The following is a 230,686-nucleotide window of genomic DNA, read 5'->3' on the forward strand; positions in this document are numbered from 1 at the left end:
AAAATTGACCGTGACTTCGCTCGCCCTGATGAAGTAGTTGATGAAGTAGTTGACTTATTCATCGAACTTGGTGCAAACGAAGATCAATTAGAGTTCCCAGTTGTATTTGCATCAGCAATGAACGGAACAGCAAGCTTAGATTCAAATCCAGCAAATCAAGAAGAGAATATGAAATCATTGTTTGACACAATCATTGAACATATTCCAGCACCAATTGATAATAGCGAAGAGCCACTTCAATTCCAAGTAGCACTTCTTGATTACAATGACTATGTTGGTCGTATTGGGGTTGGACGCGTATTCCGCGGTACAATGAAAGTAGGACAACAAGTTGCATTAATGAAAGTTGACGGAAGTGTAAAACAATTCCGTGTAACTAAATTATTTGGTTACATTGGATTAAAACGTCAAGAAATTGAAGAAGCAAAAGCTGGAGATTTAGTAGCTGTTTCAGGTATGGAAGACATTAACGTAGGTGAAACGGTATGTCCGGTTGAGCATGAAGAGGCTTTACCATTATTACGTATTGATGAGCCAACATTACAAATGACATTCCTTGTAAATAACAGCCCATTTGCAGGTCGTGAAGGTAAATTCATTACTTCTCGTAAAATTGAAGAGCGTCTTCGTTCACAATTAGAGACAGATGTAAGTTTACGTGTAGATAATACAGATTCTCCTGATGCATGGATCGTATCTGGACGCGGAGAGTTACATTTATCTATCTTAATTGAAAACATGCGTCGTGAAGGTTATGAACTACAAGTATCTAAGCCTGAAGTAATTATTAAAGATGTCGATGGCGTAAGAAGTGAGCCTGTAGAGCGCGTACAAATCGATGTTCCTGAAGAATACACTGGTTCTATTATGGAATCAATGGGCGCACGTAAAGGTGAAATGTTAGATATGGTGAATAACGGAAACGGTCAAGTTCGCCTTACTTTCATGGTTCCAGCACGTGGGTTAATTGGTTACACAACAGAATTCCTAACATTAACTCGTGGTTATGGTATTTTAAACCACACATTTGATTGCTACCAACCAGTACATGCTGGACAAGTTGGTGGACGTCGTCAAGGTGTTCTAGTTTCACTTGAAGCAGGAAAAGCATCACAATACGGTATTATGCAAGTTGAAGACCGTGGTGTAATCTTCGTTGAACCAGGTACAGAAGTATATGCTGGTATGATCGTTGGAGAACATACACGTGAGAATGATTTAACAGTTAACGTTGTAAAAATGAAACAACAAACGAACATTCGTTCTGCAACGAAAGATCAAACTTCAACAATGAAAAAACCACGCTTAATGACTTTAGAAGAGTCATTAGAGTACTTAAACGATGATGAGTTCTGTGAAGTAACTCCAGAATCAATTCGTCTACGTAAAAAGATTCTTGATAAGAGTGAGCGCGAAAGAGCTGCTAAGAAAAAGAAATCTGTAGAAGCGTAAAAATAAAAAAACAACTACCTTTATAAAAGGTAGTTGTTTTTTTATTTTGTTTATTTTTAGAATATTTATTCTTTTTTGTAGACAGTATTTTTTTTGCGAGTTACTCTTGTATTAAGTACATAAAGAGAATTTGTTTCATGAGAAGGGGTGAAAGATAGTGTTAGAAAGAATGTCATTTTTCGCGAAACTTTGTAAAGTTGATGAAAATCCAGAACTAGGGATGTGGTTACTTTATGGAACAATAATTTTATTAAGTGCACTTGTATATAATTTAGGATTTGCAAGGAAGCTATCGGTACTAAAAAATATAGTGATATATATTTCTTTAGCAATTGGATGCACGGTATTAACTTTTTTTGCAGTTTTTTTACCCGTTGGAGAGGGGCTCGTTGTAGCGGCAATTGTACTTGGAATTTATAGACTGCGTTTACGTCAAGCTAAACAACAAAAAACAGGGTGAAAAAAGGAGGGGCTTTCATGCGCTCAGTACAAGATGCATTATATAATTGGTTAACAATTAAAACGGTTGCGGAAGCACGTCCAGATGATAGAGCTGCACAAGAAACGTATGTATTATTTCAAAATATGATATATGAAGAGCATAAATTACGAAATGTAGAAGTTGAAAAGAACGAGGAAATGTATTTGATTACATATGAAATTGATGGAGAAATAAGGTGTGCAAGATTTCCGGTAGAAGCCATTGATTGTTTTTTGGATCAGATGAATCGTGAACCAGAAAAATACAAATAAGTCCTTATCTATATGATTAAGGACTTATTTCCGGTTTACCAATCGTCTTCTACTTTTTTATCACGATATAATCGGAAATTACCACTCGCATGGCGTTCCATAGTACGCTCTGCAATTCGTTCCGTACATTCCATGCACATATATGTATGAATAGGGCGATTACGCAGTTTTTTTGCCATAGGATTTTCGTCATCTAACATATCTTTTTTATCACAAATCATACATCTGACTCTCATTTCGTCACCTCAATACGAATTCTATCAGTATAAGTATATCATGGAAGTATAATGTTTTTGAATAATAGCGGGAAAAAATAATATTTTCGCAATTCGAAAAATAGGTTATGATAAGGATATATAAATAATATTTGGAGGTGGAAATATGGCGAATGTAGTTGAGCCTACATTGACAGGTGATTTAGTACAATCTTTGCGTAAAGAGTGTATCGTTATGATAGCAACAACAGATTTCGAAAAACAAATTCCTAACGTAAGTGCTATTTCTTGGGTATATGCAGTGAGTGAAACTAGTATTCGATTTGCGGTAGATCAACGCTCACGTATTGTGGGGAATATACGGCATAGTGCAGGGGTTGTATTGACTATAATGGCGAATGAATCCGTATTTTCCATAAGTGGTGAAAGTGAAATTTTAACAGATAGAATGGAAGGGATTCCTCTAAAATTAACGGTAGTAGAAGTGAATGTACAAGAAGTTCGTGATGTTATGTTTTATGGTGCGAAACTTGCTACTGAACCAACATATGAAAAAACATATGATCTTCGAGCAGCTAAAAAGCTTGATAACCAAGTATTAGTAGGAATGAAAGAATTATAAAGAAGATGAATAGGAACATCGTTCATAAACTTTTACAAGTGAGTATTGTGATTTAATGTGAAAAATTATAATAAAAAGTAATATATTGAATAGAAATGAATAAAAAATAAAGAAAAGGTTTAATTTCTATGAATTTCGATTCTACCTCGTTTTTACGGTACATATAATTATAACAATGGTTCGTCCATATTTTATGGATGAAACCCTTGTTCTACAAATTTAAAAGTGGAGTCAGGGGGTAACAGGTTGGATAAAATTTATGTGTTAGATACGAATGTACTTTTGCAGGATCCTTTATCTATTTTTTCATTTGCAACAAATGAAGTAGTGATTCCAGCAGTTGTATTAGAAGAGGTTGATTCGAAAAAACGTTATATGGATGAAGTAGGACGAAATGCTCGCTATGTATCTAAGTTAATCGACAAATTTCGCGAAATAGGAAAGCTGCATGAAAGTATTCCGTTAGAAAACGGCGGTACATTTCGTATTGAATTAAATCATCGCTCATTTGTTCAACTGCAAGATATTTTTGTAGAAAAAACAAATGATAATCGAATTTTAGCGGTAGCGAAAAACCTCTCTTTAGAAGAACAAGAAAAAGAGGACGGGAAATCAGTTATTTTAGTAAGTAAAGATGTACTCGTAAGGGTAAAAGCTGATGCAATCGGATTGCAGGCCGAAGATTATTTAAGTGACCGAGTAATCGAAGTGGAAAATATATATTCAGGATTTTTAGAAGGGTATATATCAAAAGAACAGTTAGATTATTTTTATGAAAAAGGTGAACTACCTTTATCTGAAATCGCAAATCATCCTTTTTATCCAAATCAGTTTGTTGTAATGAAAGATGCACTAGGGGGGTCTAGTTCTGCACTTGGGATTGTGGATCATTTAGGTAAGAAGGTAAAAAAACTTATTTTTCACAATGAACAAGTGTGGGGGATACGCCCACGAAACGTGCAGCAAATTATGGGATTAGAATTGCTACTTCGGGAAGATATTCCACTTGTAACGTTAACAGGGAAAGCCGGTACAGGAAAAACGTTACTTGCATTAGCTTCGGGACTAATGCAAACGGAAGATTTAGGGTTATATAAAAAACTACTTGTCGCGAGACCAATTGTACCGGTAGGGAAAGATATAGGCTATTTACCAGGAGAGAAAGAGGAAAAATTAAGACCGTGGATGCAGCCGATTTTTGATAATCTAGAGTATTTATTCAATACGAAAAAGCCTGGGGAGCTAGATGCTATTTTAGCTGGAATGGGTTCGATTGAAGTAGAAGCGCTTACCTATATACGCGGGAGAAGTATTCCAGACCAGTTCATTATAATTGACGAGGCACAAAATTTAACGAAGCATGAAGTAAAGACGATACTAACAAGGGTAGGCGAAAAAAGTAAGATTGTATTAATGGGGGATCCTCAGCAAATTGATCACCCGTATTTAGATGAATATAATAACGGTTTAACATATGTTGTAGAGAAGTTTAAAGAACAACGTATTAGTGGTCATGTAAAGTTTGTTAAAGGAGAGCGTTCTAATTTAGCACAACTAGCAGCGGATTTATTATAAAAAGGAGTGAGCTTAAGCTCACTCCTTTTTTGCCTTTTAATTATACAATTTAAATGATTGTAAATTTACGGATGTTACGAATCGGATTTTGTCTATTAGATCCATCATGGAAATATAGATGAACAGGCCCGTCTTCTCGTAATGGTTTACCTTCTTTTGAAAAACCGAGAATAGCTTTATGGGCTGTTTCTAACGGAAGTGTAATTGTATTGTCTGTGGTTTCAATTTCGACATGAGTAGCATCTTCTAAAATTTCAGCATTTTTTAGAAATGGATGAAGTGGTATGCCAAAGGTCCCGTTAATAAGCTGTTCTTTTTTATATTTCTTTACACTTTGTTGTATTGGCGGGAAGGCAGCACCATCACGGATTTCGCGATCCCAATGCTCTGAAGTATGTTTTAAGTATGTTTCTAATTCGGATGATTCTTCTCTAGTTTCATCAAAGTAGGTTGTCAAATCTATTTTTCGATCATCGAAAATCCATACAGTTGGATCGATAGTGATTGGAAAACGAACTTTTCCATTAATAAATAAAATTTCGCTCATTGTTGTTCCCCCATTTGTGTTATACTCCCACTTTTCAGTATAATAGTATTAGACACTGTTGTCACAAAAAATGTTTCTATTGCAATTTATTAAAACTATCGCTAATATTAATAGATATGAGAGAGTAGGACGGAAACGGAGGGAATCAATTTGGCGTCTGAGACAGTATCAAATCATCAGGAAAAGGCACTAGCCCTTCTACAAGCGGATGCAGAGAAGATTTTAAGACTTATTAAGGTACAAATGGACAATCTTACAATGCCGCAATGTCCATTATATGAAGAAGTTTTAGACACACAAATGTTTGGACTATCCCGCGAGGTCGATTTTGCGGTTCGCCTTGGTCTTATTGCAGAAGAACAAGGGAAAGCAATGTTAGGAGAGCTCGAACGTGAGTTGTCTGCACTTCATGAAGCATTTACAAACAAACAACAATAACGGGTTCAAATAAGGGGGCTCAAACTGAAATAGTTTGGGCTTTTTATTTGTATAATAAAGAAGGAAGAACCTATATACATATGGAATACAACAATAATTAAATTGAAACAGAAAGAGGAAATGAAATGAAAAAAGTATGGAAATCGATGGATTATTCCTTATTACTTCCTCTTGTTATCTTATGTGTGCTGGGAGTAATAATGGTATATAGTTCTAGTTCCATTGTTGCGATTTCGTCGAGACATAACTGGCCAGCAGATTACTTTTTTAAAAAACAATTATTTGCTCTAGCTGTTGGAACGATAATGTTAGCGATTATAGTTGCCATTCCTTATAAGTTGTGGAGAAAGCGAATAGTTTTGATCGCAATGGGAATAGGGAGTATTGGTCTATTAGCAGCAGCCTTTCTTTTCGGTCAGGTCATAAATGGTGCAAAAGGATGGATATTAGGTATACAACCAGCTGAGTTTGTGAAAATAACGGTTATTATTACGCTAGCAAACTTTTTTGCTAAGAAACAAGAAACGCAAACAGCTTTTGTACAAGGGATAATTCCTCCTCTAGCTGTTGTCGGTGGAGCGATGGGATTAATTTTACTTCAAAATGACTTAGGGACCGATATACTAATAGGTGGAACTGTACTGATTATGTTCTTTTGTTCAGGAGTTAATGTTAATTTAAGTATAAAGCGATTCCTCTTAACGTCTATAATATGGATTCCAGCGTTATATTTTATTGGGAACTATAAGTTAAGTCAGTACCAAAAAGCTCGGTTTTCAGTTTTTCTTGATCCATTTAACGATCCTCAAAATGATGGGTTCCAATTAATAAATTCTTTTATTGGAATTGCTTCAGGAGGGCTAAATGGTCGAGGGTTAGGGAACAGTGTGCAAAAATATGGATACTTACCAGAACCGCAAACAGATTTTATTATGGCAATTATATCTGAAGAACTTGGATTTATAGGCGTAGCTGTCATTTTAATCTGTTTACTACTTATTATTATTCGGGCATTTAGGGTTGCACAAAAGTGCAGAGATCCGTTTGGAAGTTTAATAGCAATTGGAATTGCAAGTTTGTTTGGAGTTCAAACTTTTATAAATGTTGGTGGTATGTCTGGGTTAATACCGCTTACAGGGGTACCATTACCGTTTGTAAGTTATGGTGGTAGTTCTTTATTGGCTAATTTACTTGCAATGGGTATACTGTTAAATATTGCTAGTTATGTAAAACGACAAGAGAAACAACAAAACAAATTGACTAACGAAATAGAACAAGGTGGACCGCATCTTGTTGTTGTAAAATAAAAAACACATTGAGCTCTAGAGTTCAATGTGTTTTTTATTTTGTTAGATTTTAAATGTGATACAATATTGATTGTTTTAAAATGAAAAGTATATTACATTTAAGGTAATGTGATATACAATATTGTTGTTAGAAAAGGAAGAGGTATGCTATACTATTTTTGTGAAACAAATCGATCAGAAAACTTATCATTTGTTGAAAAATAAGGTATGATGGATAAAAATAAAGTGAAGCTTTCTAAGTATAATATAATGTAGAAAGTGAAGAACTTCACGCTCTTTAGAGTGTGTATGTATTTTATCTCTAGAGTGGTAGGAAAATAGAGGGGGAAAATCATGACAAAGCTGCAACGTATTCAAAAAGTATTGGTAGCTAACCGTGGAGAGATAGCAATTCGTGTGTTCCGAGCATGTTCAGAACTTGGATTAAACACAGTTGCGATCTATTCTAAAGAGGATAGCGGTTCTTATCATCGCTATAAAGCCGATGAGTCCTATTTAGTTGGGGAAGGGAAAAAGCCAATTGATGCTTATCTAGATATTGAAGGCATTATTGAGATTGCGAAAAGTAATCATGTAGATGCAATCCACCCTGGATATGGTTTCTTGTCAGAAAATATTCAATTTGCAAAACGTTGTGAAGAAGAAGGGATTATCTTTATCGGTCCAAAAAGTAAGCATTTAGACATGTTTGGAGATAAAGTTAAAGCAAGAACACAAGCGCAGCTAGCGCAAATTCCAATTATTCCTGGTAGTGATGGTCCAGTAAATTCAATAGAAGAAGTTGAAGAATTTGCTGAAAAGTATGATTACCCGATTATTATTAAAGCATCCCTTGGTGGCGGCGGTCGCGGTATGCGTATTGTACGTGCTAGTGAAGAATTAAGAGAATCGTATAATCGCGCGAAATCAGAAGCAAAAGCAGCCTTTGGTAATGATGAAGTGTACGTTGAAAAATTCGTTGAAAAACCTAAACATATAGAAGTACAAATTTTAGCAGATGAAGAAGGTAATGTTGTTCATTTGTATGAGCGTGATTGCTCTGTACAACGACGCCATCAAAAAGTAGTTGAAATTGCACCGAGCGTGTCGCTTTCAGATGGTTTGCGTCAGCGTATTTGTGATGCTGCAGTAAAGTTAACGAAAAATGTAAATTATTTAAATGCTGGAACGGTAGAATTCCTTGTAAAAGGTGATGAGTTTTACTTCATTGAAGTAAACCCACGTGTTCAAGTTGAACATACGATTACAGAGATGATTACAGGAGTGGATATCGTTCAATCGCAAATTTTAATAGCTGATGGACATGCATTACATAGCAAAATGGTAGGTGTTCCTAAGCAAGAGGAAGTGGTTGTGCATGGATTTGCAATCCAATCTCGTGTAACGACAGAAGACCCACTTAATAACTTTATGCCTGATACAGGAAAGATTATGGCGTACCGATCAGGCGGTGGTTTTGGTGTTCGTCTTGATACAGGTAATAGTTTCCAAGGTGCAGTTATTACACCGTACTACGATTCTTTACTTGTAAAAGTTACTACTTGGGCACTTACTTTTGAACAAGCCGCTGCAAAAATGGAACGTAACTTAAAAGAATTCCGTATTCGTGGTATTAAAACAAATATTCCATTCCTAGAGAATGTAGTAAAACATAAAAACTTCTTATCAGGAGAATATGACACTTCATTTATTGACGCGTCACCTGAACTATTCTTGTTCCCGAAACGTAAAGACCGCGGAACAAAAATGTTAAATTATATTGGTACAGTAACAGTAAATGGCTTCCCGGGAGTAGGGAAAAAAGAGAAACCAATTTTCCCAGATGCTCGTATACCAAATGTGATACACTCAGAGCCAATGCAAAATGGAACGAAACAAATTTTGGATGAGCGTGGAGCGGATGGATTAGTAAAGTGGGTACAAGATCAAAAGCGTGTACTTTTAACTGATACAACATTCCGTGATGCACATCAGTCATTACTTGCAACTCGTGTTCGTACAAAAGATTTACATCACATTGCAGAGCCGACAGCGAGAATGTTACCAAACTTATTCTCAGCAGAAATGTGGGGCGGTGCAACGTTTGATGTTGCATATCGTTTCTTGAAAGAAGATCCATGGGAACGATTACTAGATCTTCGTGAAAAAATGCCAAATGTTTTATTCCAAATGTTACTTCGTTCTTCAAACGCAGTTGGATACAAAAACTATCCAGATAATTTAATTCAAAAATTTGTAGAATGTTCCGCGCAAGCCGGAATTGATGTGTTCCGTATTTTTGATAGCTTAAACTGGGTAGAAGGCATGAGAGTTGCAATTGATGCTGTACGAGATACTGGTAAGATTGCAGAAGCAACAATGTGTTACACAGGAGACATTCATGATCCGTTACGCAGTAAATATGATTTAAATTATTATAAAAATTTAGCAAAAGAGTTGGAAGCATCAGGAGCTCACATTTTAGGAATTAAAGATATGGCGGGCTTACTAAAGCCAAACGCAGCATATGATTTAGTTTCAGCACTAAAAGAGACGGTGTCGATTCCAATTCACCTGCATACACACGATACGAGCGGAAATGGTATTTTAACGTATACGAAGGCGATTGAAGCAGGTGTTGATATTGTCGATGTAGCGGTGAGTTCTATGGCTGGTCAAACGTCACAGCCGAGTGCGAATACACTATACTATGCGTTAGGTGGAAACGAAAGACAACCAGATGTTAATATAGACTCATTAGAAAAACTATCTCATTATTGGGAAGATGTACGAAAATACTATGCTCCATTTGAAAGTGGTATGAATGCTCCTCACACAGAGGTATATATGCATGAAATGCCGGGTGGACAGTATAGTAATCTTCAACAACAAGCAAAAGCGGTTGGTTTAGGAGATCGCTTTGATGAAGTTAAAGTGATGTATCGCCGTGTTAATGATATGTTTGGCGATATTGTAAAAGTAACACCATCATCTAAAGTTGTCGGTGATATGGCATTATTTATGGTTCAAAATCACCTAACAGAACAAGATATTTTAGAACGTGGACATGCTATGGACTTCCCAGGATCTGTTGTTGAAATGTTCTCTGGAGATTTAGGACAACCATATGGTGGTTTCCCGAAAGAATTACAAAAAATTATTTTAAAAGGGAAAGAGCCATTAACAGTAAGACCGGGTGAATTATTAGAACCAGTAGATTTTGATGCTTTAAAAGAAGAGTTATTCCACAAACTTGGACGCGAAGTAACAATTTTTGATGTAGTCGCATATGCATTGTATCCAAAAGTATTTATGGACTACGAAAAAGTTGCTGGGATTTATGGAAATGTATCTGTGCTTGATACACCGACATTCTTCTATGGTATGAGACTTGGTGAAGAAATTGATGTGGAAATCGAGCAAGGTAAAACATTGATGGTTAAACTAGTTTCCATTGGGGAGCCACAGCCAGATGGAAATCGTGTGCTTTACCTGGAGTTTAATGGACAACCGCGTGAAATCGTAGTGAAAGATGAAAGCGTGAAATCAACTGTTGCACAGCGTGTGAAGGGGAATCGTGAAAATCCAAATCATATTAGCGCAACGATGCCGGGAACTGTTATTAAAGTAGTTGTAAAAGAAGGCGATGAAGTGAAAAAAGGTGATTCCATGGCAATTACAGAAGCTATGAAAATGGAAACGACGGTTCAAGCGCCATTTAGTGGTAAAGTGAAAAAAGTATATGTAAATGATGGGGATGCAATTCAAACGGGAGATTTACTCATTGAATTAGATCATTAAAATAAAGAAAAAGAGCTGTGCGAAAGCAGCTCTTTTTTGTGTGTAAATAATACCTTGCCGAATTGGCAAGGTATTAAAGTTTTACTTTATTTTGTTTGCTTAGAAGTTGATTCAGTTTCTTTTGCATTGACTGTACTTCTTGTACCTATCATAACTAAATAGCATAGTACAGCAAACAGGCAAGAAATGAAGAGCGAATGTAATAATGCCATTGCTAAACTAGCATTTGTAAATACGACTAAAATCCCTACTATAGCTTGAAGTGTAACAAGGATAAATGAAATAATCCATCCCCAGTATACTACACGCTGCTGCTTGTAATGGCGAATAGCGATAATCATCGCATATAGTATCCAAGCGAAAATTAACATCGCTGCAACTCTATGTCCCATTTGAACCCACTCATGTAGTTGAGTTGGCATAGGTCTATTTTTGCTACATAAAGGGAAGTCTGGACAGGCTAAGGTAGCTCGTTCGTGACGTACTAAAGCTCCTGTGTAGACAACGATATAAATGTAAATTGTTACACCATAAATATGAAATTTCATTTTTTTGTCCATAATAAGTGAACGTGCATCAAATTTCTGATCAATTTCAAAAATAAGACACGTTAACAAGATGACAGAAGCAAATGAAATTAAGGAAATACCGAAATGAATAGCTAATACAGCAGGCATTTGACCCCAAACAACCGCCGCCGCCCCCATTAATGCTTGTGCAACTAAAAATACGAAGGATAAAATTGCTAACGTCTTTGTTTCGCGCACATGTTTATAATATTTCCAGGACAAGATACAAAGAAGAGTAACAAGGATTCCTGCTGATCCAGATGTTAAGCGGTGACTTAGCTCAATAATAGTCTCCATTGATAAATTAGATGGAACAAATTCACCGTTACAAAGAGGCCATGATTTGCCGCATCCTTGGCCTGAACCCGTTTTTGTAACTAAAGCGCCTCCTAGTAAAACTACTAATAAATCGAGACTTGTAATGACTGCTAACCATTTAATAAAGCGTTGCAATCTCTTTCACCATCTTTCTGCTATGAAGTTATTGCGAAATATTTTCATTCCATTATGTATAGAATAAAACGTGCTACAGTCCTATGATATATAAAAAATAATAAAATAGCAAAGAAATGGAGGGCGAGGACAACGTACGTATTATAAAGAAAAAAATGGGATTTAAAATACATATTTTAGGAGGAATTTAGGCTATTTTGAAAAGAAATGGGGAGAATACATGCTAAATATGACAAAATAGTTTATTATAGAAGATAACATCATGTTATGATAAGGATAAATTAGAATAAAGTTTTTTAATGTTTGACACAAAAAGTTCATGTTTTCTTCACAAAATGTTCGGGAAATGTGATTTAATATATTGGAGTATGGGCGTAGATTAGTAGTAGAATGGGTTAACAATATTTCTACTGTAATAATATTGCTATATAGAAGCGAAATATTTCACATGAAATATATGCTTAGAAAGATGATAGGTTTAAGAGGGGGTTAAAGTGATGAACCATGCAACAAGTGAGCTGCATGATGAGTCAGCTGTTTCAATTGTACCGGAAACAACTCGGTTACAAGATTTATCAGCGCTCGTTAAAATGGGGATTGTAAACTCAAATACACTTACTGTATTTACAGGATTTTGGTTGGCTTTACATTTTAATGGATTGAGTGTTATGGACAATCTAGATAAGTTATTTTTCACAATCGTTGGTTCGGCATTAATTATGGCAGGGGTATGTTGTTTAAATAACTACATTGACCGAGATATCGATCCATTAATGGAAAGAACAAAAAACCGTCCAACGGTAACAGGTAAATATAAACCTGGCTTTGCACTTGCATTTGGACTTGTAATTTTACTTCTTGGCTTTGCATTTTTATTACTTACTACACCGATGGCAGTGTTAATCTCATTTATTGGTGCCTTCACATATGTTGTTTTATATACGTTATGGACGAAGAGAAAATATACGTTAAATACTGTTGTAGGTAGTATATCAGGAGCAGTTCCACCTTTAATTGGATGGGCGGCAATTGATCCGTCTTTAAATCATCCAATTGCTTGGATGTTATTTTTAATTATGTTTATTTGGCAAATCCCACATTTCCTCGCATTAGCGATGAAGCGTGTTGATGAATATCGAAATGCAGGAATCCCAATGCTTCCTGTTGTACAGGGATTTGATATTACGAAACGTCAGATTATGATTTGGACAGTATGTTTATTACCACTACCATTTTATATGAGTGGACTTGGAATAACATTCATGGTAATTGCAACATTGCTTAACATCGGATGGATCGCATTAGGGCTTTATGGCTTCCGTCAGCAAGATGACATCAAGTGGTCCGTAAAAATGTTTGTTTATTCCCTGAATTACTTAACAATCTTATTTGTGTCAATGATTGTAGTTACATTCTTCTAAGACAACGACATGATTGGATTTCTTTACGTTGGGATTTACTTTACTTAACTATAAAGTACAATCTAATTCACAAAGAAAGTGGGGGTTGTTTGTATGAAGAAACAGTGGCGACTGCTTTCGTTCGTTTCACTGCTGGCTTTACTGTTAGGGGGATGCGGTAAAGCTTTTCAGTCTACTTTAATTCCGCAAGGGGAAGTAGCAAAAATGCAATATGATTTGCTCTTGCTAGCGAGTGCAATCATGGTAGGAGTAGTACTTGTAGTTACTATTATTTTCTTATATGTAATTGTGCGTTTCCGACAAAAAAAGGGTGAGGAAGATTATATTCCAGAGCAAGTTGAAGGAAATCACAAACTAGAAATTATATGGACAGTCATTCCGATTATTCTTTTGTTAATCTTGGCTGTTCCGACTGTTACATATACATTCAAGCTTGCTGATGTAAGTGCGATGGAGAAAAAGAATATTGATAAAGATACTATCGTTGTTGATGTAACAGCGAATCTTTATTGGTGGGAATTTTCTTATAAATCAGAAAAAATAGTAACTTCTCAAGATTTAGTTATCCCCACAGGTAAGAAAGTGTATTTGAATTTGAAGGGTGCCGATATTAAACATTCGTTTTGGGTTCCATCTTTAGCTGGGAAAATGGATACAAATACAGATAATGTAAACAAAATGTGGTTAAAGGCAGATAAATCGGGCACTTATAATGGTTTTTGTACAGAATTTTGTGGCCCATCACATTCTTTAATGCAGTTCAAAGTGAAAGCTCTGGATGAAAGCGAGTACAAAAAGTGGCTTGCTGACATGAAGAAGATTGATGGAAAAAAAGAAGTAGCTTCTACAAAGGCGCAAGAGGGTCAAGAAATATTTAATAAAAGCTGTATTGGTTGTCATGCAGTTGGATCAAATGATAGTAGACCACCTTCTGCTCGTATCGCACCGAACTTAGCAAACTTCGCAGATCGCGATATGGTTGCTGGTATTGCCGAAAATAATGAAGAGAACTTAAAAAAATGGCTCAAAGATCCTGAAAATATGAAACCAGGTAATAAAATGACTGGTAAATATGGCAACTTAACGGATGATCAAATTAATGCATTAAATGCATATTTACAAACGTTAAAGATTGAAAAATAAAGAGGGATCATTTGCGAAGGGGAGGTTGAAAACGTGAGTTCTGTAGCAAAAAAACAGGGGATGGGTGCTGTCATATGGGATTATTTAACGACAGTAGACCATAAAAAGATTGCCATTCTCTATTTAATTGCAGGTGGATTGTTTTTTGTAATAGGTGGAATAGAAGCACTATTTATTCGCCTGCAGTTAGCGATTCCTAACAATGCTTTTCTTGTTGGGGATGCTTATAATCAAGTATTAACGATGCACGGTACAACAATGATTTTCCTCGCAGCTATGCCACTCGTGTTTGCATTTATGAACGCCGCTGTACCACTTCAAATTGGAGCACGTGATGTGGCGTTCCCGTTTTTGAATTCGCTCGGATTTTGGTTATTTTTCTTTGGTGGATTATTTTTAAATTTAAGTTGGTTTTTAGGAGGAGCGCCTGATGCAGGGTGGACATCGTATGCATCTTTAGCTTTAGCCTCTAAAGGACATGGTGTTGATTTTTATGTACTCGGCTTGCAAATATCAGGTATTGGTACATTAATTGGAGGTATTAACTTCCTTGTTACAATTATTAATATGCGCGCGCCAGGGATGACGTACATGCGCATGCCGATGTTTACATGGACAACATTTGTAACATCTTCACTTATTTTATTTGCATTTCCACCATTAACTGTAGGATTAGGACTTTTAATGTTAGATCGTTTATTTGGCACAAGTTTCTTTAATCCGGCACTAGGTGGGAACACGATTATATGGGAGCATTTATTCTGGATCTTCGGTCATCCGGAAGTATACATTCTTATACTCCCAGCTTTCGGAATATTCTCAGAAATCTTCGCCACATTTTCGAAAAAACGATTATTCGGTTATTCCTCTATGGTGTTCGCGACAGTATTAATAGGGTTTTTAGGATTTATGGTATGGGCGCATCATATGTTTACTGTTGGTCTTGGGCCTGTTGCAAATGCTATCTTCTCGGTTGCAACAATGGCGATTGCAGTTCCAACGGGTATTAAAATATTTAACTGGCTCTTTACAATGTGGGGTGGAAGTATTAGGTTTACAACACCAATGATGTGGGCGGTAGCTTTTATTCCATCCTTCGTTATGGGTGGAGTTACAGGTGTTATGCTTGCTTCTGCACCAGCTGATTATCAGTTTCATGATAATTATTTCGTAGTAGCACACTTTCATTATGTAATTGTTGGTGGTGTTGTATTTGGTTTACTTGCAGGTGCGCATTATTATTGGCCACTTATGTTTAATAAAGTATTAAATGAAACATTAGGTAAGATAACATTTTGGTTATTCTTTATCGGTTTCCATTTAACATTCTTTATTCAGCATTTCCTAGGTCTAATCGGTATGCCACGTCGTTACTACACATATCTTGAGGGCCAAGGGTTGGAAATGGGGAATATGATTAGTTCTATCGGAGCTGTGTTTATGGCTCTTGGAACGATTGTTCTTTTATTCAATGTAATAAAAACAACGGTATCAAAAGAGAAGGCTGGCCGTGATCCATGGGATGGACGTACATTAGAATGGACAATGCCAGCACCTACACCGGAATACAATTTTAAACAATTGCCATTTGTTCGCGGGTTAGATCCGTTTTGGATTGAAAAACGTGAAGGTAATAAAGAGATGACAGCAGCGGAACCAGTTGGTGATATTCATATGCCAAATGCTTCATTTTCACCATTTATCATTTCTCTAGGCTTATTCATAGCAGCATTCGGTGCGATGTATATGCAGGGTGGCAAAGATAAATTTTGGTTATTAGTAGCGATTATCGGTTTAATCATTACGTTTGGTACAATGTTCCTTCGTTCAGTAATTGATGATCATGGATATCATATTCATAAGGAAGATTTAGATGATAAGGGGGGCAAGGCGTAATGCATGTAGATGAGAAATTAACGAATGAAACATTTCCAGCAGAGCCTGAAAAAGCAACCCTTGAGGGGAAAAATAAGTTTGTTGGTTTTTGGTTATTTCTTGGAGGCGAAACAGTGTTGTTCGCTTCCTTATTTGGCACATATTTAGCGTTAAAGAACTCTACAAATGGTGGACCAACATCTCAAGAGATGTTTCAAATGCCACTCGTTTTCATTATGACGATGCTTTTGTTAACAAGTAGTTTAACGAGTGTATACGCAATGTATCATATGAAAAATTTTAACTTTAAGAAAATGCAACTTTGGTTACTTGTAACAGTGTTGCTTGGCTTAGGATTTTTGGGGTTTGAAATATATGAGTTTTATCATTATACGCATGAATTTAAGCATACTATGAGAAGTAGTGCATTTGGTTCTGCATTTTATGCTCTTGTTGGTACACACGGGCTCCACGTGTTGTTTGGATTATGTTGGATTTTAACATTAATCTTTAGAAACGCGAAGAGAGGCTTAAATTTATACAACGCACCAAAGTTTTATGTTGCATCAATTTATTGGCACTTTATTGACGTAGTTTGGGTGTTTATTTTCACTGTAGTATATTTGATGGGAATGGTGGGATAAACAATGGCGGTTAAGCAAACGAATAATCCTAAGGTGGATCTTGTTTATCGGAAGAGAAAAAGTGCAGAGGAAATGAAGCACCAAGTTGTTACATTTTCACTAATGATTTTTTTAACATTAGTTGCATTTGCAGCGGTGGCATATCCGAAAACATTTAGCCCGATTTTTTCGGTTCCATTTATATTATTGTTAGCAGTCATTCAAGTTATATTTCAGTTATATTATTTCATGCATATGAGTCATAAAGGGCATGAAGCGGCGAGTTTCTTCTTGTACTCTGGATTGTTAATTGGTTTATTAACAATATTAGCCTTTATGACAATTGTGTGGATTTAAACAGTGATAGTAGGGGGCTCTGATATATCAAAGCCCTCTTTTTATATGAAATATAAGAATTTTGAAAAGGTAGGTGTGGAAATGGAAAACTTATGGGTATTTGGTTTTCAAGCTTTATGGAGTCCAATTTTTTTATTATTTATGATCTCGATTCTTATTAGTTATTTTTTAATTATTGGACCGTATAGAACGCGATTTGAAAATGCGACGAAGGTAAGTAAGAAGCAAATTTTTTATTTTACGACCGGGATTGTTCTTTTGTATGTTGTAAAGGGAGGACCTATTGATTTAATTGGTCATATCATATTTAGTGCACATATGTTTGAGATGGCAGTAATGTATATTGCGGTGCCTCCGTTATTACTGCTTGGTATACCTGTTTGGTTATATCGTTATATTACTTCTTTTAAGTTCGTTCAAATTGTGATAAAGTTTTTTGCTAAGCCGCTTATTGCATTGTTTGTATTTAATGGCCTGTTTTCCTTTTATCATTTGCCAATTGTTTTTGATGCAGTAAAACAAAGTCAAATAGCGCATCCTATTTGCCTTGCTATATTGTTTTTTGCAGCAATGATGATGTGGTGGCCGATGTTAAATCCACTGCCAGAATATCAAACTTTAAGTGATATTAAGAAGCTTGGTTACATGTTTGCTAATGGTATTTTATTAACGCCAGCTTGTGCGTTAATAATTTTTGCGACTGCACCATTATTTGCAACATATACAGATCCGGCCGCTTGGATGAAGGCAATGGAACTCTGTGTACCGGCGGGTACTTTATCAGATTTAAATATAACTGGACCAGAATTTTTACATTGGATGCCGGTAGTACAAGACCAGCAAACAGGTGGTATTATTATGAAAATTGTCCAGGAAATAGTGTACGGTACGATTATCGGTTATGTGTTCTTTAAATGGGCACGTAGAGAGCGTGAAAAGGATAAAGAGCAGCTGCAAGAGTTACCTCCTTATTTACAGACGAAATAAAAACTAGCGCATCGTGTTAATGCGCTAGTTTTTTTGTTATTCAATAATTTGAAATTCTTTTAACTCTTTTTCAATATTTTGTAGGAGTTGTTCGCTTTTTTGAAGTACATTCGTTGGGAAAATCTCATCATCTCCATATTCAACGCCATGAGGATAATAATGTTTTCCTAATAAGGGTGGCAATAGTTTTACTTGAGCGTGTCTGCCGCCGATGTCACCTTCAACAGCAAATCCTTGTACACGTAAATAATAAATATCCTTTAATATTTCAAATTTATAATCATATGTAACGCGTTCGTAATCCCATTGTCCAGCAAGTACAAAATGATTGTTTTCCATAATCTCAGTTAAAAGAGTTAGATCAACGACTGCATCAGTAAAGTTTGTATTTGTAAATTGCATAGAATACCTCCTTATTTTAATGTTAGTTCATTATTTTTATAATAGTACGAATAATAAGAAAGTGCAATTCGTATTGCGAGAAAAGGGATAATCCAGACTTTTTTCGTGAAAATATGATATAGTGAAAAGAGTACGGTACACACAAAAAAAGGAAATAAAAGGATTTGTGTATATCTCGATTTTATGCTTTGTTCAGGAGGTATATCGTTTGAAGAAATTATTGCGTATCGTAATGATTACATTTTTAATTTTAGCTGTTGATTTATACGGGAAGTTACTCGTGTCACAATATATATTAACCCCATCTCACTCTAAGCAAGAAAATAAAATTGTGAAAAAGAAGAAGCAAGTAAATGAAGAATCCACAGACACTGTTTTAAATATGATTGGCGGGGACTCTGAGAATTTATTAGCGAAGTGGGGCGAACCATCTCGAATAGAGCCGTCTGCTTATGGATATGAATGGTGGGTGTATAATCAAGATTTAGCTCAGTATGTTCAATTTGGAGTTGCTGAACGTAAAGTTGTAACGGCGTATGTTGCTGGTGAGCAAGTTAAGGTGGCTCCCTATTATATAAATGAAAAGTATGAAGAGGTATATAAAAAGAATCCACTTTCACATGAGATTTCATTAAAAAGAGGAAAGAATAGTTATCAATTTGAGTTATCTGATACGGAAGTAATGGAACAACCGCTAGTACCTGTAGAAGATGGATGGGCACAATTATACTTTGATCACTTTACACATGAGCTTGTTGGTCTTCGTTATATGGATGATGAAACGTTATTACGACAAAGACCATATCAACTTGTTTATTCAGGTGAATTAATAGCGGAACAGCCGCTGACGCCAGAAAAAATGAAGCAAGTAGAAAATGGAAATATGCAACAAATTCTCGATTTAACAAATATTATTCGGAGTCGTCATCAATTACCGTTGTTAACATTGGATCAACAAACTGCAGATGTTGCATTTGGCCATAGTAAAGATATGAAGGATAATAATTATTTTTCGCACGATTCACCTACTTTTGGTACGTTAGGAGATCGCTTGCAACGTGGGCAAGTGGCTTTTCAACTTGCTGGTGAGAATATAGCGGCGCAACATAGTGATGGAATTGCGGCGGTACAGGGTTGGTTAAATAGTGAGGGGCATAGAAAGAATTTATTAAACGAACAATTTACTGGATTAGGTGTTGGGGTATATGATAAATTTTATACTCAAAACTTTATCCGAAAATAAAATGAAACTTTAATCAGTCGGGGCATCCTTCATTGATTATTAGTCTTCACCAATCGGGCTTTAATTGTCCACAAATAGGAAGATAAAAAGGTGCATGAATCGTCTAAAAATAGGCGAACCATGTGCCTTTTTTTTCTTACAATATAGTAGATATACATGAAGAGGTGAGGATTATGCCAACAACAAAAGGGCCGTTACATCCATCGGTTCAACAGTTTAAAGAGTTTGTAAACCATCACCCTAAAATGGTTCATGAGGTTAGAGGTGGTCAAAAAACTTGGCAGCAATTTTATGAAGAATGGTACTTACTTGGTGAAGAAGATCAAATATGGACAGCATATAGACCTGATGGAGCACCTGCTTTTTCTTCGGTAAAAGAAAATAAAGAAGAAAAAGAAAATCGAACAGAAGAGGAAAAAACTGCTGATGTGATGGGGCAAATGCTTTCTTTCTTTAAAAAGCTAGACGTAGAACAAATGCAACATCATTTAGCAAATGTAACGAGTGCGATTGGTAGCGTGCAACAAGTTATTCAACAATTTCAAGGAAACCGTGCGCAGCAAGAACAAAGTACTTCTGAAAATAATCCTTTTTTCTTTCAAAAGGATTAGGGGGAAAGAGAATGAGAGCAGAGCTTATGGAGTTTATAAAAGCTGATGAGGATTTAGCTCGCTATATTCGGGAACAGCCATACTGGTACCGGAAATTGACGCGTAACCCAGAAGAAAAAGAAGCTTTTGAGTTAGCTGCCATGCAGCATTTCAAAAAAACGATACCAGATAAAGTGGAAAAATTTCAAAATCAATTGGCCGTTGCTTCAATTATGATTGATATGTTCCAGTATATGAAGCAGCAAAATACGACGTAATTGGAAGGGAAAACTATGTCCGTTATGCAAAACTTTTGTTACAATAGAATCGGATTATTTAAAAAAGGAGTTGCAGCATGACGGAAATTTGTTTAGTACGACATGGACAAACTGATTGGAACTTTCAAGAGATTATTCAAGGGCGCGAAGATATTCCACTCAATGAAGTTGGGAAGAAGCAAGCGAGTCAAAGTGCAGCTGCCTTGCAAGCGGAATCGTGGGATATAATTATAAGTAGCCCGTTAATTAGAGCGCAAGAAACTGCTAAGGAAATTGCTGGGGCTATTGGATTACCATCTATTTTATTAGATGAGCGATTTATGGAACGTAATTTTGGGGAAGCTTCTGGGAAACCAGTTGCGGCCGTTAGAGAGTTAATTACAGAAGGTAATGTAGAAGGAATGGAACAGGATGAAGAAATCGTAGAGCGCTGTTTTACGGCTTTACAACAGGTTGCAGCAGCACATGGAGATAAACGTATTATCATTGTTGCGCATTCACATGCAATAAAAGCTATTTTACACGCAATTGCACCAAATGAAATTACATTTAAAACGCCGTTAAAAAACGCATGTATTAGCTACGTGAAAGAGAATAGCGGGAAATGGGATGTTCTTAAATATAATATTGCGGAGCATATTAGTGTATAAGAGTGCAAGGAGATTGTATGAAAAGTAATTAGAATCATATCTTTCTTTTAGGTGAGACACTTCAATTAGTAGTTCTGTTCCAAATGTGTTATGATGAATACTCGGAGGTGTCTCTCATGATTGTAGCGACGCTGGAAAGCGTATTGATTTTAGATAAGGCAGAGCAGCTTGCAAAAGCGATCATCTGTTCAGATATAGCAGAAGATTACCGTAAGTATTATAAGGATTTACAAGAAGATATAGAAGTCCAGACGCTAATTCAGCAATTTACAGCGATGAAAGAGCGATACGAAGAAGTGCAACGTTTTGGTAAATATCATCCTGATTATACTTTCGTTTCGACGAAAATGAGGGAATTAAAGCGTTCTGTAGATATGCATGATAAGGTTGCAACTTTTAAAAGAGCAGAAACAGCTTTACAGAAGTTATTAGATGAAGTTAGTGTAGCAATTGGTTCTGAGGTATCTTCTTCCGTTAAAGTTCCAACAGGAAATCCGTTTTTTGATGCGGGTGGCTGTGGCGGTGGTTGTGGTACCGGAGGCGGTTGTGGTTGTAAAAAAACGGGGTAATTTACCCCGTTTTTTAGAATATAGAAGAAAACGTATACAGAGTTTGTTCTTTAATGTCATAAATTTATGATTGGTTTTCATAAAATATAAGAATATAAGTTTTTAAAAGGAGAAGATGGAGAAGATTATGTTCGGGCAACGACAAAGTATGATTGTTTATTTACATTCATTGAAACATGCCAAGATTTTAAGGAAATATGGTAACATTCATTACATATCAAAACGTTTGAAATATGCCGTTGTATATTGTGATATGGAACAAATTGAGCATATGATGCAAAAATTGAATAAACTTCCTTTTGTAAAAAAAGTAGAACAGTCGTATCGCCCATTTTTAAAAACGGAATTCGAAAATTCGCGTCCTGATCGGGCAAAAGAATACGATTATAGCTAAGTAAAAAAATCCCCTGCTAAATTTAGCAGGGGATTTTTCACTTGAAATAACGTGTTATTTCATTGGAGGAATGAAATTGTTCATTCGTAAAATACCAATTAGATGATTAAAAAATAGTTCTTTTTCAGGGAAAGTTGTTGATGGTTTTACAGTAAAGGGAGTAACTTTTTTCCCTATTTGTTCCGCCATTTCTTCAAATAAAACGACACGTTTACTTTTTTTATTTTCAAGTACAGGAATGCCTTCACGACATATGTATAATGGTTGGAAATCACCAGTAGTTGTCGGTTTTAGTATTACAACAAGTGAACACACTTTTTTTTCGTTTTTTACAGTTTCGAATTGTAACATATGTGTTACACGTTCTTGGTTTGTTTTGGCAATTTCAAGTAATTCATATAAGTCAGAGTAGCCTTCTCCGAGTTCTATAAAGCGTTGAATCATATTTTTTCCTCCTCTTTCTTTTACTGTACCACCTCACTTTTTAAATGAAAAGTAGACAAATAAAAAAACCCTGCAAAGCAGGGCCCTTCTAATACTAGTATGTACTACTAGTAAGAAGGCAAAGGGAGAGGAGAAACCGGAGGAAGAACTTATGGGGAAACGTAAGTCTTCTCCGCGGTTGGCAACAACATCGAAAATGATGTTGTTATATTTATTTATGTCCAATCTAAAATGAAGATATACATAATGAAATTAAAATTTATGTTAGGCTTTTTATTTTTCTTTTTTTTATTTTATGATAGGATAAAAAAGGTAAAGTGGAACTGATGTACATAGAGGGTTGTTGCTTGCAAATAGTGAAATGGATAGGAAAGAAATAGCGAGCGATTATTTTAACTGAGGTTTTCAATTAGTTAAATAACAGATTAATGAAAAAATGTATGAAATAGTATGAATCGGTAGCGGTTACCGAATTGAAATGAATTTGCTGTAATCGCTCTATAGATTGAAATAAAGGTAGTGACAACAGATGAGAGTAGTTTCAGGGAAATGTAAAGGGCACCCACTTAAAGCGGTACCTGGTAATACAACGCGTCCAACGACAGATAAAGTGAAAGAATCTATTTTTAATATGATAGGTCCTTATTATGATGGTGGTATCGCTCTTGATTTATTTGGTGGTAGCGGTGGTCTTGGAATTGAGGCCATAAGTAGAGGGATTGATAAAGCGATTTTTGTTGACCGAGATAGTAAAGCGATAAAAGTCATTCATCAAAATTTAGAAAGCTGTAGACTACAAGAACAAGCTGAAGTGTACCGAAATGATGCAGAGCGTGCGGTAAAGGCGCTTATAAAGCGTGAAATCTCATTCGATCTTATACTAATAGACCCTCCATATAAAGCTCAAAAAATTGTGTCTTTAGTTAGTGTAATGGATCAACATGGATTGTTAAATAAAGATGGCATCATTATGGCAGAGCATGGGGATGACGTGGTTTTACCTGATTCTATAGGAGAACTTGTAAAAGTACGGGCAGAAAACTACGGGATTACAGCAATTTCGATTTATAAGTATGAAGGTGAGGGGACAGAATGACAAGTATAGCTATTTCTTCAGGGAGTTTTGATCCAATTACCCTTGGACATTTGGATATTATTAAAAGGGGAGCAAAAGTATTTGATGAAGTATATGTAGTTGTTTTAAACAATTCATCAAAAAAACCATTCTTTTCGGTAGAAGAACGCCTAGAGTTAATTCGAGAGGCGACAAAGGATATTCCGAATGTAAAAGTTGATTCACATAGTGGATTATTGGTGGAATATGCAAAAATGCGTAATGCAAATGCAATATTACGTGGTTTACGAGCAGTTTCTGATTTTGAATATGAGATGCAAATTACTTCAATGAATCGAAAACTAGACGAAAGTATCGAAACCTTCTTCATTATGACAAATAATCAATATTCATTTTTAAGTTCAAGTATTGTGAAAGAAGTTGCGAGATATGGTGGGAGTGTAGTAGACCTTGTTCCCCCGATTGTAGAGCGTGCTTTAAAAGAAAAGTTTAAAACCCCGTTAAAGTGAACGGGGTTTTTCTTTATGAATGCGTAAAAACAATAAGATGACATACAAATATAAACAAAATAAGGTGAAGATTGGTCCGTAGTGTATAAATGATGTCCAAATATCAGTTAGTGTATAAGAATGATTCAATAAAAATACGGGAAGATCTTCTTGCGTAGGCGAGAAAGAATGAACTTTTTCATAAAATGGTCCCCAAAATATAAAAGTGAAAATAGGAGCGAGAATACTTTGGATAATTCGAGCTAAAAAATATGGTTTAAAGCGGATATCTGTCTCCGCTAATATGCTTGCTACTTGTGCCTGAATAGAAAGACCGCTAAATGCTAAAATGAAGCTTGTTACCATCGCTTGTTGAAGAAGTGTTGATTCATTAATTTGACTAATCATTTGGCTTCCAAGCGTCATTTCAAAAATACCGGATAATATCGGAATACTAAATTGGGATGTAAGTTGGAAGAATGATAAAATATGTTGCATAATAAAAGAAAGCGCTTCTGTAATTTTGAAAACAGTAATCATTTTATTTAAAACAGAGAATAAAATAATAAACCCACCAATCATGAGCAATGTTTGAATAGAAGAAACGATAGCGTCACCGAGTAGTTTTCCGATTGGTCTTTTTTCTTGCATACGTGTTTGGTGGAGGATGGAAAAAGGGTTTTGAAAGGCACGCTTTTGATTCGTATGTTTGTCTTTTATGTAAGTATCGTTATTACCATAAAAGCGCATAAGTAATCCGACGATAAAGTTACTTATATAATGTGCTGCTGCTAATACGAGTCCTAATTTCGGATTATTGAAAAAACCAATAGAAACCGCTCCGAAAATAAAAAGTGGATTAGAAGAATTTGTGAAAGATACGAGTCGTTCCGCTTCAATTTGTGTTAGTTGATTGCTCTTGCGTAGTCTAGCGCTTAATTTGGCGCCAGCGGGGAATCCTGAAGCCATTCCCATTGCCCAAACAAATCCGCCTACCCCTGGAACACGAAACAGTGGACGCATTAGTGGTTCTAATATAACACCGATAAATTTTACAATACCAATACTGATTAGAAGTTCCGCAATGATGAAAAACGGTAGTAGTGAAGGGAATACAACTTCCCACCATATATTTAACCCGCGAATTGAAGCTTGCAAAGCATCTTGGGGGTGAAGTACAAGAGAAAAGGTTAAAAACAACATTGATATGGTAAGAAAAGCAGTTTTCCATTTTTCGTACATGTAAGAAAATCCCCCTTTGTCCCAAAAACGTTCATTTCAGTATACGTGGATATGTGGTGAATTTAGACCATAAGTATGAAAAAGGAATGAAAAAAATTAAAGGGTGAGAAAAATGAAGGAACCAAAAATCGGTTTAGCGCTTGGATCCGGAGGTGCAAAAGGTTTTGCTCACATAGGGGTAATAAAAGTGTTAAGGGAAGCTGGCATCCCTATTCACATGATAGCAGGTAGTAGTATAGGAGCGTTAATTGGTACATTTTATGCAGCGAGTTGTGACGTTGAAAGACTGTATAGATTGGCCGCTGTTTTTAAAAGGAAATATTATTTGGATTTTACAGTTCCTAAAATGGGATTTATTGCTGGAAAACGTATTAAAGATATGATTAAAATGTTTACATATAATAAAAATTTAGAAGAGTTAGATATCCCGACAGCTGTTGTGGCTACTGACATTTTGAAGGGGGAGAAAGTTGTTTTTACAAGTGGTCCGATTGCGGAGGCGGTTCGAGCTAGTATATCTGTACCAGGGGTGTTTGTTCCAGAAAAAATAGATGGCCGCTTATTAGTGGATGGAGGGGTAATTGACCGTATTCCCGTATCGGTTGTAAAAGATTTAGGTGCTGATATTGTTATTGCTGTTGATGTATCTCCAATTAAGGTGAATGGAGAGGTTACATCGATTTATGATGTAATTATGCAAAGTATTGAAATTATGCAACATGAACTTGTGATGAATCGGCAAATAGCATCAGATTTAATGATGCGGCCAGCAGTGGAACAATTTAGTTCGCGTGCTTTTACACATATTGAAGACATTATTAGGGTCGGAGAAGTGGAAGCGGAACAACATATTTCAAACATTTATTTACTAATTGAGCAGTGGAAGGAGAAACATAATGTTTAAGCGTTTTCGGTTTATATATGCAATTTTAATAGGGGTTATATTGGCGATGCTACTTGTTTATGTGCGCTTGCCGTATTATGTGACAAAACCAGGTATGGCCGCGAAATTAGCGCCGTACGTGCAAGTTGACGGTGGAACTAAAGAGTCTGGTGATTTCATGCTTGTCACTGTCTCAATGGGACCTGCTAATGTGGTGAACTTAATAGCCGCGCAATTTAATAAATATACACACGTTTCGAAGGCGGAAGAAATATTGCAAAAAGGCGAGAGTGATGAAGAATATCAATTTCGCCAAAATTATGCAATGAAAGATTCGCAAAATGCAGCAATCTATAATGCTTATAAACGTGCAAATCGCTCTGTTTCTTTTGAAAATAAAGGTGTACTAGTTGCTGGTGTAGCAAAGGGTATGCCGTCAGAGGGAAAGCTTAAGCTTGGAGATGTTATTATAGCTGTCGATGGAAAAATATTCGACAAGACGGAACAATTTATTGAGTATATGACAGGGAAAAAAGAAGGGGACACAGTAAATATTGAATACAAGCGGGGCGGAAAACAGTTTAAAGAAAATTTAAATGTAAAGACGATCCCTAATGGGAATGGACGCGTCGGTATAGGGGTCTCTATCGTTACGGAAAGAGAGTTAGTAGTAGACCCGAAAGTGAAAATCGATTCCCATGAAATCGGCGGTCCATCAGCGGGGTTAATGTTTACACTAGAAATTTATAATCAGCTCGTTGAAGAAGATTTAACAAACGGACATGAAATAGCTGGAACAGGTACAATCAATGATAAAGGAGAAATTGGTCCAATTGGTGGTATTCAGCAAAAAGTAGTAGCTGCTAGTGATGCGGGAGCTGAAGTGTTTTTTGCGCCAAATGAAAAAGGTGTAGAGAAATCGAATTATAAAGATGCTCTTGAAGCTGCGAAAGATATTAAAACGAAGATGAAAATTGTACCAGTGGACACACTGGATGATGCATTAACTTATTTGGAAAAAATGGGTAAAACAAAGTAAACCTCTCTGAAGAAGAGAGGTTTTTCTTATAGGAATTTTTTCGTTATTTCATCATAACGAATTGGATGATGCGTTGCGTCTTGTTTTAGCAGTTGTGTCCGCAAAGGTTCTTGCATTATGGAGAAATATACAGCATTTGATTTTCGTTCTATGTCTAAAGTTGGATGTTCGAATGTTTTTGTATGAGTAAGGATTGGGAGTTCTATTTTTTTCTTATTTCTAGAAAGATAAGTTTGTCCTTTTTGTGACATTCCGAGAAGACGGATATACGGCGCATGTTGCTCTATATTTGCTTTGTGTATTTCTTCCTTCGTTGTATTTGTTAAAATATGTGTACAAGCTCTTTGCAATCTAGTCCATGTATAACGTTTTGTTTTTAATGCTTCCATGAATGAATAGAAAGATGAACTGTTTTGTATTTTTGATAAAATACGATGCTCTAAACCTTCTTCCATTTCATATATATGTTGTAAGTCCTCTGAAGACATCGTCATAAGTTTGTATTTAAAAAATGAAAAGTATTTTTCCCAGTTATGTAACGTCCCGTAGTTTTGCTTGTAGTTTTCTAAAAGAGAAGCAGTCATTTTCGGGATAAAAGGCTCAATAGTTGTAGAGGAACTGTTTTCATTAAATAGCTGTTTGCGAATACTTGTTGCACTTGCAATATGTTGATCGTGAAATGTTTCATCATGATAATGAGAGGCAAATCTTTTTATAGTTTGTGCTTGCATCGAACTGTTTTGTAAGAGAATTGCTTTAATGTACTGTAAGCCTAAAATGTTATTTGGTTGTGACATATCTACGTTTTTTTCGGGTGGTAAGATGTGTAGAAAGGCTTCAGATGTAGCTTTCGCATAACTATTACCTGCATTCATAAATTGCTTCACAAGACGATTAAAAGTCTCTTCTTCATTTTTTTGTATAGCGATGGTATTGTAGAAATTTTCAGCTTGTCCATCTTCACTACCGAAACAAATTTCAGAAACACCAAGGGCGTTTAAAATCGAAATTGCGCCATTTGCGAAAGTTTCGGCCTTTTGTGTTGCGAATGCATATGGAAGCTCTACAACGAGGTCTACGCCGTTTGTTAAGGCCATTTTGGTACGATACCATTTGGAGATGAGTGCGGGCTCACCACGCTGCAAAAAAGGACCACTCATAACGGCGATAATAATATCAGACTGTGTTAACTTTTTTGTTTGTTGCACATGATAAGCATGACCGTTATGAAAAGGGTTATATTCAACAACAATACCACTGGATTTTATGGTAATCTCTCCTTTCGATGTAGCATCTTTTTGGAAAACGTGATAGTCTATATATTATTTCCTATGATGACTTCATTATAGTGTAAAGAAAAAACATTGACAAATATAAAATGGCTAGCTATAATTTTGTTTGTTGCCTTGAGGTGATATGATATGAAATGGTCCATCCATCAATTGAATAAATTGAGAAATAAAGGATTGACATTAAATGAAATGGTAGATGTAAGTGAGCTAAAAGAGGTCGAGAAAGATATTCGTGAAATTAATCCTGCTCATGTAACAGGAAGAGTTGATTTTGGCTCCGGTAAGTTTACGTTTCATCTACATATAACTGGAAGCATGGTTTTACCATGTTCTCGCTCTTTAGTAGATGTGACATTACCATTTGACATTAAAACAACTGAGGTGTTCCAAACTTCGGAAGAAGAATTTGAAACAGAAGCTGAAATTCATTGTTTAGAAGGAGAAGTACTTGACTTACTGCCCGTAATCAAGGAAAATATACTTTTGGAGATTCCAATGCAAATTTTCAGTGATGATGTTTCTGGTGGAGCACCGATGCAAGGTCAAGACTGGCAAGTGATTTCGGAAGAAAACAAAGAAAAGACTGTTGATCCACGATTAGCAGGACTTGCAAAGTTTTTTGACAAATAATCGGAAGACTGGTTTAGGCCTTCATATGAAAATAACTATTTCTTTTAAGGAGGTGGGAAGAATGGCTGTACCTTTTAGAAGAACTTCTAAAACAGTAAAAAGAAAGCGTCGTACGCATTTCAAATTATCAGTACCTGGTATGGTAGAGTGCCCAAGCTGTGGTGAAGCGAAATTAGCTCACCGTGTATGTAAAGCATGCGGTACTTACAAAGGTAAAGAAGTAATCAGCAAGTAATTGCGGGAAAATAAACGTAGAAGATATCTTCTACGTTTATTTTTTTTTGTCTTATTCTTTATTTGTTGTATTCTATCTTTTCTAGTAACTGCATATGCTTAATAAAAAATGCATAGGGAGGACTAGAGAGATGGCGACAACAAGACAAGATGCTTGGACTGATGATGAAGATTTGCTTCTGGCAGAAGTAGTACTCCGGCATATTCAAGAAGGTGGAACGCAACTTTCTGCCTTTAAAGAAGTGGGGAGACATTTGTCTCGCACACCAGCAGCATGTGGATTTAGGTGGAATTCTTATGTTAGAAAGCAATACAAAGAACGTATTGAAGAAGCAAAGCAACTTCGTAAAGTAGAAAATTATGAAGTGAAAGAGACAAAGGTATTAGAGCCTACATCAATTACATTGAATGATGTTATTGAATTCTTGCGAAATTATAAAGATGAAAGCTCTTTAATGGTGTTGCAACAACAAATTGAATCGTTACAAACAGAGAAAGAATGTCTTCTGGAGCGATTATCAGTATATGAGGAAGAATATAGAACATTACTTGATTATATCGATCAAAAAAGAAGTGTAATGGTAGCGGAAAGAAATGGCGCTCGCTCGAATGGAGAATTAGAAAAATTAAAGAAATAAAAACAGCTGCGTAACAGCTGTTTTTTTTGTTTCTTATGCAGATTCTTCGTTTGTAATCGCATTCGAATTTGTTTCTGGATGCCAAATATAAAAATCACCATCAGTTACTGATACTGGCTGGAAACTTAATTTATCCCAAAAACCAGATGACTGGATACGTGCTATCGTTTTAATTGGGAATTGTAGTTGTTTCGCATAATTAACAAGCATTTGTCCGAATCCTTGTTTTTGAAAAGTCGGCAATACTTCAAGTTTATAAAGTTCTAGGTAAGTACCTGTAATTTCAAATGGTTCCCCGCCGTTCCTTTTCATATATAGACTCATACGTGCGATTAGCGATCCACCATAATAAATACCGTAAAATGGAGACTCACTATCATTTTCAATAATGTTTGCTTGTAATTCTTCCAACATGGATAGTTCTTGAGCTCCGCACCCTTTAAATTTTTTAAATTCATCTAATGTTTTATAATTGATGAGCAAGCGTTCAACTTTTGGGAATCCCATTACATCACGTCCTTTTCTTATCTTGTTGAATGCAGAAAAGTTAAAATATTTATAATAATATTATAACTCATTTTTAAATTTTTATGAAGAAGATAGAATATTTCTTTCATTATTTTTTTGAGGATTTGCTAAACTAAGAATAGAACTATGTATATAGGTAGTATATACGTAGTGAAAGAAGAGGTTGCATTTGTTAAAAGGTAATTGAATCCTCAACTATGTAATTGTAATTTAATAAGATATAAAGGGGGAAAGGCAAGGGAACTTATATCACTTGTTAATATGAGTTCTTTGTGTGAAGATGAAAATTGGAATTGTTGGACCGGGAGCTATTGGTCTCCTATATACATTTTATTTACAAAAAAGTAATCAAGATGTTACGTTGTTTACAAGAAACGATAAGCAAGCAGAAGAATTAAACTTAACGGGTGTAACTTGTATTAGGAATGGAGAACGTGAAACGGTATTTCCATCTATTTTACCGATAGAAAGTATGCTGGATAAACAGTTAGATTATATATTTATTGCTGTAAAGCAATATCATGTAACTGATATATTACCTTTTGTGCAGGGAGAATCGTCATTAATCTTTTTGCAAAATGGAATGTCACATCTTCACGTTATGCGAAAAATAGGAAATGAACGTATAGCAGTCGGGATTGTGGAGCATGGTGCAAAAAAAGAGGATGGACATACAGTTCGTCATACTGGAATAGGTGTTACAAAGTTTGGTGTAGTGCGTGGTCAATCTAGTTGTTTTAAAAAGGTATTTAATTGTTTTCCTTTTGATTATTTTCCGATTCAGATAGAAGATGATTGGAAGGGGATTATGCGTAATAAATTAGTAGTCAATGTATGTATTAATCCGTTGACGGCATTATTGCGGGTTGAGAACGGGGAGTTAATTTCAAACCCGCTTTTTTATCAAATGATGGAGCAAGTATTTCAGGAAGTTGCATTTCTTGTTAAAGAAGAAGATAAGGAAATGCTATGGAAAATGGTATGCCAAGTATGTGAAAAAACATCCCATAACACTTCATCTATGTTAGCGGATGTAAGAGCGAATAGACAAACGGAAGTTAACGCGATTGTTGGATATGTATTAGAAGAAGCTAAGGAACAACAACAATCTGTTCCGACACTTCGATTTTTGTTCAATGCAATAAAAGGAATGGAATTATAAGTGTTTTTCTTTGCTTTTACGTGAAACATTGAATACAATGTGGGTTGGTGAGAGAACAGGATACGAAAGGAAGAATTATATGGAGATAAAAGAAATCTCTGTTCCACTACAAGGTGTTGTAGCGGACTATATGAACGGTAAAAAAGAGATACAGTCATGTTTTGATTATCTGTTAACAGAGGATGCTTTTAAACAGCGTTTACATGATTTACGTGAGAGAGAGTTTTTCCGTCAAGATTTAGTAACGCATTTATTAGAATATAATACACAATTGCAAGCGGGAGAATTTACAATTCAAAATATAAAAGCGCTTGAAGATGAAAATACATATGTAGTTATAGCTGGACAACAAGCTGGGTTATTAACTGGTCCGCTTTATACAGTTCATAAGATCATTTCAATTTTACAGCTTGCAAAAGAAAAAGAAGAGAGCTTAGGGGTTCGGGTTGTTCCTGTCTTTTGGATTGCTGGTGAAGACCATGATATGGATGAAATTAATCATACATTTGTAACGAAAAATAAAAAAATAAAAAAGACCATTTTTCATGATCGTTATCCGAAAAAGGCGAGTGCTTCTGAGTCTGAGTTTTCTATTGAAGACTGTAGAAAATGGGTCGAAGAGATTTTTAAAACATATCCGGAAACGAATTTTACAAAGGATGTATTACAATTTGTTGATGATGCTTTAGGTAAATCGCATACATATGTAGATTTCTTTGCGCACCTTATTACGAAAATATTCGCAAATTCTGGTTTAATTCTTGTAGATTCACATCATCCTGCATTAAGAAAACTAGAAGTGCCGTTTTTACAACAAATTATAAGTAAATATAAAGAAATTCAAGTAGGGCTTCGTAATCAACAGGAAGTACTTAAGGAATTAGGATTTAAACCGATTATTGAAACGAAGACAAATGCAGTGCATATATTTATGGAAATTGATAATGAGCGAGTATTGCTTGAAGAGAATCAAGGGAAGTTTATTGGAAAAGATGGAGTGCATTCATTTTCGTATGAAGAATTGATGGAAGAGATGGAAAGAAGTCCAGAACGTTTTAGTAATAATGTTGTAACGCGCCCTCTTATGCAAGAATATGTGTTTCCTACGTTAGCGTTTATTGGCGGTCCAGGGGAGTTAGCTTATTGGAGTGAATTGCAACAAGTGTTTCATACGGTAGGTTTCCAAATGCCACCTGTTGTTCCGCGGCTTACAATTACTTATATGGAGCGAGATATAGCGACAGATTTATATGATTTAGATTTGCAAGAAATTGATCCGTTTCTAAATAATATAGATAATCTGCGTGACAATTGGCTTTCTAATCAAATAGAGGAACCGATAGACGAGCGATTTATAGAAGCGAAAAAAGAAATAATGGATATTCATACATCATTACAACAATTCGTGAAAAAAATAGATCCAGGGTTAAATGAGTTTGCGGGGAAAAATGAACTGAAAATTAATGAGCAAATTGAACTGTTAGAAAAAATGTTGAAAAGAAATGTTGAGAAGAAACATGAGGTTCAACTGAATAAATTCCGCCGTTTACAATTCGCGCTTCGTCCATTAGGAGCACCGCAAGAACGTGTGTGGAATGTGTGTTATTATTTAAATCAGTTCGGCCTTGATTTTGTTGACCGGGTAATGGAACAATCTTTTTCGTGGGATGGAAAACATCATGTAATAAAACTATAGAATCTTGCTCTTTTGAGCAGGATTTTATTTTTATTCTGTTGAATTAACTGTGAAGTGAAATATTTCTGAATTATCCATCTTATGTTAATGTAATGAATCGCTATGTATCGGGTATATATATATGACAAAATAGCACAAAATGTAAACGGATTAATATCTTTTTCGACAGGTTTTTGTTTAAATTCCCGCAAAAAATGATAAAATTTAGTATATAATAAAATAAAATAGCGATTTGTATAGCGTACTACCTTGTTGGAAGTTAAATGAGTCGTTCTTTAGTAGCATTTCATCCTCTAGTAGTAAATTGTGTTTGTAGAGTGAGAAATGTATTTAACATAATTAATTGGAAAAAGAGTAGGTGCAGCAATGTTCAAACACGTAACAGTACTTTTGAAAGAAACAGTAGATGGCTTAGATATAAAACCGAGTGGTACATATGTAGATTGTACACTGGGTGGAGGAGGACATAGTTCTTATTTATTATCTCAGCTAACAGATGGTGGAAAGTTAATAGCATTTGATCAAGATGAAATAGCGATTCAAAATGCGAAGGAAAAATTTTCTTCTTATGGTGAACAATTTGTAACAGTGAAGAGCAACTTCCGTTATTTATCTGAAAAACTACATGAATTAGGTATCACAGAAGTAGACGGGATTTTATTCGATTTAGGTGTTTCATCCCCACAATTAGATACACCAGAGCGTGGCTTTAGTTATCATCATGATGCACCGTTAGATATGCGGATGGATCAAGATGCCCCATTAACAGCATATGATGTTGTGAACAGCTGGTCATATGAACAACTCGTAAGAATTTTCTTCCAATACGGAGAAGAAAAATTTTCAAAGCAAATAACAAGGAAAATTGAAGCTTATCGCGAGAATAAGGCTATTGAAACGACAGGAGAATTAGTGGAATTAATTAAAGAAGGTATTCCAGCTCCGGCACGTAGAACAGGTGGACATCCTGCGAAGCGAGTATTTCAAGCGATTCGTATTGCTGTAAATGATGAATTAAAAGTATTTGAAGAAGCGTTGGAATCTGCAATTGATATGGTCAAGCCTGGTGGAAGAGTTAGTGTTATAACATTCCATTCTTTAGAAGATCGTATTTGTAAAACGACGTTTAAGCGAAATAGCACAACGCCGCAATTACCACAGGGACTACCGATTATTCCGGATGAATTTAAGCCGAAATTAAAGCTTATTACAAGGAAACCGATTTTACCTTCTGACATTGAATTAGAAGAAAATAATCGAGCGCGTTCTGCGAAGTTGAGAATCGCTGAAAAACGATAAAAAGGAGAGAGAGGTATGACTAATTTAGCTGTAAAGTATAAACAACAGGCGCAAGAAGAGGTACAAATTCAAGCGCCGCCACAGCAGATGGTTAAGCCAAAAGTTAAAACGAAAATTACAAGAATTGAAAAGCTATTGTACGTAACGTTTATTGGATTTTTATTATATGCTTGTGTAGCTTTTATTGGGAATAAAGCGGGTCTATATCAAGTTAATGTAGAAGCAGCGACGATAGAAGAACAAATTGTGAAAAAACAAAAGGAAAATCAAGAATTGCAGGCTGAAGTAGAGAAGTTAAGTCGTTATGAACGTATCGCTGAAGTTGCAAAAAAACACGGGCTAGAAATTAATGCGAATAATGTGAAAGGCCTAAAGTAAGGCAAATAGGTGTGAAGAAAAGATGAAGAGAAATATGACCAAATTTCATACCAATAAGGGAGCAGGTTATTTTATGATATTTTTCCTCCTGCTCTTTTTGCTGTTATTAGCCCGATTTTTTTACATACAAGTAACAGGAACAGTGGACAATCATGATTTGAAAAAACTTGCTGAGCAGAAACATAGTAAAAAGGGAGTTCTCGAAGCGAATCGAGGAACAATTTATGATCAAAATGGTCATGTCCTAGCGCAAGATGCAAATTCTTATAAACTTGTAGCCGAGTTAAAAGGGGCTAACGCCGTTAAGGATAAAGAGGATACTGCAAAGAAAATCGCAGGAGTACTCGGAAAAGATGAAGATAAAATTTTAGCTACTTTAAATAAAGAAGGCAAAAGTCAAGTGGAATTTGGAACATTGGGTAAGGACTTGACGAAAGAAAAGAAAGAACAAATAGAAGCATTGAAATTGCCGGGAATATCTTTTATTACCGAAAATGCGAGAGTGTATCCAAACGGTGATTTTGCATCTTACGTCATAGGTCATGCGAAACCTGATGAAAATGGAATCTCAGTCGGTCAATTTGGCTTAGAAAAGAGTTTGGATAAATATTTAGGTGCTTCTAATGGTGAGGTAGCTTATACAGGTGACCGTAAAGGAGTATCTCTTGACGGCGGGAAAGTGAATGTAAAGGCACCTAAAAATGGAGATAATGTGTATTTAACGCTTGATCAACGTATTCAAAGTTATTTAGAAGACGCAATGAAAGAAGCGAGTAAACATTATGAACCAGAAAATTTAATAGGGATTGTTGCGGATCCGAAGACAGGGAAAATATTAGCGATGTCTAGTAAACCTAGTTATGATCCTAATGATCGTCAAATTAAATATTTCTTCAACGACGCCATTGCAAATGCGTTTGAACCGGGATCAACAATGAAAATTTTCACATTAGCGGCGGCCATTAATGAAGGTGTATACAATGGGCAAGACTTTTATCAGTCTGGTACATATCAAGTTGGTAATCGCAAAATAAAAGATCATAACGGCGGCGCCGGATGGGGTTCTATTACTTTTGATGAAGGGGTAGAGCGATCTTCAAACGTAGCGTTCGCAATTTTAGGGGATCAAAAACTTGGTCCAGAGCGTTTTCGAAAATATATTCACAGTTTTGGATTAGATGAAAAAACAAACATTGATTTATCTGGTGAAGGGTCAAATACAATTTTATTTGATCAACAAATACAACAAGTAACAACAGCGTTTGGACAAGGTTCTACAGTTACACCAATTCAACTTGTACAAGCTGCAACAGCGATTGCAAATGATGGGAAAATGATGAAACCTTATACAATTGATAAAATTGTGGATCCAATAACAGGTAAAGTACAGCTAGAGCATAAGCCAGAAGAAGTAGGAAAACCTGTTTCCAAAGAGACAGCAGCGCAAGTAAGGCAATTACTAGAACGTGTTGTTACATCACCGAAAGGAACAGGAACTGCATATAAAGTTGATGGGTATTCAGTCGGGGGGAAAACAGGTACAGCACAAATTCCTGACGGGAAAGGTGGCTATATGACGGGAAGAGAGAATTATATATTCTCATTCTTAGGTATGGCACCGATGGACGATCCGCAACTTGTTGTGTATGTGTCCGTTAAACAACCAAAATTAAAAGATGATGAAAACGGGGCTAAACCTTTAGCAGATATCTTTAAATATGTAACGAAAAATAGCTTAGAGTATTTAAAGATTAAGCCGAATGAAGTAAAAGACCCGAAAAAATATGTGAAAGAACAACAAACTGTCGTTCCAGATGTAACCGGAAAAACGATGGAAGAAGCGAAAAAAACAATTGATAAAGCAAAACTTCGTCCAATCGTATTAGGTGAAGGTAAAGTGCAGCAGCAAGTGCCAAAAGCAACTGAACAAACATTAAAGGGTGATCGAGTCTTCTTAGTAGGAGATAAACCTACAATGCCAAATATACAGGGATGGGCACTGCGTGATGTTATGAATTTAGCAAAAACATTAAAGCTTAACTTAAAACCTTCTGGTACAGGATATGTAACTGAGCAAAGTGTAGCGGAAGGGACATTGTTGCAACCTGGTACAGAATTAGGTGTAACACTCGTACCACCACTTGAACCGCAGCAAGAAGCAGAAAAGCCATAATGGTAATAGGGAAGAAGTTCTAATTAAATAAGTACAAGCATATATTGGAACAAGCTAGGCGTAAGGGAGGCTTGTTCCAATATGCGTGTATCAAATGTAACAGTTAGAAAACGACTTATTTTTATACTTATATCGGGTATACTCATTTTTACCATTATCGATATTCGTCTTGGATATGTGCAATTTTTTCTTGGAAATATGTTAACGGATCGTGCGAAGGATTCATGGAGTCGTAATATTACTTTTGAACCAGAGCGAGGGAAAATTTTAGATCGAAATGGTGTGGAGCTTGCTACGAATAAAAGTGCACCGACCGTCTTTGTTGTGCCGAGGCAAATTGAAAAACCAGCAGAGACTGCAGAGAAGTTAGCTGCAGTATTAGGTGTGGAAAAAGATGATGTTTATAAGCGGATTACAAAAAAAGAATCGATTGTAAGGCTTGATAAAGGCGGAAGGAAAATATCGCATGACAAAGCGAAAGAAGTACGCGGATTAAGTTTAAAGGGTGTGTACATCGCAGAGGATTCTATCCGGTACTATCCATTCGGTAATTTTTTATCACACGTATTAGGATTTGCGGGCAGTGATAATCAAGGGCTTATGGGACTAGAGAAATATTATGATAAAGAGCTAAATGGTGATAAAGGTCATGTGCGATTTTTTGCAGACGCGAAAGGACAGAGAATGCCTAACGTTGGAGATGATTTCAAAAAACCAGAAGCCGGCTTGAATTTAGGATTAACAATTGATTCACGCATTACGAGGATTATGGAAAGAGAAATGAATATTGCGGAATCAACGTATAATCCTGACGGTATGATAGCAATTGCAATGAATCCGAAAAATGGTGAAATTTTAGGTATGTCAAGTCGACCAAGTTTTGATCCAGCAGATTTCCAAAGTGTTTCTCCGGAAGTATATAACAGAAACTTACCTGTATGGAGTACGTATGAGCCGGGGTCAACATTTAAGATTATTACATTAGCTGCAGCCTTGAATGAAAATTTAGTAGACTTAGAGAAAGATACATTTTATGATGATGGGGCAGCTGAAGTTGGTGGAGCTAGATTGCGGTGTTGGAAAGCTGGCGGCCATGGTAGCCAAACGTTTTTAGAGGTAGTTCAAAACTCTTGTAACCCAGGATTTATTGAACTCGGTGATCGTCTTGGTAAAGATCGATTGTTTAAATACATTCGCAATTTCGGGTTTGGACAGAAGACCGGAATTGATTTGCAAGGTGAAGGTAGCGGGATTTTATTTAATTTAGATAAAGTTGGTCCAGTCGAGCAAGCGACGACTTCATTTGGGCAAGGTGTTTCTGTTACACCGATTCAACAAGTAGCAGCTGTAGCGGCCGCTGTAAATGGTGGAACTTTGTATCAGCCATATATAGCGAAGGAATTTATTGATCCGAAGAATAATCAAGTTGTCAGCAAAAAGACACCTGTTGCGAAAAGGGAAGTTATTTCCAAGGAAACTTCAGAGAAAGTTCGTTACGCATTAGAGAATGTTGTAGCGAAAGGTTCGGGTAAAGGGGCTTATATTGATGGATATCGTGTAGGTGGAAAAACTGGAACTGCTCAAAAGGTGAAAGATGGAAAATATTTAGATAATAACTATATTGTATCATTTATCGGTTTTGCTCCAGCTGACGATCCGCAAATTGTTGTTTATGTAGCAGTGGATAATCCAAAAGGAGTCACTCAATTTGGTGGAGTTGTAGCAGCACCTATTGTTGGGAATATTCTTCGTGACGCACTTCCTGTAATGGGAGTGGAACCGAGAAAAGAGCAAGTTGAGAAAGAATATAAATGGGGCGATACACCAACTGTGGAAGTTCCGAATTTAATTGGTATGAAAAAGAAAGATTTACAAACGCAACTTGTAGACTTGAAGCTTGATATAAGTGGTGATGGTGGGAAAGTAATTAAACAATCACCAGAAGCAGGAGCTAAAGTAAAAGAGGGTTCAAAAGTTAGAATTTACTTCGGGAATTAAAGGTAACTGATTGTGTTTTATGGTACAATTGGTGGAAGTGAGTTCTTTATAGAAAAATTGCTTTACTTGAGACGATAAGTGTCTCATTAATAAATAAATCTATTGATTAGACTATAGTAGCACTTACCTCCTATTTTTATATAACTAGGAGGTAACGTGTTACTTGCTAAAATAAGAGATAAATAAACAATGTAGAGAGGGTTTAGTGAAATGAAGTTGCATACACTTGTATCATGTTTGCATGATTTTCCAGTTGTTCCAACAGAAAATCCAGAAATAACATCTATTGAAGCGGATTCACGTAAAGTGAAAGAGGGAAGCTTATTTATATGTATGAAAGGATATACGGTTGATAGCCATGACTTTGCTAAGCAAGCAGCCGCACAAGGAGCGGCTGCTATTGTTGCGGAAAGACCAATTGATGTTGACGTTCCAGTTGTACTTGTGAAAAATACTTTTCGTTCGCTAGCGGTTTTAGCTGATTATTTTTATGGCCAACCAACACACAAGTTACATTTAATCGGTATTACAGGTACAAATGGAAAGACAACAACATCGCATATTATGGATGAAATTATGCGCGCACATGGTCATAAAACAGGGCTAATTGGAACGATTAATATGAAAATCGGTGATGAAACATTTGAGGTGAAAAATACAACACCAGATGCACTAACACTTCAACAGACATTTTCAAAAATGGTTGAACAAGGTGTGGATAGCACAGTAATGGAAGTTTCGTCTCATGCTTTAGATCTTGGCCGTGTACACGGGTGCGATTATGATGTTGCAGTATTTACGAATTTAACACAAGATCATTTAGACTATCATAAAACGATGGAAGAATATAAACATGCGAAAGGGTTGCTTTTCGCACAGCTTGGCAATAGTTATCATCATAATCGTGAAAAATACGCTATATTAAACAGTGATGATCCAGTAGCAGAAGAGTATATGAGAAGTACAGCAGCTACTGTTGTAACATACGGTATAGATGTTGCAAGCGACATTATGGCACGAGATATCGTAATGACGAGTGGCGGTACAACATTTACACTTGTAACACCGTATGAAACTGTAAATGTTACGATGAAATTAATTGGTAAGTTTAATGTATACAACGTGTTAGCTGCTACAGCAGCAGGTCTTGTTTCAGGAGTGAGCTTACAAACAATTATTGATGTAATTAAAGAGCTTGCTGGCGTTCCTGGACGTTTTGAAGTTGTTGATGGTGGACAAAATTACACAGTTATTGTCGACTATGCGCATACACCTGATAGCTTAGAGAACGTACTAAAAACAGCAAAACAGTTTGCAAAAGGCGATGTATATTGTATCGTTGGTTGCGGTGGTGATAGAGATAGAACGAAAAGACCAATAATGGCAAGTGTCGCAACCGAATATGCAACTCACGCAATTTATACATCAGATAATCCAAGAAGTGAAGATCCGAAGGCCATTTTAGATGATATGGTAAATGATGTGAATGGGAATAATTATGAAGTAATTGTCGATCGAAAAGAAGCGATACGTTCCGCTATCTCGAAAGTAAAAGCAGAAGATATTATTATTATTGCTGGTAAAGGGCATGAAACGTATCAAATTATTGGTAAAGAAGTTCATCATTTTGACGATCGTGAAGTTGCTAAAGAAGCAATCACGGAGCGTTTAAACAACGAAGTGTAACAGCATGAGAGGAGGACTACATGTGCTTGAACAAGGTTTATTAGTAACGGCTGGGGTAGCATTCTTAATTTCTGTTGCCCTTTCGCCATTATTTATTCCATTTTTAAGAAAGTTAAAGTTCGGACAGAGTATTCGTGACGAAGGACCGAAGTCACACCAAAAGAAATCAGGGACACCAACGATGGGTGGTATTGTCATATATGTATCTATGATGGTGACTACGCTTATTATGGCGATTAAATTTAACAATTTAGGTGCAGAAGTATCATTGTTATTATTAGTTACATTTGGGTACGGATTAATCGGATTTTTAGATGACTACATAAAAGTAGTAAAGAAAAGAAATCTTGGTTTAACATCAAAACAAAAATTGATTGGTCAGCTTGTAATTGCTATTGCGTTCTTTTTAATTGGAAAAGGGCAAGCATTTCACACTTATATCATGATTCCGGGAACTGATGTTAAATTTGAATTAGGCTGGGCGTATTTTGTTCTCGTATTATTTATGCTTATTGGTGGATCAAATGCGGTTAATTTAACAGATGGTTTAGATGGTTTATTATCAGGAACAGCTGCTATTGCATTCGGAGCATTTAGTATTATTGCTGTAGCTCAAGAACAATTTGGGGTAGCGATTTTCTGTATGGCAGTTGTAGGAGCTGTACTTGGATTTTTAGTATTCAATGCGAATCCAGCGAAAGTATTTATGGGGGATACAGGTTCTCTAGCTTTAGGTGGTGCTATCGCAGCTGTAGCGATTTTGTTAAAACAAGAATTGTTACTCGTTATTATTGGCGGTGTATTCGTAGCGGAAACGTTATCTGTTATTATCCAAGTTATTTCGTTCAAAACAACAGGAAAGCGTGTCTTTAAAATGAGTCCATTACATCATCATTATGAATTATGTGGTTGGTCAGAGTGGCGCGTTGTTGTAACGTTTTGGTCTGTAGGATTTTTATTAGCTGTGCTAGGAATTTATATCGGGGTGTGGATGTAATTGAAAACTGTAACTGAATATCAAAATAAAAATGTTCTTGTATTAGGTATTGCTAAAAGTGGTTATGCAGCAGCTACTTTATTAAAAAAATTAGGGGCAAACGTCATTGTAAATGATGGGAAACCATTAGCGGGTAATGTGCTTGCAGCTGAGTTACAAGCGGAAGGAATGGATGTTGTGTGTGGTGGGCATCCATTAGAATTGCTGGAGAGAAACATTTCACTTGTCGTAAAGAATCCAGGAATTCCATATTCTAATCCACTCTTAGTGGCGGCGAAAGAAAAACAAATTCCAATTGTAACTGAGGTTGAATTAGCATATTCCATTTCAGCAGCACCGTTTGTTGGGATTACGGGATCTAACGGTAAAACAACAACGACAATGTTAACGTTTGAAATGTTAAAAGAAGGACAAAAGCACCCAGTTATTGCGGGGAATATAGGTACTGTAGCTTGTGAAGTTGCACAATTGGCGAAGGAAAATGAAGTTGTCGTTACGGAACTTTCATCGTTTCAATTGATGGGAGTGGAATCGTTCCAACCAAAAATTGCAGCCTTTTTAAATTTATTTGAAGCGCATTTAGATTATCACGGGACGAAGAAAGAGTATGGTTTGGCGAAAGCGAATATTTTCAAAAACCAAACTGAAGCAGATTATAGTATAATTAACGCAGATGATGCAGATGTCATGGCGTTATCGGCATATAGTAAAGGACAGAAAGTATTATTTTCGACGACGAAAGAAATTGAAGATGGTGCGTATATAAAAGATAACGCTCTTTATTTTAAAGGCGAAAAAGTAGTTAAAGTAAGTGATATTGTTTTACCTGGTAAGCACAATTTAGAAAATATTTTAGCAGCAATGAGTATTGCTAAATTACTAGGTGTTTCTAATGAAGCAATTACTGCTGTGTTAAAAAGTTTTACAGGTGTAAAACATCGCTTAGAATATGTAACAACGATTAATAATCGTAAATTTTATAATGATTCAAAAGCGACGAATATGCTAGCGACAGAAAAAGCATTATCTGCATTTACACAACCGATTGTATTATTGGCTGGTGGACTTGATCGTGGTAATGAATTTGATGATTTAATTCCATATTTTAAACATGTCAAAGCGATTGTGACATTTGGACAAACTGCACCAAAATTAGTAAGAGCGGCAGAAAAAGCAGGATTAGATGTAATTGAAAGTGTCGAAACTTTAGATGATGCAGTAGTGAAGGCTTATGCTCATTCTACCGATGGTGATGTTATTCTTCTTTCACCAGCATGTGCAAGCTGGGATCAATTTAAAACATTTGAAGAAAGAGGAGACATTTTTATACAAGCTGTGCATAAACTTATATAAAGTAAATCAAAACATCAGTAGGCTAACACCTACTGATGTTTTGTTACATAGGGCAAAAGGTTCTGCCCAAAGAGGTGGTGTTCATGGGTAATGAAGAAAACGCCTGATTTTATTCTCATCATCGTTACACTTGCGTTGTTAACAATCGGAATGATTATGGTTTATAGTGCGAGTGCGGTTTGGGCCTCTTATAAAATGGGGGATTCATTCTTTTTTGCAAAAAGACAATTGTTATTTGCAAGTCTTGGGGTAGTAGCTATGTTTTTTCTGATGAAAATTGATTATTGGGTATGGCGTACGTATTCAAAAGTAATTTTACTAGTTTGTTTCGTTCTTCTTATTCTCGTTCTTATTCCTGGAGTAGGTCTCGTTCGTGGAGGGGCGCGAAGTTGGATTGGAATCGGGGCATTTTCTATCCAACCGTCAGAGTTTATGAAATTCGCGATGATTATTTTCTTAGCAAAATTTTTAGCGGAACGACAAAAATTAATTACATCTTTTAAACGAGGTTTACTACCGGCTCTTAGTTTTGTATTTCTTGCTTTTGGGATAATTATGTTACAGCCAGATCTTGGTACGGGAACGGTAATGATTGGGACATGTATTATTATGATATTTATTTCGGGAGCAAGGGTCTTTCACTTTGCAATGTTTGGTTTGCTTGGTGCAGCGGGATTTGTAGGGTTAATTGCATCAGCGCCATATCGAATGAAACGCATCACATCATATTTAGATCCGTGGTCGGATCCGCTTGGAAGTGGATTTCAAATTATCCAATCGTTACTCGCAATTGGACCTGGTGGTTTATTTGGGCTTGGACTTGGACAAAGTAGACAAAAATTTCTTTATTTACCTGAACCACAAACAGACTTTATATTTGCAATCTTATCCGAGGAATTAGGTTTTATTGGTGGTTCATTTGTGTTATTATTATTTAGTCTATTATTATGGCGTGGGATTCGTATAGCATTAGGAGCGCCAGATTTATATGGTACGTTTTTAGCAGTAGGTATTGTGGCGATGATTGCGATTCAAGTAATGATTAATGTTGGTGTTGTAACAGGACTGATGCCTGTTACCGGTATTACTTTGCCATTTTTAAGTTATGGTGGATCAAGTTTGACCTTAATGTTAATGGCAGTAGGTGTATTATTGAATATAAGTCGCCATTCTCGCTATTAAACCCTGTTTAAAAGACAGGGTTTTTCGTGTGTGTGTGAAAATACAATATGTATATAGAAATAAATACGATTGAATAAGAACAGGGAAGTGGAGGAATCAGTAGTGCGAGTATTAGTAAGTGGTGGGGGTACTGGAGGACATATTTATCCAGCTCTTGCTTTAATTAGAGAAATAAAAAAACTAAATCCTGAAGCAAGATTTTTATACATTGGTACAGAGAATGGATTAGAGAGTACCATCGTACCGAAAGCGGGTATTCCGTTCCAATCTATTGTTATAAGTGGATTTAAACGAAAAATATCTCTTGATAATGTAAAAACAGTGATGCGTTTCCTAAAAGGTGTTCAAGATAGTAAACGATATATTCGTCGTTTTAACCCTGATATTGTGATTGGTACGGGTGGATACGTATGTGGGCCAGTTGTATATGCTGCGGCTAAATTAGGTATTCCGACTATTGTCCATGAACAAAATAGTGTACCTGGTGTAACGAATAAATTTTTAAGTCGTTATGTCGATAAAGTTGCAGTTTGTTTTGAAGCAGCTGCAGAACATTTTCCACAGTCAAAAGTGGTTATGACAGGTAATCCACGTGCATCAGAAGTAATGGACCAAAATGGAATGAAAGGAAAACGTTCGGTAGGACTATCCCTTTCTAAAAAATCCGTGCTTATTTTTGGTGGGAGCCGCGGGGCTAGACCGATTAACGATGCTTTTGTAGAAGCGATTGAACAATTTGGGAATAAAAGTTACGAAGTATTATATGTAACAGGCGAAGTACATTATGATAAAGTTATGGAAGCCGTGAAACAAAAAGGGAATCCGAATAATGTTATTATTAAACCTTTTATTCATAATATGCCAGAGGTACTGACGGGTGTAGATCTTGTTGTTTCAAGGGCAGGGGCTACAACGCTTGCAGAATTAACAGCGTTAGGAAAGCCGAGTGTATTAATTCCAAGTCCGTACGTAACAAATAACCATCAAGAAAAAAATGCACGATCAGTTGTTGATAAAGGAGCAGCTAAAATGCTACTTGAAAAAGATTTAACATCTGAAACGCTTATTCGTGACATTGATGAGATTTTATTGGATACACAAACATTACAAAATATGAAACTGGCTACTAAGCAACTTGGTATTCCAGATGCAGCAAATAAGCTATATGAAGTAATGAACAAGCTTATTAAAAAATAACATTAGGTGAACGCCCTGCATATTACTGTAATAAGGAGACTTGATATGGGGGAGATTGTCTATGGAACAATTAGTAAAAGAGCTTTTAGAAGCAAATGTTGGTCGCGTGTTAGTTAATGAACCGTTAGCGCGTTACACGACTATGAAAATAGGCGGACCAGCTGATATTTTAATTGTACCAAAGCATGTTGCTGGTATTGAGAAGACTCTAGAGTTAGTAAAGAAGTACAAGACAGGGTGGACTGCAATTGGTCGTGGTTCAAATCTTCTCGTATCTGATCAAGGTATAGAAGGTGTGGTTATTCGTTTAGGAGAAGGATTAGACCATTTAGAAGTCGAAAAACATAGAGTAAGAGTCGGTGCTGGATATCCCCTTATTAAATTGTCAACTTTACTTAGTCGACAGGGATTAGCGGGCCTGGAATTTGCAAGTGGTATTCCAGGAAGTGTTGGCGGTGCAGTGTATATGAATGCAGGCGCTCATAAGTCCGACATATCGAGTGTATTAACGAAAGCTCGTATTTTGTTTGACAATGGAACAATTAATTGGTTGACGAATACCGAAATGGGCTTTTCTTATCGCACATCTGTATTGCAAATGAAACGCCCTGGTATTGTTTTGGAAGCTGAATTCCAATTGGAGGTAGGCGAACGCGAGGGAATTGTAAGAAGCATGCAAAAGAATAAAGAGTATCGCCGTGAAACGCAGCCTTGGAATCACCCTTGTGCAGGAAGTATATTTCGAAATCCAGTCCCCTATTTTGCAGGAGATTTAATAGAAAAATCAGGGCTTCGTGGTTATACAATAGGTGGAGCTCAAATTTCTGAAATGCATGGGAATTTTATTGTTAATACTGGTGTGGCCTCAGCGCAAGATGTATTAGACTTAATCGCATTGGTAAAGCGTACAATTAAAGATAAATTTGGTGTTGATATGCATACAGAAGTAGAAATAATTGGAAGATAACGGTTGTTCGTTCCGCTCATTATCATTTATGTTATAATAAGAAGATAAGAACGGCATGAGGAACATGCCGTTCTTTATGTTACATAGGGGGATCGTACATGAAAAATAGTAAAGTGATTAAACTACAAGATCGTGTACCAAAATTAAAGAATCAAAATAAAAAAAATAAGAAACCTGTTAATCATCGGTTAATTTTATACATATCGATTTTATTTTTATTAGTACTCTTTTTAATTTATTTTCGGTCTCCGCTTAGTAATATAAAAAAGATAAGTGTCTTTGGAAATCATTATATGACAGATGAACAAGTTATGAAGGAATCAGGTGTGACATATGATACGAGTTATTTCCGAGTAACAGCACATAAAGCAGAAGAAAACTTAACGAAACGAAAAGAAATTAAAGAGGTAAATGTAAAAAAACGTTTCCCAAACAAAATTGATGTTCATATCGAAGAATATTTAACAATTGGCTATATAAACAAAGATGGGAAATTACAACCGTTATTAGAAAATGGGAAAACACTCGATGTACTTCCGAACGGAAAGCTTCCAGTTGCAGCACCAATTTTTGAACCATTTAAAGAGGAAAAAATGAAGGAATTAATTGCAGAACTAGAAAAATTAACGCCAACTATTTTAAGGTCTATTTCTGAAATTCGTTATACACCAACGAACGCAAATGAAGATCATCTTACTTTATATATGAATGAAGGATATGAAGTGAGCACCACTATTCAAAATTTCGCAAAGCGAATGGAAGCTTATCCACTTATTTTAAAAACAATTGAACCTGGTAAGAAGGTTTTAATTGACTTAGAAGTGGGTGCATATACGAAGGAACTAGGTGCTGAAGAAAAGAAAGAATAGAATGATAGTTTTTACTGCGTTATTACGTATGAAATGAAACAAACGTTCTTTTATATGGATGCTAATTTGCAAGAATGCTTAATTTGATGAAAAAAATGTAAATTTTCTTAGATTCATACTAGGATTGGTACAAGTTTCACTTTTCTACAAGTACATCTTAGTGTAGACTTATACTTGGCGGTAATCTTTACACTTGAAATATAATTATTTCAAGATAGAGCAGTTATTCACAGGTTACTGCGATATTCTTAAATGAATGTTAAATAAAAATAAGAAAAATATAGGGTTAAAAAAGGGAAACGTACAAAGACGTTGAATATTTTTCTTATAAATAGTAAAGTTGCGATTGTTGTTCCATATATTGAGTTGTATGGTATAAATAAAGAAGGAGGTGCCAAAGAATGAACAGCAATGAAATATATGTTAGTCTTGACATCGGTACATCCAATGTTAAAGTCATCATTGGTGAAATGGTTAATGATAGCTTAAACATTATTGGTGTTGGAAACGTAAAATCAAATGGTTTGAAAAAGGGATCGATAGTTGATATAGATGAAACTGTTCGATCAATTAAAAAAGCAATTGAACAAGCTGAGCGCATGGTGGGTATCCACATTGAGCAAGTTGTAGTAGGTGTCAATGCAAACCAGGTACAGTTGCTCCCGTGTCACGGAGTAGTCGCTGTTTCAAATGAAGATCGTGAAATCGGGAATGAAGATGTCTTACGCGTTCTAGATGCAGCGCAAGTTGTGTCAATTGCTCCTGAACGTGAATTTATTGATGTGGTACCTCGACAGTTCATTGTAGACGGTCTTGACGAGATTAACGATCCACGCGGGATGATCGGTGTAAGATTAGAAATGGAAGGTACACTTATTACAGGCTCGAGAACTTTACTACATAACCTACTTCGTTGTGTAGAAAAAGCAGGTCTTGAAATTGTTGATATTTGTCTGCAACCTTTAGCGGCAGCGACAGTTGCGTTATCTTCGGATGAAAGAAATAGAGGGGTAGCCCTTGTTGATATGGGTGGAGGATCTACAACCTTATCTATTTTTAAAGATGGAGAGTTGCAAGCAACGAGCGTATTGCCATTAGGTGGAGATCATATAACGAAGGATATAGCGATTGGGCTGAAAACTTCAACAGAAAATGCAGATCAAATTAAGCTGAAATATGGACATGCTTTTTATGATACAGCATCTGAAGAAGAGATGTTTACGGTTCCTATTATGGGAAGCGATCAAACAGAACAATATTCTCAGTTGGAATTATCGGATATAATAGAGGCTCGTGTAGAGGAAATTTTAATGTTTGTTCAAGATGAAGTGCATAAGTTAGGAGTAAAGCAAGCTGCTTCTGGATATGTACTAACTGGTGGGATAGCTTCTATGCCAGGTGTTCTTGATCTTGCATACGATATTTTACATGAAAATGTTCGTATAGCAACTCCTGATTATATTGGTGTTCGTGAGCCTCAATATACAAGTGGAGTTGGATTAATTAAACATTCTTATCAAAAAGCTAAATTACGTGGGAAAAATGTGCAGGAAAAGCAAGAACATTTTGAACCAGTACCAGCACCAATGCCGGTACAACAGCAACCTGCGAAACAAAAAACTCGTAATCAAAACAATACTAATCAAAATGATGACCGCATGATGTCAAAAGTAAAACGTGCATTCCGTTATTTATGGGATTAAAATTGGACACGAAAAATGAGGTTCTAGGGGGATTTCGACATGTTAGAGTTTGATACTACTCAAGATCAATTAGCGAATATAAAAGTTATCGGTGTCGGCGGTGGCGGAAACAATGCTGTAAACCGTATGATTGAACACGGTGTACAAGGTGTAGACTTTATCGCTGTGAATACTGATGCACAAGCATTAAATCTATCAAAAGCTGAAACGAAAATGCAAATTGGTGGAAAATTAACGCGTGGACTTGGTGCAGGCGCAAACCCTGAAGTAGGGAAAAAAGCTGCAGAAGAAAGTAAAGAACAGATTCAAGAAGCGCTTCGTGGCGCGGATATGGTCTTCGTAACTGCTGGTATGGGCGGCGGAACTGGAACTGGTGCAGCTCCAGTTGTTGCTCAAGTTGCAAAAGAACTAGGCGCGTTAACAGTTGGTGTTGTAACACGTCCATTTACATTTGAAGGGCGTAAGCGTGCAACTCAAGCTGCATCTGGTATTGCGTCATTTAAAGAAAATGTAGATACACTTATCGTAATTCCAAATGATCGCTTATTAGAGATTGTTGATAAAAATACGCCAATGTTAGAAGCGTTCCGTGAAGCAGATAACGTATTACGTCAAGGTGTTCAAGGTATTTCTGATTTAATTGCTACACCAGGTCTAATTAACTTAGACTTTGCAGACGTAAAAACAATTATGTCTAATAGAGGTTCTGCTTTAATGGGTATCGGTTCTGGTAATGGTGAAAATCGTGCTGCTGAAGCTGCGAAAAAAGCGATTTCTAGTCCATTACTAGAAACATCTATTGATGGAGCTCAAGGTGTTATTATGAACATTACGGGCGGCGCAAACTTAAGTTTATATGAAGTACAAGAAGCAGCAGACATTGTAGCTTCAGCTTCGGATCCAGAAGTAAATATGATCTTCGGTTCTGTTATTAATGAAGGATTAAAAGATGATATCGTTGTCACTGTAATTGCAACTGGTTTTGATGATAGTGCTTCGACACAACCACCAAAACCAATTATCCGTCCGACTGCGAATCACACGCAACAGCAACAACAACCAGTAGCTCAACCTTCAAAACAACGTGAAGTTAAGCGTGAAATGAAACGTGAAGAGCCGGTTGTGCATGATCGTCATACTGATTCAGATGACATCGATATTCCAGCATTCTTACGTAACCGTCGTAGAAGATAAAAGAAAAGGAGCTTTCATGCTCCTTTTTTTTGTTGTCTAAATGGAAAAGATCTGCTAAGCAGATCTTTTTTTATTATTTTGCATATGGAGAGCCCAGTCCTATTTTTAAACCATAAGCTGTGATAAATAAATTGAAACTTTAATTAGTCGGGGGTGTTCATCCAAAAATGATTGTTAGCCCGACGCCCACTTAACTTCTGTACTTTTTTATAGCTGAATTTTGAGGCAGGGTCTTACTGCCCGCAAATAGCAAGATAAACTTTGTATATATATAATTCAATTATTATGTATACAAGTAAAAAATTTATATTATTCTATGAAAAATACACTTTTATTTTTTACCGACAGATTATGTCTAGAAATCACAAAATAACAAAAAAATCCCTCCACCAATTGACACACTTTCCTATTGGATATGCATTATACTAGTCTCAACTTAAAAAAAGAGGTGAATTGTTTGGTTGTTTACGCCGACATCGTTTGGTTGTTAAACGCCTGCATTGATTTTCTTTTACTTTTATTAACAGCCACCGTGTTAAAAAAGAGAATCAAAAGATGGAGGCTTGTGTTAGGGGCATTTATAGGTTCAACTATTGTTATTTTCGCCTTTACGCCTTTTGCTTCTATGATGACACATCCAATTATGAAACTATTGTACTCGTTACTTATTGTGTATACAGCATTTGGGTTTTCGACATTTAGAAATTATACACAAACTGTTTTTACTTTCTATTTTGTAACCTTTATGGTTGGTGGAGGATTAATTGGAACGCATTACTTTTTGCAAACGAACGAAATGGTAAATGGATTAGTTCAATCTAAATCAGTTTCTTACGGTGATCCAATTAGTTGGGTATTTGTTATTTTTGGTTTTCCAGTAATTTATTATTTTTCTAAAAAGCGTATAGAAAGCGTAGAGGTCACAAAGATACACTATGATCAAATCGTGAAAGTGGAAATTCAATTAGCTGGAGAGGAACTAGAATTAGCAGGTCTAATTGATAGTGGGAACCAACTTTATGACCCGTTAACGAAAACACCCGTTATGATTATGCATATTTCATCATTAGAACATTGTTTGCCAGCTTGGTTAACAGAACAAATTTATTCCAAAACAGAAATTCCTCAAATACCAGAAAATGATTCTGGATGGGCGACGAAACTACGTTTAATTCCTTTCCGAGCAGTAGGAGTAGAGAATCAATTTTTATGGGCAATTAAGCCAGATTGTGTGCGAGTTTATCATGAAGGTAGTTCGGTTGTTGTAAACAAAGTATTGATTGGATTAAATACACAACAATTATCTACTAATGGAGAGTATCAATGCATTGTACATCCGAAAATGTTGATTTCGCAAAAGATGGTAATTGCTTAATTATGAGAGGCGGGATAATATGGTGAAATTTAAATTTTATTTGGTATACCTTTGGTATAAAGTATTGCTGAAATTAGGAATTAAGACCGATGAAATTTATTATATTGGTGGAAGTGAAGCGTTGCCACCGCCGTTAACGAAAGAAGAAGAGGCAGTTCTTTTGAATAAATTACCAAATGGAGATCAAGCTGCGAGGTCGATGCTTATTGAACGTAACCTAAGGCTTGTTGTATATATAGCAAGAAAATTTGAAAATACAGGGATCAATATTGAGGATTTGATTAGTATAGGAACAATTGGTCTTATTAAGGCAGTGAATACATTTAATCCAGAAAAGAAAATTAAATTAGCAACATATGCATCTCGTTGTATAGAAAATGAAATTTTAATGCATTTGCGTCGAAATAATAAAAATCGTTCGGAAGTTTCTTTTGATGAACCGCTTAACATTGATTGGGACGGAAATGAACTGTTACTATCAGATGTTTTAGGTACAGATGATGACATTATTACAAAAGATTTAGAAGCTACTGTAGATCGTCATCTTTTAATGAAAGCATTGCATCAATTAAATGACCGTGAAAAACAAATTATGGAGCTTCGGTTTGGACTCGCTGGTGGCGAAGAGAAGACACAAAAAGATGTGGCTGATATGCTTGGAATTTCACAGTCTTATATTTCTCGTTTGGAAAAAAGAATTATAAAAAGATTACGAAAAGAATTTAATAAAATGGTGTGAAGAATAAGACCAGTCGGTATCTAGACTGGTCTTATTCTTTTTTTGTGCATTAGGAAATATGATATTTGTGAAAAATGATGGAAAAACCGTATGCATAAAATCCCCTTCAAAGGAAATACTTTACACTGTACAGCAACTCCCGATAGGAGGGAACACTTTGACGAGAAACAAAGTAGAAATTTGCGGTGTTGATACAGCTAAACTTCCAGTACTAAAAAATGAAGAGATGCGTAAATTATTTCGTGAAATGCAAAGTGGAGAGATAAGCGCCAGAGAGAAATTAGTGAATGGAAACTTACGTCTTGTACTGAGCGTCATCCAAAGATTTAATAACAGAGGAGAATATGTTGATGATTTATTTCAAGTTGGTTGCATTGGACTTATGAAATCCATTGATAACTTTGATTTAGGCCAAAATGTAAAGTTTTCAACGTATGCTGTGCCGATGATTATTGGAGAAATACGCAGATATTTGCGTGATAACAATCCAATTCGTGTATCTCGCTCATTACGAGATATTGCGTATAAAGCGTTGCAAGTAAGAGAAAAATTGATTGCTGAAAATTCAAAAGAACCAACAGCAATGGATATTGCGAAAGTTCTTGAAGTGACACATGAAGAGATTGTTTTTGCACTAGATGCGATTCAAGATCCGGTTTCATTATTTGAACCGATTTATAACGATGGAGGAGATCCTATCTTTGTTATGGATCAATTAAAGGATGAAAAACAAAAGGACGAGCAGTGGGTTGAAGAACTGGCGTTGAAAGAAGGAATGAAGCGTTTAAATGATCGTGAAAAAATGATTATTCGAAAACGTTTCTTTCAAGGAAAGACACAGATGGAAGTTGCCGAAGAAATTGGGATTTCTCAAGCGCAAGTATCACGTTTGGAGAAGTCTGCTATTAAGCAAATGAATAAGACGATTCAAGGATAAGGTCCTCACCAGTTATGGTGAGGTCTTTTTTATATATAATATTTTGCGCTCATAGTAGATTGGGTAGGTTCATATAATGAAAATAAAATGGATGTTCTATTAGTAGCGGTTATATACTGTTTATTCGCTTCGAAATTAGGCTGAAGTAAAAAGTTAGATGGAAGCGGGACTGCCCGTAAAAGTCCGATTGGCATGGGTTAATAATCAGTAGGGATGGGGATAATCCCACTGATTAAGGTTTCACTTTATTTGAGAGCGTACTTACGATTCATGATATAAGGGAGAGGATGAATATGATACGGATTTCGGAGTTTCAAATGAAGGATGTTGTAAATGTTTCAGATGGAAAGAGGCTTGGGAATATTGGAGATATTGATATTGATATAGACACAGGAAAGATTAGGGCGGTTATTATTTCTAAGCAGGCACGAATGCTTGGACTCTTTGGGAAGGAAGTAGAATTTGTGATTCCTTGGGAGCAAATTATGAAAATTGGAGAAGATGTCATACTTGTAAAAGTAGATCATGTTAATTCTGTAACAGAATCAATACAAACACCGACAATTTCATAAAGAATATTACAAATTCCTCTTTTTTTTCTGTTGTCATTATGAAAAAATAAAAGTATGGTAAAATAGACAGGAAGTACCATACTTTTTTCTGTTATTTTAATTAAAAGGAGCCGCTTTATGAGAGAACCATTTAAATATGTGGACGGTATACTGTATATACAAGGGTGGAAAGAACTTGGAAACATTACTGCTGGATTTACGACAAAAGATGGTGGAGTAAGTACAGGCTCCTTTCATGCGATGAATTTAGGATTACATGTGAATGATATCGTGGAGAATGTTCATGAAAACAGACGCATTTTAGCGAATAAGTTACAAAAACCATTAGAAAAATGGATTTGCTCTGAACAAGTTCATGACCATCATGTTGAGAAAGTAGGACTGCAAGAAAAAGGGAAAGGCGTTTATTCATATGAAGATGGTATTCCAAAAACGGATGGCATTTATACGACTAACAAAGATGTTCTCTTAACATCTTGTTACGCTGACTGTGTTCCGCTCTATTTTTATGCACCATCACATGATATGATAGGACTTGCGCATGCTGGGTGGAAAGGGACTGTAACAGAGATTGCGAAAGAAATGATTCAAAAGTGGAATGCAGAAGGTGTTTCAAGTGATGAAATTCATGTCGCAATTGGTCCTGCAATCGGATCATGTTGTTATGTTGTTGATGATCGTGTATTAACAGCAGCACAGCAAGTAGTAAACGGATCTGTTCCTCATAAAGTAATTTCTGATGGTCAGTATGCAATTAATTTAAAAGAAGTTAATCGTATATTATGTGTACAAGCAGGCATAAAAGAAGAACATATTGTAATGTCATCTCTTTGTACAAGCTGTGAAGAACAATTATTTTTCTCTCATCGTCGTGATCAAGGTAAGACGGGGAGAATGTTGAGTTTCATAGGTTTTAAGGAGGAGTGAAGCAAGTGACAGTGCAAGGGAATTTAGTCGATGTAAACGAAGCAATTAAAGAATCTTGCGTACGAGCTGGACGTTCGATGAAAGATATTAAGCTCGTTGCAGTTACAAAAACTGTAGGGATTGAAAAAACAAGCGAAGTAATTGAAACAGGAATTATTGATTTAGGTGAAAATAGAAATGAAGGTTTCTTACAAAAATACGAGCATTTCGGTTCAAAAGTGAATTGGCATTTTATTGGATCATTGCAAACGAGAAAAGTAAAAGAAATCATTAATGAGATTGATTATTTACATTCATTAGATCGTCTTTCGCTTGCAAAAGAAATTCAAAAACGTGCTGATAAGAAAGTTAAATGCTTTATTCAAGTGAAAACATCATCTGAAGAATCAAAGCAAGGATTGGCGATAGAAGAAACAATTTCTTTTATTCAAAGTTTGCAAGAATTGGATAAGATTGAAGTGGTAGGATTAATGACAATGGCTCCGTTTACAGGAGAAGAGGAAGAGATTCGTCGCTGCTTTAAGGAATTGCGCATGCTACAGACAGAGGTGCAGGAGCTAGAATTATTACATGCACCATGTAAAGAATTATCAATGGGAATGTCAAATGATTACACGATTGCAATTGAGGAAGGCGCTACATATATTCGTTTGGGAACGGTTTTAGTAGGAAAAGCGTAGGAGGAAGGAGAAAGTTATTATGAGTTGGTCAAAAGTAAAATACTTCTTTTTTGACACACCGGAAGAAAAAGAAGCAGCTCAATATAGTTATGAAAAGGAGCAAACAGACATGAAAAAGCAACAAGATCCCCCAGAACAACAAGATGTTCCGTTTGCGAAAGTGCAACCGAAGCAAAATGTAGTGAGTATTGAAACAGCGAAGCAATCTTCAAAAGTTGTTTTACTAGAACCACGTACATATTCGGAAGCGCAAGGCATTTCGGATCACTTAAAAGGTAGACGAGCTGTTGTAATTAATTTGCAAAGAATGTCTACAGATCAAGCTGTACGTATCGTTGACTTTTTAAGTGGTACTGTATACGCTATAGGCGGGGATATTCAAAAAATAGGCCCGAAAACATTTATGTGTACACCTGAAAATGTTGATATCGTTGGTGCGATTTCAGAGTTATTCGGTGAAGAAGAAGAGACAAATATAAAGAGGTGGTAATACGCCATGACAACAGTTTTAACAGTGTTACTTACTGCTATCGAGATTTACTCGTGGGCACTAATTATTTACATTCTCCTATCATGGTTTCCTGGCGCAAAGGAATCGGCTTTTGGAGATTTTCTTGCGCGTATTTGCGAACCGTATTTAGAGCCGTTTAGGAGGTTTATTCCACCATTTGGTATGATTGATATTTCTCCACTTGTTGCTATTGTTGCCTTGAAACTTGCTAGAGGTGGTTTAGTGAGTTTATTCAACTATTTTTTATAGTGTGAGGTTAAATACATGAGCATCTATGAGCATTTTAGACCTGATGAAGAGGTCTTTGTGGATAAAGTATTAGAGTGGAAACAGGCTGCTGAGTATCATCAAGTCAAGTTAACAGATTTTCTTGATCCAAGACAGCAACAAATTGTTTCTATGGTAATAGGGCAAGGAGATGTAGCTGTACGGTTTGGTGGTGCGATGCCTGAAGCCGAACGGAAAAGAGCACTAATTTATCCAGATTATCTAGAATTAAATGAAGAGGAATTTCAAGTAGAAGTATTAGAAATTGACTATCCTTCCAAGTTTTTTACGCTAGAACATAGGCAAATATTAGGTGCATTCATGTCGCTTGGTTTAACAAGGGAAAAATGTGGTGATATTTTGCTTCAAGAAGATCGTGCCCAAATTGCAGTTGCCAAAGAAGTTGTATCGTATATTGAAATGAACTTACAATCAATAGGGAAAATGAAAGTCACACTCTCTCCTATACAAGTAGAGAAAATTTTGCGTGTAGGTGAAAAATGGGGAGAAAAATCTGGGACTGTTTCGTCACTTCGTCTAGATGTTTTATTAGCTGAAATGCTACATATATCTAGGCAGAAGGTACAGCCTCTTATAAAAGGTGGCTTAGTAAAAGTCAATTGGAAAACAGTAGAGCAAACTTCGTATGAATGTTTTCCGGGGGATGTTTTCTCGGTTAGAGGGTATGGACGAAGTAAATTATTTTCTGTAGAAGGTAAAACGAAGCGCGACAAATGGAGAGTTTTGTATGGTATACTAAAATGATTGGTTTTTTAGAAGGAAATTCTCTTATTTTGTCGAAGAAAAGATATAATTGAAAGAGGAAATTTAGATAACTACTTGGAGGTGGCGTTGTGCCGTTAACACCATTAGATATTCATAACAAAGAATTTGGTCGCGGGTTTCGTGGCTACGATGAAGATCAAGTAAATGAGTTTCTTGATCAAATCATCAAAGATTATGAATTAGTCATTCGTGAGAAAAAAGCTTTAGAAGAAAAGGTTGCACAATTAGAAGGAAAGTTAGATCATTTTTCTAATATTGAAGATACGCTGAACAAATCTATCATTGTCGCACAAGAAGCTGCTGAAGAAGTGAAGCGTAATGCACAAAAAGAAGCAAAATTAATTGTACGTGAAGCAGAAAAAAATGCAGATCGTATCATTAATGAAGCGTTAGTGAAATCAAGAAAAGTTGCTTTTGATATTGAAGAGTTGAAGAAACAAGCGAAAGTATTCCGAACTCGTTTCCGTATGTTATTAGAAACACAACTTGAAATGTTAAACAACGATGATTGGGATAAACTAATTGAATTAGAAGACGAAGTGGACGAACTGTTGAAAAAAGAAGAAACAGTGTAAGCTTGACGTTTTTCTCATTATTACATATAATTTTAAACAGCATATTTATTAAGAAAAACGAAGATAGGGATAAGTACCTTTTTCATACCTTATATAGCGAACTGAGGATGGTGTAAGCTCAGGATAAGGAGATAATGGGAATATCACCCTGGAGTTCCGCGCTGAACAAATTTAGTAAGCGTAGGCGTATATTCGCGTTAAGAATATAAAGAGGACCTTATGCATTTGTATATGGTCTACTAGGGTGGTACCGCGGGAGACTTTCTCGTCCCTTTTTGGGGATGAGAGGTCTCTTTTTTATTCCCTTTTTTAAGGTCTGTCGTTTATATATTTAAGGAGGAATTGAGCATGGAGTACAAAAATACATTACTAATGCCAAAAACAGAATTCCCGATGCGTGGGAATTTACCGAAACGTGAGCCTGCAATGCAAGAAAAATGGGCTGAAATGAATATTTATGAAAAGGTACAAGAACATACGAAAGGCCGTCCTTTATTTGTACTACATGATGGACCTCCATATGCAAATGGTGACATCCATATGGGACACGCACTAAATAAAGTGTTAAAAGACTTTATTGTTCGTTTTAAATCAATGACTGGATACTGTGCACCATATGTACCAGGTTGGGATACACACGGTTTACCAATTGAGCAAGCTTTAACAAATAAAGGTGTAAAGCGTAAAGAAATGACAGTTGCTGAGTTCCGTAAGTTATGTGCAGAGTATGCATATGAGCAAGTAGAACGTCAACGTGAACAATTTAAGCGTTTGGGTGTACGTGCAGATTGGGATAATCCATATATTACTTTAGAGCCAGCTTATGAAGCACAACAAATTAAAGTGTTTGGTGACATGGCGAAAAAAGGTTATATCTATAAAGGACAAAAACCAGTTTACTGGTCTCCAACAAGTGAATCAGCTTTAGCAGAAGCTGAAATTGAATATCAAGATAAAAAATCAGCATCTATTTACGTAGCATTCCCTGTAAAAGATGGAAAGAACGTATTAGAAGGTGATGAGAAATACATTATTTGGACAACAACACCTTGGACATTACCTGCTAACCTAGGTATTTCTGTTCATCCAGAACTTGAATATGCTATTGTGAAAGTAAATGATGAGAAATATATTATTGCTTCTGAACTATTTGAGACAGTTGCAAAAACGTTAGAGTGGGAAAATGCTGAAGTTGTGAAAACGGTAAAAGGTAGCGAACTTGAGTATACAGTTGCAAAACATCCATTCTACGATCGTGACTCATTAGTTATGCTAGGAGAGCACGTAACAACAGATGCAGGTACAGGTTGTGTTCATACAGCACCAGGACACGGGGAAGATGACTTCGTTGTTGGTAAAAAGTATGGATTAGAAGTACTTTGCCCAGTTGATGATAAAGGTGTATTAACAAATGAGGCACCTGGATTTGAAGGCTTATTCTATGATAAAGCTAACAAGCCAATTACAGAAAAATTAGAAGAAGTAGGCGCGTTACTGAAACTAACATTCATTACGCATTCATACCCACATGATTGGAGAACGAAAAAACCAATTATTTTCCGTGCGACAGCGCAGTGGTTTGCATCTATTGAAGCGTTCCGTAAAGAATTATTAGAAGCTGTTGCGGAAACAAAATGGGTACCAGCATGGGGAGAAACTCGTCTTCATAATATGGTTCGTGACCGTGGTGACTGGTGTATTTCTCGTCAGCGTGCATGGGGTGTGCCAATTCCTGTATTCTATGCAGAAAATGGTGATCCAATTATTACAGATGAAACAATTAATCATGTAGCAGATTTATTCCGTGAGCACGGTTCTAACGTATGGTTCGAGCGTGAAGCGAAAGATTTATTACCAGAAGGATTTACACATACAGGTAGCCCAAATGGTGAATTCCGTAAAGAAACAGACATCATGGATGTATGGTTCGATTCAGGTTCTTCTCACCAAGCGGTATTAGAAGAGCGCGAAGACTTACAACGTCCAGCTGATTTATATTTAGAAGGATCTGACCAGTATCGTGGTTGGTTTAACTCTTCATTATCAACAGCAGTTGCTGTAACTGGTAAAGCTCCATATAAAGGCGTACTAAGCCATGGTTTCGTATTAGATGGTGAAGGACGTAAAATGAGTAAGTCGATTGGAAACATCGTCGTACCGAAGAAAATTATGGATCAATTAGGCGGAGACATTTTACGCTTATGGGTATCTTCTGTTGACTATCAATCTGATGTACGTATTTCAGATGATATTTTAAAACAAGTAGCAGAAGTGTATCGTAAAATCCGTAACACATTCCGTTTCTTATTAGGAAACTTAGATAATTTTAATCCAAGTGAAAATACAGTAGCGGTAGCTGAACTTCGTGAAGTAGATCGTTACATGTTAGTGAAGTTAAATGACTTAATTACAAAAGTAAAAGATGCATATGAAACATATGACTTTGCTGCTGTATATCATGCAATTCACAACTTCTGTACAATTGATCTAAGTTCATTCTACTTAGACTTTGCAAAAGACATTTTATACATTGAAGGTGCAGATCACGCGGATCGCCGTGCAATTCAAACTGTATTATATGATGTTCTTGTTGCATTAACGAAACTTGTAACGCCAATCTTACCTCATACAGCTGATGAAGTATGGCCATATGTTCCTGGTGCAGAAGAAGAAAGCGTACAGTTAACTAATATGCCAGAAGCTACAGAAGTAGAGGGTTCAGAAGCGTTAAGAGCAAAATGGGATGCATTTATGACATTACGTGATGACGTTTTAAAAGCGTTAGAAGTAGCTCGTAATGAGAAAGTAATTGGTAAGTCATTAAATGCGAGCATTACGCTATATCCGACTGCAGAAATGAAGGCTATGTTAGAGTCTATTAGCGAAGACTTAAAGCAATTATTCATCGTCTCTGAGTATAAACTTGGTGGTACAATTGAAGAAGCGCCAACAGAAGCACCAAAGTATGAGCATACAGCTGTAGTTGTAGCACAGGCGACAGGTGAGACGTGTGAACGTTGTTGGGTTGTTTCAGAAACAATTGGTAAAGATGCAGAACATGAAACTTTATGTGAGCGTTGTGCAACGGTTGTTAAAGAAAATTATGTAAAATAATGAAAAAAAGCTGACTGCTCATAATAGCAGTCAGTTTTTTGTTGATGATATATCGAAATAACTTTCACTCTCTTTCCTATGAAGGAAAAATGTGTGTGAGGTAAGCGTGGAAATTTCGGACACACTAATTGTACATTGCAGCTGGGAGGAATGTACACGTGAATGAAATTTATATGGAAATAAAAGAAGAATTGCAATTGATGAGAAAAGAGTTGCAAGATAGATTGGCGAAAGAAGTAATGCACACATACTATATGGAATTTGGGCAAGAACTTGGATACGAAATAAAGGAAGAGACAAAGAAAAAATTGCTATTACATGATATAAAAGAGGATTTAAAAGATGTAGAACGTGCATTGTTTAAAATGGAAATAGATATGTACGGTATTTGTGAAGAAACTGGAAGAGCGATTTCTACAAAACAAATGAAAACAATGCCGACTGCTCGTACTATTCATGAATTTTTCTATGAAAAGGTAAATGTATGAAATACGCACAACGATATTATGTTACCTTTTTTTAATTTATTTTATTCTTCTACAAAGGTTCATTGTGAAAAGGTAGCAGCTATGCTAAAATTTTGAGGTACACTGTCTTTGTGGGGGAAATGAAAATGATATATTATGTAATAGCGTTATTTGTCATTGCCATCGATCAAATATCGAAGTGGCTAATTGTAAAGAACATGGAATTGGGTACGAGCATTCCGATTATCGATAATGTATTATACATAACATCTCATCGAAATAGAGGAGCTGCCTGGGGTATTTTAGAAAATAAAATGTGGTTTTTCTACATTATTACAGTCATTTTCGTAGCATTTATCGTATTTTATATGAAAAAATATGCGAAAACGGACAAGCTTCTAGGTATTTCATTAGGTCTAATTTTAGGCGGAGCAATTGGCAATTTTATTGATCGTGTATTTAGACAAGAAGTAGTGGATTTCATTCACGTGTATATTTTCTCGTACAACTATCCGGTATTCAATATAGCTGACTCAGCATTATGTATTGGAGTTGTATTAATTATTATTCAAACAGTATTAGAAGGAAAGAAAGCGAAGGAGTAATTGAATGAGTGAAGTAGTACAAGTAACAGTTGCAGAAGAACAAAAAAGCGAGCGAATTGATAAATTCGTTGCAGAAATAAACAGTGAATGGTCACGTTCACAAGTGCAGCAATGGATTAAAGATGCTGTTGTGACAGTAAATGGGAAATCAGTTAAAGGGAATTATAAAGTAAAAGGAAATGATGAAATTACAGTAACAATTCCCGAGCCAGAAGAGTTAGATATTCAACCGGAAGATATGAATTTAGAAGTTTATTATGAAGATGCCGATGTACTAGTTGTAAATAAGCCGCGTGGCATGGTAGTACATCCAGCACCAGGGCATACGAAGGGTACGCTTGTAAACGGACTTATGCATCATTGTACAGACCTATCAGGTATTAACGGTGTAATGCGTCCTGGTATAGTACACCGTATTGATAAGGATACATCTGGATTATTAATGGTTGCTAAAAATGATATGGCGCATGAATCACTTGTAAATCAACTTGTAGCAAAAACGGTAACAAGACGTTATAAAGCGATTGTACATGGTGTAATTCCACATGATAAAGGAATAATTGACGCTCCAATTGGTCGTGATAAAAAAGAACGTCAAAGTATGACTGTTGATGAAAATGGTAAGAATGCAGTTACACATTTCCAAGTGTTAGAGCGATTTAAGGATTTCACACTTGTAGAATGCCGCTTAGAAACGGGACGTACACACCAAATTCGTGTTCATATGAAATATATTGGTTATCCACTTGCAGGGGATCCAAAGTATGGTCCGAAGAAAACATTAGATATGAATGGACAAGCACTTCATGCAGGGATTTTAGGTTTCGATCACCCTCGTACTGGTGAATATATTGAGTTTGAGGCACCGATTCCAGAAGTGTTTGAAGAAGCGCTAAATATTTTACGGAAATAGTATTGACAAATCATAAGAAAACTGAGATACTGACAACAGTTAAATAATGATCCTTTAACACAGCCCCGTGAGGTTGAGAAGGTAACGGTTTGAAATACTTAGGGTATGTTGTACCCTTTTTTCAAAAGTCCTCTCGCACACGCTGAGAGGACTTTTTTTATACCATTACTCTCACGCAAGAAAAAAACTTGGAGGTGTAGAGCATGCAAGAGAAAGCTGTCGTTTTAGATGACCAAATGATTCGCCGCGCTTTAACACGAATTAGTCATGAAATCGTGGAACGAAATAAAGGTGTCGATAATTGTGTTCTTGTCGGAATAAAAACACGTGGAATTTTTATTGCACAACGTTTGGCAGAACGAATTGGTCAAATTGAAGGAAAAGAGATGGAAGTAGGAGAGTTAGATATTACGTTGTATCGTGATGATTTAACACTACAATCGAAACATAAAGAACCACTTGTAAAAGGTTCTGATATTCCTGTAGATATTACGAAGAAAAAAGTTATCCTTGTGGATGATGTGTTATATACAGGAAGAACAGTTCGAGCAGCAATGGATGCTCTTATGGATTTAGGTAGACCATCACAAATCCAATTAGCTGTTCTTGTTGATAGAGGTCATCGTGAATTACCAATTCGCGCTGATTATGTAGGAAAGAACATTCCAACATCTAGTGAAGAGCGTATCGAAGTTGATTTGCAAGAGACAGATCAACAAGATCGAGTAAGCATATACGATAAGTAAAGCCCTTTTAAATGTAGTCCTGTGAGGCTGCCAAAGGGTCTTGGCTTTCATATGTCAAATTTGGCATACGAAAGTGTAGGACTCTTTGTGCACAGGCACAAAGAGTTTTTTTATTGCAAAAATCAAAACTGAAGGAGGATGTAACAATGGAGCAAAAGCCAGTGTTAGACATTCATGAAGTACCGAAACCGGGAAAATGGTTATTATTAAGTATACAACATTTGTTCGCGATGTTTGGATCAACAGTGCTTGTTCCGTTTTTAACAGGACTGAATCCATCAGTAGCTTTAATATCAAGTGGATTAGGAACGCTAGCGTTTCTTCTAATAACGAAAGGTCAAGTACCAGCATATTTAGGATCATCATTCGCCTTTATTGCACCAATTATTACAGCGAAAACAGCAGGTGGACCTGGAGCAGCGATGCTTGGAGGAATGCTTGCGGGACTTGTTTACATCTTAATCTCACTCGGAATTAAGAAATCTGGGTCAGAATGGATTATGAAATTACTTCCGCCAATCGTAGTTGGGCCAGTCGTAATGGTAATCGGTTTATCTTTAGCACATACAGCAGTGAACATGGCGATGAACGGTGCGGATGGTAAGTATAGCATTACACACTTTTCAGTAGCATTAGTAACATTAGCGATTACAATCATTTGCTCCATATTCGGAAGAGGATTTTTCAGTATCATACCAGTGCTACTTGGAATCATCGGCGGGTATATATTCGCTTACTTCCAAGGGCTAGTAGATTTAAAGCCAGTAGCTGAGGCAAAATGGTTTGTCATACCAGACTTCACAGTACCGTTTGTAACATATACTCCGGAGTTTTCATGGAAAATTGTACTCTTAATGGTGCCAGTTGCACTTGTAACAATTTCAGAACATATCGGACATCAAATTGTACTTGGAAATGTTATTAAAAGAGATTTAATTGAAAAACCAGGTTTACATCGTTCAATCTTCGGTGATGGGATAGCAACATTGATCGCATCACTAATAGGAGGACCACCGAATACAACGTACGGTGAAAACATCGGTGTGCTAGCAATTACGAGAGCATACAGTGTATACTTATTCATCGGTTCAGCAGTGTTCGCAATCATGTTTGGATTTATCGGGAAGATTTCAGCACTGATTCATTCGATTCCAACACCAGTTATGGGTGGTGTATCAATCTTACTCTTCGGTGTAATCGCATCAAGTGGTTTACGTATGATGGTAGACGATAAAACAGACTTAGGTGACAAACGAAACTTAATGATTGCATCAGTTATACTAGTAATCGGTATTGGCGGAGCGGTACTGCACGTAGGTGAATCGTTCCAAGTAGAAGGAATGGCGTTAGCAGCAATTGTAGGTGTACTATTAAATCTACTACTACCAGAGACAAAACAAACAAATAAAACAAAACAATCTAAGCAGATTGCTTCATAAAAATAACCTTTTAATTCAGTCCTGTGAGATAGAAAAGGGTGGCTACTTTAACGCACCCTAGTCTCAAAGACTAGGGTATTTTTATACAGTTATTGTTATATAAATTCAATGGTGTTATCATAAAAAACAGAAAGATGAGGGATGACGATGAGCCATTTGTTAACGATGAGTGAATTATCGGAACAAGAAATTTCAGAAATCCTAAAAGACGCAGAAGATTTCGCGAATGGAAAAGAGAGAAAAACGACAGAGCAAACATTTGTTGCGAACTTGTTCTTTGAGAATAGTACGAGGACGAGATTTAGCTTTGAAGTTGCTGAGAAGAGATTAGGACTTGAAGTATTAGACTTTTCCGCAGATGCATCTAGCGTACAAAAAGGAGAAACTTTATACGATACGATAAGAACACTAGAATCAATCGGAACAAAAGCGGTAGTCATCCGCCATGAGCAAGATCGTTACTTCGATGAATTAAAAGATCAGGTGAATATCCCAATCTTGAACGCTGGAGATGGATGTGGAAATCATCCAACGCAATGTCTACTCGATCTTCTAACAATTAAACAAGAGTTTGGAAGATTTGAAGGTTTGAAGATTGCAATAGTTGGGGATGTTCGTCATAGCCGAGTAGCACGTTCTAATGCAGAAGCATTAACGAAACTGGGCGCGACAATTTACTTTGCAAGCCCAGAAGAGTGGAAAGATGAAGAGAACACATTTGGAACGTACAAGAGTTTAGATGAACTTGTTCCAGAAGTGGATGTGATGATGTTACTTCGTGTACAACATGAGCGTCATGACCATTATGAAACAGACATTATGAAAGAGTATCACGAGCAACATGGGTTAACAGTTGAAAGAGAAAAACGTATGAAAGAAGGAAGCATTATTATGCATCCAGCCCCTGTAAACCGTGATGTTGAAATTGCGAGTGAACTTGTCGAGTGTGAACGCTCACGCATATTCAAGCAAATGGAAAACGGGGTCTACGTAAGAATGGCTGTACTAAAACGCGCATTACCAAATGTATTAGGAGGAATGAAACATGAATTATTTGTTTAAAAATGGTCGTTATATGAATGCAGAAGGAACAATCGTAGCAACAGATCTTCTCGTACAAGACGGTAAAATTGCGAAGGTAGCAGAAAATATTACGGCAGATAATGCTGAAGTAATCGATGTAAATGGAAAGTTAATCGCACCTGGATTAGTAGATGTACACGTTCATCTTCGTGAACCAGGTGGTGAACATAAAGAAACAATTGAAACAGGAACACTTGCAGCAGCAAAAGGTGGATTTACTACAATTTGCGCAATGCCAAACACACGCCCAGTACCAGATTGTAAAGAACATATGGAAGACCTGCAAAAGCGTATTAAAGAAAAAGCACATGTAAATGTATTACCATATGGAGCAATTACAGTACGTCAAGCAGGTTCTGAAATGACCGATTTTGAAACGTTAAAAGAACTTGGAGCGTTTGCTTTCACTGATGATGGCGTAGGCGTGCAAGATGCAAGTATGATGTTAGCTGCAATGAAGCGTGCATCGAAATTAAATATGGCAGTTGTTGCACACTGTGAAGAGAACACACTTATTAATAAAGGATGTGTACATGAAGGGAAGTTTTCTGAGAAACACGGATTAAACGGTATCCCATCAGTATGTGAATCCGTACATATTGCCCGGGACATCTTACTTGCGGAAGCTGCAAATTGTCACTACCACGTATGTCACGTAAGTACAAAAGGATCTGTACGTGTAATCCGTGACGCGAAACGTGCTGGAATTAAGGTGACAGCAGAAGTAACACCGCATCACTTAGTATTATGTGAAGATGATATCCCATCGGCTGATCCTAACTTTAAAATGAATCCACCGCTTCGAGGAAAAGAAGATCATGCAGCGTTAATTGAAGGACTATTAGATGGAACAATTGATATGATCGCAACTGACCATGCACCGCATACTGCAGAAGAGAAAGCGCAAGGGATTGAAAGAGCACCGTTCGGAATTACTGGTTTTGAAACAGCATTCCCGCTTTTATATACAAACCTTGTGAAAAAAGGAATCATTACATTAGAGCAACTGATTCAATTCTTAACAGAAAAACCGGCTGACACATTCGGTTTAGAAGCAGGGCGCCTAACAGAAGGTAGAAAAGCTGATATTACAATTATCGATTTAGAACAAGAAGAAGAAATTGATCCAACAACATTCTTATCAAAAGGAAAAAACACACCATTCGCAGGTTGGAAATGCCAAGGTTGGCCGGTTATGACAATCGTTGGTGGTAAGATCGCATGGCAAAAGGAGAGTGCATTAGTATGAAAAGACAACTTATCTTAGAAGATGGAACAGTATTAATTGGAAAAGGTTTCGGAGGAGAAATAGAAAAGTCAGGTGAGGTTGTATTTACAACTGGGATGACTGGATATCAAGAAACTTTATCTGATCCATCATACTGCGGTCAAATCGTAACATTTACGTATCCATTAATCGGAAACTACGGCATTAACCGTGATGATTTTGAATCAATTCACCCATCTGTAAATGGTTTAATCGTAAACGAAATTTGTGATCACCCATCAAACTTCCGTAATGAAATTTCGCTAAATGATTACTTGAAAGAAAGAAATATCCCAGGATTAGCAGGAATTGATACGAGAAAATTAACAAGAAAAATTCGTCAATATGGAACTTTACGCGGACGTCTTTGCAATATGGATGTGGATGTAGAGGACATCGTTAGCCAATTGAAAGCAACTGTCTTTACAGATCATGTGAAACGCGTATCAACAAAAGATCCATATCCAAGTCCAGGCCGTGGACACCGAGTTGTACTTGTAGACTTCGGAATGAAACATGGTATTTTACGAGAATTAAATAAACGTGACTGTGATGTAATTGTAGTACCTTACAATACAACAGCAGAAGAAATTTTACGCCTTAGCCCAGATGGAATTATGTTAAGTAACGGACCTGGAGATCCAAAAGATGTGCCAGAAGCGATTGAAATGCTAAAAGACATTATCGGTAAAGTTCCTTTATTCGGAATTTGCTTAGGACATCAATTATTCGCACTAGCATCTGGTGCGAATACAAGTAAGTTAAAATTCGGTCATCGTGGTTTAAATCATCCAGTAAAAAATCTTGCAACTGGAAAAGTAGCAATTACATCTCAAAACCATGGTTACGCAGTAGAAGAAGAATCAGTTGGAAATACAGAACTGGAAATTACACATGTTGCTTTAAATGATGGAACAGTAGAAGGTCTTCGTCATACGAAGTTCCCGGCATTTACAGTGCAATACCATCCAGAAGCTTCTGCAGGACCAGAAGATGCAAATGATTTATTCGAAGATTTCTTAGCAATGATTGAAAACTTCAAGAAAGAAGGGGAAGAGTTATGCCAAAACGCCTAGACATTAACACAATTTTAGTAATCGGATCAGGACCAATTGTAATTGGGCAAGCAGCAGAGTTTGATTACTCTGGTACACAAGCTTGTCAATCTCTTAGAGAAGAAGGTTACAAAGTAATCCTTGTTAACTCTAACCCAGCAACAATTATGACAGATACTGCAACAGCAGATAAAGTATATATAGAACCATTAACATTAGAATTCGTAAGCCGTATCATTCGTAAAGAACGTCCAGATGCACTCCTACCAACATTAGGTGGTCAAACAGGCCTAAACATGGCTGTTGAACTTGCGAAATCAGGCATACTTGAAGAGTGCGGAGTTGAAATTTTAGGAACAAAATTATCAGCAATCGAGCAAGCCGAGGATCGTGACTTATTCCGTACATTAATGCAGGAATTAAATGAACCAATTCCATCTAGCACGATTATTCATACGCTGGAAGAAGCACATGAATTTGTAAAAGAAATTGGTTATCCAGTTATTGTTCGCCCAGCATTTACAATGGGGGGAACAGGTGGCGGAATCTGTAATAATGAAGAAGAACTAATTGAAATCGTATCAGGTGGATTAAAACATAGTCCAGTAACACAATGTTTATTAGAAAAGAGTATTGCCGGTTGTAAGGAAATTGAATATGAAGTAATGCGTGATTCGAATGATAACGCGATTGTAGTATGTAACATGGAAAATATCGATCCGGTTGGGGTTCACACAGGTGATTCTATCGTTGTAGCACCGAGCCAAACATTAAGTGACCGTGAGTATCAAATGTTACGAAACACTTCATTACGAATTATTCGCGCATTAGGAATTGAAGGTGGATGTAACGTTCAGCTTGCACTTGATCCACATAGCTTCCAATACTATGTAATCGAAGTAAACCCGCGTGTGAGTCGTTCGTCTGCACTAGCATCTAAAGCAACTGGATATCCAATTGCGAAGCTAGCGGCGAAAATTGCAGTCGGTTTAACATTAGATGAAATTATAAACCCAGTAACACAAAAAACATACGCTTGCTTCGAGCCAGCATTAGACTATGTTGTTTCAAAAATTCCACGTTGGCCATTTGATAAGTTTGAATCAGCAAACAGAACACTTGGTACACAAATGAAGGCAACTGGTGAAGTTATGTCAATCGGACGTAACTTAGAACAATCATTATTAAAAGCGATTCGTTCTTTAGAGCTTGGCGTTTATCACCTAGAGTTAGACCACTTAAAAGAGCTTGATAAAGAAACGATGAAAAAGCGTATTATAAAAGCTGATGACGAGCGTCTGTTCGTTGTAGCAGAAGCGATCCGTCAAGGTGTAACGAAAGAAGAAATCAACGAATGGTGTGAAATGGACTTCTTCTTCTTACAAAAAGTTGAAAATATCGTAAACATGGAACGCGAAGTAAAAGCGAATGTAGGAAATATGGAAGTGTTACAATCTGCTAAAGAAATGGGCTTCAGTGACCATTACATCGCCAATGCTTGGAACAAAACAGAGCGTGAAATTTACGATATGCGTAAAGAAAGCAATATGACTCCTGTTTATAAGATGGTAGATACTTGTGCGGCAGAGTTTGAATCTGCAACACCATACTACTACAGCACATATGGTGACGAGAATGAATCGATTGTAACAGATCGTAAGAGTGTAGTTGTACTAGGATCTGGTCCAATCCGTATTGGTCAAGGTGTTGAGTTTGATTATGCAACAGTTCACTCTGTATGGGCAATAAAAGAAGCTGGATATGAGGCAATCATTGTTAATAACAACCCAGAAACAGTTTCAACAGACTTCAGTATTTCTGACAAATTATACTTTGAACCATTAACAATCGAAGATGTAATGCACATTATCGATTTAGAAAAGCCAGAAGGTGTTATCGTCCAATTCGGTGGACAAACGGCAATTAACTTAGCGGCTAAATTAGAAGCACACGGTGTAAAAATCTTAGGAACATCACTTGAAGATTTAGACCGTGCAGAAGATCGTGATAAGTTTGAAGCAGCTTTAACAAAGCTTGGTATCCCGCAACCAGTTGGTAAAACAGCAACGACTGTAGAGCAAGCAGTAGCGATCGCTGACAAAATTGGTTACCCAGTATTAGTAAGACCATCTTACGTACTAGGTGGACGTGCGATGGAAATCGTATATCGTCAAGAAGAATTACTGCACTACATGAAAAATGCGGTTAAAGTTCACGCAGATCACCCAGTATTAATCGACCGTTATATGGTTGGTAAAGAAATTGAAGTAGATGCAATTTCAGACGGTGAGAATGTATTCATTCCAGGTATTATGGAACATATCGAACGCGCTGGAGTTCACTCTGGGGATTCAATTGGAGTATATCCACCACAGAGCTTATCTGAAAAACTAAAAGAACAAATTATTGAACATACAATTGGGCTTGGAAAAGGTTTAAACATTGTTGGATTACTAAACATTCAGTTTGTAGTATTCAAAGATGAAGTGTATGTAATTGAAGTAAATCCACGTGCGAGCCGTACAGTACCATTCTTAAGTAAAATTACAGGCGTACCGATGGCAAATATCGCAACGAAAGTTATTTTAGGTCAAAACCTTGTAGAACAAGGATATGGAACTGGCTATCACCCAGAAGAGAAGGAAGTGTATGTAAAAGCACCGGTATTCTCATTTGCGAAACTACGCTCAGTTGATACAACATTAGGGCCTGAAATGAAATCAACAGGGGAAGTAATGGGTAAAGATTTAACGCTTGAAAAAGCATTATATAAAGGACTTGTTGCTTCAGGAATTAACATTCCAACGCACGGATCAGTAATCATCACTGTAGCGGATAAAGATAAAGAAGAAGCGCTGGAAATTGCAAAACGCTTCCATGAAATCGGCTATAACTTATTAGCAACAGCAGGAACAGCACAATCGCTAACAGAACAAAACATTCCGGTGCAAGTTGTAAACAAAATTGATTCTGAAGACTACAACTTACTTGATATTATCCGTCAAGGGAAAGCTCAGTTTGTAATCAATACATTAACAAAAGGAAAACAACCAGCGCGTGATGGTTTCCGCATTCGCCGTGAATCAGTAGAAAATGGTGTGGCTTGCTTAACATCACTTGATACAACGAGAGCAATCTTGAGAGTATTAGAATCTATGACATTCTCAGCTCATTCAATGAAAGAAATTACGCAAACGAAGCGTCACGAGGTGGTACATGCATGATGCAAAAGCAAAATATGATCGTCGTTAACCAAAAAGAAATCGCAAAAAACATTTACGAATTAGTGCTTCAAGGGGATTTAGTGCAGCAAATGAACGATCCAGGGCAGTTTGTACACATTAAGGTAGCAGAGGGCATTACGCCCCTTCTGCGCCGCCCAATTAGTATTTGTAATGTCGATCAAGACAAGAACGAATTTACAATGCTATATCGTGCGGAAGGACAAGGGACAAAAACATTAGCGAAAAGAAAACAAGGTGAACTTGTAGATGTGTTAGGACCACTTGGTCATGGATTTCCTGTAGAAGAAGCGGAATCTGGACAAACGGCTCTATTAGTCGGTGGGGGAATTGGTGTACCACCACTATATGAATTGTCACAGCGTCTTGTAGCAAAAGGAGTACGCGTTATTCACATCTTAGGTTTCCAAACGAAAGATGTTGTCTTCTATGAAGAGAAATTCGCAGAACTTGGTGATACGTATGTTGCAACAGTTGATGGTACACATGGTACAAAAGGGTTTGTAACAGATGTAATCGATAGCTATGGAATTGACTTTGACATTCTCTACTCATGTGGACCTTTAGCGATGCTTCGTGCATTAGAAGGACGCTATAAGGAGAGAAAAGCCTACATTTCATTAGAAGAACGTATGGGCTGTGGTATCGGAGCATGTTTCGCATGTGTATGCCATTTGCAAGCAGATCCGAGTGGGCATTCTTACAAGAAGGTGTGTAGCGACGGACCAGTATTTCCAATCGGGGAGGTTGTACTATGAACAGATTGCAAGTTGAATTACCAGGGTTATCATTAAAAAATCCAATCATCCCAGCATCTGGTTGCTTCGGATTTGGTCGTGAGTATGCACAGTTCTATGATTTAAGTGTACTTGGATCAATTATGATTAAAGCGACAACAGAACAACCTCGTTATGGAAACCCAACGCCTCGTGTTGCTGAAACACCAGGCGGAATGCTAAATGCAATCGGGCTTCAAAATCCTGGATTAGAAAAGGTAATGAATTCTGAATTACCTTTTCTCGAGCAATTTGATCTTCCGATTATTGCAAACGTTGCGGGTTCACAAGCTGAGGATTACGTAGCGGTTGCGAAGGCGATTTCAAAGGCACCTAATGTTCATGCGCTAGAATTAAATATTTCTTGTCCAAACGTAAAAACGGGTGGTATCGCTTTTGGTACAAATCCTGAAATTGCTGCTGATTTAACGAAGCGAGTAAAAGAGGTTTCTGAAGTACCGGTATATGTGAAATTGTCACCGAACGTGGCAAACATTGTGGAAATTGCAAAAGCAATTGAAAATGCGGGTGCGGACGGTTTAACGATGATTAATACATTGCTTGGTATGCGTCTAGATTTAAAAACTGCAAAACCAATTTTAGCAAACCGTACGGGCGGACTATCAGGGCCTGCGATTAAGCCAGTAGCAATTCGTATGGTACATGAAGTAAGTCAAGCGGTTAACATTCCGATCATCGGAATGGGTGGTATTGAAACAGCGGAAGATGTAATTGAATTCTTCTATGCGGGCGCAAGCGCGGTCGCAGTTGGAACGGCGAACTTTATCGATCCGTTCGTATGTCCGACAATTATTGAAGAATTACCAGCATTACTAGATGAATTAGGATTTGATCATATTTCGGAATGTCAAGGAAGGAGCTGGAAGCAAACATGTCACAGTCGTTAATCGTTGCACTAGATTTTCCAGGGAAACAAGAGGTAGAACAATTCTTACACCACTTTGAAGGGGAAGAGTTATTTGTCAAAGTTGGTATGGAGTTGTTTTACAAAGAAGGTCCTGCAATTATTACGTACTTAAAAGAAAAAGGACATAAAATCTTCCTAGATTTAAAACTTCATGATATTCCGAATACGGTAAAAAGCGCTATGCGTAGCCTAGCTAGTCTAGATGTAGATATGGTAAATGTTCATGCTGCTGGGGGAAGCAGTATGATGAAAGCTGCGATTGAGGGATTAGAGGAAGGTAAGCAAGAAGGAAAAGAGAGACCGATTTGTATTGCAGTTACACAATTAACAAGCACTTCGGAAGCTATGATGAAAAAAGAGATTGGCATTGAGAAAACGTTAGAAGAAGCGGTTGCTCATTATGCAAAATTAACGAAAGAAAGTGGACTTGATGGAGTTGTTTGTTCAACACTTGAAGTACCAAAATTACGTGAAGTATGCGGAAATGAATTTGTAACAGTAACACCGGGGATTCGTCTTGCAAGCGATGATGTAAATGACCAGGTGCGCGTAGCAACACCGAAACGTGCGAGGGAACTTGGCTCAAGCTACATCGTAGTTGGACGTAGTATTACAAAAGCAGAAAATCCGCTTGAAGCGTATAAAACAGTAAAACAACAGTGGGAAGGTGTAACAGTATGAAAAAAGAAATCGCATCGCATTTATTAGAAATTGGAGCAGTATTTTTACAACCGAATGATCCATTTACTTGGTCTTCTGGTATGAAATCACCAATTTATTGTGATAATCGTTTAACTTTATCTTATCCAAAAGTACGCCAAGCGATTGCAGCTGGATTAGAAGAGTTAATTAAAGAGCACTTCCCAACTGTAGAAGTTATTGCAGGAACAGCAACTGCTGGTATTGCGCACGCTGCATGGGTAAGCGATCGTATGGATTTACCAATGTGCTACGTACGTAGTAAAGCAAAAGGTCACGGTAAAGGGAACCAAATCGAAGGAAAAGCTGAAAAAGGTCAAAAAGTAGTAGTAGTAGAAGACTTAATTTCAACTGGCGGTAGTGCAATTACATGTGTAGAAGCACTTCGCGAAGCTGGCTGTGAAGTATTAGGAATCGTATCAATCTTCACGTACGAGCTTGAGTCAGGAAAAGAGAAACTAGAAGCAGCAAACGTAGCATCATATTCTTTAAGTGATTACAGTGCATTAACTGAAGTTGCAGCAGAAAAAGGTATGATCGGACAAGCTGAAACGAAAAAATTACAAGAGTGGCGTAAAAATCCAGCTGACGAAGCTTGGGTTACAGCGTAATACGAAAAAAGACGACTGCGGGGGGAAACGCGGTCGTCTTTTTTTATATCATTGTTAAAAATTCATGTAAAGAACATATAGTAGGAACAGCGCACTTGAGTTGCGAGTTATCCCGATTTAACCATATCCCTTGCATTCCAGCTGCTGTACTACTAATTGCATCAGTTTCTAATCGATCGCCAATATAATAGCAGTCTTGCATTTCAAGATTCGATTGTAATACGGCTCTGTGAAATATTTCAGGGTCTGGTTTCGATATACCAATTTCACTAGAAGTAAAAATATATTTGAAATATTGTAGAATGTTTAGAGCTGTTAATTTTTCGATTTGTTGTTCATAGTCACCATTACTAATGATACCTAACGAGTATCCTCTTTGCTGCAAAGTTTGCAATGTATAGAGGACATCTTCAAACGTGGTCCAGTTCTTCTTATATAGTTCTATATATTGATTGAATCTGTGCTGAGATTCCTCGAGTGATAAGTTTACTTCATATACTTTAAATAAATGAGACATTCGCAACCTTTGTTGGTCTTGAAAAGATAATTCTTTGGATAAAAATTTATTGAAATATTGTTCGGATAATTCATGCCATAGTTTCGTAGCCTCTAATTCGTTTCCTGAGAAAATATCATTATACTTTTGGAAGAAATGTGAGATACCATTTTTCTCAGCAGTGTCGTAATCAAGTAAAGTTCCATCGATATCAAAGAAAATCATAGTAAAATCTCCTTACTAGTAACTACTTAGCGTTTTCTACAACTTCATATCCTCTCACAAACAAGAGAGTCATATAAGAAACAATAAATGAGAAGATGCTGTACATACCAATCCAAAAGAAAAACTTTGGGGTAAAGGCGAAAACACCTATTATTAAAAAACTAGCAAACGTTACAATCGGCATTACGTAATACGTTTTCGTTCTACGTGTTCCAATAACAGAAACGATAAAGATAAGTAATGGACAAATTAATAAGACGAAAATCAATTCATTCATAGTTATGTCCCCTTTTCTAATTGAAGTAATCTGTTGCTCGTAAACGTTTTGAAATAAATACTCTCCTAATATAACTTCGCTAACATATAAATAACCCCTTTTGAAAGTCAGTAATAAATGATGGATTTCACAATAAAAAACGTAAGCAAGAGAACACTTGCTTACGTTATAGAATAAACATCGCAACGATAGTGGTGACGATTAAGCCAATCACAACCGGTAAAAAGTTTCGGCGTGCAAGCTCAAACGGATCTACTTTGCATATCGCAGCGGCAGGAATAAGCGCCCAAGGAATTAAAGTCCCGCCCCCGGTCCAGATTGCTGCAATTTGCCCGAGTGCTGTTAATGTAGCTGTTCCATGCCCAAGTGCTGTTCCGAAAAGATTGGCAATCGAACCAGCAAGTGATATACCGGAAAAGCCAGATCCATCTAAGCCTGTTATGACACCAACAATAGTTAATGTTCCTGCCGATACATATTGGTTTAAAGGAACAGTTTGAGATAAGGCGATTCCTAAGTCGTTAATGATTCCATGTGAACCTTTCGGTAAATAGTCCCCGATAATTTTCACAAAGCCGCTATCTCCTAAATAAAAGAGTGCAGCAATTGGGATAACTGGACCAAAGATTTTAAATCCAAATTGGAGCCCTTCTATAAAATAATCGGTCGTTTTATTTAGTCCATTACCTTTGTAGGCGATGAGAGAAATGATGATAATCATAATAACAGTCGTCCCGCCGATAAGTGCAGTTGCGTCGCTTCCTTGTAGTTTAAATTGAATCATGCAAAGAATATCTATGGCATATACGATCGGAATACAAATAGCGAGCCATTTTTTTGTCTGAGGAGATAATGAAGTGAGCGTTTTAGAAGACTCAGTTGATGGAGTAGATTCTTGTATAGATAAGCCTATATGAAATTCTTTTCGTAAGAAGAAAAATGCAACGGAAGTTGTTACAATACCCATAACAATAACGAGGGGAACACTGGCTGAAACAACGCTGGAAACAGGAAGACCAGCAGCGTCTGCAGTTAATTTCGGTGCACCTTGAATTACGAAGTCACCAGATAAGGCGATGCCGTGTCCGAATAAGTTCATAGCAATGGCAACACCAATTGGCGGAAGGCCAACGCGTACAGCGACGGGTAATAAAATAGCCCCCATTAAGGCGACAGCTGGAGAAGGCCAAAAGAAGAAAGAAATTGTCATCATTAAAAGTCCGATAATCCAATAGGCGAGGGTAGGTGTACGAATCATTTTTGTAAATGGTGAAATCATCGTATCATTTATGCCGGTATGAACGAGTAGATTGCTCATTGATACGATAATGGAGATGATTAATATAGTTGGTAATAGCTCAGTAATGGCGTAAATGAAACTGTGAAAAATACCGCTAATAGCAAGAGGGATAGAGCTTGTAGCGGTTAATGCTAATAAAAAGATAAAAACGATACAAATAATCGTCGTATCTTTCCGGAGAATAAAAAAGGTAATAATAGTGAGTAAACAAAGAATATAGAGAGTATGCAACAGCGTTAATTCAACTCCCATAACATTCACATCCTTTAGGCATTCGTGTAGTTTATTGTATGAAAGCAGTGAAAGTATGTGAGTATAGGAAAAAGAAGAAGTGAAATTTCATGTACTGTAATGGTAAGAATAGTAAATGGATGTTACAATACAATTAATCCTAAAAATGGAATTTGAGGGGGCATATGCGCAAACAAATTGGATTTTGGGGATTCATCCTCTCTTGTAGTCTATTAATCATTTTAAATCTGTTCACAAACAATGAATGGATCAGTATCATACCTGTTTTCGGGTTTGTATTTGTACTTTTATATAACTGGGATGATATGAAACAATATAGCAAGAAAAGGATTGGAATTATGATAGGTATCATTGTTGTTAGTTCGTTTGTCGTAGGTTTTATTTTAATAGAAGGTCAGAAGCAAATGGAGAAAATGTCTATTTTTCAACAATGGTTGTCGTCTGCAAAAGCTCTTTATCTTGTAATTGTAGTTGTTATTTTGCTAAGAATTGTTATAAGTATAGCAAGTTACATATTAAAGAAGAAGTAGAATGGGGGAGTACGAATGAGAGAGAAAATAGGGTAACTAACTGTTACGATTTATTTAACCAATTATAACCAAAGTTAATTAAATATATCAGTAAGCCCTGCTAGTCAAGTGATTGGCTAGTAGTGAGGGTTAACTGCGGGCAATCCCTAAAGCTGATTGAACTACAACGTGGCTAGAAATAGCGAGCGTGAATGTCGCGAAAGCAGAAAAAATCAATCAGATCGTGCAAGGTTAAATCCTAAACATTAGAACAATGGGTCTTCCGCCTCGAATCATCTAAGTCAAAATGGATAAGATGAACGTTCAACGACTATCTCGTATAACTGACGAGAGTACATCACAAGCCTATGGTGGTGGAAAAATCCTCTATCTTTAAGTAGATAAACATATAGTCTGCGCTCATGTGAAAACATGAGAAGTTCATAAGAGAACTGGCTAAGGAATTGCGCCCTTAGTTGAACAAGATAAATTTTATTGAATCTATCAAACTTTATTGAAAATATAGAACGTACGTTCCGTGTTAGGTTCAATGAGGTGAGAATAATAATGAAATTTTCACGAGTTAGTCAAGTATCGGAATTAACAGGTTTGTATCCTAGTAGTCTTAGGAGAATGCTGATGGAACACGCTACTATTCAGAAGGATCAATCTTTCGTTATCTAAAAGGTGAGTGCTCGAATAATCGCACAGCAAAGGAGTAGGCTTCTGATGATATTGGCGAAGAAAGTTAGACTGATTCCAACGCCTGAACAAGAAAAAGTGCTTAGAAACCATGCTGGTGCTGCAAGATTCGCTTATAACTATTGTAAAAGAATGAGTGATAGATATTATAAGCTATTTGGAAAATCTGTTTCACAGTTAGCTTTACAGAAACGATTTACAAAGATCAAGAAGCGAAAGAGATATGAGTGGTTAAATGACATCAACGCACAAGTTCCCAAACAGGCTTCAAAAGATTTTGATACGGCGAGGAAACATTCGTTCAAAAAGTACAAAAATGGTTATCACACTTCTTATAAATCTAAAAAAGATTTAATCCAAGGATTTTATGCCAATTATGAAAGACTGATTATAGGAAAGAAAGTAGTTCATATTCAGTCCATTGGAGAAGTGAAAACAAGCCAACAACTACCAAGAAACAAAAAACCATCCAATCCAAGAGTTACATTTGATGGTCGTCACTGGTGGATTAGTGTAGGGTTCCAAGAAGATTTTGAATCTCAAGAACTAACCAATGAGTCGATTGGTGTGGATGTTGGTTTAAAAGAGCTGTTTGTAGCTTCTAATGGTACGAAAGAACGAAATATAAACAAAGATGCTAAGGTTAAAAAACTTTTGAAAAGGAAAAAGTCAGCGCAAAGAGATATGTCTAGGAGATTTAAAAAAGGTGTAAAAATTCAATCTGCCGGATATGAAAAAGCTAAAACTGAGCACCTGCGGTTATCTAGGAAAATTACGAATATCCGAAATAACCATATCCATCAAGCAACAGCTAAATTGGTGAAAACCAAACCAATGAGAATTGTTGTGGAAGACTTACCTATCTCAAACCTGTTAAAAAACAAAAAACTATCGAAAGCATTTTTATTTCAAAAATTAAACTTCTTCTTTCAATGTTTGTCATACAAGTGCGAGAAGTATGGCATTGAGTATGTAAAAGCTGATAAATGGTTCGCCTCAAGCAAGATTTGCTCATGTTGCGGAGTAAAATACGACCATTCAGTTCAACCAGAAGGACAGTGGAGTTTAAAAATACGTGAGTGGCGTTGTGTTGGGTGCAATAGCCATCATGATAGAGATTTAAATGCTTCGATAAATTTATCAAGATGGATAAAATAAAAGCTTGATAATAGGAGGTAACGATACTGCCTCGTGTGGAGTGTTATACCCCTCGTCCCTTCGGGGTTGCGAGAACACGATGAAGCACTAACTTGTGTAAATTTGATTGAATTACATAGATTTAGTTAAGTTTATCGTATCGGTATTATGGTGTGCTCGTTTGTTTACTATTATCAGTTATTTCAGGGCAATTTCTTAAAAGTGAATGGGTGCCAGTTATATTATGTATAGGAGTATTGATTTTTGCACCTATGTATCGCTGGAAGGAATGGAAAGCATATAGCCGAAAAAAGAAAATTGTTTTCAGCATCGAGTTTGTCATTATAATTAGCACAATTCCGTTTTTGTTATTGAAAGGAAATGAGATAATAGATGGAATTGTAATGTTTCAAGGGTGGTTATTTATTGCGAAATTGCTATATTTAATATGTATATTAATGTCGGTAGCGGTAATCGCTAAAAAAGTAAACGAAAAGCTATTCGCTAATGAATAAAAGAAAATGCCACCTTATTCGGTGGCATTTTTTTCTATGATTTTAACAAGGGATAACAATTAGTTCCCGATTTGATTTTGTAATAACTTCATATCCGTCTTTTGTAATGACGATATCATCTTCAATTCTACAACCGCCCCAGTTCGGTATGTAAATACCAGGTTCAACGGTAACAACCATACCTTCTTCTAAAGTAGCCTTACTTTCTTGGGATAGGCGAAGAGGTTCATGTATTTCTAACCCAAGACCATGACCGGTAGAGTGTCCAAAATATTGACCGTATCCATGTTCTGTAATGTAATCTCTCGTTATATCATCGATACTTTTCGCAGTTTCCCCAGGTTTAATTGCTTCCGTCCCACGTTTTAACGCTTCTCGTACAACATTGTATATCTTTTTGAATTCTTCTGATGTTTCCCCAATTGCTACAGTACGTGTTATATCGGAACAATATCCATCGTAAAGTGCACCGAAATCTAATGTAACGACGTCGCCTCGTTCGATTATTTTATTTGATGCAACTCCATGAGGAAGTGAAGAACGAACACCAGAAGCTACAATGATTTGAAATGAAGAGGATGTAGCCCCTTTTTTTCGCATGAAAAATTCTAACTCATCTCGTACATCATTTTCACTTATTCCTGGTTTTAGAAACGTAAGGATGTGGTGAAATGCTTCGTCAGCAATATTAGCTGCGATTTTCATTGTTTCTATTTCAGGCATGTCTTTAATAATACGAATATTTTCGATGATTTCGCACACTTGAACCATTTCCGCATGTACGTATTTTTGTAAGTTTTTATATTGTTGTAATGTCATGTTATTTTCTTCAATTCCAAGTTTTTGAATGTTTAATTTCGATACTTGATTTGCAACTTCTTTCTCTAAATTTCCTTTATGCATAACAATTTCAGCGTCTTTTATTTGTGATTTCGCTTGATCTACGTAGCGAAAATCAGTTATAAAAACCGCTTTATCCGCAGAGATTAAGACGACGCCAGCGCTGCCTGTAAAGCCTGTTGCATATTGGCGATTTTCTTTTTTTGTAATAAGTAATCCGTCAATTTCATATTTTTGTAGTTGATTTTGGATTTTATTAATTCTTAAAGTCATGTTAATTTCCCCCTTTTCACAGTATTGAATAAAGCAAATAGCGTGCCAAAATATATATTTGAGGAAAAAAGATAGTAGGAACTACATATGTTTTAGGGGAGATGAAAAATTAGCCCGCTATTTGTGAGAGGCGGTTTGTTCATAAAATCAAGATTACTTCAATAATCAGTGGGGGGATGAAAAAATATTGATTGGAGGTGCACTTTATATACATACTGTAAAAAAATTTATACAGATGTGAAATGACACTGTCAATTTTTTTGACAATATTGAAGGGAAGAAAGATGTTATGAATGAGTGAATGGATATATGAACTGAATTGAAACCATATAAAAAATGCGTCGCTTGCAAGCAACGCATTTTTTAATATTTACGCTTTTAATTTCATTACTGTATCAGCATCTGGTGTTACATATAATGTTTGTTGATTGTCATATGTAACAAATCCAAGTTTTGCGCCGCTCGGTTTTTTGACATGGCGTACCTTTGTGAAATCTACAGGAACAGAACTAGAATCTTTTGCTTTACTGTAATAAGCAGCGATTTTAGCGGCCTCTTGTAAAGTCTCTTCCGTAGGTTCAAGAGAACGAATGACAACGTGGGACCCAGGTATGTCTTTCGTATGTAACCAAATTTCATCACGACGGGAGAATTTCGTTGTTAAATAATCATTTTGCTTATTGTTTTTACCGACGAAAATTTCTGTGCCATCACTAGCTAAATATTTGTCCAATACTGGTTTTGTCGGTTTTTTCTTTGTGTTTTTCTTCTTACGATTACGTACATAACCTTCTTCGGTCAGTTCTTCACGAATCTCTTCAATATCTTTTGAAGAAGCAACCTCCATTTGTTGAAGTAAGCTATCGAAATAAAGAATTTCTTCATTTGTTTTTACGATTTGTTCTTCTACAATAGCAACTGAATTTTTCGCTTTTTGGTACTTTTGGAAATAGCGTTGTGCATTTTCAGATGGTGTTTTTAAAGGATTTAATGTGATTTTTACAGTCCCACCATTTTCGTCGTAATAGTTAACGACTTCTATCTCTTTATCACCTTTTTTCAAAGCGTACATATTGGCTGTAAGTAGCTCTCCAAATAGTTGATATTTATCTGCTTTTCCGGCATCTTGTAATGTTTTTTCTAGTTTAATTAGCTTCTTTTCATTTTTTGTTTTTTCATTTTGCATAAAGCGTTCTAAATCGTGAGCTTGTTGTTTTACACGATCGCGCTCTGCTTTACCAAAGAAGAAACGATCTAATAATTCACTAACAGATGAAAATGTTTTTTCGTTTCCTTGTAAGTGAGAAAGAGGGAATAGGTAAAAGAACTCTTTTCCATTTGCTGTTATCATTGCTGGCACGTACTGATGTGTTAGCAAAGGTTTTTGCAAGCTGAAGAAAGCTTCAGATAATGCTTTTTCATTTGCCATACCTGCTTTTTTTACAACTTCTTTTGCAAATAATGGGGAAATTCCCATGAATGCTCCGACAAGTTGTTTGTCCATGTTGCCAGATAAAAAGTCTAGCGGTTTAATAAAATCATCTTCTGTTTCGATAAGAAGCGGATTAACTTTATGTTGTGCCGGTGGGGCAACATATTCAGCTCCAGCATATACAGTACGATGTCGGTTTACCGCTAAAGAAACGTGTTTTAAGCTATCTAAAATAACATTTGTTTTCGTATCTACTAAGATAATATTACTGTGTCGTCCCATTATTTCGATTACTAATGTTTTTACTGATTCGTCACCGATTTCATTGCGACTGCGGACTGTAATTTGAATAATACGTTCTAAGTCAATTTGTTCGATTTTTTCAATAAATCCACCTTCTAAATGTTTGCGAAGAAGCATACAAAACATCGGCGGTAGCGCTGGTGAATTGTAGTTTTGATTTGTTAAGTGCATACGCGCATATGTAGGGTGAGATGAAAGAATTAGCTTTTGGTTTTTTCCGTTTGCTCGAATATGTAATAAAACTTCATATTTTGAGGGTTGATATATTTTTGAAATTCTTCCTGTTTGAAGAGAATTTGCAATTTCATGTGTAATTGCTCTTGTAAATAATCCATCGAATGCCATGAATGAACACTCCTTTCTAACTAAAAGTTAATTATAGCATTTTTTTGGACGAGGCTGAATAAGCTTTCATTAGAGTATGTCTGGAATCAGGAGGTCGATGGCAGGATGAACTGGTATGAAATGCGAGCACATGAAGTGGAGGAAAGAACGAATACGAATGTGGAGGTAGGTCTTACAGAGCAAGAAGCAGAGGGCCGATTAAAGAAATTTGGCACAAATGAATTGCAAGAAGCAAAGCGGCCTTCTGCGCTTATGGTGTTTTTAGCGCAATTTAAAGATTTTATGGTACTTGTTTTATTTGGTGCTACAATTATTTCAGCTTTTTTAGGAGAGTATATTGATTCGATTGCAATTGTTGCAATTGTTATTATTAATGGTGTCCTCGGTTTCTTCCAAGAGAGGAAAGCTGAAAAATCGTTGGAAGCTTTAAAAGAATTGGCAGCTCCTCAAGTTACTGTACTAAGAAATGGGAAGTGGATAAAAGCGCCGTCAAAAGCGCTTGTACTGGGTGATATTATTAAATTTTCTAGTGGTGACCGTATTGGCGCGGATGTTCGCCTTGTGGAATCTTCAAGTTTATATATTGAAGAATCGGCTCTTACAGGAGAGTCATTGCCTGTACAAAAGAAGGTAGATGCGTTACAAGGTCAAGATGTTTCAATTGGTGATCAAAAAAACATGGCATTTATGGGGACGATGATAACGAGAGGTGCTGGAACAGGGGTAGTCGTAGCAACTGGAATGAATACAGCTATGGGGCAAATTGCAAATATGTTGCAAAATGCTGAGCAAATGGAAACGCCATTACAAAGAAGATTAGAACAGCTTGGAAAAATTTTAATTATTGTTGCTCTTATTTTGACGGCTCTTGTTGTACTAGCTGGTGTATATCAAGGGAATGAAGTGTATCACATGTTTTTGGCTGGGGTTTCGCTTGCTGTTGCAGCTATTCCAGAAGGATTGCCAGCTATCGTTACGGTTGCGCTATCACTTGGTGTACAGCGTATGATTAAAAAGAGGGCAATTGTGCGAAAGTTGCCAGCTGTAGAAACGTTAGGCTGTGCTTCTGTTATTTGCTCAGATAAAACAGGAACAATGACACAAAATAAAATGATGGTAACACATATGTGGTCAGGCGGAGAATTGTGGAAAGTAACAGGTCAAGGCTATGAGCCAACAGGTTCGTTTATGAAAGGTGAAGAAGTAATTGACCCTACTAAGACGAAATCACTGTATCAACTACTTACATTTGGCTGTTTATGTAATAATGCGAATGTTATTCAAAAGAAAAAGACGTATGTGTTAGATGGAGATCCAACAGAGGGAGCTCTCGTTGCTGCTGCAATGAAGGCGGGAATATCACGTGAAGCTCTTAAAGGAAAGTTTGAAGTCATTCGTGAATTTCCTTTTGATTCAACTAGAAAAATGATGAGCGTTATCGTTCGTGATCGTGAAGGTAAAAAATTTGTTATTACAAAAGGAGCACCAGATGTTCTTTTGCAGATGAGTCAAACAATTTTGTGGGGAAATAAGCAGCAGCCTTTAAGTGAAATGTATCGAAAAGAAGTGCAGGCAGCGATTCATAGTTTAGGAAGTCAAGCTTTACGAACGATTGCGGTGGCATTTAAACCGTTAAAAGCTACAGATTCAATTGAACATGAAAGAGAAGTCGAGCAGGATTTTATGCTTGTTGGAATACAAGGAATGATAGATCCGCCAAGACTAGAAGTGGCGCAAGCGGTGAAAGAGTGTAAGGAAGCTGGTATTAGAACGGTAATGATTACGGGAGATCATAAAGTGACGGCAATGGCAATTGCGGAACAGCTAGGGGTTTTACCGGCGGGTGGACGCGTTGTTGAAGGTGTAGAACTTGCGAATATGGATGTAGAGGCATTAGAAGATATTGTAGAAGATACGTATGTATTCGCTCGTGTGTCTCCTGAGCATAAATTGAAAATCGTTAAGGCGCTGCAAAATAAGGGACATATAGTAGCTATGACAGGTGATGGAGTGAACGATGCTCCAGCTATTAAAACAGCTGATATAGGGATTGCGATGGGAATTACAGGGACAGATGTTGCAAAAGAAGCTTCTTCACTTGTGTTGTTAGATGATAACTTTGCTACGATTAAATCGGCGATTAAAGAAGGTAGAAACATATATGAAAATATTCGGAAGTTTATTCGGTATTTGTTAGCATCTAACGTTGGTGAAATTTTAGTTATGTTATTTGCGATGTTACTTGCACTGCCATTGCCGATGGTTCCAATTCAAATTTTATGGGTGAACTTAGTTACTGACGGTTTACCAGCGATGGCATTAGGTTTGGATAAGGCTGAAGGAGATGTGATGAAGAGAACACCACGCCATCCGAAAGAAGGGGTGTTCGCTAGAGGGCTTGCGTGGAAAATTATAAGTCGTGGTTTTTTAATCGGAGCAGTGACATTAGTAGCGTTTATTATTGCATTTAACCAGCATCCGAATGAATTGAAGTATGCACAAACGGTAGCCTTCGCAACATTAGTACTGGCTCAGCTTATTCATGTATTTGATTGTCGTAGTGAACATTCTATATTTCACCGCAACCCGTTTGGAAATATATATTTAGTAGGGGCGGTTATTATTTCTTTACTGTTAATGCTTGTAGTTATATATTATCCACCATTACAGCCGATTTTTAGCACAATGCCGATACAAGCACGAGATTGGTTGTTAATTGGAGGATTATCATCTATTCCGACCTTCTTATTAGTAGGGTCCTTATTAACAAGAAAAAAGGGGAAAAAGAAAAAGCCGCTGTTATATAAGAAGGGATTAAACTTGAAATAGTCAATGATATGAAAATATGATATAATTTACAGAAGGTAGTAGAGTCGCATCTCTATTGCCTTTTTCATTGAGTTATTTCATGGCTTGGATGTGATAAAGATGATTTGTAGTATGACAGGATTTGGAAGATCGAAGGTAGAAAACGATACTTTTCAAATAACAGTAGAAATGAAGTCGGTGAACCATCGTTTTTTAGAAATGAGTATTCGGCTTCCGAAGCAAATGATGGCGTTTGAAGACAAGATTCGTAAAATAATTGCAAAGCAAGTTCGCCGTGGACGTATTGAAGTGTCTATTAGTATAACAGGCGAAGGGCTTGTTGAAAGAAAACTAACTGTGAATTGGGAACTTCTCAAGCAGTACCAATCCATTATGGAAGATATAAAAGGGAAATTTCAATTACAAGATTCTATTACACTCGGGCAACTAATGGGAATGCCAGAAGTAACGGCAGTTGAAGAAATAGAAAATGTAAATGAACAATTTGAAACCGGTTTATATGAAGCTGTTCGTCAAGCTGCTCATATGTTGAAAACGATGAGAGATGGCGAAGGAGAACGATTACATAAAGATATAGCATATCGTTTGCAAGAGATTCATAATTGTGTAAATGCAATTATTCCACATGCACCAATTGTTACACAAAAATATCGTGAACGATTAGAAAATCGCTTAAAAGAATTACATAACCAAGATTTAGATGAACAACGATTGCTGACAGAAGTTGCAATATTTGCAGAGCGTTCAGATATTCACGAAGAATTAGTTCGATTACAAAGTCATTTAGATCAATTTCGTGAAGCACTGCAAATTACAGAGCCTGTTGGAAGGAAAATGGACTTCATCGTGCAAGAGATGCATAGGGAAGTTAATACGATTGGTTCTAAGGCAAATGACTTAACAATTTCAAAATATGTCGTAGAAATGAAAAATAACCTTGAAAAAATTCGTGAACAAGTACAAAATATTGAGTAGCTTTCAAAAAATATATAAAGTTATACGTGGTGGAGAAATCGGATAGACTTACTAGGAGGCGCAAACTATGGCCATGCGGTTTTTAAATATTGGATACGGAAATATTGTATCTGCTCATCGAATTATTGCTATTGTAAGTCCGGAGTCAGCTCCTATTAAACGGACAGTACAGGAAGCGCGTGAACATAATGCTTTGCTTGATGCTACGTATGGGAGAAAAACAAGGGCGGTTATTGTTATGGATGATGGGCATGTAGTATTAAGTCCAATTCAGCCAGAGACGATTGCACATCGTTTGAATAATAAAGAAGATTTAAGTGAGGAAGGGTAGGTTTTACATATTTATGAGAAGTAGAAGAGGATTGCTCATCGTTCTTTCGGGACCTTCTGGTGTCGGGAAAGGAACGGTTCGAAAAGAGCTGTTTAGCCATGAAGACACACGTTTTCAGTACTCTATTTCAGTAACGACACGTAAACCGCGTGAAGGTGAAGTAGATGGTGTGGATTATTTCTTTAAAGAGAGAGAAGAATTTGAAGAAATGATTCGTAATGAAAAGTTACTTGAATGGGCTGAGTTCGTTGGTAATTATTACGGAACACCGATTGATTATGTTGAAAAAACGTTACAAGAAGGAAAAGATGTGTTCTTAGAAATTGAAGTGCAAGGAGCAATTCAAGTTAAGAAAGCCTTCCCAGCAGGTGTATTTATTTTCTTAGCACCTCCAAGTTTATCTGAACTAAAGAACCGAATTGTCGGCCGTGGTACAGAAACTGAAGATGTTATTGAAAATCGTTTAACTGTAGCGAAAGAAGAAATCGAAATGATGGACGCTTATGACTATGTTGTAGAAAACGATCAAGTTGAATTAGCTTGCGACCGAATTAAAGCAATTGTGGTTGGTGAACATTGCCGCCGCGAAAGAGTGGCAAAATACTATAAAGAAATGACGGAGGGTCTATAATTATGTTAAATCCATCAATTGACTCATTATTAACAAAAATCGATTCTAAATATACACTTGTAACAGTAGCTGCAAAGCGTGCACGTGAAATGCAAATTGCTGACAATTGTGTTATTGAAAAGCCTGTTTCTTATAAATGTGTAGGTAAAGCATTAGAAGAAATCGATTTAGAAGTATTAAAATATGTACCAAGCGATGACACAATAATTGATTAAGACATTCTTTTCGACAAATTAAAACATAGACTTTATAATTTTCTATGTAACGGTAACAACCTATTTACAAGTAGGTTGTTATTTTTTTACGATAGGGATGAAAAGGAATCGAAAAAGACGGAACGAAATACTGGTACTGACGAGCTGGAAATTCTATTTCAGTAGAATAAGTTTGAAAAAGAAAGAGGACGAGTCATATGCTAAAAGGGAAAAAGATACTTCTATGTGTAACAGGAGGCATTGCAGTTTTTAAAGCGGCTGCGTTAACAAGTAAATTGACACAAGCTGGCGCTCTTGTAAAAGTAATGATGAGTGAGTCGGCAATGAAGTTTGTTACGCCTCTTACATTTCAAGCACTTTCTCGCCATGATGTATATACGGATACGTTTGATGAGAGAGACTCCGCTGTTATTGCTCATATTGATTTAGCGGATTGGGCAGATGTTGTACTTGTTGCACCTGCTACAGCTAATTGCATTGGAAAGTTAGCTGGCGGTATTGCTGATGATATGATTACAACTACTTTGTTAGCTACTACAGCTCCAGTGTGGATTGCACCTGCTATGAATGTGCATATGTATGAAAATAAAATTGTTCAAAAAAACATGATGACGTTAAAAACATTAGGATATACATTTATTGAGCCTGGGGAAGGTTTTTTAGCATGTGGTTATGTAGCAAAAGGAAGACTGGAAGAACCTGAAGCAATTATTGGACGATTAGAAGAGGCTTTCTCGGAACAACAACCATTGCAAGGAAAACGAATATTAATAACAGCTGGACCGACACGTGAAAAGATTGATCCGGTTCGTTTTATGACGAATTTTTCTTCTGGAAAGATGGGGTATGCGATCGCAGAAGTTGCAGCAGGCTTAGGTGCTGATGTCATACTTGTGTCAGGACCGACAGCATTAGAGTCACCATTACATGTCACAACAATACAAGTGGAATCTGCACAAGATATGTTAGAGGCAGTCCTTCAGCATTATCAGAGTGTGGATGTTGTCATCAAAACAGCAGCCGTTGCAGATTACCGTCCGAAATATGTTCATGATAATAAAATGAAAAAGAAAAATGGCGATGCTGTAATTGAATTAGAAAGAACAGTGGATATTTTAAAAACGTTAGGTGAGAAGAAGGACCGACAGTTACTTATCGGTTTCGCAGCTGAAACGACAAACATAGAGGAATACGCAACGAGAAAATTACGTGAGAAAAATGCAAATATGATTGTTGCGAATGACGTGAAAGCGCAAGGAGCTGGGTTTGGTACGGATACAAATATTGTGACAATGTATAGAAAAGATGGAGAAATCATTGAGCTGCCACTTTTAACGAAGAAAGAAGTGGCTCGTGAAATATTAAAGCAAATAGAAATGATGTTAGAAGATGATTATGTATGAAGTTTGCAAGTGTAATTGTTGATGTACCTGCACGTCAAACAGATCGACCGTTTGATTATATTATCCCTAAAAAATGGGAAGATATCGTGCAAACAGGAATGCGTGTAGTAGTCCCATTCGGTCCGAGGAAATTGCAAGGTTTTATTATTGGCATAAAGGATTCGGTTGAACTAGAAAGTAAAAAGTTAAAAGCGTTGTATGAAATATTAGATGTCACTCCGGTTTTAAATGATGAATTATTAAAACTTGGGTATTGGCTTACAAGTGAAACGTTATGTTATATGATTTCAGCTTTTCAGGTGATGCTTCCGACGGCGATTAAAGCAACATATAAAAAGCGTCTGCAACTTCGTAACCGAGAAGAAGTAGCACCAGAAATTCTTTCTTTATTTCAAGGGAAGGAAACGATAGATTGGGAAGTTATCGAAGCACAGCCGCACCTATATCGCACTATTCAACAAGAAATTAAAAATGGTACGACTGAAGTGGTTTATCAAGTAAAGGATAAAGTGCAAAAGAAGAAACAAAGAGTAGTTCAACCGGAGTTGCCGGCAGATAAATTGGAATTAGCAGCATTTGAACTGAAAAGTAAAAAACAACAAGATGTACTCTATTATTTTGTAGAAAACTACAAAAGTGTACCGTTAAAAAATTTAACAGAAGAATTACAAATAACAGATGCTCCAATAAAAGCACTTGTTAAAAAGGGTCTAATCTCAGAAAAGTATGTAGAGGTATACCGGAGTCCGTATGACGATGATGATTTTGAACAAACGAAACCATTTCCGCTTACTGAGGAACAAAAACAAGTAATTACACCGATTTTGTCATCAATTACAAATGAAACTTACAATCCATTTTTACTATATGGTGTTACAGGAAGTGGTAAGACTGAAGTGTATTTACAATCTATAGCAGTGGTGCTCGAGAAAGGAAAAGAAGCAATTGTGCTTGTTCCTGAAATTGCGCTAACGCCCCAGATGGTAGATCGCTTTAAAGGTAGGTTCGGTTCGCAAGTTGCAGTTCTTCACAGTGCGCTTTCTGTTGGCGAGAAATATGATGAATGGCGAAAGATATTAAGAAAAGAAGTGAAAGTTGTAGTTGGTGCGCGTTCAGCTATTTTTGCTCCATTCGAAAATTTAGGAATCATTATTATTGATGAAGAGCATGAATCAAGTTATAAGCAAGAGGATAACCCAAAGTATCATGCAAGAGATGTAGCAGTGTGGAGAGGACAATACCATAAGTGTCCAATCGTTCTCGGAAGTGCAACGCCGACACTTGAATCGTTTGCTAGAGCGAAAAAAGGTGTCTATGGGTTGCTTACAATGGAAAAACGTATGAACAAACAAGCTTTGCCGACTGTAGAAATTGTTGATATGCGTGAAGAGCTTCGTGATGGAAATCGCTCAATGTTTTCAAAGGCACTGCATGAAAAAATAGCAGATCGATTAGAAAAGAAAGAACAAATGGTTCTCTTTTTAAATAGAAGGGGTCATTCTACGTTTGTGATGTGTCGTGATTGTGGGTATGTCGTACAATGTCCGCATTGTGATATTTCGTTGACATATCACAAAATGAACCATCGTTTAAAGTGTCATTATTGTAGTCATGAGGAAAATATGCCAACGGAGTGTCCTGCTTGTAATAGTACGTATATTCGTTTCTTTGGTACAGGGACGCAAAAGGTTGAAGAAGAAATCACAAAACTATTCCCTGAGGCGCGGGTCATTCGAATGGATGTGGATACAACAAGCCGTAAAGGAATGCATGAAAAATTATTAAAGGCGTTTGGTGAAGAGAAAGCAGATATATTACTTGGAACACAAATGATTGCAAAAGGGCTTGATTTTCCGAAGGTGACGCTTGTTGGCGTTTTAACGGCGGATACGATGCTTCATCTACCTGATTTTCGGGCGAGTGAAAAGACGTATCAGCTATTGACACAAGTGAGTGGACGTGCAGGAAGACATGAATTGCCAGGTGAAGTTGTAATTCAAACGTATACGCCGGAACATTACAGTGTAGAATTAGCAAAGAATCAACAATATGATGTATTTTATGAGCACGAAATGCAAATGAGGCAAATGAGACAATATCCGCCATATTACTACGTTGTACTTGTAACTGTATCTCATCCGGAGTTATTAAAGGCAGTCCAAGTGACGGAAAAAATTGTCGGTCATTTACGAACGCATTGTTCAAGGCAAACAATGGTGTTAGGGCCGGTTGCTTCAGCAATTCCAAGGATAAAAGATAGATATCGTTACCAATGCATGATAAAATACAAACGGGAACCAAACTTAAAGAACGTGCTCAAAATGGTAAATGAACATTATCAAGCAGAAATGCAAAAAGAGCTACAAATCTCAATTGATTTTAATCCAACAATGTTAATGTAGCGGAGGGAAATATGGCAGTTTTAGAAATTGTAAAGCATCCAAATGAAGTGTTAGAAACACCATGCGAAAGAGTAATTAACTTTGATAAAAAGTTAGTGAAATTGTTAAAAGATATGCATGAAACAATGTTAATTGCAGACGGAGTTGGTTTAGCTGCGCCACAAGTGGGTGTAAGCTTAAAAGTTGCTGTTGTTGATATAGGTGATGATACGGGTAAAATTGAATTAATTAATCCTGTTATTTTAGAAAAACGTGGTGAACAAGTAGGTCCCGAAGGCTGCTTAAGCTTTCCGGGACTTTATGGTGAAGTGGAGCGTGCAGATTACATTAAAGTACGTGCACAAAATCGTCGCGGTAAAATATTTTTATTAGAAGCGGATGACTTCTTAGCGCGTGCAATTCAGCATGAAATCGATCATTTACACGGTGTTTTATTTACATCTAAAGTGAAAAGGTATTATGAAGCAGGCGAATTAGAATAGGTTTAAAAGGAGCGGTTTTTGAATGATGAAAGTAGTATTTATGGGGACACCGGACTTTTCTGTGCCGGTGCTTCGTCGTCTTATCGAGGACGGATATGACGTAGTTGGTGTTGTAACGCAACCTGATCGTCCAGTTGGTAGAAAAAAGGTTTTAACACCTACTCCTGTTAAAGTAGAAGCGGAGAAACATGGTATTCCAGTAGTACAGCCGTTAAAAATTCGTGAAAAAGACGAATATGAAAAAGTATTAGCACTAGAGCCAGACTTAATTGTAACAGCAGCATTTGGACAAATCGTACCGAATGAAATTTTAGAAGCGCCAAAGTATGGATGTATTAATGTCCACGCATCATTACTTCCAGAACTTCGCGGTGGTGCACCAATTCATTATGCGATCATGGAAGGTAAAGAGAAAACAGGTATTACAATTATGTATATGGTAGAAAAATTAGATGCGGGCGATATATTAACGCAAGTAGAAGTAGAAATTGAAGAGCGTGAAACAACAGGTTCATTATTTGATAAGTTAAGCGAAGCAGGAGCACACCTGTTATCTAAAACGGTTCCTTTACTAATTCAGGGTAAACTAGAACCAATTAAACAAAGTGAAGCTGAAGTGACGTTTGCATATAATATAAAACGTGAGCAAGAGATAATTGATTGGACAAAAACAGGTGAAGAAGTATACAATCACATTCGCGGATTGAATCCATGGCCAGTTGCTTATACGACTTTGGCAGGACAAGTTATTAAAGTATGGTGGGGAGAGAAGGTCTCTATTACAGAGAAAGCTGAACCAGGTACAATAGTAGCTCTTGAAGAAGATGGATTTGTTGTTGCAACAGGGAACGAGACAGGCGTTAAAATCACTGAATTGCAACCATCTGGTAAAAAGCGTATGAGTTGTTCACAATTTTTACGTGGAACAAAACCTGAAATTGGTACGAAGTTAGGAGAAAATGCATGAGACAAAATGTTCGTGAGTTAGCTCTGGATGGCTTAATTCAAGTAGAAAAAAGTGGTGCATATAGCAACTTACTTTTAAATAATTTGATTGAAAAAAATACAATTGACAGAAAAGATATTGGTTTATTAACTGAAATGGTATATGGAACAATTCAACGTCGTGACACACTAGATTATTATTTACAACCATTTTTAAGAAAAAAGGTTGAAGCGTGGGTAAGAGTGTTGCTTCGCCTATCTCTATATCAAATGCTATATTTAGACCGAGTTCCAGAAAGAGCGGCTATTCATGAAGCAGTTGAGATTGCAAAGCGTCGTGGGCATAAAGGGATTTCAGGCATGGTGAACGGAGTATTGCGTTCAATTCAGCGAGAAGGTGTACCTTCGTTAGAAGAAATCGAAAATCCAGTAGAACGTCTTGCGATTGCAACGAGTCATCCAATGTGGCTTGTACAAGAATGGGCATCCGAATATGGTTTAGAGACAGCAGAGAAAATGTGTGAAGTAAATATGTTGCCACCTGTACCAACAGCACGTGTAAATGTTGATAAAGTAACGGTAGAAGAAGCGGTTGCGTTATTAGCTGATGAGGGTATAGAAGCAAAACGTGGCGAATTGTCAGAGGATGCAATTCAAATTGAAAGAGGAAATGTCGCACATACAGAAGCGTTCAAAAAAGGTTTCCTTTCTATTCAAGATGAAAGCTCAATGCTTGTAGCACGTGCTTTAGAACCGAATAAAGGAGATACAGTTCTAGATAGTTGTGCTGCTCCTGGCGGAAAAACAACTCATATTGCAGAGCGTTTGGACGGAACTGGTAAGGTAATGTCGCTTGATTTACACGCACATAAAGTACGTTTAATTGAACAACAGGCGAAGAGACTTGGTTTAGAAAATGTAGAAACGATGGCTTTAGATGCTAGAAAAGTTCAAGAGCATTTTGCAAATGAATCTTTTGACAAAATATTAGTAGATGCACCATGTTCTGGATTTGGTGTTATTAGACGTAAACCTGATATTAAGTTAGGTAAAGATAAGGGCGATAGTGAAAGGTTATCAACGATTCAACTTGCGATACTAGAAAAAATAGCACCATTGTTAAAACAAGGTGGTCGCCTTGTTTATAGTACGTGCACAATTGAAAAAATAGAAAATGAACAAGTAATAAAGCAATTTTTACAAGAGCATCCTGAATTTGAATGGGATACTACGATAAAAGATCGCATGCCAGAAAAGTTAAATCCGTATATTGATGAAGGTCAAGTACGAATTTTACCGCATTATTTTGCAACAGATGGCTTTTATATTGCTTGTTTAAGAAAGAAGGTGTAGCATCATGGAAACGACTGTAAAAAAACAAAAGAAAAATCTAGAAACAAAGAAACCATCAATTTATTCTTTACAACTTCATGAAATGCAAGATTGGTTAAAGGAACAAGGAGAACCTAAGTTCCGTGCAGGACAAATTTTTGATTGGCTATATAAAAAACGTGTAAAAAATTATGAGGATATGTCAAACCTTGCTAAAGGATTGCGCGATAAATTGTCGAATTCCTTTGATATTACTACTTTAAACACTTTAGTAAAACAAACGTCTTCGGATGGAACGATTAAATTCCTATTCCAGTTATACGATGGATACTCTATTGAAACTGTACTAATGCGACATGAATATGGAAATTCCATTTGTGTAACAACACAGGTGGGTTGCCGCATTGGCTGTACGTTCTGTGCTTCTACACTTGGTGGGTTAAAACGAAACTTAGAGGCTGGAGAAATTGTAGCGCAAGTAGTAGAAGTTCAGCGTGCGCTTGATGAAACAGAAGAACGTGTAAGTTCTCTTGTTGTTATGGGAATTGGAGAACCATTTGATAATTATGATAACTTAATGTCATTCTTACGCATTGTAAATCATGAAAAAGGAATTCATATTGGTGCAAGACATATGACAGTTTCAACAAGTGGAATTGTTCCAAAAATTTATAAGTTCGCTGAAGAAGATATGCAAATTAATTTTGCGATTTCATTGCATGCTGCAAATACAGAGATACGTTCAAAATTAATGCCGATCAACCGTGCTTATAAGCTACCTGATTTAATGGAAGCTGTTAAATACTATGTAAATAGAACAGGGCGTCGTATTACATTTGAATATGGCTTATTTGGAGGAGAAAATGACCAAGTTGAGCACGCTGAAGAACTTGCTGCGCTCTTAAAAGGTGTAAAATGTCATGTAAACTTAATTCCGGTAAACTACGTGCCAGAACGTGATTATGTACGTACGCCACGAGAGCAAATTTTCTTATTTGAAAAGACGCTAAAAGATCGTGGAGTGAATGTAACCATTCGCCGTGAACAAGGTCATGATATTGATGCAGCCTGCGGTCAGTTGCGTGCAAAGGAGCGCAAAGAAGAGACGAGGTGACTAGATGAAAGCCGTGTTTCTATCGGATAAAGGAAAAGTTCGTCAACATAATGAAGATAGTGCAGGAGTTTTTCGCAATTTAGATGGAAATATTTTAGCGGTAGTAGCAGATGGAATGGGAGGTCATCGAGCTGGCGATGTAGCTAGCTCGATGGCTATTCAATTATTCCATGATTATTGGAAGCAAACGCATAATATGAATGAGCCTAAAAAGGTAGAAAAGTGGTTACATACTAACGTTGGAATTATTAATGAGCGCATATATGCTTACTCTAAGCAGCATGCAGAATGTAATGGCATGGGAACAACACTTATAATAGCCATTTGTACATCGAATTTTGTGACGATAGGTCATATAGGAGATAGTCGGTGTTATATGGTATCAGAGGGGAAAATGACGCTTGTAACGGAAGATCATTCGCTTGTAAATGAACTTGTAAGACATGGCGAAATTTCAAAGGAAGATGCAGAATATCACCCGAAAAAGAATGTTTTGTTAAGAGCATTAGGAAATGAAGAAACAGTTGGATTAGATGTTAAAACATTGGTGCTTGAAGAAGATGATCAATTACTTCTTTGCTCGGATGGATTGTCTAACAAAGTTTCTATTGCTGATATGCAACAAATTTTACAATTGAATGAACAGCTCGAGGCGAAGGGAGAGCATCTCATTCAATTAGCAAATGATCGTGGTGGAGAAGATAATATTACCCTCGTTATTATTGATTATACGGATTCGACAAACGAAAGTAGGTGAAGTGCAACGTGCTGATTGGAAAACGCTTAAATGACCGTTATAAGCTGCTGAAAATGATTGGCGGTGGAGGAATGGCCAATGTATATTTAGCTCATGATGATATACTCGGCCGAGATGTAGCGGTAAAAATATTAAGACTCGACTATTCAAATAACGAAGAGTTTATTAAACGTTTCCATCGAGAAGCGCAATCTGTTACAACGTTGTCGCATCCAAATATTGTGAATATGTATGATGTTGGGGAAGAGGATGATATATATTATCTTGTAATGGAATATGTACCTGGACGAACATTGAAGCAATACATAATTGATCGAGGGATGTTACCGATAGGAGAGGCTCTTGATATAATGGAGCAGTTAACGTCCGCTATGGCACACGCCCATCATTTTGAGATTGTACATCGTGATATTAAACCGCACAATATTTTGATTCGAGATGACGGAGTGGTCAAAGTAACAGACTTTGGAATTGCGACAGCTACAAGTGCAGCAACAATTACACATACAAATTCGGTGCTCGGTTCGGTGCATTATTTATCACCAGAACAAGCGCGCGGCGGTATAGCGAATAAACAATCAGATATTTATTCACTTGGGATTGTTATGTTTGAATTGTTAACAGGAAGACAACCGTTTTCTGGTGAATCTGCTGTTGCAATTGCGTTAAAACATTTACAAAATGAAATGCCATCTCCAAAAAGATGGAATGACAATATTCCACAAAGTGTTGAAAATATTATATTAAAGGCAACTGCGAAAGATCCGTTCCATCGATATCAATCTGCTAACGCGATGAAACGAGATATTGAAACAGCACTATACCCAGAACGAATAAATGAACAACCATTTTACATACCAGAAGATATGGAAGCAACGAAAGCGATTCCAATTATTCAACAAGAACAACTATTTCAAAATGTAAGTGATGAAACGATTGTATTAAAAGGAAGTAAAGTGGATGAACAAGTAAGAAAAGAAGAGACCAAATCAGGTAAGAAGAAAAAGCGAAATAATAAATGGCTGAAAGTTTTAATTACAACATTTTTACTTTTAGCGATAGGGATAACATTAGCACTTACTGTTATTCCAGGCTTCTTTATTCCGAAAGATGTGAAGGTTCCTGATGTGGCTGGTATGAAATATACGACAGCTGTAAATACATTAGTTGAAAAAGGTTTTGAAGTTACTGAACCTAATCTTGTATATACAGATGATGTTGAAGCCGGAAAAGTGATAAAAACAGATCCTATAGCAGGAAGAGTAGTGAAAGAAAACTCTAAAATTACTATCTATCAATCAGGTGGGAAAAAGAAAAGTAAGATGCGTGATTTGACAGGAAAAGATTTCGAGAGTATAAGAGCTGAGTTAGAAGAAGAATATAAACAAGTTACAATAAATTATATTGAAAATGATAAGCCGAAAGGTGAAATTGTAGAGCAAATACCAACGCCTGATCAAATGGTTATAGAGACAGAACAAGAACTGAAAATTTGGGTAAGTAAAGGACCTTATCAAATAAGACCAGGTGATTTTTCAGGATGGACTGAAAATAGTGTAAAAGGTTATTTAAATGAAAGAAAGCTTGTTTCTGATATAAAAAGAGAGTATTCAGATACGGTTGATAAAGGTCTTGTTATTTCACAGTTACCAAAGCCTGGGACACCTTTAAAAGAAGGAGATAAAGTATCGATTGTTATCTCCGATGGTCCGAAGCCTAAAGTGACGAAAACGGTAAAAGTGGATAACATTTCTATCCCATATGAAGCTTCTGCAACAGGTGAGAAAAAGCCGCAAACAATAGAAATTTATAAAGAAGATATGCAGCAAAAAATGGATAAACCAGTTGAAACGAGAACAATTACTGAGTCAGCGATTATTTCTTTAGAATTTGTAATTCAAGAAGGTGCAAAGGGACACTATAAAATTGTCCGAGATGGAGTAACGATTATGGACAAGGAAGTACCATATCCAGCTCAATAATAGTGAATTCCATCGTCCTTATATAGAAAATGGAATTTATTACTCTTGCCTGTTATGCTGTCTACATCGTGGACTGTATAACAGGCAAAAATATATGATTCAAAAAGCTGTAAAAGTGATACTGTTGTAAATAATATTTCAAATTTGATGGTAGATTAAATATATGAACCTGGATATATATTTGGTGGGCTTTGAACTAATTGTTTAAAGAACGCTAGTCTATTCATATTTAATTGCAGTTTCATTTTATACAAAATAAAGGAGAATTATATGCCAGAAGGAAAAATTGTAAAAGCTCTAAGTGGGTTTTATTATGTGCAGAATGAGGAAGGGATTACACAATGTCGTGGGCGTGGTGTATTTAGAAAGAATAAAATTACGCCACTTGTAGGAGACCAAGTTGTTTTTCAAGCGGATAATCCGAATGAAGGTTATGTGTTAGAAGTATTTGATCGGAAAAATGAACTTGTTAGACCTCCTATTGCTAATGTTGATCAAGCTATTCTTGTTTTCTCTGCGGTAGAACCAGATTTTAATCCAGGACTGTTAGATCGATTTTTAGTATTAATTGAATATCATAACATTAAACCAATTATTTGTATTAGTAAGATGGATTTAGTAGATGAAAAAATGAGAGAAACTGTTGAATCTTATGCAAATGATTATCGTGAAATGGGTTATGATGTGTTGTTTACTTCTATAAATACATCGGAAAGTATTGATATTCTGAAACCATTCTTAGAAGGTTGTATTTCCGTCGTTGCAGGCCAATCTGGTGTTGGGAAATCTTCAATGCTAAACGTATTACGTCCAGATTTAGAATTGAAAACTAATGATATTTCTTCACATTTAGGACGTGGAAAGCATACGACAAGACACGTAGAATTAATTACAGTTGGAAGCGGACTTGTTGCGGATACACCTGGTTTTAGTTCGCTTGATTTCATAGATATAGAGGTAGAAGATCTTACATATTGTTTTCCAGAGTTGAAAGAAGCGAGCCAATACTGTAAATTTAGAGGGTGTACACACCTTGCTGAACCGAAATGTGCGGTGAAAGCTGCGGTTGAAGAAGGAAAGATTACCGAATATCGTTATAAGAATTACAAACAATTCGTAGAAGAAATTAGAGAGAGAAAGCCGAGGTATTAGTCATGATTAAAATTGCACCATCGATTTTATCAGCAGATTTTTCAAGATTAGGGGAAGAGATTAAAGATGTAGAAAAAGGCGGAGCTGACTACATTCACGTCGATGTAATGGATGGGCATTTCGTACCAAATATTACGATTGGACCATTAATTGTAGAAGCAATCCGTCCGATTACATCATTACCGTTAGATGTACATTTAATGATTGAAAATCCTGATAACTATATCCCAACTTTCGCAAAAGCGGGAGCGGATATTATTACTGTTCATGTAGAAGCGTGTCCTCATTTACATCGTACAATTCAGTTAATTAAATCTCATGACATTAAAGCAGGGGTTGTATTAAATCCGCATACTCCAGTTTCAACGATTGAGCATGTATTAGAAGATATAGACATGGTATTACTTATGACAGTAAATCCTGGATTTGGCGGGCAGAAGTTTATTCATTCTGTATTACCGAAAATCAAACAAGTTGCAGAAATGGTTAAAGAGCGAAATCTAGAAGTGGAAATTGAAGTTGATGGTGGTGTCAACGCTGAAACGGCAAGACTTTGTATTGAAGCAGGAGCGAATGTTCTTGTAGCGGGATCAGCAGTATACAATCAAAAAGACCGCGGTGAAGCAATTCGTGTAATTCGCGGATAAAGAATGAACGAACCTTTATCCTAGTGAAGCTTCTAGTTCATTAAGACTTCACTATTTATACATGTTAGAGTGGCAAATAAGGAGAAAGGCAATCTACCGAATGGCAGATTGCCTTTTTACAATAGAAGGGGAAGGAAAAATGATTATTCATATTTTAGCGGGAGGACCTGCAGAATACTGCGCAGATTTTTCGCGGTATGAAAATGAAGAAGTAGTTTGGGCGGCCGTTGATAGAGGAGTGTACCGTTTGTTGAAAAGAGGAATCACTCCGGCTGTTGCGTTTGGGGATTATGATTCAGTTACTGATGAGGAATTAGCATGGATGAGGCAACAAACAAATGAATTACATATCGTCCCGCGAGAAAAAGATCAAACAGATTTAGAAATTGCAATTAGCTGGGCTTTAGAACAGAAACCAAAATTAATTCGTATTTTTGGTGCTACTGGTGGAAGACTTGATCATGGTTTAGCAAATATTCAGATGCTTTTAAAGGGATTAGAAGTAAATATAGAAATGTGTATTGTGGACAATAAAAATGAAATAATGGTGAAAAAGTTTGGTATGTATATAATTGAAGGAAACGAACATTTTCCATACGTATCATTTGTACCAGTTACTGAAAGGGTAGAAGGTATTACACTTCACGGTTTTAAGTATCCCCTTACTAATAAAACAATAGAGTGGGGATCGACACTTTGTATTAGTAATGAACTCGTTGAGGAAAAAGGTACTTTTTCATTCACTTCTGGCATATTAATGATGATAAGAAGCACTGATTGAAGAAACAATTTTGCTCCTTGCATCATATAGTGAACAAGTGGAGTAATGGGGATTAGGAGGGAAACCATGAGATTTTATACAATTAAGTTACCTAAATTTCTTGGTGGAATTGTTCGTGCGATGTTAAATACCTTCAAAAAAGACTAAAAAAAGCACCTATTACCGGTGCTTTTTCCAATGGTATAATAAAAAAAGAGCCTAGCGGCTCTTTTTTTTATTATTAAACACGTTCGATTTTGCCAGATTTTAATGCTCTAGCAGAAACGTAAACACGTTGAACTTTTCCGTCGATGCGTACGCGAACTTTTTGAAGGTTAGCGCCCCATTTACGTTTTGTAGCGTTCATTGCGTGAGAACGAGAGTTACCAGAACGAGCTTTTCTTCCAGTGATAGCACAAACACGAGCCATTTATATTTCCCTCCCTTAACTACCGTAACATACGTAATTTTTCAATATTAGTCTTTTATGCGATGCTAAAAACACTACTATAATTTAACACAACTAAAAAGAGAATGCAACACCGTAGGAAAAAGAAATCAAGAAAAAATACTTGACACTATATGTCAATGAAGAAAAGGTGAAATCAAGAAAAATTGCTTGACATATTATAGTGGTACATGTTGTATAATAACAATGGACTATTTTGCTCATCATAAAAAAATGTAATTTAAAACATAAAATATGAGAGTGAAAAAGAAAGAACGATGGAATTTTCTTTAAAAAGATTATATGATAGTAACTAAAGTAGTCTAGCTCACTTTCACCATTTATGAAGGGGGAAACGAGATGTCAATTGAAATTAAAACGAAGTACGGTCAAATTGATATTAGTACAGATGTAATTGCAACAATTGCTGGAGGTGCCGCAGTAGATTGCTACGGTATCGTAGGTATGGCATCAAAAAATCAGTTAAAAGATGGATTAACAGAAATTTTACGAAAAGAAAACTTCACTAGAGGTGTTATTGTTCGTAAAAATGAAGATGAAGTACATATTGATATGTATATTATTGTGAGCTATGGTACGAAAATTTCAGAAGTAGCACATAACGTGCAGACTAAAGTGAAATATACATTAGATCAAACTGTAGGACTAGCAGTAGATTCTGTAAACATCTACGTACAAGGAGTTAAAGTAATAAACTTGTAATGTGCATTAAGGAGGAAAATCTGTGTCAATTCAAAAAATTGATGGAAAACGTTTATCACAAATGATCATTCAAGGAGCCAATAATTTAACAAATAATGTTCAGCTTGTTGATGCATTAAACGTATTCCCAGTTCCAGATGGCGATACCGGTACAAACATGAACTTATCAATGACTTCAGGCGCACGTGAAGTGAAAGCAAATCCTTCGCAGCATGCTGGTAAAGTCGGTGTAAGTTTAGCCAAAGGATTATTAATGGGAGCTCGTGGTAACTCTGGGGTTATTTTATCTCAGTTATTCCGTGGTTTCTCTAAATCCATTGAACAAAAAGAAGAATTAACGACAGTTGATTTTGCTGCAGCTTTAGAAGCTGGAGTAGAGGCAGCTTACAAAGCGGTTATGAAACCAATTGAAGGAACGATTTTAACGGTTGCAAGAGAAACGGGTAAATATGCAGTGACAGTTGCGAAAAAACAGCGCGACTTTGTTTTGTTTATGGAAGACGTTGTAAAAGAAGCAAACGCATCGTTAAATCGTACGCCAGATTTATTACCTGTATTAAAACAAGTTGGCGTTGTAGATAGCGGTGGTAAAGGTCTTGTTGTTGTATATGAAGGATTTTTAGCTGACTTAAAAGGAGAAACGATTTCTTCTGATATGCCTGCCCAACCATCTATGAATGACATGGTACGTGCAGAACATCACCGTAGTGTACAAAGCCAATTGAGTACAGAAGATATTAAGTATGGATATTGTACGGAGTTCATGGTGAAATTAGAGCCTGGAAAAATGAAGGAACATAATTTCTCTGAACAAAAATTCCGTGAAGATATTAGTGTGTACGGAGATTCACTACTTGTTGTATCGGATGATGAGGTTGTAAAGGTTCATATTCATGCGGAACATCCTGGAGATCCTATGAACTATGGACAACGTTACGGTAGTCTAATTAAGATCAAAGTAGAAAATATGCGTGAACAGCATACTGCTTTATTAGATGAACCTAGCATGGTACCTGAACAAACGAATCAGCCAATAGAGAAACAACCGTATGGTATTGTAACTGTAGCTATGGGATCGGGTATTAAAACTCTATTTGAGAGCATTGGTGCAACGAAAGTTATCGAAGGTGGCCAAACGATGAATCCGAGTACGGAGGATATTGTGAAGGCGATTGAAGAGGCGAATGCTGAAAAAATCATCATCTTACCAAATAACGGGAATATCGTGATGGCAGCAGAACAAGCAGCGTCAGTTGTAGAACAAGAAGTTATTGTTATTCGTTCAAAAACAGTTCCTCAAGGTATGGCTGCAATGTTAGCTTTTAATCCAGTTGGAACGCTAGAAGAGAATGAAGAAAACATGAAAGAAGCTTTAGCTCATGTGAAAACAGGTCAGATTACGTATGCTGTTCGTGATACGGAAATTGACGGTGTAGCGATTCAAAAAGATGATTTCATGTGTATTGCAGATGGGAAAATTGTATCTACAAATGCTGAGAAAGTAGGAGCTGCAAAGCAATTACTAGAAGCGCTAATTGATGAGGATTCTGAAATCGTAACGATTCTACAAGGTGAAGATGCAACAGATGAAGAAGTGGCTAAATTAGTTGCGTTTGTAGAAGAGAACTTTGAAGATGCAGAAGTAGAAGTACATGCAGGGAACCAACCTGTGTATTCTTTCATCTTCTCTGTAGAATAAGAAAAGATTCGATTTGAAAATAAATGGGTTACTTACTTGCTAATGGATAAGGAATAGTGATATGAAGTTTATTACTAGTTTTTATTCAAAAGGCTAGCATATTGATGATAGAAAAGAGCCTTGCTGCTAATAGTGAGGCTCTTTTCTTACGTATTGTACAACTTTGTTTTATCCCGCTATTTGTGGGCAGTAAAACTTCCACCCCTATATTCGGCTGGAGCAAAGAAGTTAAGTGGGAGATTAACTGCCCGTAAGCGCCCACTGATTATAGTTTCACTTTATATAGAGGGATTAGAGTAGTTTCTCTTAGAATGCCTATGATAGAATATATAAGGTGAAAGAGAGCGATTACAGATGTCAATGATAATAATGGATAATCAATAGAATGAATCAAAGAAAATAATGTGACGGAGCGTGAGAATCTTGAATGAAGTTGTACAAGTTCCTGTTACGGATGTAAAGGGAATCGGAGGAGAAACATCTGAGTTGTTACACGAGATGGGAATTTATACAGTTTCTCATCTATTAGAACATTTTCCGTACCGCTATGAAGACTATGCGATGAAAGATCTTGCTGAAGTAAAGCATGACGAGCGTGTAACGGTTGAGGGGAAAGTTCATAGTGCTCCTTTACTGCAATATTATGGGAAGAAGAAGTCACGTCTTACAGTTCGTGTTCTCGTCGGTCGTTATTTAATTACAGCTGTATGTTTTAATAGACCATACTATAAACAAAAGTTAAATTTAGATGAAACGGTAACGATTACTGGTAAATGGGATCAGCATCGCCAAACAATTGCTGTATCAGAACTGAATTTTGGACCGGTTGTACGACAACAAGAAGTAGAACCTGTATATTCAGTGAAAGGAAAACTGACAGTAAAACAGATGCGCCGGTTTGTTGCACAAGCATTTAAGGAGTATGGAGATTCTATAGTCGAAGTGTTACCAGATGGTTTGTTAAGTCGATATAAATTATTATCACGCTATGAAGCGCTCAGAGGGTTACATTTTCCAGTGGGACAGGAAGACTTAAAGCAAGCGCGTCGCCGTTTTGTATATGAGGAGTTTTTCTTGTTTCAGTTGAAAATGCAAACATTACGGAAAATGGAAAGGGAAAACTCGAAAGGGACGAAAAAGGAAATTTCATTAGTAGAATTGCAAGAGTTTACTGATGCGCTTCCGTTTCCATTAACTGGCGCACAACGCCGGGTTGTAGATGAAATAATGAAAGATATGATATCTCCGTACCGAATGAATCGATTATTGCAAGGGGATGTAGGTTCTGGGAAAACAGTTGTTGCTGCGATTGCTCTTTATGCGGCGAAATTGGCTCATTATCAAGGTGCTTTGATGGTTCCTACAGAAATTTTAGCCGAGCAACATTATCAGTCGCTCGCGGAGACGTTTTCACATTTCGGTATGAAGGTTGAATTGCTAACAAGTTCTGTTAAAGGTGCGAGACGTCGAGAAATTTTGTCGAGATTAGAACAGGGAGAAGTAGACATCCTTGTTGGAACGCACGCTTTAATTCAAGACGAAGTTATATTTCATAGGTTAGGTCTCGTTATTACCGATGAACAGCATCGATTTGGTGTGGCGCAGCGCCGGGTTTTACGTGAGAAAGGTGAAAGTCCAGATGTATTGTTTATGACGGCGACCCCAATCCCGCGTACGTTAGCTATCACTGCATTTGGAGAGATGGACGTTTCTATTATCGACGAAATGCCAGCTGGTAGAAAGGTAATCGAAACGTACTGGGCAAAACATGATATGTTAGATCGTGTCCTCGGCTTTGTGGAGAAAGAGATAAAAAAAGGAAGACAGGCATATGTTATTTGCCCTCTTATTGAAGAGTCTGAGAAGCTTGATGTACAAAATGCTATCGACTTACATAGTATGCTGACTCATCATTATCAAGGGAAATGCCAAGTTGGATTAATGCATGGGAGACTATCATCTCAAGAAAAAGAAGAGATAATGGGACAGTTTAGTGAAAATAAAGTGCAAATTCTTGTGTCGACAACAGTTGTTGAAGTAGGCGTGAATGTACCAAATGCGACTGTTATGGTTATTTATGACGCGGAACGTTTCGGTTTATCACAGCTCCATCAGCTGAGGGGGCGTGTTGGGCGTGGTAGTGAACAATCATATTGTTTATTAATTGCGGACCCGAAATCAGAAACGGGAAAAGAAAGAATGCGCATTATGACTGAAACAAATGATGGATTTGTATTGTCAGAAAAAGATTTAGAGTTACGAGGTCCTGGGGATTTCTTTGGAAGTAAGCAAAGTGGTCTACCAGAATTTAAGGTTGCTGATATGGTACATGATTATCGGGCGTTAGAAACAGCAAGACAAGATGCAGCGATACTAGTTGATTCAGAAGCGTTTTGGCATAATGATCAGTATGCTTCGCTGCGTACTTATCTTGATGGGACAGGTGTGTTCCAGGGAGAGAAGCTCGATTAAAAGTAGTCTGCAAAAGTTTTTGTTGCATTCTACTTTTAATGATTATATACTACTTTTAGTACCTAGTCATAAAAATGGATGGTGCGGTATGAAAAAAAGAAGAAGTAAAAAAGAAAGACAAGAATTATTACAACAAACAATAGAAACGAATCCTTTTATAACGGATGAAGATTTAGCGGAAAAATTTCAAGTGAGCATACAAACTGTTCGTCTTGATCGTATGGAATTATCTATTCCTGAATTAAGAGAACGAATTAAGCATGTGGCTACAAAACAACATGAAGAAGACGTGAAATCTTTACCGTTAGAAGAGGTTGTCGGAGAAATTATTGATATAGAATTAGATAGACATGCGATTTCTATCTTTGAAGTAAAGGTAGAACATGTATTTAAAAGAAATCAAATTGCTCGTGGGCATCATTTGTTTGCACAAGCAAACTCACTAGCTGTTGCGGTTATTGATGAAGAATTAGCTTTAACTGCAAAGTCCACCATTCGATATATTCGTCCTGTAAAATTAGGAGAGCGTGTTGTTGCAAAAGTACGTGTTGAAGATGTAGAGAATGATAAAGGACGGACGGTTGTCAAAGTGCGTAGTTTTGTTGGAGAAGAACTTGTCTTTACAGGCACTTTTGAAATGTATCGATCTAGTAATTATAGTGAGGAAGGTAACAACTTATGAAAATCGCAATAGATGCAATGGGCGGCGATCATGCACCAAAGGCTGTAGTATTAGGAGCAATGAAAGCTATTAAGGAATACTCAGATTTACATATTACGTTAGTAGGGAAAGAAGAGGGAATTCGTCAATATTTAACGAGTGAAGAGCGAATTACTATACTTCATACGGACGAAAAAATTGAATCGACAGACGAACCAGTAAGAGCGGTTCGTCGAAAAAAACAAGCTTCAATGGTACTAGCGGCGCAGCAAGTAAAAGACGGCGTAGCGGATGCTTGTATATCAGCAGGTAGTACAGGAGCTTTGATGGCAGCTGGATTGTTTGTTGTTGGTCGTATGGAAGGAATTGAACGACCAGCTTTATCACCTACAATGCCAACTGTTGATGGAGAAGGTTTTGTTATGTTAGATGTTGGAGCCAACGTTGATGCAAAACCAATTCATTTATATCAATATGCAGTAATGGGCTCTGTTTACGCAGAGAAGGTAAGAGGAATTAAAAATCCACGCGTTGGACTTTTAAACGTTGGAACAGAGGATGGTAAAGGAAACGAGCTTTCAAAACAAGTCTTTGCTATGCTCAAGGATGCACCAATTAATTTCGTTGGAAACGTTGAATCAAGAGATTTATTGCAAGGTGTAGCAGACGTTGTTGTATGTGATGGTTTTACGGGTAATGTAGCGCTAAAATCATTAGAAGGAACAGCACTTGCGTTATTCTCTATGTTAAAAGAACAATTAATGAGTTCGTTTACGAGCAAATTAGCAGCAGCGGTATTAAAACCAAAACTTATGGTATTGAAAGATAAAATGGATTATTCGGAGTATGGGGGAGCGGCGTTGTTTGGATTGAAAGCTCCTGTCATTAAGGCTCACGGTTCTTCTAATGACCAATCGATATTTAGTGCGATTCGTCAAACGAGAGAAATGGTAGCGAAAGAAGTAATTCCTACAATTTCCAGTGTAATGGAGAAGGAGCCGCTTCAATAAGAGGAGGATTTGAAATGGGAAAAATAGCATTTCTTTTTCCGGGCCAAGGTTCACAGGCAGTTGGAATGGGTAGACAGTTAGCGGAGAATAATAAAGAGGTTGCGAAAGTGTTTGCAAAAGCGGATGAGGTTTTGCATGATTCTCTTTCAGAAGTGATTTTTGAAGGACCGCAAGAAAAGTTAACATTAACAACAAATGCGCAGCCGGCACTATTAACAACGAGCTTTGCAATTTTAACAGCTTTGAAGGAGTATGATATTACACCTGATTTTGTCGCAGGACATAGTTTAGGTGAATATAGCGCTCTTGTAGCTGCTGGTGCATTAACATTCGAAGACGCTGTATATGCTGTAAGGAAACGCGGGGAATATATGGAAGAAGCTGTTCCAGGCGGGGAAGGTGCAATGGCAGCTATTTTAGGTGCGGATCCGGATATGCTGAAACGAGTTACAGAAGAAGTAACAAGTGAAGGATATGCAGTACAAATTGCTAATATGAATAGTACGAAGCAAATTGTTATTTCTGGAACAAAGCAAGGAGTAGAACTTGCTTCTCAAAGAGCGAAAGAAAATGGTGCTAAAAGAGCAATTCCGCTCAAAGTAAGTGGACCGTTTCATTCCTCGCTTATGAAACCAGCTGCTGAGAAATTCCAAAGTGTTTTAAATGAAATTACAATTCAAGACACGAATATTCCTGTTATTGCAAATGTTACGGCAGATGTTATTACGCGTGGTACAGATATTCAAGCAAAGCTAATTGAACAGCTCTATTCGCCTGTATTATGGTACCCATCTATTGAGTATATGGTGAATCAAGGGGTAGATACATTTATTGAAATCGGACCTGGAAAAGTACTTGCTGGTCTTATGAAGTCGATTGATTCTTCAGTGAAAGCATATGCGGTATATGATGAAGAGACATTAAGAGATACCATTTCAAATTTGAGAGGAGAAAGCTGATGTTAAAAGGGAAAGTAGCATTAGTAACTGGTGCTTCACGTGGGATTGGTCGTGCGATTGCTATTGATTTAGCGAAACAAGGGGCAAATGTTGTAGTAAATTATGCTGGTAATGAGCAAAAGGCGAATGAAGTAGTTGATGAAATAAAGAAATTAGGTTCAGATGCCATTGCAGTAAGAGCAGATGTTGCAAATGCTGATGATGTTACTGCAATGGTGAAACAAACTGTAGATACGTTTGGACAAGTTGATATTCTTGTAAATAACGCTGGTGTAACAAAAGATAATTTATTAATGCGTATGAAAGAAGAAGAATGGGATACAGTTATTAATACAAACTTAAAAGGTGTTTTCTTATGTACGAAAGCAGTATCGCGCTATATGATGCGTCAACGTCATGGACGTATTATTAATATCGCTTCTGTTGTTGGTGTAACAGGAAACCCAGGACAAGCAAATTATGTTGCTGCTAAAGCTGGTGTAATTGGATTAACAAAAACATCAGCAAAAGAATTAGCGAGCCGAAATATTACTGTAAATGCAATTGCTCCAGGGTTTATTGCGACTGATATGACGGATGTATTAGATGAAAATATAAAAGCCGAAATGTTAAAATTAATTCCTGCAGCTCAGTTTGGAGAAGCACAAGATATCGCAAATACTGTAACGTTTTTTGCTTCTGATCAAAGTAAATATGTTACAGGTCAAACGTTAAATGTTGATGGCGGTATGGTAATGTAATAAAAGAATCGATTTCACCTAGTTTTTTTGGACAATATTTTATATAATATTTGAGGGGAGGTGAATAGAATGGCAGATGTTTTAGAGCGTGTAACCAAAATTGTCGTTGATCGTTTAGGAGTAGAAGAAACTGAAGTAGTACCAGCTGCAAGCTTCAAAGAAGATTTAGGCGCAGACTCCCTAGATGTAGTAGAACTTGTAATGCAATTAGAAGATGAATTCGAAATGGAAATTTCTGATGAAGATGCTGAAAAGATTGCTACTGTTGGCGATGCTGTGACTTACATAGAGAGTCATCTATAATGCTTAAGTGAAGTCCCGTTTTTTAACGGGGCTTCTCGGCTTATATCTGGAGGGACCTATGCCGTACCGAAAACATAGAGAAAAAAAATACGAAGCAAAATATCGTGAAGCTTTTAAAGTATTTCAAGAAGAGATAGGTATTACGTTTACAGATGAAAAATTATTGATTCAAGCGTTTACGCATTCATCGTATGTGAATGAGCATCGAAAAAAACCGCATGAGGACAATGAGCGTCTTGAGTTTCTTGGCGATGCTGTATTGGAACTCACTGTATCACAGTATCTGTTTCAAAAATATCCGACAATGAGCGAAGGAGAGTTAACAAAACTACGTGCAGCTATTGTATGTGAGCCATCTCTTGTTCGTTTTGCAAACGAAATGTCATTTGGTAGCCTTGTTTTATTAGGGAAAGGTGAGGAAATGACGGGTGGACGTGAACGACCAGCTTTATTAGCGGATGTCTTTGAAGCGTTTATTGGTGCCCTTTATCTTGATCAAGGGCTAGAAACAGTTTGGGGATACTTAAAAGAAGTTGTATATCCAAAAATTAATGAAGGTGCTTTTTCTCATGTGATGGATTATAAGAGTCAATTGCAAGAATTGATTCAGCGTGATGGTAGTGGCAATGTTGAGTATCAAATTTTGCAAGAAAAAGGACCGGCCCACAACCGAGAATTTGTGTCCCGTGTAACTTTAAATAATGAGGCATTAGGTCTTGGAAGTGGTAAGTCAAAAAAAGAGGCAGAGCAACAAGCTGCTGCAGAAGCATTGAAAAAATTAAAAGAACAATCATGAGGAATCCCCCTTTGAATGAGGGGGATTCCTTATGCATAGAATGAAACTTTCCTTTTATTTATAAATAAAAGGAGTGGGAAATCCGTATAGTAGTTTGTTTTCGTATAGACAACGTTTACAACAACGGAGAATAGGAGGAAGGCCTTTCGTGTTTTTAAAAAGATTAGAAATAGCAGGATTTAAGTCTTTTGCTGAGCGTGTATCTGTCGATTTTGTTCCAGGTGTAACTTCTGTAGTAGGACCTAACGGGAGCGGGAAAAGTAATATTACTGATGCAATTCGCTGGGTACTTGGTGAACAATCTGCAAAGTCATTACGCGGTGCAAAGATGGAGGATATTATTTTTGCCGGCAGTGATACGAGAAGAGCGGTTAATGTTGCTGAAGTTACATTAACTTTAAATAATGAAGACCAACGCTTACCGATTGAGTATAACGAGGTGTGTGTAACGCGTCGTGTATCTCGTTCGGGTGATAGTGATTTTTATATTAATAAACAATCTTGTAGATTAAAAGATATTATTGATTTATTTATGGATTCTGGTATGGGAAGGGAAGCTTTTTCGATTATTAGCCAGGGGAAAGTCGAAGAGATTTTGAGTAGTAAATCAGAAGAACGTCGTGGTGTATTTGAAGAAGCTGCGGGTGTGCTGAAATATAAACTTCGTAAAAAGAAAGCTGAAGGGAAATTGGCGGAAACACAAGAAAACTTAAATCGTGTACAAGATATTATTCACGAATTAAGTAGTCAAGTAGAACCACTAGAAAGACAAGCTTCTATTGCGAAAGATTATCTTGAGAAAAAAGAAGAATTAGAGAAAGTAGAAGCTGCGCTTATTGTACATGAAATTGAAGAATTACATGAAAAGTGGGAAGCGCTTCGAAATCAATTTGGGCATAATAAAGATGAAGAAGCTAAAATGTCGGCGAACTTACAAAAAAGTGAAGAAGAGCTTGAGGAATTACGCGGGCAATTACAAGCCGTTGATGAATCTGTAAATTCCTTACAAGAAGTTCTACTTCTGTCTAGTAAAGAACTAGAAAAACTAGAAGGGCAACGCGAGCTGTTAAAGGAAAGAAAGCAAAATGCAACGACACATTGTGCGCAGCTTGAAAAGCTAATTGTTGAGTTAACAGAGAAAACTACAAGTTATGATGGCGAAATTGAAACAAGTACAGAAGCTTTAATGCAATTTGTGAATCAAGTAAAAGAATTGGAGAAGAAATTGCATGATAACGAGCAATTACTTGCGACTTTTGCTGAGAATTTAGAGGAACAAATTGAGAATTTAAAAGGTGACTATATTGAACTTTTAAATCAACAAGCAAGTCTTCGTAATGAATTATCTATGATTGAAGAACAATCAAAACAGCAAAACTCTAAAAACGAACGACTTGATGAAGAAAATGAAAAGTATGTACAGATGCGTGTGGAAATTACAGCGAAAAAGGCGAAACTTGTAGACAGCTATGAGCAAGCGAGAGAGAAAATAGCTGGCATTATTTCTAACATACAGAAGACAGAAACGGCACTTGGGAAATGTAAGTCGCAGTATAGTGAAAATGAAACGAAACTGTATCAAGCGTATCAATTTGTGCAACAGGCGCGCTCTCGTAAAGAAATGTTAGAAGAGATGCAAGAGGACTACTCTGGCTTCTATCAAGGGGTACGTGAAGTATTAAAGGCTAGAGAAAATAGACTACAAGGTATTGAGGGAGCTGTTGCAGAACTTCTGACTGTGCCGAAAGAATATGAAATCGCAATGGAAATCGCCCTTGGGGCAGCGATGCAACATATCGTAGTACAAACAGAAGAGCATGCTCGTAATGCAATTGCATTTTTAAAGCAAAATAAACATGGCCGTGCAACGTTTTTACCTCAAGCTGTTATTAAAAGCCGATCGCTATCATTTGATCAATTACGCATTGTGAATCAGCATCCATCGTTTGTCGGTGTAGCGGCAGAACTTGTGCAGTACAATAATAAATATGAGAATGTAGTTTCAAGTTTATTAGGTACAGTTGTTGTTGCGAAAGATTTACGCGGAGCAAATGAGTTAGCGAAACAACTGCAATACCGCTATCGTATTGTAACACTCGAAGGTGACGTAGTGAACCCGGGTGGTTCTATGACGGGTGGAGCTGTAAAACAGGCGAAATCCTCTTTATTGGGACGTCAACGTGAACTTGAAGAGTGGACTAAAAAACTAACTGACATGGAAGAAAAAACAACAAAGCTAGAAAACTTTGTTAAAGCAGTAAAGCAAGAGATTCAAGAAAAAGAAGTACAAATACGAGAGCTACGCCAAGGTGTAGAGACCGAACGTGTAGATGAACAGAAGCTAAGAGAAGAAATTAATCGTTTAGAATTAGATGAACATCGTATTAATGATCGTTTATCGATTTACGATTTAGAGATTGAAGGATTTTTACAAGATCAAGTAAAAATGCAAGGGCGCAAAGAAGAGTTAGAAAAGATTTTAGCGACTCTTCAAGCTGAGATTGGGGAATTAGATAGCAAAATCGTCGTTTTAACGAAACAAAAAAGTGAACAATATTCTTCAAAAGAAAAAGTTCAGAAGGAAATGACGGAGCTAAAAGTACAAGCTGCTGAACAACAACAACGTTTGTCTAATCAAAAAGAAAAAGTCGAACGATTGACGAAGGAAAAAGAAGAGACTGATGCGACGCTTGTAAAAACGAAAGAAGATTTAGCGTTCTTAAAGCAAGAGATGACATCTAATTCAAGTGGCGAAGAACAAATTACGAATATGATTGAGAAGAAAGCGTATGATCGTAATCAAACTTCGGAGTTAATTCGTTCTCGTCGTGAACAACGCGTATCATTGCAAGAAAGAGTCGAGCATTTAGAGCGCGGTGTGAAAGAAACAATAGGTAAACATAAATATATTCTTGAGATGCTGAAAGATCAAGAAGTGAAAATTAACCGACTTGATGTAGAGCTGGAAAATAGATTGCAACATTTACGTGAAACATATACTATTTCATTTGAAGCAGCAAAACTTAAGTATACAATGATGATGCCTGCAGAAGATGCACGTAAAAAGGTGAAACTAATTAAACTATCCATTGAAGAGTTAGGCGCAGTAAATTTAGGGGCAATTGATGAGTATGAACGTGTAGCAGAGCGCCATACATTCTTATTAGAGCAAAGAGATGACCTAGAAGAAGCGAAATCGACATTGCATCAACTTATTACGGAAATGGATGAAGAGATGAAAAAACGCTTTTCTACTACATTCGAAGGGATTCGAACAGAGTTTCAATCTGTATTCTCTGAATTATTCGGAGGTGGAAGAGCGGATTTAGTAATGACAAACCCAGAAGATTTACTAAATACGGGTATTGATATTGTAGCGCAACCACCAGGGAAGAAACTACAAAATTTAGGTTTACTTTCAGGGGGAGAGCGTGCTTTAACGGCAATTGCGCTCTTATTTGGTATTTTAAAAGTACGCCCGGTTCCATTCTGTGTTCTAGATGAAGTGGAAGCAGCTCTTGATGAGGCAAACGTTGCTCGTTTTGCGCAGTATTTAAAGAAATTTAGTGATGAAACGCAGTTTATTGTAATTACACACCGAAAAGGTACAATGGAAGAGTCTGATGTATTGTACGGTGTAACAATGCAAGAATCAGGGGTGTCGAAGCTTGTTTCTGTTCGTTTAGATGATGGCGAAGAACTTGTTGCAAGTAGATAGGAAGGATGGGAAGTATGAGCTTTTTAAAAAAATTAAAAGAAAAAATTTCAAAACAAACGGATACGGTAACAGAGAAGTTTAAACAAGGATTAGAAAAAACGAGAAATTCATTTGCTGATAAAGTAAATGACTTAGTGTACCGTTACCGCAAAATAGACGAAGATTTCTTTGAAGAATTAGAAGAAATTTTAATTAGTGCGGATGTCGGAGTTTCGACAGTGATGGAATTAATTGATCAGTTGAAAGAAGAAGTGCAACGTCGTAACATTCAAGATCCGAAAGAAGTACAGGCTGTTATTTCTGAAAAGCTAGTGGGCATTTACAAAGGTGACAGCGATTTTAGTAATGAAGTTAATATACAAGAGGATCAATTAACAGTAGTTTTATTTGTTGGTGTGAATGGTGTGGGGAAAACGACGACGATTGGTAAGCTTGCACATAAATTTAAATCAGAAGGTAAGTCTGTCCTATTGGCGGCAGGAGATACATTCCGTGCTGGGGCGATTGAGCAATTAGAAGTATGGGGCGATCGTGTTGGTGTAGAAGTAATTAAACAAGGGTCAGGATCTGATCCAGCGGCTGTTATGTATGATGCTGTACAAGCGGCAAAGGCCCGTAAAGTGGATGTATTGCTATGTGATACAGCGGGACGCTTACAAAATAAAGTAAACTTAATGAATGAGTTAGAGAAAGTGAAGCGCGTAATTGAGCGTGAAGTACCAGGGGCTCCTCATGAAGTATTACTTGTTATTGATGCAACAACAGGGCAAAATGGTTTAAGCCAAGCGAAAACATTCCGTGAAGCCACGAATGTTACTGGTATTGTTTTAACGAAGTTAGATGGAACTGCTAAAGGTGGTATCGTCTTAGCGATTCGTAACGAAATGGATGTTCCGGTGAAATTTGTTGGGCTAGGAGAGCAAATGGATGATCTGCAACAGTTTGATCCAGAACAATATGTTTATGGTTTGTTTGCGAACGTAGTAGAAACAGAAGAAGTGTAAGTGAAAGAAGCGGTATTTCCGCTTCTTTTTTTATAAAAATATGTGATGTTAAGAAAAAAACTTGACACTCTTTTATACTCCATGTAAACTAAGTCATGTAAAGGGAAATCACTTAACAAAGGATGATCCAACATGCTCGAGAAAACAACGAGAATGAACTATTTATTTGATTTTTATCAATCGTTGTTAACGCAAAAACAAAGAAGTTATATGTCGCTTTATTATCTAGATGATTTATCTCTTGGTGAAATTGCGGAAGAATTTGATGTAAGTCGCCAAGCCGTGTATGATAACATTAAACGGACTGAAGCGATGCTTGAAGAATATGAAGATAAATTAGTATTACTTCAAAAGTTTCAAGAGCGACAGCGACTTGTTGCAAAGCTAAAACAGCTAATCAGCGAAGAAGAGCATGTAAATGAAGAAATGAAACAAGTTGTTGAAGCTATCGAAAAATTAGATTAGGAGGGCGGCAATATGGCATTTGAAGGATTAGCCGACCGACTTCAACAGACAATGCAAAAAATCCGCGGCAAAGGAAAAGTTTCTGAAGCCGATGTAAAAGAAATGATGAGAGAAGTTCGTCTAGCTCTTTTAGAAGCGGATGTTAACTTTAAAGTAGTAAAAGATTTTATAAAGCGTGTGTCTGAGCGTGCTGTCGGACAAGATGTAATGAAAAGTTTGACACCTGGACAACAAGTAATTAAAATCGTACAGGAAGAACTTACAGAACTTATGGGCGGAGAGCAAAGCAAAATTGCTGTTGCTAATAAGCCACCTACTGTTATAATGATGGTTGGTCTGCAAGGTGCGGGTAAAACAACGACGACAGGTAAGCTTGCAAATTTGCTTCGTAAAAAGCATAATCGTAAACCGATGCTTGTTGCAGCGGATATTTACCGTCCAGCAGCGATTAAACAGCTTGAAACATTAGGGAAGCAATTGGACATGCCTGTTTTCTCCTTAGGAGATCAAGTAAGTCCGGTTGAAATTGCGAAACAAGCGATTGCGAAAGCAAAAGAAGATCATCACGATTACGTTTTAATCGATACAGCGGGTCGCCTGCATATTGATGAAGAACTAATGGGTGAATTAGCAAAAGTCAAAGAAGTTGCGAAACCGGATGAAATTTTCCTTGTTGTCGATGCGATGACAGGACAAGACGCGGTAAATGTAGCACAAAGTTTCCATGAACAGTTAGGATTAACAGGTGTTGTATTAACGAAATTAGATGGTGATACGCGCGGTGGTGCGGCATTATCTATTAAGGCTGTAACAAATACACCAATTAAATTTGCTGGTATGGGTGAAAAACTAGATGCAATTGAAGCGTTCCATCCAGAACGTATGGCATCCCGTATTTTAGGGATGGGCGACGTCTTAACATTAATTGAAAAAGCGCAAGCTACAGTTGATGAAGAGAAAGCAAAAGAACTTGAGCAAAAAATGCGTACGCTTTCGTTTACGCTTGACGATTTCCTAGAACAACTTGGACAAGTGCGTCAACTTGGACCGCTTGACGAATTGTTAGGAATGCTTCCTGGTGCAAATAAAATTAAAGGGCTGAAAAATGCACAAGTTGATGAAAAACAAATTGGGCATATTGAGGCAATTATTCGTTCTATGACTAAAGTAGAACGAGAACAACCGGAAATAATCAATGCTAGTCGTAAAAAGCGCATTGCCAAAGGTAGCGGTACAACGGTACAAGAAATCAATCGTCTAATCAAGCAATTTGATGATATGAAAAAAATGATGAAGACGATGACGGGAATGCAAAAAGGTAAGAAAAAAGGACTAGGTGGATTGAAGTTTCCATTCATGTAAGGAAAAAAGATGGCTCTGTTAAGAAAAAATACTTTACAAAGCAATAGTCTTTTTGCTAATATAATTATCTGTGTGAAATAAATTCGGAGGTGCTTTATAAATGGCAGTTAAAATTCGTTTAAAACGTATGGGAGCTAAAAAAACTCCTTTCTATCGTGTAGTTGTTGCAGATTCTCGTTCTCCTCGTGACGGACGTTTCATTGAGGAAATCGGTACTTACAATCCGGTTGCTCAACCAGCGGAAGTTAAGATCAACGAAGAAGCAGCATTAAAATGGTTAGGAAATGGTGCTAAACCATCTGATACAGTTCGTAACCTTTTCTCTAACCAAGGTATCATGGAGAAATTCCACTTATCTAAACAAGGTAAGTAATTGAGGCAATGACAATGAAAATGTTAGTCGAGACAATTGTTAAACCTCTTGTGGATCATCCTGGAGATGTAAAAGTTACACAGGAACTTTGCAACGGAGAAATAAAGTATCGATTAACTGTACATCCTGAGGATGTTGGAAAAGTCATTGGAAAGCAAGGGAAAGTTGCGAAAGCGATTAGAATGCTCTTGTATTCAGTGGGACATCATAATGATGAGAACGTCACACTGGAAATTCAATAAACGTAAAAAGGGCGAGGAGTTATTTCCTCTCCCTTTTTTAACATTTAAAGAGAAATTGCATGTTCCATATATAAAATGGAAATGCTTAATTTATATAGAAACCAGGGGTGACATACTATTTATGACAAAATGGTTTAATGTAGGGAAAATTGTAAATACTCATGGCGTAAAAGGAGAAATTCGTGTTATTTCTCGTACTGATTTTCCAGAAGAGCGATATAAAGTAGGGAACACGTTATACATATGGGATGAGAAAGGTACAGACTACCTTACAGTGAAGGTAACTTCTCATCGTCAACATAAGACATTTGATTTATTAACACTTGAAGGATACAACAATGTAGATGAAGTAGAGAAGTTAAAAGGTTCTTTAATAAAAGTACCAGAAGAGCAGTTAGGCGAACTAGCTGAAGGTGAATACTACTACCATGAAATTATTGGTTGCAACGTTGTAACGGAAGAAGGAGAAGCGTTAGGGACAATCAAAGAGATTCTATCTCCTGGTGCGAATGACGTTTGGGTGATTAAACGTCCAAAGGGTCAAGATTTGTTAATTCCTTATATTGATGACGTTGTACTTCAAGTTAACATTGAAAATAAATTAGTAACCATTCATGTAATGGAAGGGCTACTATAATGAAAATTGACATTTTAACATTGTTTCCGGATATGTTTACGGGTGTATTTGGGTCTTCAATTTTAAAGAAAGCACAAGAAAAAGAAGCGGTAGAGCTTCGTGTTGTCAATTTTCGTGAGTATACAACTAGTAAGCATAATAGTGTAGATGATTATCCGTATGGTGGGGGCGCTGGTATGGTATTAACCCCACAGCCTATCTTTGACGCAGTAGAAGAGTTAACGAAGGAAACAGACCGTAAGCCGAGAATCGTCTTAATGTGTCCACAAGGAGAGCGTTTCACGCAGAAGAAGGCAGAAGAGCTTGCTGGAGAAGAGCATGTTATTTTTGTATGTGGCCATTATGAAGGATACGATGAACGAATTCGTGAGCATCTTGTAACAGATGAGATTTCTATTGGGGATTACGTATTAACGGGTGGAGAATTGGCTTCTATGGTAGTCACTGACAGTGTTGTACGTCTTTTGCCAGGAGTGCTTGGGAATCAAACGTCACAAGTGGAAGACTCTTTTAGCACAGGTTTGTTAGAACACCCACATTATACACGTCCTGCTGATTTTCGTGGTATGAAGGTACCGGATGTACTAATGTCAGGAAATCATAAAAACATTGATGAATGGCGCCATAAAGAGTCACTACGTCGTACGTACACACGTAGACCGGATTTACTGGAAGAACGAGAATTATCTAAGCAAGAAGAGAAATGGCTGGAACAGATTAAAGAAGACCGATAAGGGCTTGATATATTTTCTATTGCAACAGTCCTAGCAATATGCTATTATAACATTTGTGCTACTGAAATCAGTAGCCGTATTAACGATGTTCCGCTGTAATTTAATAAGACTTTATAAGAGCATCTGTTTAAAGGAGAGAATTTAATATGCAACAATTAATCACAGAAATCACAAAAGGCCAATTGAAAACTGACCTTCCTTCATTCCGTCCTGGAGACACTTTACGTGTACACGTAAAAGTAGTTGAGGGAACTCGTGAAAGAATTCAGCTTTTCGAAGGTGTTGTAATTAAGCGTCGTGGTGGCGGAATCAGTGAAACATTCACAGTTCGTAAGATTTCTTACGGTGTAGGTGTTGAGCGTACATTCCCAGTTCACACGCCAAGAATCGCGAACATCGAAGTACTTCGCCGTGGTAAAGTACGTCGTGCTAAGTTATACTACTTACGTAACCTTCGCGGTAAAAAAGCACGTATTAAAGAAATTCGATAAGACATGTATGGGAGCTTGTAAATACACAAGCTCCCTTTTTCCAATCTATATGAAATTTTGGTATAATACGAGCAGCTTACATAACAGTGGAGGGGAAAGCATGAAGAAAGAGAAGAGCTCACTTTGGGAATGGATCAAAGCAATTTTGATTGCTGTTGTATTAGCGGGCGTAATTAGACAGTTTTTCTTTGCCCCAATTCTCGTAGACGGTGTATCGATGTCGCCGACTTTACATGACCGTGATCGAATGATTGTTAATAAAATTGGCTATCACATAGGTGATCCGAAACGCTTTGATATTATTGTATTCCGAGCGACGGAAGAAAAAGATTATATTAAGCGTATTATTGGCCTGCCAGGCGACGAAATCGAATACCGTAATGATAAACTATATGTTAACGGGAAACCTTATGAGGAGCCGTATTTAGATAAGCAGAAAAAACAACTGGCTGACGGACCGCTTACATATGATTTTACTCTTGAAGAAATGACAGGAAAGAAAACTGTTCCAGAAGGTCAATTATTTGTTTTAGGCGATAATCGTCGTTTTAGTAAAGATAGCCGTTCGATTGGTACAATTTCAATGGACCAAGTGATTGGTAAAGCAAATATGCTATATTGGCCGTTAAAAGATGCACGTATTGTGAAATAAAAGAAAAAGAAGGTGGCAACATGGTAATTCAATGGTTCCCAGGACATATGGCAAAGGCTAGACGCCAAGTAACAGAAAAATTAAAGTTAATTGATGTTGTAATTGAGCTTGTAGATGCTCGATTACCTTTATCTTCTCGTAATCCAATGATTGATGAAATTATTACACATAAACCAAGGCTTGTTGTTTTAAATAAAGCGGATATGGCGGATGATCGTCTTACAAAGCAGTGGATTGCATATTTTGATGAAAGAGGTCAAAAGGCAATTTCAATTAATGCGCAAGCTGGACAAGGTATGAAAGAAATTGCAGCAGCTTGTAAAGTTCTTGTCAAAGAAAAATTCGATAAAATGGTTGCTAAAGGCATTAGACCAAGAGCAATTCGTGCTTTAATTGTAGGTATTCCAAACGTTGGTAAATCTACACTAATTAATAAATTAGCGAAGAAGAATATAGCAAAAACAGGAGATCGTCCTGGTGTGACAACGGCCCAGCAGTGGATTAAAGTTGGGAAAGAAATGGAATTATTAGATACACCAGGTATTTTGTGGCCTAAATTTGAAGATGAATTAGTTGGTCTTCGTTTAGCGACGACTGGTGCAATTAAAGATTCTATATTAAATCTACAGGATGTAGCTATTTATGCGTTACGTTTTATGGAAAAATATTATCCGGAACGTTTAAAAGAGCGATATAATTTAAATGACATTCCAGAAGAAATTGTGGAGTTATTTGATGCAATTGGAAAAAATAGAGGTTGCTTAATGGGCGGCGGAATGATTGATTATGATAAAACATCTGAGCTTATACTTCGTGAGCTTCGTGGTGGAAGATTAGGAAAAATGACATTTGAAACACCAGAAGAGTTTGCAGAGCAGGTAGAAGATGCGGAAAAAGTAGAAGAAGTATAAGACGTGCGTTTGTACGTCTTTTCTTTTTGGTTACGTTTAAAAGGAGTGTAAATAGATGCAAAAAATGACTATTCATGAAGCGGAATGTTTGCTGCAAGAAATTATGAATGAAGAAGACGAGCGTTTTCAAATGTTAGTGAAAGATGAGCGAAAAGGTGTTCAAAAACTAATTTTGAAGTGGTATAAACAAAAAGAGTTAGCGCAAAAAGAAAGAGAAAAATTTCTAGAAATGTCAAAGTACGAAAATGAGTTACGTGAAAAAGGGCTCACATACATTGCTGGTATTGATGAAGTGGGTCGTGGGCCGTTAGCAGGACCGGTTGTGACGGCGGCAGTCGTCCTTCCGGAAGATTTTTATATTCCAGGATTAAATGACTCGAAAAAATTAAGTGAAGCGAAACGTGAGCGTTTTTATGATGAAATTAAAGAGCATGCAATTGCGATTGGAGTTGGAATTATATCACCACAAGTTATTGATGAAATAAATATTTATCAAGCGACGAAGCAAGCGATGTTAGATGCCGTTGCTAATTTATCATGTACACCAGAATATTTATTAATCGATGCGATGAAGCTTCCTACATCAATTCCGCAAACATCAATCATTAAAGGTGATGCGAAAAGTGTCTCTATTTCAGCTGCATCTATTATTGCGAAAGTGACGAGAGATCGCATGATGAAAGAGTTAGGAGGAAAGTATCCTGCATATGGATTTGAACAACATATGGGATATGGGACGAAACAGCATTTAGAAGCGATTGAAGTACATGGAGTATTAGAGGAACATCGAAAATCATTCGCGCCAATTAAAGATATGATTCAAAAATAAGCTGTATATTCACAGCTTATTTTTTATTTTGGTATATAAACATTATTATTTTCGAAAAAGAATAAAGCGATTTCAGTTTTCTGACACTTTATTGTAGACAGCGTGCCAATCATCTTATACAATGGCAATGTAATGTTTTTTAAACATTAAAAAACTTTTCGAGTAAAACAGGAAAACAGGGGAGGATGGGACCATGAATATCCATGAGTACCAAGGTAAGGCAGTCCTTAGAAGCTATGGGGTTAGCGTTCCGAACGGGAAGGTTGCATTTACAGTAGAAGAAGCTGTAGAAGCAGCGAAAGAATTAGGAACGGAAGTATGTGTAGTTAAAGCGCAAATTCACGCTGGTGGACGCGGCAAAGCTGGCGGTGTAAAAGTTGCGAAAAATTTGGAAGAAGTTCGTACATATGCAGAAAGCATTTTAGGAACTACACTTGTGACGCATCAAACAGGTCCTGAAGGTAAGGAAGTAAAACGCTTACTTATCGAAGAAGGTTGCGATATTAAAAAAGAATATTATGTAGGTCTTGTATTAGATCGTGCAACTTCTCAAGTTGTTTTAATGGCATCTGAAGAAGGTGGAACAGAAATTGAAGAAGTAGCAGAAAAAACGCCTGAAAAAATCTTTAAAGAATATATTGATCCAGCAGTAGGTTTACAAGGTTTCCAAGCGCGTAGAATCGCGTTTAACATCAATATTCCAAAAGAACTTGTAGGACAAGCTGTGAAGTTTATGATGGGCTTATACAGCGCGTTTATCGAAAAAGATTGCTCTATCGCTGAGATTAATCCACTTGTTACAACAGGTGACGGTAAAGTTATGGCGTTAGATGCAAAATTAAACTTTGATTCTAATGCGTTATATCGCAATAAAGATATTTTAGAACTTCGTGATCTTGAAGAAGAAGATTCAAAAGAAATTGAAGCTTCTAAATATGATTTAAACTACATTCCTTTAGATGGAAATATCGGTTGTATGGTTAATGGTGCAGGTTTAGCAATGGCTACAATGGATATCATTAAACATTACCATGGTGACCCGGCTAACTTCTTAGATGTTGGTGGCGGCGCAACAGCTGAAAAAGTTACAGAAGCATTCAAAATTATCCTTTCTGACAAAAATGTAAAGGGTATCTTCGTTAACATTTTTGGTGGCATTATGAAGTGTGATGTTATCGCAGAAGGTGTTATTGAAGCGACGAAGCAGGTAGGTCTTGAGTTGCCTTTAGTTGTACGTCTTGAAGGTACAAACGTAGAGCTAGGAAAGAAAATTTTAAATGAGTCTGGTTTAAATATTGTTGCAGCAGAATCTATGGCAGACGGTGCACAAAAAATTGTTTCACTAGTGGGCTAATAGAAAGCGGGGGAGAAAAATGAGCGTATTAGTTAATAAAGATACAAAAGTTATTGTTCAAGGTATTACAGGTTCTCAAGGGTTATTCCATACAAAGCAAATGATTGAATACGGTACGAAAATTGTAGGTGGTGTAACACCAGGTAAAGGTGGCACTGATATTGAAGGCGTACCAGTATTTGATACAGTAGAAGATGCTGTGAAAGCAACAGGCGCAAACGCTTCAGTTGTATACGTTCCACCCGCTTTTGCGGCTGATGCAATTATGGAAGCAGTTGATGCAAAGATTGATTTAGTAGTATGTATTACTGAAGGAATCCCTGTATTAGATATGGTAAATGTAAAGAGATATATGGCGGGTAAACATACACGTTTACTTGGACCAAACTGCCCTGGTGTCATTACACCTGACGAATGTAAAATTGGTATTATGCCAGGATATATTCACAAAAAAGGTCATGTTGGTATCGTATCTCGCTCTGGTACATTAACGTATGAAGCTGTACATCAGTTAACGCAAGAAGGTATTGGCCAATCTACTGCTGTAGGTATCGGGGGAGACCCTGTTAACGGTACGGACTTTATTGATGCGTTAAAAGCATTTAATGAAGATGAAGAAACGCATGCTGTAATTATGATTGGTGAAATCGGCGGTACGGCAGAAGAAGAAGCAGCAGAATGGGTACAAGCTAATATGACAAAACCAGTTGTAGGCTTCATTGGTGGTCAAACAGCGCCTGAAGGCAAACGTATGGGTCATGCTGGGGCGATCATTTCTGGCGGCAAAGGAACTGCTGCTGAAAAGATTAAAACAATGGAAGCTTGTGGTATTAAAGTAGCGGAAACACCAGCTGTTATGGGTGAAACATTAATCTCTGTTTTAAAAGAAAAGGGATTATTTGAGACTTGTAAAAACTACTAATCTTTTTGAAAGACACCTTCTTATTAGAGGGTGTCTTTTTACACATTTTTTGTTTACATAATAAAAATTATGGGTAAGGAGAATTGAGATGAAAAGAGAACGTTTATTGCACCTTCATTACATGTTGGCGGATCATTGGAAGGCGATGGAGAGACTACTATATGTTGATCCAGAACTGAAGGGAATATACACTTTTAGTCCGAAACAATTTGAATATTACGCTGGAATATCCTCGGAAAAATCTTTAGAACTAGTAAATTTTCTTCAAATTTCAAATCTCCAACAATATGTATCCCAGTTAGAAAAAAAGAGAATATTTTATATAACAATATGGGATAAGGACTATCCACAATTACTGCGAGAAATACAAGATCCCCCTTTTGTTTTATACGGAAAAGGAGAAAGAGATTTTCTAAATAAAGTAAATAAATTAGCGATTGTTGGAACGAGAGAACCGTCTTTATATGGAAAGGAGAGTATGAAGTTTATTTTACAACCTTTACTTGAAAAAGAATGGCTTATTGTTAGTGGGTTTGCAAGAGGGATAGATACAATTGCTCATGAAGTTACAGTAAGGCAGCATTGCCCGACCATTGCAATATTAGGACACGGATTATCTTATATGTATCCAAAGGAGAATAGAGGTTTATATGACACGTGGAAAGATTATATATTGTTATTGACAGAGTATCCGCCCCATTATGTGCCGAAAAAATGGTATTTCCCAAAAAGAAATCGAATTATTAGCGGTATAAGTAAAGGTGTTTTAGTTGTAGAAGCAAAAACGAGAAGTGGATCCCTTATTACTGCAGACCTTGCGCTAGAACAAAATAGAGAGGTGTTTGCGCTTCCTGGACCTATATTTATAGAGAGTGCAGCGGGAACGAATCATCTAATTCAACAAGGCGCAAAGCTAGTAAGAAATGCGGAGGATATCCTTGAAGAAATTTTAAATTAACCATATATTTTTATGTTTTTATTAAACAATTATTGACAAATGGTAGATTGTCGCTGTATGGTATATTCATTCTTGATTGACAAAAACAAGAGAAATCAATAAGATTGATGAAGACTTGAATCCACCTCTTAAGGAGGCACTAGCATGTCAGATTACCTCGTAATCGTGGAGTCGCCTTCTAAGGCGAAGACCATTGAAAAATATTTAGGGAAAAAATACAAAGTCGTCGCGTCCATGGGACATGTCCGCGATTTACCTAAAAGCCAAATGGGGATAGAAGTAAAGAATAACTTCACCCCGAAGTATATTACCATTCGTGGTAAGGGTCCCGTTTTAAAAGATTTAAAATCAGCGGCAAAAAAAGCAAAGAAAGTCTATCTCGCGGCCGATCCGGATCGTGAAGGAGAAGCAATTGCTTGGCATTTAGCAAATACGTTAAATGTGGACGTTGAATCAGATTGCCGAGTTGTATTTAATGAGATTACAAAAGATGCAATAAAAGAATCATTTAAATATCCTCGTGCAATTAATATGGATTTAGTAGATGCACAACAGGCAAGGCGTATACTCGATCGTCTTGTTGGTTACAATATTAGTCCTTTATTATGGAAGAAAGTAAAAAAAGGATTAAGTGCAGGACGCGTACAATCTGTAGCAGTTCGTTTAATCATCGAACGTGAAAAAGAAATTCAAAGTTTTGAACCTGAAGAATTCTGGACAATTAAAACAGAATTTGTGAAAGGGAAAGACACATTTGAAGCAAGCTTTTACGGTGTAGATGGTGAAAAAGTTCAATTAACGAACGAAGCACAAGTGAACGAAATAATCGAAAAGATGAAAGACAATGCGTTTTCGGTTGAAAATGTAACGCGAAAAGAGCGAAAGCGTAACCCTGCATTACCGTTTACAACATCTTCCTTGCAACAAGAGGCAGCGCGTAAGTTAAATATGCGAGCAAAGAAAACAATGATGCTTGCACAGCAGCTGTATGAAGGGATAGATCTTGGAAAACAAGGGACTGTAGGTCTTATTACGTATATGAGAACTGATTCAACACGTATCTCAGAAACAGCTCAAACAGAGGCTCGTGATTACATTACTGAGGCGTTTGGTGCGGAATACATAGGAACAGAGAAGAGGAAAGAAACGAAAAAGTCGAAAGCACAAGATGCGCATGAGGCGATTCGTCCTACTTCGGTAATGAGAAAGCCAGAGGAACTAAAAAGTTTCTTAAGTCGTGATCAACTCCGTTTGTATAAACTGATTTGGGAGCGATTTGTTGCAAGTCAAATGGCATCTGCTATAATGGATACTGTTACAGCGAAACTCATTAATAACAATGTTCAGTTCCGTGCAAGTGGATCAGTTGTAAAGTTCCCAGGATTTATGAAAGTGTACGTAGAGTCGAAAGATGATGGTGCGGAAGAAAAGGATAAGATGTTGCCACCGTTAGAAGTAGGTGAAACTGTATTCTCAAAAGATATAGAACCAAAGCAACATTACACACAGCCTCCGCCGCGTTATACAGAGGCTCGTCTAGTAAGAACACTTGAAGAGCTTGGAATTGGGAGACCGTCTACTTATGTACCGACACTTGAAACAATCCAAAAACGAGGATACGTTGCTTTAGATAATAAACGCTTCGTTCCGACTGAGCTTGGTGGAATAGTAATCGAACTTATTTTAGAGTTTTTCCCAGAAATTATTAACATTGAATTTACTGCCAATATGGAGCAAAGCCTTGATGAAGTAGAAGAAGGAAATGCAAATTGGGTGAAAATTGTTGATGATTTCTACGTAGGATTTGAACCGCGCTTAGAAAAAGCGGAAAAAGAAATGCGTGAAGTGGAAATTAAAGATGAACCAGCTGGGGAAGACTGTGAATTATGTAGTCACCCGATGGTCTTTAAAATGGGTAAATATGGGAAGTTTATGGCTTGTTCAAATTTCCCGGAATGTCGTAATACAAAACCGATTGTAAAAGAAATCGGTGTTACTTGTCCGAAGTGTGATAAAGGGCAAATTATTGAACGCCGTAGTAATAAAAAGAAACGCCTTTTCTACGGATGCGGTACGTATCCAGAATGTGACTTTGTATCTTGGGATAAGCCGATTGGTCGTAAATGTCCGAAGTGTGAAGGTATGCTCGTAGAGAAAAAGTTAAAAAAAGGCGTGCAAGTACAATGTATTTCGTGTGATTATGAAGAAGAACAACAAATGTGAGCGTAACTGCTCACATTTTTTTCGGGAAGAAAAGGAAAGGTGATATATATGACAACACAAGTAGTAAACGTCATTGGCGCAGGTCTTGCAGGAAGCGAAGCAGCTTACCAAATTGCAAAGCGTGGTGTCCAAGTAAAATTATATGAAATGAGACCAGTAAGGCAAACACCAGCTCATCATACAGATAAATTTGCTGAATTAGTATGTAGTAACTCACTTCGCGCAAACACATTGACAAATGCTGTTGGTGTTATTAAAGAAGAAATGCGTCTAATGGATTCTGTCATTATTCGTGCAGCTGATGAGTGCTCTGTACCAGCAGGAGGTGCTTTAGCTGTAGACCGTCATGAATTCGCGGCGAAAGTGACTGAATATGTGAAAAATCATCCGAACGTAACTGTAATGAATGAGGAAATCACTGAAATTCCAGAGGGACCAACTGTTATCGCGACAGGTCCACTTACGTCTCCGGATCTTTCTGCACAATTAAAAAAACTAACAGGTGAAGATTATTTTTATTTCTATGATGCTGCAGCGCCAATCGTTGAGAAAGACAGCATTGACATGAATAAAGTATATTTAAAATCCCGTTATGATAAAGGTGAAGCGGCATATTTAAACTGTCCAATGACAGAAGAAGAGTTTGATCGTTTTTATGAGGCTTTAATTGCTGCTGAGACAGTGCCTTTAAAAGAATTTGAAAAAGAAATTTTCTTTGAAGGTTGTATGCCAGTAGAAGTTATGGCAAGTAGAGGAAGACAGACGTTAGTATTTGGACCGATGAAGCCTGTTGGGTTAGAAGATCCGAAAACAGGGAAAACACCGTATGCGGTTGTTCAGTTACGTCAAGATGATGCAGCAGGAACATTATATAATATTGTAGGCTTCCAAACACATTTAAAGTGGGGGCCACAAAAAGAAGTGTTACAGCTAATTCCAGGACTAGAAAACGCAGAGATTGTACGTTATGGTGTAATGCATCGTAATACGTTTATTAATTCGCCTAATTTACTTCGTCCAACATATCAATATAAACAACGTGATGATTTATTCTTCGCTGGTCAAATGACTGGTGTAGAGGGTTATGTTGAATCAGCAGCATCAGGATTATTAGCGGGTATTAACGCTGCTCGACTTGTAAAAGGTGAAGAGCCAGTTGTATTACCACCTGTAACTGCAATGGGAAGTATGGCAAATTATATTACTGCGACAAATGCGAAAAACTTCCAGCCAATGAATGCAAACTTCGGTTTATTTACACCGTTAGAGAAGAAAATTAAAAAGAAACAAGAGCGAAATGAAGCATATGCTACACGCGCTTTGGAAACAATTCAAAATTTTGTAAATATTTAATTAAATTTCTTGCAAAGGCTACTAAGTTGTGATACGATTTAGTAGCCTTTATTGAGGTGAATTATATGGATGTGAATGTGAAGAAATTGTTACAATTATTCGTTGGTTATTTACAAATTGAAAGAAATTATTCAAAATATACAATTGCAAGTTATCAAAATGATTTAGAACATTTTGTGCAATTTATGGAGCGAGAAGGCATATCCTCTTTTTTAGATGTTACATACGCGGATGTTCGTTTATACTTGACGACGTTGCACGATCAGAAGTTAGCCCGTAAATCTGTCGCAAGGAAAGTATCAAGCTTACGAAGTTTATATCGTTTTTTGATGCGTGAAGGTTATCAAAAAGATAATCCGTTTGCACTTGCGTCACTTCCCAAGAAAGAATTGTCAATCCCAAAGTTTTTATATGCTGAAGAGTTAGAGGAATTGTTTGAAGTTTCTGATACAGGGGCACCATTAGGTCAAAGGAATCAAGCTTTATTAGAGTTGATGTATGCAACTGGGATTCGTGTAAGCGAATGCGTTAATTTGCAACTTACCGACATTGACTTTGCAGTGGGAACAATTTTAGTGATGGGAAAAGGGAAAAAACAAAGATATATTCCGTTCGGAAGCTATGCACAAGATGCTTTAATTACTTATATAGAGAACGGGAGAAAACAGTTAGCTCAAAAGACTGAAGAACAATCTCATATGGTATTTTTAAATGCGAAAGGTAAGCCGTTAACAGATCAGGGTGTACGTTATGTTTTGAACGAACTCATTAAGAAAGCTTCACTTACAATGCGGATAAGTCCCCATATGTTAAGGCATACATTTGCTACACATATGTTGGATGAAGGAGCGGATTTACGTACTGTGCAGGAGCTATTAGGTCATGAGAATTTGTCAACCACACAAATTTATACGCATGTCTCTAAAGAAAGATTGCGTTCTGTGTACATGAAGCATCACCCGCGGGCATAAATTGCTTTTAAGGCTATAAAAACATATAAAGGAGTTTTTTCTATGGGAAATTTCCACGCTACAACGATATTTGCAGTTCATCATAATGGAGAATGTGCAATGGCTGGAGATGGTCAGGTAACGATGGGAAATGCTGTTGTAATGAAACATACAGCTCGCAAAGTTCGCAAACTTTTCCAAGGGAAAGTTTTAGCTGGTTTTGCAGGATCAGTTGCTGATGCATTTACTCTTTTTGAAATGTTTGAAGGAAAATTAGAAGAGTATAATGGCAACTTGCAGCGCGCTGCAGTTGAGATGGCGAAACAATGGCGTGGTGATAAAATGCTACGTCAGCTAGAAGCAATGCTCATTGTCATGGATAAAACAACGATGCTCCTTGTTTCAGGTACAGGAGAAGTGATTGAACCAGATGATGGTATTTTAGCAATTGGTTCAGGCGGACATTATGCACTTGCTGCTGGTCGTGCTTTAAAGCAACATGCAAGTGAACATTTAACAGCGAAACAAATTGCGAAGGCCAGTTTAGAAATTGCAGGCGATATTTGTGTTTATACGAACCACAACATAATTGTTGAAGAATTGTAGAATCGTAAGGGAGGCATTTTATATGCATTTACATTTTACTCCGCGTCAAATTGTGGAAAAATTAGATCAATACATCATCGGTCAAAAAGATGCAAAGAAAGCGGTTGCTGTAGCTCTACGAAATCGATACCGTCGCAGTAAATTAGTTGAAAATTTACGTGATGAAATTGCACCTAAAAACATTTTAATGATTGGACCGACAGGTGTTGGTAAAACAGAGGTAGCACGGCGAATGGCGAAACTCGTTGGAGCACCTTTTATTAAGGTTGAAGCGACGAAATTTACAGAAGTTGGATATGTGGGTCGAGATGTAGAGTCGATGGTCCGTGACCTTGTTGAAACGTCTGTTCGCATTGTGAAAGAGGAAATGGTAGTTAAAGTTCAAGATAAAGCAGAAGAGCAAGCGAATCAACGTCTTGTTGAAATTTTAGTGCCGAGTCCGGAGAAGCAATCTGGATTTAAAAATCCATTAGAAATGCTTTTTGGTGGTAATCAAAATTCAAACCAAACATCTGATGCACAGGAAGATGATGAAATCGAAAAGAAACGTCAAGATGTGGAAAGAAAGCTTGCGGCAGGCCTTCTTGAAGATGAAGTGATATCGATTGAAGTGACGGAACAACAGTCTTCTATGTTTGATATGTTGCAAGGAACTGGCATGGAGCAAATGGGAATGAATTTCCAAGATGCACTAGGAAGTATCATGCCGAAAAAAACGAAAAAACGTAAACTTTCTGTAAAAGAAGCAAGAAAACTCTTGACAAATGAAGAGGCACAGCGCTTAATTGATATGGATGAAGTTACACAAGAGGCTGTTTATCGTGCTGAACAGCTCGGGATTATTTTTATCGATGAAATTGACAAAATTGCTGGTAAGCAGTCGAATAGCGTAGATGTATCGCGTGAAGGTGTGCAACGTGACATTTTACCGATTGTAGAAGGATCGAATGTAGCAACGAAATACGGATCAGTAAAAACCGATTATATTTTATTTGTTGCAGCTGGAGCGTTCCATATGTCTAAACCGTCGGATTTAATTCCGGAATTGCAAGGGAGATTTCCGATTCGAGTAGAATTAACAAAATTATCGGCGGATGATTTTGTTAAAATATTAATCGAGCCTGACAATGCGCTAATTAAACAGTACACGGCGTTATTAGCGACTGAAGGTATAGAAATTGAATTTTCAGACGAAGCTATTCGTAAGATTGCTGAGATTGCTTATCAAGTTAATCAGGATACAGATAATATTGGAGCGAGAAGACTTCATACTGTTATGGAGAAGCTCCTTGAAGATTTATCGTTTGAGGCATCTGAAATTACGTTAGAGAAAATAACGATAACACCTCAATATGTTGAGGAAAAATTAGCGACAATAGCTAAAAATAAAGATGTGAGCCAGTTTATTTTGTAATAGTGTCATCAGGTGACTCGCCCTAGTTTCCAAGTGATGAAAAAATATGTAAGTAACATGTAGGAGGAAATTTTGAAATGGAATTATTAGCAAAAACGAGAAAATTAAATGCGTTATTACAGAGCGCAGCAGGAAAGCCTGTAAACTTTAGAGAGATGTCTGACACAATGTGTGAAGTAATTGAAGCGAACGTGTTCGTTGTAAGTCGTCGCGGTAAATTATTAGGATATGCGATTCACCAACAAATCGAAAACGAACGTATGAAGCACATGCTTGCAGAGCGTCAATTCCCAGAAGAGTATACGCAAAGTTTATTCAATGTTACAGAAACATCTTCAAATTTAGGTGTGGATAGTGACTACACAGCATTCCCAGTAGAAAATAGAGAATTATTCGGTCAAGGTTTAACTACAATCGTACCAATCGTTGGTGGCGGTGAGCGTCTAGGTACACTAGTATTAGCTCGTCTTGGTCAAGAGTTCTTAGACGATGATTTAATTCTTGCTGAATACAGCTCAACTGTTGTAGGTATGGAAATCTTACGTGAAAAAGCAGAAGAAATCGAAGAGGAAGCACGTAGTAAAGCTGTTGTTCAAATGGCGATTAGCTCATTATCTTACAGTGAGTTAGAAGCAATCGAGCATATCTTCGAAGAATTAAATGGAACAGAAGGTTTACTTGTTGCAAGTAAAATTGCTGATCGCGTAGGAATTACTCGTTCGGTAATCGTAAATGCACTACGTAAATTAGAAAGTGCTGGTGTTATTGAGTCTCGCTCTTTAGGTATGAAAGGAACATACATTAAAGTGCTAAACGACAAGTTTCTACAGGAACTTGCTAAATTAAAAACAAACTAATTTATAAAAAAACTCTCCTCGCTTGAGGAGAGTTTTTTGTTTTTTTAAGTGAATGATTTTGCTTACGTAAGGCGTCATGACAACATTCATTAGAAAACTATTAATTAACCTTCAATTCCTTGCTTAAAGGAATTGAAGGTTGGTAATACTAGGATTTGAGCGTGAAAAAAAGAAAGTTTTACATTGTTCGCATTTTCGACTTGATTGTAATATTTCAGTATGATATAGTAAGCAGTGGTGTCAGTACAAAGTACACACGTTTACTGATTTAAGTGTTGGTGCTACGTTCGTAGTTTCGCTTAGAGATGAAGTAAACGGAGGATATCAAAAAAACCATTTAGGAGGAACTAAATTATGTCAGTAATTTCTATGAAACAATTGCTTGAAGCTGGTGTTCATTTCGGACATCAAACTCGTCGTTGGAACCCAAAAATGAAGCGTTACATCTTCACAGAGCGTAACGGTATCTACATCATCGACTTACAAAAAACTGTGAAAAAAGTTGAGGAAGCTTACAGAACGATGCGTGACATCGCTGCTGAAGGTGGAGACATTTTATTCGTAGGTACTAAAAAACAAGCACAAGAAGCTATTAAAGAAGAAGCAACTCGTGCTGGTATGTACTTCGTTAACCAACGTTGGTTAGGTGGAACTTTAACAAACTTCCAAACAATCCAAAAGCGTATCAAGCGTCTTAAAGATATCGAAAGAATGCAAGAAGATGGTACTTTCGAAGTACTTCCTAAGAAAGAAGTTGTTCAACTTAAAAAAGAGTTAGAGCGTCTTGAGAAATTCTTAGGCGGTATTAAAGATATGAAAGGTCTTCCAAGTGCATTATTCATAGTAGACCCTCGTAAAGAGCGTATTGCAGTTGCTGAAGCACGCAAATTACACATTCCAATCATCGGTATCGTTGATACAAACTGTGATCCGGACGAAATCGATCACGTTATTCCAGCAAACGATGATGCAATTCGTGCTGTAAAACTTCTTACATCTAAAATGGCAGACGCGATCCTTGAAACAAAACAAGGTGAAGAAACTGTTACTGCGTAACAAATTTGGAAAGGTGATAAGGGGTTCGGCCTTTTATCACCTTTTTTAAGGTATAAACACCTTTATAAAAGGTATAAATACATATTTTAGGAGGATGAAAAATATGGCAATCACTGCACAAATGGTAAAAGAACTTCGCGAAAAAACTGGCGCAGGTATGATGGACTGCAAAAAAGCTTTAACAGAAACTAACGGCGACATGGAGAAAGCAATTGACTTCTTACGTGAAAAAGGTATTGCGAAAGCTGCTAAAAAAGCAGACCGCATCGCTGCTGAAGGTTTAACTTTCATCGAAACAAACGGTAACGAAGGTTTAATCTTAGAATTAAACTCTGAGACTGATTTCGTTGCGAAAAACGAAGGTTTCCAAGCGTTAATTAAAGAATTAGCTGCTCACTTATTAGCTAACAAACCTGCTAACGTTGAAGAAGCTATGGCTCAAACAATCGAAGGCGGCAAAACAGTAGAAGAGCACATCAACGAAGCAATCGCTAAAATTGGTGAAAAACTTACACTTCGTCGTTTCGAAATCGTATCAAAAACTGATGCTGATGCATTCGGCGCTTACCTACACATGGGTGGACGTATTGGTGTATTAACAGTTCTTGAAGGTTCTACTGACGAAGCAGCTGCTAAAGATGTAGCAATGCACATCGCAGCAGTTAACCCTAAATACATCGACCGCGATGCTGTAACAGCTGAAGAAGTTGAGCATGAGCGTCAAGTATTAACACAACAAGCTTTAAACGAAGGCAAGCCTGAAAAAATCGTTGCGAAAATGGTAGAAGGCCGTCTTGGCAAATTCTTTGAAGAGATTTGCTTACTTGACCAAACATTCGTTAAGAATCCTGACATGAAAGTTCGTCAATTCGTTGAGTCTAAAGGCGGAACATTAAAAGGATTCGTTCGCTACGCTGTTGGTGAAGGTATCGAAAAACGCGAAGACAACTTTGCTGAAGAAGTAATGAACCAAGTAAAAGGTAACAACTAATACAGATTAGGGAACACATTGTGTTCCCTTTTTTAAAATAAAGATGTAAGCAATTGGAGGTTCATTATGAGTAAACCGAAATATAATCGTGTCGTTTTAAAGCTGAGCGGAGAAGCTTTAGCTGGCGAGCAAGGATTTGGAATTAACCCAGCTGTTATTAAGTCAGTTGCGGAACAAGTGAAAGAAATTGCAGAACTTGATGTAGAGGTTGCTGTTGTTGTTGGTGGCGGTAACATTTGGCGTGGGAAAATTGGAAGTGAAATGGGCATGGATCGTGCAGGAGCAGATTACATGGGCATGTTAGCAACAGTTATGAATTCATTAGCTCTTCAAGATAGCTTAGAGAATATTGGAATTCAAACTCGCGTACAAACTTCAATTGAGATGCGTCAAGTGGCAGAGCCTTACATTCGTCGTAAAGCAATTCGTCACTTAGAGAAAAAACGTGTTGTTATCTTTGCTGCAGGTACAGGTAACCCATACTTCTCTACAGATACAACAGCAGCATTACGTGCAGCTGAAATCGAAGCGGACGTTATTTTAATGGCGAAAAATAATGTGGATGGCGTATATAGTGCAGATCCATCTATTGACCCAACAGCTACGAAATACGAAACACTTACTTACTTAGATGTATTAAAAGCAGGTTTAGGTGTAATGGATTCTACAGCTTCTTCTTTATGTATGGATAATGATATTTCATTAATTGTATTCTCGGTTATGGAAAAAGGTAACATTAAACGTGCCGTTTTAGGCGAAAATATTGGAACAGTTGTAAGGGGGAAATAAATTATGGGACAACAAGTATTGAAGTCTTCAAATGAAAAAATGGAAAAAGCAGTTGCTGCTTATTCTCGTGAATTAGCAACAGTTCGCGCTGGTCGTGCAAGCTCGTCTGTATTAGATAAGGTACAAGTTGATTACTATGGTGCACCAACACCAGTTGTGCAATTAGCGAACATTACAGTTCCAGAAGCACGTTTGCTTGTAATTCAACCTTATGATAAAACTTCTATCGGTGATATTGAAAAAGCAATTTTAAAAGCAGATTTAGGCTTAAACCCTTCTAATGATGGAACTGTAATTCGTATTGCATTCCCTGCATTAACAGAAGAGCGTCGTCGCGATCTTGTAAAAGTTGTGAAGAAATATGCTGAGGAAGCAAAAGTTGCTGTTCGTAACGTACGTCGTGACAGTAATGATGACCTTAAGAAGCTTGAAAAAGCTGGCGACATTACAGAAGATGATTTAAGAGGATATACTGAAGATATCCAAAAAGAAACAGATAAATATATTGCAAAAGTTGACGAAATCGCAAAAAACAAAGAAAAAGAAATTATGGAAGTGTAATAGCGATAATTTCGCAAATATGACCCTCTTCTTAAGGGGGTCTTTTTACACTTTTAGGCATACGTCTGCTTGTTGGAGGGTATGAATGATGTTTAAAAAGTTTCCTTTTTTTAAAAGTAAAAAGGTCACATCGTTTGATCATCTCATTGAAAAAGTGAAAAAAGGATATATCCCAGAACATATTGCTATTATTATGGATGGTAATGGAAGATGGGCAAAGAGAAGAGCCATGCCTCGCATTGCTGGTCATCATGAAGGTATGCAAGTTGTGAAGAAAATCACAAAATTTGCAAGTAAGCTTGATGTGAAAGTATTAACTCTTTATGCTTTTTCGACTGAGAACTGGAAAAGACCGAAAAAAGAAGTTGATTATTTGATGAAGCTTCCAGAAGAATTTTTAGGTGCATTTTTACCAGAGTTGATTGAAGAAAACGTACAAGTCCGAGTAATAGGGCAAAAAGATCGTCTTCCTACGCATACGCGCAGAGCGATGGAAAAAGCCATGGAAGATACGAAAGAGAATACGGGATTAATTCTTAATTTCGCGTTAAACTATGGAAGTCGAGATGAAATCGTTTCTGCTGTGCAACATATGATGAAAGATAGTGAGGAAGGAAAAATTCGTTCGGAAGAAATAAGTGAAGAAAAGATTTCTTCTTACTTAATGACGAGTTCTTTACCTGATCCAGAGTTGTTAATCCGTACAAGCGGAGAGCTACGTATTAGTAATTTCATGTTATGGCAAATTGCTTATTCGGAATTTTGGTTTACAGATGTGTATTGGCCAGATTTTACCGAAGAACATTTGCTAAATGCGATTACAGACTTTCAACATAGAGGGCGCAGATTCGGAGGCGTGTAGAAAGAGAGGGTTTGGTAGTGAAACAGAGAATTATTACTGGAGTGATTGCTGCCGCGCTATTCATTCCCATCGTAATTTACGGTGGCGTGCCTTTTACAGTTTTAGTGTATGCACTTGCTTCTATAGGTTTATATGAATTAATTCGTATGAACAAGCTTACGCTTATTTCGGTACCAACAGTTTTAGCTGCAGTATTATTGTGGATTATTTTAATTCCGAGTAGTGCATCAGAACTGTTTACGTGGATTGGATTAGGTAAATTAGAAATCACATTTGTGATTGTTTTATTACTTTTATCATATACAGTCCTTTCTAAGAATACATTTACTTTTGACAATGCTTCATTTTTACTTATGGCAACGACATATGTTGGAATGGGATTCTTATATTTAAATGAAACGAGAATATTAGGAATCAAATATGTGTTCTGTGCACTATTTGTCATATGGGCAACTGATTCAGGTGCATATTTCATAGGGAAAGCATTTGGAAAAAGAAAATTATGGCCAGAAATTAGTCCGAATAAAACGATTGAAGGTTCATTAGGCGGTATTGTTTGTGGAATTGTTGTTGCACTTGTTTACAATATGTTCTTCCCAGTTGAAGCGAATGTAGGAGTTTTAATCGTTCTGACGATTATCATTTCTATTTTTGGACAAATTGGTGATTTAGTGCAATCTGCATTTAAACGCCATTATGGTGTAAAGGATTCAGGTACAATTTTACCTGGACATGGTGGTATTTTAGATCGAACAGATAGTTGGTTATTTGTGTTACCAATTCTATACTTCTTATTACAATACAATTAATAAATGAACGAGGGGTTGGAGTCATGAAAAACATTAGTTTACTAGGTGCAAGCGGATCAATCGGTACACAAACATTAGATGTGTTACGCTCGCACCCAGACCAATTCCGTCTCGTTGCTTTTTCTGTAGGGAAAAATGTTGATTATGCAGTAAAGGTAATTCAAGAATTTTCCCCGCAAATTGTCTCTGTGCAAAGAGAGGAAGATGTTTTAAAATTACAAGCTGTTTCTGGTAATACAAAAGTAGTATATGGTAGCGAAGGCTTATTAGAAGTAGCGCTGCACCCAGATACAGAAATTGTAGTGAATGCTGTTGTAGGGAGCGTAGGGTTGTTACCGACACTCCGCGCAATTGAGGCGAAAAAAACAATTGGAATTGCAAATAAAGAAACGTTAGTAACTGCAGGGCATCTTGTAATGGAAGCAGCACGAAAACATAATGTATCGTTACTTCCAGTAGACAGTGAACATTCAGCTATTTTTCAATGCTTGAATGGTGAAAATGAAAAAAGAATCTCTCGCTTAATTATAACTGCTTCAGGCGGAAGTTTTCGTGATAAAACGAGAGATGAATTGCATCAAGTGACCGTAGAAGATGCACTTCGTCATCCAAACTGGTCAATGGGTTCGAAAATTACAATTGATTCTGCTACAATGATGAATAAGGGGCTAGAAGTAATTGAAGCACACTGGCTTTTTGGTATCCCTTATGAGCAAATCGATGTTGTTCTACATAAAGAAAGTATTATTCATTCTATGGTTGAATTTGAAGATCGTAGTGTAATGGCACAGCTTGGCTCACCTGATATGCGAGTACCGATTCAATACGCGCTTACATATCCTGATAGATTACCTCTTTCAGACACGAAACAGTTAAATTTATGGGAAATGGGAACATTGCATTTTGAGAAAATGAATCAAGAGCGTTTCCGTTGTCTACGTTTTGCGTATGAAGCTGGAAAGACAGGTGGAAGTATGCCGGCTGTAATGAACGCGGCAAATGAAGTAGCTGTTGAAGCTTTTTTACAAAAGAGAATTGGTTTCTTAACAGTGGAAGACCTCATTGAAAAAGCAATGCACCATCACACTGTCATTGCACGTCCGAGCTTAGAGGAAATTCAGGAAATTGACGCAGCCACAAGACGGTTTGTGATGGAACAAATTTAGCAAAGGTGGTTATGGAATTGAATACAGCGATTGCCTTTATATTAATTTTCGGTGCACTCGTATTTTTCCATGAGCTAGGGCATCTATATTTCGCAAAAAGAGCAGGTATTTTGTGCCGCGAGTTTGCGATTGGTTTTGGTCCGAAAATATTCTCATTTGAAAAGAATGAAACGGTGTATACGATTCGATTACTGCCCCTTGGTGGCTATGTAAGAATGGCTGGCGAGGATGCGGACACAGTTGAGTTAAAACCTGGAAAAAAGGTTGGGCTTGTATTAAATGAAAAAGACGAAGTTGTGAAATTAGTTTTTGACGGACATGAAAAATATCCAAATGTTCGTGTCATTGAAGTCGAACAAGCTGATTTAGAGCATAATCTTACAATTTTGGGTTATGAAGAGTACGAGGAAGAGCTGCAAACATTCCGAGTAAATGAAAAAGCTCGTATCATTTCTGCGGGAGAAGAAATTCAAATCGCTCCGTACAATAGACAATTTGGCTCTAAAAAATTGGGCCAACGTGCTCTAACAATCTTTGCAGGTCCTGCAATGAACTTTATTCTAGCATTTGTTATTTTTGTGATTCTTGGATTTGTACAAGGAGTTCCTGTTGACAAACCGATGGTCGGAAAAGTAATGGAGAATAGTGCTGCAGAACAAGCTGGATTAAAAGAAAACGATACAATTCAAGCAATCAATGGGAAGAACACTAGTACATGGAAAGATGTTGTAACGATTGTACGTGAAAACCCAAATAAAGAAATTACGTTACATGTAAAGCGTGATAGTGAGCAATTTAATGTGAAAGTAACACCAACGCTTGATAAAGAAGGAAAAGACGAAGTTGGTAGAATTGGTGTTTATTCTCCTGTAGAGAAAACAGTGATGGGTTCTATTAAATCAGGGTTTGAACAAACATACGAATGGACGAAACTAATTTTTGATTCTCTTGTAAAATTAGTAACGGGTCAATTTTCTATTAATGAGTTGTCAGGTCCAGTAGGAATTTATAATCTAACAGATCAAGTTGTAGATTATGGATTTACGCGTGTACTAAGTTTAGCGGCAGTTTTAAGTATTAACCTTGGTTTATTTAATTTATTACCAGTCCCAGCTTTAGACGGTGGGCGTTTGTTCTTCTTCTTAATTGAAGCGTTACGAGGAAAACCAATTGATCGTCAAAAAGAAGGAATGGTTCACTTTATTGGGTTTGCATTATTAATGTTGCTTATGTTAGTTGTAACATGGAATGACATCCGTAAGTTTTTCTTGTAAAATAAGAAGAAGGTTATAATGAAATAGAGCTCATAGAATAAAATCCCTCACCTAACTCGAGGTGAGGGGTTTTATTGCGTGTAAGAGTAAAATGAAGAGGTGCGAATAAATGAAACAAAGTATGGTATTCAGTCCTACATTACGTGAAGTTCCAGCAGATGCTGAAATTAAGAGTCATCAATTATTACTTCGCGCAGGGTTTATGCGTCAAAATGCTTCTGGTATTTATAGTTTTCTACCATTTGGTTTAAAAGTGTTACACAAAGTAGAACGTATTGTTCGTGAAGAAATGGAGCGCGCAGGGGCAGTAGAACTATTAATGCCAGCTATGCAAGCTTCTGAATTATGGCAAGAATCAGGCCGTTGGTATTCTTACGGATCAGAATTAATGCGTATGAAAGATCGTAATGCTCGCGAGTTTGCGCTAGGGGCAACTCATGAGGAAGTAATTACAGATCTTGTACGTGATGAAATTAAATCATACAAAAAATTACCATTAACATTATATCAAATTCAAACAAAATTCCGTGATGAGCAAAGACCACGTTTCGGTTTATTACGCGGAAGAGAATTTTTAATGAAAGATGCGTATTCTTTCCATGCAACACAAGAAAGTTTGGATGAAGTATATAGCGGTTTATACAAAGCGTATTCTAATATCTTTGCTCGTTGTGGTTTGAATTTCCGTGCAGTTATAGCTGATTCTGGAGCAATGGGTGGAAAAGATACACACGAATTTATGGTGTTATCTGATGTAGGTGAAGATACAATTGCGTATTCTAATACATCTGATTATGCGGCAAATATTGAAATGGCGCCTGTTGTTGCTACGTATACGAAGAGTGATGAAGCCGAAAAAGCACTTGAAAAAGTAGCAACTCCAGATCAAAAAGCTATTGAAGAAGTATCTGCATTCTTAAATATCGCAGCGGAAAAATGCATTAAATCTATGGTGTTTAAAGTAGATGCGAAATTAGTAGTAGTACTTGTTCGTGGCGATCATGAAGTCAATGATGTAAAAGTGAAGAATGTATACGGAGCTTCAGTCGTTGAGCTTGCTTCACATGAAGAAATAAAAGAGTTATTAAACTGTGAAGTGGGTTCTTTAGGAACGATTGGTGTTACAGGGGATATCGAAATTATCGCTGACCATGCTGTAGCATCAATTGTCAACGGATGTTCAGGAGCGAACGAAGAAGGATTCCATTATGTAAATGTAAATCCAGAACGTGACTTTAAAGTAAGTCAATATACAGATTTACGCTTCATCCAAGAAGGAGACCAATCTCCAGATGGAAATGGAACAATTCTTTTCGCACGTGGAATTGAAGTTGGTCATGTATTCAAATTAGGAACTCGTTATAGTGAAGCAATGAACGCAACGTTCCTAGATGAAAACGGAAAAACAAAACCACTTATTATGGGTTGTTACGGTATCGGTGTATCTCGTACAGTGGCAGCAATTGCAGAGCAGTTTAATGATGAGAATGGTTTAGTTTGGCCAAAATCTGTTGCACCGTTCCATGTGCATGTAATTCCAGTGAATATGAAATCTGATGCACAACGTGAAATGGGTGAAAATATCTATAACTCATTACAAGAGCAAGGATACGAAGTATTACTAGATGATCGTGCAGAACGTGCAGGTGTTAAATTTGCAGATGCAGATTTATTCGGCCTTCCAGTTCGTGTTACAGTTGGTAAAAAAGCAGATGAAGGTATTGTAGAAGTGAAAGTACGTGCTACAGGCGAGTCTGAAGAAGTGAAAGTAGAAGAACTTCAAACATATATTGCTAATATTTTAAAATAAGAAGAGGTACCTCGTAATGAGGTACCTTCTCTTTCTTTGTAAACGTATTTTGTAAAAGAAGAAGGAAGAAATCTTTCTTTGTAGTACGTTTCAATTTATAATAGCAAATGGAAGGAGAGTGCTTATGTCATTAACAAATGAACAACAAGAGCGATTTCAAATTTTGCTCCAACAGTTGCAAATACCAGAAGACCTTATAAATCAATATTTACATGGCGGTGGTATTGAAAAGCTAGTTATTGATAAAGCGAATAAAAGTTGGCATTTTGACTTACAAGTGCCACGTATTTTGCCGACAGAATTATATGAGTTGCTAGAAACAAAGCTTAAGCAATCATTTTCTCATATTGCAAGAACAACATTTGCATTAGAAGCAGAGAATAAACAATTTACAGAAGAAGAAGTGAAGGCATATTGGCCGCTTTGTACAGAACGAATTACATTTTCACCTATGTTCGCGTACTTAAAGAAGCAACTTCCGCAGGTCAATGGCGTGAAGTTGCTATTAAATGTGAATAATGAGCTGGAATCTACTACTTTAAAGAAAAACGTTGCGAAACCAGTAGGTGATCAATACGAAGCTTTTGGATTCCCGCGTTTTCAGTTAGACACACATATAAAGCAAAATGCAGAAGAAATGCAAAAGTTTCGTGAGCAAACACAGGAAGAAGATCGTCAACGAGTTATACAGGCTATGGAAGAGATGGCTAAAAGGCAAGCTGAAGAAAGTGATGTTGTTCATGAAGGACCAGTTGTGCTTGGTTATCTTATTAAGCCAGATGAAGAGATTACGCCGCTGCGTGAAATTCAAGATGAAGAAAGAAGAAAAACCGTTCAAGGGTATGTTTTCCATGTAGAGACGAAAGAACTTCGTAGTGGACGTACATTATTAACTTTAAAGATAACTGACTATACGGACTCTATTATGATTAAGATGTTCTCACGTGATAAAGAAGATATCCCGATGTTACAATCCTTGAAAAAAGGAACTTGGGTAAAAGCGCGTGGTTCAGTTCAAAATGATACATTCGTGCGCGATTTAGTTATGATCGCAAATGATATAAATGAAATAACGGGACCTTCTCGTAAAGATAAAGCAAAAGAAGGGGAAAAAAGAGTAGAACTTCATCTTCATACTCCAATGAGTCAAATGGATGCTGTTACTTCTGTTTCTAAGCTCGTTGCCCAAGCCGGAAAATGGGGGCATGAGGCTATTGCAGTTACAGACCATGCTGTTGCACAGTCGTTCCCAGAAGCATATTCTGCTGGTAAAAAGGCTGGAGTTAAAGTTCTATATGGTGTAGAAGCAAATTTAGTTAATGATGGTGTGCCGATAGCATATAACGAAGCGCATCGTCTACTTGCAGAAGAAACATATGTTGTCTTTGACGTTGAGACAACAGGGTTATCTGCTGTATATGATACAGTCATTGAGTTAGCTGCTGTAAAGATAAAAGGTGGAGAAATTATTGATCGCTTTGAATCTTTCGCAAATCCTCATCAACCATTATCGGCGACGATTATTGAATTAACAGGCATTACAGATGATATGTTAACTGATGCACCAGAAGTGGACGAAGTGTTTAAAAAGTTTGAGGAATGGATGGGTGACCATACACTTGTTGCTCATAACGCAAGCTTCGATATGGGCTTTATTAACGTAGGTTTTAAAAAGGCTGGGATAGAAAAAACGAAAAATCCAGTTATTGATACGTTAGAACTTGCACGGTTCTTATTCCCAGAAATGAAAAATCATCGATTAAATACGATGTGTAAAAAGCTTGATATTGAATTAACGCAACATCACCGTGCGATTTATGATACAGAAGCAACGGGATATTTACTTGTGAAGATGTTAAAAGATGTGATTGAAAAGGGATTTGAATATCACGATCAACTAAACGATAGTATGGGACAAGGGGATGCGTATAAACGTGGGCGTCCAAGTCATATGACGTTACTTGCCACATCAGATGTTGGGTTGAAAAACTTATATAAACTTGTTTCATATTCTCACCTGAATTACTTTTATCGTGTACCACGTGTACCACGATCACTATTAAAAAAATATCGCGAAGGCATTTTAGTAGGAACAGCTTGTGACAAAGGTGAAGTATTTGAAGCTATGATGCAAAAAGCGCCTGAAGAAGTAGAAGAAATTGCACAGTTTTATGATTACATTGAGGTTATGCCTCCAGAAGTGTTACGTCATTTAGTGGAACGTGAACTCGTTCGAGATGAAGGACAGTTAAAAACAATAATTTCTAACTTAGTAAAACTAGGTGAGACGTTAGATAAGCCAGTTGTTGCTACTGGGAATGTGCATTATTTAGATCCAGAGGACGCGATATATCGGAAAATTTTAGTCAGTTCGCAGGGAGGAGCTAATCCGTTAAATCGCCATTCATTACCGCCTGTACATTTCCGTACAACAAATGAAATGCTAGATTGTTTTTCATTCTTAGGTGAAGACAAAGCAAAAGAAATTGTTGTGACAAATACAAACAAGATCGCATCATTAATTGGTGATGTTCGTCCAGTAAAAGATGATTTATACACACCGAAAATTGAAGGTGCTGATGATGAAACACGTGATATGAGCTATGTAATGGCACGAAGTATCTATGGAGATGAACTACCGGAAATTGTAGAAGCTCGTTTGGAAAAAGAATTGAAAAGTATTATTGGACATGGATTCGCTGTTATTTATTTAATTTCACATAAGCTTGTGAAAAAATCGTTAGTGGACGGTTATCTAGTAGGTTCGCGTGGATCGGTAGGTTCATCATTTGTTGCAACGATGATGGAAATTACAGAAGTAAACCCATTACCACCGCACTATGTATGTCCAAAGTGTAAACAATCAGAGTTCTTTAATGACGGTTCTGTAGGTTCTGGTTTTGATTTACCAGATAAAGAATGCCCAACATGTAATGTTCCATATGTGAAAGATGGGCATGACATTCCTTTCGAAACGTTCCTTGGATTTAAAGGGGATAAGGTACCGGATATCGATTTGAATTTCTCCGGAGAATACCAACCACGCGCTCATAACTATACGAAATTACTGTTCGGTGAAGATTATGTATACCGCGCAGGAACAATTGGTACGGTTGCGGAAAAAACCGCTTATGGGTATGTGAAAGGTTATGCTAATGATCATAACTTAACAATTCGAAATGCAGAGATTGATCGCTTAGTTGCGGGATGTACAGGTGTAAAGCGTACGACCGGACAGCATCCAGGTGGTATTATCGTTGTACCAGATTACATGGATATTTTTGACTTTTCACCAATTCAGTTTCCGGCTGATTCAATAGGTGCTGAGTGGAGAACAACGCACTTTGACTTCCACTCAATTCATGATAATTTATTGAAACTTGATATATTAGGACACGATGATCCGACTGTTATTCGTATGCTTCAAGATTTAAGTGGTATTGACCCGAAAACAATCCCAACGGATGATCCAGAAGTAATGAAAATTTTCTCTGGTCCAGAATCTTTAGGGGTAACGGAAGAACAAATTAACTGTAAAACAGGTACACTTGGTATACCAGAGTTTGGTACGAAATTCGTAAGACAAATGTTAGAAGAAACGAAACCAACAACGTTTTCAGAGCTTGTCCAAATTTCTGGACTGTCCCATGGTACAGATGTATGGTTAGGTAATGCGAATGAATTAATTTATAATGGTACGTGTACACTGAGTGAAGTTATCGGTTGTCGTGATGACATCATGGTATATTTAATTTATCAAGGCTTGGATCCATCATTAGCCTTCAAAATCATGGAGTCGGTGCGTAAAGGTAAAGGTGTACCAGAAGAATGGGAAGAGGAAATGAGAAATAACAATGTACCAGGTTGGTATATTGATTCATGTAAGAAGATTAAGTACATGTTCCCTAAAGCCCATGCGGCTGCTTACGTACTTATGGCTGTGCGTATTGCATACTTTAAAGTACATTTCGCACTTTTATTCTATGCGGCATATTTTACAGTTCGTGCAGATGACTTTGATGTAGAGGCGATGGCGAAAGGTTCAGCATCCATACGTGTAAAAATTGATGAAATTGCACAAAAAGGATTGGATGCAGCACCGAAAGAGAAGAGTTTATTAACGGTACTAGAAATGACACTTGAAATGTGTGAGCGTGGTTATTCATTCCAAAAGGTTGATTTATACCGCTCGCATGCAACCGAATTTATAATTGATGGGGATACTTTAATTCCTCCATTTAATGCAGTTCCTGGTCTTGGTACAAACGCAGCTTTCAGTATTGTTGAAGCTCGTAAAAATGGTGATTTCTTATCAAAAGAAGACTTACAGCAGCGCAGTAAGGTTTCTAAAACGATTATTGAGTATTTAGATGGTCAAGGTTGTCTAGGAGATTTACCGGATCAAAACCAATTGTCACTGTTCTAATAGGTAGGAAAAATCTTTGCAAATCAACATTTGCTATGGTATACTATAAACCGAGATAACCATGTCATGTATATTTTGTGAAAAAGAGAGTGGGGAAACCCACTCTTTCGTGTTACTATCTACATTTTGCTTATGTAGATAGTAATGATATTTCTGTCGTATATACATATTTTGTTACAAGTTTTACTTCTTAAATTTGGTAATACTAAGACAGATATTCCCTGCTTAACGGCAGGGGCTTTTGTTAGCTAACGAGAAAGAATAAGATAGACCGTCTTTATGAACGGGATCTTTTCTTGTAAATGGTACATGGCGGCAGGAAGGAGGCTGTTTATGGATAAGAAAGTCACAGAAATTGTAGAAGCATTTGCGCAGCCAATCGTTGAAGAGTTAAATCTTGAACTTGTAGATGTAGAGTATGTGCAAGAAGGACAAGACTGGTTCTTACGCGTATTCATTGATTCTGAAAAGGGAGTCGAAATTGAAGAATGCGGTGCGGTAAGTGAACGTTTAAGCGAAGCTTTAGATAAAGAGGATCCAATTCCTCATCTTTACTTTTTGGATGTATCATCTCCTGGAGCGGAACGCCCATTAAAGAAAGAGAAAGACTTCCAGCAAGCGGTAGGAAAACAAGTGGCAATTAAAACATATAAGCCGATTGATGGTGAGAAGATGTTTGAAGGAAAGCTACTTTCCTACGACGGTACTACAATTACACTACTATTAACAATTAAAACACGTAAAAAAGAAATCCAAATTCCAATGGATAAAGTTGCAAATGCGCGACTTGCTGTTACGTTTTAGTAAGAAGGGGGATCTTCATGAGCACTGAGTTGTTAGATGCTTTGCTCGTATTAGAGTCAGAAAAAGGTATTAGCAAAGATATTATTATTGATGCGATTGAAGCAGCATTAATCTCTGCTTATAAACGCAATTTTAACCAAGCACAAAACGTTCGTGTGAGCTTTAACCCAGAAGTGGGAACAATTCAAGTTTTAGCACGTAAGGACGTTGTAGATAATGTGTTTGATCCACGTCTTGAAATCTCTGTAGAAGAGGCAAGACAAATTAATCCAAACTACCAAGATGGTGACGTACTAGAAATTGAAGTAACGCCAAAAGATTTTGGTCGTATTGCAGCGCAAACTGCAAAACAAGTTGTAACACAACGAGTTCGTGAGGCGGAACGTGGTGTAATTTATTCAGAATTTAGTGATCGTGAAGAAGACATTATGGTTGGTATTGTACAGCGCCAAGATGCTCGTTTCATCTATGTAAGCTTAGGTAAAGTAGAAGCTTTATTACCTGTAAGTGAGCAAATGCCAAATGAGCAATATAAACCACATGATCGTATTCGCGTATTTATTACAAAAGTAGAAAAGACAACAAAAGGACCACAAATTTACGTATCACGTACACATCCTGGTCTTTTAAAACGTTTATTCGAAATGGAAGTTCCAGAAATTTATGATGGAACTGTAGAAATTCGCTCTGTAGCACGTGAAGCAGGCGACCGTTCTAAAATTTCTGTATATGCAGAGAATATCGATGTTGATCCAGTAGGTTCTTGTGTAGGACCGAAAGGACAACGTGTACAACGCGTTGTAGATGAACTAAAAGGTGAAAAGATTGACATCGTTCGCTGGTCGAATGACCCAGTTGAATATGTTGCAAATGCTTTAAGTCCATCACAGGTTGTTAAAGTACTTGTAGATGAAGCAGAGAAAGCAACAACTGTTGTTGTTCCAGACCACCAGCTTTCATTAGCGATTGGTAAGCGTGGACAAAATGCGCGTCTTGCAGCTAAATTAACAGGCTGGAAAATCGATATTAAAAGTGAGTCTGATGCGAAACAACTTGGTATTGTGACAGAAGAAGATAGCGTAATCGCATTCGGATTCGATTCAGCTGAAGACGAAATCGAATAGAGGTGATGAGTATGAGCAATCGAAAAGTTCCGTTACGAAAATGTATTGCGACGCAAGAGATGAAATCAAAACGAGAGCTAGTTCGCATTGTTCGTTCCAAAGAGGGCGAAGTGTCTATTGATTTATCAGGAAAAAAATCAGGACGAGGTGCATATTTATCAAAAGATAAAGAAAGCATTATTCAAGCCCAAAAGAAAAACATTTTGGAACATCATCTAAAAGCGAAAATCGACAGTTCTCTGTACGAAGAGCTTCTTGAGCTTGTTGAGAAGGAGTCGAAATAAGTGTCTGATTGGAAATCATTTTTAGGACTAGCAAACCGCGCTCGAAAAATTATTTCGGGTGAAGAACTCGTTTTAAAAGAAGTACGAAGTGGCAAAGCAAAGCTAGTATTGCTTTCTGAAGATGCGTCAGCGAACACTACAAAACGTATCATTGATAAAACCACGTACTACAACATACCAATGAGAAAAGTCGAAAATCGACAACAATTAGGGCATGCGATTGGGAGAGACGAGCGAGTCGTTGTAGCTGTTTTAGATGAAGGCTTTGCGAAAAAGCTACGTAGCATGCTCGATACAAATTACCGGGGGTGAAGGTATGAGTAAAATTCGAGTACATGAATATGCAAAAAAAAATAATATCTCAAGTAAAGATCTTATGACAAAACTAAAAGAGATGAATATCGAGGTTTCGAATCATATGACAATGTTAGAAGATGAAGTAGTAAACAAATTAGATAATCAATATAGCGCTGGAGCGGAAAAACCTTCTGTTGCAGATGAGTTTGAAGTAGAAGAGAAAGTTGTTCGCAGTAAAAAGAACAGCAATAAGAATAAGAAAAAAGGCAAAGCAAATGAAGATAAACGTCAAGATAACTTTGCTGGAAGACAACAAACACCAATAGTAGAAACACCAGATAAAATCACTTTCTCTGGAAGCCTTACAGTAGGTGACCTTGCTAAAAAGTTAAGCAAAGAGCCATCTGAAATTATTAAAAAGCTCTTCATGCTAGGAATTATGGCGACAATTAACCAAGACTTAGATAAAGATACAATTGAGTTAATTGCTACTGATTACGGTATTGAAGTAGAAGAAGAAGTAGTTGTAAGTGAAACTGAATTTGAAACATTCATCGATGAGCAAGATGATGAAGAAAACTTAAAAGAACGTCCAGCTGTTGTTACAATTATGGGACACGTTGACCATGGTAAAACAACATTGCTTGACTCTATCCGTAATTCAAAAGTAACTGCTGGCGAAGCTGGTGGAATTACTCAGCATATCGGTGCATACCAAGTTGATGTAAATGATAAGAAAATTACGTTCTTAGATACACCAGGTCACGCGGCATTTACAACAATGCGTGCTCGTGGTGCACAAGTAACAGATATTACAATTCTTGTTGTTGCAGCTGATGACGGTGTTATGCCACAAACAGTTGAAGCGATTAGCCATGCGAAAGCAGCTGGAGTACCAATTATTGTTGCTGTGAATAAAATGGATAAACCAGCGGCAAATCCTGATCGTGTAATGCAAGAATTAACAGAATATGAATTAGTTCCAGAAGCTTGGGGCGGAGACACGATTTTCGTACCAATTTCTGCGATTCAAGGCGAGGGAATTGACAACTTACTAGAAATGATCCTTCTTGTGAGTGAAGTAGAAGAATATAAAGCAAATCCAAATCGCTATGCAGCTGGTACTGTAATTGAAGCACAGCTTGATAAAGGTAAAGGAACTATCGCGACATTACTTGTTCAAAATGGTACACTTCGAGTTGGAGATCCAATTGTTGTTGGAACATCATTCGGTCGTGTTCGTGCAATGGTAAGTGATATTGGTCGTCGTGTAAAAGTTGCTGGTCCATCAACTCCTGTTGAAATTACAGGTTTAAATGAAGTGCCACAAGCGGGAGATCGTTTCATGGCATTCGCTGATGAGAAGAAAGCTCGTCAAATCGGTGAATCACGTGCACAAGAAGCATTAGTTGCACAACGTGGTGAGAAATCTAAATTCAGCCTGGAAGATTTATTCCAACAAATCCAAGAGGGCGATGTAAAAGAAATTAACTTAATTGTGAAAGCAGACGTACAAGGTTCTGTAGAAGCAATGGCAGCATCACTTCGTAAAATTGATGTTGAAGGCGTAAAAGTGAAAATTATCCATACAGGCGTAGGTGCGATTACAGAATCTGATATTATTTTAGCTTCTGCATCTAATGCAATTGTAATTGGATTTAACGTACGCCCTGATGTGAATGCGAAGCGTACAGCTGAATTAGAGAAAGTTGATGTTCGTTTACACCGTATTATCTATAAAGTAATCGAAGAAATTGAATCAGCAATGCAAGGTATGCTGGATCCAGAATTCGAAGAAAAAGTAATCGGTCAAGCGGAAGTTCGTCAAACATTCAAAGTAACAAAAGTTGGAACAATCGCAGGTTGTTACGTAATAGACGGTAAAATTACACGTGATAGTGGCGTTCGTATTATCCGTGATGGCGTAGTAGTCTTCGAAGGAAAACTTGATACGTTAAAACGTTTCAAAGACGACGTAAAAGAAGTTGCACAAAACTATGAGTGTGGTATTACAATTGAGAGATATAATGATCTTAAAGAAGGGGACATCATTGAAGCATACGTTATGGAAGAAGTGAAGCGATGATTATCGCTTCACTCTCATTCGAGTGTATGATTTACGATGTGCATTCTTTAAAAGAGAAACGAGCAATTTTACAACGTGTGTTAACTCGTGTGAAACAGCGCTATAATGTAGCTGTTTCTGAAGTTGGGCATCAAGATGTATGGCAACGTACAGAAATTGCAATTGTTTCCGTATCCTCAAATCGTGTTGTCTGTGAAAAAGAAATGAATCGTGTACTTGAGTATATCGATTCATTTCCTGAAATTGAACGTACGATAACACATTTGGAATGGTATTGAATGAGGTGAAGAGTTATGAAATTACGTGCGAACCGTGTGGGCGAGCAAATGAAAAAAGAATTAGGCGACATTATCAGTCGTAAAATTAAAGACCCACGTATTGGATTTGTTACAGTAACAGATGTACAAGTGAGTGGAGATTTACAAATTGCTAAAGTATACATTTCTGTTTTAGGTGACGAAGAACAGAAAGAAAATACATTAAAAGGTTTAGCGAAGGCAAAAGGCTTTATTCGTTCAGAAATTGGCCAACGTATTCGTCTTCGTAAAACACCAGAAATTACCTTTGAGTTTGATGAGTCTATCGGATATGGTCATCGAATTGATACACTTTTACATGAAATTAATAAAGACGGTAAACGTGAAGAATAATGGATAGACATTTGTCTATCCATTTTTTCAATGTAAAATAAGTTTTGCATAATTGCAATTACTACAAAAGAATAATGATGAGGTGAGTATATGGAAGGTGTAGTATTATTACATAAGCCAAAGGGAATGACATCACATGATTGTGTGTTCAAATTAAGAAAGATATTGCGTGAGAAACGAATTGGTCATACAGGGACACTGGATCCAGATGTAACAGGAGTATTACCTATTTGCGTTGGGCGTGCAACAAAAATTGCGCAATTTTTAACAAGTGAAACAAAAACATACGAAGGTGAAGTGACATTAGGATTTTCAACAACAACAGAAGATGCTTCTGGTGAAGTTGTGGAGAAACAAGATGTAAATCGTGTCATTACACGTAAAGAAGTAGAAGAGGTACTAGCGGAATTAACAGGGACAATTGAACAAATGCCGCCGATGTTCTCAGCTGTAAAAGTTAACGGAAAAAAACTATACGAATATGCAAGGGCAGGACAAGAAGTTGAACGTCCAGTTCGTACAATTACAATTCATGAATTTGTATTACTTGATGAACGTGAAGTTTTTGAAGGGGAAAATATTTCATTTCGTTTCCGTGTAACGTGTAGTAAAGGAACATATGTAAGAACACTAGCAGTAATGATAGGTGAAAAACTTGGATTTCCATCACATATGTCTCACCTTGTAAGAACAGCATCTGGTGAATTTTTACTAGAAGATTGCATATCATTTGAAGAAATTGAAGAAAACGTGCAAAATGGAACAGTAGAGTCTATTTTCATCTCAATTGATGAGGCGCTAAGTAAGTTTCCAAAAATGGTTGTAGATGAAAAGCAAGCTGAAAAAATAAAGAACGGTATGTTCTTAAACAATGAATTAGAAACAACAGCACCATTTATTACAGTATTTGATAAAAATGATCGTTGCTTAGCAATTTATGAGCATCACCCAAAACACCCTGGAATGCTAAAGCCAATGAAAGTACTTGTGAATAATCAAGAACTAAAGCTATAATGAATTATTGGAAGGATTATTACAGAAAAAGGTGAATTCAAGCGTGAAACTTATTCATTTAACTCATCCACATGAACAAAATAAAATAGAATTACCACCTACTGTAATGGCATTAGGATATTTTGATGGCATTCATTTAGGACATCAACGTGTGATTCGAACAGCGAAAAAAATAGCGGATGAAAGAGGATGTAAAAGTGCTGTCATGACGTTCCATCCACACCCATCTGTTGTATTAGGAAAAAAAGAAGCGCATGTGGAGTATATTACACCGATGCGCCTTAAAGAAGAAATCATCGCAAGTTTAGGAATTGATATCTTATATGTGGTGAAATTCGATGAGCCATTTGCTGGATTATTACCACAGCAGTTTGTCGATGAGTATATTATTGGTTTAAATGTAAAGCATGTAGTAGCAGGCTTTGATTATTCATATGGACGTTTAGGAAAAGGGAAGATGGAGACTTTACCATTTCATGCAAGAGGGGAGTTTACACAGACCGTGATCGAAAAAGTTGAATATCAAGAAGAAAAAGTAAGTTCTACTTCATTACGAAAGTTAATTCGAAACGGTGAAATGGAACAAATTCCATCTATTTTAGGGAGAGCTTACACGGTAGAAGGAACAGTTGTACACGGTGATAAGCGTGGACGTCAAATTGGTTTCCCAACTGCAAATGTAGGTTTAAGTGATGAATATTTGTTGCCACCTGTAGGTGTATATGCGGTAAGATTGAAGGTTCATGATGAATGGCATGATGGTGTATGTAATATCGGATATAAACCAACTTTCAAAGAGAATGAGCGTCAATTATCTATTGAAGTGCATCTATTTGAATTTAATAAAGACATATACGATCAAAGTGTTACAGTGGAATGGCACATGCGTATAAGAGAAGAAAAAAAGTTTAATGGAATTGATGAGTTAGTTGCTCAAATCGCTCAAGATAAAAAGGTTGCCCAAGAATATTTTGCGAGCGTAAAGAATATACTTGCTTTTTCAAATGAAAAGTAGTATTATATGTTATGTACTTTATGACAACCATTACTTGGCATTGCGACTCACCGATGCTTGCTAGGTAACTGGGGGTTTAATTATTAGGAGGTGAAATAGGATGGCTTTAACACAAGAGCGTAAAAATGAAATCATTGCACAATTTAGAACTCATGAGACTGATACTGGTTCTCCAGAGGTTCAAATTGCTGTCCTAACGGAGCAAATTAACACTCTAAACGAGCACTTACGTACTCACAAGAAGGATCATCATTCACGTCGTGGTCTATTAAAGATGGTTGGTAAACGTCGTAACTTACTTACTTACCTTCGTAATAGCGATATCACACGTTACCGTGAATTAATCACAAAGCTTGGCTTACGTCGATAGTCAAAGAAGCGGGAATATTCCCGCTTTTTTGTTAGGTAAAAATATATCTTCTACTCTTTATAGCTTACTTAATTTTCGGCAATACTAGAGGAAAGAATATTGTGATATACTATCCATTTACATAGAAGAATTGAATATTTTAAATTGAGAGGGGTACTTAAATGAGTCAGGAAAAGCAAGTCTTCTCGATAGATTTAGCTGGTCGTCAGCTAACAATTGAAACAAGTCAGCTTGCAAAACAAGCAAACGGAGCAGTATTAGTAAGATACGGCGACACAGCAGTTCTATCTACAGCAACTGCATCAAAAGAGCCAAAAAATGTAGATTTCTTCCCGCTTACAGTAAACTATGAAGAGCGTTTATATGCAGTTGGAAAAATCCCAGGCGGTTTTATTAAGCGCGAAGGCCGTCCAAGTGAAAAAGCAATTTTAGCAAGTCGTTTAATTGACCGTCCAATCCGTCCACTTTTCGCAGATGGTTTCCGTAATGAAGTACAAGTTGTCAGCATCGTAATGAGTGTTGATCAAGACTGTTCTTCTGAGATGGCAGCTATGCTTGGTTCTTCATTAGCATTATCTATTTCAGATATTCCATTTGAAGGTCCAATCGCAGGTGCGACAGTTGGTCGTATTAATGGCGAGTTCGTTATTAATCCAACAGTAGAACAGCAAGAACAAAGTGATATTCACCTTGTTGTAGCTGGTACGAAAGATGCAATTAACATGGTTGAAGCAGGAGCAGATCAAGTGCCTGAAGAAACAATGTTAGAGGCGATTATGTTTGGTCATGACGAAATTAAACGTCTAATTGCATTCCAAGAAGAGATTGTACAAGCTGTCGGTAAAGAGAAAACAGCAGTGAAACTTTATGAAGTGGATGCTGATTTGAACCAAGCTGTACGTGAAATGGCTGAGACAGATATGCATTCTGCAATTCAAGTGCACGAAAAACATGCACGTGAAGATGCAATTAATGTAGTGAAAAAGCGTGTAATTGAGCATTACGAAGCTCAGGAAGTTGACGCTGATACATTAGGACAAGTAAGTGAAATTTTATATAAAATTGTAAAAGAAGAAGTACGTCGTCTTATTACAGTTGAAAAAATCCGCCCAGATGGTCGTAAAGGTGACGAAATTCGTCCTTTAGCATCAGAGGTTGGTATTTTATCTCGTACACATGGTTCTGGTTTATTCACACGTGGACAAACACAAGCGTTAAGTATTTGTACATTAGGCGCATTAGGCGATGTGCAAATTTTAGATGGTCTTGGTGTAGAAGAATCAAAACGCTTCATGCATCATTATAATTTCCCATCATTTAGTGTTGGTGAAACAAGACCGATGCGTGGACCAGGTCGTCGTGAAATTGGTCACGGTGCACTAGGAGAACGTGCTCTTGAGCCTGTACTTCCATCTGAAAAAGATTTCCCATATACAGTACGTCTTGTATCTGAAGTGTTAGAATCAAATGGTTCTACTTCACAAGCAAGTATTTGTGGTAGTACTTTAGCGATGATGGATGCTGGTGTTCCACTTAAAGCTCCAGTTGCAGGTATTGCAATGGGTCTAGTTAAATCTGGTGAGCATTACACAATTTTATCTGATATTCAAGGTATGGAAGATCATTTAGGTGATATGGACTTTAAAGTAGCAGGTACTGCAAAAGGTGTAACTGCACTGCAAATGGACATTAAAATCGATGGTCTATCTCGTGAAATTTTAGAAGAGGCATTACAACAAGCGAAAATTGGTCGTGTGCACATTCTAAATCATATGTTATCTGTTATTGCTGAACCTCGCATTGAGTTATCTGCGTATGCTCCGAAGATTATTACAATGGCAATTAACCCAGATAAAATTCGTGATGTTATTGGACCAAGTGGTAAACAGATTAATAAAATCATTGAAGAAACTGGTGTTAAAATTGACATCGAGCAAGATGGTACAGTATTCATTTCATCAATTAATCAAGAGATGAATGAAAAAGCGAAGAAAATTATCGAAGATATCGTTCGCGAAGTACAAGTAGGCGAAATCTACTTAGGAAAAGTTAAACGCGTTGAAAAATTCGGTGCGTTCGTTGAATTATTTAGCGGTAAAGATGGACTTGTTCACATTTCTGAACTTGCACTTGAGCGTGTAGGTAAGGTAGAAGACGTTGTGAAAATCGGTGATGAGATTTCAGTTAAAGTTATCGAGATTGACAAACAAGGTCGTGTAAACTTATCTAGAAAAGTATTGCTAAAAGAAGAGCAAGAAAAAGAAGCAGCTAAAGAAGAAGCAGCTAAAGAAGAAAACGCACAAGAGCAACAATAAGTGAAAGCCAGTTTAGCTGGCTTTTTTTGTTATGTAAAAAATGTGATTCATTTAGATTTTTATGTGAGTATAGGTATAGTTTTCATCATAACGCTCAAATTAACAAAGATAAGAAGAAAATGGTTTCTTTTTTATAGTTAATGGGAGGGTTTATATGAAAGCTCGTATATTAGCGTACATATTTATATTTTCTTTATATATGGGTTGTGGCTCTTATTCCGTTTTTGCGCAGGATAACTTGTATGAAGAGATTCAAAAGCATGTAAAACAGTACGAGATTATGCCGCAAAATGCGATGATTGATAAGATTTGGAAGGCGACGCCTGGGTATAATGGAAAACAAGTGGATATAGAAGCGTCCTATAATAATATGAAGAAAATCAAGAAGTTTGATCAAAAACAACTTGAATTTAAGGAAGTATCACCGAGTGTTCACTTAGAAGATTTACCACCAGCTCCCATTTATCGAGGACATCCAAATAAAAAGATGGTGGGATTAACAATTAATGTGGCCTGGGGTAATGAGTATTTGCCACGTATATTAGAGATATTGAAAAAACATGATGTGAAGGCGACTTTCTTTTTAGAAGGACGCTGGGTGAAAGAAAACTTACGATTTGCCAAAATGATTGTCGATGCAAATCAAGAAGTAGGAAATCATTCTTACACACACCCTAATATGAAAACGCTGTCTACAGATGAAATACGAGATCAATTACAAAAAACGAATCGAATGATAGAAGCAGCTACAAATCAGAAAGTGAGATGGTTTGCTCCGCCAAGTGGAAGCTTTCGGGATGAGGTAGTAAAAATAGCGGATGATTTCCAAATGGGGACGATTATGTGGACTGTAGATACAATTGATTGGAAGCGGCCAGAACCGGGTGTGCTATTGCAGAGAGTAATGCGAAAAATACATCCAGGTGCTATTGTGCTAATGCATCCTACTTCATCTACAACAGAAGCGCTAGATACTATGATTAAAAATTTAAAGGAACAAGGATATAAAGTGGGGAATATTACAGAATTACTAGATGAAAAACGTGTGGATTAAATACATTTGCATGACATTCATCTCTAAACTTGTTATCATTAAATAATAGCAATTATTTAGAGAAACTGGCATTAGGAGGAAAGTTTTTGATTAAAAAATATACGTGTAAAAATGGTGTAAGAATTGTTATGGAGAATATACCAACTGTACGCTCGGTTGCGATTGGTATATGGATCCACGCAGGTTCAAGAAATGAAAATGAAAAAAATAATGGGGTTTCGCACTTTTTGGAACATATGTTCTTTAAAGGGACAGAAACGCGAAGTGCAAGAGAGATTGCAGAATCATTTGATAGCATTGGTGGACAAGTAAATGCTTTTACTTCAAAAGAATATACATGTTACTATGCGAAAGTGCTAGATGAGCATGCTAAATATGCATTAGATGTTTTAGCAGATATGTTCTTTAATTCAACATTTGATGAGGAAGAACTGAAAAAAGAGAAGAATGTTGTATGTGAAGAAATAAAAATGTACGAAGATGCGCCAGATGATATTGTGCATGATATGTTAACGAAAGCAACATATGAAACGCATCCGCTTGGATATCCTATTTTAGGAACAGAAGAAACGCTTGAAACATTTACAGGTGATACGTTACGTCAATATATGAAAGATCATTACACACCTGAAAATGTTGTTGTATCAATTGCAGGGAATATTGATGAAGCATTTTTACAAACTGTAGAGCAATATTTCGGTAGTTACGAAGGGACAACAAATCGTGAACAAGTACATAGCCCAATTTTCCATTTCAATAAAGTAGCACGTAAGAAGGAAACAGAACAAGCTCATTTATGTTTAGGATATAAAGGCTTGCAAATGGGACACGAAGATATTTATAACTTAATTGTATTAAATAATGTTTTAGGCGGTAGTATGAGTAGCCGTTTATTCCAAGAAGTACGTGAGCAACGTGGATTGGCGTACTCAGTATTCTCTTATCACTCTTCTTATGAAGATACAGGAATGTTAACACTTTACGGTGGAACAGGTAGTAAACAATTAGATACACTGTATGAAACAATGCAAGAAACGTTAAATACGTTGAAAAATACAGGTATTACAGAAAAAGAGCTTGTTAATAGTAAAGAACAATTAAAAGGAAACTTAATGTTAAGTTTAGAAAGTACGAATAGTCGTATGAGCCGTAATGGTAAAAACGAATTGCTTCTTCGTAAACATCGTTCTCTTGATGAGATTATTGAAAGTGTAAACACTGTAACAAAGCAAAATGTAGACGAGTTAATTCGCAATATGTTTACCGATGAATTCTCTGCGGCACTTATTAGTCCAGATGGAAAACTGCCAAAAGGAATGAAACTTTAATCGATCTTGTAATTCATTCGCTTTCGGAAATAACCGTATCTCTTTTATATGAGATACGGTTATTTTTTTTATATATGCAGAATAGGTACTTATTATAGGATAACCTTCATAAAAAGTAGGATAGGGGGAGATTTAATGCGTTTAAGTGAATTAAGTGGCAAAGAGATTGTGGATTTAGAAAGAGCAGAAAAAATGGGAGTTTTAGGTCATGCAGATTTAGAAATTGATGAGAGAGATGGAAAAATACAAGCGCTTATTATACCTGCTGGGAAATGGGGAGGTTTTAAAAGAGAACAGCAAGAAGTGAGAGTAGAATGGAGCAAAATAAAGAAGGTTGGAAATGATATGATACTTTGCGATCTTACGAACCATTCAAGATCATAGTGAAAGATGACCATTTTGGTTGTCTTTTTTTTATCTTTATATAAAGAAGATAAATCACGTGTGCTTTTTGTTTTTCAATCACCTCAAACTCGTACATTACATATGATGTGGAGGAAAAAGAAAAAGTAGGCATTTTTCTTATAAATGAAAGAAAAAGAAGGTGAATTAGGGAATGTTGACTGAGATGCATATTGCTGTCATAGGAGGAGATGCACGGCAGCTAGAAGTAATTCGCAAGCTAGTCGAACTGGACGCGAAACTTTCATTAATAGGGTTTGAACAGTTAGATCATGGCTTCACAGGGGCAGCAAAGGAAAGTATACAAGATTTAAATTTCACTTCTTTAGATGCAATTATTTTGCCGGTTGCAGGGACGAATGCCAGAGGAGAAGTAGATACTATTTTTTCAAATGAGAAAGTTTCCATAACGAAAGAACAAATTGAAAAGACACCAGAAAACTTCACTATATATTCAGGTATTGGTACACCTTACTTGGAAAATCTCGTAGCTACTACAAATCGCAAACTTGTAAAATTATTTGATCGTGATGATGTTGCAATCTATAACTCTATTCCGACCGTAGAAGGTACACTAATGATGGTTATTCAACATACTGATTACACAATTCATGGATCGAATGTAATGGTTTTAGGATTTGGTAGAACTGGTATGAGTGTTGCAAGAGCCTTTCAATCATTAGGAGCACATGTCAAAGTTGGAGCGAGACGTTCGGAACATATTGCTCGTATTACAGAAATGATGTTTTCTCCTTTTCATATGCAAGACATAGAGAAAGAAGTAGGTAATATCGATATTGTTATTAATACAATTCCGCATCTCGTTGTGACAGCGAATGTTATTTCAAAAATGCCAGCTCATACGCTAGTTATTGATTTAGCTTCTAAGCCAGGTGGCACGGACTTTCGCTATGCGGAGAAGCGTGGAGTGAAGGCATTATTAGCACCTGGTCTTCCTGGGATTGTTGCACCGAAAACAGCAGGACAAATATTAGCGAATGTTCTTTCTCAGTTATTAATAGCGGATGCAATCGCAAAGGAGGATGATGAGAAATGAGTTTGAAGGGAAAACGAATTGGTTTCGGATTTACAGGGTCACATTGTACGTATGAAGAAGTTATGCCACATTTAGAGAAGTTAATTGCAGAAGGTGCAGAAGTACGTCCCGTTGTTTCTTATACTGTCCAATCAACAAATACTAGATTTGGCGAAGGGGAAGAATGGATTAAAAAGATCGAAGAAATAACCGGTTTTAAGGCAATTAATTCAATCGTTGGCGCAGAGCCACTAGGACCGAAAATTCCACTAGATTGCATGGTGATCGCACCACTAACAGGGAATTCGATGAGTAAATTTGCAAATGCAATGACAGACTCTCCAGTATTAATGGCAGCAAAAGCGACGCTTAGAAATGGGAAGCCTGTTGTGTTAGCTGTTTCGACGAATGATGCGTTGGGGCTTAATGGAGTAAATCTAATTACACCAACAAGGTGACGACAAAGCACGAACGCTTATATGTCACCATCTTGAGGGAGCTTAGGGTAAAGCACAAGTTCGAAATCATCGAGCCTTTGCCACTTTTCTTTCTTATAAACGGCCTTTTCTAAAATCGACTTTAGGAGGCTGTTTTTCTTTTTGGGATCATCTGTTTTAAAATACAAATCAAGAACATGCTCCACTTGAGGTATTGTATCTTTCTTCACTTTTTCCTTCTTAATTTCTGTTTTAATTTCTTTCTTTAAGTTTTCCATCGTGGAAGTAATTTCAGTAATACGATCAGAAACTACATTCGAACGTTCTAAAAACATATCGACGGTGTAAACGCCACGCTCTAATAAATCGTGTAAATTATTTTTTTGTTTTTGGACATCCACTAATTCTTTCTCAAGCTTTCTTAATGCAGCTTCATTCATTTGAATAACTTGTGTTTCTTTTAATTTGTCACCTTGCTTATGCGCTTCAAAATCAGCTTTATAATTGATATACCATTCTTTTAATGCCTCGAGTAAACGCTTCTCGATTAATTCAGTATAGCTTGATTTGTTTTCACAACCACGGTGTTTACAATCCATCGTTTCTTTTCGGTTCTTCGGATAACGTTGGACCATACTATAACCACATTTACTACATTTAATAATGCCAGCTAGTGGATTTTTAATTCCGTTCGTATTGTAAGGAACGTGATACCTTGAATTTAATTTTTCTTGCACTTGCTCAAATAAGCTTTCAGGTATGATAGGCTCATGTTTACCATCAGCAATAATCCAATCTGATTTATCTTGTCTTGCACAGCTACGTTTCACAGCGTCAGGACGTTTTACTTCTTTTCGTTTTTGCCACGTTACTTTTCCGATGTACACATTGTTTTTTAATATATCCAAGATGCTATAAGGATTCCATTCATTCCCTAACTTACTTTTGTAGCCAAGATCATTTAATTTGTTCCTAATTGCACTCGCACCCATATCCTCATTTGCATACCAATCAAATATCATTCTTACAACAGAAGCTTCTTCTGAATTAATTGTTAAAGTACGCTCTCGCTTATTTAAACGGTTTATATCATAACCATAAGGCGCATGGGTACCGAGGTAATTACCAGCCTCCACGCTTGCGATACGGCCACGTTGCATACGACGTGTAATAATCTTTAACTCCTTACGTGCCATAAACGCTTCAAATTCGCTGTATTCTTCATCCCACTCATCATTAAGGTCATAAGTCTTCCTAGGTGTCATAATCTTCGTATTCGAGCGTTTAAACGTCTCTAAAATGATTCCTTGCTCTTTCATGCCTCCACGCCCTAAACGGTCCATATCCATGCAAAGAACAGCATCATATTTGTTATCTTCAATTTCTTCAAGCAGCGCTAACATCTCAGGACGTTTCACTAAGCTCTCACCAGATACGATTTCCTCACGGACAGATAAAACATTTAAGTTCATTTCCTTGGCAATTTTCAGCAGGGTAGAGCGGTGCTTTGCTAAAGTTTCGCCTTCACCGCGTGCCTCGGCTTCGAGATCGGCACGGGATTTACGTAAGTAGATTGCAGTTTTCATAGCAGTTCCTCCTGGTTATCGATCATATAAAAAGAAAATGGGGTAAAGTTGTAAAGGGTAAAATAAAAAACTTTTGAATATTCAAAAGTTTTTTATTGATCATTGTTTAGATCTGCCAAAATAATCATAATTCGAATAGTATTTCCTATAAGTGCGATTGTCCCACATAAAGTATATATAAAAAAGAAAAGGTAATTGCCAAGATATATACTAATGGTTTTATTGTAATCATTTTTATTAGTATGGGAAAAGACATAGATACAAAGAGTAAAATTCCCCATAAAGTTGCTGCATACCAAAAAGGAAACAAAAGATTTTGAAGGGTTCTATTTTTTAAAAGTAAGTGAAATATTTTACCAGAGGTTAATGCAACAACGATTGATAAACCAGCGATAATAATGCCTAAAATAGATGCGGAAACTCCGGGAAGTATATTACTGATATAATTGGCGATTTCAGGGATTGTTTGATCCGTCATGCGGACTAAGATGGAATAAAAAAGAATTCCAGTGAGAATCGCTAAATAAAATCCGAAATTTGTAACAGTTAGGCTGGAAATTCCATTGGTTTTTAGCATACTAAAGAATGAGGTATTATCATATGTTGTACGTTCCTCTCGTTTAAGCATGAATTTCACCTCTCTTTTTAGTTAAACTTTTGAGATATTTTTAAGACAAACCCTCGAAGTTTCTTGTTTAATGCACCTTCCGATTTTTCACTTATATTAGTCATATATACTGAATCCCTTGAATCTATATGTATCGCTTTACTTTTTGTTTGTCTTTCTTTACGACTAGGTAAGTTGTTATGACCAGTTGCCTTTGCTTCACCATAAGTCTCAATCATTTCTAGACCGGCATTAATAGTTTCACCTTCCTTATTGAGGCCCTTTTCATTTTCTAAATGAAGCTTCATTTTGTTTGCATTTTCTTCTTTAATGATGTCAGATAATGATTTGAAAGTTTTTCTACCGTGAAAATTAGGGTGAATGAATTCAAATTCAATTTTAGTTAAGACATCCAAGGACTTAATTTGTTTAATCAAATCTTCAGTTTGATTTATAAATGTAATAATAACTTCACCAATTTGAAAATCACTTTGCTGTATTAATTGGGCGAAAATTTTAATGAAATCATCTCTTCTTATTTTTGAAGTCTCTTCAAAAATAAGTATTTCACTAGTGGGTTCATATACAAATCTAGATGTATAAGCTCTACCAGGAATAGGGTGTTCCTTTAATTCATCCCCATCAAGGACTTTGACGGATTCAAAACGAGACATTACTAAATTCCCGTATATAAAATTTTTACCGTCTTCAATTATCTCGTTAGTTTCTGTTATGATCCATTTGTAATTACCGTCTAATATTTCTGGTTTCTTAGATATTGCTATAGGTATTAATCTAATTAACTCTTCAACATTTTCACTAAATATATTCTCATGAATATTAATCTTTGATGCAATAAATTTGCCTCTATAATATTTTCTTTTCATGGATAATAGACTCCTTAGTATTGAAACATAATTTCTATATTTACAGAATAACAAAAAAAGTAAATGTGATAAATAATTAAATGAAATAAATGGTAAAAAGGAAACTTAAACTATAAAGCTATAAAATTATTTATTCCTTTCTAAATTTTCGAAGGATTGTTTAAAAGTTTTCAAGCGAGAAAAACTCTTCGGAACTCCATGAATTTCTGCTATTTCTTGAATTGATAGATTAGTATTCTGATATTCAGAAATCATTTCATCAGGTAATAAGAGCTCGACTGCAAATGTATTTGCTTCAATCTCTAAACGATCTACAGAATACAGAGTTTTATTTCTTAAAAATGGAGTATTTGCTTTTGGGTGTAATAGGGCATGTCCAAGTTCATGAGCACACACAAAACGTTGAGTGGTTTCGTCGATTTGATTATTAATATGAATGAATTTAAAGCGTTTATATGTGTTGTAAAAACCAAGAGTATTCCCAAGGTCTTCAAACAACACTATAATATTTTTTCGTCTAGCAATTTCAAATGGATTTGTTGTTTCATGTTTTTCTGCGATTTTGAGTGCGTATTCTTTAATTTCCATTTCTCGCTCCGTTCAATCTTTTTTATACTTGTTTGGAGTGAATTTTTGTTTTGCTAATTGTTTTGCCATGCGCATTGAGTTTTCCAGAGAAATACGAATCATTTCTTTTGTATGGTCGTCTATTGGTTCTCCATCAAACATTAACGCTTCATCACTGTTTTCTAAATCCTTTAATGTTTTTTCTAAGTCACGTGCAATATCACGACTATCTTTTTTTGTTAAGTCAGGAAGTGTATTTGATACTCTTGATTCATCTTCTCTTCCTAATAAATAATCTGTTGTTACTCCTAAAACATTAGCTAAATCTTTTAGCATTTCGTTTGAGGGAGTGCTATGTCCGTTCTCATAGTTACTAATGGTGCCCTTAGTGGTATTTACTTTATTGGCTAATTCTTGTTGAGTAAGTTGACGTATTTTACGTGTTTCTTTTAATCTTTGTTTCAACATTTTTAGCACCTCCCGTTAATAAAAAGTACAAAGATATTGTACCTTATACAAATGAAATATTAAACTTTGTACAAGAATATTGTACAAATGTGTTGACGTACAAGAATCTTATACTTATAATGAAAGTACAAATAACTTATACAAGGAGCGAGACAGTGAACAAAAATATCAAGTTAATTAGAACCAGGAAAAAAAGTAAGTTAACGCAACAAGATCTTGCAGGTAGAATGCAAGTTACAAAATCTACAATAAGTAATTGGGAAAATGGCTATAGTAATCCAAATCTTGAAAAAGCTATAAGGTTGGCTGCTATTCTTGGGTGTGATGTAAAAGATTTAATTTGATGTATATGAGTACAAGAATCTTATACTTTTTGATTAGGAAGTAGGTGAGAAAATGCCATCAACTAACATGGCAGTACCAACAGATCCGTCGCATAAACATATAAAAAGCACTTCAAGAGGTGACACCATGAGCCAACAAGAAGAATATGCAGCGACTTATGAATTTGGAAAAACGAAAGTCCATGTTGTGGCTCCTGAACCAAAATCGCAAAAGGATATTGATAAAATCCTTCAAGCATATTACAAGGCTGGTTGGGCCATCATCAAAGAAATACAAGTGAAAGAAAACATTGAGGAATAGTTCCTCTCTTTTTACATGAATAATAGACAAGTTACGTATGTACTAAATTCATTGTAACCATTTGAAAACTAAATATGGAGGCGAACAGATATGGGAACAAGCATATACTGCAATTCAGCAATAGGGGAATTATTACAGAATGCTAGAGAATGTTGTGATAATGTTCAGCTGAAAACGAAGACTATCTAAGTACCTTGGCATTACACATGAACGCTTAACTCGTATTGAATCTGGACTTTCTAAACCAGAATTTGAGCTTGCGATGGATTGGTGCCATGCAACAGGTGCAAAACTGAATCAACAAGCGATTAAACATATCTATGGTGTTAGTTTACCACCAACAGATCCACGTTTAACTCAAGATGTGAATTTACAATTGATGAACTACATTAAGCAGGCTGAAGAGGGGATTATAGCAGCAAAGGAAATCATGAACTTACAAGTTGCCACAAGGTCATGGAAGCTTGATGAAAAAAAGAAACATGAATACGCAGTTCATGCAAAAGAAATCTTCGATACAATCCAAGCTACTCAATGTGTAGTACAAGCTCTTGAGCAAGTACACTTTGGCATTATGGAACAAATACAAAGAAGTTGGTTGCAAAAGGCTATGTCAGAAAACGTTATTATTCAATCGGTGGATAGCTTAATGACTTTAACAAAGGTGCTGTAAGGGAGGAAGGAAAATGACAGTAGATTATAAGAAACCAAGTTTAAGAGAATATAAGGAATTAATTCGCTATGATGCAAAACTAACTGGTGAAATTAAAATAGCAGAATTACTTAATGAGGATTCCAAAACAGTTGAGTTAAAGCAAGAGAAGAAGTTAGTGGTGATTCGAATCAAAATTATTGAAGCATCATTTATTTTGAAACATAAATGGGCAAAAGAAAAAGCTACCGCCTAGACAACAGTAGCTCAGAAATATATCTATAAAGCAATTATAACATTATATAAATCATTTGGACAAGCCACTGTGCTTGTCGTTATGACCAGAAAGGGACTGTTCCTCCCATCCCCTTAAATGCTTCCCATTTCTGGTTGTAACGATGCGTACAGCATCAACTCAAATAGAAAGGAGATGTAATTCATGACACATAAATACGATTGTCTTCATGATCTAGTTCTTCCAGGAGACTTTTCATTTGCGAATAAACTTCATAACTGTATGGCTGCATGTATTCATAACATGTTTTATGCAAAATCAGCCGAAGAATCAAATCATTGGGAAGAAGAACTAGAACGATGTATGAAAGAATTTAAAATGCTTCGTGATACAAAAGAAGAACATGAGGCATCGATGAGTTATCGTGTAGTGATTAAAGATTTAAGAGCAAGAGGAGTTAACGCCTCTTTAGTAACACGTAGAAAATAAAAAATCTACCACTTGGCAGAGTGATAGATAAATGGCCTTGGAAAAAATATTTGAATTAATTATATCAAATTAGCGTTCGTATAACAACGGAGTGTGTTGCATGCTTTTTGACAAATCATTACATAGAGTGTTGCTGAATCCTAAGATACTTCAGCAAGCGACATCAGAACAACACCTAATTTACTTAGTAAAACAATATCTCAAAACAAGATACAAGAATTATCGCTTATTACGTGTAGAGGACGGATTCGCGATATGTAAACGGGAGGATGAATAATATGGCAGTTTATAGACCAGTACATGTTTCATTTTGGCAGGATTCATTTGTTTTAGATCTTACACCGGAGGAAAAGTATTTCTACTTATATTTGATGACAAACAGTAAGACGTCTCAATCAGGAATCTATGAGCTTCCACTTCGTATCATTGAAACGGATACAGGGTACAACCGCGAAACTGTTATGAAGCTATTAGAACGTTTTGCTGAGTACGGAAAAATTAATTACAACCAAAAAACAAAAGAGTTGTTCTTAATCAACTGGTTAAAATTCAATCCGATTAAAAATGTGAACATTGAAAAGTGTGTTTTAAAAGAGATTCAATCTGTGAAGGACCAGGATTTTTTAACTGATTTTTATGAAACATGTTTGCAATTAGAGCGAGAGCAAGGTTTTAAAATCCCTCGTATTAAGGAGTATTTATCAGTCCGTTTGGAGGGGCTTATAAGGGGCTTCGAAGCCCCTAGCAAGGAAGAAGAAAAAGAAAAAGAAAAAGAAAAAGAACAACAACAAGAAAAACGCGTAAGCACGGAAGAAGTTGTTGAGGTTAATCCGATTTCTTTTTACGAACAAAACTTTGGACTGATTACACCTTTTATTGCAGATGGTATTCATGCATGGATAGATGATTTAAATGCAGAGCTTGTTGTAAAAGCTATGGAAATCGCTTTAGAGAAAAATACAAGAAACATGAATTACGTAAATACGATTTTAAGAGATTGGCATCTTAAGGGATTGAAAACCGTAGCGGACGTTGAAGCAGCTGACAAAGCATTTCGTAATCAACGAGTAGCAAAAGGACAACAAAATATTTCGGCTCCTTATCAACAAAAAGGCTTATCGGAATCTACTAAAAACGTAATTCAGCAGCAAGAATCATGGGAAAAGAACATTCCAACGGATGCAGAGCTCGCAGCACTTAATCAACAGAATAGGTGGTTGGCCCAATGAGTAACGATATGATTCGTAACACAGAAGCTGAACAAAGTGTTTTAGGTAGCATTATTCAAGAAGGTGATTTGATTAAAGATTGCCAGCTAAAGGAAAAACAGTTTTCTTTACCAACACATCAAGTGATTTTTAAAGCGATGAAAGAGTTAGAGGATGCCGAGGTCCCAATAGATCTTGTCGCTCTCATGGGGAAATTCGATGAAAGTTTTATGAATCAAATTGGTGGAATTGAATTCTTTGTAAACCTGACAGAAGTTGTAACAACAACTAAAAACTTCTCGTATCATGAAGGTTTAGTGATTGAAGCTTGGAAGATGCGACATGCTCAAGAGGTTGCTGGCAATTTATATAATCGTCTTCAGCATGAAAGAGATATAAGTGCTATTAGTGAATCGATTGATGAACTAAGTGCCATTGAAGAAATAGGATACTCAGATGAATTTAACTTGAAAGAAACACTTGTTGATTTGTATAAGAATATGCAAGTTGATGTAGGTGATTTAACTGGGATACCAACTGGTTATGACGATTTAAACAGAATGACAGCTGGATTACAAGAAGGCGATTTAATTATTGTTGGTGCCCGGCCTTCAATGGGGAAAACAGCATTTGTATTAAACGTCGCTTTTCATGCAGCAAGCGCTCATACAGCAACAGGGGTCTTTTCTCTAGAGATGGGCGAAGAACAGTTACTTAAGCGTATGATCTCAAGTACTGGAAATATAGATGCTACGAAATTAAAGAACCCTAAAAAGCTATGTAATTTAAAGGATTGGGAAAAGATTAGTCAGGCTATGGGCTTGATAAATGATTTACCATTAGAAATTTACGATAAAGCAAATGTAACGATGCAAGAGATTTACGCAAAGACTAGGAAATTAAAGCGTAAGTATCCTGATAAAAAGGTGCTAGTCGCAATTGATTACTTGCAGCTTATTGTAGGTGATTCGAAGCATAGAGGAAACCGCATGCAGGAGATTGGGGAGATTAGTCGCAAGTTGAAACTTATGGCAAGAGAGCTAAATGTATGCGTGGTTGCATTATCACAATTAAGCCGAGCTGTTGAAAGTAGACAGGATAAACGCCCATTACTATCAGATTTACGTGAGAATGGTCAAATTGAGCAAGATGCGGACTTGATCGCATTCTTATATCGCGAAGATTATTACGACCGTGAAACAGAAAATAAAAACATAACGGAAATCATTTTAGCGAAACAGAGAAATGGTCCAGTTGGTGTTGTTGAATTAGCATTCATTAAAGAATTTAGTAAGTTTGTAAATTTAGAGCGAAAGTTCAATCAGCAACAGGAGGCGTAATCATGTCATTACGGCAGGAAGTAGAGCGTAGAAAACTAGTAATTATTCGTAAACTATTGGGATTAGGATTAGCTGAAATTAACGGACAAACATTAAATCAACTAACGTTAACGCAGCTTGAAGGAATCTTAATTGCAAGTTTGCAGGTATTGGAGGGGAAAAACAATGCCAAAGCAATTAACAATTTTTGACGTGGAACCAGTTGTATCATTTGATCCTAAGAAAGCTCATATTCAACGTTTGAATTCAAAATTACGGTATGCAGATGTGGTTGTACAAATACCACGTCAAGCCAAAGCGATTGATGAATTAAAACCAACGACAGCGCCTGATGAGCGTTACGAATTATTTGAGGATTATACAATTGGGATTTGGCGTTATAAGCGAGTGGAGGATAAACAATTTGTATGGGAAGAAGCTGAAGAGATATGTAAGCGAGCAAGGGATAGCAAAGAGCCGATTCCAATACGGCTTCATTTATCTCTTGGACAAGCATTTGTTCCAGAAAATGTTGTGCAATATCTATAGACAAATAAAAAAAGCTGAGATCACTCTCAACTTACTTCGACAAAGTAATTATAACATATGGGAGTGATAGTGGTGGGAATCAGAAAAGAAAATCTTGTAGAAATGACAGCTGAAATAGATCTGAAAATAAACGGAATATATGTTGTTAAAAATGGTCAAGTCCAACTAATAGAACCGCCTCAAGGTGGATTTGGCGAACAATCATTTGTATATCAAAGTGGAAAAGTAATTCGTATGGAAGAACGAAAAACACAGTTACTTTAATCAAATTTGAATTTTGTTAAAAAGGGAGAGATTAAGAATGGCAAAGTGTTGCGATCGTTGTAAAAACGTTATTAATCCTAAAGAAACATGCACGGTTACATTTGATTTTAAATTTCGTGAACGGGTAAAAAGTTATTTACTATCGGTTCAACGTAGGATGAACGGGCAAAGTGAATACGATGACATAACCGCGACTGGGAAAGTCGATATGTGCGAAAAGTGTAGGGAATCTCTAAAAGAGTTTCTAAATGGAGCGGATGTAGTTAAATCATAAAGTTTAACAAAAGGGTTATTTTAACTGAAAGAGCATCCAACCTTTATTTAAAGGCTCTTTGATTTTAACTTCAGATGTGTCTCTAATTGAATAGTTATCACGAAAATTTACAACAACAGAAACTTTTTGCTTTTTATTATCTGTCACATGTCCGTATAGGTGGATTTCATGTGTTCTATATTCTTCTGAAGGTTCAACTTTTGTAATTATAATATCAAGATTCTTTATTTTTTTAAAGTAACCGATAGTTACTAGTTCAGTAGTTCTACTTACTTCCGTCCATTCTTCATTGTATTCTTTTGGAACAAATTGAGATGAAACCAAGTGTATAAAGAGGATGGGGATAGTAATAAAAAATATACTCACAATGCAATAACGTATTAAGGAATTTTTCATAAAGTGTCACCTACTAATGATTTTTTGTTTAATTAAGTTAACAATCTATAGGTTAAATCAATATTATTCAAGAAACCATGCATTTAGGTGACACCAACCTTACAAATTTGTAAGGTTTATTTTAAAAAATATCTTAATAGAAAGTCGAACAGAATAGTTATTTGAATAGAAAAGGAGAAATAAAAAATGAAAAGACTAGAACATGATTTACTAACGAGAAAGTACACTGAGGTATTTCACGAAGAGGAGTTTACAAACAATGCTCCACATCACTTTGAAGTTTATGCTAACACTGGAATCGTTATGTACAATCCTAATAACGTCGAGAACGATAATCCATTACCTTTAAAGGTTGGAGAGGTTAATTTTCAAGAAGGACCAATCCAAGAAGCTGGTATTAACGGTGTAATGAATGAGGATCTTATCGCTATGGTTATTTGTCGCCTTGAACATTTCAACCAAACAGATTTCCGTTGTAGAGAGAACTCAATGGCAATCACTAAGCTAGAAGAGGCGTTACTGTGGCTTAGAAAACGAACTGTGGGTAGGGAAAAACGAGGCGTAGAAGGTACGCATACTAAATAAACAACTGAACAAAATTCTTATTTGAATAGAAAGGCAGGTTTAAGTATGAGTGGAGGAAGTCACAACTATTTATGTTTTAAAGATGAGCACGACTTATTCGAGTACGGAAGAATAGATGATCTTGAAGAGATGGCAAGTCGGTTAATAGATTTGGGGTATGAAGATGCAGCTAAAGAAGTACTTCATATGAAATACACTATCCAACAATCACTTGTAAGAGTTGGCGTAATGAAAGTGAGACTGGATGGTGTAATGAAGGCTGTTGAATGGTACGACAGCGGTGATAGCGGTATTGAAGCTATAGAAAAGGCGATAAAGAAATATAGAAGAGAAACTGAATAAAATCTTTATTTGAGATAAAGTGAGGGGAAATCATGAGAGAAGAAGTTAAATGGTTTGCTGAACAGATGGAAAGTAAATTACAGGAAAACGACCATAAAGGTGGTTGGCAAGATTGTGATTTGCAATGGTTAGTAAAAAGATTAAAAGAAGAAGTTAATGAATTGGAATCAGCATTGAAGGATTTTCCGATTTCTTTCAATGAATACTCTGAAAATGTAATTAAAGAGTCTGCTGATGTTTCTAACTTTTCAATGATGATAGCAGACATAGTTAATAAAATGTGCAAATGATTTTCTAACCAAAACGCTATTTTATAAAAAAGAGGAGCGCTTGACCAGAACGCTCCTCCTAATGCCAATACACAATACCTATTCCATTATAATGTATACGCGTTAGATAGTTAATAATTACTTTTATAATAAAAACTTCATTTTGTAGAATAAGGGAAACAAAAAAGAGCACTAACTTACGGTACTCTTTAGGAGAAAAGTGAAATGTTGAAAAGTAGATTAGGGTTTCTTGGTTCGAAATAATATATGACCATTTCATCGTAATGTAACAATGAGTCACTAATGCTAACTACTTGTTGAAAAAAAAGAACCCCCTCTAGATTATTGACTGCCAGAGCTTCAAGCAATAATTAATCTAATTTTTCAATTATAATTGAAGCATTTATATTTGTTTGTGTTCCACCTGCTAAAGTCTGCAAAGTAACTGCAGCAGCGGACGTATGATTATTAAGGGTAAGAATATCACCTGCGGCTAAAGTAAGAACTGTTTGCCCATTGTTTTGTTGAGTTCCTGCACCTGATCCATAAACGGAGTTAGTAACGGGGGCCCCGTTTAAAAATAGTGCAAATTGATTAGGCTCAACTCCTGATACAGAAAAGGAAATTTTATAATCTCCGGCATTTGTAACCATCATCTGAGAAGTTCCAGGGGTAAAAGTAAATCCAGACGTTATTACCCCATTTGAATTAAAAAGAATAGGTGCTTCTAAGGCAACTACTTGAGCTGCTGTATTGAAGATATAAGCATATTGAGATAATCCAGATGCAGTAAGTCCAGTAGCACCAGTAGGTCCAGTTATCCCGGTAGGTCCAGTAGCACCAGTAGGTCCAGTTATCCCGGTAGGTCCAGTAGCACCAGTAGGTCCAGTTATCCCGGTAGGTCCAGTTATCCCGGAAGGACCAGTAGCACCAGTAGGTCCAGTTATCCCGGTAGGTCCAGTTATCCCGGTAGGTCCAGTAGCACCAGTAGGTCCAGTTATCCCGGAAGGACCAGTAGCACCAGTAGGTCCAGTTATCCCGGTAGGTCCAGTAGCACCAGTAGGTCCAGTTATCCCGATAAGTCCAGTAGCACCAGTAGGTCCAGTGGCACCAGAAGGACCAGTAGCACCAGAAGGACCTGTCGCCCCGGTTATTCCGGAAGGACCAGTAGGACCAATAGATCCAGTGGCACCAGAAGGTCCAGTTATTCCGGTAGGCCCAGTAGGACCTGGAGGCCCACCAGAAGGACCTGTCGCCCCGGTTATTCCGGAAGGACCAGTAGCACCAGTAGATCCAGTGGCACCAGTAGGCCCTATTTGAGGCAAAGGAAAGGCACATGGAAAGGGTATGTGACAATTCTTTTTAAATTTACTCATTTTTACATCTCCCTTATAAATTAAATAACCAATTGATACTATAACAACTTATGAGCAAACCGACACAAAGGTATAAGCAAGAAACCTGTGAAAATCACAAAAGGTCTTAAGAGTAAGCCTTCATCTTTTGTTCTATAATATGTAGACTTATATTTTTACTTCGAAATTTTTTGGGAATGTATGTGGTAACTTTTCAGACAGTGATTTGTAAAACTGCATGAACGGATAGAAGGTCATACAAAGGGAAGTGTTACCATCCGAAAAACTAAACAAAAATTTCATTTTGTAGAAAATCTTCGCGCAAAAAAAAGCACTGTATACAAGTGCTCTTTAAACGGAGGGCCCTATGAGTGAATAGGTTCCATATCCGTAATATATGCTTCATTAATTAAATGGTGACAAGCTAATAAAGATTTTATTTTCGTAGTAGTTTTTTCAGAAAAGATTACTTATGTAAGAAAGAATGCTTTTCTAAAGCGTTCTTTCACAGGTTGTTTATATATATGTGTGTATGAAGCCCTCTCAGGATAGTATATGCATGTTCGAATTCATAGTTGCCTGTACTAAAAAAAGAACAGTCAGCAAAAGCTAACTGCTCCATTTCCCAAAAAAGGTTTCAGGCTGCAAACACTGTTAAGAAAGCAGCTTATGAGTAGTATGTACAGAATATTGAAGATTATTAGGATGAAAAAAAGAGCACCTTCGAAAAGTGCTCTTTCATAAAGGTTATGCGGAAATAAAATGACGAGATCACTTAGTAGAAAGGATGGCACAAAATAATATATGAACGTTTATCTAATGGGTGACAGTGAAATGAAAAGAGCAGCTAGCAAAAGCTAACTGCTCACCCAAGAAAAACAGAGGAAAGATAACCATGTGTCTATAGTATTGACGGAATGTTTAGTTTTATTAAAGGGGGAGAAGGAAGTGAATAAATTTAAGCTGTCCCAACTTGATTTTGGTCTGCAACATCAGCATCAAATGTGTTTGTTGCACTAACACCGCTAAAGGTATTGACAACAAAACCAACATTTGATGCCCCTGAACCATTATAAGATTTTGTATTCTCTTTTGGAGAAACGTTATAAAAATCGCCTAAGTTGAAAGAACCAGCACTATTTTGTACGACAAGGTTTGCTACAACTGATGGCATAGTATTCACCTGCTTTCCTAGAAAGTATTTAAATTAGCATATGGTGTATTCGGCTAGAGGTTCATTTGGATCTAAGAATTCGAAGTTATGGCTTATGAAGATTTTAATAAAATAATCCTTTTGTGGGGAAAAGGAAGTTATAAAATAGGTACAATTCACGTTTAGATTATTTTTGAATGTAATAGGTATCAAGAGGAGTGAAACGCTCCAAAATGGAAATGAGAGACGTTTGCATGAAAGGGATGAGAGGAATGGCAAATGCAAAGAAAAAGAAAATAAGAAAAGCTATCGCTCGTCGTGCGATAGACGTTGATAAATACCAAGTTAACAAAGCTTGGAGAAACATCTTTGTGCAGGCTGGTATTATCAAATAAATGAAAACAGAATACAGTCCGGCTAGAAAACTAGAGGACACCAATTTTTAGAGCAGCAATAAAGCTGTTTTAAGAAATGGTGTCCTCTTTATTTTGTAAGGGGAGATGGGGAAATGAAGGTGCTAAGAGATCAATTACGTGAGTGGAAAAAGCAATCAGAGCAAGAGAAAAAGAAAAACAAGAAAAAACGAAAAGAGAAATTAAGCACTCGTGATATTGAAGATTTAATGGGGATTCGTGGACCACGTTATGAGCGTAGACGTGGAGCGTTAAGACAAAAGTAATTTAAAAATAAAAAGGAGTGGTCTTACATGACTAAACAATTATCTTTCTTACCAAAAATTGATAGAACGGCAACACAAGAAGAATTAGAAGGTGTGTTGGAAAGCGTACGTATATATAGACAATTTGGGGTGATGCGTAAAGAAATGAAAGTCACTCCTTCTTATGAAATGCGTGAGCATGGTCCTACACATGCAGTTGGTAAACCGTTAGAAGATGTTGCTATAGCGAATATTCAACAAAGTAAACGAGAAGAGTGGCTTGGAATAATGTCAATACGTATTCATCAATTTTTAAACCGATTAGGAAACGGACGTGCAGGAAGTATCCAAAGGGATATTATTTGTAAACGTTATTTAGAAGAAGAGGATGTATGTGATTACATGGTTTATAACGAAATTGGAATGTCAGAGCGTACTTATCGACGTTGGAAATCTAAAGCGTTTTATAAACTCGCTTTTGCACTTGGATTAGAAGTTTACGAGACAGAAGAGACTGGAGGTAATGAATAATGAATTTTGTTCAGCCAATACGTGATCCAGAGCAAATACAACAAATTAAGGAACAGCTAAAGGAAAAGAGTGAACGTAATTATATTTTGTTTGTAATGGGAATTAATACAGGTTTACGTATAAGTGATATTTTAAAACTAAAAGTTGGAGATTTAAAAGGTAGTCACATCTCAATGCGTGAAATGAAGACGGGTAAGCAGAAGCGTATACAGATTACAACAGCACTAAAGAGAGAACTTCGATGGTTCAATGAAAATAGAGAAGATGATGAGTATCTATTGAAAAGTAGACAGGGGAAGAATCGTCCAATTGGCCGCAGTATGGCATACAAGATATTAAGTGGAGCCGCAGCAGAGTTTGGATTAGATGAGATAGGGACGCATACTTTGAGAAAGACGTACGGGTATCACATGTACATGCAAACCAAAAACATAGCATTACTTATGGAGATATTCAATCACTCGTCAGAGAAGGTCACGTTACGTTATATAGGTGTAAATCAAGATGCAATGGATAAAGCAATGAGTAGATTTAAAATCTAAGCATTGTTTTTTCTTTTTAATCTATACAGTTACGCATAATTTTCTAAATGTGTAACTCAAAAGAAAAAGTGTTATAAAACTATGAATAACAAGGGCTGTGGCGTTCGGCTCAGTTACACAGAATAGAACATATGGGTAACTCATTTACTGGAATCATGTTATAAAATAATGCATACAAATAAATGTAGAATTTAAGGGGAGGAAATATAATACATGTTAAATGAAGAATTATTAGAAGCGCTAATTAAATATCGAAGGATGAAGGGGAAAAACCCCGACATCTTACAAGTAAATCCAGCGTATTTTAGAAATTTACTAGAAGAATTGAACTATCCAGAGTGGATTATTAAAAAAAAAGAAATAGAAGCAGAAAAGAAAACTAGTTTATTTGGAGTGGCAGCTAAGCTAACAGACGAAGTGGGAAAATTTGAGCTGTGAAAAAGTTGGCAGAGTCGTGACCGCTTTTTGGCAGGAAATGTGCCGGTTGTTTTGGAATTATCGTGTTATATTTGTATTGTGAGAAGTGGCGGAAAACACAACTTATAAAGATTCCTATATATTTTGTCTAAACGATTCATAATGATGGCACATAAAATCCGTAACCAGCAGATGGTAATGATTGAATGATACCGTTATTAGGGAGAGCTTTTGCTCTTCTTCCAGCTACTTAATAATGTATTAACAGATTGGTGCGTAATATTAGGTGATTGGAAGAAGGACAAAACTTCATTTACCGTATTTATAGTAATAACATAAGTTTTGACGAAAGGGCAACTGATGCATGGTTGCTCTTTTTATTTTGGTGTGCACGAGTAGAACCAAATCCATGCAAATATGATAAGAACGAAAAAAATTAGCAGAAATTGTAGAAATTTCATGACATTCTCCTTATAGAAGTAGTATGCGTGAGGTGATAAAAAGCATGCATCCATTCATGTACGTTTTATTTTTGGGGGGAGAATTGATATGGAAGAGTGTAAAGTAAGTTTTAGGTATACTTAGGATTGAACATCATACAATGATACATAAAGGCCTTTCCAAACGTGTTATCAACCCTAATTCATTTTAAAAAGAGCGCTCGAACTGAGAAGTGCTCTTTTTTCTTGCACATAAGGAATTTCTAAACATACAATATTGAGTCGATGCTAACCCACACACTCCTTTTCAGAGGGACTTATATTCCGCAATAGAGCTGCGCCATATGAAAAGGAAAAGCATTGCTATGTATTTCATACTCAGAACCTTTCAAGGGTACTTAACAGTGCTCTTTTTTTTATTGAACAAAATGGATATTTGAATAGAAAGGATGATATAGGAATGGCTAAAAATAAATTAACTATCAAAGTGGATGCTGATACAACAGAAGCATTAAAACAAATGAGGGAAGTAACTGAAGCTGCTAATGAATGTGTGGCTGTATTAGAGAAGTTGGAGAGGTTAACAAATAGGTTTTCCGGTTTTCCTCAAACGAAGATCAATGTTAATGCTGATACAATTGGACGTACTATAACAAACATCAGGGCTTAAAGCGTGATTAAACCAATAGCAATTATCGTAGGCGCTGCCGTGATCTGGTGGGCGTCTTGTTTGTTGTTAAGGAAAGATAAGGAGTGAGATAGATGGATAGCGTTTTAAACGGTAAGATTGCTGCACTTGGTCTTATACCTATTGATAAGAAAGCATACATCAAATACCTTAAGCCTCTTGAGAAAGCACACAAAAAAGCCGGAATAGATGTTAAGTATTACAAGCTGTATGGCGAGAAACCTATGTTTTATTCCGTGGAATACCTGGAACAAACATCGATAAAAGAATTATTGGAAAGAGATAGATGGAGAAAGGATTTGAGTGTAAGGAGTGAGATAGATGAGTGAAGAGTTTTACATTTATGAATGTCATAACTGTAGCCATGTGTTTAGCTCAAAGGTACTTGTAAATGGTGTAGGGCAATGTATGAAATGTAGACATGATAGTGTGTATCTGAAACCTTATTCAACGGGAGTGTATGTAGAAAGAGTTGAACATAAAGATGTGTTAGAGGTTCTATCTAAGTTCTCTACAAAGGAATTAATTAAAGCATTAAGACTCAAAGAAGATGTGCAAATTACTGATACAAGTGAAGATACATATAAAATAAGCATGGACTTGATGAAAGTAAAGAAGCATGTGTTAGTAATAAACAATTGTAATCCTCAATTAGTAGAACATCAAAGAATAGTTTTGGATGCTGAAATGATTCGCTTTACTGGTGGTTGTTGTGATTAAAGAATACAAAACCAAACAACAGAAGCGTAAGTTCTATGATAGTGGTGAGTGGAAGAGTACACGTGAACAAGTAAAGAAGCGTGACAACTATGAGTGCCAGGAATGTAAACGTAATGGTCGTGTTCAAACTGATACCAATGAGTACAGTGAGAGTGCGAAGCGTAAGAAGATACAACTCGTTGTCCATCATATAAAAGAACTCGAACATCATCCAGCTCTTGCATTAGAAATAGATAATTTAGAAACAGTATGTGTGGATTGTCACAATAAAGAACATGGTAGAACATTCAAAAAGAAACAGAATAAATGGGAACACGATGAAAAGTGGTGAAAATGATTCAGAAACAATACCCCCCCTTAAAATATTTCATCAAAAAATGCTCTAAGGGGCACCGGAGGAGGGGGTTAACTGTCAGGTTTTTTTCTAAATTACGCACGTAAGGGGGGGGGTAGATGGCTGTTAGTATTGTAAGGTTAAAAGAACAGCTCATGAATAGTATTGATATTACAGATTTAGTCGAAGTTGAGAAGGTAGAAAGATATATTGATCTTGTCAAAGCATTTAGAAAAATAAATAAAACTATTAATAAAGAAGGCGAGTCCGTAACAGTAAAAAACGGTTCTCAAGTTTTTGTTAAAGCCCACCCTCTTATAGGTGAGAGGAATAAAATTAACAGTTCTTTAATTGCATTAGGTAGAGATATAAAGTTTGTTGTTAAGAATACTATCCCTAATACAGGTTATAGCAAAAGTGATCTTACATGATTAGGCAAAAGTATGTGGAAGAATATATTGAACTTTATCGAAGTAGAAAAGTAAAGTTTAATAAAGAAAGAGAACTGTTAATTGAATATCTAGAAAAACATGTTTTAAACAGAGACGATTTGTATTTTGATGATGAAATGATTGAGGATTGTATCAACTTCGGCGAGAAGTGGTATTTTCCATTGCAGCCATTTCAAAAATTCTTAATAGCATTCGTCTTTTTATTCTATAAGAAAAATGGACGTGTATTTTATCGCAAATTCCTATGGATGTTAGGACGTGGCGGTGGTAAAAACGGTCTGATTTCTGTTATTATTCACTTTTTAATTAGTGAATTACATGGCATTCCAGAGTATAACATTTCAGTTGTAGCGAATAGTGAAGAACAAGCAAAAACAAGCCCTGACGAGGTTCATAAATGTGTGAAGAAGAATGAGGTCTTGAAAAGAGCCTTTAAAACAACGTTAACTCAAACAGTTTCAAAGGCTACTGAAAGTGTACTGAAATTTAGGACTTCAAATGGAGATACAAAAGATGGTTTGCGTGATGGTGCGGTTGTATTTGATGAAATACATCAATACGAAAGCAATAAAGATGTCCGTGTTCATATCAGTGGTTTAGGGAAAAAGAAAAACCCACGTGAATTTTACATTGGTACAGATGGATATGTTCGTGACGGTTTTTTAGATAAGCAAAAAGAAAAGGCAATGAAGGTATTAAACGGCGAAGCACGTCCGAATGCTGTCTTTCCTTTTATTTGTAAATTGAATGACGAAACTGAAGTAGATGATCTTGATAATTGGGAGCTTGCGAATCCCATGTTATCTAAGCCTTTAAGTGAGTATGCTGAAGGGTTACTTGAAACAATTAAGGAAGAATATGAAGATTTAGAAGACGACCCGAGTAATAGAGAAGAGTTCATGACAAAGCGTATGAACTTACCTGTTACTAATTTAGAACGCTCTGTTGCAAAGTGGTCAGAAATTCTGGCTACAAATCGACCGTTTCCAGATTTACATGGTCAAGAATGTATTGGATCATTAGACTTTGCGAGCATTCGAGATTTCGCGGCATGTGGTCTTTTATTTAGACAAACTGGAGAGTATATTTTTAAAACTCATTCCTTTGTACGAAAAGAATTTGTTGATGTCTATTATGGATATTCAAAAAAAGCAGGCGAGTTCAAAAAACAGAAGTTTGCACCAATAAAAGAATGGGAAGAACAAGGCTTACTAACTGTTGTGGACGAGCCAACTATCAATCCTCAACACATTGTTGATTGGTTTGTAAAAATGCGTGAACAATATGGCATTAAAAAAATTATAGCTGATAACTTCCGAATGGAAGCGATAAGACCTTTATTAGTAGCAGAAGGGTTTGAAATAGAAGTTATAAGAAACCCTAAAGCAATTCATAGTTTATTAGCGCCACGGATTGAAATGGCATTTGCAAATGAGCAGATTATTTTCGGTGATAACCCTCTTATGCGTTGGTATACACAGAATGTATTGGTTGTGATTAAGGGTGACGGAAACAAAATATATGAAAAGAAAGAACCGGTGCGAAGAAAAACTGACGGATTCCAAAGCTTTGTTCATGCTCTTTATCGAGCAGATGAAATACAAGAAGCCGCAGACTTCATATTAAGCGATATTAAATTCTAATAAAGGGGGTGATAACCATTGGATGGCTAGATTCAGTATTTAAAAGAAATAGTGAAGTAGGCTTTATGTTTGATATAGAAATGTTTATAGAAAAAGCAAATCGAATCCACATGAAACGACTTGCTATTGATACTTGTATTTCTTTTTTAGGTCGGACCATTAGTCAGTCAGAATTCAGAGTGAGAAATGGTAAAGAATTTGAAAAAAATGAACTTTATTATCGATTGAATGTTAGACCAAATAAGAATATGACAGCAAGCACCTTTTGGGAAAGGTTCATTTACAAACTTATTTATGAAAATGAGGCTTTAATTATACAAGCTGATGATGGTGATTTACTTATTGCTGATGATTTTGTGCATGATGAATACGCCGTTTTTGAGGACACTTTTACAAATGTTATCGTAAAAGATTATCAGTTTAAGAGAAGATTTAAACAAAGTGAAGTCATTCATTTAAAATATCGGAATGATAAGTTATCGCCGTTAATTGATGGGCTTTTTGCTGACTATGGTGATTTATTTGGAAGAATATTAAACTCTCAAAAACGTAAAAATCAAATTCGCGGAACAGTTGATATGGATATGCTTGCAGCAAAAAGCGAGAAGCATCAAGCAAAACTCCAAGAATTCATTGATAACATGTATAAAGCGATTGGAGAGAAGGACGTTGCTATAATTCCACAACAACCTGGATTCAAATACGCTGAAACATCAAGTGGTGGAAATTCTGGTCAAAGTGTGGATGAAATAAACAAAGTAACAAACGGTTTTCTTAATCAAGTTGCAATGACTATTGGTATTCCAACTGCTTTGTTATACGGGGAAATGGCTGATGTAGAAAAGCAAACAAAAAATTACATGCTTTTCACAGTAAAACCATTGTTAAAAAAGATTGCAGACGAAGGAAATGTGAAATTCTTTGAAAAGAATGAATATCTTGAAGGGCAAAAAATTGAAATCAAAGCAGTTTCGTATCAAAGTATTTTTGACCTTGCGACAAGTATTGATAAACTTATTTCTTCAAGTGCATTTACAGGAAATGAAATCAGATTAGAAGTAGGATATGAAGATTCTGACGATCCTAATTTAAATACACATCATATTACGAAGAATTACACGAAACTAACTGAATCTCAAGGAAGTGAGAAAGAAAATGACGGTGAAGCTTGATATTAAAGGACCAATCATTTCTAGTGATGAAGCTTGGATATATGAATGGTTTGAAATGGATGCAACAAGCCCAGGGATGGTTGCAAAAGAACTTACTAATGCCAATGGTGAGGATTTAATTGTATCAATTAATAGTCCTGGTGGTTATGTACACGAAGGGTCAGAGATTTACACAGCATTAAAAAACTATGCAGGTCAGGTTGAAGTTCAAATTGTTGGTTTGGCTGCAAGTGCGGCCTCTGTTATTGCGATGGCTGGTGATAAAGTTCGAATTTCTCCAACAGCACAAATCATGATTCATAATGCATCGATGTGGAATGGTGGCGATCATCGCGATATGGAAAAAGCTGCTGAAATGTTGAAAACGACAGATCGAGCAATTGTAAATGCCTACGTCATTAAAAGTGGTAAATCTGAAGAGGAATTACTTAATATGATGGCTGAAGAAACATGGATGGGACCACAACAAGCATTAGAAAATAATTTTGTGGATGAAATTATGTTTATGGATAATCCGGTGAAAATGACTGCTTCAGGTGCCGCTTCTGCTATGATTCCACAGAAAGTAATCGATGGTTTTAGAAACGGAACACTTAATAAAGGGAAAGCTGAAGGGATTACAAAAGAAGATTTAAACGCTGCATTATCTGGGTTAAAAAATGAAATCATGAATGATTTACAAACTAATACAGAACCAAAACCAAAAGAGCCAAATCCGAAACCTGTTAAAAACAGTGGGATTAAAGGGCTCTTTTTAAAATTATAAAAATTGGGGGAAACACATAATGACAATTAAATTTAATAAATCAGAAGCTTTTACTAAGGCGAAAGCAAAATTAACAGACACTCTAACTAATGCTGAAAGTACAGACAAAGAGCAAACGACAGCGTTTGAAAATTTCTTTGATGCATTACAAACGGATGTAGCGAATACAGTTCGTGAGCAAGTAAACAATGATATGCTTGATCGTTCCATTCTACAACAACGTGGTCAAAACGTTTTAACTTCAGCAGAAACAAAATTCTTCAATGCTGTTGTAAAAGAAGGTGGATTTACAGACGGTGAAATTCTTCCTGTAACGACACAAGAACGTGTATTTGAAGATTTAGTTACAGAGCATCCGTTATTGGCTGAAATTGGTCTGCAAGATCTAGGAACTGTTACAAAATTTATCTATTCTGATGCAACAAAAGCCTATGTATGGGGCGAATTATTCGGTGAAATTCGTGGGCAAATCGACGCTATTTTCAAACAAGAAAAAATTGGACAACTTAAATTAACAGCATTTGCAGCAATTCCGAATGATATGCGAGAACTTGGACCGGAATGGATTGAACGTTATGTCCGAACTGTTTTAGTAGAAACGTATTCTGTCGGTCTAGAATTTGGTTTCGTTAATGGCGGTGGTTCCGTAGCACATCAACCAGTCGGTTTAATGAAAGATGTAAATCCAGAAACGGGCGCAGTTACTGACAAAAAATCTTCTGGTAAATTAACATTTGCTCCATCTGATAAAGGGGAGATTGTAGCCGGAGAACTTTATGAAGTAGTAAAAGCTTTATCTGTTGATGCAAAAGGTAAATCAAGAAAAGTATTAAATAAAATTGTAATGGTTGTTAACCCAATTGATGCAATTGGCGTACAAGCGCGTAATACAATTCAAACGGCAACAGGTCAATGGGTAATGGCATTGCCTTATAACATTAAACCTGTAGAATGTGAGGAAGTTCCTGTCGGTAAAGCTTTATTCTTTGTAAAAGGACAATATATTGCCGCAATCGCAGGAGGATATAAGTTAAAAGAATTTGATCAAACATTAGCTTTCGAAGATGCTACTCTTTATACAATTAAACAATTTGCTAATGGGAAACCGAAAGATAATAAAGCGGCTCTTGTTTACGATTTAGAAATTTCATTTACACCACCTGCAGAAACAAAATCTAAATAAAGGGTGACGTGAATGAGAAACGCAACAATTTCAGATGAAATATTGCAAGAGTTTAAGGAAAGGATGCACTTAGGTGATGAGGAAGACGATAACCTAAAGCGCATCATTTCTACGTCTAATAAGGCTTTATTAAGAGTTTGTGGCGATTACGATTTAAATAATAACGAGGAGTTCAAGGAATTAGTCTTTGAACGCTCTCGTTATGTCTATAACGATGCCTTAGAGTATTTTGACAAAAATTTTTTAAGTCACATTAATAGTTTAGGCGTTGATAAAGCATTAGAAGAAATCAAATTGGACGGTGATTAATATGCGTCCTCTTCAATATAAGAAACCATTGAATACAGGTGATTTTCGCAATCGAATTCGTATCGAACAACCTGTAGTAATAAAAGATGAATTAAACCAAGTAATCGAAACATCTTGGCCAGAATTTAAAAAAGCCTGGGCGATGATAAAAACGGTGAAAGGGTCTGAGTATATCGAAGCTTCAGCTTCACAAGCTACTCGAATTTATCGATTTGTAATCCCTTATACATCGGGTGTTACAGAAGAAATGCGGATTAAAATGAAGAATCGTATCTTTGACATTATCGAACCGCCAATGAATGATGATGAAATGTATCAAACATTGACTATTATCGCAAAGGAGCATGTTTAATATGAATGATTTTGCGAGTGAGATTGCTAGAGAATTACAAAGATATGCGAATGTTGTGGAAGAAAAATTAGAAAATGAAATTGAAGAAATAGGTGACATTGCTGTAGATAAGTTAAAGCAAGGCAGCCCTAAAAAAACAGGTGCTTATCGTAAAGGATGGCGCAAGAAAAAAGAAGATAAAGGCGTTGTTCTTCATAACACACAAGGACAACTAACGCACCTTTTAGAAAATGGTCATGCGAAAGCTGGTGGTGGCCGAGTACCGGAGAAAGTGCATATTCGTCCAGTTGAAGAGTATGTAATCGATGAATTGCCAAGACGTATTGAAAGGGCAATTGAATCATGACATTAACATTAGGAGAATTAATAAAAATTCTTGAAGCTACAGGCTATCCTGTGGCTTATTCGCATTTCATAGCAACACCAGGCAATCCAGTTCCAGCGCCACCTTATATCTGTTTTCTTGTGGACGGTTCAGCAAATTTAATGGCTGATAATAAGGTGTATCACAAGATAAATGATTTAAATATTGAGCTTTATACAATTAAAAAAGATTTAGTTGCTGAAGCCAAATTAGAACAAGTCCTAGACGATCATGATATTCCTTATGAATCGTATGGGACTTTTATTGAATCTGAAAAAATGTATCAAAAAATATATGAAACGAGGTTGATGTAAATGAATGAAAACAAGGTAACATTCGGTTTGAAAAATGTACATTATGTACCATTAGATACTAAGGATTTTTTAGTTAAATTCGGGACACCAATTCCATTACCTGGTGGAGTTGAACTAACTTTTGAGCCACGCGGTGATTTAATTGAATTCTATGCAGATGACATGCTTTATTACGCGGCAAGTAATAACCAAGGTTACGATGGAGCATTAAATATTGCTACTATTCCTGAACAATTTGCTATTGATGCACTTGGTGAAGAATTAGACGAAACGGATGGCGTATTAAATGAATTGGCTGATGCAAAAGGGAAACCATTCGCATTATTATTTGAGTTTGATGGTGATGTGAACGCAACCCGTCATGTTATGTATAACTGTTCAGCAAGTCGTCCAACGATTGCATCTAAAACAAAAACAAGTTCTGCTGAACCAAATACAAATGAACTGAAGTTTGTTTCTAGCCCGATTATTTTAGCACCTGGCGGAAGACCAATGGTTAAAACGAAAACGACTGCTAAAACAACACCAGCAATTTATAACGACTGGTACAAAAAAGTATATGTAAAAACACCAGCAGCACCAAAAGGAGCGTAATTATAAATGGAAAAGACGATTACTATAGATGGAAAACAAGTTCGATTAAAAGGTACAGCAGCAACAGTTAAAAAGTATAAAGCACAATTTAGACGTGATTTATTTGCGGATATGTTTGGATTAGGAATCATTTCACCAATCACACCTCAAGGTGGTTCACAACCTACTATTGATTTAGCGAATGCTGATTTAAGTAAAGTAGATTTTGAAGTTATTTATGATTTAGTTTGGTTATATGCAAAAACAGCAAACCCTGAAATCGCTGATCCGATTACATGGCTAGATGGATTTGATGAATTCCCTATTTCTGAAATCATTCCAGAAATCATGGATTTAATTCAAAGTACGATGGGAGCAAAAAAAAAATAAAGAAAAATAATGAAGAGCAAGGGACTTTCGGTGATGAAGAGTTAACAACCGATACGTTCCTTGCTCTTTGTTATAAAGCGAAATTATCACATGGTGATTTAGAAGAAATGACTATTGGTGATTGTTTTGATTATATTTCTGAATTTGCTGAAATGGAAAATCCAAAGAAAGAAAAAGTAAGAAAAGCAACTCAAAAAGACTTTAATGCTTTCTAAGGAAGAGGGGTGAACGTATGGCAGGAGGAAGAATTAAAGGGATTACTATCTCTATTGACGGAGAAACTACAGGTCTTCAAAATGCTTTGAAAGATGTTAATAAGCGTAGTAATGATTTAACAAAGGAATTGAAAGATGTTGAACGGTTGTTGAAGTTCGATCCAGGTAATATTGAAGCATTAGCCCAAAAGCAACAGTTGCTTACTCAACAAATTGATAACACAACACAAAAGTTAGATAAATTGAAGGTAGCTGAACAACAGGTCCAGGAACAATTTCAAAATGGCAAGATTTCTGAAGAACAATACCGCTCGTTTAGGCGTGAAATTGAATTTACACAAGGATCACTTGATGGGTTGAAAAATAAGCTTGGAAACATGAAAGCTGAGCAAGAAAGTGTAGCAAGTTCAACAAGACAATTAGAAACATTGTTTAGCGCTACAGGAAAAAGCGTTGATGACTTTGCAGGAGCATTAGGTAATCGTCTTGTAAATGCGATTAAAAGCGGATCGGCTACAAGTCGCCAGTTAGAACAGGCAATTGGTCTTATTGGTCGTGAAGCTTTAGGAGCAGAAACAGATATAGAAAAATTACAACGTGCGCTTCGCTCTGTGGATGCTGGAAACTCCATACAACAAGTACGAAATGAGTTAAGAGATTTACAACAAGAAGCCGGAAGAACAGAGGAAAAGTTTGAAGGACTTAAAATAGGACTAGAAAATGTCATAGGTGGTATGGCAGCCGGTGGCGGTATTGCAAGTGCGGTTGAGCAAGCAATGGACATGTCTAAATTAAAAACAAAGATTGATATCACTTTTGATGTTCCGGAGTCTTCGAAAAAATCAGTAGAAGAAGCTGTAAGGGGCGTAACTACTTATGGTGTGGATGCAGAAGAAGCCTTAGAGGGTGTTCGAAAACAATGGGCATTGAATAAGGATGCTTCTGATGAAACGAATGCTGCTGTAGTTAAAGGAGCGGCAACTATCGCTTCAAGTTATGCAGGGATTGATTTTAATGAGCTTATACAGGAAGCGAATGAGATTGGTGCAACATTAGGGATTACTAATGAAGAGGCTTTAGGATTAGTTAACACGTTATTAAAAACAGGTTTTCCACCTGAACAATTAGACATTATTGCTGAATATGGTGACCAAATGGTTCAAGCTGGATTTACAGCTAAAGAAGTTCAAGGAATTATGTCAGCTGGTGTAGACACGAAAAGTTGGAATATAGACAACCTATTGGATAAAAAATTGTCCCTATGAGTGGCGACATTCATAGAAAACTCCTTTAATTCAGTGGAACTCTCAAAAGAGACAATACTGAGCGAAGCCTTTAATTTAGGAACGTGCAACGACTAGCTGAAAAGCGTAGGGTGTAAGCAAATGACATCCGAAATGGGGAGCATCTTATATAAAGATGATGATATAGTCTGGTCTGTATAGTGATATACAGAAGTTCATAAGAGAACTGACAGGATGTTGCGAATCCTGTTGAACATATCGGGTGTTAAAGAAGGCCGTATCAAAATGGCTGAGTTTGGTGCCGGTGTAGATAAGTCCATGCAAGCGGTTTTAGATAAAACAAAGATTTCAGCCAATCAATTTGAAAAATGGGGACAAGCAATTGCTGGCGGTGGTGAAAATGGACAAAAAGCGATGCTTGAAGCAACCAAGGCTTTAGCTGGTGTTGAAAATGCGACAGACAGAAATGCGCTTGGTACGAAGATGTTCGGTACCCTTTGGGAAGACCAAGGAAAGAAAATTATCGATACGATTCTAAAGGCAGAAGGTAAGCAAGTTGATTTGAAAAAAGGAGTAGAGGATTTACATGGAGCAACTTCTAAAATAGATGCAAGTCCAGCTGTTAAGTTTCAAAAAGCCATGGAAGATTTAAAAATGGCACTTGAACCAGTTTTATCTGTGGTAGCTGATCTTGTTTCTAAATTTGCAGAATGGGTTTCTGACAATCCGGAATTAGCAGCAACATTAGCAGCTATCGCAGTAGCTATCGGGGTGATTTCTGGTGCGGTTATGGCACTTGCTCCTATAGTTATGGCGATCATGGGCCTGTTTGGTGTCGGAGCAGGAATAGCGGCTGCGATTGTTGCTGTTGTTCCTCTTATCATAGCCGCTATAGCAGCTCTAGGAATTGCAATTTATAAAAATTGGGACGATATCCAAAAATGGACCATCGAGGTATGGAATTCAATTACAGAATTCCTAATAGGAATATGGGACGGCATATCCCAATGGGCAACAGAAACATGGGAAAGTATTAGCGAATCTACCGCTTCTGCTTGGAATTCAATTAAAGAGTTTTTAGCAGAACTATGGAATGGAATAATGGAGTCCCTATCTGAAACATGGAATTCTATTGTTGAAACTACTACGGAAACATGGAATTCTATAGTTGAATATTTGACTGGAGTTTGGGATGGGGTAGTTGAGACGTTATCAGAAGTTTGGAATAGTATCAGCCAAACCACTTCCGAAGTGTGGACAGCGATTAGTGAGTTTTTCATTAGTACCTGGAATGGGTTAGTTGCTTTTATCACACCGATTTTACAAGGGATAGCTGATTTCTTTGCAATGATTTGGAATGGCATTTCAACAGTGATTCAAACAGTATGGAATTTCATTACGCAATACTTACAGGCGATTTGGACAGCTATTTTATACTTTGCTACTCCAATATTTGAAAGTATTAAGAATTTCATTTCTGAATGTTGGAATACCATTAGCTCTACTACAAGCTTTGTATGGGAAACGATTAAGAATTTCTTAGTTTCCTGTTGGAATGGGCTTGTAGCATTTGTTATGCCGATTTTTGAGCAAATCAAATCTTGGATCATTACTGTGTGGGATACAATCAGTTCAGCAACAATGGCTGTGTGGAATGCAGTGAAGAATTTCTTACAAGCATGCTGGAATGGATTAGTTGCTATTGTAACACCAATTTTTGATGCAATAAAAAACTGGATTGTGAATGCCTGGAACACGATTAGTTCCACAACAAGTGCAGTATGGAATGCCATTAAAAGCTACCTTTCTAGCTTATGGAGCTCAATTGTTTCCATAGCGAGTTCCGTATTCAATAACATCAAAGAAGCTATTTCGACTGTCTGGAACATGATTAGTAGTACGAGTAGTAGCATCTGGAATGGTATTAAATCAACTCTTTCAAACATTTGGGAAGGGATAAAATCAACAGCATCTTCGGTTTGGGATGGACTAAAAGAAGCTATTATGACTCCTGTTCGTTGGGTAACAAATGCTGTTAGTGGAGCGTTTGAAGGAATGAAATCGGCTGTATTAGGTGTATGGGATGGAATTAAAAGCGGTATTAAAACAGCGATTAATGGAATTATTCGTATCATAAATAAATTTATAGATGGTTTTAACACGCCAGCAGAATTATTGAATAATATACCAGGTGTTAGTGCTCCGACTATTCCGCATGTTCCTATGCTTGCTAAAGGTGGAAAACCTGTAGGGGATGGCTCATTTATTACTGGAGAAAAAGGACCTGAGATGTTTACAAAAAGAGGTAATTCAATTACAGTTACTCCGTTATCTTCGAAAGAGAGATCGCTTGGTATCACTGGAACTATGAATCAATTAATGGGCGATATGAGCCGTATGATGGCTAATTCTATGAGGCAGTTATCAGGCTTAAAAAGCGTTATGAGTGGTGTATACGGAAGTATGTCAAACAGTAGGCAAGCAATGACAGCTAGTGTTGCAAATCAAGTGTTTAATTATTCGTCAGGATCATCTGGTGGTAATGGAGTAATTCCGATGCTCGGAGGAGATTTAGTAGTTGAAGTACCTGTTAGTTTAGAAGGACGAGACGTGGCACGTGGTACTTATAGATATACAACTGAATATCAAGAAAGAGAAGCACAGAGAGATTCAGACTTTTAAGTTTGAGTCTCTTTTATTTTTAAACGAAATGAGGTGTTAACATGAGTTCTTTTACATTTAACAAAATACGTAAAGACTTTATTCAAATAGAAAAGGGATGGAGTCCACCGACATGGGCACCTCTAAAGCGAAATTTTTTAAAAACACCTGGATATCCAGGTGCAAGATTATTAGGTACAGAAACGGACCCTCGTCCACTTCCTGTACCTGTAGGAATTATTGTTCCAGATGAAACGAATTTAGAAACGTTAAAGGAAGAAATATCAGCTTGGTTAATTACAGAAGAATCGGTCGAGCTAGTTTTTGATGCAACTCCTGATAGAACGTATATAGCTGTTATTGATGAAGATTTTAATCTTGATGATTTCGTTACATTAGGTAAAGGTACTTTGAAGTTTACTTGTCCTATGCCTTATAAATTAGGACCTACTCGAACGGTAGAATTTGAAATGGATGGACGCGGATTAATAGCAAATGTTCAAAACAAAGGAAGTGTGGAATCCAATCCGATTATAGAAGTTGAAGTAACGAAGCCTTCCACATTTCTTGATGTATGGAATGGAACGAATTATTTTCGCATTGGATATCCGCTTAAAGCTGATCAAATTCCTGTTGAAAGGAATCAGCGTGTATTGTGGGATGAAATGTCCACCACTGTAGGATGGACGAATGTAGCTAAAACAGAGGATATGACAGGTGGAGGAAAGTTTAAAACAGACGGATATCGTTTTATGGCTGAATATCTGGGCGAACCTACAGTAAAAGGGTGGCATGGTTGTATAGCCAAAAAAAATATTCCACAAGGACCATTACAGGATTTCATCATGCAAGCTTATGTACAAATTAATAGTCATCATTGGGATCAAATGGGACGTGTGGAAATAGGTCTTCTCGATGAAAATAGTGATTATGTAGCTCGTATATCGATGAGTGATGTTCAATGGGAAGCCGAGCAGAATAGTGGATTTGCTAGTGTTGGGAATAGTAAAAAACCGGGTGGGCAAGTCTTTATCAACGAGCATGGAGATCATCCAGATACTTGGACTAACTTCAGAGGTCGCTTATGGCTTGCAAGAACAGGGAACAGATGGGAAGCATATATTTCTAAATTTATTTTAGGTACGGAGACTGATGACTCAGAGCGCTTTGTAGTGTGGATAGACGAAAATAACGTCAACATGAATAAAGTCACTCAAGTACAAATCAGTATTTCTCAGTTCTCTAACAACATGTTTTGTTCGCAAATGAGTATTGATGATTTGAAAATATGGAAAGTCAATATGAATACACAAGATAACCCACCGTATATTTTCGATGTTGGAGATAAAGTATCCATTGATACAGAGAGAAGCCTTGTAACGATAAATGGTAAGAGTGCTATTAATCTAAAAGATATATTTAGTGATTATCCGGTTGTTAATAAAGGTTCAAACACACTAGAGGTTATGCCTTCAAACGTAGGAAAAGCAAAGGTAATATACAGGGAGAGATTTAGATGAGAACACCTAGCGGAACACTTCATGTTGTCGATTTTCAAACAGAACAAATCGTTTCTACTATCCAATCTAAAGATTATTGGGATGATAAACGGCATTGGGAAATCAAGAACAATATTGATAAGTTTGATTTTACAACGGCTGATGGTACGGAACAAGCAGCTACACTCATGCAACAAAACTTAGTGTTAAAAGAGGTGCGTAGCGGTGTTATTGTACCGTATGTAATTACTGAAGCTGAAAAACTTTCTAATGATAGATCCGTAATTACTTATGCATCTGGTGAATGGATTTTATTAGCAAAAGCAGGTGTTATCAATCCTCAACGAATTGAAGGGAAAACGGTCAATGAGTTTATTGACATAGCTTTAACAGGGACAAAGTGGAAACGAGGTCGTACAGAATATTCTGGTTTTCATACAATGACTATCAATGAACCTATCGACCCGCTTAAATTTTTAAAGGATATCGCTTCTCTTTTTGATTTGGAAATTGTGTATCGTGCTGAAGTTGTTGGTAATCAATTCGTTGGTCGTTATGTGGATATGGTTAAGAAGCGTGGTCGAGAAATAGGTAAAGAAGTAACTCTTGGTAAAGATTTAATGGGAATCAAACGTATTGAAAACTCTCAAAATATCTGTACAGCGCTTATGGGGTTCGTTAAAGGTGAAGGAGATAAGATAATTACAGTTGAGAGTATTAATAACGGTTTGCCGTACATCGTAGATAGCGATGCGTTCCAGCGCTGGAATGAAAAAGGGCAACATAAATTCGGCTTTTATACGCCAGAAACAGAACAAGATATTACTCCAGAACGTTTAATGACTCTTATGAAAACAGAGATAAAAAAACGTGTTAATACATCTGTTTCTTATGAAGTTCAAGCGCAAAGTATCGGGCGAGTTTTTGGATTAGCGCATGAGCTAATTAATGAGGGTGATACAATCCGAATTAAAGATACAGGTTTTACACCTAAACTGTATCTAGAAGCTCGTGTTATTGCTGGTGATGAATCATTTACTGATCCTACACAAGATAAATATGTGTTTGGTGATTATCGTGAAATCATTGATCCAAACGAGGAATTACGTAAGCTCTACAATAAAGTCCTGGCTTCTCTTGGAAATAAACAAGAAATTCTAGATCAGCTAGATAAGTTGGTTAAAGAGACTGCTGAAAAAGCTAACAATGCTCAAAAAGAATCTGAAGCCGCAAAGAAACTTGCTGAAAAAGTACAAGAAAACATAAAGAACTATCAAACGACTATCATTGAAAGTAAAACAGCGCCGACTACAGGATTGGAAGCTGGTAAAACAATATGGCGAGATATTAGTAACGGAAAACCTGGTATTTTAAAAGTATGGAACGGTAACGGGTGGGAATTGCTAATTCCTGATGTAGAAGTAGTAAAGAAAGAGACACTGGAGCAAGTCAATAAGGATATTCGGTCCACAAAAGAAGAATTAAATAAGAAAGTGGAAGAAGCACAAAACGAAACCGCTGGACAATTTAATGTAGTAAACGAAAATCTTCAAGAGGTTTCTCGAACTATTAAAAATGTACAGAACTCTCAAGGTGAAATTAATAAAACTGTCTCTGAAATGAAACAAACCAATGAAGGTTTTACTAAATCTATTGAATTATTAACAAAAAAAGACGGTGAAATTACTGGAAAATTAAATACAGTAGTAGAGACTTCCGAAGGCACAAAAAAGATAATCTCTGAGGTGCAGCAAACAACAAATGATCTAAAGAAAACCACAACTGAAATTACAGAAAAAGCAGGGAAGATTAGTGAGAAATTAGAGAACGTAGAAAAGAAGGTTGCTAACGATAAAGCTGGAGGACGTAACCTTCTTTTAGATTCAAATGTTAAATATGAAAAAGCGGATTATTTAATTAATCAATATACTCTATCTGAAAATTTTTCTGCAGGTGAGGAATATACTTTTGTAATTAAAGGTAGTGTTCCACAGGGACAGAAATTTGGCATTTGGCAGAATGGTGGTTCGATTAATGTCGGGTATGCAACAAGTGTTTATGCCAGCGGAATTACTTATCTGACATTTAAAGCTGTTGCAACGACGGTAGGTAACGAGAAGAAATTGTCTTTATACAATTCCCCTCAAAACACAACGAAAGCGACAGTTGAATGGGTTGCTTTATATAAAGGGAATAGACGGCAGGATTGGACACCAGCTCCAGAAAACCAAGTAACAAATGATGAATTCACTAAGAAAACAACTGAGATTACAAAAAGTGTGGACGGTATTAAAGAAAGTATTAAAACAGTTGAACAAACACAAGGAAAATTTAGTGAACGTGTTAACACTGTAGAAAAGAATGCAGAAGGAACAACTGCAAGTGTTAAGAAATTACAGGAAACACAAACTGAGCAAGGAAAGACAATTAGCGAGGCTACTACAACGATAGGTCAACATAGCGAAGCATTGAAGCTAACAATGAAAAAGAAAGATGTTGAGGATTATGTAGGTGGTTTAGGTACTGTCAACGAGTTGCGTGATGCTGATTTTAAGTTAGGGCAGAAATATTGGATTTGGAATAGTGGTAATGGGGCTATTGGCTCTGTTGATACAAATTTAAAATACAAAGGTATGAATACATTCTCAATTACCGTTACTGGACAGACTCAAGATCGTTGGTGGGGTCTAACAAGTCAATTCATTGAGTGTCAAGTTAATGAGGAATTTGTTGCATCAGGTTATTTCAATACTGACGGGAAAACACCTATTGATAGTGGAGGTGCATTTATTGAAATTGAGTGGTGGACTGCTGACAAAAAAACTCGTATTAAAACAATTAGAACTAATGTCAAGGTTGTAAATAATAAGTGGGTTCGTGCTGTGTGTACAGACAAAGCACCTGCTAATGCATCGTTTGTGAGATGGCGTTATTATGTTACAAGAAATGGGCGTTTGTGGTGTGCTGCACCTATGTTGCAACGTGGCACTATAGCAAGTGAATTTTGGTTACATCCGAAAGATCAAAATGATGTTGATAAAATGATGGAAGATATCGCTAATAAAGTAGCTACCGAGAAATACAATCAGAAAGTTACAGAGTTAGAAAGAAGCATCACAGCAAATGGAGAAGGCGTTACTATCCTCGCAAAAAATCAGGAAACCTTTATAAACGATACTTATGATGCCTATGTAAAAAAAACGGAATCTAAGTTACAAGTGTTAGATGAAGGAATTATCGCACAGATTTTAAAGGATGGTATTGTTACTGCTATTAATATGTCCCCCGGAAAAATTACAATCAATGCTGCGAAACTGGATATTAATGCCGATACAATGGTGAAGTGGTTAACAGCAAAAGGTATCGATACGAATGTCATTAACGTTAATGGTGATAAAATTACCATTGATAAAAATGGTGTAACCGTAAAAATGCTAGACTTCCTATTCCAAGATGAATGGGGAACAAAAACAACTGCGGTATCAAGACGAAACTTAATAGCAGATTCCGATTTTTCTAGTGTTGGAAAGAAAAATATAGGAAATGCAGATTACTATGGGTTTGAAGGTGGATATGGTTTAACTTGGAAGTCGCAGGGCAATGTAGTGATAGAAAAAAATACATCTGTATTTGATTACGAACAAATGGTTAATGCGGCAAGGGTAGATATGTACAACTATCCAGAAGCAGTGGTTAACAATGGGATACATCCAGGAAACGAGTATACATTATCTGCACATTTTAGAGCATCTATGATAAATGGTGTACGTAAGACAGCGAAACCACGCTTGCACGTATGTTGTGTGAAGTTTAGGGACAATGTTTCCTATGATATATGGAATGAACAAAAAATGGACTTCCCTGAGCCAAGTATTTTTTATGGTGAAATTAGGAGATACTCATTTACATTCAAAGTACCAACAAACTATAAACCACAAGAACATGCATTGATTATTAAAGTCTGTTCTGCCAATGGACAAATAACTGGTGCGCAAACAGCGGTTTGTGTATCAGGTGTAACACTATACAGCGGTAAATATGCATCTATGTATAACTGGGATCGAGCGGCAGCAGAAAGAGCCGCTGGTCTTCAACCATTTAATACAATTGCTGTAGGTAGTGTAAATAACAACATAGGTCCGGCACCTGATGGTCAAACCTTTGATATATCAACAGAAAAAGATGTTAAGTTTTTTACTAATATACGAGCTGTACAAGGTGTAAATCTTGGTGGGAATGCATTTCAAGGTTGGGGGCATATTCGTTTTACAGACGGTAATCTCGGTCCGGGTTTTTATGTGAGCAGTGCGAATGGTTGGAAATTCAATGCCCTTGGATAAAAAAGGAGAGATATAGATGAATAAATATGACATTCAAATGATGCCACTTCAAGCAGGTGAAAGCTTTCCTTTTATGGGGAGGCTGGTAGATGCAACAAGAACTGATACAGGGATTTCCGTCCAAGTACCTGCTGATATGTTAAATAATGCTGGCATTCCAGAGGGCACTAGTAAGGTCGAAGTGTGGAGAGAAATGTCTGATGGAACAATCTGTTTCAGAATTGCAACCAGATGTGAACTATGTGGACGAGGTTCACGTCTATATGAATTAGATATGGGATTTGCTAAAAGACGCCTTTGTGCAGAGGATTATTTTAAATTGACAGGTAAAAATCCCCCACAAGAACTAGTAACAACTGAAAATAAAACAGAAACAGGGCAAGAGCAGCAATAGCTGGTCTTTTTTTATTGCTAAAAAAGGAGATGAAAAGATGGATCGTATTGATGTATTACTGAAAGCATATATAGCTACATTTGGTGGCTTTTGTGGGTATTTCTTGGGAGGATGGGATGCAACATTGAAAATCTTAGTAACAATGGCAGTTATTGATTATTTAACTGGCATGATAGCAGCAGGTTATAACGGAGAACTAAAAAGTAAAGTTGGTTTCAAAGGCATCGCCAAAAAGGTGGTGCTTTTTCTTTTGGTTGGGGTTGCAACTCAATTAGATGCAGCGTTTGGAAGTAACAGTGCTATTCGTGAAGCGACTATTTTCTTCTTCATGGGTAATGAGTTACTTTCACTTTTAGAAAATGCTGGTCGTATGGGGATTCCGCTCCCACAAGCTTTAACAAATGCAGTTGAGATTTTAGGCGGTAAACAAAAACAAGAAGATAGAAAAGGAGATGTTAAGTAATGGGACATATTATTGATATTTCAAAATGGAATGGTGACATTAACTGGCCTATAGCAAAGCAATACATTGATTTCATCATCGCTCGTGTGCAGGATGGTTCAAATTATGTGGATCCATTGTATAAAGGCTATGTACAAGCTATGAAGCAGCATGACGTTCCGTTTGGTAACTATGCATTCTGTCGTTTTGTTTCTATAGAAGATGCAAAAGTAGAAGCTCGTGATTTCTGGAATCGCGGTGATAAGAATGCGACAGTCTGGGTAGCGGATGTTGAAGTAAAAACAATGAATGATATGAGAGCGGGCACACAAGCATTTATTGATGAACTACGCCGATTAGGTGCTCAGAAAGTTGGTTTATACGTTGGTCATCATATGTATGCTCCATTCGGAATGGCAAATGTTAATTGTGATTTCGTATGGATTCCACGCTATGGAGGGAATAAACCAGCATACCCTTGTGATATTTGGCAGTACTCTGAAACTGGTAATGTACCTGGTATCGGCAAGTGTGATTTGAATTCTCTAATTGGTAGCAAATCGTTAGCTTGGTTTACAGAAGAGAAACAGCCAGAACAAGCTATTGCTAATGTTGGCTATCAATATGTTAAATCTGGTGGTTTTGGAATTTCATTGGTCCAGGAAGTCGTAAACGCTATGAATGAGCGTGGAACAAAAGGGAAAGTTGTCTCTGATCCATTAACTGGTTTAGCGTATTTACAAACTGAAGTTTTACCAAATGGTGAACTTGATAAAATTACAGCTTGGATGGACGAAAGAAACTGGTGGTACGAGTATTTGAAATAATACAAAAGAATAGTTTTACGAATAAAAATGTTACCTGATTCTATAGGTAGGTATTTATATATTGATTTTCATCTTTATAGATGTTAGTGTAAAGGTACCGTTTCTTATTTATCTATGAACCAGTGAACCAGTATCTGTAGAACGAATAGATTAATTTGAAAAAATCCCCTTGTGCACCTATATGCAGAAGGGGATTTTTGTTTTTATGAGATTTAAAATTTACTTTTAGATAATGCCTTTAATATAGGATTTATAATTTTACTCAACAAACGAAATGCGTTAAATATTGAACGAACGACCTTCATAAAGTTAGAGTTCTTTTTCATTTGGTATGTACCGTCCTTTAAATCTGATTATAGATCAGATATTTTTCTAACTTCTTTTTCCTTCGCTTTAAATTCCTTTTTATATTGCTTGAAATCTTGTTTATCTACTTTGAATTTTTCGCCAGTAGCAACATTCTTCACTAAGTATGTTTTAGTTATTGAGAAATAATAAATAAAAAATAATATACAAGATATTGAAAAAGTGGGGATGCCTAAGATTAATGCAATAATAAACAACGTTATATCTAATCCCGTAAACATGCGTTGCAAGACAATCCTCTTTCCAGCAACAGCTTCTGATTGCTGGAATTGTTGCATACGTTGTAAGGATGCAACTGTATCGTAACTCATGAAATAACCTCCTGGTTATATTGTTAGTTTACTTGATTAATATTCTTTGTCCACTTTTCGAAACTCTGACTGTGTAAGTCCATATGTCTCTGTTGTACAACCTGCTAACAACATAACAGGTAATGCTAAAGCTAACATTTTACGTTTTATTGTCACATACCCCTTTGAATACTTAATTTTGTGCGTCTCTTATCTCATTTAATGTAGAACCCATCGTGTCAATATACCCAAACATAGCCCCTAAGTTTGCTTCGGCTTTTTCTATATCATTTTCATCTAAACCTACAAATACTTGGTCTATTGACTGTTTAATTACTTTCACGTCGTCTCTTAATTGTGTTCGATAGTAATCATAATCCTTAGGCGGTTCTATAGCTGTTAGTTTGTCAAGATTTTCCTTGAATACCCCTAATTGTTGTTTTAATTCAACTTGATTTTCTTTTGAAGTTTCATCTTTTGCAAATATTGGTTTTGTAGCTTGTAACTCCTTTGCTACTTCTTTAGCAGTTTCATCTATATTTTCTTGATACTGTTTTAATGTTACAGGAGGAGTAACCTCTTTTATTATTTGTTTATCATCACTTGCTCGTTCTTCAGCTAATGTTCTATTTGCCTTTTCTTCTTCACTTGCTACCTTTTTAGTTTCTTCTTTAACTTCTTCTTTGACCTTTTTATCTTTATCTTTCATTTCTGACTCTGTTTCTTTTAGTGCTTTATCTAGTTCTTCATCCACAGTCTTCATGAAATCTTCTTCTCGTAGCTTTACTGTCTCCGATTCCTTCTTATCCTTTGACTCTGCATCTTTTAGGTTGTCAGTCTTTTTATAATCTTCAACTTTTACATTATCAGTTTTCTTCTCTTCAGCATTATCTTTAGAACATCCTACTCCTGCTACTAATATAAGCGGAAATGCTAAATATATTAGTTTCTTTGCTTTCATAATTCAAACCCCTTTAATATTAATAGTGTTATTATTCAGTTCAAACATACAAGTAGAGCCTTTTATTTCTTTGGTGTATAGTTAATTGATCCGTCTGTTGTACTTGATGTACCTTTTCCAAATGAATTATGATCCTGCTTAATAACATCTTGTTTGTTCTTAATTGCTTCTTTCAATGCATTAGGATCCTTATCGTTCATATCGGCAAAGAACGGTTGCCATGTATACATACCGCTATCTATCCCATCTAATGCACGTTCTACTTCTTCTTTTACTTTCTTTTTATCATTTCTAGGGTCTTCATACTTCTTAAATGCTTTCTCTACCTTAGGTAAATAGTCTCTTATATCTTCTATACCTTCTTTGATAATGTATTCATAGTCTGTATACTTTTTAGGTACTTCAACTCTTTCTAAACTATCTAATTGACTATAAATTTTTATAATAGTGTCCTTCGGTTCACCTTCATAGCTAGCTATTGAGAATGCATCAGACTCTTTCTTTAACGTTCTTATTGAATATTTAAGGTCTATTAATAAATCGAACATATAGTCAGGGAATTCTGTGGAAGATATAGGTATCGTATGCTTTTTATTAGTCTTATCATTACCTGACCTAGTTTCTTTCGCACTAGAATTTTCTTTTTCCTTATCTACCTCTGTCTGGCTTTCTGATTTCTTGTCAGACTTTTTCCCACTTCTTTGTTCTTCTTCATACTCCAATTTTGCTAATGCACCTCTGAGTTGCCTTTCTATTTCTTCGTCTTTATAATGCATTCTTTTCATATCTTCTATCATTTTATCTGCTTTAAACTCTTTGTCTACTTTTCGAAATTCTGCTTGTGTAAGTCCATATGTCTCTGTTGTACAAGCTGATAATAACATGATAGGTAAAGCTAACGTTACAAGTCTTTTTGCTTTCATTTTCTTATTACCCCTTATCGTGTTGTATGATTGTATGTGGTACTCAAAGTTACTTTATTTCTTTGCATGTTCCTCTATTTGCTTATCAAGTGCTTTAGCGTAAGCATCTTTGGTTTCTTGATTTAACTCATAAATTGCTTTATCCCACTGTTCACCATCTACACCTGACATATGTGGAGTGCTTTTTAGTAAGGCGTCTTGAATCTTCTGTCCATCTTCCTTATTAGCGTCTTTCAGTATCTTTGTTCCTTTTCTTGCGTCTTCTACTCCTTCTTGTACAAGTTTATGTATGTCATTATACTTATCAGGTACTTTTATGTTTTCCATACGGTCTAAGGCTTCGTCCATAGAATTTACTGTTTTTAGTACATCTTCATAGTTCTTCTTATCATTCATCGCCTTACCTGTTTTTAGTATTAGTGTATCCTTTTGGGTTTGAAACTCTAACAGTTGCTCGCAAATATAATAAGGATACTCTTTTTCGGATATTACTGTTTTCGAAATGGCTTTACTAGTTTTCTCAGTCTTAGGAGTAGAATTTTTATCTCCTATCCCGCAACCGAACAATAATAGAACTGGAAATGTTAATGCTATGAGTTTCGTTGCTTTCATTATGTATTCCCCTTTTAGAAAGTATTGTAATTAATTAACATATTGTACCATAACATAAATTATAAATATTGGATATACAAATTTTCTATCTTTACCGTGGAATTCATTTATTGTATTAATGAAGAATACGATATACATGCTTGGAAATGAAAATAAATCTACAGACTGTGAAATGGACATATAATAGAAGAAAAAATATAATATACGATTCTCTTACTTGGCAGAGTATGTAGATACAGGTGAGGAATTTACAATTGATGAGAAGGTAAATGTGGATGGTTCACTACGATTTAAGATACACAATAGCAAAGGGGAAACATATTATATAACGATAAATGAAACTTATGTATGGTAACTGTATATATTACTACAATACAGTATACTCATAGGAGATAGGTATGTGTTTGATAAAAATGAAATAAAAAAAACAAATGAGGTACTTCAAGCTAATGCATTAGATCCAAATATAATTGGCCCTACACTTCCCCCTATTCCACCATTTACTTTACCAACAGGTCCAACAGGTCCAACGGGAGCAACTGAAGGCTGTCTTTGTGATTGCTGTGTTTTCCCTATGCAGGAGGTGTTACGACAACTTGTCGGGCAGACTGTGATTCTTGCCACTATTGCAGATGCACCAAACGTAGCCCCTCGTTTCTTTTTATTCAATATTACTTCCGTTAATGATTTTTTAGTTACAGTTACAGATCCAGTTAGCACGACAACCTTCGTGGTCAATATTTCTGATGTAATAGGGGTAGGATTTTCAATAACAGTACCACCTCTAACATTACTTCCACCTGCCGATTTAGGGTGTGAATGTGATTGTCGTGAACGACCAATTAGAGAATTACTAGATACACTGATCGGTTCTACAGTGAATCTTTTAGTAAGTAATGGTTCTATTGCAACAGGCTTTAATGTGGAACAAACAGCTCTTGGTATAGTGATAGGTACTTTGCCAATACCTATAAATCCACCTCCACCTACACTCTTTAGATTCGCTATTTCAACTTGTAAAATTACAGCTGTGGATATAACTCCTACTCCTACGGCGACATAGTTCATTTCTTTTAAGTGGTCCCGTTGCAATTTTTCTAAACTTGAGGAAAAATATATATAATAGAAGAAAAATAAAAAATTCATTAGCTTTGTCATCACCCTGTTGGCGTCAACCTAATGCGCCTAATGGCTACAAAAGACATCTACTTCGTACCATTTGGCCAAGATGCACCAGAGAAAAAACCGAACTCAATGGTAGCTCGTATGGAGTTACTTGAAGATACAGTATTGGAAGCGCTACAAGGAAAACAATTACAACCTGTTGTTGTAGAAAAATTCAGATATATGAATTGAAAAACGAAAAAAACGTACAATTTTTGTTGAAACCATCATTCTTACTGTAGAATATGATAAAATTAACGTTATTAAGATTAGAGGGGGCATTGTAAGCTCCTTCTAATTCTAAGTTATAGAAGGATTGGTATCTAGAAAGGGGCATAGTGATGGAAAAGCAAAAAACTTTTCATGTCGCTGTAGTTGGAGCAACCGGCGCAGTTGGTGAACAAATGTTAAATACTTTAGAGAAACGAGAATTTCCAATTGGGAAGTTAACGTTACTTTCATCTAAACGATCTGCAGGTAAGAAACTTGTATTTAAAGGCGAAGAATTTACAGTTCAAGAGGCAACTCCTGAAAGTTTTGAAGGAGTAGATATTGCACTATTTAGTGCAGGTGGATCTGTATCGAAACAATTAGCGCCAGAAGCAGCAAAGCGTGGTGCAATTGTTGTTGATAATACAAGTGCATTCCGTATGACAGAAAACGTGCCACTTGTTGTACCTGAAGTAAATGAAAATGATTTAAAAGAACATAATGGTATTATTGCAAATCCAAACTGTTCTACAATTCAAATGGTAGTAGCTCTTGAGCCAGTTCGCCAGCAATATGGTTTAAAACGAGTAATCGTTTCCACATATCAAGCTGTATCAGGTGCTGGTGCGGCAGCTATTGAAGAACTTCATGAACAATCACAAGCAATCTTAAATGGCGAAGAAGTAAAGGCGAATGTTTTACCTGTATCAGGTGACGAAAAGCATTTCCAAATCGCTTTTAATGCTATTCCACAGATTGATAAATTCCAAGATAATGGATTTACATTCGAAGAAATGAAAATGATTAATGAAACGAAAAAAATTATGCATATGCCTGAATTAGAAGTAGCTGCGACATGTGTACGTTTACCAGTTGTATCGGGTCATTCCGAGTCTGTATACATTGAAGTAGATAAAGAAGGCGTAACAGTAGAAGAAATGAAAAACTTACTTGCAAATGCAGAAGGGATTGTACTGCAAGATAATCCAGCAGAGCAGTTATATCCAATGCCAGCTACTGCAGTAGGTAAAAATGAAGTATTCGTTGGAAGAATCCGTAAAGATTTAAATAATGATAAAGGATTCCACCTTTGGGTCGTATCTGATAACTTATTAAAAGGCGCTGCATGGAATTCTGTTCAAATTGCAGAGCGCTTAGTAAAATTACAATTAGTGTAAACGGCTAAGAGAAGGTGCAAAATATGAAAATTATTGTTCAAAAATTTGGTGGTACATCAGTACGTGATGACAATGGGCGCAAGCATGCGCTTCACCATATAAAAAAATCGTTAGCTGCTGGTTATAAAGTAGTTACTGTTGTATCAGCAATGGGCCGTAAAGGTGAACCGTATGCAACTGATACGTTATTAAGTCTTGTAAATCAAGAGGAACCTAATATTTCTAAACGTGAGCAAGATTTATTATTATCATGCGGAGAATTAATCTCAGCAATTGTTTTCTCTAACATGTTGAATGAGAATGGTATAAAAGCAGCAGCATTAAATGGTGCGCAAGCTGGTTTTGTAACGAATAATGACTTTACGAATGCTAAGATTATTGAAATGAATTGCGATCGTATACATGAAGAGTTACAAAATGTAGATGTTATCGTCGTGACTGGATTCCAAGGTCAAACGAAAAATGGAGATACGACAACACTTGGACGCGGAGGTAGTGATACCTCAGCTTCAGCATTAGGTGTTGCGCTTCATGCTGAATATATCGATATCTTCACAGATGTTGAAGGTGTTATGACTGCGGATCCTCGTATCGTAAAAGATGCACGTCATCTTCAAACTGTAACATATAACGAGATTTGTAACATGGCTTATCAGGGTGCGAAAGTTGTTCATCCGCGTGCGGTTGAAATTGCGATGCATGCAAAAGTACCACTTCGTGTACGTTCTACGTATTCTGATAGTGAAGGTACGCTTATTGCGGCATATGATGGTGCTACAAAAGGGCAGGATGTAGAAGAACGTCCTGTTACAGGGATTGCCCATGTGTCAAACGTAACGCAAATTAAAGTGCTTGCAAAAGAAACTGCATATGATTTACAACAACACGTGTTTAAAGAAATGGCTAATGAAGGGATTAGTGTGGACTTAATTAACATTTCTCCTACCGGTGTAGCTTACACAGTAAAGGATAGTGTATCAGCGCGTGCAGTTGAGGTTTTAAAGCAACTTGGATATGATCCAGTGGTGACAGAGCATTGTGCGAAGGTTTCTATCGTTGGTGCTGGAATGGCAGGTATTCCAGGGGTTACAGCGAAAATTGTCACAGCTTTAGCGGAAAAAGGTATTCAAATTCTGCAATCAGCAGATAGTCATACGACAATTTGGGTTCTTGTAAAAGAAGCCGATTTAGTGGAGGCTGTGAATGCATTACATAGTGCATTTGAGCTTTCAAAAGAAAAGCAACTGGAACAATAAGGAGTGAGATCATGATAGATTTTGGGACAATTGCAACCGCGATGGTAACACCGTTTGATAAAAATGGTAATATCGATTTTGCAAAGACAACGAAATTGGTAAATTATTTAATTGATAACGGTACAACAGCAATCGTGGTAGGAGGGACGACTGGAGAATCTCCTACATTAACATCAGAAGAAAAAGTAGCGTTATATCGCCATGTCGTATCTGTTGTCGATAAAAGGGTGCCCGTCATCGCTGGAACAGGTAGCAATAATACGCATGCTTCTGTTGATTTAACAAAAAAGGCAACTGAAGTTGGTGTTGATGCAGTTATGCTAGTGGCACCGTATTATAATAAACCGAGTCAAGAAGGGATGTACCAGCACTTTAAAACAATCGCTGAAAGCACTCCGCTTCCGGTAATGCTATATAATGTTCCAGGACGATCTATTGTACAAATCTCCGTTGATACAGTTGTTCGTTTATCAGAAATAGAAAACATTGTTGCGATTAAAGATGCAGGCGGCGATGTATTAACAATGACAGAAATCATTGAAAAAACAGCGGACGACTTTGCAGTATACAGCGGTGATGATGGTTTAACATTACCAGCTATGGCAATTGGAGCAAAAGGTATTGTTTCTGTAGCATCTCATGTTATCGGGAATGAAATGCAAGAAATGATTGCTGCATTCCAAGCTGGAGAGTTCAAAAAAGCGCAGAAATTACATCAATTACTAGTAAAAGTAACGGATGCACTATTTATGGCGCCGAGCCCAACACCAGTAAAAACAGCATTACAAATGGTGGGATTAGATGTAGGTTCTGTACGTTTGCCACTTCTTCCATTAACGGAAGAAGAAAGAATAACGTTACAATCCGTAATGCAATCTATTCCTCGTTAATAAAAATGACCTAGTGTGAAACTAGGTCATTTTTATTTTGACTAACTATATGTAAGTGATGAAAATTAGCTATAGTTAATAGGCTGTAATAAGAAGGGGATGGCAGGGGGGAGAATTAGTAAGAAACTGATTACAGAGATAAGATTTTTTTAGTGAATATCGTTTCATGTTTATGTAAAGAATTTACATGAATATTTTTCCATCAAACTCTTATTACGTAGGGAAAATAGTAAAACTGATATGAATTTTGCCCTCTTAAATTATAATCTCATTTTAGTGTCTTCTCTTGTCTTTCGCATAATTTAACTTGTGTTCTATTTCTTGTATCAGTTATAATATGGCTAAGTAGCTTAGTACGGGTATGCTTAGCAAAATTGGTAAAAATTAAGATTTAATGAAATTTTCATATCATATCGAATAAGATATTTGATTTATATAATGAAAGAGAGGTGAAACCTGGTTTAAAAAATTAACAAGGACATGATATCGCATAACGGTAAGGACATTCGTCTTGGACGGTGAATATATGGTGGTTGTAGAGTTTCCCCTGGTGTCTCTGCAATTTTAGTGAAATCAGTGTTTGCAAGATTTTTAAACCAGGCAACAACATGAAGAGAAAAGAGAATGAGTCTGTTAAAGTATTTGCTCTTGGCGGAGTAGGTGAAATCGGAAAAAACATGTACTGTGTTGAAATTGATTCTGAAATCTTTATTGTAGATGCCGGATTGATGTTCCCGGGAGATGAAATGTTTGGGATTGATATTGTTATTCCTGACATTACATATTTAGTAGAAAATCAAGAGCGAGTAAAAGGACTATTTATTACCCATGGTCATGAAGATCATATTGGTGGAATTGTTTATGTGCTTCGTAAATTATCTATTCCAGTATATGCGACGAAATTAACGGTAGGACTTATACAAGAAAAGCTTGGCGAAGCAGGAATGTTAGGCCGTGTAGACTTAAAAACAATTGACTCGAATTCAACAGTAGAGTTTAATTCAACAAATGTGTCATTCTTCGGAACGACACATAGTATTCCGGATTCTGTGGGTGTTTGTTTCCATACATCAAAAGGTGCTGTAGTATATACAGGAGACTTTAAATTTGATCAAACTCCAATCGGAAATAGTGGAGCAGATCTTGGGAAAATGGCGCAAATTGGAAATGAAGGCGTACTTTGCTTGTTATCTGATAGTACAAACGCTGAACGTCCTGGTTATACAGGTTCGGAAAAAGAAGTTGGTATAGAGATTTCTAAAGTATTCTATAGTTCAGAAGGACGTATTATTGTTGCTTCATTTGCATCGAATGTACACCGTATTCAACAAGTGTTTGATGCAGCTGCTGAAACTGGAAGGAAAGTAGCGGTAGTAGGACGTAGCATGGTGAAAGTGGTAGATATTGCAAGACGTCTTGGTTATTTAGATGTTCCAGAAGGTATGGTTATTTCATTACAAGAAATAGACAATTTCCCGGAAAAAAAGGTAGCTATCTTAACGACTGGTAGTCAAGGGGAACCGATGGCAGCCCTTTCTAGAATGGCGAAACAAGCTCATAAACAAATTTCAATTCGTAAAGGTGATACTGTTATTATTGCAGCTTCTCCAATTCCAGGAAATGAAGTATCTGTATCAAAAATTATTGACTTGTTATTTAGATCTGGTGCTGAGGTTATTTATTACGGTGAAAGAAAAGTTCACGTTTCAGGTCATGGTAGCCAAGAAGAATTAAAGTTGATGATAAATTTAATGAAGCCGAAGTATTTTGTACCCGTACATGGTGAGTTCCGTATGCAAAAAGCACATGCGTATTTAGCGGAAGATGTAGGTATTGCGAGAGAGAATATCTTTATCGTAGAAAAAGGCGATGTAATTGCTTTTGGTGACGATGAAGCAAAATTAGCTGGTAAAGTGCAAGCTGGTAATGTTTTAATTGATGGATTAGGTGTAGGTGACGTCGGTAACATCGTTCTTCGAGATAGAAAGATGTTATCTCAAGATGGAATTTTAGTTGTTGTTGTAACACTTGGTAAGGATGAAAAGAAAATAATCTCTGGTCCAGAAATTATTTCACGCGGCTTTGTATATGTTCGTGAATCAGAAGCATTAATCGAACGATCCACAGATATTGTACGTATGATTGTTGAACAATCAATTAAAGAATATACAATTGAATGGTCTATGTTGAAACAAAATATTCGTGAATTATTAGGGCAGTTCTTGTACGAAGAAACGAAGAGAAAGCCAATGATTTTACCGATTATTATGGAAGTATAAAGAAGGTCACCTTTACAGGTGATCTTTTTCTTTTTTAACCCTATCGAATGAAATTCATAACTTAAGAAATAATAGTTATATACGAGTGAAAGGGGATGCGATATGACAGAACGTGATCGTTATACAAATGAAGAAAAAGAAGCTGAGCCGAAAGAAGTTCCAAAAGAGGCTTCTATAGTGGAGAAAATTCAGCAACTTGGACAGACAAATGTACCACAAATGAATGAATCGCGTATTCATTGCTTAACAATTGTTGGGCAGGTGGAAGGTCATATTCAGTTGCCACCACAAAATAAAACAACAAAATATGAACACATCATTCCGCAAATTGTCGCGATTGAACAAAATCCAAAAATTGAAGGTTTACTGTTAATATTAAATACAGTTGGGGGTGACGTTGAAGCTGGATTAGCGATTTCTGAAATGGTGGCTTCGCTTTCAAAACCAACTGTATCTCTTGTTTTAGGAGGAGGGCATTCAATCGGTGTACCGATTGCGGTCTCAACTGATTATTCATTTATTGCCGAAACAGCGACGATGACAATTCATCCAATTCGTTTAACAGGTCTTGTTATAGGTGTGCCACAAACATTTGAGTATTTGGATAAAATGCAAGAAAGAGTCATTCGATTTGTGACAAAGCATTCGAAAGTAACGGAAGATCGTTTTAAAGAGCTTATGTTTGCAAAAGGGAATTTGACGCGAGATATTGGGACGAATGTAATAGGTGGAGATGCAGTGAAGTATGGTCTTATAGATGGTGTCGGTGGTATTGGTAGCGCACTTCGAAAATTAAACGAATTAATTGATGAACGCAAGGATAATAGTACAGAAGGGACAATGCTACAATGATTTTATATACAATTATGCCAGAGCAACTTGTGTATCCGGCCGATTATTCACAATGCGAAAGCCAAAAAGTTGTGAATATAAATGGCGTGGAATTAGTGGTTTCTGAGGAGGATAATCAATGTTACTCTATTGTACGTGTATTAAGTACGAATCCGTCTCACTACCTAGAGTTTGAGCCTGGACAGAAAATTACCTTTTAGCAAAAAGAAGGATTTTGTTTAGGAGCTATGGTATAATATAAAAAACAAGACGGTTGAGCAGCCATGAGTAGGCTGCTTTCTTCTGTTTATTTAACATTTTACAAGAAGTGTAAAAATAGAAGATATAAAGACCTGAAAAATAGAGAGAAAGACATGTAAGTAGAGCTTTTTTATAAGAAAGTTGTACTTAATTTTTAGAACACGAGGTGAAGAAATGGCAAAACAAAAGCAAAGAGGGACGAAGGCTAAGGCAAGACGTACGATAAAGCCAACTTTGTATTATGAAATCGTCGGGTTGACTCTTTTTGCACTTTCGATTATTACGATTTTACAGCTAGGTGTTGTAGGGAAATCGTTTGTGTTATTTTTTCGCTTCTTCTTTGGTGAGTGGTACATAATTGGTGTGTTAGGTGTAATAGCTTTATCTGTTGCGTTTGTAATAAAGCGGGGATGGCCCAACCTTTTAAATAAACGGCTAATAGGTGTTTATTTAATTGTACTAGCAATATTAATGTTTAGTCATATTACATTATTTAACCTGCTTACGAAAGATGGAGCTGTACAAAATACTTCTGTAATTGTTAGTACAAAAGATTACTTCTTCCTTGAAATGAAAAAGGGCCCGGATAGTGTTCATTTAGGTGGTGGTATGTTCGGTGCACTGATGTTCGCAACGTGCTACTTCTTATTTGACGAAGTAGGGGCATATATCATTGGAATTATTTTAGTTATTCTTGGAATACTTTGTATAACAAATAAACATATTGGAGAAGTTCTTGCTCCGGTAGGGAGAATTCTTAGAAGTCAGTTTCAAGTAATGCAAGGGGATTATAAAGATTGGAAATCTCAAAGGGTTGCCGAGCAAACTGAAAAGAAAAAAACAACAAGAAGCAAGAGGCGTGAACGTGTTGCTGAACAAGAAGAAGCTATTGAGCCAGTAGAAGAAATAGAAATTGGTCCACCAATTATTTCGAATTTTACTGAGAATTATCCAGTACGTGAAGAGACGGAAAAGCAGATAGAAGAAAATGATTTAATCACTCCTCCGTTTATTGAAGAGGCAGTTCCGCCTGCGCCAGAAGAACAACCTCACAAGAAACGAGGAGAAAAAATCGTTGAATCGCTAGAAGGTGAAACGAAAGCACCTCCTATGCAATTTTCTAATGTGGAAAATAAAGATTATAAGCTTCCTTCGCTTGATATATTAAAGTTTCCCCAAAATAAGCAAGTTACAAATGAAAATGCGGAAATTTATGAAAATGCTCGTAAATTGGAACGTACATTCCAAAGTTTTGGTGTGAAAGCGAAAGTAACAAAAGTACATAGAGGTCCTGCAGTTACGAAATATGAAGTGTATCCTGATATGGGAGTAAAGGTAAGTAAAATTGTTAGTTTAAGTGATGATTTAGCGCTTGCTTTAGCAGCGAAAGACATTCGTATTGAAGCACCTATTCCCGGGAAATCAGCTGTAGGGATTGAGGTTCCGAATTCAGAAGTTTCTATGGTAACGCTGAGAGAAGTTCTTGATTCAAAGGCGAATAACCACCCAGAAGAGAAGTTATTAATCGGTCTTGGACGTGATGTTACAGGAGAGGCTGTATTGGCACGTTTAAATAAAATGCCCCATTTATTAGTAGCTGGTGCGACTGGTAGTGGAAAGAGTGTATGTATTAATGGAATTATTGTAAGTATTTTAATGCGTGCAAAACCGCATGAAGTAAAATTAATGATGATTGATCCGAAAATGGTAGAGTTAAATGTATATAACGGTGTTCCGCACTTATTAACACCAGTCGTAACTGATCCAAAAAAAGCATCACAGGCTTTGAAGAAAGTTGTGAGTGAAATGGAGCGTCGTTATGAATTATTCGCGCATAGCGGTACGCGTAACATTGAAGGATATAATGATTATATTAAAGAACATAATAGCCAATCGGAAGCGAAACAACCTGAATTACCATATATTGTAGTAATTGTGGACGAGTTAGCTGATTTAATGATGGTTGCTTCTTCGGATGTAGAAGATGCGATTATGCGTTTAGCGCAAATGGCACGTGCTGCTGGTATTCATTTAATTATTGCGACTCAGCGCCCGTCAGTTGATGTTATCACAGGTGTTATTAAAGCGAATATTCCATCGCGTATTGCATTTGCTGTATCTTCCCAAATAGATTCTCGAACGATTCTTGACGGTGGTGGTGCAGAAAAGTTGCTAGGTCGTGGAGATATGTTATTCATACCAATTGGTGCATCGAAACCTGTTCGTGTACAAGGGGCGTTTTTATCAGATGATGAAGTTGAGAGAGTCGTAGAATCTGTTATTGCGCAGCAAAAAGCGCAATATCAAGAGGATATGATTCCACAAGATGTTCCTGAAACAAAGCAGGAAGTAGAAGATGAATTATACGATGAAGCGGTTCAGCTTGTAGTAGAAATGCAAACAGCATCTGTTTCTATGTTACAACGTAGATTTAGAGTAGGATATACGCGAGCAGCTCGTTTAATTGATGCCATGGAAATGAATGGTGTAGTAGGTCCTTATGAAGGTAGTAAACCAAGGGGAGTACTCATTAAAGATGTGCAAGAAAAAAGTTCTTAAAAAAAGCCTAATTGTTTTTACAATTAGGCTTTTTTATATGCTGTTTTTGTTATATACTATAGTCATCGGCGAAGAAAGGGCTTACATCTTTGAGGGTCCTTTAGAATACGAATGCTTATCGTTTTGGTTTTCAAAACGTTCGATATTTAATGTAGAAAAATGTTGAATTCTGTTGACACATATGGGAGCAAGTGGTAAGATTACTTCGAAAAGAATCACTGCCTCATATAATCTTGGAGATAAGGTCCATAAGTTTCTACCTGGCAACCATGAATTGCTAGACTATGAGGGGAAAAGTGTGTAACAAAGGATGTAAGGAATCTTTGTGCCGAACTTTTTCTCTATATGAGAAATGTTTATGGTACAAAGTTTTTTTTATGGAATAAAGTGTGAAAATTTCATCTTGAAAAATTATTAATATTTATTCGATAATTACGCTTATTTTTAGTATTTAGTAATTTATACTATGTTGTAAGTTGAAAAAAGAGAAAAGAAGTCTTACATCAGAGGTCGAATAATTGAAATGCGGGGGAGTCTTATGTCAGTAAAATCCGATAGTCGTCACCTATATTTGCGGGTGATTGATCACATCAAAGGAAAAATTAAAGATGGGGCTTACAAAGAAAAACAAAAGTTACCTTCAGAGTTTGATCTAGCGAAAGAACTTGGTGTAAGTAGGGCAACTTTAAGGGAAGCACTACGTATTTTAGAAGAAGAAAATGTTGTTATTCGTAGACATGGTGTAGGGACATTTGTAAATGCGAAGCCGTTATTTTCTTCTGGAATAGAGCAACTTTCTAGTATTACAGATATGATTTCTAGTGTGGGGAAAACACCAGGAACAATCTTTTTATCATCATCTACAACAACTTTAACAGAAGAAGAAAAAGAGAAATTTAATTGTGAAGATGCTTTTAGCGCAGTAATGATTGAACGTGTTCGTACAGCGGATGGGGAACCAGTTGTATATTGCATTGATAAACTGGCAAAAGAGATATTACCAGATTTATCGGGATACAATGAGGAATCGCTGCTTACAGTAATACATAATAATACGCACAAGCGTATCACATACGCAGTTGCTCACATTGAACCGATTGGTTATCACCCGAAAATTTCACCGATTTTAGAATGTGAACCTGAAACGGCACTGCTAGTTTTAAAACAAATGCACTATGATCAAAATGATGAGCCAATCTTATATTCTATTAATTACTTTAGAGCTGATAAGTTTAGCTTCCACGTATTAAGAAAACGTATGTAGGGAAGTTCCTTTTTAGGGAGGTGACAGCAAGAAGTAAGGGACAGCAGCGTATGAATCATTAGACAAAACATTTCAGGAGGGGTTTCTAGTATGAAGAAAAAAACAGGTCTTTTATTATCGTTAACGTTAGCGGCAAGTACAGTGTTAGGTGCATGTGGTAACTCGGATAGTGACAAAAAAGGGGATAAAGAGTTTAAGGTTGGTATGGTTACAGATGTTGGGGGCGTTGATGACAAATCATTTAACCAATCAGCTTGGGAAGGTTTAACAAAATTCGGTAAAGACAACGATTTAAAGAAAAATGAAGGATATCGTTACCTTCAATCAAGTAAAGATGCTGATTACATTCCAAATTTAACGAAATTTGCGAAAGATAATTATAACACAACATTTGGTATTGGATACTTAATGGAAAAATCAATTGAAAAGGTGGCTGAACAGTATCCAAAAGAGCAATTTGCGATTGTAGATACTGTTGTAAAGAAGCCGAACGTAACAAGTATTACATTTAAAGACCATGAAGGTTCATTCCTAGTTGGAGCTGTAGCAGCTATGACAACAAAATCAAATAAAGTTGGTTTTGTTGGTGGTGTGAAGAGTCCATTAATTACAAAATTCGAATCAGGTTTTAAAGCTGGTGCAAAAGCAGTAAATCCAAATATCGAAATTGTATCGCAATATGCTGATGCGTTTGATAAGCCAGAAAAGGGAACTATATTAGCTTCAGCAATGTACGGTCAAGGTGTTGACGTAATTTATCACGCTTCAGGTGCAACTGGTAACGGTGTATTCACAGAAGCGAAAAACCGCAAGAAAAAAGGTGAAAACGTTTGGGTAATCGGTGTTGACCGTGACCAAAACCAAGAAGGTATGCCTGAAAACGTAACTTTAACTTCAATGGTAAAACGTGTTGATATTGCAGTTGCAAAAGTGGCACAAGAAGCGAAAGATGGTAAGTTAAAAGGCGGTAAAATAGAAGAGTTTGGCTTAAAAGATGAAGGTGTCGGTATTGCGAAAACAACTGACAATGTGAAAAAAGTAAACCCAGAAATTTTAACAAAAGTAGAAGAGTTTGAGAAGAAAATCACTGCTGGTGAAATTAAAGTACCTGCGACTGATGAGGAATATAAAGCATACGAAGCTGCTTTAAAGAAATAATGATAGAGAAATAGCAAAGGTTAGTTCTTAGAACTAGCCTTTGCATATATAAAAATACCTTTAATAGAGTGTAATTGGGGAGTGTTCCCTGCTAAAAGGAGGAACAAAATGGAATACGTAATTGAGATGAACAATATTACAAAAGTATTCCCAGGCATTGTGGCGAATGATGATATTACGCTGCAAGTAAAACAGGGAGAAATACATGCTTTACTTGGAGAAAATGGTGCAGGGAAATCAACGCTAATGAATGTACTGTTCGGTTTGTATCAACCAGAACAGGGAGAGATTAAAATTAAAGGGAAACCTGTAAAAATTACAAATCCGAATATAGCAAATGACCTTGGAATTGGGATGGTCCATCAGCATTTTATGCTTGTTCATAATTTTACAGTTACAGAGAATATTATTCTAGGAAATGAGCCAAAGAGAAAAGGGAAAATCGCTGTTGAAGAGGCTGCAAAAGAAATTAAACAATTATCTGAACAGTACGGTTTAGCTGTTGATCCATATGCAAAGATTGAAGATATTTCGGTTGGGATGCAGCAAAGGGCTGAAATATTAAAGACACTTTATCGTGGTGCGGAGATTTTAATATTTGATGAACCTACTGCGGTGTTAACCCCTCAAGAAATTAATGAATTGATTCAAATTATGAAAAAACTTGTACAAGAAGGGAAATCTATCGTTCTTATTACACATAAGTTGAAAGAAATTATGGAAGTTTGCGATCGTTGTACAATTATTCGTAAAGGTAAAGGGATTGGTACAGTTGACGTTGCGAAAATGGATGAACATAAACTTGCAGAATTAATGGTCGGACGTCAAGTGAATTTTAAAACAGAAAAAATAGAGGCCAAACCGAACGAAGAGGTTCTGTCTGTTGCGGATCTTGTCGTTCATGATGCACGCCAATTACCTGCTGTAAAAGGCCTTGACTTAACTGTTCGTGCAGGAGAAATTGTTGGGATTGCAGGGATTGATGGAAATGGACAAAGTGAATTAATAGAGGCGATTACTGGTTTACGAAAAGTTGAGTCAGGTTCTATTGCAATTAAAGGAAAAGAAATAACGAATTGGCCTGTTCGAAGAATTACAGAGGAAGGAATTGGTCATATTCCAGAAGACCGTCATAAACACGGGCTAGTGCTTGATTTTTCTGTTAAAGACAATATAGTTTTGCAAACGTACTATAAGAATCCATTTTCAAAGAAGGGGATTTTAAACTTTAGTAAAATCACAGAGAAAGCAAAGGCGCTTATTGAACAGTTTGATGTACGTACACCTAGCGAACAAACATTAGCGCGTGCTCTATCAGGTGGAAATCAGCAGAAAGCTATCATTGCACGTGAAGTAGATCGTAATCCAGATTTATTAATTGCAGCACAACCAACACGTGGTTTAGATGTAGGCGCCATTGAATTTATTCATAAAAAATTAATTGAGCAGAGAGATAATGGTAAGGCAGTATTGCTCCTATCTTTAGAGCTGGATGAAATTTTAAACGTAAGTGATCGAGTTGCTGTTATATATGAAGGGAAAATTGTAGCGATTGTCGATGCAAAAGAAACAAATGAACAACAGCTTGGTTTGTTGATGGCTGGCGGAACGGAGAAAGAGAAGGTGAATACAAATGGCTAAAAAATTTTTAACGGAGCGAACAATTAATATTTTAGTTCCCGTATTATCCGTTATTTTTGGTTTACTTGTTGGTGCCATTGTAATGTTAGTTAGTGGATATGATCCAATTATTGGGTATGCAGCGCTTTGGGAAGGAATGGTTGGGAATCCGCAAGCAATTGGTGAAACGTTACGTACGATGATTCCACTCGTATTAGCAGGACTTTCCGTGGCATTTGCATTTCGTACCGGTCTTTTTAACATTGGGGTAGAAGGACAATTATTAGTTGGGTGGCTTGCCGCTGTTTGGTTTGGTTATGCAGTATCGCTACCGGCATTTTTGCATATTCCATTATCTATTTTAGTAGCCGCGATTGCTGGTGGTTTATGGGGTTTTATACCTGGATATTTAAAAGGAAAGCTTAAAGTAAATGAAGTAATTGTAACAATTATGATGAACTACATTGCGCTTTATGTTACGTATGACCTTATTAAACGTTTTATACATGAAGGTAATGAGAAATCTTATGATGTACAAGCGAGTGCTTCATTAGCTTCTGATTGGCTATCTTCATTGACAGATGGATCTCGTTTGCACTGGGGAATTGTTGTAGCTATTATAATTGCAATTGTAATGTGGTTCTTACTAGATAGAACAACGTTAGGGTATGAATTGAAATCAGTTGGGTTTAACCAAAATGCATCTCAATATGCAGGGATGAAAGTCTCGCGTAATGTTGTGTTATCAATGACAATTGCTGGTGCTTTTGCTGGAATTGGTGGGGCAATGGAAGGTCTAGGAACATTCCAAAGTATGACGGCAATGACGTCGTTTACTGGTATTGGATTCGATGGGATTGCGGTAGCTCTTCTTGGAGGAAATAATCCGTTTGGTATATTATTATCGGCTTTACTGTTCGGTGGTTTGAAAAGTGCAGCCCCGCAAATGAATTTTGAAGCAGATGTACCTTCTGAGTTAATTAATGTTATTATTGCATGTATTATTTTCTTTGTTGCTTGCAGTTATGTTTTACGCTGGGCACTTACACGCATGAGCAAGGAGGGGAAATAAATGAGCTTTATAGATATTTTAGCCATTCTTGTGACTGGTACGTTATATACGGCAGCGCCACTTATTTTTACGGCGTTAGGTGGAGTGTTCAGTGAACGTTCTGGAGTTGTAAATATAGCATTAGAAGGTTTAATGTTATTTGGTGCATTTACTGGTATCGTTACAACGTTATTAATGGGTGATACGTGGGGAGCAATGACTCCTTGGATTGCACTATTATTTGCAGCAATTGGTAGTGGGTTATTTGCACTTCTTCACGCAGTAGCATCCATTACATTCCGTGCGGATCAAGTAGTAAGTGGGGTAGCGATTAACTTTTTGGCTCTCGGTTTAACAGTATTTGCGATTAAGAAAATCTTTGGTAAAGGACAGACTGATTTTATTCAATACCGAATTGAAAAAATCGATGTTCCAGGACTTTCGGATATTCCGGTAATCGGGAAAATCTTTTTCTCAAATGTACCGTTAACATCGTATATTGCCATTATTTTAGCATTTGTTGTTTGGTACATTATTTATAAAACACCGTTTGGTCTTCGTCTACGTGCTGTTGGTGAACATCCAATGGCAGCAGATACGATGGGGATTAATGTATATAAAATGCGTTATATTGCAGTTTGTATATCTGGAATGTTTGCAGGAGTGGGTGGTGCGGTCTTCGCAATGTCGATTTCTGGTAACTTCTCAGGTGCTACAATTACTGGACAAGGTTTCTTGGCGCTAGCAGCTATGATCTTTGGTAAATGGAATCCACTTGGTGCTCTTGGAGCAGCGCTGTTCTTCGGATTTGCTCAATCACTTGGGATAACAGGTGGTACAATTCCTGTATTAAAAGAAATTCCAAGTGTATTCTTAACGATATTACCGTATGTATTTACAATATTAGCACTTGTTGGTTTTGTAGGCCGATCTGAAGCTCCGAAAGCATTAGGAACGCCTTATGAAAAAGGGAAACGATGAGTATTTAGAAAGTATAAGAAAAGCTCGCACATTAGTGTGGGCTTTTTTACATAGAATATATTTAATACGGAATTTCACTATGTTCCTTACATATTAAAGTTTTTAGAAAGAATCAAATGTAAGCATAATAAGGAAGAAAAGTTGATTTTTTATTTCTAAAAACTGTATATTGAAGAGGAATATTCCTACATACGTAAAGGAGGGCTATTAATGAAACTAATGGAACAGCAACTGCATGAATTAGGTGGCTTGCGAGTACATATTATTCCGACTGATAAATTTAAAACAAATACCTTTGTATTTCGTTTTAAAGCACCTTTAAATGAGGAGACGGTGACAGAGCGTGCCCTATTGCCGTACGTATTGCAAAGTGCGACAGAAAAACTGCCTTCTGTAATTCGTCTTCGTCAATATTTAGAAGAATTATATGGATCTTCTTTAGCGGTAGATGTAAGTAAAAAAGGGGAAGACCATATCATCTCTATTTATGTAGACATTGCAAATGAAACATATTTACGCGATGCACCACCGTTATTTGAAAAGGCACTTTCTATGTTATCTGATATTGTTTTACATCCAGCGACAGAAGGGGACGGTTTTCTATCTTCTATTGTAGAAAGTGAGAAACGAGCACTCTTGCAACGAATTGAAGCTACTTATGATGATAAAATGCGTTATGCAAACGAGCGTTTAATTGAAGAAATGTGCAAAGTAGAACCATATCGCTTAAGTGCAAATGGAAAAAAAGAAAGTGTTGCTTCTATTACAAATGAAAGTTTGTATCAATATTATCAAAAAGTGTTAGCTGAAGATGAAATGGATTTATATATCATTGGTGATATTTCAGAAGATGCTGTGGAGCTTGTAAATAAGTATTTTTCGATTTCACCTCGCGCTATGAAAGAGAGAAATGTACTTCTTCATAAACGAAATAATGAAGAAAAAGAAATTGTTGAAAAACAAGAACTAAAGCAAAGTAAATTAAATATCGGCTATCGCACATTCATTACGTATAAAGATGAAGATTATTTTGCATTACAATTGTTTAACGGATTATTTGGAGGGTTTTCTCATTCGAAGTTATTCGTAAATGTCCGTGAAAAAAATAGTTTAGCGTACTATGCAGCATCGAGATTTGAAAGTCATAAAGGTTTGCTCTTCGTTATGTCTGGAATTGAAGCGAAGAACTTTGAAAAAGCTGTTGAAATTATTAAAGAACAGATGAAAGCAATGCAAAGCGGTGATTTTTCAGAGGAAGAGATTCAGCAAACGAAAAGTGTAATTCAAAATCAAATCTTAGAGGCAATTGATACACCACGTGGTTTTGTTGAAATGCTTTATCACGGGGTGATTTCAGAGCGTACGCGTCCAGTTGAAGAATGGCTAACGGGCATAGAAAGCGTGACGAAAGAAGAGATTGTGAAAGTTGCTAATAATATTGAACTAGATACAATTTACTTTTTACATGGAACGGAGGGAGAATAAATGGAGAAAATTGTGTATGAGCAATTAAAAGAGACGCTATATTATGAAAAACTTCCGAATGGATTAGACGTATATATCTTACCGAAACAAGGCTTCAACAAAACATTTGCAACATTTACGACGAAGTACGGTTCTGTTGATAATACATTTGTACCGCTTGGAAAAGAAGACATGACTCGTGTACCAGATGGAATTGCTCATTTCCTTGAGCATAAATTGTTTGAAAAAGAGGACCATGACGCGTTTCAATTGTTTAGTAAACAAGGTGCTTCAGCGAACGCTTTTACATCTTTTACAAGAACCGCTTATCTCTTTTCCTGTACATCAAATGTAGAGAGAAATTTAAATACGTTGTTAGACTTTGTACAAGAACCGTATTTCTCTGAAAAAACGGTTGAAAAAGAAAAAGGTATTATCGGTCAAGAAATTCAAATGTACCAAGATAACCCAGACTGGCGTTTATACTTTGGGTTAATCGATAGTTTGTTTGTGAAACATCCAATTAAAATTGATATTGCAGGGACGATTGAGTCTATTAGTAAAATTACAAAAGACCTACTGTATGAATGTTATGAGACTTTTTACCATCCGAGCAACATGTTATTATTTGTTGTTGGAGCGATTGATCCTGAAAAAACAATGGATTTAGTTCGTGAAAATCAAGCGAAAAAAGATTACGAAAATCAACCAGAAATCGTTCGCTCTTTTGAAGAGGAACCAGAAGAAGTAAATGAAAAGAAAAAGATTATTTCAATGCCTGTTCAAACTCCAAAATGTTTAGTTGGTATTAAGGCAACGAATTTAAAAGAAAAAGGGCAAGCTCTGTTAAAACAAGAAATTGCACTTACATTACTTTTAGATTATTTATTTGGAAAAGGGTCAGTTCATTACGAATCTTTATATAATGAAGGTCTTATTGATGATTCGTTCTCGTATGACTATACAGAAGAAAATAACTTCGGTTTTGCAATGGTTGGTGGAGATACGAAGCACCCTGATGAATTGGCAGAGCGATTAAAAGGTATTTTACTACAAACGAATTATGATCAGTTAGATGAGACTGCGCTGGAACGGGTGAAGAAAAAGAAAATTGGTGGATTTTTACGATCGTTGAATTCACCTGAATATATTGCAAATCAGTTTACACGATATGCGTTTAATGAATCTAGTTTATTTGATGCTCTTACAGTGTTAGAAGGATTAACTGTTCAAGACCTACAACAAGCAGCAAAAACATTATTAATTGAAGAGAAAATGAGTGTCTGCCAAGTGTTACCAAAAAAATGAAGTAATATGTGAATAAAAAACGCAGTATCTATATCCCTCATCTAACGTTTGGTTATTGCCAAATGGTAAGATGAGGGTATTATTTATTTATACATAAAAAGATAAGAGAGGGAATTTATGAAAAAGTATGCATTAGTAACTGGAGGAAGCGGAGGGATTGGCTCTGCTATTTCGAAGCAGTTAATCGAGGATGGTTATACAGTCTATATTCATTACAATAAAAGCGAAGAGAAGATAAGGGGGTTACAAAAGGAGTTTGATGCAGTGATTCCTGTGCAAGCAAATTTAGCTTCTATCGATGGAGCAGAGAAATTGTGGGGACAAATCGAACATCCTATTGATGTTATTGTATACGCAGCTGGAAAGAGTATATTTGGATTAGTAACAGATGTTACTAATGAAGAATTAGATTATATGGTGGAGCTTCAAGTGAAGAGTGTATATAGACTTTTATCGATGGCGCTTCCACCGATGATCGGGCGGAGAAGTGGTAATGTTGTTGTTATTTCATCCATTTGGGGGCAAATAGGAGCGTCTTGTGAGGTGCTGTACTCAATGGTGAAAGGTGCACAAAATTCATATGTGAAGGCTTTAGCGAAAGAAGTTTCTCTAAGTGGATTGCGCGTTAATGCGGTAGCGCCAGGTGCGATCGAAACAGAAATGTTAAATGTATTTTCAGAAGATGATAAAAATGAAATTGCTGAAGATATTCCATTAGGTAGAATAGGACTACCCGAAGAGGTAGCAAAAACAGTCTCCTTCCTCGTTTCGCCAGGAGCTTCTTATATTACGGGGCAAATTATCGGAGTGAATGGCGGTTGGCATTGCTAAAAAATTCTTACATAAAAAACAAGAAATTGTACAAATTAAGCATGATTCTATTACTAAAATAGTGAGGTGCTTAAACATGTCAGTGTTAGATAATTTTGATCAGTGGAAGAGCTTTTTAGGAGAACGTTTAGAACAAGCGGGGGGAAAAGGGCTTGATGGTGGTGCCGTATCAGATATGGCATTTCGTGTTGGTGATTATTTAGCAAATGAAGTAGAAGCGCGCAACGATCAAGAAAAATTATTGTCTGAGCTTTGGAAAGTTGCTGATGAACAAGAGCAACATACAATTGCAAATTTAATGGTGAAGTTTGTACAACATAAGTAAAAGTAGAGAGGAGCTTCTCCTCTCTACTTTTTTTGTATAGTAATTAGGAGGAATAGATTATACATTTAGCTTCCCTATTAAGGTGAAATCATATAATATAGTACGTAGGTGTAAAGTAAGCGTAGGGGAGTGATCTTGGATGATTGAATGGTATTTTGAATATGAAATACATAAAAACCGACCTGGCTTACTTGGTGACGTTTCTTCGTTAATCGGTATGCTTGGCATCAATATTGTCACAATTAATGGTGTAGATAATGCACGACGTGGACTTTTGCTTATGTGTGATAATCAAGAACAAATCTCTAGACTTGAATCAATTTTAAATACGATGGATAATATAACGGTAACGAAATATCGTCCGCCAAAGCTTAGAGATAAGCTAGCAGTTAGACATGGTAGGTACATACAACGAGATGCAGATGATAAGAAAACATTTCGATTTGTGCGTGATGAATTAGGATTGCTTGTAGACTTTATGGCGGAGATAATGAAAAAAGAAGGTCATAAATTAATTGGGATACGAGGAATGCCTCGTGTCGGAAAAACAGAATCTATTGTTGCCGCAAGTGTTTGTGCAAATAAGAGATGGTTATTCGTATCATCTACTCTCATTAAGCAAACTGTTCGTAGCCAATTGATTGAAGATGAGTATAGCGACGATAATATTTTCATACTAGATGGAATTGTGTCGACAAAGCGTGCAAATGAAAGACACTGGCAGCTCGTTCGTGAAATCATGAGATTGCCTGCAACGAAAGTTGTGGAACATCCGGATGTGTTTGTGAGTCAGTCAGAATACACATTGGATGATTTTGATTATATTATCGAATTGCGTAACGATTATGATGAAGAAATTCAATATAATTTAGTAGATGAAATTGAGCAAGGTACGCAAAACAATTTCTCTATGTTCGACTTTTAAAGAAATATTGAGGTGTTAGTAGTGACGGAATTAGGACAAAAGCTGACAGAAGCAAGAGAAGCGAAAGGCTTATCTATTGATCAGCTGCATGAGATTACAAAAATTCAAAAACGCCATTTAGTAGCGATTGAAGAAGGTAACTATGATGTGTTGCCAGGAGCTTTTTATGCGCGTGCATTCATTAAACAATATGCAGATGCTGTTGGATTAAATGGAGAGGAACTGCTTGTGGAATATCAGAGTACGATACCACAGTCTGAAAAACGTGAAGTTCCACAAGTATCAACTGGACAAAAAACACAAGAAACAATGCAAAAATCTTCATCATGGCCAATTGCGGATCATATGCCCAAAATTTTGATTGCGTTGTTAGTAATCGCATTTGGCGTGGTAGTCTGGTTTGTTATTCAAGCGTTAACTGGAAAAGATGATAGGCAAGTTCAAAATGCTCAAAGTGAGAAAATTGAGGTTCAAAAAGCAAAAAATTCTCCGTTAGATACGAAGAAAGATGAAGCGAAAGCGGAAGAACCCAAAAAAGAAGAACCCAAAAAAGAAGAACCCAAAAAAGAAGAACCAAAGAAAGAAGAGCAACCAGCGCAACCAACTGGACAACAAGAAGTGAAGGTAGTTGGAACGAGTGGTAAGGTATCTACTTTGGAAATTCATAATAATAAAACATTAGAACTGGAAATTTCAGCGAAGGGTGCAAGCTATGTAGATGTTAAAGATGATGCGGGTAACGAAATTCTAAACACTACAGTACAAAGTGGTCAAACAGAAAAACGTGATTTATCAACAGTAAAAGAAGTGCGGCTTAATATTGGAAGTGCACCGAATGTTGAAATTAAACTGAATGGCCAAGTGGTTACTTTCCCATTAGATCCAGCAAAAGAATATCACCAAAGATTGGTGATAAAAAACCAAGGGATAGGGCAAGCTGCGCAATAACAGTCATCGCTTCGATGACTTTTTTCAATGAACAAATGTTTTTGACATGATGGAGGAATAGCTGTGAATTTACCAAATAAAATTACAATATCTAGAATCTTCTTAATTCCAATTTTTATGGTAATTATGTTAGCGCCCTTTGAGTGGGGCTCATTTATAATTGGTGATGTAGAGTTACCAATTCAACATTTAGTAGGGGCACTTATCTTTATTATTGCTTCGGCTACAGATTGGATTGATGGACATTATGCAAGAAAGTATAATCTTGTAACGAATTTAGGGAAATTCCTTGACCCGTTAGCAGATAAATTACTTGTTTCGGCAGCACTTATCACATTGGTAGAAATGCAATATGTACCTGCTTGGATCGTTATTGTAATTATAAGCCGTGAGTTTGCAGTAACAGGTTTACGCCTTGTACTTGCTGGGACAGGGGAAGTAGTTGCAGCAAATCAGCTAGGGAAAATTAAGACATGGACACAAATTATTGCGATTGCAGCATACTTATTACATGATGTACCGTTAAATCTACTTCATATTCCAGTTGCAGATATTTTCATATGGATTGCATTATTCTTTACCGTTATTTCAGGATGGGATTATTTCTGGAAAAATAAAGATGCTTTTGTAAACTCAAAATAGAAGTTTATGGGGGAATTGGGATGAATGCTGAAATTATTGCGGTTGGAACGGAATTATTACTTGGACAAATTGCAAATACAAATGCCCAGTTTTTATCTGAAAAGTTAGCTTCAATCGGAATTAACGTGTACTACCATACTGTTGTTGGGGATAATAACAAGCGATTACAGAAGGCAATTGAATTGGCTGAAGAACGAGCTGATATGCTCATTTTTACAGGTGGATTAGGACCGACAAAAGATGATTTAACGAAAGAAACAATAGCGTCTAGTTTAGATGAAGAGCTTGTGTATGATGAAAAGGCATTAACATCGATAAGTGATTATTTTAAGCGTACAGGCCGTGAATTTACGGAGAATAATAAAAAGCAGGCGCTCGTTTTAAATGGATCCACTGTATTTGCGAATGATCACGGTATGGCGCCTGGTATGGGATTAAATACGAACGGAAAAGTTTATATTTTATTACCAGGACCACCAAAAGAAATGAAGCCGATGTATATAAGTTACGTAGAGCCTTTTTTATGTAAGTTTACAACGGGGGAAAATATTTATTCTCGTGTTCTTCGTTTTTTTGGTATTGGGGAATCTCAATTAGAGGTGAAAGTTCAAGATTTAATTGATGGACAAACGAACCCAACCATTGCACCACTGGCAAATGATGGAGAAGTGACATTACGTTTAACTGCCAAACATCATGATGCTGATGAGGCGGAGAAATTGATTCAGCATGTAGAAGATTTGATTTTAGAAAGAGTAGGAGAATTTTTCTACGGATATGACCAAGATTTCCTTCATTACAAGGCAATAAGGCTATTGAAGGAAAAAGGGTTAACTTTAGCGTGTGCAGAAAGTTTAACAGGTGGTCTTTTTGGAAATCAAGTAACAGAAAATGCTGGTGTTTCGTCTGTATTTAAAGGCGGTGTCATTTGTTATCAAAATGATGTGAAGCAACAAATTTTACATGTACCTGAAGAAGTGTTACGTACTGATGGCGCGGTTAGTAAACAGTGTGCTCGCTATCTTGCTGAAAATGTAAAGGAACTGTTAAAAGCAGATATCGGAATTAGTTTCACTGGGGTGGCAGGACCGGATGCTTCAGAGCATAAAGAACCAGGAACAGTATTTATTGGATTGGTGATTAAAGATGAACCAGCTGTAGTCTTCTCGCTTAATTTAAGTGGAAGTCGTCAACAAATTAGAGAACGCTCTACAAAATATGGATTTTATCATTTATTTAAAAAGCTAGAAGAGATATAAATTTCTTCTAGCTTTTTTTGTGGGAAAACCTAGTTTTATTCGATATAAAATAAAAAAACGAATAAATGTTCGATTTTTGTTGGCAAATTGAATTGAAAATAGGTATAATAAGATTAGCAATTTAGTTAAGGAGGAATTTTGAATGAGCGATCGTCAAGCGGCATTAGATATGGCGTTAAAACAAATAGAGAAGCAATTCGGTAAAGGTTCAATTATGAAATTAGGAGAACAAGCGGAGCGTAGAATTTCTACAATTTCAAGTGGTTCTTTAGCACTTGATGTGGCACTAGGGGTAGGCGGATACCCACGTGGCCGTGTTATTGAAATTTATGGACCTGAAAGTTCAGGTAAAACAACAGTTTCATTACACGCAATCGCGGAAGTACAGCGTCAAGGTGGACAAGCAGCGTTCATTGATGCGGAGCATGCAATGGATCCTGTATATGCACAAAAATTAGGTGTTAACATAGATGAATTACTATTATCACAGCCTGATACAGGGGAGCAAGGACTAGAAATCGCAGAAGCACTTGTACGAAGTGGAGCGGTTGATATTATCGTAATTGACTCTGTGGCAGCTCTTGTACCGAAAGCTGAGATCGAAGGGGACATGGGTGACTCTCACGTTGGTTTACAAGCACGTTTAATGTCACAAGCACTTCGTAAACTTTCAGGTGCAATCAACAAATCAAAAACAATCGCAATCTTTATCAACCAAATTCGTGAAAAAGTTGGGGTTATGTTCGGGAACCCAGAAACAACTCCAGGTGGTCGTGCGTTGAAATTCTATTCAACTGTCCGTCTTGAAGTACGTCGTGCTGAGCAGTTAAAGCAAGGTAACGATATTGTTGGTAATAAAACGAAAGTAAAAGTAGTTAAAAATAAAGTAGCACCGCCATTCCGTGTTGCTGAAGTTGATATTATGTACGGAGAAGGTATTTCAAGAGAAGGTGAAATCTTAGATATGGCTTCTGAACTTGATATCGTTCAAAAGAGCGGTGCTTGGTACTCTTATAATGAAGAACGCTTAGGACAAGGTCGTGAAAATTCGAAGCAATTCTTAAAAGAGAATACGGATTTAAGAGAAGAAATTGCCTTCTTTGTTCGTGAACATCACGGAATTGGTGAAAACTCTGGTGTTGAAGACACGGAAGATTCAACTCGTCAAGATTAAAAAATAAAAGACACGGTCCCGTGTCTTTTATTTTTTAATCCACTATGAAAGCGTTATATATAGCTGGAGATAAAATATTTATTCTATCCAAAAGGCTATGTGTAAAGGGGAATATTCATATATTTTAAGTGAATGAATTGGGATTTTCTAAGGTTTTCCAGGATAATATGCTGTCTGTTTTTTAAATCCATATAAGATTCAGGGCTTAAGGTAAAGAAAGTAAAAGTAGACAACGCTTGACAATGAAAATTGCGATAGATACAATGAGAATGTATATTTTTTCTTATATACGATATACTCTTCTCAAGAAGAGAAGTAATATTCGGAGTAAGACTTAAATCTTGCCGAAATAATAATATGACATTTTAATTGTGAAATGAAGAAAGTCCCTTAAAAAAGCGGGACGACGGTCTTTGCTGTACGTTGTAATTCAATGTACATGCCGACAGTCTTTTTTCATTCATAGCAAGGGGAGGTGAAATCATGAGTAGTAGTACAGTTTGGATACTCATCTCCATTTTGCTTGCAACAGTCGGTGCAGTTGTTGGCTTTTTTGTTCGAAAGTCTATTGCTGAAGCGAAGATTAATGGTGCAGCTAATGAAGCAAAACGTATTCTAGACGAAGCGAATCGTGATGCGGAAGCACTTAAGAAAGAAGCGCTTTTAGAAGCAAAGGATGAAATTCATACACTTCGTACAGAAGCTGAATTAGAAATTCGTGACCGTAGAAGCGAATTACAAAAACAAGAAAATCGTTTAATGCAAAAAGAAGAGAACCTTGATCGTAAAGACGAAACGCTCGATAACCGCGAGCGACAGTTAGAAAAGAAAGAGGAATCTCTTGTAGCGAAACAACAACAGATTGAAGAGTTGGAAAGCAAAGTGGGAGAGTTAGTTCAAAAGCAACAAACAGAATTAGAGCGCATTTCCAATCTGACCCGCGAACAAGCGAAAGCAATTATTCTTGGTAAAGTGGAAAGTGAAGTTTCTCATGAAATTGCCGTTATGGTAAAAGAAAGTGAAGTTCGCGCGAAAGAAGAAGCGGATAAGAAGGCAAAAGAGATTTTATCTCTTGCAATGCAAAGATGTGCAGCTGATCATGTTGCTGAAACAACCGTTTCGGTTGTAAATCTTCCAAATGACGAAATGAAGGGACGTATTATCGGACGTGAAGGTCGTAACATTCGTACGTTAGAAACGTTAACAGGTATTGACCTTATTATCGATGATACACCAGAAGCTGTAATTCTATCTGGATTTGACCCGATTCGTCGTGAAACAGCTCGTATCGCTCTTGATAAACTAGTACAGGACGGACGTATTCACCCAGCGCGTATTGAAGAGATGGTCGAAAAATCAAGACGTGAAGTGGACGAGTATATTCGTGAAGTCGGAGAGCAAACAACGTTTGAAGTGGGTGTTCATGGCTTACATCCAGATTTAATTAAAATTTTAGGTCGTTTAAAATACCGTACAAGTTACGGACAAAACGTCTTAAAACACTCTATGGAAGTTGCATACTTAACTGGACTTATGGCAGCGGAGCTTGGTGAGGATGAAAAACTAGCAAGACGTGCTGGTCTATTACATGATATCGGAAAAGCAATCGATCATGAAGTAGAAGGTAGCCACGTTGAAATTGGTGTTGAACTCGCAACGAAATATAAAGAGCATCCTGTTGTAATAAACAGTATCGCATCTCACCATGGTGACACAGAACCAACTTCTATCATTGCAGTTCTAGTTGCTGCAGCAGATGCATTATCAGCTGCAAGACCGGGAGCTCGTAGTGAAACGCTTGAGAATTACATTCGTCGTCTTGAAAAGTTAGAAGAAATTTCAGAGTCTTATGAAGGCGTAGAAAAATCTTTCGCAATTCAAGCAGGACGTGAAGTTCGTATTCTGGTAAAACCAGATACAATTGATGATTTAGAAGCTCATCGTTTAGCTCGTGATATTCGAAAACGTATTGAAAATGAACTGGATTATCCAGGACATATTAAAGTAACTGTTATTCGTGAAACACGTGCAGTGGAATACGCAAAATAAAGTGGTGAAACACCACTTTATTTTTTTGTGTTGGAATTGGGTAAAATAAAGAAAATTATTTATGAGCAGTATGCAAGTGAAAGAAACTTATAATAGATAAATTGTAACTGTTGTAAGGAAATAGCTTTAAGGTTATAGTATGGTAATAAAAAATGTAGTACATAGAAAGGGTAAGACATATGAGAATATTATTTGTTGGGGATGTAGTAGGATCTCCTGGTAGAGACATGATTCAACAGTACGTACCGGCATTAAAGAAGAAATATACACCGACAGTAACAATTATTAATGGAGAAAATGCTGCGGGTGGACGTGGAATTACGGAAAAAATATATCGAAACTTTTTAGAGTGCGGGGCACAAGCGGTTACGCTTGGAAACCACGCTTGGGATAACCGTGAAGTATTTGAATTTATCGATGATGCAAAATATCTTGCAAGACCAGCTAACTTCCCAGAAGGAACGCCGGGAAAAGGGCTTATCTTTGTAAATTGTAATGGAACAGAAGTTGCAGTTATTAACTTACAAGGACGTACTTTCCTTCCTCCAATTGATTGTCCATTCCGTAAAGTGGATGAGTTAATCAGTATTGCAAAAAAACGTACAAACATTATCTTTGTTGATTTTCATGCTGAAACAACAAGTGAGAAGCAGGCGTTAGGTTGGTATGTAGACGGTCGTGCTACAGCGGTAGTAGGTACACATACACACGTTCCTACAGCTGATAATCGTATTTTACCAAGCGGAACAGCTTATATTACAGATGTTGGTATGACAGGCCCATATGATGGGATTTTAGGTATGGATCGCGAAGCGGTATTGAAGAAGTTTTTAACGAACTTACCAGTGCGTTTTGAAGTGACGAATGGTAGAACACAATTAAGTGCAGTGTTAATTGATGTGGATCCTAATACAGGGAAAGCAAAGAAAATTGAGCGCATTTTAATTAATGATGACCAGCCATTTTTTGACTGATTTTTAACAAAAAGTTAGAGAATTCGTTATATTTTAATTTTTTAGAAAAATTACAGAAATTTAGCAGGAATACGTGCCATCCCTCGTGAATATAAGTTAAAGTGAAATAATTGCTATTACTTTTTATAGAAACGAGGAGGAAACGCGGAATGGAAATATTAAAAGTTAAAGCAACGTCGGTCCCTAATTCTGTAGCTGGTGCACTTGCAGGTGTTATTCGCGAACGCGGAACAGCAGAAATTCAAGCTATTGGTGCAGGTGCATTAAACCAAGCGGTAAAGGCAGTAGCAATTGCAAGAGGATTTGTAGCGCCTAGCGGT

At 36.7% G+C, this 230,686-nt stretch carries 233 protein-coding genes, 3 pseudogenes, 1 riboswitch and 1 other annotated feature (2 of these 238 only partly in view); of the genes and pseudogenes, 210 read left to right on the forward strand and 26 right to left on the reverse strand.

What is annotated here, in order from left to right; translation table 11 throughout:
* The 3 genes from typA to JFU20_RS22695 all read left to right on the forward strand — a co-directional run.
* A protein-coding gene (typA, locus tag JFU20_RS22685) for a translational GTPase TypA (protein WP_002014867.1) crosses the window boundary here: on the forward strand, window positions 1-1,452 show its 3' portion. 393 nt of this gene lie to the left of the window's left edge; the window shows 1,452 of its 1,845 coding nt (coding positions 394-1,845); its start codon lies beyond the left edge, outside the window; the stop codon is at window positions 1,450-1,452.
* 157 nt (window positions 1,453-1,609) lie between these two features.
* Entirely contained in the window at window positions 1,610-1,912 is a 303-nt protein-coding gene (locus JFU20_RS22690) for a YlaH-like family protein (RefSeq protein WP_002014795.1), read from the forward strand.
* A 17-nt stretch (window positions 1,913-1,929) separates the two neighbouring features.
* Entirely contained in the window at window positions 1,930-2,205 is a 276-nt protein-coding gene (locus JFU20_RS22695; protein ID WP_002014793.1) for a hypothetical protein, read from the forward strand.
* Between the two features lie 35 nt (window positions 2,206-2,240).
* Here the strand turns inward: JFU20_RS22695 and JFU20_RS22700 are convergent, their stop codons facing one another.
* Window positions 2,241-2,441 carry a YlaI family protein gene (locus JFU20_RS22700; protein ID WP_002094429.1) on the reverse strand — a complete coding sequence of 67 codons (201 nt, stop codon included), beginning with the start codon at window positions 2,439-2,441 and terminating at the stop codon, window positions 2,241-2,243.
* Window positions 2,442-2,586: 145 nt separating this feature from the next.
* Here JFU20_RS22700 and JFU20_RS22705 point away from each other — a divergent pair, with 145 nt between their 5' ends.
* Both JFU20_RS22705 and JFU20_RS22710 read left to right on the forward strand, forming a co-directional pair.
* Window positions 2,587-3,042: a PNPOx family protein gene (locus JFU20_RS22705; protein WP_002014791.1), complete on the forward strand. Its 456-nt coding sequence runs from the start codon at window positions 2,587-2,589 to the stop codon at window positions 3,040-3,042.
* A 246-nt stretch (window positions 3,043-3,288) separates the two neighbouring features.
* On the forward strand, window positions 3,289-4,617 hold the full coding sequence (locus JFU20_RS22710) for a PhoH family protein (RefSeq protein ID WP_002088317.1): 1,329 nt from the start codon (window positions 3,289-3,291) through the stop codon (window positions 4,615-4,617).
* 49 nt (window positions 4,618-4,666) lie between these two features.
* On the opposite strand, the gene JFU20_RS22715 is transcribed toward JFU20_RS22710, so the two are convergent.
* Window positions 4,667-5,164 carry a molybdopterin-binding protein gene (locus tag JFU20_RS22715; protein ID WP_002014789.1) on the reverse strand — a complete coding sequence of 166 codons (498 nt, stop codon included), beginning with the start codon at window positions 5,162-5,164 and terminating at the stop codon, window positions 4,667-4,669.
* 150 nt (window positions 5,165-5,314) lie between these two features.
* Here JFU20_RS22715 and JFU20_RS22720 point away from each other — a divergent pair, with 150 nt between their 5' ends.
* From JFU20_RS22720 to pyc, 3 genes are all read left to right on the forward strand, one after another.
* Window positions 5,315-5,602, forward strand: a complete 288-nt coding sequence (locus JFU20_RS22720; protein ID WP_000135698.1) for an Fpa/YlaN family protein — start codon at window positions 5,315-5,317, stop codon at window positions 5,600-5,602.
* A 125-nt stretch (window positions 5,603-5,727) separates the two neighbouring features.
* Window positions 5,728-6,909: an FtsW/RodA/SpoVE family cell cycle protein gene (locus tag JFU20_RS22725; protein WP_002165141.1), complete on the forward strand. Its 1,182-nt coding sequence runs from the start codon at window positions 5,728-5,730 to the stop codon at window positions 6,907-6,909.
* Between the two features lie 333 nt (window positions 6,910-7,242).
* Window positions 7,243-10,689: a pyruvate carboxylase gene (pyc, locus tag JFU20_RS22730; RefSeq protein WP_002014783.1), complete on the forward strand. Its 3,447-nt coding sequence runs from the start codon at window positions 7,243-7,245 to the stop codon at window positions 10,687-10,689.
* A gap of 86 nt (window positions 10,690-10,775) precedes the next feature.
* On the opposite strand, the gene ctaA is transcribed toward pyc, so the two are convergent.
* Window positions 10,776-11,711, reverse strand: coding sequence for a heme A synthase (ctaA, locus tag JFU20_RS22735; RefSeq protein ID WP_201038909.1), 936 nt, complete (start codon window positions 11,709-11,711; stop codon window positions 10,776-10,778).
* 497 nt (window positions 11,712-12,208) lie between these two features.
* On the opposite strand from ctaA, the gene cyoE reads away from it, so the two are divergent.
* The 6 genes from cyoE to ctaG all read left to right on the forward strand — a co-directional run bounded on the left by cyoE (window position 12,209) and on the right by ctaG (window position 18,117).
* A complete protein-coding gene (gene cyoE / locus JFU20_RS22740) occupies window positions 12,209-13,132 on the forward strand; it encodes a heme o synthase (RefSeq protein WP_002033731.1) in 924 nt (307 codons plus the stop codon).
* A gap of 93 nt (window positions 13,133-13,225) precedes the next feature.
* Window positions 13,226-14,275 (forward strand): cytochrome c oxidase subunit II, encoded by a 1,050-nt coding sequence (gene coxB / locus JFU20_RS22745; RefSeq protein WP_002088304.1) that lies wholly within the window; start codon window positions 13,226-13,228, stop codon window positions 14,273-14,275.
* Between the two features lie 60 nt (window positions 14,276-14,335).
* Window positions 14,336-16,171 (forward strand): cytochrome c oxidase subunit I, encoded by a 1,836-nt coding sequence (ctaD, locus tag JFU20_RS22750; protein ID WP_002014777.1) that lies wholly within the window; start codon window positions 14,336-14,338, stop codon window positions 16,169-16,171.
* The gene (ctaE, locus tag JFU20_RS22755) at window positions 16,171-16,794 is read left to right on the forward strand and encodes a cytochrome c oxidase subunit III (protein ID WP_000557861.1); all 624 of its coding nucleotides are present in this window, start codon (window positions 16,171-16,173) and stop codon (window positions 16,792-16,794) included. The genes ctaD and ctaE overlap by 1 nt, the downstream gene beginning before the upstream one ends.
* Window positions 16,795-16,797: 3 nt before the next feature.
* On the forward strand, window positions 16,798-17,130 hold the full coding sequence (ctaF, locus tag JFU20_RS22760) for a cytochrome c oxidase subunit IVB (RefSeq protein WP_002014776.1): 333 nt from the start codon (window positions 16,798-16,800) through the stop codon (window positions 17,128-17,130).
* A gap of 81 nt (window positions 17,131-17,211) precedes the next feature.
* A complete protein-coding gene (gene ctaG / locus JFU20_RS22765; protein ID WP_033708188.1) occupies window positions 17,212-18,117 on the forward strand; it encodes a cytochrome c oxidase assembly factor CtaG in 906 nt (301 codons plus the stop codon).
* Between the two features lie 36 nt (window positions 18,118-18,153).
* Here the strand turns inward: ctaG and JFU20_RS22770 are convergent, their stop codons facing one another.
* Window positions 18,154-18,519: a YugN family protein gene (locus JFU20_RS22770; RefSeq protein WP_002014773.1), complete on the reverse strand. Its 366-nt coding sequence runs from the start codon at window positions 18,517-18,519 to the stop codon at window positions 18,154-18,156.
* A 208-nt stretch (window positions 18,520-18,727) separates the two neighbouring features.
* Here JFU20_RS22770 and JFU20_RS22775 point away from each other — a divergent pair, with 208 nt between their 5' ends.
* The 6 genes from JFU20_RS22775 (at window position 18,728) to JFU20_RS22800 (ending at window position 22,243) form a co-directional block, all read left to right on the forward strand.
* The gene (locus JFU20_RS22775) at window positions 18,728-19,762 is read left to right on the forward strand and encodes a CAP domain-containing protein (RefSeq protein ID WP_002088298.1); all 1,035 of its coding nucleotides are present in this window, start codon (window positions 18,728-18,730) and stop codon (window positions 19,760-19,762) included.
* 173 nt (window positions 19,763-19,935) lie between these two features.
* Entirely contained in the window at window positions 19,936-20,373 is a 438-nt protein-coding gene (gene ylbD / locus JFU20_RS22780; protein WP_002014771.1) for a YlbD family protein, read from the forward strand.
* Window positions 20,374-20,384: 11 nt separating this feature from the next.
* A complete protein-coding gene (locus tag JFU20_RS22785) occupies window positions 20,385-20,630 on the forward strand; it encodes a YlbE-like family protein (RefSeq protein ID WP_002014770.1) in 246 nt (81 codons plus the stop codon).
* 77 nt (window positions 20,631-20,707) lie between these two features.
* On the forward strand, window positions 20,708-21,280 hold the full coding sequence (locus JFU20_RS22790; RefSeq protein ID WP_002014767.1) for a histidine phosphatase family protein: 573 nt from the start codon (window positions 20,708-20,710) through the stop codon (window positions 21,278-21,280).
* A 116-nt stretch (window positions 21,281-21,396) separates the two neighbouring features.
* Window positions 21,397-21,849: a YlbF/YmcA family competence regulator gene (locus tag JFU20_RS22795; RefSeq protein WP_002014765.1), complete on the forward strand. Its 453-nt coding sequence runs from the start codon at window positions 21,397-21,399 to the stop codon at window positions 21,847-21,849.
* Between the two features lie 127 nt (window positions 21,850-21,976).
* Window positions 21,977-22,243, forward strand: coding sequence for a YlbG family protein (locus JFU20_RS22800; protein WP_002088292.1), 267 nt, complete (start codon window positions 21,977-21,979; stop codon window positions 22,241-22,243).
* A gap of 54 nt (window positions 22,244-22,297) precedes the next feature.
* Here JFU20_RS22800 and JFU20_RS22805 read toward each other — a convergent pair whose 3' ends face one another.
* Window positions 22,298-22,687 (reverse strand): DUF7147 family protein, encoded by a 390-nt coding sequence (locus JFU20_RS22805; protein ID WP_002014762.1) that lies wholly within the window; start codon window positions 22,685-22,687, stop codon window positions 22,298-22,300.
* 529 nt (window positions 22,688-23,216) lie between these two features.
* Here JFU20_RS22805 and rsmD point away from each other — a divergent pair.
* Window positions 23,217-23,783, forward strand: coding sequence for a 16S rRNA (guanine(966)-N(2))-methyltransferase RsmD (rsmD, locus tag JFU20_RS22810; protein WP_001266992.1), 567 nt, complete (start codon window positions 23,217-23,219; stop codon window positions 23,781-23,783).
* Entirely contained in the window at window positions 23,780-24,271 is a 492-nt protein-coding gene (gene coaD, locus JFU20_RS22815) for a pantetheine-phosphate adenylyltransferase (RefSeq protein ID WP_002142952.1), read from the forward strand. The genes rsmD and coaD overlap by 4 nt, the downstream gene beginning before the upstream one ends.
* Here the strand turns inward: coaD and ylbJ are convergent.
* Complete coding sequence (ylbJ, locus tag JFU20_RS22820) at window positions 24,263-25,492, reverse strand: sporulation integral membrane protein YlbJ (protein ID WP_002033736.1); 1,230 nt, start codon at window positions 25,490-25,492, stop codon at window positions 24,263-24,265. The two genes, coaD and ylbJ, sit on opposite strands and share 9 nt — an antisense overlap.
* A gap of 112 nt (window positions 25,493-25,604) precedes the next feature.
* On the opposite strand from ylbJ, the gene JFU20_RS22825 reads away from it, so the two are divergent.
* Both JFU20_RS22825 and JFU20_RS22830 read left to right on the forward strand, forming a co-directional pair.
* Complete coding sequence (locus JFU20_RS22825) at window positions 25,605-26,396, forward strand: patatin-like phospholipase family protein (RefSeq protein WP_002138096.1); 792 nt, start codon at window positions 25,605-25,607, stop codon at window positions 26,394-26,396.
* The gene (locus JFU20_RS22830; RefSeq protein ID WP_002088283.1) at window positions 26,389-27,414 is read left to right on the forward strand and encodes a SepM family pheromone-processing serine protease; all 1,026 of its coding nucleotides are present in this window, start codon (window positions 26,389-26,391) and stop codon (window positions 27,412-27,414) included. The genes JFU20_RS22825 and JFU20_RS22830 overlap by 8 nt, the downstream gene beginning before the upstream one ends.
* Window positions 27,415-27,440: 26 nt before the next feature.
* Here the strand turns inward: JFU20_RS22830 and JFU20_RS22835 are convergent, their stop codons facing one another.
* Complete coding sequence (locus JFU20_RS22835) at window positions 27,441-28,682, reverse strand: nucleotidyltransferase (protein WP_164081469.1); 1,242 nt, start codon at window positions 28,680-28,682, stop codon at window positions 27,441-27,443.
* Window positions 28,683-28,835: 153 nt separating this feature from the next.
* Between JFU20_RS22835 and JFU20_RS22840 the strand changes: the two genes are divergently transcribed.
* The 3 genes from JFU20_RS22840 (at window position 28,836) to JFU20_RS22850 (ending at window position 30,208) form a co-directional block, all read left to right on the forward strand.
* Window positions 28,836-29,336: a YceD family protein gene (locus JFU20_RS22840; protein WP_002014753.1), complete on the forward strand. Its 501-nt coding sequence runs from the start codon at window positions 28,836-28,838 to the stop codon at window positions 29,334-29,336.
* 61 nt (window positions 29,337-29,397) lie between these two features.
* A complete protein-coding gene (gene rpmF / locus JFU20_RS22845; protein WP_001984764.1) occupies window positions 29,398-29,571 on the forward strand; it encodes a 50S ribosomal protein L32 in 174 nt (57 codons plus the stop codon).
* Window positions 29,572-29,701: 130 nt separating this feature from the next.
* A complete protein-coding gene (locus JFU20_RS22850) occupies window positions 29,702-30,208 on the forward strand; it encodes an RsfA family transcriptional regulator (RefSeq protein WP_002014752.1) in 507 nt (168 codons plus the stop codon).
* 33 nt (window positions 30,209-30,241) lie between these two features.
* Here JFU20_RS22850 and JFU20_RS22855 read toward each other — a convergent pair whose 3' ends face one another.
* Window positions 30,242-30,715, reverse strand: a complete 474-nt coding sequence (locus JFU20_RS22855; RefSeq protein WP_002014751.1) for an N-acetyltransferase — start codon at window positions 30,713-30,715, stop codon at window positions 30,242-30,244.
* Window positions 30,716-31,010: 295 nt separating this feature from the next.
* Here JFU20_RS22855 and panE point away from each other — a divergent pair, with 295 nt between their 5' ends.
* The 39 genes from panE (at window position 31,011) to pyrE (ending at window position 74,904) form a co-directional block, all read left to right on the forward strand.
* Window positions 31,011-31,898 carry a 2-dehydropantoate 2-reductase gene (gene panE, locus JFU20_RS22860; protein WP_002165143.1) on the forward strand — a complete coding sequence of 296 codons (888 nt, stop codon included), beginning with the start codon at window positions 31,011-31,013 and terminating at the stop codon, window positions 31,896-31,898.
* Window positions 31,899-31,977: 79 nt separating this feature from the next.
* Entirely contained in the window at window positions 31,978-33,594 is a 1,617-nt protein-coding gene (gene bshC / locus JFU20_RS22865) for a bacillithiol biosynthesis cysteine-adding enzyme BshC (RefSeq protein ID WP_201038910.1), read from the forward strand.
* Window positions 33,595-33,960: 366 nt separating this feature from the next.
* Window positions 33,961-34,893, forward strand: coding sequence for a 16S rRNA (cytosine(1402)-N(4))-methyltransferase RsmH (rsmH, locus tag JFU20_RS22870; RefSeq protein WP_002014746.1), 933 nt, complete (start codon window positions 33,961-33,963; stop codon window positions 34,891-34,893).
* 15 nt (window positions 34,894-34,908) lie between these two features.
* Window positions 34,909-35,271, forward strand: a complete 363-nt coding sequence (ftsL, locus tag JFU20_RS22875; protein WP_002014745.1) for a cell division protein FtsL — start codon at window positions 34,909-34,911, stop codon at window positions 35,269-35,271.
* Between the two features lie 22 nt (window positions 35,272-35,293).
* Window positions 35,294-37,444 carry a penicillin-binding protein gene (locus JFU20_RS22880; protein WP_087943010.1) on the forward strand — a complete coding sequence of 717 codons (2,151 nt, stop codon included), beginning with the start codon at window positions 35,294-35,296 and terminating at the stop codon, window positions 37,442-37,444.
* Window positions 37,445-37,525: 81 nt separating this feature from the next.
* On the forward strand, window positions 37,526-39,442 hold the full coding sequence (locus JFU20_RS22885; protein WP_002014741.1) for a stage V sporulation protein D: 1,917 nt from the start codon (window positions 37,526-37,528) through the stop codon (window positions 39,440-39,442).
* A 210-nt stretch (window positions 39,443-39,652) separates the two neighbouring features.
* A complete protein-coding gene (gene murE, locus JFU20_RS22890) occupies window positions 39,653-41,128 on the forward strand; it encodes a UDP-N-acetylmuramoyl-L-alanyl-D-glutamate--2,6-diaminopimelate ligase (protein ID WP_002014740.1) in 1,476 nt (491 codons plus the stop codon).
* A 22-nt stretch (window positions 41,129-41,150) separates the two neighbouring features.
* Complete coding sequence (gene mraY / locus JFU20_RS22895) at window positions 41,151-42,125, forward strand: phospho-N-acetylmuramoyl-pentapeptide-transferase (protein WP_002014738.1); 975 nt, start codon at window positions 41,151-41,153, stop codon at window positions 42,123-42,125.
* Window positions 42,126-43,478 (forward strand): UDP-N-acetylmuramoyl-L-alanine--D-glutamate ligase, encoded by a 1,353-nt coding sequence (gene murD / locus JFU20_RS22900; RefSeq protein WP_002014737.1) that lies wholly within the window; start codon window positions 42,126-42,128, stop codon window positions 43,476-43,478. It abuts the gene before it with no gap.
* 90 nt (window positions 43,479-43,568) lie between these two features.
* Window positions 43,569-44,660, forward strand: coding sequence for a stage V sporulation protein E (gene spoVE, locus JFU20_RS22905; protein WP_002014736.1), 1,092 nt, complete (start codon window positions 43,569-43,571; stop codon window positions 44,658-44,660).
* 102 nt (window positions 44,661-44,762) lie between these two features.
* On the forward strand, window positions 44,763-45,857 hold the full coding sequence (gene murG / locus JFU20_RS22910) for an undecaprenyldiphospho-muramoylpentapeptide beta-N-acetylglucosaminyltransferase (protein WP_002088269.1): 1,095 nt from the start codon (window positions 44,763-44,765) through the stop codon (window positions 45,855-45,857).
* 61 nt (window positions 45,858-45,918) lie between these two features.
* Window positions 45,919-46,824 (forward strand): UDP-N-acetylmuramate dehydrogenase, encoded by a 906-nt coding sequence (gene murB / locus JFU20_RS22915; RefSeq protein ID WP_002014734.1) that lies wholly within the window; start codon window positions 45,919-45,921, stop codon window positions 46,822-46,824.
* Between the two features lie 98 nt (window positions 46,825-46,922).
* Entirely contained in the window at window positions 46,923-47,693 is a 771-nt protein-coding gene (gene divIB / locus JFU20_RS22920; protein ID WP_002014733.1) for a cell division protein DivIB, read from the forward strand.
* A gap of 401 nt (window positions 47,694-48,094) precedes the next feature.
* Window positions 48,095-49,396 carry a cell division protein FtsA gene (ftsA, locus tag JFU20_RS22925; RefSeq protein WP_002014731.1) on the forward strand — a complete coding sequence of 434 codons (1,302 nt, stop codon included), beginning with the start codon at window positions 48,095-48,097 and terminating at the stop codon, window positions 49,394-49,396.
* A 39-nt stretch (window positions 49,397-49,435) separates the two neighbouring features.
* Window positions 49,436-50,590, forward strand: a complete 1,155-nt coding sequence (gene ftsZ / locus JFU20_RS22930; protein ID WP_002014730.1) for a cell division protein FtsZ — start codon at window positions 49,436-49,438, stop codon at window positions 50,588-50,590.
* Window positions 50,591-51,047: 457 nt separating this feature from the next.
* Window positions 51,048-51,965, forward strand: coding sequence for a sigma-E processing peptidase SpoIIGA (gene spoIIGA, locus JFU20_RS22935; RefSeq protein ID WP_002165147.1), 918 nt, complete (start codon window positions 51,048-51,050; stop codon window positions 51,963-51,965).
* A gap of 19 nt (window positions 51,966-51,984) precedes the next feature.
* Window positions 51,985-52,704, forward strand: coding sequence for an RNA polymerase sporulation sigma factor SigE (gene sigE, locus JFU20_RS22940; RefSeq protein WP_002128857.1), 720 nt, complete (start codon window positions 51,985-51,987; stop codon window positions 52,702-52,704).
* 157 nt (window positions 52,705-52,861) lie between these two features.
* Window positions 52,862-53,641: an RNA polymerase sporulation sigma factor SigG gene (gene sigG, locus JFU20_RS22945; RefSeq protein WP_002014725.1), complete on the forward strand. Its 780-nt coding sequence runs from the start codon at window positions 52,862-52,864 to the stop codon at window positions 53,639-53,641.
* A 293-nt stretch (window positions 53,642-53,934) separates the two neighbouring features.
* Window positions 53,935-54,213 carry a YlmC/YmxH family sporulation protein gene (locus tag JFU20_RS22950; protein WP_012261605.1) on the forward strand — a complete coding sequence of 93 codons (279 nt, stop codon included), beginning with the start codon at window positions 53,935-53,937 and terminating at the stop codon, window positions 54,211-54,213.
* A gap of 117 nt (window positions 54,214-54,330) precedes the next feature.
* Window positions 54,331-55,140 carry a peptidoglycan editing factor PgeF gene (gene pgeF, locus JFU20_RS22955; protein ID WP_002014723.1) on the forward strand — a complete coding sequence of 270 codons (810 nt, stop codon included), beginning with the start codon at window positions 54,331-54,333 and terminating at the stop codon, window positions 55,138-55,140.
* A 5-nt stretch (window positions 55,141-55,145) separates the two neighbouring features.
* Complete coding sequence (locus tag JFU20_RS22960) at window positions 55,146-55,820, forward strand: YggS family pyridoxal phosphate-dependent enzyme (RefSeq protein WP_002165149.1); 675 nt, start codon at window positions 55,146-55,148, stop codon at window positions 55,818-55,820.
* 19 nt (window positions 55,821-55,839) lie between these two features.
* Window positions 55,840-56,310, forward strand: coding sequence for a cell division protein SepF (locus JFU20_RS22965; protein WP_002014721.1), 471 nt, complete (start codon window positions 55,840-55,842; stop codon window positions 56,308-56,310).
* 6 nt (window positions 56,311-56,316) lie between these two features.
* A complete protein-coding gene (locus JFU20_RS22970) occupies window positions 56,317-56,580 on the forward strand; it encodes a YggT family protein (RefSeq protein WP_002014720.1) in 264 nt (87 codons plus the stop codon).
* Between the two features lie 15 nt (window positions 56,581-56,595).
* Complete coding sequence (locus tag JFU20_RS22975; protein ID WP_002165150.1) at window positions 56,596-57,363, forward strand: YlmH family RNA-binding protein; 768 nt, start codon at window positions 56,596-56,598, stop codon at window positions 57,361-57,363.
* 89 nt (window positions 57,364-57,452) lie between these two features.
* Window positions 57,453-57,959 carry a septum site-determining protein DivIVA gene (gene divIVA, locus JFU20_RS22980; RefSeq protein ID WP_001131609.1) on the forward strand — a complete coding sequence of 169 codons (507 nt, stop codon included), beginning with the start codon at window positions 57,453-57,455 and terminating at the stop codon, window positions 57,957-57,959.
* Between the two features lie 51 nt (window positions 57,960-58,010).
* Window positions 58,011-58,235, forward strand: a binding site (T-box leader).
* A gap of 72 nt (window positions 58,236-58,307) precedes the next feature.
* A complete protein-coding gene (gene ileS2, locus JFU20_RS22985) occupies window positions 58,308-61,073 on the forward strand; it encodes an isoleucine--tRNA ligase (protein ID WP_002014716.1) in 2,766 nt (921 codons plus the stop codon).
* A gap of 158 nt (window positions 61,074-61,231) precedes the next feature.
* Window positions 61,232-61,561, forward strand: a complete 330-nt coding sequence (locus tag JFU20_RS22990; protein WP_002014715.1) for a TraR/DksA C4-type zinc finger protein — start codon at window positions 61,232-61,234, stop codon at window positions 61,559-61,561.
* Between the two features lie 125 nt (window positions 61,562-61,686).
* Window positions 61,687-62,145 (forward strand): lipoprotein signal peptidase LspA, encoded by a 459-nt coding sequence (gene lspA / locus JFU20_RS22995; RefSeq protein WP_002128849.1) that lies wholly within the window; start codon window positions 61,687-61,689, stop codon window positions 62,143-62,145.
* Between the two features lie 4 nt (window positions 62,146-62,149).
* Complete coding sequence (locus tag JFU20_RS23000; RefSeq protein ID WP_002033761.1) at window positions 62,150-63,058, forward strand: RluA family pseudouridine synthase; 909 nt, start codon at window positions 62,150-62,152, stop codon at window positions 63,056-63,058.
* Window positions 63,059-63,261: 203 nt separating this feature from the next.
* The gene (pyrR, locus tag JFU20_RS23005; protein WP_001156489.1) at window positions 63,262-63,804 is read left to right on the forward strand and encodes a bifunctional pyrimidine operon transcriptional regulator/uracil phosphoribosyltransferase; all 543 of its coding nucleotides are present in this window, start codon (window positions 63,262-63,264) and stop codon (window positions 63,802-63,804) included.
* A gap of 146 nt (window positions 63,805-63,950) precedes the next feature.
* Window positions 63,951-65,243: a uracil permease gene (uraA, locus tag JFU20_RS23010; protein WP_002014712.1), complete on the forward strand. Its 1,293-nt coding sequence runs from the start codon at window positions 63,951-63,953 to the stop codon at window positions 65,241-65,243.
* Between the two features lie 147 nt (window positions 65,244-65,390).
* Window positions 65,391-66,305, forward strand: a complete 915-nt coding sequence (gene pyrB, locus JFU20_RS23015) for an aspartate carbamoyltransferase (protein WP_002128846.1) — start codon at window positions 65,391-65,393, stop codon at window positions 66,303-66,305.
* Window positions 66,289-67,575: a dihydroorotase gene (gene pyrC, locus JFU20_RS23020; RefSeq protein WP_002165153.1), complete on the forward strand. Its 1,287-nt coding sequence runs from the start codon at window positions 66,289-66,291 to the stop codon at window positions 67,573-67,575. The genes pyrB and pyrC overlap by 17 nt, the downstream gene beginning before the upstream one ends.
* Window positions 67,572-68,669 carry a carbamoyl phosphate synthase small subunit gene (locus tag JFU20_RS23025; RefSeq protein WP_002121861.1) on the forward strand — a complete coding sequence of 366 codons (1,098 nt, stop codon included), beginning with the start codon at window positions 67,572-67,574 and terminating at the stop codon, window positions 68,667-68,669. Before pyrC ends, JFU20_RS23025 begins: the two co-directional genes overlap by 4 nt.
* Window positions 68,654-71,872, forward strand: coding sequence for a carbamoyl-phosphate synthase large subunit (gene carB, locus JFU20_RS23030; RefSeq protein WP_002165154.1), 3,219 nt, complete (start codon window positions 68,654-68,656; stop codon window positions 71,870-71,872). Before JFU20_RS23025 ends, carB begins: the two co-directional genes overlap by 16 nt.
* On the forward strand, window positions 71,869-72,648 hold the full coding sequence (gene pyrK, locus JFU20_RS23035; protein WP_002088239.1) for a dihydroorotate oxidase B electron transfer subunit: 780 nt from the start codon (window positions 71,869-71,871) through the stop codon (window positions 72,646-72,648). The genes carB and pyrK overlap by 4 nt, the downstream gene beginning before the upstream one ends.
* The gene (pyrD, locus tag JFU20_RS23040; RefSeq protein ID WP_002088238.1) at window positions 72,645-73,574 is read left to right on the forward strand and encodes a dihydroorotate oxidase B catalytic subunit; all 930 of its coding nucleotides are present in this window, start codon (window positions 72,645-72,647) and stop codon (window positions 73,572-73,574) included. Before pyrK ends, pyrD begins: the two co-directional genes overlap by 4 nt.
* The gene (pyrF, locus tag JFU20_RS23045) at window positions 73,559-74,275 is read left to right on the forward strand and encodes an orotidine-5'-phosphate decarboxylase (protein ID WP_000083510.1); all 717 of its coding nucleotides are present in this window, start codon (window positions 73,559-73,561) and stop codon (window positions 74,273-74,275) included. Before pyrD ends, pyrF begins: the two co-directional genes overlap by 16 nt.
* Window positions 74,272-74,904, forward strand: a complete 633-nt coding sequence (gene pyrE, locus JFU20_RS23050; RefSeq protein ID WP_000711455.1) for an orotate phosphoribosyltransferase — start codon at window positions 74,272-74,274, stop codon at window positions 74,902-74,904. The genes pyrF and pyrE overlap by 4 nt, the downstream gene beginning before the upstream one ends.
* A gap of 43 nt (window positions 74,905-74,947) precedes the next feature.
* Here pyrE and JFU20_RS23055 read toward each other — a convergent pair whose 3' ends face one another.
* From JFU20_RS23055 to JFU20_RS23065, 3 genes are all read right to left on the reverse strand, one after another.
* On the reverse strand, window positions 74,948-75,625 hold the full coding sequence (locus tag JFU20_RS23055) for an HAD family hydrolase (RefSeq protein WP_002014703.1): 678 nt from the start codon (window positions 75,623-75,625) through the stop codon (window positions 74,948-74,950).
* Between the two features lie 22 nt (window positions 75,626-75,647).
* Window positions 75,648-75,902, reverse strand: a complete 255-nt coding sequence (locus tag JFU20_RS23060) for a YbeF family protein (protein ID WP_002014701.1) — start codon at window positions 75,900-75,902, stop codon at window positions 75,648-75,650.
* Between the two features lie 166 nt (window positions 75,903-76,068).
* Complete coding sequence (locus tag JFU20_RS23065) at window positions 76,069-77,454, reverse strand: hypothetical protein (protein ID WP_002014700.1); 1,386 nt, start codon at window positions 77,452-77,454, stop codon at window positions 76,069-76,071.
* Window positions 77,455-77,618: 164 nt separating this feature from the next.
* On the opposite strand from JFU20_RS23065, the gene JFU20_RS23070 reads away from it, so the two are divergent.
* The 3 genes from JFU20_RS23070 to JFU20_RS23080 all read left to right on the forward strand — a co-directional run bounded on the left by JFU20_RS23070 (window position 77,619) and on the right by JFU20_RS23080 (window position 80,317).
* Window positions 77,619-77,984: a YoqO family protein gene (locus JFU20_RS23070; protein WP_002014699.1), complete on the forward strand. Its 366-nt coding sequence runs from the start codon at window positions 77,619-77,621 to the stop codon at window positions 77,982-77,984.
* A gap of 708 nt (window positions 77,985-78,692) precedes the next feature.
* Window positions 78,693-79,823: an RNA-guided endonuclease InsQ/TnpB family protein gene (locus JFU20_RS23075; protein ID WP_002165155.1), complete on the forward strand. Its 1,131-nt coding sequence runs from the start codon at window positions 78,693-78,695 to the stop codon at window positions 79,821-79,823.
* 152 nt (window positions 79,824-79,975) lie between these two features.
* Window positions 79,976-80,317 carry a YoqO family protein gene (locus tag JFU20_RS23080; RefSeq protein ID WP_002014486.1) on the forward strand — a complete coding sequence of 114 codons (342 nt, stop codon included), beginning with the start codon at window positions 79,976-79,978 and terminating at the stop codon, window positions 80,315-80,317.
* 42 nt (window positions 80,318-80,359) lie between these two features.
* Here JFU20_RS23080 and JFU20_RS23085 read toward each other — a convergent pair whose 3' ends face one another.
* A complete protein-coding gene (locus JFU20_RS23085) occupies window positions 80,360-81,430 on the reverse strand; it encodes a M24 family metallopeptidase (RefSeq protein WP_002014488.1) in 1,071 nt (356 codons plus the stop codon).
* Between the two features lie 370 nt (window positions 81,431-81,800).
* Window positions 81,801-83,510 carry an Rqc2 family fibronectin-binding protein gene (locus JFU20_RS23090; protein ID WP_002014489.1) on the reverse strand — a complete coding sequence of 570 codons (1,710 nt, stop codon included), beginning with the start codon at window positions 83,508-83,510 and terminating at the stop codon, window positions 81,801-81,803.
* A gap of 105 nt (window positions 83,511-83,615) precedes the next feature.
* Here JFU20_RS23090 and JFU20_RS23095 point away from each other — a divergent pair, with 105 nt between their 5' ends.
* From JFU20_RS23095 to spoVM, 17 genes are all read left to right on the forward strand, one after another.
* The gene (locus JFU20_RS23095) at window positions 83,616-86,339 is read left to right on the forward strand and encodes a calcium-translocating P-type ATPase, SERCA-type (protein ID WP_002014490.1); all 2,724 of its coding nucleotides are present in this window, start codon (window positions 83,616-83,618) and stop codon (window positions 86,337-86,339) included.
* Window positions 86,340-86,438: 99 nt separating this feature from the next.
* Window positions 86,439-87,314: a YicC/YloC family endoribonuclease gene (locus JFU20_RS23100; RefSeq protein ID WP_002088227.1), complete on the forward strand. Its 876-nt coding sequence runs from the start codon at window positions 86,439-86,441 to the stop codon at window positions 87,312-87,314.
* A 67-nt stretch (window positions 87,315-87,381) separates the two neighbouring features.
* Window positions 87,382-87,645, forward strand: coding sequence for an extracellular matrix/biofilm regulator RemA (remA, locus tag JFU20_RS23105; protein WP_001251456.1), 264 nt, complete (start codon window positions 87,382-87,384; stop codon window positions 87,643-87,645).
* Between the two features lie 13 nt (window positions 87,646-87,658).
* Window positions 87,659-88,276: a guanylate kinase gene (gmk, locus tag JFU20_RS23110; protein ID WP_002014492.1), complete on the forward strand. Its 618-nt coding sequence runs from the start codon at window positions 87,659-87,661 to the stop codon at window positions 88,274-88,276.
* A 2-nt stretch (window positions 88,277-88,278) separates the two neighbouring features.
* A complete protein-coding gene (gene rpoZ, locus JFU20_RS23115; RefSeq protein WP_002014493.1) occupies window positions 88,279-88,491 on the forward strand; it encodes a DNA-directed RNA polymerase subunit omega in 213 nt (70 codons plus the stop codon).
* A gap of 197 nt (window positions 88,492-88,688) precedes the next feature.
* Window positions 88,689-89,894, forward strand: coding sequence for a bifunctional phosphopantothenoylcysteine decarboxylase/phosphopantothenate--cysteine ligase CoaBC (coaBC, locus tag JFU20_RS23120; RefSeq protein ID WP_002014494.1), 1,206 nt, complete (start codon window positions 88,689-88,691; stop codon window positions 89,892-89,894).
* Complete coding sequence (gene priA / locus JFU20_RS23125; protein ID WP_201038911.1) at window positions 89,891-92,296, forward strand: primosomal protein N'; 2,406 nt, start codon at window positions 89,891-89,893, stop codon at window positions 92,294-92,296. The genes coaBC and priA overlap by 4 nt, the downstream gene beginning before the upstream one ends.
* Window positions 92,297-92,307: 11 nt before the next feature.
* Window positions 92,308-92,778, forward strand: coding sequence for a peptide deformylase (def, locus tag JFU20_RS23130; RefSeq protein ID WP_201038912.1), 471 nt, complete (start codon window positions 92,308-92,310; stop codon window positions 92,776-92,778).
* Between the two features lie 22 nt (window positions 92,779-92,800).
* Window positions 92,801-93,745, forward strand: a complete 945-nt coding sequence (gene fmt, locus JFU20_RS23135; RefSeq protein WP_002014498.1) for a methionyl-tRNA formyltransferase — start codon at window positions 92,801-92,803, stop codon at window positions 93,743-93,745.
* Window positions 93,742-95,076 (forward strand): 16S rRNA (cytosine(967)-C(5))-methyltransferase RsmB, encoded by a 1,335-nt coding sequence (rsmB, locus tag JFU20_RS23140; protein WP_002128834.1) that lies wholly within the window; start codon window positions 93,742-93,744, stop codon window positions 95,074-95,076. Before fmt ends, rsmB begins: the two co-directional genes overlap by 4 nt.
* Window positions 95,077-95,080: 4 nt before the next feature.
* Window positions 95,081-96,169 (forward strand): dual-specificity RNA methyltransferase RlmN, encoded by a 1,089-nt coding sequence (gene rlmN, locus JFU20_RS23145; RefSeq protein ID WP_002014500.1) that lies wholly within the window; start codon window positions 95,081-95,083, stop codon window positions 96,167-96,169.
* Between the two features lie 4 nt (window positions 96,170-96,173).
* Window positions 96,174-96,926 (forward strand): Stp1/IreP family PP2C-type Ser/Thr phosphatase, encoded by a 753-nt coding sequence (locus tag JFU20_RS23150; protein ID WP_002014501.1) that lies wholly within the window; start codon window positions 96,174-96,176, stop codon window positions 96,924-96,926.
* 8 nt (window positions 96,927-96,934) lie between these two features.
* Window positions 96,935-98,908: a Stk1 family PASTA domain-containing Ser/Thr kinase gene (gene pknB, locus JFU20_RS23155; protein WP_002014502.1), complete on the forward strand. Its 1,974-nt coding sequence runs from the start codon at window positions 96,935-96,937 to the stop codon at window positions 98,906-98,908.
* Window positions 98,909-99,178: 270 nt separating this feature from the next.
* A complete protein-coding gene (rsgA, locus tag JFU20_RS23160; RefSeq protein WP_002014503.1) occupies window positions 99,179-100,060 on the forward strand; it encodes a ribosome small subunit-dependent GTPase A in 882 nt (293 codons plus the stop codon).
* A gap of 2 nt (window positions 100,061-100,062) precedes the next feature.
* Window positions 100,063-100,707, forward strand: coding sequence for a ribulose-phosphate 3-epimerase (gene rpe, locus JFU20_RS23165; RefSeq protein WP_002014505.1), 645 nt, complete (start codon window positions 100,063-100,065; stop codon window positions 100,705-100,707).
* 100 nt (window positions 100,708-100,807) lie between these two features.
* Window positions 100,808-101,488, forward strand: coding sequence for a thiamine diphosphokinase (locus JFU20_RS23170; RefSeq protein ID WP_002014506.1), 681 nt, complete (start codon window positions 100,808-100,810; stop codon window positions 101,486-101,488).
* Window positions 101,489-101,554: 66 nt separating this feature from the next.
* Window positions 101,555-101,635 carry a stage V sporulation protein SpoVM gene (gene spoVM, locus JFU20_RS23175; RefSeq protein ID WP_001213599.1) on the forward strand — a complete coding sequence of 27 codons (81 nt, stop codon included), beginning with the start codon at window positions 101,555-101,557 and terminating at the stop codon, window positions 101,633-101,635.
* 73 nt (window positions 101,636-101,708) lie between these two features.
* On the opposite strand, the gene rpmB is transcribed toward spoVM, so the two are convergent.
* Window positions 101,709-101,897 (reverse strand): 50S ribosomal protein L28, encoded by a 189-nt coding sequence (gene rpmB, locus JFU20_RS23180; RefSeq protein WP_000124776.1) that lies wholly within the window; start codon window positions 101,895-101,897, stop codon window positions 101,709-101,711.
* Between the two features lie 378 nt (window positions 101,898-102,275).
* Here rpmB and JFU20_RS23185 point away from each other — a divergent pair, with 378 nt between their 5' ends.
* The 56 genes and pseudogenes from JFU20_RS23185 to dpaB form a co-directional block, all read left to right on the forward strand.
* On the forward strand, window positions 102,276-102,638 hold the full coding sequence (locus JFU20_RS23185) for an Asp23/Gls24 family envelope stress response protein (protein ID WP_002014507.1): 363 nt from the start codon (window positions 102,276-102,278) through the stop codon (window positions 102,636-102,638).
* Between the two features lie 22 nt (window positions 102,639-102,660).
* Window positions 102,661-104,337 (forward strand): DAK2 domain-containing protein, encoded by a 1,677-nt coding sequence (locus JFU20_RS23190; RefSeq protein ID WP_002014508.1) that lies wholly within the window; start codon window positions 102,661-102,663, stop codon window positions 104,335-104,337.
* Between the two features lie 423 nt (window positions 104,338-104,760).
* The gene (gene recG / locus JFU20_RS23195; RefSeq protein ID WP_002014510.1) at window positions 104,761-106,809 is read left to right on the forward strand and encodes an ATP-dependent DNA helicase RecG; all 2,049 of its coding nucleotides are present in this window, start codon (window positions 104,761-104,763) and stop codon (window positions 106,807-106,809) included.
* An 88-nt stretch (window positions 106,810-106,897) separates the two neighbouring features.
* Window positions 106,898-107,491, forward strand: a complete 594-nt coding sequence (gene fapR, locus JFU20_RS23200; protein WP_000747354.1) for a transcription factor FapR — start codon at window positions 106,898-106,900, stop codon at window positions 107,489-107,491.
* The gene (plsX, locus tag JFU20_RS23205) at window positions 107,488-108,480 is read left to right on the forward strand and encodes a phosphate acyltransferase PlsX (RefSeq protein WP_002128828.1); all 993 of its coding nucleotides are present in this window, start codon (window positions 107,488-107,490) and stop codon (window positions 108,478-108,480) included. Before fapR ends, plsX begins: the two co-directional genes overlap by 4 nt.
* A 14-nt stretch (window positions 108,481-108,494) precedes the next feature.
* Window positions 108,495-109,439, forward strand: a complete 945-nt coding sequence (fabD, locus tag JFU20_RS23210) for an ACP S-malonyltransferase (protein WP_002190506.1) — start codon at window positions 108,495-108,497, stop codon at window positions 109,437-109,439.
* Entirely contained in the window at window positions 109,439-110,179 is a 741-nt protein-coding gene (gene fabG, locus JFU20_RS23215; RefSeq protein WP_002014514.1) for a 3-oxoacyl-[acyl-carrier-protein] reductase, read from the forward strand. Before fabD ends, fabG begins: the two co-directional genes overlap by 1 nt.
* Before the next feature lie 69 nt (window positions 110,180-110,248).
* Window positions 110,249-110,482 carry an acyl carrier protein gene (gene acpP / locus JFU20_RS23220; protein WP_002014515.1) on the forward strand — a complete coding sequence of 78 codons (234 nt, stop codon included), beginning with the start codon at window positions 110,249-110,251 and terminating at the stop codon, window positions 110,480-110,482.
* A 58-nt stretch (window positions 110,483-110,540) separates the two neighbouring features.
* Complete coding sequence (rncS, locus tag JFU20_RS23225) at window positions 110,541-111,278, forward strand: ribonuclease III (RefSeq protein WP_002033792.1); 738 nt, start codon at window positions 110,541-110,543, stop codon at window positions 111,276-111,278.
* Window positions 111,279-111,426: 148 nt separating this feature from the next.
* Entirely contained in the window at window positions 111,427-114,996 is a 3,570-nt protein-coding gene (gene smc, locus JFU20_RS23230) for a chromosome segregation protein SMC (protein ID WP_002014517.1), read from the forward strand.
* A 14-nt stretch (window positions 114,997-115,010) separates the two neighbouring features.
* The gene (gene ftsY, locus JFU20_RS23235) at window positions 115,011-116,000 is read left to right on the forward strand and encodes a signal recognition particle-docking protein FtsY (protein ID WP_002088200.1); all 990 of its coding nucleotides are present in this window, start codon (window positions 115,011-115,013) and stop codon (window positions 115,998-116,000) included.
* A gap of 132 nt (window positions 116,001-116,132) precedes the next feature.
* Entirely contained in the window at window positions 116,133-116,465 is a 333-nt protein-coding gene (locus tag JFU20_RS23240; RefSeq protein WP_000891061.1) for a putative DNA-binding protein, read from the forward strand.
* 12 nt (window positions 116,466-116,477) lie between these two features.
* Window positions 116,478-117,827: a signal recognition particle protein gene (gene ffh / locus JFU20_RS23245; RefSeq protein ID WP_002014519.1), complete on the forward strand. Its 1,350-nt coding sequence runs from the start codon at window positions 116,478-116,480 to the stop codon at window positions 117,825-117,827.
* 100 nt (window positions 117,828-117,927) lie between these two features.
* Window positions 117,928-118,200 carry a 30S ribosomal protein S16 gene (rpsP, locus tag JFU20_RS23250; RefSeq protein ID WP_000268750.1) on the forward strand — a complete coding sequence of 91 codons (273 nt, stop codon included), beginning with the start codon at window positions 117,928-117,930 and terminating at the stop codon, window positions 118,198-118,200.
* Window positions 118,201-118,214: 14 nt separating this feature from the next.
* Window positions 118,215-118,442, forward strand: a complete 228-nt coding sequence (locus JFU20_RS23255) for a KH domain-containing protein (RefSeq protein ID WP_002088196.1) — start codon at window positions 118,215-118,217, stop codon at window positions 118,440-118,442.
* Window positions 118,443-118,563: 121 nt separating this feature from the next.
* Window positions 118,564-119,079, forward strand: coding sequence for a ribosome maturation factor RimM (gene rimM / locus JFU20_RS23260; protein ID WP_002014521.1), 516 nt, complete (start codon window positions 118,564-118,566; stop codon window positions 119,077-119,079).
* Window positions 119,079-119,813, forward strand: a complete 735-nt coding sequence (trmD, locus tag JFU20_RS23265) for a tRNA (guanosine(37)-N1)-methyltransferase TrmD (RefSeq protein ID WP_002014522.1) — start codon at window positions 119,079-119,081, stop codon at window positions 119,811-119,813. Before rimM ends, trmD begins: the two co-directional genes overlap by 1 nt.
* 146 nt (window positions 119,814-119,959) lie before the next feature.
* Window positions 119,960-120,304 carry a 50S ribosomal protein L19 gene (gene rplS, locus JFU20_RS23270; protein WP_002014524.1) on the forward strand — a complete coding sequence of 115 codons (345 nt, stop codon included), beginning with the start codon at window positions 119,960-119,962 and terminating at the stop codon, window positions 120,302-120,304.
* Window positions 120,305-120,404: 100 nt separating this feature from the next.
* On the forward strand, window positions 120,405-120,956 hold the full coding sequence (lepB, locus tag JFU20_RS23275) for a signal peptidase I (RefSeq protein ID WP_002066791.1): 552 nt from the start codon (window positions 120,405-120,407) through the stop codon (window positions 120,954-120,956).
* A 20-nt stretch (window positions 120,957-120,976) separates the two neighbouring features.
* A complete protein-coding gene (gene ylqF / locus JFU20_RS23280; protein ID WP_201038913.1) occupies window positions 120,977-121,867 on the forward strand; it encodes a ribosome biogenesis GTPase YlqF in 891 nt (296 codons plus the stop codon).
* 55 nt (window positions 121,868-121,922) lie between these two features.
* Window positions 121,923-122,696: a ribonuclease HII gene (locus tag JFU20_RS23285; protein ID WP_002014527.1), complete on the forward strand. Its 774-nt coding sequence runs from the start codon at window positions 121,923-121,925 to the stop codon at window positions 122,694-122,696.
* 193 nt (window positions 122,697-122,889) lie between these two features.
* Window positions 122,890-124,050, forward strand: a complete 1,161-nt coding sequence (gene sucC, locus JFU20_RS23290; RefSeq protein WP_002014529.1) for an ADP-forming succinate--CoA ligase subunit beta — start codon at window positions 122,890-122,892, stop codon at window positions 124,048-124,050.
* A gap of 19 nt (window positions 124,051-124,069) precedes the next feature.
* Window positions 124,070-124,972 carry a succinate--CoA ligase subunit alpha gene (gene sucD / locus JFU20_RS23295; protein WP_000115186.1) on the forward strand — a complete coding sequence of 301 codons (903 nt, stop codon included), beginning with the start codon at window positions 124,070-124,072 and terminating at the stop codon, window positions 124,970-124,972.
* A gap of 88 nt (window positions 124,973-125,060) precedes the next feature.
* Window positions 125,061-125,930: a DNA-processing protein DprA gene (gene dprA, locus JFU20_RS23300; protein ID WP_201038914.1), complete on the forward strand. Its 870-nt coding sequence runs from the start codon at window positions 125,061-125,063 to the stop codon at window positions 125,928-125,930.
* A 144-nt stretch (window positions 125,931-126,074) separates the two neighbouring features.
* Window positions 126,075-128,153, forward strand: coding sequence for a type I DNA topoisomerase (gene topA, locus JFU20_RS23305; RefSeq protein WP_002088184.1), 2,079 nt, complete (start codon window positions 126,075-126,077; stop codon window positions 128,151-128,153).
* Window positions 128,154-128,201: 48 nt separating this feature from the next.
* Window positions 128,202-129,506, forward strand: a complete 1,305-nt coding sequence (trmFO, locus tag JFU20_RS23310) for an FADH(2)-oxidizing methylenetetrahydrofolate--tRNA-(uracil(54)-C(5))-methyltransferase TrmFO (protein ID WP_002014534.1) — start codon at window positions 128,202-128,204, stop codon at window positions 129,504-129,506.
* 71 nt (window positions 129,507-129,577) lie between these two features.
* A complete protein-coding gene (xerC, locus tag JFU20_RS23315) occupies window positions 129,578-130,477 on the forward strand; it encodes a tyrosine recombinase XerC (protein ID WP_078175468.1) in 900 nt (299 codons plus the stop codon).
* Window positions 130,478-130,519: 42 nt separating this feature from the next.
* Window positions 130,520-131,062, forward strand: a complete 543-nt coding sequence (gene hslV, locus JFU20_RS23320; RefSeq protein WP_002014538.1) for an ATP-dependent protease proteolytic subunit HslV — start codon at window positions 130,520-130,522, stop codon at window positions 131,060-131,062.
* Window positions 131,063-131,084: 22 nt separating this feature from the next.
* Window positions 131,085-132,476, forward strand: a complete 1,392-nt coding sequence (hslU, locus tag JFU20_RS23325) for an ATP-dependent protease ATPase subunit HslU (RefSeq protein ID WP_002014539.1) — start codon at window positions 131,085-131,087, stop codon at window positions 132,474-132,476.
* Window positions 132,477-132,553: 77 nt separating this feature from the next.
* Entirely contained in the window at window positions 132,554-133,333 is a 780-nt protein-coding gene (gene codY, locus JFU20_RS23330; protein ID WP_002014541.1) for a GTP-sensing pleiotropic transcriptional regulator CodY, read from the forward strand.
* A 354-nt stretch (window positions 133,334-133,687) separates the two neighbouring features.
* A complete protein-coding gene (rpsB, locus tag JFU20_RS23335) occupies window positions 133,688-134,389 on the forward strand; it encodes a 30S ribosomal protein S2 (protein WP_002088178.1) in 702 nt (233 codons plus the stop codon).
* A gap of 103 nt (window positions 134,390-134,492) precedes the next feature.
* Window positions 134,493-135,380, forward strand: coding sequence for a translation elongation factor Ts (tsf, locus tag JFU20_RS23340; RefSeq protein ID WP_002088177.1), 888 nt, complete (start codon window positions 134,493-134,495; stop codon window positions 135,378-135,380).
* A 66-nt stretch (window positions 135,381-135,446) separates the two neighbouring features.
* Window positions 135,447-136,169 (forward strand): UMP kinase, encoded by a 723-nt coding sequence (gene pyrH, locus JFU20_RS23345; RefSeq protein ID WP_002014544.1) that lies wholly within the window; start codon window positions 135,447-135,449, stop codon window positions 136,167-136,169.
* Window positions 136,170-136,172: 3 nt separating this feature from the next.
* Window positions 136,173-136,730, forward strand: a complete 558-nt coding sequence (frr, locus tag JFU20_RS23350) for a ribosome recycling factor (protein ID WP_000531506.1) — start codon at window positions 136,173-136,175, stop codon at window positions 136,728-136,730.
* 85 nt (window positions 136,731-136,815) lie between these two features.
* The gene (locus JFU20_RS23355; protein ID WP_002014545.1) at window positions 136,816-137,592 is read left to right on the forward strand and encodes an undecaprenyl pyrophosphate synthase; all 777 of its coding nucleotides are present in this window, start codon (window positions 136,816-136,818) and stop codon (window positions 137,590-137,592) included.
* Window positions 137,593-137,609: 17 nt separating this feature from the next.
* Window positions 137,610-138,401 (forward strand): phosphatidate cytidylyltransferase, encoded by a 792-nt coding sequence (gene cdsA / locus JFU20_RS23360; protein WP_002088171.1) that lies wholly within the window; start codon window positions 137,610-137,612, stop codon window positions 138,399-138,401.
* A 23-nt stretch (window positions 138,402-138,424) separates the two neighbouring features.
* Entirely contained in the window at window positions 138,425-139,567 is a 1,143-nt protein-coding gene (gene dxr / locus JFU20_RS23365) for a 1-deoxy-D-xylulose-5-phosphate reductoisomerase (RefSeq protein ID WP_002014547.1), read from the forward strand.
* A 17-nt stretch (window positions 139,568-139,584) separates the two neighbouring features.
* Complete coding sequence (gene rseP, locus JFU20_RS23370; protein ID WP_002088169.1) at window positions 139,585-140,841, forward strand: RIP metalloprotease RseP; 1,257 nt, start codon at window positions 139,585-139,587, stop codon at window positions 140,839-140,841.
* Between the two features lie 109 nt (window positions 140,842-140,950).
* Window positions 140,951-142,651, forward strand: a complete 1,701-nt coding sequence (locus JFU20_RS23375) for a proline--tRNA ligase (RefSeq protein ID WP_201038915.1) — start codon at window positions 140,951-140,953, stop codon at window positions 142,649-142,651.
* A 124-nt stretch (window positions 142,652-142,775) separates the two neighbouring features.
* The gene (locus tag JFU20_RS23380; protein ID WP_002014551.1) at window positions 142,776-147,077 is read left to right on the forward strand and encodes a PolC-type DNA polymerase III; all 4,302 of its coding nucleotides are present in this window, start codon (window positions 142,776-142,778) and stop codon (window positions 147,075-147,077) included.
* 333 nt (window positions 147,078-147,410) lie between these two features.
* Window positions 147,411-147,881 (forward strand): ribosome maturation factor RimP, encoded by a 471-nt coding sequence (gene rimP, locus JFU20_RS23385; RefSeq protein WP_002146103.1) that lies wholly within the window; start codon window positions 147,411-147,413, stop codon window positions 147,879-147,881.
* A gap of 17 nt (window positions 147,882-147,898) precedes the next feature.
* A complete protein-coding gene (gene nusA, locus JFU20_RS23390) occupies window positions 147,899-149,005 on the forward strand; it encodes a transcription termination factor NusA (protein ID WP_002014554.1) in 1,107 nt (368 codons plus the stop codon).
* 11 nt (window positions 149,006-149,016) lie between these two features.
* Window positions 149,017-149,289, forward strand: coding sequence for an RNase P modulator RnpM (gene rnpM, locus JFU20_RS23395; protein WP_002088161.1), 273 nt, complete (start codon window positions 149,017-149,019; stop codon window positions 149,287-149,289).
* The gene (locus tag JFU20_RS23400; RefSeq protein ID WP_001286519.1) at window positions 149,290-149,601 is read left to right on the forward strand and encodes a YlxQ family RNA-binding protein; all 312 of its coding nucleotides are present in this window, start codon (window positions 149,290-149,292) and stop codon (window positions 149,599-149,601) included.
* Window positions 149,602-149,605: 4 nt separating this feature from the next.
* Window positions 149,606-151,672, forward strand: coding sequence for a translation initiation factor IF-2 (gene infB, locus JFU20_RS23405; protein WP_002014558.1), 2,067 nt, complete (start codon window positions 149,606-149,608; stop codon window positions 151,670-151,672).
* Window positions 151,669-151,950, forward strand: a complete 282-nt coding sequence (locus JFU20_RS23410; RefSeq protein ID WP_002088157.1) for a DUF503 domain-containing protein — start codon at window positions 151,669-151,671, stop codon at window positions 151,948-151,950. Before infB ends, JFU20_RS23410 begins: the two co-directional genes overlap by 4 nt.
* A gap of 15 nt (window positions 151,951-151,965) precedes the next feature.
* On the forward strand, window positions 151,966-152,322 hold the full coding sequence (rbfA, locus tag JFU20_RS23415) for a 30S ribosome-binding factor RbfA (RefSeq protein ID WP_000776437.1): 357 nt from the start codon (window positions 151,966-151,968) through the stop codon (window positions 152,320-152,322).
* Window positions 152,323-152,412: 90 nt separating this feature from the next.
* Entirely contained in the window at window positions 152,413-153,336 is a 924-nt protein-coding gene (truB, locus tag JFU20_RS23420; RefSeq protein WP_002014562.1) for a tRNA pseudouridine(55) synthase TruB, read from the forward strand.
* Between the two features lie 43 nt (window positions 153,337-153,379).
* Window positions 153,380-154,351, forward strand: a complete 972-nt coding sequence (gene ribF / locus JFU20_RS23425; RefSeq protein WP_002128800.1) for a bifunctional riboflavin kinase/FAD synthetase — start codon at window positions 153,380-153,382, stop codon at window positions 154,349-154,351.
* Window positions 154,352-154,451: 100 nt separating this feature from the next.
* Window positions 154,452-154,721: a 30S ribosomal protein S15 gene (rpsO, locus tag JFU20_RS23430; protein ID WP_001229392.1), complete on the forward strand. Its 270-nt coding sequence runs from the start codon at window positions 154,452-154,454 to the stop codon at window positions 154,719-154,721.
* Window positions 154,722-154,882: 161 nt separating this feature from the next.
* Complete coding sequence (gene pnp / locus JFU20_RS23435; RefSeq protein ID WP_002014567.1) at window positions 154,883-157,036, forward strand: polyribonucleotide nucleotidyltransferase; 2,154 nt, start codon at window positions 154,883-154,885, stop codon at window positions 157,034-157,036.
* A 154-nt stretch (window positions 157,037-157,190) separates the two neighbouring features.
* Window positions 157,191-158,090 carry a polysaccharide deacetylase family protein gene (locus JFU20_RS23440; protein ID WP_002128798.1) on the forward strand — a complete coding sequence of 300 codons (900 nt, stop codon included), beginning with the start codon at window positions 157,191-157,193 and terminating at the stop codon, window positions 158,088-158,090.
* An 86-nt stretch (window positions 158,091-158,176) separates the two neighbouring features.
* Entirely contained in the window at window positions 158,177-159,418 is a 1,242-nt protein-coding gene (locus JFU20_RS23445; protein ID WP_002088150.1) for a M16 family metallopeptidase, read from the forward strand.
* A gap of 135 nt (window positions 159,419-159,553) precedes the next feature.
* Window positions 159,554-159,802 (forward strand): YlmC/YmxH family sporulation protein, encoded by a 249-nt coding sequence (locus JFU20_RS23450; RefSeq protein ID WP_002014571.1) that lies wholly within the window; start codon window positions 159,554-159,556, stop codon window positions 159,800-159,802.
* Window positions 159,803-159,974: 172 nt separating this feature from the next.
* Window positions 159,975-160,877, forward strand: coding sequence for a dipicolinic acid synthetase subunit A (dpaA, locus tag JFU20_RS23455; protein ID WP_002128797.1), 903 nt, complete (start codon window positions 159,975-159,977; stop codon window positions 160,875-160,877).
* Window positions 160,874-161,299, forward strand: a pseudogene (dpaB, locus tag JFU20_RS23460) (dipicolinate synthase subunit B); the annotation flags it as partial. The gene dpaA and the pseudogene dpaB, both read left to right, overlap by 4 nt.
* A 32-nt stretch (window positions 161,300-161,331) precedes the next feature.
* On the opposite strand, the gene JFU20_RS23465 reads toward dpaB, so the two are convergent.
* The 5 genes from JFU20_RS23465 to JFU20_RS23485 all read right to left on the reverse strand — a co-directional run bounded on the left by JFU20_RS23465 (window position 161,332) and on the right by JFU20_RS23485 (window position 165,408).
* Window positions 161,332-162,879, reverse strand: coding sequence for a recombinase family protein (locus JFU20_RS23465; protein ID WP_201038916.1), 1,548 nt, complete (start codon window positions 162,877-162,879; stop codon window positions 161,332-161,334).
* Between the two features lie 145 nt (window positions 162,880-163,024).
* A complete protein-coding gene (locus JFU20_RS23470; RefSeq protein ID WP_201038917.1) occupies window positions 163,025-163,507 on the reverse strand; it encodes a hypothetical protein in 483 nt (160 codons plus the stop codon).
* 17 nt (window positions 163,508-163,524) lie between these two features.
* Window positions 163,525-164,373 (reverse strand): DUF4747 family protein, encoded by an 849-nt coding sequence (locus JFU20_RS23475; RefSeq protein WP_201038918.1) that lies wholly within the window; start codon window positions 164,371-164,373, stop codon window positions 163,525-163,527.
* A gap of 126 nt (window positions 164,374-164,499) precedes the next feature.
* Window positions 164,500-164,961 (reverse strand): ImmA/IrrE family metallo-endopeptidase, encoded by a 462-nt coding sequence (locus JFU20_RS23480; RefSeq protein WP_201038919.1) that lies wholly within the window; start codon window positions 164,959-164,961, stop codon window positions 164,500-164,502.
* Between the two features lie 12 nt (window positions 164,962-164,973).
* A complete protein-coding gene (locus JFU20_RS23485) occupies window positions 164,974-165,408 on the reverse strand; it encodes a helix-turn-helix domain-containing protein (protein ID WP_105586460.1) in 435 nt (144 codons plus the stop codon).
* A 155-nt stretch (window positions 165,409-165,563) separates the two neighbouring features.
* Here JFU20_RS23485 and JFU20_RS23490 point away from each other — a divergent pair, with 155 nt between their 5' ends.
* From JFU20_RS23490 to JFU20_RS23540, 11 genes and pseudogenes are all read left to right on the forward strand, one after another.
* Window positions 165,564-165,752, forward strand: coding sequence for a helix-turn-helix transcriptional regulator (locus JFU20_RS23490; RefSeq protein ID WP_001038783.1), 189 nt, complete (start codon window positions 165,564-165,566; stop codon window positions 165,750-165,752).
* Between the two features lie 52 nt (window positions 165,753-165,804).
* Entirely contained in the window at window positions 165,805-166,053 is a 249-nt protein-coding gene (locus JFU20_RS23495) for a hypothetical protein (protein ID WP_059037618.1), read from the forward strand.
* A 90-nt stretch (window positions 166,054-166,143) separates the two neighbouring features.
* Window positions 166,144-166,726 (forward strand): annotated as a pseudogene (locus tag JFU20_RS23500) (sporulation sigma factor-processing peptidase).
* A 13-nt stretch (window positions 166,727-166,739) separates the two neighbouring features.
* Window positions 166,740-166,961, forward strand: coding sequence for an RNA polymerase subunit sigma (locus JFU20_RS23505; RefSeq protein WP_201038920.1), 222 nt, complete (start codon window positions 166,740-166,742; stop codon window positions 166,959-166,961).
* A 183-nt stretch (window positions 166,962-167,144) separates the two neighbouring features.
* Entirely contained in the window at window positions 167,145-167,429 is a 285-nt protein-coding gene (locus JFU20_RS23510; protein ID WP_201038921.1) for a hypothetical protein, read from the forward strand.
* A gap of 278 nt (window positions 167,430-167,707) precedes the next feature.
* The gene (locus JFU20_RS23515; protein WP_201038922.1) at window positions 167,708-168,658 is read left to right on the forward strand and encodes a DnaD domain-containing protein; all 951 of its coding nucleotides are present in this window, start codon (window positions 167,708-167,710) and stop codon (window positions 168,656-168,658) included.
* Window positions 168,655-169,977 (forward strand): replicative DNA helicase, encoded by a 1,323-nt coding sequence (gene dnaB, locus JFU20_RS23520; RefSeq protein ID WP_201038923.1) that lies wholly within the window; start codon window positions 168,655-168,657, stop codon window positions 169,975-169,977. The genes JFU20_RS23515 and dnaB overlap by 4 nt, the downstream gene beginning before the upstream one ends.
* Before the next feature lie 2 nt (window positions 169,978-169,979).
* Entirely contained in the window at window positions 169,980-170,168 is a 189-nt protein-coding gene (locus tag JFU20_RS23525) for a hypothetical protein (RefSeq protein WP_201038924.1), read from the forward strand.
* Window positions 170,143-170,505: a cell division protein SepF gene (locus JFU20_RS23530; protein ID WP_201038925.1), complete on the forward strand. Its 363-nt coding sequence runs from the start codon at window positions 170,143-170,145 to the stop codon at window positions 170,503-170,505. Before JFU20_RS23525 ends, JFU20_RS23530 begins: the two co-directional genes overlap by 26 nt.
* 72 nt (window positions 170,506-170,577) lie before the next feature.
* Entirely contained in the window at window positions 170,578-170,769 is a 192-nt protein-coding gene (locus JFU20_RS23535) for a DUF3954 domain-containing protein (RefSeq protein ID WP_000512853.1), read from the forward strand.
* Window positions 170,770-170,806: 37 nt separating this feature from the next.
* Window positions 170,807-171,043, forward strand: a complete 237-nt coding sequence (locus JFU20_RS23540; protein WP_201038926.1) for a hypothetical protein — start codon at window positions 170,807-170,809, stop codon at window positions 171,041-171,043.
* Window positions 171,044-171,058: 15 nt separating this feature from the next.
* Here JFU20_RS23540 and JFU20_RS23545 read toward each other — a convergent pair whose 3' ends face one another.
* Window positions 171,059-171,439 (reverse strand): phosphoglycolate phosphatase, encoded by a 381-nt coding sequence (locus tag JFU20_RS23545; RefSeq protein ID WP_201038927.1) that lies wholly within the window; start codon window positions 171,437-171,439, stop codon window positions 171,059-171,061.
* Between the two features lie 186 nt (window positions 171,440-171,625).
* Here JFU20_RS23545 and JFU20_RS23550 point away from each other — a divergent pair, with 186 nt between their 5' ends.
* The 3 genes from JFU20_RS23550 to JFU20_RS23560 are packed head-to-tail and all read left to right on the forward strand — an operon-like array spanning window position 171,626 to window position 172,656.
* A complete protein-coding gene (locus tag JFU20_RS23550; RefSeq protein WP_000824917.1) occupies window positions 171,626-172,024 on the forward strand; it encodes an Acb2/Tad1 domain-containing protein in 399 nt (132 codons plus the stop codon).
* Window positions 172,025-172,069: 45 nt separating this feature from the next.
* Window positions 172,070-172,366, forward strand: a complete 297-nt coding sequence (locus JFU20_RS23555) for a hypothetical protein (protein ID WP_201038928.1) — start codon at window positions 172,070-172,072, stop codon at window positions 172,364-172,366.
* Between the two features lie 32 nt (window positions 172,367-172,398).
* Entirely contained in the window at window positions 172,399-172,656 is a 258-nt protein-coding gene (locus JFU20_RS23560) for a hypothetical protein (RefSeq protein ID WP_044797251.1), read from the forward strand.
* A gap of 350 nt (window positions 172,657-173,006) precedes the next feature.
* On the opposite strand, the gene JFU20_RS23565 is transcribed toward JFU20_RS23560, so the two are convergent.
* Entirely contained in the window at window positions 173,007-174,011 is a 1,005-nt protein-coding gene (locus tag JFU20_RS23565; RefSeq protein ID WP_201038929.1) for a BclA C-terminal domain-containing protein, read from the reverse strand.
* A gap of 937 nt (window positions 174,012-174,948) precedes the next feature.
* Complete coding sequence (locus JFU20_RS23570; RefSeq protein ID WP_002066656.1) at window positions 174,949-175,164, reverse strand: spore germination protein; 216 nt, start codon at window positions 175,162-175,164, stop codon at window positions 174,949-174,951.
* Between the two features lie 251 nt (window positions 175,165-175,415).
* Between JFU20_RS23570 and JFU20_RS23575 the strand changes: the two genes are divergently transcribed.
* From JFU20_RS23575 to JFU20_RS23705, 27 genes are all read left to right on the forward strand, one after another.
* Window positions 175,416-175,538, forward strand: a complete 123-nt coding sequence (locus JFU20_RS23575) for a DUF3983 domain-containing protein (RefSeq protein ID WP_085960919.1) — start codon at window positions 175,416-175,418, stop codon at window positions 175,536-175,538.
* Window positions 175,539-175,651: 113 nt separating this feature from the next.
* A complete protein-coding gene (locus JFU20_RS23580) occupies window positions 175,652-175,822 on the forward strand; it encodes a hypothetical protein (RefSeq protein WP_002138059.1) in 171 nt (56 codons plus the stop codon).
* Between the two features lie 27 nt (window positions 175,823-175,849).
* Window positions 175,850-176,332: an ArpU family phage packaging/lysis transcriptional regulator gene (locus JFU20_RS23585; protein WP_201038930.1), complete on the forward strand. Its 483-nt coding sequence runs from the start codon at window positions 175,850-175,852 to the stop codon at window positions 176,330-176,332.
* Window positions 176,332-176,874, forward strand: coding sequence for a site-specific integrase (locus JFU20_RS23590; RefSeq protein WP_201038931.1), 543 nt, complete (start codon window positions 176,332-176,334; stop codon window positions 176,872-176,874). The genes JFU20_RS23585 and JFU20_RS23590 overlap by 1 nt, the downstream gene beginning before the upstream one ends.
* A 213-nt stretch (window positions 176,875-177,087) precedes the next feature.
* Window positions 177,088-177,312, forward strand: a complete 225-nt coding sequence (locus tag JFU20_RS23595; protein WP_113936821.1) for a hypothetical protein — start codon at window positions 177,088-177,090, stop codon at window positions 177,310-177,312.
* Window positions 177,313-178,191: 879 nt separating this feature from the next.
* Entirely contained in the window at window positions 178,192-178,401 is a 210-nt protein-coding gene (locus JFU20_RS23600; RefSeq protein WP_201038932.1) for a hypothetical protein, read from the forward strand.
* A gap of 92 nt (window positions 178,402-178,493) precedes the next feature.
* Window positions 178,494-178,748: a hydrolase gene (locus tag JFU20_RS23605; RefSeq protein WP_201038933.1), complete on the forward strand. Its 255-nt coding sequence runs from the start codon at window positions 178,494-178,496 to the stop codon at window positions 178,746-178,748.
* A complete protein-coding gene (locus tag JFU20_RS23610; RefSeq protein ID WP_242487691.1) occupies window positions 178,741-179,139 on the forward strand; it encodes a hypothetical protein in 399 nt (132 codons plus the stop codon). Before JFU20_RS23605 ends, JFU20_RS23610 begins: the two co-directional genes overlap by 8 nt.
* Window positions 179,135-179,470 carry an HNH endonuclease gene (locus tag JFU20_RS23615; RefSeq protein WP_201039238.1) on the forward strand — a complete coding sequence of 112 codons (336 nt, stop codon included), beginning with the start codon at window positions 179,135-179,137 and terminating at the stop codon, window positions 179,468-179,470. The genes JFU20_RS23610 and JFU20_RS23615 overlap by 5 nt, the downstream gene beginning before the upstream one ends.
* Before the next feature lie 122 nt (window positions 179,471-179,592).
* A complete protein-coding gene (locus JFU20_RS23620) occupies window positions 179,593-179,904 on the forward strand; it encodes a P27 family phage terminase small subunit (RefSeq protein WP_088291085.1) in 312 nt (103 codons plus the stop codon).
* The gene (locus tag JFU20_RS23625; RefSeq protein WP_201038934.1) at window positions 179,901-181,568 is read left to right on the forward strand and encodes a terminase TerL endonuclease subunit; all 1,668 of its coding nucleotides are present in this window, start codon (window positions 179,901-179,903) and stop codon (window positions 181,566-181,568) included. Before JFU20_RS23620 ends, JFU20_RS23625 begins: the two co-directional genes overlap by 4 nt.
* Before the next feature lie 8 nt (window positions 181,569-181,576).
* Complete coding sequence (locus tag JFU20_RS23630) at window positions 181,577-182,740, forward strand: phage portal protein (protein WP_201038935.1); 1,164 nt, start codon at window positions 181,577-181,579, stop codon at window positions 182,738-182,740.
* Window positions 182,724-183,506, forward strand: coding sequence for a head maturation protease, ClpP-related (locus JFU20_RS23635; RefSeq protein ID WP_002165188.1), 783 nt, complete (start codon window positions 182,724-182,726; stop codon window positions 183,504-183,506). Before JFU20_RS23630 ends, JFU20_RS23635 begins: the two co-directional genes overlap by 17 nt.
* A 19-nt stretch (window positions 183,507-183,525) precedes the next feature.
* The gene (locus tag JFU20_RS23640; protein WP_002165189.1) at window positions 183,526-184,689 is read left to right on the forward strand and encodes a phage major capsid protein; all 1,164 of its coding nucleotides are present in this window, start codon (window positions 183,526-183,528) and stop codon (window positions 184,687-184,689) included.
* 12 nt (window positions 184,690-184,701) lie between these two features.
* A complete protein-coding gene (locus tag JFU20_RS23645; RefSeq protein ID WP_002165190.1) occupies window positions 184,702-184,998 on the forward strand; it encodes a hypothetical protein in 297 nt (98 codons plus the stop codon).
* Window position 184,999: 1 nt separating this feature from the next.
* Window positions 185,000-185,350, forward strand: a complete 351-nt coding sequence (locus JFU20_RS23650) for a phage head closure protein (RefSeq protein WP_002165191.1) — start codon at window positions 185,000-185,002, stop codon at window positions 185,348-185,350.
* 1 nt (window position 185,351) lies between these two features.
* Window positions 185,352-185,696, forward strand: coding sequence for an HK97 gp10 family phage protein (locus tag JFU20_RS23655; RefSeq protein ID WP_002165192.1), 345 nt, complete (start codon window positions 185,352-185,354; stop codon window positions 185,694-185,696).
* Window positions 185,693-186,028: a hypothetical protein gene (locus JFU20_RS23660; protein WP_002165193.1), complete on the forward strand. Its 336-nt coding sequence runs from the start codon at window positions 185,693-185,695 to the stop codon at window positions 186,026-186,028. The genes JFU20_RS23655 and JFU20_RS23660 overlap by 4 nt, the downstream gene beginning before the upstream one ends.
* Window positions 186,029-186,622, forward strand: coding sequence for a major tail protein (locus JFU20_RS23665; RefSeq protein WP_002165194.1), 594 nt, complete (start codon window positions 186,029-186,031; stop codon window positions 186,620-186,622).
* A gap of 6 nt (window positions 186,623-186,628) precedes the next feature.
* Window positions 186,629-186,991 carry a hypothetical protein gene (locus JFU20_RS23670; protein ID WP_002165195.1) on the forward strand — a complete coding sequence of 121 codons (363 nt, stop codon included), beginning with the start codon at window positions 186,629-186,631 and terminating at the stop codon, window positions 186,989-186,991.
* Between the two features lie 232 nt (window positions 186,992-187,223).
* Window positions 187,224-188,471 carry a hypothetical protein gene (locus JFU20_RS23675; RefSeq protein ID WP_002165196.1) on the forward strand — a complete coding sequence of 416 codons (1,248 nt, stop codon included), beginning with the start codon at window positions 187,224-187,226 and terminating at the stop codon, window positions 188,469-188,471.
* A gap of 264 nt (window positions 188,472-188,735) precedes the next feature.
* Window positions 188,736-191,132, forward strand: a complete 2,397-nt coding sequence (locus JFU20_RS23680) for a phage tail protein (RefSeq protein ID WP_201038936.1) — start codon at window positions 188,736-188,738, stop codon at window positions 191,130-191,132.
* A gap of 41 nt (window positions 191,133-191,173) precedes the next feature.
* Window positions 191,174-192,631: a distal tail protein Dit gene (locus JFU20_RS23685; RefSeq protein WP_002165198.1), complete on the forward strand. Its 1,458-nt coding sequence runs from the start codon at window positions 191,174-191,176 to the stop codon at window positions 192,629-192,631.
* Window positions 192,628-196,950: a phage tail spike protein gene (locus tag JFU20_RS23690; protein WP_201038937.1), complete on the forward strand. Its 4,323-nt coding sequence runs from the start codon at window positions 192,628-192,630 to the stop codon at window positions 196,948-196,950. The genes JFU20_RS23685 and JFU20_RS23690 overlap by 4 nt, the downstream gene beginning before the upstream one ends.
* A gap of 16 nt (window positions 196,951-196,966) precedes the next feature.
* Window positions 196,967-197,344, forward strand: coding sequence for a hypothetical protein (locus JFU20_RS23695; protein WP_201038938.1), 378 nt, complete (start codon window positions 196,967-196,969; stop codon window positions 197,342-197,344).
* Between the two features lie 37 nt (window positions 197,345-197,381).
* The gene (locus tag JFU20_RS23700; RefSeq protein WP_088034570.1) at window positions 197,382-197,807 is read left to right on the forward strand and encodes a phage holin family protein; all 426 of its coding nucleotides are present in this window, start codon (window positions 197,382-197,384) and stop codon (window positions 197,805-197,807) included.
* Window positions 197,807-198,613 carry a GH25 family lysozyme gene (locus JFU20_RS23705; RefSeq protein ID WP_201038939.1) on the forward strand — a complete coding sequence of 269 codons (807 nt, stop codon included), beginning with the start codon at window positions 197,807-197,809 and terminating at the stop codon, window positions 198,611-198,613. The genes JFU20_RS23700 and JFU20_RS23705 overlap by 1 nt, the downstream gene beginning before the upstream one ends.
* 353 nt (window positions 198,614-198,966) lie before the next feature.
* Here the strand turns inward: JFU20_RS23705 and JFU20_RS23710 are convergent, their stop codons facing one another.
* From JFU20_RS23710 to JFU20_RS23725, 4 genes are all read right to left on the reverse strand, one after another.
* Window positions 198,967-199,290 (reverse strand): hypothetical protein, encoded by a 324-nt coding sequence (locus tag JFU20_RS23710; RefSeq protein ID WP_088040011.1) that lies wholly within the window; start codon window positions 199,288-199,290, stop codon window positions 198,967-198,969.
* Between the two features lie 172 nt (window positions 199,291-199,462).
* Window positions 199,463-200,230: a hypothetical protein gene (locus tag JFU20_RS23715; RefSeq protein ID WP_201038940.1), complete on the reverse strand. Its 768-nt coding sequence runs from the start codon at window positions 200,228-200,230 to the stop codon at window positions 199,463-199,465.
* Between the two features lie 62 nt (window positions 200,231-200,292).
* Window positions 200,293-201,153, reverse strand: a complete 861-nt coding sequence (locus JFU20_RS23720; RefSeq protein ID WP_176523465.1) for a hypothetical protein — start codon at window positions 201,151-201,153, stop codon at window positions 200,293-200,295.
* 54 nt (window positions 201,154-201,207) lie between these two features.
* Window positions 201,208-201,765, reverse strand: a complete 558-nt coding sequence (locus JFU20_RS23725; protein ID WP_061688557.1) for a hypothetical protein — start codon at window positions 201,763-201,765, stop codon at window positions 201,208-201,210.
* A 217-nt stretch (window positions 201,766-201,982) separates the two neighbouring features.
* On the opposite strand from JFU20_RS23725, the gene JFU20_RS23730 reads away from it, so the two are divergent.
* From JFU20_RS23730 to spoVS, 27 genes and pseudogenes are all read left to right on the forward strand, one after another.
* Entirely contained in the window at window positions 201,983-202,120 is a 138-nt protein-coding gene (locus JFU20_RS23730; RefSeq protein ID WP_172796641.1) for a hypothetical protein, read from the forward strand.
* Between the two features lie 45 nt (window positions 202,121-202,165).
* Window positions 202,166-202,828, forward strand: a complete 663-nt coding sequence (locus tag JFU20_RS23735) for an exosporium leader peptide-containing protein (protein WP_201038941.1) — start codon at window positions 202,166-202,168, stop codon at window positions 202,826-202,828.
* Window positions 202,829-202,932: 104 nt separating this feature from the next.
* A pseudogene (gene spoVFB / locus JFU20_RS23740) lies at window positions 202,933-203,121 on the forward strand (dipicolinate synthase subunit B); the annotation flags it as partial.
* 149 nt (window positions 203,122-203,270) lie between these two features.
* Window positions 203,271-204,317 carry an aspartate-semialdehyde dehydrogenase gene (gene asd, locus JFU20_RS23745; RefSeq protein WP_002014577.1) on the forward strand — a complete coding sequence of 349 codons (1,047 nt, stop codon included), beginning with the start codon at window positions 203,271-203,273 and terminating at the stop codon, window positions 204,315-204,317.
* A gap of 23 nt (window positions 204,318-204,340) precedes the next feature.
* On the forward strand, window positions 204,341-205,573 hold the full coding sequence (gene dapG / locus JFU20_RS23750; RefSeq protein WP_002088068.1) for an aspartate kinase: 1,233 nt from the start codon (window positions 204,341-204,343) through the stop codon (window positions 205,571-205,573).
* 11 nt (window positions 205,574-205,584) lie between these two features.
* Window positions 205,585-206,463, forward strand: coding sequence for a 4-hydroxy-tetrahydrodipicolinate synthase (dapA, locus tag JFU20_RS23755; RefSeq protein WP_002014579.1), 879 nt, complete (start codon window positions 205,585-205,587; stop codon window positions 206,461-206,463).
* 608 nt (window positions 206,464-207,071) lie between these two features.
* Window positions 207,072-208,742, forward strand: coding sequence for a ribonuclease J (locus JFU20_RS23760; protein ID WP_002014581.1), 1,671 nt, complete (start codon window positions 207,072-207,074; stop codon window positions 208,740-208,742).
* A gap of 102 nt (window positions 208,743-208,844) precedes the next feature.
* A complete protein-coding gene (gene tepA, locus JFU20_RS23765) occupies window positions 208,845-209,594 on the forward strand; it encodes a translocation-enhancing protein TepA (protein WP_002014582.1) in 750 nt (249 codons plus the stop codon).
* Window positions 209,591-209,794 (forward strand): YlzJ-like family protein, encoded by a 204-nt coding sequence (locus JFU20_RS23770; protein ID WP_002088064.1) that lies wholly within the window; start codon window positions 209,591-209,593, stop codon window positions 209,792-209,794. The genes tepA and JFU20_RS23770 overlap by 4 nt, the downstream gene beginning before the upstream one ends.
* A gap of 214 nt (window positions 209,795-210,008) precedes the next feature.
* Complete coding sequence (locus tag JFU20_RS23775; protein WP_002014584.1) at window positions 210,009-212,393, forward strand: DNA translocase FtsK; 2,385 nt, start codon at window positions 210,009-210,011, stop codon at window positions 212,391-212,393.
* Between the two features lie 203 nt (window positions 212,394-212,596).
* Window positions 212,597-212,698: riboswitch (purine riboswitch) on the forward strand.
* A gap of 233 nt (window positions 212,699-212,931) precedes the next feature.
* Window positions 212,932-213,657: a GntR family transcriptional regulator gene (locus tag JFU20_RS23785; RefSeq protein WP_002088063.1), complete on the forward strand. Its 726-nt coding sequence runs from the start codon at window positions 212,932-212,934 to the stop codon at window positions 213,655-213,657.
* 90 nt (window positions 213,658-213,747) lie between these two features.
* Window positions 213,748-214,815: a BMP family lipoprotein gene (locus JFU20_RS23790; protein WP_002014587.1), complete on the forward strand. Its 1,068-nt coding sequence runs from the start codon at window positions 213,748-213,750 to the stop codon at window positions 214,813-214,815.
* A 108-nt stretch (window positions 214,816-214,923) separates the two neighbouring features.
* The gene (locus JFU20_RS23795) at window positions 214,924-216,456 is read left to right on the forward strand and encodes an ABC transporter ATP-binding protein (protein WP_002014588.1); all 1,533 of its coding nucleotides are present in this window, start codon (window positions 214,924-214,926) and stop codon (window positions 216,454-216,456) included.
* Window positions 216,449-217,507: an ABC transporter permease gene (locus JFU20_RS23800; RefSeq protein WP_002165208.1), complete on the forward strand. Its 1,059-nt coding sequence runs from the start codon at window positions 216,449-216,451 to the stop codon at window positions 217,505-217,507. Before JFU20_RS23795 ends, JFU20_RS23800 begins: the two co-directional genes overlap by 8 nt.
* Window positions 217,508-218,467 carry an ABC transporter permease gene (locus tag JFU20_RS23805; protein WP_000008059.1) on the forward strand — a complete coding sequence of 320 codons (960 nt, stop codon included), beginning with the start codon at window positions 217,508-217,510 and terminating at the stop codon, window positions 218,465-218,467.
* Window positions 218,468-218,677: 210 nt separating this feature from the next.
* Window positions 218,678-219,952 (forward strand): EF-P 5-aminopentanol modification-associated protein YfmF, encoded by a 1,275-nt coding sequence (yfmF, locus tag JFU20_RS23810; RefSeq protein WP_002014591.1) that lies wholly within the window; start codon window positions 218,678-218,680, stop codon window positions 219,950-219,952.
* Window positions 219,953-221,239, forward strand: a complete 1,287-nt coding sequence (yfmH, locus tag JFU20_RS23815; protein WP_002014592.1) for an EF-P 5-aminopentanol modification-associated protein YfmH — start codon at window positions 219,953-219,955, stop codon at window positions 221,237-221,239. It begins immediately after the preceding gene.
* A 117-nt stretch (window positions 221,240-221,356) separates the two neighbouring features.
* Complete coding sequence (gene ymfI, locus JFU20_RS23820) at window positions 221,357-222,070, forward strand: elongation factor P 5-aminopentanone reductase (protein WP_002014593.1); 714 nt, start codon at window positions 221,357-221,359, stop codon at window positions 222,068-222,070.
* Between the two features lie 76 nt (window positions 222,071-222,146).
* Window positions 222,147-222,395, forward strand: a complete 249-nt coding sequence (locus JFU20_RS23825) for a DUF3243 domain-containing protein (protein ID WP_000114449.1) — start codon at window positions 222,147-222,149, stop codon at window positions 222,393-222,395.
* 139 nt (window positions 222,396-222,534) lie between these two features.
* Window positions 222,535-223,320 carry a DUF3388 domain-containing protein gene (locus JFU20_RS23830; protein WP_000574107.1) on the forward strand — a complete coding sequence of 262 codons (786 nt, stop codon included), beginning with the start codon at window positions 222,535-222,537 and terminating at the stop codon, window positions 223,318-223,320.
* A gap of 21 nt (window positions 223,321-223,341) precedes the next feature.
* Complete coding sequence (locus JFU20_RS23835; protein WP_002165210.1) at window positions 223,342-224,268, forward strand: helix-turn-helix domain-containing protein; 927 nt, start codon at window positions 223,342-223,344, stop codon at window positions 224,266-224,268.
* Window positions 224,269-224,331: 63 nt separating this feature from the next.
* Window positions 224,332-224,910, forward strand: a complete 579-nt coding sequence (pgsA, locus tag JFU20_RS23840) for a CDP-diacylglycerol--glycerol-3-phosphate 3-phosphatidyltransferase (RefSeq protein ID WP_002014596.1) — start codon at window positions 224,332-224,334, stop codon at window positions 224,908-224,910.
* A 20-nt stretch (window positions 224,911-224,930) separates the two neighbouring features.
* Entirely contained in the window at window positions 224,931-226,169 is a 1,239-nt protein-coding gene (locus tag JFU20_RS23845; protein WP_002014598.1) for a competence/damage-inducible protein A, read from the forward strand.
* Window positions 226,170-226,311: 142 nt separating this feature from the next.
* Window positions 226,312-227,343 carry a recombinase RecA gene (gene recA, locus JFU20_RS23850; protein ID WP_002014599.1) on the forward strand — a complete coding sequence of 344 codons (1,032 nt, stop codon included), beginning with the start codon at window positions 226,312-226,314 and terminating at the stop codon, window positions 227,341-227,343.
* Between the two features lie 483 nt (window positions 227,344-227,826).
* Window positions 227,827-229,392 carry a ribonuclease Y gene (gene rny / locus JFU20_RS23855; RefSeq protein WP_002014600.1) on the forward strand — a complete coding sequence of 522 codons (1,566 nt, stop codon included), beginning with the start codon at window positions 227,827-227,829 and terminating at the stop codon, window positions 229,390-229,392.
* Window positions 229,393-229,571: 179 nt separating this feature from the next.
* Complete coding sequence (locus tag JFU20_RS23860; RefSeq protein WP_002014601.1) at window positions 229,572-230,366, forward strand: TIGR00282 family metallophosphoesterase; 795 nt, start codon at window positions 229,572-229,574, stop codon at window positions 230,364-230,366.
* Between the two features lie 149 nt (window positions 230,367-230,515).
* On the forward strand, window positions 230,516-230,686 hold the 5' portion of the coding sequence (gene spoVS, locus JFU20_RS23865) for a stage V sporulation protein SpoVS (RefSeq protein WP_000404341.1). It continues 90 nt past the right edge of the window; the window shows 171 of its 261 coding nt (coding positions 1-171); the start codon lies at window positions 230,516-230,518; the stop codon falls past the right edge of the window.

This window comes from Bacillus sp. TH30 (genome assembly GCF_016650875.1).
GTDB lineage: Bacteria > Bacillota > Bacilli > Bacillales > Bacillaceae_G > Bacillus_A > Bacillus_A mycoides.

Excerpts from the sequence above, each read along its gene's own strand:
- JFU20_RS22695 (WP_002014793.1), top strand. The coding sequence starts at position 1,930 with ATGCGCTCAGTACAAGATGCATTATATAATTGGTTAACAATTAAAACG.
- JFU20_RS22700 (WP_002094429.1), bottom strand. The coding sequence starts at position 2,441 with ATGAGAGTCAGATGTATGATTTGTGATAAAAAAGATATGTTAGATGAC.
- JFU20_RS22705 (WP_002014791.1), top strand. The coding sequence starts at position 2,587 with ATGGCGAATGTAGTTGAGCCTACATTGACAGGTGATTTAGTACAATCT.
- JFU20_RS22715 (WP_002014789.1), bottom strand. The coding sequence starts at position 5,164 with ATGAGCGAAATTTTATTTATTAATGGAAAAGTTCGTTTTCCAATCACT.
- JFU20_RS22725 (WP_002165141.1), top strand. The coding sequence starts at position 5,728 with ATGAAAAAAGTATGGAAATCGATGGATTATTCCTTATTACTTCCTCTT.
- pyc (WP_002014783.1), top strand. The coding sequence starts at position 7,243 with ATGACAAAGCTGCAACGTATTCAAAAAGTATTGGTAGCTAACCGTGGA.
- cyoE (WP_002033731.1), top strand. The coding sequence starts at position 12,209 with ATGAACCATGCAACAAGTGAGCTGCATGATGAGTCAGCTGTTTCAATT.
- coxB (WP_002088304.1), top strand. The coding sequence starts at position 13,226 with ATGAAGAAACAGTGGCGACTGCTTTCGTTCGTTTCACTGCTGGCTTTA.
- ctaD (WP_002014777.1), top strand. The coding sequence starts at position 14,336 with ATGGGTGCTGTCATATGGGATTATTTAACGACAGTAGACCATAAAAAG.
- ctaE (WP_000557861.1), top strand. The coding sequence starts at position 16,171 with ATGCATGTAGATGAGAAATTAACGAATGAAACATTTCCAGCAGAGCCT.
- ctaF (WP_002014776.1), top strand. The coding sequence starts at position 16,798 with ATGGCGGTTAAGCAAACGAATAATCCTAAGGTGGATCTTGTTTATCGG.
- ctaG (WP_033708188.1), top strand. The coding sequence starts at position 17,212 with ATGGAAAACTTATGGGTATTTGGTTTTCAAGCTTTATGGAGTCCAATT.
- JFU20_RS22770 (WP_002014773.1), bottom strand. The coding sequence starts at position 18,519 with ATGCAATTTACAAATACAAACTTTACTGATGCAGTCGTTGATCTAACT.
- ylbD (WP_002014771.1), top strand. The coding sequence starts at position 19,936 with ATGCCAACAACAAAAGGGCCGTTACATCCATCGGTTCAACAGTTTAAA.
- JFU20_RS22785 (WP_002014770.1), top strand. The coding sequence starts at position 20,385 with ATGAGAGCAGAGCTTATGGAGTTTATAAAAGCTGATGAGGATTTAGCT.
- JFU20_RS22790 (WP_002014767.1), top strand. The coding sequence starts at position 20,708 with ATGACGGAAATTTGTTTAGTACGACATGGACAAACTGATTGGAACTTT.
- JFU20_RS22795 (WP_002014765.1), top strand. The coding sequence starts at position 21,397 with ATGATTGTAGCGACGCTGGAAAGCGTATTGATTTTAGATAAGGCAGAG.
- JFU20_RS22800 (WP_002088292.1), top strand. The coding sequence starts at position 21,977 with ATGTTCGGGCAACGACAAAGTATGATTGTTTATTTACATTCATTGAAA.
- JFU20_RS22805 (WP_002014762.1), bottom strand. The coding sequence starts at position 22,687 with ATGATTCAACGCTTTATAGAACTCGGAGAAGGCTACTCTGACTTATAT.
- rsmD (WP_001266992.1), top strand. The coding sequence starts at position 23,217 with ATGAGAGTAGTTTCAGGGAAATGTAAAGGGCACCCACTTAAAGCGGTA.
- coaD (WP_002142952.1), top strand. The coding sequence starts at position 23,780 with ATGACAAGTATAGCTATTTCTTCAGGGAGTTTTGATCCAATTACCCTT.
- ylbJ (WP_002033736.1), bottom strand. The coding sequence starts at position 25,492 with ATGTACGAAAAATGGAAAACTGCTTTTCTTACCATATCAATGTTGTTT.
- JFU20_RS22825 (WP_002138096.1), top strand. The coding sequence starts at position 25,605 with ATGAAGGAACCAAAAATCGGTTTAGCGCTTGGATCCGGAGGTGCAAAA.
- JFU20_RS22830 (WP_002088283.1), top strand. The coding sequence starts at position 26,389 with ATGTTTAAGCGTTTTCGGTTTATATATGCAATTTTAATAGGGGTTATA.
- JFU20_RS22840 (WP_002014753.1), top strand. The coding sequence starts at position 28,836 with ATGAAATGGTCCATCCATCAATTGAATAAATTGAGAAATAAAGGATTG.
- rpmF (WP_001984764.1), top strand. The coding sequence starts at position 29,398 with ATGGCTGTACCTTTTAGAAGAACTTCTAAAACAGTAAAAAGAAAGCGT.
- JFU20_RS22850 (WP_002014752.1), top strand. The coding sequence starts at position 29,702 with ATGGCGACAACAAGACAAGATGCTTGGACTGATGATGAAGATTTGCTT.
- JFU20_RS22855 (WP_002014751.1), bottom strand. The coding sequence starts at position 30,715 with ATGGGATTCCCAAAAGTTGAACGCTTGCTCATCAATTATAAAACATTA.
- bshC (WP_201038910.1), top strand. The coding sequence starts at position 31,978 with ATGGAGATAAAAGAAATCTCTGTTCCACTACAAGGTGTTGTAGCGGAC.
- rsmH (WP_002014746.1), top strand. The coding sequence starts at position 33,961 with ATGTTCAAACACGTAACAGTACTTTTGAAAGAAACAGTAGATGGCTTA.
- ftsL (WP_002014745.1), top strand. The coding sequence starts at position 34,909 with ATGACTAATTTAGCTGTAAAGTATAAACAACAGGCGCAAGAAGAGGTA.
- JFU20_RS22880 (WP_087943010.1), top strand. The coding sequence starts at position 35,294 with ATGAAGAGAAATATGACCAAATTTCATACCAATAAGGGAGCAGGTTAT.
- JFU20_RS22885 (WP_002014741.1), top strand. The coding sequence starts at position 37,526 with ATGCGTGTATCAAATGTAACAGTTAGAAAACGACTTATTTTTATACTT.
- murE (WP_002014740.1), top strand. The coding sequence starts at position 39,653 with ATGAAGTTGCATACACTTGTATCATGTTTGCATGATTTTCCAGTTGTT.
- spoVE (WP_002014736.1), top strand. The coding sequence starts at position 43,569 with ATGAAGAAAACGCCTGATTTTATTCTCATCATCGTTACACTTGCGTTG.
- murB (WP_002014734.1), top strand. The coding sequence starts at position 45,919 with ATGGAACAATTAGTAAAAGAGCTTTTAGAAGCAAATGTTGGTCGCGTG.
- divIB (WP_002014733.1), top strand. The coding sequence starts at position 46,923 with ATGAAAAATAGTAAAGTGATTAAACTACAAGATCGTGTACCAAAATTA.
- ftsA (WP_002014731.1), top strand. The coding sequence starts at position 48,095 with ATGAACAGCAATGAAATATATGTTAGTCTTGACATCGGTACATCCAAT.
- ftsZ (WP_002014730.1), top strand. The coding sequence starts at position 49,436 with ATGTTAGAGTTTGATACTACTCAAGATCAATTAGCGAATATAAAAGTT.
- sigE (WP_002128857.1), top strand. The coding sequence starts at position 51,985 with ATGGTGAAATTTAAATTTTATTTGGTATACCTTTGGTATAAAGTATTG.
- JFU20_RS22950 (WP_012261605.1), top strand. The coding sequence starts at position 53,935 with ATGATACGGATTTCGGAGTTTCAAATGAAGGATGTTGTAAATGTTTCA.
- pgeF (WP_002014723.1), top strand. The coding sequence starts at position 54,331 with ATGAGAGAACCATTTAAATATGTGGACGGTATACTGTATATACAAGGG.
- JFU20_RS22965 (WP_002014721.1), top strand. The coding sequence starts at position 55,840 with ATGAGTTGGTCAAAAGTAAAATACTTCTTTTTTGACACACCGGAAGAA.
- JFU20_RS22970 (WP_002014720.1), top strand. The coding sequence starts at position 56,317 with ATGACAACAGTTTTAACAGTGTTACTTACTGCTATCGAGATTTACTCG.
- JFU20_RS22975 (WP_002165150.1), top strand. The coding sequence starts at position 56,596 with ATGAGCATCTATGAGCATTTTAGACCTGATGAAGAGGTCTTTGTGGAT.
- ileS2 (WP_002014716.1), top strand. The coding sequence starts at position 58,308 with ATGGAGTACAAAAATACATTACTAATGCCAAAAACAGAATTCCCGATG.
- lspA (WP_002128849.1), top strand. The coding sequence starts at position 61,687 with ATGATATATTATGTAATAGCGTTATTTGTCATTGCCATCGATCAAATA.
- JFU20_RS23000 (WP_002033761.1), top strand. The coding sequence starts at position 62,150 with ATGAGTGAAGTAGTACAAGTAACAGTTGCAGAAGAACAAAAAAGCGAG.
- pyrR (WP_001156489.1), top strand. The coding sequence starts at position 63,262 with ATGCAAGAGAAAGCTGTCGTTTTAGATGACCAAATGATTCGCCGCGCT.
- uraA (WP_002014712.1), top strand. The coding sequence starts at position 63,951 with ATGGAGCAAAAGCCAGTGTTAGACATTCATGAAGTACCGAAACCGGGA.
- pyrB (WP_002128846.1), top strand. The coding sequence starts at position 65,391 with ATGAGCCATTTGTTAACGATGAGTGAATTATCGGAACAAGAAATTTCA.
- pyrC (WP_002165153.1), top strand. The coding sequence starts at position 66,289 with ATGAATTATTTGTTTAAAAATGGTCGTTATATGAATGCAGAAGGAACA.
- JFU20_RS23025 (WP_002121861.1), top strand. The coding sequence starts at position 67,572 with ATGAAAAGACAACTTATCTTAGAAGATGGAACAGTATTAATTGGAAAA.
- carB (WP_002165154.1), top strand. The coding sequence starts at position 68,654 with ATGCCAAAACGCCTAGACATTAACACAATTTTAGTAATCGGATCAGGA.
- pyrK (WP_002088239.1), top strand. The coding sequence starts at position 71,869 with ATGATGCAAAAGCAAAATATGATCGTCGTTAACCAAAAAGAAATCGCA.
- pyrD (WP_002088238.1), top strand. The coding sequence starts at position 72,645 with ATGAACAGATTGCAAGTTGAATTACCAGGGTTATCATTAAAAAATCCA.
- pyrF (WP_000083510.1), top strand. The coding sequence starts at position 73,559 with ATGTCACAGTCGTTAATCGTTGCACTAGATTTTCCAGGGAAACAAGAG.
- pyrE (WP_000711455.1), top strand. The coding sequence starts at position 74,272 with ATGAAAAAAGAAATCGCATCGCATTTATTAGAAATTGGAGCAGTATTT.
- JFU20_RS23055 (WP_002014703.1), bottom strand. The coding sequence starts at position 75,625 with ATGATTTTCTTTGATATCGATGGAACTTTACTTGATTACGACACTGCT.
- JFU20_RS23060 (WP_002014701.1), bottom strand. The coding sequence starts at position 75,902 with ATGAATGAATTGATTTTCGTCTTATTAATTTGTCCATTACTTATCTTT.
- JFU20_RS23065 (WP_002014700.1), bottom strand. The coding sequence starts at position 77,454 with ATGGGAGTTGAATTAACGCTGTTGCATACTCTCTATATTCTTTGTTTA.
- JFU20_RS23070 (WP_002014699.1), top strand. The coding sequence starts at position 77,619 with ATGCGCAAACAAATTGGATTTTGGGGATTCATCCTCTCTTGTAGTCTA.
- JFU20_RS23075 (WP_002165155.1), top strand. The coding sequence starts at position 78,693 with ATGATATTGGCGAAGAAAGTTAGACTGATTCCAACGCCTGAACAAGAA.
- JFU20_RS23085 (WP_002014488.1), bottom strand. The coding sequence starts at position 81,430 with ATGACTTTAAGAATTAATAAAATCCAAAATCAACTACAAAAATATGAA.
- JFU20_RS23090 (WP_002014489.1), bottom strand. The coding sequence starts at position 83,510 with ATGGCATTCGATGGATTATTTACAAGAGCAATTACACATGAAATTGCA.
- JFU20_RS23095 (WP_002014490.1), top strand. The coding sequence starts at position 83,616 with ATGAACTGGTATGAAATGCGAGCACATGAAGTGGAGGAAAGAACGAAT.
- JFU20_RS23100 (WP_002088227.1), top strand. The coding sequence starts at position 86,439 with ATGATTTGTAGTATGACAGGATTTGGAAGATCGAAGGTAGAAAACGAT.
- remA (WP_001251456.1), top strand. The coding sequence starts at position 87,382 with ATGGCCATGCGGTTTTTAAATATTGGATACGGAAATATTGTATCTGCT.
- gmk (WP_002014492.1), top strand. The coding sequence starts at position 87,659 with ATGAGAAGTAGAAGAGGATTGCTCATCGTTCTTTCGGGACCTTCTGGT.
- rpoZ (WP_002014493.1), top strand. The coding sequence starts at position 88,279 with ATGTTAAATCCATCAATTGACTCATTATTAACAAAAATCGATTCTAAA.
- coaBC (WP_002014494.1), top strand. The coding sequence starts at position 88,689 with ATGCTAAAAGGGAAAAAGATACTTCTATGTGTAACAGGAGGCATTGCA.
- priA (WP_201038911.1), top strand. The coding sequence starts at position 89,891 with ATGAAGTTTGCAAGTGTAATTGTTGATGTACCTGCACGTCAAACAGAT.
- def (WP_201038912.1), top strand. The coding sequence starts at position 92,308 with ATGGCAGTTTTAGAAATTGTAAAGCATCCAAATGAAGTGTTAGAAACA.
- fmt (WP_002014498.1), top strand. The coding sequence starts at position 92,801 with ATGATGAAAGTAGTATTTATGGGGACACCGGACTTTTCTGTGCCGGTG.
- rsmB (WP_002128834.1), top strand. The coding sequence starts at position 93,742 with ATGAGACAAAATGTTCGTGAGTTAGCTCTGGATGGCTTAATTCAAGTA.
- rlmN (WP_002014500.1), top strand. The coding sequence starts at position 95,081 with ATGGAAACGACTGTAAAAAAACAAAAGAAAAATCTAGAAACAAAGAAA.
- JFU20_RS23150 (WP_002014501.1), top strand. The coding sequence starts at position 96,174 with ATGAAAGCCGTGTTTCTATCGGATAAAGGAAAAGTTCGTCAACATAAT.
- rsgA (WP_002014503.1), top strand. The coding sequence starts at position 99,179 with ATGCCAGAAGGAAAAATTGTAAAAGCTCTAAGTGGGTTTTATTATGTG.
- rpe (WP_002014505.1), top strand. The coding sequence starts at position 100,063 with ATGATTAAAATTGCACCATCGATTTTATCAGCAGATTTTTCAAGATTA.
- JFU20_RS23170 (WP_002014506.1), top strand. The coding sequence starts at position 100,808 with ATGGCAGATTGCCTTTTTACAATAGAAGGGGAAGGAAAAATGATTATT.
- spoVM (WP_001213599.1), top strand. The coding sequence starts at position 101,555 with ATGAGATTTTATACAATTAAGTTACCTAAATTTCTTGGTGGAATTGTT.
- rpmB (WP_000124776.1), bottom strand. The coding sequence starts at position 101,897 with ATGGCTCGTGTTTGTGCTATCACTGGAAGAAAAGCTCGTTCTGGTAAC.
- JFU20_RS23185 (WP_002014507.1), top strand. The coding sequence starts at position 102,276 with ATGTCAATTGAAATTAAAACGAAGTACGGTCAAATTGATATTAGTACA.
- fapR (WP_000747354.1), top strand. The coding sequence starts at position 106,898 with ATGAAAAAAAGAAGAAGTAAAAAAGAAAGACAAGAATTATTACAACAA.
- plsX (WP_002128828.1), top strand. The coding sequence starts at position 107,488 with ATGAAAATCGCAATAGATGCAATGGGCGGCGATCATGCACCAAAGGCT.
- fabD (WP_002190506.1), top strand. The coding sequence starts at position 108,495 with ATGGGAAAAATAGCATTTCTTTTTCCGGGCCAAGGTTCACAGGCAGTT.
- fabG (WP_002014514.1), top strand. The coding sequence starts at position 109,439 with ATGTTAAAAGGGAAAGTAGCATTAGTAACTGGTGCTTCACGTGGGATT.
- acpP (WP_002014515.1), top strand. The coding sequence starts at position 110,249 with ATGGCAGATGTTTTAGAGCGTGTAACCAAAATTGTCGTTGATCGTTTA.
- rncS (WP_002033792.1), top strand. The coding sequence starts at position 110,541 with ATGCCGTACCGAAAACATAGAGAAAAAAAATACGAAGCAAAATATCGT.
- ftsY (WP_002088200.1), top strand. The coding sequence starts at position 115,011 with ATGAGCTTTTTAAAAAAATTAAAAGAAAAAATTTCAAAACAAACGGAT.
- JFU20_RS23240 (WP_000891061.1), top strand. The coding sequence starts at position 116,133 with ATGCTCGAGAAAACAACGAGAATGAACTATTTATTTGATTTTTATCAA.
- ffh (WP_002014519.1), top strand. The coding sequence starts at position 116,478 with ATGGCATTTGAAGGATTAGCCGACCGACTTCAACAGACAATGCAAAAA.
- rpsP (WP_000268750.1), top strand. The coding sequence starts at position 117,928 with ATGGCAGTTAAAATTCGTTTAAAACGTATGGGAGCTAAAAAAACTCCT.
- JFU20_RS23255 (WP_002088196.1), top strand. The coding sequence starts at position 118,215 with ATGAAAATGTTAGTCGAGACAATTGTTAAACCTCTTGTGGATCATCCT.
- rimM (WP_002014521.1), top strand. The coding sequence starts at position 118,564 with ATGACAAAATGGTTTAATGTAGGGAAAATTGTAAATACTCATGGCGTA.
- trmD (WP_002014522.1), top strand. The coding sequence starts at position 119,079 with ATGAAAATTGACATTTTAACATTGTTTCCGGATATGTTTACGGGTGTA.
- rplS (WP_002014524.1), top strand. The coding sequence starts at position 119,960 with ATGCAACAATTAATCACAGAAATCACAAAAGGCCAATTGAAAACTGAC.
- lepB (WP_002066791.1), top strand. The coding sequence starts at position 120,405 with ATGAAGAAAGAGAAGAGCTCACTTTGGGAATGGATCAAAGCAATTTTG.
- ylqF (WP_201038913.1), top strand. The coding sequence starts at position 120,977 with ATGGTAATTCAATGGTTCCCAGGACATATGGCAAAGGCTAGACGCCAA.
- JFU20_RS23285 (WP_002014527.1), top strand. The coding sequence starts at position 121,923 with ATGCAAAAAATGACTATTCATGAAGCGGAATGTTTGCTGCAAGAAATT.
- sucC (WP_002014529.1), top strand. The coding sequence starts at position 122,890 with ATGAATATCCATGAGTACCAAGGTAAGGCAGTCCTTAGAAGCTATGGG.
- sucD (WP_000115186.1), top strand. The coding sequence starts at position 124,070 with ATGAGCGTATTAGTTAATAAAGATACAAAAGTTATTGTTCAAGGTATT.
- dprA (WP_201038914.1), top strand. The coding sequence starts at position 125,061 with ATGAAAAGAGAACGTTTATTGCACCTTCATTACATGTTGGCGGATCAT.
- topA (WP_002088184.1), top strand. The coding sequence starts at position 126,075 with ATGTCAGATTACCTCGTAATCGTGGAGTCGCCTTCTAAGGCGAAGACC.
- trmFO (WP_002014534.1), top strand. The coding sequence starts at position 128,202 with ATGACAACACAAGTAGTAAACGTCATTGGCGCAGGTCTTGCAGGAAGC.
- hslV (WP_002014538.1), top strand. The coding sequence starts at position 130,520 with ATGGGAAATTTCCACGCTACAACGATATTTGCAGTTCATCATAATGGA.
- hslU (WP_002014539.1), top strand. The coding sequence starts at position 131,085 with ATGCATTTACATTTTACTCCGCGTCAAATTGTGGAAAAATTAGATCAA.
- codY (WP_002014541.1), top strand. The coding sequence starts at position 132,554 with ATGGAATTATTAGCAAAAACGAGAAAATTAAATGCGTTATTACAGAGC.
- rpsB (WP_002088178.1), top strand. The coding sequence starts at position 133,688 with ATGTCAGTAATTTCTATGAAACAATTGCTTGAAGCTGGTGTTCATTTC.
- tsf (WP_002088177.1), top strand. The coding sequence starts at position 134,493 with ATGGCAATCACTGCACAAATGGTAAAAGAACTTCGCGAAAAAACTGGC.
- pyrH (WP_002014544.1), top strand. The coding sequence starts at position 135,447 with ATGAGTAAACCGAAATATAATCGTGTCGTTTTAAAGCTGAGCGGAGAA.
- frr (WP_000531506.1), top strand. The coding sequence starts at position 136,173 with ATGGGACAACAAGTATTGAAGTCTTCAAATGAAAAAATGGAAAAAGCA.
- JFU20_RS23355 (WP_002014545.1), top strand. The coding sequence starts at position 136,816 with ATGATGTTTAAAAAGTTTCCTTTTTTTAAAAGTAAAAAGGTCACATCG.
- dxr (WP_002014547.1), top strand. The coding sequence starts at position 138,425 with ATGAAAAACATTAGTTTACTAGGTGCAAGCGGATCAATCGGTACACAA.
- JFU20_RS23375 (WP_201038915.1), top strand. The coding sequence starts at position 140,951 with ATGAAACAAAGTATGGTATTCAGTCCTACATTACGTGAAGTTCCAGCA.
- JFU20_RS23380 (WP_002014551.1), top strand. The coding sequence starts at position 142,776 with ATGTCATTAACAAATGAACAACAAGAGCGATTTCAAATTTTGCTCCAA.
- rimP (WP_002146103.1), top strand. The coding sequence starts at position 147,411 with ATGGATAAGAAAGTCACAGAAATTGTAGAAGCATTTGCGCAGCCAATC.
- nusA (WP_002014554.1), top strand. The coding sequence starts at position 147,899 with ATGAGCACTGAGTTGTTAGATGCTTTGCTCGTATTAGAGTCAGAAAAA.
- rnpM (WP_002088161.1), top strand. The coding sequence starts at position 149,017 with ATGAGCAATCGAAAAGTTCCGTTACGAAAATGTATTGCGACGCAAGAG.
- infB (WP_002014558.1), top strand. The coding sequence starts at position 149,606 with ATGAGTAAAATTCGAGTACATGAATATGCAAAAAAAAATAATATCTCA.
- JFU20_RS23410 (WP_002088157.1), top strand. The coding sequence starts at position 151,669 with ATGATTATCGCTTCACTCTCATTCGAGTGTATGATTTACGATGTGCAT.
- rbfA (WP_000776437.1), top strand. The coding sequence starts at position 151,966 with ATGAAATTACGTGCGAACCGTGTGGGCGAGCAAATGAAAAAAGAATTA.
- truB (WP_002014562.1), top strand. The coding sequence starts at position 152,413 with ATGGAAGGTGTAGTATTATTACATAAGCCAAAGGGAATGACATCACAT.
- rpsO (WP_001229392.1), top strand. The coding sequence starts at position 154,452 with ATGGCTTTAACACAAGAGCGTAAAAATGAAATCATTGCACAATTTAGA.
- pnp (WP_002014567.1), top strand. The coding sequence starts at position 154,883 with ATGAGTCAGGAAAAGCAAGTCTTCTCGATAGATTTAGCTGGTCGTCAG.
- JFU20_RS23440 (WP_002128798.1), top strand. The coding sequence starts at position 157,191 with ATGAAAGCTCGTATATTAGCGTACATATTTATATTTTCTTTATATATG.
- JFU20_RS23450 (WP_002014571.1), top strand. The coding sequence starts at position 159,554 with ATGCGTTTAAGTGAATTAAGTGGCAAAGAGATTGTGGATTTAGAAAGA.
- dpaA (WP_002128797.1), top strand. The coding sequence starts at position 159,975 with ATGTTGACTGAGATGCATATTGCTGTCATAGGAGGAGATGCACGGCAG.
- JFU20_RS23465 (WP_201038916.1), bottom strand. The coding sequence starts at position 162,879 with ATGAAAACTGCAATCTACTTACGTAAATCCCGTGCCGATCTCGAAGCC.
- JFU20_RS23470 (WP_201038917.1), bottom strand. The coding sequence starts at position 163,507 with ATGCTTAAACGAGAGGAACGTACAACATATGATAATACCTCATTCTTT.
- JFU20_RS23475 (WP_201038918.1), bottom strand. The coding sequence starts at position 164,373 with ATGAAAAGAAAATATTATAGAGGCAAATTTATTGCATCAAAGATTAAT.
- JFU20_RS23480 (WP_201038919.1), bottom strand. The coding sequence starts at position 164,961 with ATGGAAATTAAAGAATACGCACTCAAAATCGCAGAAAAACATGAAACA.
- JFU20_RS23485 (WP_105586460.1), bottom strand. The coding sequence starts at position 165,408 with ATGTTGAAACAAAGATTAAAAGAAACACGTAAAATACGTCAACTTACT.
- JFU20_RS23495 (WP_059037618.1), top strand. The coding sequence starts at position 165,805 with ATGCCATCAACTAACATGGCAGTACCAACAGATCCGTCGCATAAACAT.
- JFU20_RS23505 (WP_201038920.1), top strand. The coding sequence starts at position 166,740 with ATGACAGTAGATTATAAGAAACCAAGTTTAAGAGAATATAAGGAATTA.
- JFU20_RS23510 (WP_201038921.1), top strand. The coding sequence starts at position 167,145 with ATGACACATAAATACGATTGTCTTCATGATCTAGTTCTTCCAGGAGAC.
- JFU20_RS23515 (WP_201038922.1), top strand. The coding sequence starts at position 167,708 with ATGGCAGTTTATAGACCAGTACATGTTTCATTTTGGCAGGATTCATTT.
- dnaB (WP_201038923.1), top strand. The coding sequence starts at position 168,655 with ATGAGTAACGATATGATTCGTAACACAGAAGCTGAACAAAGTGTTTTA.
- JFU20_RS23525 (WP_201038924.1), top strand. The coding sequence starts at position 169,980 with ATGTCATTACGGCAGGAAGTAGAGCGTAGAAAACTAGTAATTATTCGT.
- JFU20_RS23530 (WP_201038925.1), top strand. The coding sequence starts at position 170,143 with ATGCCAAAGCAATTAACAATTTTTGACGTGGAACCAGTTGTATCATTT.
- JFU20_RS23540 (WP_201038926.1), top strand. The coding sequence starts at position 170,807 with ATGGCAAAGTGTTGCGATCGTTGTAAAAACGTTATTAATCCTAAAGAA.
- JFU20_RS23545 (WP_201038927.1), bottom strand. The coding sequence starts at position 171,439 with ATGAAAAATTCCTTAATACGTTATTGCATTGTGAGTATATTTTTTATT.
- JFU20_RS23550 (WP_000824917.1), top strand. The coding sequence starts at position 171,626 with ATGAAAAGACTAGAACATGATTTACTAACGAGAAAGTACACTGAGGTA.
- JFU20_RS23555 (WP_201038928.1), top strand. The coding sequence starts at position 172,070 with ATGAGTGGAGGAAGTCACAACTATTTATGTTTTAAAGATGAGCACGAC.
- JFU20_RS23560 (WP_044797251.1), top strand. The coding sequence starts at position 172,399 with ATGAGAGAAGAAGTTAAATGGTTTGCTGAACAGATGGAAAGTAAATTA.
- JFU20_RS23565 (WP_201038929.1), bottom strand. The coding sequence starts at position 174,011 with ATGAGTAAATTTAAAAAGAATTGTCACATACCCTTTCCATGTGCCTTT.
- JFU20_RS23570 (WP_002066656.1), bottom strand. The coding sequence starts at position 175,164 with ATGCCATCAGTTGTAGCAAACCTTGTCGTACAAAATAGTGCTGGTTCT.
- JFU20_RS23575 (WP_085960919.1), top strand. The coding sequence starts at position 175,416 with ATGGCAAATGCAAAGAAAAAGAAAATAAGAAAAGCTATCGCTCGTCGT.
- JFU20_RS23580 (WP_002138059.1), top strand. The coding sequence starts at position 175,652 with ATGAAGGTGCTAAGAGATCAATTACGTGAGTGGAAAAAGCAATCAGAG.
- JFU20_RS23585 (WP_201038930.1), top strand. The coding sequence starts at position 175,850 with ATGACTAAACAATTATCTTTCTTACCAAAAATTGATAGAACGGCAACA.
- JFU20_RS23590 (WP_201038931.1), top strand. The coding sequence starts at position 176,332 with ATGAATTTTGTTCAGCCAATACGTGATCCAGAGCAAATACAACAAATT.
- JFU20_RS23595 (WP_113936821.1), top strand. The coding sequence starts at position 177,088 with ATGTTAAATGAAGAATTATTAGAAGCGCTAATTAAATATCGAAGGATG.
- JFU20_RS23600 (WP_201038932.1), top strand. The coding sequence starts at position 178,192 with ATGGCTAAAAATAAATTAACTATCAAAGTGGATGCTGATACAACAGAA.
- JFU20_RS23605 (WP_201038933.1), top strand. The coding sequence starts at position 178,494 with ATGGATAGCGTTTTAAACGGTAAGATTGCTGCACTTGGTCTTATACCT.
- JFU20_RS23610 (WP_242487691.1), top strand. The coding sequence starts at position 178,741 with ATGAGTGAAGAGTTTTACATTTATGAATGTCATAACTGTAGCCATGTG.
- JFU20_RS23620 (WP_088291085.1), top strand. The coding sequence starts at position 179,593 with ATGGCTGTTAGTATTGTAAGGTTAAAAGAACAGCTCATGAATAGTATT.
- JFU20_RS23625 (WP_201038934.1), top strand. The coding sequence starts at position 179,901 with ATGATTAGGCAAAAGTATGTGGAAGAATATATTGAACTTTATCGAAGT.
- JFU20_RS23635 (WP_002165188.1), top strand. The coding sequence starts at position 182,724 with ATGACGGTGAAGCTTGATATTAAAGGACCAATCATTTCTAGTGATGAA.
- JFU20_RS23640 (WP_002165189.1), top strand. The coding sequence starts at position 183,526 with ATGACAATTAAATTTAATAAATCAGAAGCTTTTACTAAGGCGAAAGCA.
- JFU20_RS23645 (WP_002165190.1), top strand. The coding sequence starts at position 184,702 with ATGAGAAACGCAACAATTTCAGATGAAATATTGCAAGAGTTTAAGGAA.
- JFU20_RS23650 (WP_002165191.1), top strand. The coding sequence starts at position 185,000 with ATGCGTCCTCTTCAATATAAGAAACCATTGAATACAGGTGATTTTCGC.
- JFU20_RS23655 (WP_002165192.1), top strand. The coding sequence starts at position 185,352 with ATGAATGATTTTGCGAGTGAGATTGCTAGAGAATTACAAAGATATGCG.
- JFU20_RS23660 (WP_002165193.1), top strand. The coding sequence starts at position 185,693 with ATGACATTAACATTAGGAGAATTAATAAAAATTCTTGAAGCTACAGGC.
- JFU20_RS23665 (WP_002165194.1), top strand. The coding sequence starts at position 186,029 with ATGAATGAAAACAAGGTAACATTCGGTTTGAAAAATGTACATTATGTA.
- JFU20_RS23670 (WP_002165195.1), top strand. The coding sequence starts at position 186,629 with ATGGAAAAGACGATTACTATAGATGGAAAACAAGTTCGATTAAAAGGT.
- JFU20_RS23675 (WP_002165196.1), top strand. The coding sequence starts at position 187,224 with ATGGCAGGAGGAAGAATTAAAGGGATTACTATCTCTATTGACGGAGAA.
- JFU20_RS23680 (WP_201038936.1), top strand. The coding sequence starts at position 188,736 with ATGGCTGAGTTTGGTGCCGGTGTAGATAAGTCCATGCAAGCGGTTTTA.
- JFU20_RS23685 (WP_002165198.1), top strand. The coding sequence starts at position 191,174 with ATGAGTTCTTTTACATTTAACAAAATACGTAAAGACTTTATTCAAATA.
- JFU20_RS23690 (WP_201038937.1), top strand. The coding sequence starts at position 192,628 with ATGAGAACACCTAGCGGAACACTTCATGTTGTCGATTTTCAAACAGAA.
- JFU20_RS23695 (WP_201038938.1), top strand. The coding sequence starts at position 196,967 with ATGAATAAATATGACATTCAAATGATGCCACTTCAAGCAGGTGAAAGC.
- JFU20_RS23700 (WP_088034570.1), top strand. The coding sequence starts at position 197,382 with ATGGATCGTATTGATGTATTACTGAAAGCATATATAGCTACATTTGGT.
- JFU20_RS23705 (WP_201038939.1), top strand. The coding sequence starts at position 197,807 with ATGGGACATATTATTGATATTTCAAAATGGAATGGTGACATTAACTGG.
- JFU20_RS23710 (WP_088040011.1), bottom strand. The coding sequence starts at position 199,290 with ATGAGTTACGATACAGTTGCATCCTTACAACGTATGCAACAATTCCAG.
- JFU20_RS23715 (WP_201038940.1), bottom strand. The coding sequence starts at position 200,230 with ATGAAAGCAAAGAAACTAATATATTTAGCATTTCCGCTTATATTAGTA.
- JFU20_RS23720 (WP_176523465.1), bottom strand. The coding sequence starts at position 201,153 with ATGAAAGCAAAAAGACTTGTAACGTTAGCTTTACCTATCATGTTATTA.
- JFU20_RS23725 (WP_061688557.1), bottom strand. The coding sequence starts at position 201,765 with ATGAAAGCAACGAAACTCATAGCATTAACATTTCCAGTTCTATTATTG.
- asd (WP_002014577.1), top strand. The coding sequence starts at position 203,271 with ATGGAAAAGCAAAAAACTTTTCATGTCGCTGTAGTTGGAGCAACCGGC.
- dapG (WP_002088068.1), top strand. The coding sequence starts at position 204,341 with ATGAAAATTATTGTTCAAAAATTTGGTGGTACATCAGTACGTGATGAC.
- dapA (WP_002014579.1), top strand. The coding sequence starts at position 205,585 with ATGATAGATTTTGGGACAATTGCAACCGCGATGGTAACACCGTTTGAT.
- JFU20_RS23760 (WP_002014581.1), top strand. The coding sequence starts at position 207,072 with ATGAAGAGAAAAGAGAATGAGTCTGTTAAAGTATTTGCTCTTGGCGGA.
- tepA (WP_002014582.1), top strand. The coding sequence starts at position 208,845 with ATGACAGAACGTGATCGTTATACAAATGAAGAAAAAGAAGCTGAGCCG.
- JFU20_RS23770 (WP_002088064.1), top strand. The coding sequence starts at position 209,591 with ATGATTTTATATACAATTATGCCAGAGCAACTTGTGTATCCGGCCGAT.
- JFU20_RS23775 (WP_002014584.1), top strand. The coding sequence starts at position 210,009 with ATGGCAAAACAAAAGCAAAGAGGGACGAAGGCTAAGGCAAGACGTACG.
- JFU20_RS23785 (WP_002088063.1), top strand. The coding sequence starts at position 212,932 with ATGTCAGTAAAATCCGATAGTCGTCACCTATATTTGCGGGTGATTGAT.
- JFU20_RS23790 (WP_002014587.1), top strand. The coding sequence starts at position 213,748 with ATGAAGAAAAAAACAGGTCTTTTATTATCGTTAACGTTAGCGGCAAGT.
- JFU20_RS23795 (WP_002014588.1), top strand. The coding sequence starts at position 214,924 with ATGGAATACGTAATTGAGATGAACAATATTACAAAAGTATTCCCAGGC.
- JFU20_RS23800 (WP_002165208.1), top strand. The coding sequence starts at position 216,449 with ATGGCTAAAAAATTTTTAACGGAGCGAACAATTAATATTTTAGTTCCC.
- JFU20_RS23805 (WP_000008059.1), top strand. The coding sequence starts at position 217,508 with ATGAGCTTTATAGATATTTTAGCCATTCTTGTGACTGGTACGTTATAT.
- yfmF (WP_002014591.1), top strand. The coding sequence starts at position 218,678 with ATGAAACTAATGGAACAGCAACTGCATGAATTAGGTGGCTTGCGAGTA.
- yfmH (WP_002014592.1), top strand. The coding sequence starts at position 219,953 with ATGGAGAAAATTGTGTATGAGCAATTAAAAGAGACGCTATATTATGAA.
- ymfI (WP_002014593.1), top strand. The coding sequence starts at position 221,357 with ATGAAAAAGTATGCATTAGTAACTGGAGGAAGCGGAGGGATTGGCTCT.
- JFU20_RS23825 (WP_000114449.1), top strand. The coding sequence starts at position 222,147 with ATGTCAGTGTTAGATAATTTTGATCAGTGGAAGAGCTTTTTAGGAGAA.
- JFU20_RS23830 (WP_000574107.1), top strand. The coding sequence starts at position 222,535 with ATGATTGAATGGTATTTTGAATATGAAATACATAAAAACCGACCTGGC.
- JFU20_RS23845 (WP_002014598.1), top strand. The coding sequence starts at position 224,931 with ATGAATGCTGAAATTATTGCGGTTGGAACGGAATTATTACTTGGACAA.
- recA (WP_002014599.1), top strand. The coding sequence starts at position 226,312 with ATGAGCGATCGTCAAGCGGCATTAGATATGGCGTTAAAACAAATAGAG.
- rny (WP_002014600.1), top strand. The coding sequence starts at position 227,827 with ATGAGTAGTAGTACAGTTTGGATACTCATCTCCATTTTGCTTGCAACA.
- JFU20_RS23860 (WP_002014601.1), top strand. The coding sequence starts at position 229,572 with ATGAGAATATTATTTGTTGGGGATGTAGTAGGATCTCCTGGTAGAGAC.